Consider the following 162,942-nt stretch of genomic DNA (forward strand, 5'->3'; position numbering starts at 1 on the left):
AAGGAAAACGCAGCCCCGCCACCTTGCGGCAGGACATCGCCGCCACGCCCTCAAGACCCTGCTCTGCGCCACGCTGGCCGCCTGCGGCCTGGCCACGGCCAGCGCGCAGGCCGCCGACGACTGGCCCAGCAAACCCATCAAGGTGATCGTGCCCTACACACCGGGCGGGTCCACCGACATCGTCACGCGCATCGTGATGGAAAAGCTCGGCCCGCGCCTGAAGCAGACCATCATTGTCGAGAACCGGCCGGGCGCCAACAGCAGCGTGGGCGCGGGCATCGCCGCCAAGGCCGACCCCGACGGCTACACCTTCCTGTCCATCCTGCCCGCGTTCATCATCAACTTCCACCTGTACAAGCTGCCCTACAAGCCCGACGACCTGACGCCGGTGGCGCAGATGGCCGACCTGCCGCTGTTCCTGTTCGTCTCGCAGGACCTGCCCGTGAACAGCGTGGCCGAACTGGTGGCCTATGCCCGCAAGCATCCGGACAAGCTCACCTATGCCTCCAGCGGCAACGGGTCCAGCGCGCACCTGACCGGCGCCGACTTCGCCCTGCAGAACAAGCTCACCATGACGCACGTGGCCTACAAGGGCAGCGCACCGATCCTGACCGACCTGCTGGGCGGGCGGGTGTCGATGGTGTTCGACCCCATCCTGGTGCCGATGCAATACGTGAAGCAGAACCGCCTGAAGGCGCTGGGCTTCACCGGCAAGGCGCGCTGGCCCACCGAACCGGCCATTCCCACCATGGAAGAAGCCGGCATGCCGGGCTTTGTCACCGGGTCCTGGGCGGGCCTGATGGCGCCGGCCAACACACCCAAGCCCATCATCGACCGCATGGCGCGCGAGATCAGCGAAATCGTGCAAGAGCCCGACGTACGGCAGAAATTCCTGGACGCCGGCTTCTTTCCCGCCAGCGGCACCAGCGACCAGTTCGCCCAGCTGATGAAGCAGGACTCGGCGCGCTACGCCGACATCATCAAGCAGGCGCACATCACACTGGATTGAACCGCCCCCCCGCGGCGACGCATCCGCGGGGCGCGCCGGCAACTCGCGCCCCGCCCGACCCGAAGGCAACCATGATCGACAAGTTCATCGACACTCCCCACGCCGCGGTGGCCGGCATCCATGACGGCGCCACCGTGCTGGTCAGCGGCTTCGGCGGCGCCGGCATGCCTACCGAACTGCTGCACGCCCTGATCGACCAGGGCGCGCGCGAGCTTACCGTGGTGAGCAACAACGCCGGCAACCGCGAAACCGGCCTGGCGGCGCTCATCAAGGCCGGCCGCGTGCGCAAGGTGATCTGCTCGTTTCCCAAGGCCTCGCATTCGTGGGTATTCGACGACCTGTACCGCCAGGGCAGGATCGAACTCGAATGCGTGCCGCAAGGCACCATCGCCGAACGGCTGCGCGCCGCGGGCGCCGGGCTGGGCGGCTTCTTCACGCCCACGGCCTACGGCACCGACCTGGCCGCCGGCAAGGAAACCCGCATCATCGACGGCCGCGGCTACGTGTTCGAGACGCCGCTGCACGGCGACTTCGCGCTGGTCAAGGCCGACCAGGCCGACCGCTGGGGCAACCTCACCTACCGCAAAAGCGCGCGCAACTTCGGCCCCATCATGTGCATGGCCGCCAAGACCACCATCGTCCAGGTGCGCGCCAAGGCCGCGCTGGGCGAACTCTCGCCCGAAGCCGTGGTGACGCCCGGCATCTTCGTCACGCGCGTCACCGAAGTGGCCGACGCCGCCTTTTCCAGCTAGGCCCAGCAACTTCAAGGAACCCGCAATGCCTACCCCCCTGACCCGCGAGGCCATGGCGCGCCGCCTGGCCCGCGACATCCCCGACGGCAGCTACGTCAACCTGGGCATCGGCATGCCCGTGCTGGTGGCCGCCCACCTGCCCGCCGGCCGCGAGATCGTGCTGCACAGCGAAAACGGCATCCTGGGCATGGGCCCGCCCCCCGCCGACGACGCCATCGACCTGGACCTGATCAACGCCGGCAAGCAGCCGGTCACCCTGCTCGACGGCGGCGCGTACTTTCACCACGCCGACTCGTTCGCCATGATGCGAGGCGGCCACCTGGACATCTGCGTCATGGGCGGCATGCAGGTCGCGGCCAACGGCGACCTGGCCAACTGGTCGCTGAACAAGCCGGGCGAGGCGCCGGCCGTGGGCGGCGCCATGGACCTGGCCGTGGGCGCGCGCAGCGTGTTCATCATGATGGAGCACAACAGCAAGAACGGCTCGCCCAAGATCGTCGAACGCTGCACCTATCCCTTGACCGGCGCCGGCGTGGTGGACCGCATCTACACCGACCTGGCCGTCATCGACGTCACGCCGGACGGCCTGTGGGTCCGGGATATGATCGACGGCATGACCTTGACGGAACTGCAGGCGCGCACCGGCGCGCCGCTGCGCGCAGGCTGATGCTGCCCAACCTTCCCCCGCCCGGCTATGCCGCGCCGCTGGCCCCCGAAGACCACCCCGACCAGTTGCGGGGCGATCCCGACTACATGCTGACGCTGGCGCGCGGCCTGCACGTGATCCGCGCGTTCGGCACGCGGCGCCATCCGCAGACCGCCGCCGAACTGGCGCGCCGCGCCGACCTGCCGCGCGCGGTGGTGCAGCGCTGCCTGCACACGCTGATTCTGCTGGGCATCGCCGAGCAGCACGGCCGCCAATACGTGCTGACTCCGCGCATCCTGGGCCTGGGCTACGCCTACTTCTCGTCGACGCCGTTCGTGTCGCTGGCCCAGCCGGTGCTGGAAGAACTCAGCGCCACCGTCAACGAGACCTGCGCGCTGGCCATCATGGAGGGCCACGAGATGCTGTACCTGGCGCGCTCCGAGGTGAACCGGCTGCTGGCCACGTCAATGGGGCTGGGCAGCCGCTTGCCCGCCTATTGCACGTCCATCGGGCGGGTGCTGCTGGCGCAATTGTCCGAGCCGGCGCTGGCGCGCTACTTCGCCGCCGTCGACCTGCAACCCTATACGGAATTCACGCTGGTTACCGAAGCGCGGCTGCGCGCCGAGCTGGAACGCATCCGCGAGCAGGACTACGCGGTAGTCGACCAGGAACTCGAACTGAACGTGCGCGCGATCTCGGTGCCGGTGCGCTCGGCCAGCGGCAAGGCCTGCGGCGCGGTGAACGTCAGCGTGAAGGCGGCGCGGGTGCCGTTGGAACGGCTGACCGGCGAATTCCTGACGCCGATGCGGCAGGCGGTGGAACGGATCGGGGAATTCCTGGCGGCGTGAAAGACAGACCTTACAGGTCCAAGGCGTGAAGGACGGACCTTACAGGTCCGCGTGGAAAAGACAGACCTTACAGGTCCGTCGTGTCCAGCGTGAACGCCGCCGCCGCGCGGCCGATGCGGTCGTTGACCGCGTGCCAGTCGTCGTTGGCAGGCGGGGCCTGCACGATGATGCGCGCAAAGCCCTGGCCGTCCAGGTCGCGCAGCAGCGCATACAGCGCCTGGGCGTAGCGCGCCGGGTCCGCCGGCACCTGCTGCCATTGAATTCGGGCATCCAGGCCCGCAGGCGGCGGCGCATACGCTACCACCACCACCTTGCCTGCCGGCAGGCCGCGGCCTTGCAGCACGGCCTGCAAGCGCGCATCGGAGGCCAGTTCCAGCGCGGTGCGCGGCGCGTAATGCGCCTTCAGCGTACCCGAGGCGCGCGGGGCCGCGGCGTCCGGCGCGAACACCTGCACGCCCAGCACCGCTTCGATCTGCGCGGCGCTGATGTGCCCCGGGCGCAGCAGCACCGGACCCGCGCCGCGATCCAGCCGCGACAGGTCCAGGATGGTGGATTCGATGCCGACCTCGGACGCGCCGCCTTCCAGCACCGGCATGCCCGCGGCGACCTCGTCGGGGAATTCGTTCTTCACATGGTCGGCGCGGGTCGGCGAGACCTGGCCGAACTTGTTGGCCGACGGTGCGGCCACGCCGCCCTGCCCGTTCGGCTTGCCGGCTGCGAACGCCGCCAGCAGTGCCTGCGCCACCGGATGCGAGGGGCAGCGGATGCCGATGCTGTCCTGGCCGCCGCTGACCGTGTCGGCGATGTGCGGCGCGCGCTTGAGGATCAGCGTCAGCGGACCGGGCCAGAAGGCGTCGATCAGCAGGCGGGCTTCGGGCGGCACCTCGGACACCCAGTACGACAGGTCGCCGTGCGGCGCGATGTGCACGATGACAGGGTGGTTCGACGGGCGGCCCTTGGCGGCGTAGATCTTGCCCACGGCCTGCGGGTTCTCGGCGTCCGCGCCCAGGCCGTAGACGGTCTCGGTGGGAAACGCCGCCAGCTCTCCGTCCAGCAGGCGCTGGGCGGCGGCGGCGATGTCTTGCGCGCTGGCAGTAAGGGACGGCTGGACAGGCATGGCGTTACTCGGGCGCTTGCATGCCCAGCGCGGCGGCCACGCGCGCGGCGTCGGCCTGCGCTTCGCGCAAGCTGGCAGCGACGATGGTGACGTGGCCCATCTTGCGGCCACGGCGCGCTTCGCGCTTGCCGTACAGATGCAGCTTGGCGGTGGGCACGGCCAGCGCGGCGGCCCAGTCGGGTTCGCGCTGCGCATCGCCGGTGGCCGATGGATACCAGATGTCGCCCAGGATGTTCAGCATCACGGCCGGTGCCAGCAGGTCGGTGCTGCCCAGCGGCAGGCCGGCCATGGCGCGCGCCTGCTGCTCGAACTGGCTGGTGACGCAGGCGTCCATGGTGTAGTGGCCGCTGTTGTGCGGACGCGGCGCGATCTCGTTGACGATCAGGCTGCCGTCCTGCAACACGAAGAATTCCACGCACAGGACGCCGTGATAGCCCAGGCCCTGCGCGATGGCTTGCGCGGCCTCGGTGGCGCGCGCCTGGCGTTCGGCGTGGGCAGCATCCTGCTTGACCGGCGCCGCAGTGGACACGGCCAGGATGCCGTCGCGGTGCACGTTGCGGGCCACCGGAAACACCACGCTCGCGCCATCGAAACCGCGCGCGATGACGACCGAGATTTCGTAGTCCAGCGGCATCAGCGCTTCGAGCACGCAGGCCACGCCGCCGAATTCGGCGAAGGCGGCCAGCGCGGCTTCGCGCGTGTCGATGCGGGCCTGGCCCTTGCCGTCGTAGCCCAGCCGGGCCACCTTGAGGATGCCCGGGAACAGCGCATCGGGCGCGGCGTGCAGGTCGGCTTCGCTGCGGATGGCCGCGTGCGGCGCCACCGTGATGCCTTGGCCGGCGATGAAACTCTTTTCGGAAATGCGGTCCTGCACGATCGCCACCGCATCAGCGGCCGGGCTGACGCGGCAGCGCGTGGCCAGCGCGCGCAGGCTGGCGGCCGGCACGTTCTCGAATTCGGTGGTGACGGCCTGACAGGTGCTGGCCAGGCGCTCAAGGCCGGCCTCGTCGTCGTAGGCGGCCTGGATGTGCAGGTCCGCCACCATGCCCGCGGGGCATTCGGCGGCCGGGTCCAGCACCGCGACCTTGTAGCCCAGGCTTTGCGCCGCGTGGCAGAACATGCGGCCCAGCTGGCCGCCGCCGAGCAGGCCAAGCCAGCCGCCGGGTGCGATGGAGAAAGCAGTCGATTGCGTCATTCGGATCAGGCCTCGGGCGGAACCTTCATGTCACGCGCGGCCTGCGTCTGGCGCGCGCGGAACGCCACCAGCTTCTTGTGCAGGCCCGCGTCGGTGCCCGCCAGCGTGGCGATCAGGTGCAGTGCGGCGTTGGCGGCGCCGGCCTCGCCGATGGCGAAGGTGGCGACCGGCACGCCCTTGGGCATCTGCACGATGGACAGCAGCGAGTCTTCGCCGCGCAGGTACTTGGACGGCACCGGCACGCCGAACACCGGCACTTCGGTCAGGGCCGCCATCATGCCCGGCAGGTGCGCCGCGCCGCCAGCGCCGGCGATGATGCCGCGCAGGCCGCGTTCGAACGCCGCGGCGCCGTATTCGGCCATGTCCTGCGGCATGCGGTGCGCGGAGATCACGCGGGCTTCATAGGCCACGCCGAAGTCTTCCAGCATGGTGACGGCGTGCTTCATGACCTCCCAATCGCTGGAAGAACCCATAATTACGCCCACCACGGGGGTGGCGTCTGCCGCTGCGGAAGTCTTGGCTGTCATAACCGATGTCGAGTAGTTGGATGGCCGCGGCGAAACCGCGAAACCCGGTATTTTACCCGGCGTCGGCGGCACCCTTACGACGGATCGGCGGAACCCAGCCAGAGATAGCTGGTGGGGTTGTCCGGGCAAGGCCCGAAACCGCATTGCAGCGTGGTGCTGCCCAGGTTGCCCAGCACCATGATGAAAAACAGGGCCATGACCACCACGCCCAATGCCGAGACCGGCCGCTTGAGCACGTTGTCGCCCCATTTGCGGTCGGCCGACAGCATCACCACGCAGAAGACGATCAGCGCGGCAAAGGCGATGAACCCCCAGGTATAGAAATGCAGGCCCAGCAGCGTCGTGCCGTAGCCGGGGTCGCCCGGCGCGATGTGCAGCAGCACCTGGCGGCCCGAGGCCACCATGCCGCCCAGCGAGGCCGCGATCGTCATGGCGTAGTGCATGGGCGACGGCCCCAGCCGCAGGTTCAGCAGCAGCCCGACGCCGGCCAGCATCAGGGCCACCCGCTGCAGCAGGCAGAGCGGGCACGGCAGCTCGTCGTAGGCGAACTGCCAGGCGAACGCCAGGCCCAGGATGACGGTCACGCCCAGCAGGGCCAGGCCGTTGAGCACGCGCGAGCCGCGCGCGGGATGGCGGGTGAAGATCATGTCGGGGGAGCCTAGAGCGACAGCGCCAGCGGGCTGGTCATGTGGAATTGGCACCAGGCGGCGAACACCAGCAGGGTGATCAGCCAGAACGCCACGCAGGGACGGCGCTTGCCAAGCATGCCGAACCACACCGCGACCAATCCGGTCAGGAAAGGCAACATCATTGTCATGCGCAGCTCCCGTCTCTTTGTCCGCGGCGAGTATAACGTAACAATAAGCAATAATTCTTACCGAAAAACAGGGATTTCCCTGATCGATCGGCCATCGCGGACAAAAAGAAACCCGCCCAGAAATCGGGCGGGTTGCGGGGTGACCAGGCGCGTGGGCGCGATCAGGCGATCAGGCGATCCAGCGCTTCGCGGTACTTGGCGGCGGTCTTTTCCAGCACGTCCTGGGGCAGGCGCGGGGCCGGCGGGGTCTTGTCCCAGGTCTGGGTTTCGAGCCAGTCGCGCACGAACTGCTTGTCGAAGGACGGCGGGCTGATGCCCACGCGGTAGCCGTCGGCGGGCCAGAAGCGCGAGGAATCCGGGGTCAGCACTTCGTCCATCAGGTAGAGCGTGCCATCGTCGTCCAGGCCGAATTCGAACTTGGTGTCGGCGATGATGATGCCCTTGGTGGCGGCGAACTTGGCGGCTTCGGCGTACAGCTTGAGCGTGACGTCGCGGATGCGTTCGGCCATTTCCTGGCCGACTTCCTTGACCACGTGGGCGAAGTCGACGTTTTCGTCGTGCATGCCGAATTCGGCCTTGGCCGCGGGCGTGAAGATGGGCTCGGGCAGCTGGCTGGCCTGTTGCAGGCCGGCGGGCAGCTTGATGCCGCAGATGGCGCCGGTGGCCTGGTAGTCTTTCCAGCCGGAACCGATCAGGTAGCCGCGGGCCACCGCTTCGACCAGGATGGGCTTCAAGCGCTTGACCACCACGGCGCGGCCGCGCACCTGGTCGACTTCGTCGGGCGCCACCACGTCTTCGGGCTTCACGCCGGTGGAGTGGTTCGGCAGGATGTGGGCCAGCTTCTGCAGCCAGAACTCGGTCAGCTCGGTCAGCACCTGCCCCTTGCCGGGGATGGGATCGTCGAGGATGACGTCGAACGCCGAGATGCGGTCCGAGGCGACGATCAGCAGCTTGTCGTCGCCCACGGCGTACATGTCGCGGACCTTACCGCGGCCCAGCAGCGGCAAGGACTTGATGCTGGATTGATGCAAAGCAGAAGTCACGGGAAAAATGGCCTATGGCAAAAATGAGGGCGCAAGAAAGCGCATAGGTTACTGCAAATAGGTCCGTCTTGCCGGGTCGCGGACCCCGGGTTAGTCTGGCTGCATTCCAAATGATGCGCCGGCCGCGAACTCGCGTCACGGCGCCCCCTTTTCACCTGGAGGAGACAAAGTCGTATGCAGGAAGCATCCTTAAAACGCGCGTCCCACGCCGACGCGCAGGTTCACCTGACCGGCGGCTGCCAGTGCGGCGCCGTGCGGTTCGCGGTGACGGACGAGCCCATCATGGCCGCCACCTGTCATTGCCGCGATTGCCAGTATTCCAGCGGCGGCGCGCCGGCCCACGCGCTGATCTTCCCGGCCGGCTCCGTCACCCTGCTGCGCGGCCAGCCGCGCGAACACCGCTACAAGAGCGATTCCGGCCACATCGTGATGCGCAGCTTCTGTCCGGACTGCGGCACGCCGCTGTTCGGCGGCTCGGACAGCACCACGTATGAAGTGGTGCGGGCCGGTTCGCTGGACGACCCCGAGGCCTTCCACACCCGCGTCAGCCTGTGGACCGATTCGGCCCCGTCCTGGCACCACGTGGACAAGTCGGTGCCGCACTTTCCCAAGAACGCGCCGTCGGCCTAGCGCGACGCGCAAGAAAAAGGCGGGCCCACCGGGGCCCGCCTTTTTTTCGCCTGGTTCCGGCCGGTGGCCGCCCCGAAAGGCGCCCCACCCGGCCGGCCCAGCGGCTTACTGCACCACTTGGGACAGCTTGCCCGAAGCGTACTGGGCGGCGATGTCGGTCAGCGGCAAGGCCTTGATCTTGCTGGCGTTGCCGGCGGTGCCGAATTCGGTGTAGCGAGCCACACAGATCGCCTTGGCGGCGGCGCGGGCCGGCTTCAGGTATTCGCGCGGGTCGAACTTTTCGGGGTTCTCGGCAAAGAAGCGGCGGATCGCGCCCGTCATGGCCAGACGGATATCGGTGTCGATATTGATCTTGCGCACGCCGTACTTGATGGCTTCCTGGATTTCCTCGACGGGCACGCCGTAGGTTTCCTTCATGTTGCCGCCGAATTCACGGATCTCGGCCAGCAGTTCCTGCGGCACGCTGGAGCTGCCGTGCATCACCAGGTGGGTGTTGGGCAGGCGGGCGTGGATTTCCTTGATGCGGGCGATCGACAGGATGTCGCCGGTGGGCTTGCGCGTGAACTTGTAGGCGCCGTGGCTGGTGCCGATGGCGATCGCCAGGGCGTCCAGCTGGGTGCGGCGCACGAAGTCGGCGGCTTGTTCCGGGTCGGTCAGCAGCTGGTCCATGGTCAGCTTGCCGTCGGCGCCGTGGCCGTCTTCCTTGTCGCCTTCCATGGTTTCCAGCGAGCCCAGGCAGCCCAGTTCGCCTTCGACCGTGACGCCCAGCTTGTGGGCGATGTCCACGACCTTCTTGGTGACGTCGACGTTGTAGTCGTAGTCGGCGATGGTCTTGCCGTCTTCTTTCAGGGAACCGTCCATCATGACGCTGGAGAAGCCCAGGTCGATGGCGCCTTGGCAGACCTTGGGCGACTGGCCGTGATCCTGGTGCATGACCACGGGAATGTGCGGGTAGGACTCAACGGCGGCCTGGATCAGGTGCTTCAGGAAGCCTTCGCCGGCATATTTGCGGGCGCCGGCCGAAGCCTGCATGATCACCGGGCTGTCGGTCTCCGCCGCGGCTTCCATGATGGCCTGGACCTGTTCCAGGTTATTGACGTTGAAAGCCGGAATGCCGTAGCCGTGCTCGGCGGCGTGGTCGAGCAACTGGCGCATGGAGACTAGGGCCATGAGTGGTCCTCCTTAGGTACTGTGGATTGAAAGATGGTTGAAATCGAGCCGAATGGCGAGATTTTACGGGGGAATCGAAGAAAGGTCTTGAAACGGCCGGTATCCCTATCCACCAGGACTAAACCGGCCGTCTGACGGGGCGGCTTGCCCGCCCGTTCTAGGGACGGCCCGCGTGCGGCACGTCCACCTGCGTCATCAGGATCCGCCCTTCGGGCTTGGCCCGCCGGTTGGCCTCGATGAAGTCGGGCGCGGCCGCCATGAACAGCGTCTTGCCGTCCGGGCCGCCCAGCGCCGCGGCGAAGATGCCGAATTCGCCGGTATCGATCTGTTCCAGGATCTTGCCGCCGCGCGCCACCCGCACGATGCGCTTGCCGATGGCGTCGGCCACCCAGAGGGCGCCCTCGGCATCCAGCGCGCCGCCGTCGGGCCCGATGGCCGAGGCCGCGATCAGCACCGACAGGTCGTTGGAATCGGGCAAGGCGCCGAAATGGGCCCAGTCGCGCCGCGGCCCCAGGGCACCATGGGCCAGGATGTCGAATTCCGAGATGCGGTTGCCGAAGGTTTCGTTGACGATCAGCGTCTTGCCGTCGGGCGTGATGAATGAGCCGTTGGGAAACCACAGCCCGTCGGCCACCACCTGGGCGACGCCGTCCGTGTCCACCCGCACCAGCGTGGTGGTGGCGAAAGGCTCGCCGGCCATCAGGTCAAAGCCGAAGTTGCCCACGTAGGCCCGGCCCTGATCATCCACCACCAGATCGTTGATGGGCCCGCCGGTCAGGGCAGACAGGTCGGCATGCTGCGACAGCGTGCCGTCCGTCTCGCGGCGCAGGAGCTTGCGGTCTTTCATGGATGAGATCAGCAGGCGCCCGTCGGGCAGCCAGCCCAGGCCGGAGGGCTGCTGCAACACCCGACAGATCACCTCGACGCGCCCTTGCAGGTCCACGGCGATCACCTGGCCGGTGTAGAAGTCCGACGCCCACAGGCGCCCGTCGTGCCAGCGCAGGCCTTCCAGGTAGGTGTACCCGGACGCCAGGACGGACAATTCGCGTTTCGGCATAGCTCTGTCTCCTATATAGGTATCGGACCTGGGCGGCCCTTTTTTTCTCGGCGGCCCGCCGGCTGGCGGCGGACCCCGGATGTTGCCATTCTGGCATGTCCGGCGGCCCGGGTTCGATTGTGCCGATCCGTCCCCAACCTGACAACTAACTGTCAGGTTCGCGGCGTTAACATCGCGCCCCAAGGGTTAACCCGTGCCGCTCCGGGCGCCCTCCGGCATATCCGTCATTGGACCGATTCGCCCCGCCCCGTGCCGGCGGGTAAGGCCCCCGGCCGACCGATAGAGTCCCTGTTTTCCGTTTTTAGAAGATGAATACTAAGAAGCTGACGCGTTACATCGGCATCGCCATGGTGCTGGGCGTCGTGGTGGGCTATTTCTGCAACAAGTACGCGCAGAACGCGCAAGAGGCCAAGGAAATCGCCTCGTACTTCAGCCTGATCACGGACATCTTCCTGCGCATGATCAAGATGATCATTGCGCCCCTGGTGTTTGCCACGCTGGTGTCGGGCCTGGCCAGCATGAGCGACGCCAGCGCCGTGGGCCGCATCGGCCTGCGCGCCATGTTCTGGTTCATCGCCGCCTCGGCCATCTCGCTGCTGCTGGGCCTGGCGCTGGTCAACATCTTCCAGCCCGGCGCGCACCTGAACCTGGCGCTGCCGGACGCGGCTGCCACCGCCGGCCTGAAAACGGGCGACTTCACGCTCAAGGCCTTCATCGCCCACGTGTTCCCCAAGAGCATCGCCGAAGCCATGGCGAACAACGAGATCCTGCAGATCCTGGTGTTCTCGCTGTTCTTCGGCGCGGCGCTGTCGTTCATTCGCGGCAAGGGCCACAACACCATCTACAACATGATCGACGAGCTGGCCAAGATCATGTTCCGCGTGACCGACTACGTCATGCGCTTCGCGCCCCTGGGCGTGTTCGCCGCCATGGCCGCCGCCATCACCACCGAGGGCCTGGGCGTGCTGGTCAGCTACGGCAAGCTGATCGGCGAGTTCTACCTGGGCCTGGCGCTGCTGTGGGCCATCCTGTTTGCCGTGGGCTACCTGTTCCTGGGCAAGTCCACCTTCCGCCTGGGCGGGCTGATCAAGGAACCGACCCTGCTCGCCTTTTCCACCGCCAGCAGCGAATCGGCCTACCCCAAGACGATCGAGGCGCTGGAGCGTTTCGGCGTGTCCAAGCGCATTTCGGGCTTCGTGCTGCCGCTGGGCTATTCGTTCAACCTGGACGGCTCGATGATGTACCAGTCGTTCGCCGTGCTGTTCATCGCCCAGGCCTACAACATCGACATGAGCTTCTCGCAGCAGCTGACCCTGCTGCTGGTGCTGATGGTGACCAGCAAGGGCATGGCTGGCGTGGCGCGCGCCTCGCTGGTGGTGGTGGCGGCCACGCTGCCGATGTTCCACCTGCCCGAAGCCGGCCTGCTGCTGATCATGGGCATCGACCAGTTCTTCGACATGGGCCGCACGGCCACCAACGTGGTCGGCAACAGCCTGGCCACCGCCGTGATCGCCAAGATGGAAGGCAACGAGGAAGACCTGGCGCCCAAGGCCGACGTCGGCCAGCCGCTGACGGACGCTTCCCAGCCGGGCCAGACCGCCACGCGCGATGCCTGACGCCGACGCGTTTCACTGACGCATCGCTGAAAGACAAGGAAGGCCCCGCAACCTGTTGCGGGGCCTTTTTTTTGCCGCCGATTGCGTCTTGACCGGGGCGCGCGACCGGCGCAACATAAAAGCCCCCTGGCCCCTTACGGGCGCCGCGCCTGGCTGCCGCGCCCATTGCATACGCCATGAAATTCCCACGCTTGCGCACCGTGCTGGCCGCGGCGGCGCTGATGGCCGCGCTGCCCAGCGCACATGCCTGGACCCGCATCTCGTGCGATCTGTCCGGCACCGTCGTCAACCTGCCCGTCACCATGCGCCAATACCGCACCGATGGCACCGAGCTATCGAAAGTGCTGTTCCAGTTGAAGGTCAAGGCGGCGGACATTCCCGAAGGCGCGCGTGCCGATACCGACTGCACGGAATTCGTCGGCCGGCAGGTCGATGTGGCGCTGGACAATGTCGATGCGTCGGCGGTACGCCGAGGCAAGCCCGTCAAGCTGCTCTACCGCTATGACGAATCGCTGGGCGAGGCCCGCGCGACCCGCTACGAGCTCATGCCCTGAAGGCCCTGACCGGGCACCCAGGCGCCGCCGATGCAAAAACGCCCCGCTGGGCGGGGCGTTTCTGGCGCGGGATCAGTCGTTGACCGAACACGAGACGGGCGAACCGTCTTCGAATTCCACGTCGTAGGTGTGAACCGGGTCCCAGGGCAGCGTGAACCAGAGTTCATAGCCGTCGCCATCTTCGTCGAACAGCCACAGCGCGCGCAGCACGGCCTTTTCGGCCATGGCTTCGGCGGTTTCTTCGGCCAGCAGCTGGTCGTCTTCGATGCCCAGCTTCTTGTAGTGTTCGTACGAATAGTTGTCGAGCAGGAACTCGGCAGCGGCCAGGACGTGGTCATCGAGGTTGTCGATGATGGCCTTGACCACTTTCGAGGCGCCGCTGTCGGGTTCTTCGCCGTCGGTCTGGATCATCACGTGGATGGGCGGGCGGCTGCCGCCCACGGGCACGTTTTCCGCGGCCCAGAGATCGGGTTCTTCGGGGTCTTGGGTGAAATTGAATCGTGCCATCGCGCGCTCCGGAAAAAGGGAAGACGGGCCCCGCAAGCCGGGGCCGCCTCGTCATCCGCCCATTTAACCAGATGCGCGCGACGCCCGCTTGCCCGGCCGCGATGTTTTTGCGCGCAAGACCTGCGTTGGCGCAAAACGCCTGGATCCGGACAGGGCTATCAGACGCGTTCCAGCGCAAAGTGCGGCAACTCGGGCAATTCCACCCGGATCGCGTCGCCCGCCCTGACCCGGCCACCCTGCAACACAACCGCCATGATGCCGGCCTTGCGCACCAGGTTGCCGGCCGCGTCGCGCCCCAGTACCGCCGCGGTCAAGCCCTTCTGGTAGTGATCCAGCTGCGAACACGGATTGCGCAGCCCGGTGATCCGCAGCACCGCCTGCGGCCCGATGTGCAGGCAGGCATCGCGCGGCAAGCCCAGCAGATCCAGCCCGCGGGTGGTGATGTTCTCGCCCAGCGTGCCTTCGGCCACGTTGAAACCGGCAGCCTGCAATTCGTCGTGCAGTTCGCCGTGGATCAGGTGCACTTGGCGCAGATTGGGCTGCGTCGGATCGGCCTTGACGCGCGAGCGGTGCTTCACGGTGACGCCCGCGTGGGCGTCGCCCTGCACGCCCAGCCCCTGCAGCAGCACGATGTCGGGCTGCACCACCTTGGAAAAACCGTGGCCCGCACTGGCGGCCACGGCGGTCACGATCGGGCGCATCGCGCGTCTCCTTGCCAGATCACGCCGCCACCAGGCCGCGCGGTTCGGCGGCAGGGGCCTGCGTGCGGCCGGCGGGGTAATGGGCCGAAAACACCAGCCGGCCCGCGCTCCAGGCATGGCTGATGAGCGGCAGCGCGCCCACCTGCGCCACCGCCACCAGGTCGGCGCGCAGCCCCACCGCGATGCGGCCGCGGTCGGACAGCCCGCAGGCGTCGGCCGGATTGGCCGTCACCAGCGCCATGGCCTGCGGCAGCGTCAGGTCGGTCTGGGCGGCCACCGCGAACGCCGCGGCGATCAGCGTGGACGGCTGGTAGTCCGAGCACAGGCAACTGGCCACGCCCGCGCGGATGGCATCGATGGCCCGCATCGAACCGCTCTGGCTCTTGCCGCGCAGCACGTTGGGCGCACCCAGGATGGTGGGCAGGCCGCAAGACACCGCGGCGCGCGCCGTGTCCAGCGTGATCGGGAATTCGCTCATCGCCACGCCCAGGTTGCGCATGGTGGCGATGCGATGGATCGAATCGTCGTCGTGGCTGGCCGTGGGAATGCCCAGGCCGTGCGCATGCGCCAACAGCGTTTCCACCCGCTGCACCGCACCGTCCTTGGAACGGGTCTTGGCGCGGGCGGCCTCTTCGGCCTGCTCGCGGCTCATGGCGTGGTTGCCGATCATGTATTGCAGGTACGACTCCAGCGTCTTGAACTGGCCCTGCCCCGGCGAATGGTCCATCACCGAGAGCAGGTCCACCGCGCCCTCGTCCATCAGCGCCTGCAACACCGGCAGCGATGTGGCGTCGGTGACTTCGTAGCGGCAATGCACGCGGTTGTCGACCAGGCTGTGCGAGCGGAACGCACGCACGCTGCGCACCACCTGGGCCGCGGTTTCGTTGTTGCGCACGCCCGACTCGCTGTTGGCGAACGACAGCGCATGGTAGGGCGTGGTGATGCCCGCCGCGGCGTTGCGGCGGTCCACCTGGGCCACCGCGAAATCCAGCGGAAACAACACTTTCGAGCGCGGCTCGGCTTCTTTCTCGATGGCATCGCAGTGCAGGTCGATCAGGCCCGCCACCAGCGTCTGGCCGCGCAGGTCGATTTCCTGGTCGGCGCGGGCGCCGTCGGGGGCGATGGCCACGATCACGCCATCGTCGATCAGGACGGCGCTGTCTTCCAGCACGCGGTCCGGCAGCACGACGCGGGCGTGGGTCAGGTAGATGCTTTGCATGGGGTCACTCCAATTCGACGGCAGCCTGCGCGGGGCGCAAGGCCAGGACCTGGGTCGCCACGGCGTCGCGCACTTCGGCGTCGTGGAAGATGCCCAGCAGGCAGCGTCCGGCGGCGCGCGCTTCGCGGATCAGTTCGACCACCACGGCGCGGTTGTCGGCGTCCAGCGAGGCGGTCGGTTCGTCCAGCAGCAGGATGGGGTGCTGCGCAATGAAGCCGCGGGCGATGTTGACCCGCTGCTGCTCGCCGCCCGAAAACGTGGCCGGCGCCAGGCCCCACAGGCGGGCCGGCACGTTCAGGCGCCGCAGCATGGCGCCGGCGCGGGCACGGGCTTCTTCGGCATCGGTGCCGGCCATGCGCAGCGGCTCGGCCACCACGTCCAGCGCCGACACGCGCGGAATCACCCGCAGGAACTGGCTGACGTAGCCGATGACATCGCGCCGCAGCGCCAGGATGCGCTGTTCGGGCGCGCCGACCAGCTCCACCCAATCGTTGCCGGCGCGCACGCGGATGCTGCCTTCGGTGGCCAGGTAGTTGCCATACAGGCAGCGCAGCAGCGTGCTCTTGCCGGTGCCCGACGGGCCGGCCAGCACCAGGCAGTCGCCCGCGGCGGCGTCGAAGTCCACCGCGTCCAGCACCGGCAGGCGAATGCCGCCCTGGTTGTGCAGGGTGAACATCTTTCCGAGGCCCCGCACCTCGATCATGGGAGTCGCTACAGTCATGGTCAGCTCTGCAAAATGGAAGACACCAGCAACTGGGTGTAGGGATGCTGCGGGTCGTCGAGAATCTGGTCGGTCAGGCCGCTTTCCACGACTTCGCCGCCGCGCATGACCAGCGTGCGGTGCGCCAACAGGCGCGCCACCGCCAGGTCGTGGGTCACCACGATCGCGGCCAGGCCCAGGTCGGTCACCAGCTGGCGCAGCAGGTCAAGCAGGCGCGCCTGCACCGAGACGTCCAGCGAGGCGGTCGGCTCGTCCATGAAGACCAGGCGCGGATGAGTCACCAGGTTGCGGGCGATCTGCAGGCGCTGCTGCATGCCGCCCGAAAACGCGGCCGGCGCGTCGTCCAGGCGGCCGGCGTCGATTTCCATTTTCTCGAGCCAGCTGCCCGCGGCCTGGCGCAGGTCGCCGTAGTGGCGGTCGCCCACGGCCATCAGGCGTTCGGCGATGTTGGCGCCCGCGCTGACCTGCATGCGCAGGCCATCACGCGCGTTCTGGCGCACGAAGCCCCAGTCGGTGCGCGACAGCAGGCGCAGGCGCGCGCCTTGCAGCCCGGCCAGGTCGGTGAAGCCCTGGTCGCGGGTGTCGTACCAGACGCTGCCCGAGTCCGGCGGGGTCTGGTACGACACGGCCGACAGCAAGGTGCTCTTGCCCGAACCGGATTCGCCCACCACGCACAGCACTTCGCCCGGGAACAGGTCGAAGCTGACGTTGCGGCAGCCGTGCACGCCGTCCCAGGTGCGCGTCATGTCGCGCACGGAAAGCAAAGGTTGGGCGTTCATGCGGTGGCCTCTTTCGGGTGTTGCTGCGCCTGGCGGTCGTTGCAGTATTCGGTATCGGAGCAGACGAAGCGGCGCGTGCCGGCATCGTCCAGGATGATCTCGTCCAGGAAGCTGTCGCGCGAGCCGCACACGTCGCAGCATTCCGACCACTTCTCGACGGTGAAGGGATGGTCTTCGAAGTCCAGGCTCTTGACCCGCGTGTAGGGCGGCACGGCATAGACGCGCTTTTCGCGGCCCGCGCCGAACAGCATCAGCGCCGGGCTGTTGTCCAGCTTGGGGTTGTCGAACTTGGGGATCGGCGACGGCCGCATCATGTAGCGGTCGTTGACGATGACCGGGTAGTCATAGGTGGTGGCGATGTGGCCATGCTGCGCGATGTCTTCGTACAGCTTGACGTGCATGCCGCCGTATTCGGCCAGCGCGTGCATCGTGCGGGTTTCGGTTTCGCTCGGCTCCAGCCAGCGCAGCGGTTCGGGAATCGGCACCTGGAACACCATGATCTGCCCGGCCGCCAGCGGCGTTTCAGGAATGCGGTGGCGGGTCTGCACGATGCTGGCGGCGCGGGTGGATTCGGTGGTGGCCACGCCGGTCACCCGGCCGAAGAAACGGCGGATGTTGATGGCGTTGGTGGTGTCGTCCGAACCCTGGTCGATGACCTTGAGCACGTCGCCCTGGCCGATGATGGCCGCGGTGACCTGGATGCCGCCCGTGCCCCAGCCGTAAGGCAGCGGCATCTCGCGGCTGCCGAACGGCACCTGGTAGCCCGGAATGGCCACGGCCTTGAGCAGCGCGCGGCGCAGCATGCGCTTGGTGGATTCGTCCAGGTAGGCGAAGTTGTAGTGGTCGTCGCGCGCGACGGTGGAGGCGGAAGTGGGGGTGGCATTCATGGGGCAACGGCCTCGTCCAGCTGGCGGGTGGTGTCGGGGGCAAGCGCGGGATCGGATGCAGGGTCAGATGCCGAGCCCGGCGCGGCGCGCTCGGCGCGCATGCGCCGCAGCAGCTCCAGGTTGGCCTGGAAGTCGACGTAGTGCGGCAGCTTCAAGTGCTGCACGAAACCGGAGGCCTCGACGTTGTCGCTGTGATACAGCACGAACTCGTGGTCGTTGGCCGGGGAATCGGCGCGTTCGCCCAGGTCCTTGGCCTTCAGGGCGCGGTCCACCAGCGCCATCGACATGGTCTTGCGCTCGCCGTAGCCGAAGGTCAGGCCGTAGCCGCGGGTGAACTTGGGGCCTTCTTCGCCGTTGCCGGAAAACTGGCTGACCATCTGGCATTCGGTGATCTCGATTTCGCCCACGGTGACGGCGAACCCCAGTTCCTCGATGTGCATCTCGACTTCCAGGAAGCCGTAGCGGATTTCGGCGGCGAAGGGGTGGGTATTGCCATAGCCGCGCTGCGTGGAATAGCCCATCGACAGCAGGAAGCCTTCGTCGGCGCGCGCCAGGTTCTGCAGGCGCGCGGCGCGCGAGGCCGGGAAGTCCAGCGGCTGGCGGGTCAGGTCGAAGGGTTCCGGATCGCCGTCGGGAATGGCTTCGGCATCGATCAGGTCATCGTGCGCCAGCAGGTCGGTCACGCGCGGCATGGCGCTGTCCAGCGGCTCGTCGCCCGCCGGCAAGGCGTCTGCCTGGCGCTCGGCTTCCAACGAAAAATCCAGCAGGCGCTGGGTGTAGTCGTAGGTCGGGCCCAGGATCTGGCCGCCGGGCACGTCCTTGAAGGTGGAAGAAATACGGCGTTGCAGGCGCATGCGGCCCGTGTCGATCGGCTGCGTATAGCCATAGCGCGACAGGGTCGTGCGGTAGGCGCGCAACAGGAACACGGCTTCGATCACATCGCCCGCGGCCTGCTTGAGCGCCAGCGCCGCCAGTTGCGGATCGTAGAGCGAGCCCTCGGCCATCACGCGCGACACCGCCAGCGGCATCTGTTCGCGGATCTGGTCCAGGCTGAGCTCGGGCACGGCGCGGTCGCCGCGCCGGTAGTCGTCCAGCATGCGATAGGAATTGAGGATGGCGCGTTCGCCCCCTTTGACGGCCACGTACATGTCAGTTCTCCACGCGCGTGCTGCGGGGCAGCGCGCACAGTTGCCGCCCGTGCGTCAGGAAGACGTCGACGCCCAGCGGAAAACGTTGATGGTTCAGGCGCCATTCGCGCCAGAAACCGTCGGGCAACCCGGCGGCGCGCAGCGCCTGGCGGGTCTGGATGCCGGGGCCGCTCAGCGTGACCTCGGCACCCGCTTCCAGCGATTCGACTTCGATCAGCAGCGTGGTCGACAGGTCGGGGTACGCCGGGTCGCCGGGATGGCAGGCCGACAGGGCCGGCGCCGCAAACCCCGCCGGCACGCACGCAAAGCGCGCCAGCGAGGGCGACGGCACGATCGGGCAGGCGCAATGAAAGCGCAGGAAATCCAGCACGCCGCTATCGATGCCGTCGGGCAGCCACAGCGGCGTGTCGACGTCGACCAGCGTCAGGAGCAGCGCGGCCAAGGCGGGCGACAACCCGCTGGGCACACCGCTGGTGGCAGTCGTTTCGACGACGCGGCCGGGATGCGCCATGGCGTCCAGCGCCGTGCGGAAGGTGGCCTGCGCGTCGTTCACCGGGTCCGCGAAGCCCGGCAGCAGTTTGCGGCTGGCGGCCGCCGCGCTCGTGATGTGTTGCTGCATGTCAGTCCTCGCCTCGCACCATCGTGAAGAATTCGACCTTGGTCTGCGCGGCCACGCGCGCCTGGCGCTCGACGCGTTCGGCGCGTTCGCGCGCCAGCGGCCCGATCAGCTGGGCCTGCACCGTGTCGTGCCAGTCGGGCAGTTGCAGCAGGGCGTCGGCCACGGCGGCCTGTTCGGCGTGGCGCAGCGAGCGCCCCTGCACGTAGGCAATGCCGACCACGCCGTTGTCCAGGCTGACGGCGCAACGCGTGACCGTCATTTCGCCCAGGTTGAAACGTCCGCCGGTGCCGCCGCTGCGGGCCCGCACCATGGCCATGCCGGTCTGCGCCGGGCGCAGCATCTGGTGGGACGGCAGGCCGCCCAGCGAGCCGAAGGCCCCGTCCAGCATGGCCGGATCGGCCAACGCCAGCACCCGCATCCAGGCAGCCCGCTGCGCGTTGGCCTCGCCTTGCGCTGTGTGTCGATGATCCATTATTTCCTCTAAACGTCTAGACGACCGGATGGAGTATGATCGCGTTCACAACGAAGTTCAACAGCCTGGCGTGAATTTTTGATGACAGTTGCGGCGGGGACGCATCGCCTATCCCGCGCCCGCCGCTTGGTGCACAATCACAGCCATTCTTGATGAAGCTGATATGACAGCGCGAGCACATCCCATGGTTGAAAGAGGTTCCGGCATTGCCGTGTGGCGGCAGATTGGCGAGTCTTTGGCGGACGACATCCGCAACAAGCTCTATATGGCGGGCGAGCAGCTGCCGTCCGAGCCCGAACTGGCCGCCAAGTTTTCCGTCAATCGCCATACCATCCGGCGCGCCATGGGCGAACTGGAACAAAGCGGCCTGGTCCGCATCGAGCAGGGCCGCGGCACCTTCGTGCAAGAGCACGCCATCGACTACGCGATCGGCAAGCGCACCCGCTTTTCCGAAAACCTGCGCAGCCAGGGTGTGCTGGGCCACCTGGAAACCCTGGGCAGCCAGACCCTGCGCGCGGCCGACGTGGCCAAGCACCTGGGCCTGGCGCGCACCGCGCCGCTGTTGCGCGTGCAATTGGTGGGCAAGGCCGAAAACCGCCCCATCAGCGCGTCCGAGCACTACTTCGACGAAAAGCGCTTTCCCGATTTCGCCGACCGCCTGACCGCCTTGAAGTCGGTATCCAAGGTCTATGCCCACTACGGCATCGGCGACTACACCCGCAAGTGGTCGCGCATTACCGCCGCCCTGCCCTCGCCCGAAGTTGCGCGGCTGCTGGGCCAGCCCAAGACGCGCCCGATCCTGCAGGTCGAAGCCCTGAACATCGACCAGGCCGGCGCGCCGTTGCAATACAGCATCACCCGCTTCGTCGGCGACCTGGTGCAATTGATGGTGACCGACGAAACCTGAACTTCCCGCGGCCTCGGCCGCGGCAGTGCGATTCCACTCATCTAGACATCTGGTTGTAATGCAACACCGCTAACGTCCCAGTCATGAACCAAGCACACGCCCCCTCGCCCCTGGCCGGTGTCACAGGCCAACGTATCCTGACCCCTCGCGGCATCGAGCACGCCAGCCTGCGCTTTCACGCAGGACTGATCGACGACGGCGGCGGCACGGCCGCGCGCGGCGCGTCCTGGTTCGACGCCGGCAACCTGCTGGTGCTGCCGGGCATCGTCGACCTGCATGGCGACGCCTTCGAACGCGCCATCATGCCGCGCCCCAGCGTCACCTTTCCGTACGACGGCGCCTTGTTCGACGTCGACCGCCAACTGCTGGCCAACGGCATCACCACCGAATTCCACGGCGTCACGCTGTCCTGGGAAGGCGGCCTGCGCGGCGAGGCCTACGCCGAACGCATGTTCGACGCGCTGGAACGCATGCGCCACATCATGGGCGCGCGCCACTACGTGCACCTGCGCTTCGAGACCCACCACGTCGGCGGCGTCGAGACCGCCCAGCAATGGATCCGCGACGGCCGCGTGCGCTTCGTGGCGCTGAACGACCACCTGCCCAGCATGGCCCGCCGCCTGGGCGACGACCGCAAGCTGCTGCAATACGCCGACCGCGCCGAGTGCGACCTGGACACCTTCCAGGCCCGCATCCGCCAGGCGATGGGCGCGGCCGATTCCGTGGCCGACGCCATGCGCGAACTGACCGCCTGCGCCCAGGCGGCCGGCCTGAAGGTCGCCTCGCACGACGACCCGGACGCCGCCACCCGCCGCTACTACCACCAGCTGGGCTGCGGCGTGGCCGAATTCCCGCTGACGCGCGAAGCGGCCGGCGTGGCGCGCGACCTGGGCAATTCCGTGGTGTTCGGCGCCCCCAACGTGGTGCGCGGCGGCAGCCATACCAACGCCCCCAGCGCCACCGAGATGATCCGCGCCGGCCTGTGCGACATCCTCACGTCCGACTACTACTACCCCGCACCGCTGGCCGCCGTGATGCGCCTGGCCCACGACGGCGTGCTGCCGCTGGAACAGGCCTGGAACCTGGTGTCGCTGAACCCGGCGCGCGCCGCCGGCTTGCAGGACCGTGGCCTGCTGGCCCCTGGCCTGATCGCCGACGCCATCGTGGTGGACGACCAGGTGCCCGGCCTGCCGCGCGTCTGCGCCGCGATCGTGGGCGGTGAATTGCGCTATGCCACCCGCGCCTTCGGCGACGACCACAGCCAGCGCATGGCCGCCTGATCATGCCGCTGGCTCACCGTTACGCCCTGTACCTGGCCCCCACCGGCCCCTGGCGCGACCTGGGCAGCCGCTGGCTGGGCCGCTGCGCCGACACCGGCGCGGCCCTGCCGCCGCTGCCCGGCCAACCCGACGCCGCGTCCGACTGGACCCGCGCGCCGCGCCACTATGGCCTGCACGCTACGCTCAAGCCGCCGTTCCGCCTGCGGACCGGCACCGCGCCCGAAGACGTCGATGCCGCGGCGCGCCGCCTGGTGCAAGACGGCAGCGCCTTCGCCATCGAACTGGAATGCGAACCGCTGCGCGGCTTCCTGGCCTGGCGCGTGGCGCCGCAAGATGCCGACGGCCATGCCCGCATCCACGCGCTGGCCGCGGCCGCCGTGCGCGGGCTGGACGAACTGCGCGCCCCGCCCACGGCCGACGAACTGGCCCGCCGCCAGCCGCACACTTTGCCGCCCGAGCAGCAGGCCATGCTGGCGCGCTGGGGCTACCCGTACGTGTTCGACACCTTCACCTTCCACATCACGCTGACCGGCAAGCTGGAAGGCGCCGCGCTGGCCCAGGCGCAGGCCGCGATAGCCGCCTTTGCAGACCCGTTGCGCGGCCAGGCCATGCCGGTACCGGGCGTCAGCGTCTATGTGCAGCCGCAAGCGGGCGCGGATTTCATCGCCGCACGCCACTACGGGTTCGACGGCACGCACACCGATGCCGCCGGCGCCGCCTGGCTGCAAGGGCCGACCGCCGCATGAATCCGCCCGCCCCCGCCAGCGGCGCCCGCCTGGTCTACCTGATGGGCGCCTCGGGCAGCGGCAAGGACACCTTGCTGCGGCTGATGCGCGCCCGCCTGCGCGGCGACGAACCCGTGCTGGTGGCACACCGCTACATCACGCGCGACAGCGGCGCCACCGAAGACGCGCTGCGCCTGACCGTCGAGGAGTTCGCCCGCCGCGCCGCGCTGGGCTGCTTTGCGCTGCGCTGGGCCAGCCATGGCCTTTTCTACGGCATCGGCATCGAGGTCGATACCTGGCTGGACTGCGGCGCGGCCGTCATCATCAACGGCTCGCGCGCACATCTGGCCGACGCGTACCAGCGCTATCCGGCGCTGACCGCAGTCGAAATCACGGTCGACCCCGCCCGGCTCGCGCAGCGGCTGGCCGAACGCGGCCGTGAAACGCCCGAACAGATTGCGTCGCGCCTGGCGCGCGCGGCGCAGGACTTCGGCGTGCCCGAGGGCTGCCGCCTGCTGCGGGTGGGCAACAACGGCGCGCCGGAAGCCGCGGCGGCCGAACTACTGGATATCGCCCGGGACCGGCTGGCCGCCTGAGGCGGGCGCACACAGTTCCAGCAGTATCTCGGAAAACCGGTCTTCCGCCGCCAGCGCCTGATCGCGGCGCCGCCGGATCAGGTTGATCGGCGGCAGTTCCCAACCGAAATCCCACGGCACCATGCCCAGCTTGCCGCGCTGGCAGATCTCGCGCGCGATGTCTTCCGGCACCACGGACATCAGCGCATCGTTGGCGCTCAGCATGCCTTCGATGACGTCGGTGGAATAGGCTTCCAGCACCGGCGACGGCGACCGCAGGCCGGCGCGGATGAAATGCTCGACGATCAGCTGTCGGGTCGGCGTGTTGGCGGCCGGCAGCACCCAATCCATCTCGGCCAGCCCTGCCCAATCCGGCTTGCGGCGGGCCAGGCGCTGCGCCAGCCGGCTGTGCGCGATCAGGCGCGGCCGCTGGCGGTACAGCACGCGGTGGCTCAGGTCGTCCAGCGCCACGGTCGACGTGGCGCGGCTGATGATGCAATCCAGCTCGTGCCGCCGCAGCATCGGCACCAGGTGATCGGTGGTGGCGCGATGCAGCGTCAGCGTCACGCCATGGCGCTGGTGCAGCCGGCTGATCGCCGCCGTCAGCAGCGCGCTCGACACATACGGCACCACGCCCACGTGCAGGTGGGCGGCGCGGCCATCGTGCAGCGCGGCGACCTCGCGCGCCCACACGTCCAGATCGTTCTGCAGGTGGCGGGCGCGCACCAGCGCCAGCTCGCCCAGGGGCGTGGCTTGCAGGCCGCGGCCCGTGCGCAGGAACAGCGGCGCGCCGAAGATGTCTTCCAGTTCGGCCAGCGCCTTGGTCGCCGCGGGCTGGCTGATCCCGGTGGCCGCCGCCACGCGCGTCAGCGTGCCGTGCCGGGCAATGTTGGCCAACAGCACCAGGTGCCGCTGCTTCAGGCGGTTGGCAAGGCGAGAGGGGTCCCAGATCACGGCGCAGTCCTATAACCAATTGGTTATTCAATTATGCCAACAAAGCCTTTATCAGTTATTTCGTGATCCTATACTGGGCCCGTTCACCGCCGCCTGCCGACCCGATCACCCATGTCCACCCCAGCCTTCACCACCCGACCTGAAATCCGCGGCACCTTCGGTGTTGTCTCGTCCACGCACTGGCTGGCCTCGCAAGTGGCCATGAGCGTGCTGGAGCGCGGCGGCAACGCCTTTGACGCGGCGGTGGCGGGCGGCTTCACGTTGCAGATCGTGGAGCCTCACTTGAACGGCCCGGGTGGCGAAGTGCCGATCCTGTTCTGGAGCGAGACCGAAGGCCGCATGCGGGCGCTGTGCGGCCAGGGTCCCGCGCCGGCACTGGCCACGCCCGGCTACTTTCGCGGCCTGGGCGTGGACCTGGTGCCCGGCATCGGCCTGCTGCCTGCCACGGTGCCCGGTGCGTTCGGCGCCTGGCTGACCCTGCTACGCGACTACGGCACCTGGGAACTGGCCGACGTGCTGCGCCCGGCCATCGACTACGCCCGCAACGGCTTTCCGCTGGTGCCGCGCATCTCGCAGGCCATTCTGGCGGTGCAGGCCCTGTTCCGCGACGAATGGACCAGTTCCGCTGCCGTGTGGCTGCCCGGCGGCCGCGTGCCCGCGCCCGATGCGCTGATGCGCACGCCGGCCATCGCCGCTACCTACACCCGCATCCTGGACGAGGCGCATGCCGCGTCGACCGACCGCCGCGGCCGCATCGATGCCGCGCTGGACGTCTGGTATCGCGGCTTCGTGGCCGACGAGATCGACCGCTACTACACCCACGAGGCAGTGCGCGACACTACCGGCCAGCGCAACCGCGGCCTGCTGCGCAAGGCCGACCTGGCCGACTGGCGCGCCCGCTACGACGAGCCGGCCACGGTCCAGTATGGCCGCTACACCGTGGCCAAGTGCGGGATCTGGTCGCAAGGCCCGGCGCATTTGCAGCAACTGGCGCTGCTGCGCCACCTGGACCTGGGCACCGACCCGTGCTCGCCGCAGTTCGTGCACCACGTGGCCGAGGCCGCCAAGCTGGCTTTTGCCGACCGCGCCGTCTGGTATGGCGACCCCGACTTCGTCGACGTGCCGCTGGCCGACCTGCTCAGCGACGAATACGCCCGAACGCGCGCCGCCACGATCGGCCCGCGCGCCAGCGACACACTGCGCCCCGGCAGCCCCGGCGGCCGCGCGCCGCGCCTGCCCGACCTGGGCGCGGCCGTGCGCACGCTGGCCGCGTCCGACACCCGCTTCGGCGTGGGCGAGCCGACGTTTGCCGCGCTGCCGCCCGTGGCCGAATGGGCCGAGCGCGAGATTTTCGTGGGCGACACCTGCCAGATCGACGTCATCGACCGCGACGGCAACATGGTGGCCGCGACGCCTTCGGGCGGCTGGCTGTCGTCCAGCCCGGTGGTGCCCGGGCTGGGCTTTCCTCTGACCACGCGGCTGCAGATGACCTGGCTGGACGAAGGCGTGCCCGGCCAGCTGCAACCGGGCAAGCGGCCCAACACCACGCTGTCGCCCGGCCTGGTGCTGCGCGACGGCCAGCCCTACATGGCGTTCGGCACGCCGGGCGGCGACCAGCAGGACCAATGGACCGTGGCGTTCTTCCTGCGCCACGCGCTGGGCATGAATCTGCAGGAAGCCATCGAGGCGCCGTCCTGGCACATCGATCACTTTCCAGGTTCGTTCTGGCCGCGCGCGCTGACGCTGAACCGATTGACGGTCGAAGCGCGTTTGCCGGAGCACACCGTGCAGGCCTTGCGCGACGCGGGCCACGAGGTGCGCGTGGGGCCGGACTGGTCCGAAGGCCGCATCAGCGCCTGCACCCGCGAACCCGCCGCCGGGGGCGGCCTGCTGCTGCGCGCGGGCGCCAATCCGCGCGGCATGCAGGGCTATGCCGTCGGCCGCTAGCTTGCCCGTACTGACTGCCCGTATCGACCGCCTTTACTGACTGACCAAATTTCCATCCAGCCGGCGCCCAGACCGGCCACATTGCAAGGGGTAAACACCATGAAGCTCATCCAACGACTGCTGCGCGCCTGCACCCTGGGCGTCGCCCTGGCCGGCCCGGCCCTGGCGCATGCCGCCTGGCCCGAAAAGCCCATCACCCTGATCGTGCCGTGGGCCGCCGGCGGGTCCACCGACATCCTGGCTCGCGTGCTGTCCGAAGGGCTGACGCAATCGCTGGGCCAACCGGTCATCGTCGAGAACCGCTCGGGCGCATCGGGCAACATCGGCACCACCTACGTGGCCCGCGCCAAACCCGACGGCTACACGCTGCTGGTCGGTTCGATGAGCACGCACACGATGAACCAGGCGCTGTATTCCAGCATGCCGTTCGACGGGGTCAAGGACTTCACGCCCATCGCCGAACTGGCGCTGGTGACCAACACCATGGTGGTGCACCCGTCGGTGCCGGCGTCCAACCTGAAGGAATTCATCGCCTACGCCAAGGCCAACCCCGGCACCGTCGCCTATGCGTCGGCCGGCCAGGGGTCGACCAACCATCTCAGCGCCGCGCTCTTCGAGAAGGCCGCGGGCGTGAAGATGATGCACATCCCCTACCGCGGCGGCGCGCCCGCCGTGATGGACACCGTGGCCGGACGCACGCAGGTGCTGTTCAGCGCCGGCACGCAGACCTTGCCGCACGTGCAGACCGGCAAGCTCAAGCTGCTGGCCGTGACCGAAGAGCAGCGCTCGCCGCTGCTGCCCGACGTGCCCACGGTGGCCGAAACGTTGCCCGGCTATGAACTGTCGGTGTGGTACGGCGCCTTCGGCCCGGCCGGCATGTCGCCGGAACTGACCGCCCGCCTGAACCAGGAAATCAACCGCATCCTGAAGCGGCCCGACGTCATCAAGAAAATGGCCGACATGGGCGTGCTGTTGATGGACACCACGCCGGAACAGTTTTCAAAGGTGCTGGCGCGCGATGCCGACAAGTACGGCAAGCTCATCAAGGAACTGGGAATCACCGCCGAATGAGTACGCTTTTGGACACCGCCGGCGCTCTCGACCGCCTGGAGCAGGCCTACGCCGACGCATCGGCGCAAGCGGCTTTCGCCGCCGTCGACGCCCATGCGCATGACGTGCTCGGCCATACGCTGTGCACCATCAACCGCCACGATGCGGCCCAGATGCGCGTGGTGCGCCTGTACAGCTCGAACCCGGCGGCCTACCCGCCCGGCGGCAGCAAGGACAAGCGCGGCACCGCCTGGGGCAATCACGTGCTGCTCGAATGCCAGCTGTTCGTTGGCGAAGGCGAAGCCGCCATCCGCGAGTTCTTCAACGACCACGATGCCATCCGCGAGCTGGGCTTGCAGTCGGTGATCAACGTGCCGGTGGTGCATGACGGCGCCTGCCTGGGCACCGTCAACTTCCTGATGCCGCGCGCCGCGCTGTCCGCGGCGGACATCGCCGCCGCGCGGCTGGCGGGCCTCTTGGCCCTGCCCGCTTTCCTGACGCTGGCGCCGGACTGACGCCCGCGCCGGGCCGGGGTTGCAACCCCGGCCAAGCCTAGATCAGCGCGCGGCGGATGCGCGAGGACGCCATGTCGATCACCACCACGAACGCGACGATGATGATCATCACCGCGCAGGTCTCGGCATAGCGGAAGCTGCGGATGATTTCCCACAGCACGGTGCCGATGCCGCCCGCGCCCACGATGCCGACCACCGAGGCCGAACGCACGTTCGATTCGAAGCGGTACAGCGAATACGAGATCCACAGCGGCAGCACCTGCGGGATCACGCCGTAGACGATTTCCTCCAGCGCATTGGCACCCGTGGCGCGCACGCCTTCGACGGGCCGCGGGTCGATGGCCTCGACCGCCTCGGAAAACAGCTTGGCCAGCACGCCGGTGGTGTGCACCCACAGCGCCAGCACCCCGGCGAACGGGCCCAGGCCGACCGCCACGATGAACAGCATGGCGAACACCATTTCATTGATGGCGCGGCAGGCATCCATCAGGCGCCGCATCGGCTGGTAGACCCAGGCCGGCACCATGTTCGACGAGCACAGCAGGCCCAGCGGCACCGCCAGCACGATCGCCAGGAACGTGCCCCACACGGCGATCTGCACCGTCACGACCATCTCGTCCAGGTACATGCGCCAATCGCGGAAATTGGGCGGGAAGAAGTCGGCGGCGAACTGCGCCATGTTGCCGGAGTCCCGCAGCAGGTCCAGCGGCCGCATGTCGGCGCCACGCCAGGACATCACCAGCAACGCCAGCACGATGGCCCATACGAGCAGGACCGGCAGCGACGAGCGCGGCGCGGCGGAATTACGGGAAGTGGGCACGGCCAGGGTCATATCGATTCCAGGTAGAAAGTGCGATGCGCGCGCGCCGGCGCCTGCAATCAGGCGCCGGCGCGCGCGGCATCGTTACTGCTTGGCCGTGGCCGGTTGGCCCAGGCTGGCCAGCTTGCGGTCCAGTTCGGCCAGCTGCTTCTGCTTTTCGGCCTGGCTGATGGTGGCGTCGCCTTCGACCTTGGCCTTTTCGCGGGCCAGTTCGATCTGGCGGATCGGCACCAGTTGCTGGTTGTCCGACGCGCGGAAGCCCTGGTAGGTCAGCGCCTTCAGGTTGGCCATTTCACGCTCGGCGTCCTTGCCCTTGCCGTAGTTCACGAAGAAGTCGCGGATCTTGGCCTTCATGTCGGCCGGCAGGTCGGTGCGCATGACCAGGGGATCGGCCGGGATCAGCGGCGACTTCCACAGGATGCGCACGCTGTCGTTGGCGTCCTTGCCGGTGTTCAGGCGATAGCGCTCCAGCGCTTCGGTGTTGTTCACGGCCACGTCCACCTGCTTGTTGATGACCGACAACAGGTTGGCTTCGTGGTTGCTCGAACGCACCGTCTTGAAGAAGGTCTTGGGTTCGATCTTGTTGGCGGCCCACAGGTAGTAGCCGGGCACGGCGGTGCCGGACGTCGAGTTGGGATCGCCCGCGCCGTAGCTGAGCTGGCCCCGGCGCTTGAGCACGTCGTCCAGCGTCTTCAGGTCGCTGTCCTTGTTGACGATCAGCAGCGACCAGTAGCCCGGGTTGCCGTCCTTGTCGATCACCGAGGCGAACACTTCGCCGTTGGCGCGGTCCACGGCCTCGATGGCGGCCTTGTTGCCGTACCAGGCGACCTGCACCTTGTTGAAGCGCATGCCTTCGATGATGCCGGCGTAGTCCGACGCGAAGAAGGGCTTGACCGGCACGCCGATGGCGCGGCTCAGGTCGTCGATGACCGGCTGCCAGACCGACTTCAGGTTGGTCGACGATTCGGTCGAGATGATGCCGAAGTTCAGCGGCTTGGCGTCCTGGGCGTGGGCTTGCGTGGACAGGGCGGCAGCGGCGATCAGGGCACAAAAGGTTCTGCGTAGCATTGGAAAGCTCCGGGTAGGAAAGCGGGGGGTCAAGCGGCGTAGGCCTGTTGGGAAAGCGGCGCCAGGCCGGGCAGCGGCGTGACCGGCGGCGAGTATTCGGGAAGCAGCTCGCTCAGTTCCGAGCCGTACAGGTCGCGCAGCATGGCGGGCGTGAGGTCGGCCGACGGGCCGTCATAGACCACCTTGCCGTGGCGCAGCGCCACCACCCGCGGGCAGTAGCGCAGGGCCACGTCGACCTGGTGCAGCGACACCACCACGGCCACCTTGCGGGTGCGGTTGATCTGCGCCAGCGTGTCCATCACGCGGCGCGACGATTCCGGGTCGAGCGAGGCAATCGGTTCGTCGGCCAGGATCACGCGGGCGTTCTGCACCAGCGTGCGGGCGATGGCCGCGCGCTGCTGCTGGCCGCCGGACAGCGTCGAGGCGCGTTGAAATGCATAGTCGTCTATACCAACCTGGGCAAGCGCGTCGAGCCCTTGGCGGACTTCGGCGCGCAGGAACACGCGGATCAGGCTGCGCCACATCGGCACGCGCGGCAGCATGCCGGTCAGCACGTTGGTGATCACCGGCAGGCGGCCCACCAGGTTGAATTGCTGGAACACGAAGCCGATGCTGGCGCGGGCAGCCCGCACATTGCGCGACAGGCGGCCGTTGCGCTGGATCAGCTGGCCGTTGACGGTCACGCTGCCCTGCCCGGCGTCACCGGCCACGAAGCCGGCCAGGTGGCGCAGCAGAGTGGATTTGCCCGAGCCCGAGGCGCCCAGCAGCGCCACCATTTCACCGTCGGCCACGCGCAGGCTGACGTTGTCCAGCGCCAGCGCGCCGGGATGGAAGGATTTGCTCAGGCCTTGCACTTCGATGGCGGTTGTCATCGTCGAATCCCCTTGGGTAGTTCATGGGCGCATTCTGTTTTCGCGGCATGACAGCGCGATGACCTGACGATCGAATCATTTGGCGGAAAATGGGGGCATGGCAACCGACTGAAAGACATCCGTCATATAAGGCCGCGCCGCTGTCGCAAGCCGCGGGTATATTCAAGGAATCCCCCCTTCCGCCAGGCGCTCATCATGATCAAAGGTTCCTGCCTCTGCGGCCGCGTTGCCTACGAAATCAGCGGCCCGCTCACCGACGCCCTCAATTGCCATTGCGCCATGTGCCGCAAATCGCACGGCGCGGCGTTCCGCAGCCGAGCCACCGTCCAGGCCAAGGACTTCGCCTGGACCAAGGGGGAAAACCACGTGACCTGGTACTGCTCGTCGCCGGGCAACTACCGCGGCTTCTGCGAGGCTTGCGGCACGCCGTTGCTCAGCCGCTTCGACCAGACCCCGGACATCTACGGCCTGCCGCTGGGCGCGCTGGACAACGATCCGGGCGTCAAGCCCGGCGCGCATTGCCACGTAGCCAGCAAGGCGCCGTGGTTCGACATCACCGACACCCTGCCCCAATACCCCGAGGCCTACGAGAGCGCCGACGCCGAGTTGCCGCACGCGGTGACCTGAATATTCAACCCAGGGGTTGAACTTCTGGCGAAAAGCGGGCTATATTCAACCCTATGGTTGAACTTATGCCCACCCCCACCCTGGATGCCGTCTTTCGCGCGCTGGCCGACCCCACGCGGCGCGAGATGCTGCGCAGCCTGGCCGAGGGGGACCGCAGCATCGGTGAACTGGCCGCGCCCCTGCGCATGAGCTTTGCCGGCGCCTCCAAGCACGTGCAGGCGCTGGAACGGGCCGGCCTGCTGCGGCGCACCGTCAAGGGCCGCAACCATGTCTGCAGCCTGGAACCGGCCCCCATGGCCGAGGCCATGCAATGGCTGCGCTTCTATGAACAATTCTGGTCCGGCAAGCTGGACGCGCTGGCCGCCGCGCTCGCCGCCCACACGCCCCCGGCCAGTCCCCAAGGAGAGCAACATGAGTGAATACGGCGTCGTCACCGGCCCCGAGTCCCTGACCTTCACCCGCGTCCTGCCCGGCAGCGTCGAGCGCGTCTGGGCCTTCCTGACCGAATCCGACAAGCGCGGCCAGTGGCTGGCCACCGGCGACATGGACCTGCGCGAAGGCGGCGGGGTCACCCTGCGCTTCGTGCACGCCGACCTGTCGTCCGTGGCCGAACCCACGCCCGAGCCCTACAAGCCCTACGAAAACGGGGTCACCACGCACGGCGTCATCACCCGCTGCGAGCCGCCGCGGCTGCTGGCCTTCACCTGGGGCGGTTCGCGCGGCGAACCCTCGGAAGTCACGTTCGAACTGTCGCCGCAAGGCCATGACACCCTGCTGGTGCTGACCCACCGCAAACTGGCCACCCGCGAGGACATGGTCGACGTGGCCGGCGGCTGGCATGCGCACCTGGGCGTGCTGTCCGCCCGACTGGCCGGCCGCAGCCCGGGCGGGTTCTGGTCGGCGCTGCAACGCTGGGAAGCCGACTACCAGGCGCGCATCCCGGCGCGCTGACCGCCTTTGGCTCGGGCCGTTGGTCCGGGCCGTGGCCCGGCCGCGCCGCCAGCCTGCCTGGCCGGCGCGGCCGAGTCGTTCAATAGCAACTATCACGCCCTGGCGACGGATAAAAACTGGCTAAATATTGCGCTTTGCAGTAACATAAGTCCGTGATTTTTCCGCAAAAACCGGGCTTTTTTCACTCTGCGTGCCAACCCTGTGGTGGCGGGTCGGAACGGCAACCGGTTTTCTTGGGCGAAACCTACGACTGTCCCGCAGCGCATTGCAGCACCCCGCGCCGCCCGGCACTGCAGCAGACGCTCCAACCCGCTTCTTCCGGCAACGCGCCACAAGCGCCGACCCGCGACCAAGCCGCGCATCGCGCGCACACAGCCCTCGCGGCGCGAGTATCCGTCATTTCAGACATCCAATCGGGATGCCGTGGCCCCTACCCGCGCTTGCCCGGACGTTTTACGTTCAAACCGCTGGACCTGGATTTCAGGGTCCAACGCGCCCGCCGCCCCTGCGGCGCGCCTTGCCGACGGCATGGCGGCGCGTAACGATCAAGGAGTAGAAAATGGCTAAAGAAGAACTCATCGAATTGGATGGCATCGTTGACGAAGTGCTGCCCGATAGCCGCTACCGCGTCAAACTGGACAACGGCATCGAAGTCGGCGCCTACGCCTCGGGCCGCATCCGCAAGCACCGCATCCGCATCCTGGCGGGCGATCGCGTCACCCTGGAAATGTCGCCGTACGACCTGACCAAGGGCCGCATCAACTTCCGCCACAAGGACGAGCGCGCACCCGCGCCGCACCGTCCCCAGCAGTACCGCCGCTAAAACGCCCGGCTCCGGGCCGGCCTGTGCGCCGGCCCCCACCGCTTGCTTCAGCCCGGGCAGCCCTTAACCTTGCCCGCGCCCTGCCGTAGTAATGCAGAAGACCCCGGTTCATGAAAAAATGGCGCCCAGCCGCCAGGCCCGGCGGACCACGCACGAAGCAAGATGGATCTGACACAGGAATTGAAAGAAGCCGCTGACCAGCTCTCTTTGACGCGAAGACGATTCGCCAAGGGAGAAGAAGGCCTGCGCCTGCTTCATCAATCGCGCGAGGCGTTCATCAACAGCCTGCGCAACACCGGCCTGACCTACGCCGAAGCCAAGACCAAGTACGACAATTGCCTGGATGAGCAGGAAGTGCAGCTGCACGGCATGCTGGACCAGATGATGTATGCCGAGCGCATGCACCAGTTCGTGCTGCACCGCATCGCCCTGCAACAGCCGGCCGCCGCGCCGGCCGCGCCCGAGCCGCAGGCGCAAGCCGTCACGGCCTGACTTTCATCCCGGCGCGCCCATGCGCGCCGTGCATCAGGGCTTGAAGGCGCCGATGAAGATCGCGGGGTCGACCCGCGCATCGTTCAGGCTGACATTCCAGTGCAAGTGCGGGCCGGTTGCCCGGCCGGTGGCCCCGACTTTTCCGACCAGGCCGCCGCGGGGCACCTCGTCGCCCACCTTCACGTCGATGGCCGACATATGGCAGAACATGCTGACGAAGCCCTGCCCGTGGTCCAGGAAGACGGTCTTGCCGTTGAAGAAGTAATCCCCCACCAGCGACACCACGCCCGCGGCCGGCGCCTTGATCGGCGTGCCCGCCGGCACGGCGAAATCCAGCCCGGAATGCGGATTGCGTTCTTCGCCGTTGAAAAAACGCCGCAGCCCGAACGGGCTGGACAGGCGGCCGCCGGTGACCGGACGATCCAGCAACACGTTGCTGGGCGTGACGCCGGCGCGATAGGCGCGGTTGGCGGCGCTTTGCTCGGCCATCTCGCGCTCGATGCGCTTCATGTCGTCGGGGTCCGGGTTGACCTGGCGCGGGTTCTTCAGCGTGATGTGCTGCGCCACGTATTCCTTGGCGCGCACCGTGAAGGCCACCTGGCGCGTGGCGTTGCCGTCGCGCACCGAGATTTCCTGCGCGCCCGGCTTGACCGCCAGCGGGATGCCGACGACGGCGATCCATTGCTTGCCGTCTTCGCGCACGACCAGCACGCGGCGGTCGCGGTAGGTGACTTCCGGGGCGCGGGGGCCATCGCCCAACGCCAGCACGGCCACGCCGCCCGGCACCGGCGCATTGAGCTTGCGGGTGATGAAGCCAGTTTGCGCGGCGGCGGCTTGCTGCGCCCGGGCCGGCAGGCCCAGGCACACGGCGGCCGCGGCCAGGCCCAGCCGCAGCATGTCTCGGCGTTGCGGCATCACTGTTGCAGGCACAGGTTGGCCGGTTCGATCAGGCTTTGATCGCGACGCGTGATGCGGGTGGACAGGCGGGCTTCGGTCTTGCCCTTCCAGGTGGTGGTGGTCAGCACGGCCTCGACGCCCAGGCTGTCCTGCTGGATCAGTTCAAAGCCGTTGCGCACCGCCTTGCGTTCGAAATTCACGCCGATGCCCTTCCAGGCCGAGGCGACGCAATTGGTATAGTCCTCGGCCGAGCGTTGGGTGGACCCGTAGAACACCGGATCGCGGTCGCGCACGTCTTTGACGTTGGCGCAGGCCGACACGGCGAGCAGGACGGCGGTAAGGGACAAGGCGGTACGGACCTTCATGGGACGGCTCTCTGGCTGGGGGTGAAAAAGGGGGCGGCCAACTATACCGCAGCGTCCCCGGGGGCTGGCTGCGGGCGGCGCGCCGATTTCGGGCGGAAGGCGGCGATGACCTCGGGGCGGGTCTCGGCATAGGGGCCGCCGATCAGGTCGATGCAGTAAGGAATGGCGGCAAAGATGCCCGGCACCAGCGTCGACCCGTCGTCGGCCTTCAGGCCTTCCAGCGTTTCGCGGATGGCCTTGGGCTGGCCCGGCAGGTTGACGATCAAGGCGGCGTGCGACGGCCGCTCGCGGATGACGGCAACCTGCCGCGACAGGATGGCGGTGGGCACGAAACGCAGGCTGATCTGGCGCATCTGTTCGCCAAAACCGGGCATTTCCTTGGTGCCGACGGCCAGGGTGGCCTCGGGCGTGACGTCGCGCCGGGCGGGGCCGGTGCCACCGGTGGTCAGCACCAGGTCGCAGCCGCAGGTGTCGACCAGTTCGATCAGCGTGTCGGAAATGCGCGCGGGCTCGTCAGGAATCAGGCGGTCCACCGCCTGCCAGGGCGAAGCCAGGGCGCCGCCCAGCCATTCACGCAGGGCGGGCAGGCCCTGGTCCTGGTAGGCACCGGAAGAGGCGCGGTCGGAAATCGACACCAGGCCGATGATCAGTTCGTCGGGGTGGCGGCGGGCGATTCGGGTAGGGGTAGTCATGACAGGATGCTATCGCATTCTTTGGCGGCCGAGCCGGGCATGGACGCGGCCCGGCGGGCCGCAGGTTGTCGCAAAAAGGGGAATCCGCGGGCACCCTCGGGTTTGCGCGCTTGTCTCGGTCATGGCGCCTGGATAACATCCGCTCACAATCCGATCCCTCACTTGAGACGCGCGCCGCGCCTTCCTGGTTCCTCATGTTCAAACGCACCCTTGGGCAGCATGCGCTGGCGGCGGCGCTGGCCCTGGCCGTCGCCGTGGCCGCCGGCTGGGGCGCCTGCCATTCGCTGGCCCTGCGGACCGGCCCGGCGCCCGCCGCATCGGCCGGCGTGTACATCCACAACCTGGGCAACACCCTGGCGGACCAGACCCGCAACCTGTCGCGCCTGAGCCAGGCGCTGCGCACCGGCGACCGGCTGGTGGTGCTGGGTTCGTCCGAACTGACCAGCACCGACCTGCGCTTCGTGCCGTACCGCTTCCTGGCCGACGAATTGCAGATGCCGGTCATGGCCTACGGCCATTCCGGTTTTCAGTCGCTGGGGATGCAGCTGGTGCTGGCCGCCCTGGCCGACGACCTGTCGCCCGCTTCGCGGGTGGTGGTGATGGTGTCGCCCGGCTGGTTCGACGGCGATGGCGGCCTGGGGCCGGACGAATTCCGCGAGCATGCCAATCCCCTGCTGCCCCGCCTGCTGCGCCAGCCCGAAGGCCGCGAGCAGGTGGCGAGCTGGCTGCGCGACAAGGGCGACGCCCGCGTCGCCTGGTCGATGGCCTCTGAACAGGCCTATGTGTTCCGCCAGCGGCTGGTCGACCTGTGGACGCCGGCCTACGCCGCCCCGGCCCCGGAAAGCGAAACCGTGGGCCCCGGCGCCGCCGCCCGCGTGGTGGACTGGGATGCCCTGGCGCGCGAGGCGCAGGATGCCGAGCAGGCACAGATGGCCCGCAACCGCTATGCGGTGCGCGACGATTTCTTCGACAAATACCTGCAAACGGTGCCGGCGGGCGGCAAGACGGCCTTCCAGCCGCAGCCGCTGACCGGCAAGGACGAACTGCGCGAGCTGGCCGCGCTGATGCAGCTGCTGCGCAACCACGGCGTGAATGCGCTCTTCGTGATGCAGCCGCTGCACCCGCTGGTGTTCAAGGACCTGGACCGCTTCACCCCGATCCAGCACGAGGTCAACGCCCTGTGCGCCCGCTACGCCATGACCTGCATGGACATGTATGGCGCCCCCTACGAGGTCGGCACCCTGCGCGACGTGCAGCACCTGGGCGAACTGGGCTGGCTGCGGGTCAACCAGCGCATCGCCGAGGTATTCCGGCCATGATGCCCCTCATTTTCCCCCTGGCCGCGGTGCTGGCCGCCAAGAAGGGACCGCGATGAAGAAAACCCTGTGGCTGTGCCTGCTGTACCTGGGGCTGCTGGCGGTCATGATGATCCAGGCCGACACGTCGGCCAACCTGGGCAAGCCGATCGAGATCGAATTCCAGTATCAGAAGTTCTAGGGCTGCCGCCCGGGGCGAAGTTGCGCCAAGCAACCAGGGACGGGTCACAAATCTGTAATAATCTGGGCCTCGCCGGAACCTCTCCCCGCCCTCCATGTTCTCCCTCTTCCATGGCCTAGACCTCTGGGTCGGCCTCAGCCTTGCGCTGGCCCTGACGTTCGTCCTGGCCTTCGAATTCATCAATGGCTTTCATGACACGGCGAACGCCGTCGCGACGGTCATCTACACCAAAGCGATGCCGCCGCACCTGGCGGTGGTGCTTTCCGGGATCTTCAACTTTCTGGGCGTGCTGCTGGGCGGCGTGGGGGTGGCCTACGCCATCGTCCACCTGCTGCCGGTGGAACTGCTGATCAACGTGGACACGGGGCGCGGGCTGGCCATGGTGTTCGCCATGCTGGCCGCCGCCATCGCCTGGAACCTGGGCACCTGGTATTTCGGCATTCCGGCGTCCAGCTCGCACACGCTGATCGGATCGATCCTGGGCGTGGGCCTGGCCAATGCCATGATGACCCACCTGCCCCTGGCGGATGGCGTCAACTGGGGCAAGGCGATCGACATCGGCGCCTCGCTGGTGGTGTCGCCGGTGGCGGGCTTCCTGGTGGCCGGCGGGCTGTTGCTGGCGCTCAAGCGCTGGCTGCCGCTGTCCAAGATGCACAAGACGCCTGAACAGCGCCGCGCCATCGACAATAAAAAGCATCCGCCGTTCTGGAACCGCCTTGTGCTGGTGCTGTCGGCCATGGGCGTGAGCTTCGTGCACGGCTCGAACGATGGCCAGAAGGGCATCGGCCTGATCATGCTGGTGCTGATCGGCATCGTGCCGGCCAACTTCGTGCTGGACACCAACAGCACCACCTACCAGATCGAACGCACCCGCGACGCGGCCACCCACCTGTCCGCCTTCTACCAGCGCAACGAAGCCATGCTGGGCGATTTCCTGGCGCTCAAGCGCGCCGGTTCGGCGTCGGACCTGCCGCGCAATTTCCGCTGCGATCCCGAGCTGACCCTGCCCACCATCGACGCGCTGCAGGCCGACCTGCACGGCGTCAGCAACTATGCCGACCTGCCGGCGGCCAAGCGCATCGACGTGCGCCGCTACCTGCTGTGCCTGGACGACACGGCCAAGAAGGTGGCGCGCATCGAAGGCCTGCCCGCCCGTGAACGCACCGACTTGCAACGCCTGCGCGCCGACCTGACCGCCACCACCGAATACGCGCCCTTCTGGGTGATCGTGGCGGTGGCGCTGGCGCTGGGCGCCGGCACCATGGTGGGCTGGCGCCGCGTGGTGCTGACGGTGGGCGAAAAGATCGGCAAGCAGGGCATGACCTACGCCCAGGGCATGTCGGCCCAGCTGACGGCGGTGGGCGCCATCGGCCTGGCCAACGTGTTCAGCCTGCCGGTCTCGACCACGCACGTGCTGTCGTCCGGCGTGGCCGGCACGATGATCGCCAACAAGAGCGGCCTGCAGGGCGGCACCGTGCGGAACATTCTGCTGGCCTGGATCCTGACCCTGCCCGCCTCGATGCTGCTGGCGGCCGGCCTGTTCTGGGTCGGCGTGCAGATCGCCGGCTAAGGGCCAAAGCCCGTGCCCGCGGCCGCGCGATCCGCGCGGCCGGCGCAACACTCTGGCAACCGCGCCGGGCTATGTCCGGCGCGGGCGCGCCACTACCATGGCGCCATGGCTACCCCTACCCCCACCCTGCATTACATCTATGACCCGCTCTGCGGCTGGTGCTATGGCGCCGCGCCGCTGATCGAGGCCGCCCGCGGCATCGCGGGCCTGACGATCGCGCCCCACGGCGGCGGCATGATGACCGGCAGCAACGTGCAGCCCGTCACCGACGCGCTGCGCCGCTACGTCATGCCGCATGACGAGCGCATCGCCGGCCTGACCGGCCAGGAATTCGGCGTGGACTATACCGACGGCCTGCTGCGCGACCACGGTGCGGTGTTCGATTCGGCCCCGCCCACCACCGCGGTGCTGGCCGCCGAGACGTTGGCCGGCCGCGGCCTGGACCTGCTCAAGCGGCTGCAACGCGCGCACTACGTGCAAGGTCTGCGCATCGCCGACCCCGCCGAACTGCAACGGCTGGCCGAAGACATCGGCCTGGATGCCGAGACCTTTCGCGCGGCCTATGCGCAGGCCGACGGCGAAGCCACCGCGCGCCACATCGCCGACAGCCGCGCACTGCTGACGCGGGTGGGCGGATCGGGCTTTCCGACGTTGGCACTGGAAATGAACGGCGCCTACACCGTGCTGGAACCGGGCCGCTACCTGGGCCGTCCGTCGCAATGGCAGGCGGACCTGCGCGAGCGGCTGAAGTAAACACCGCCGGCCAAGGCCCGCTACGCAAACCCGGTTCAGCCCGAACCGACCGGGCGGCCTGCGTGGCCGCGGCCCGGCATCAGGAATCGCCGATGTCTCCATCGCGCTGCAAGGCGCGGTGCATCGCCGGGCGTGCAGCCAGCCGCTCGGCATAGGCCGAGAACACGGGATTTTCCGGAATCAGCTTCACCTGCATCATGAACTGCAAGCTGCCGCCCAGCACGATATCCACCGCGCTGAAGTGGTCGCCCAGGAAATAGGGCCGCGCCTGCAACACGTGCGCCACCACCTGTTCGACCTCGTCGGCCGACCCCCAGCCCATCGTCCCGCTCTGGTGCGCCGTCTTGAAGGCGCGCTCGGTCATGGCGGGTTCGAAGACGCCGGTGGAATAGGCCAGCCACGTCAGATAGGGCCCGCGCTGCGGGTCGCCGATCACCGGGCCCAGGCCGGCCTGGGGATACAGATCGGTCAGGTACAGCGCGATGGCGGGGGTTTCGAAGATGGGCACGCCGTCATGCACCAGCGCCGGCACCTTGCCGTGCGGGTGGATGTCGATGTAGTCGGGCGAGATATGGCCGGAGCCGTCACGGCGGCGGATCGACACCATCTCGGTATCGTACGGCACGCCCAGTTCTTCCAGCAGCCAGAGTATCCGGAACGACCGCGAACGCGGCGCGTGATAAAGGGTCAGCATGGTCGGTCTCCTGGTGCCGGAAGGCACCTGTCGTTGTCCGACCATTTTGCCGCAGGCCGCCCGGCCGCGGACAGCGTCATTGCGTAGCCGCATCCGTCAAAGCATGACGAGCGGCCCACGACGTATCACGGCCCCGCGGCGCCCCCGGGCTTCAATCGCTGCCGCCCAGCGCGCGCAGTTGCGCCTTCAGGCGCCGCACTTCCTGGCTGAGGTCCAGGATCAGCGCGACAGCATCCAGGCCGGCGCCGAAATCGCGTTGCAGCCGGCGCGCATCCAGCGCGCGCTGCAGGTCCACGCTGTAGAAGCGCCATTGCGCCGGCTGCGGGCCGGCGGCCTCGACGATGCCCACTTCGACCAGTTGCGCGACCCATTCCACTTCGGCGCCGCAGGCGCGGGCCAGGTCGTCGGCGGACAGCGGCTGCGATTTGCCCACCACGGTGGCGCTGGTGATGACGAGTTTCTTCATGATCAGACCCCCAGGTGGCGCCGCGGGTTGAACGGCAGGTCTTGCTGCAGCTTGCGGTAGGCCTCTTTGGCGGCCTCGGTGTCGGCGGGCGGCAGGGCAAGCTCGAGCACCAGGTACAGGTCGCCGGGCGGATCGCCCGGAATGCCGCGGCCGCGCAGGCGCAGCTTGCGGCCATTGCCGGACCCGGCCGGGATCGACACTTCGACGGTGCCGCCCGGCGTGGGCGCATTGACCTTGGCGCCCAGCGCGGCTTCCCAGGGGGCGACGGGCAGCGTCATGTAGAGGTCGCGCCCTTCGGCCCGGTAGCGGGCGTGCGGTTTGAAGCGCACTTCCAGGTACAGATCGCCGTTTTCACCCCCGCCGTAACCGGGCATGCCCTGTCCCGCCAGACGGATGAACTGGCCTTCGCGCACGCCCGGCGGAATGCGCACGCTGAGCGTGCGCGTCTGCACTTGCGGGCGGCCCTGGTCATCGACCTGCATGGACCGCAGGCTGATGTCGCGCGTGGCGCCTTGCAACGCGTCTTCGAGGTCGACCTCGATGGCGGCGTGATGGTCGTCGCCGCGAGCGCGGAATTCCTGCTGTGCGCCCTGGCCGGCCGCGCGGCGGCCACGGCCGCCGAACAGCGACGAGAAGAATTCGCTGAACTGGGCTTCGTCGCCGGGGGCCGCGCCACGGTGAAATTCGAAGCCTTCGTCCCAGCCGGGGGGCGGCTGGAAGCCGCCGCCGGGCGACACGCCCGCGGCAAGGTTGTCGTAGGCCTCGCGTTTTTCCTTGTCGCGCAGTACGTCGTAGGCTTCGTTGACGTCGCGCATGCGCGCCTCGGCGTCGCTTTCCTTGCTGACGTCGGGGTGGTATTTGCGGGCGAGCTTGCGGTAGGAACGCCGGATCTCGTCTTCGGAGGCGCCGCGCTCCACACCAAGAATGCTGTAGTAGTCCTTGAACTCCATTTTCCAGCCCATGGTTAGGGTTGCAGCCAAAGGCGGCTCGCGCCGGATTCGGCCCTGAACATAAAGAAGATAGGGGCTGGCGCCCGATTTTTCAATGCGATTCGACAAGCAGGCCGCTTCGCGCATAATTGCAGGTTACGCCCGGTCGCGCAGGCCGGGCCGGCGGCCCCGCGCCCGTTGCGCCCGGCCACCGCCAACGAACAGGAACCGATCGTGCTGGAAATCATCGACGTCGACTTCAACAACCCGGAACACGGCGCGCAAGTGCTGGCCATGCTCAACGAGTACGCCAGCGGCCCCATGGGCGGCAATTCGCCCCTGCCCGAACATGCGCAGCAGAACCTGATCCCGGAACTGGCGCGCCGCCCCACGGCGCACGCGCTGCTGGCCCGGGTCGACGGCCAGGCGGCCGGCGTGGCGATCTACCTGGAAGGCTTTTCCACGTTCGCCTGCCGTCCGCTGGTGAACCTGCACGACCTGGGCGTGTCGCCGCGCTTTCAGGGCATGGGCGTGGGCAAGCAGTTGCTGGCCGCGCTGGAAACCCGCGCCCGCCAGATGGGCTGCTGCAAGATCACGCTGGAAGTGCTGGAAGGCAACGACGTGGCGCAGGGCCTTTACCGCAAGCTGGGCTTCGAAGGCTATTCGCTGGACGCAGACACCGGCCGCGCCATGTTCTGGCAAAAGAAGCTGGCCGCCTGAGCCATCACGCATTCCAATACCGGGCGCCGCCGCGGCGCCCACCCCCAAGGGACATTCCATGAAGATGAGCAACATTCCCTTCGGCACCACGGACTGGTCCGAAGTCGACGCCACCGAACACCCCGGCGACACCGGCATGGCCTACTGGCGCACCCGCCAGTTCGGCGACGTGCGCGTGCGCATGGTCGAATACACCGCCGGCTACCTGGCCGACCACTGGTGCAGCAAGGGCCATATCCTGTTCTGCCTGGAAGGCGAGCTGCACACCGAACTGGAAGACGGCCGCCGCTTCGTGCTGACGCCCGGCATGAGCTACCAGGTGGCCGACCAGGCCGAGCCGCACCGCTCGTCCACGGCCACCGGCGCCAAGCTCTTCATCGTCGACTGACGCGCCGGCGCGACACGCTGAATTTCAGTTGCGTTACGCTTCACCCTACGTACCCCCATCACCGCCACACCGGAGAAGCACTTGGGCGCCCCGTTTACGCTGTTCGTCGATTCCCAGTTCCTCAGCCCCTACGCCATGTCGGCCTATGTGGCGCTGACTGAAAAACAACTGCCCTTCGAGGTGCGCCCGATCGATCTGGACGCAGGCGAACAACGCATGCAGCCGTACCAGAGCCGCGCCCTGACCGCGCGCGTGCCGGCCCTGACGCATGCCGACTTCAACCTGACCGAATCGACCGCCATCGCCGAATACCTGGAAGACCTGCATCCGGCGCCGGCCTGTACCGCGCTGTATCCGGCCGACCCGCGCGATCGCGCCCGCGCCCGCCAGTTGCAGGCCTGGCTGCGCAGCGACCTGGCCGCCCTGCGCCAGGAACGTCCCACCGAAACCGTGTTCTACGACCAGCCCGGCCAGCCCCTGTCCGACGCTGGCCACGCGGCCGCGGCCAAGCTGATCCACGTGGCCAGCGCCCTGATCGGCGCGGGCCAGTCGACGCTGTTCGACCAATGGTGCCTGGCCGATCTCGACCTGGCGGTGGCGCTGCGGCGCCTGTGGCTGGATGGCCTGCCCGATCCGCTGCGTGACTACGCCGAAGCGCAGTGGCAGCGCCCGTCGGTGCGCAAATGGCTGGAGCACAACGCAGCCGCCCGCGGCTAGCACGCGCGCCGGAGCCGCCATGCAATTGCTGGATCACGTCTCCCTGACCGTCGCCGGGCTGGACACCGCCCGGCCCTTCTACGATGCCGTCATGCAGGCGCTGGGCGCGGCCAAGGTCTACGACCGCCCCGACGCCCTGGGCTATGGCGAGCGCTGCGGGCCCGGCGACGCCGGGCACACCTACCTTTCCGTCCTGGCCGATGCCGCCGCCCCCATGGCCAGCGCGCGCCGCCACTGGTGCTTCAAGGCCGCCAGCCGCGCAGCGGTCGACGCCTTTCACGCCGCCGGGCTGGCCCATGGCGGCCGCGACGACGGCGCGCCCGGCCTGCGGCCGCACTACCATCCGCATTACTACGCCGCGTTCCTGCTCGACCCGTCCGGCAACCGCATCGAAGCCGTCTGCCACGACGCGGCCTGACACGTCTGCAGGCCGCGGCAAGACCAAGAGGGACGGATAGTCCCCGGCGTTTGACTTGCATCAAGCCCACCCATGTTGCGACGCAACATTCATTCGGGTGTAATGGGGGGGTCAAGTCAGCTGGTTCCACTGGGAACCCGCCCGGCGGCAACCTTGCCGCCGGCAGCATCCCTACAGGAGATCGCCATGGCCGAATCCGGCAACGATCGCGTCCCCGCCCCGTCCTTCAATCCCTGGACGGCCGCCTATGAATACGCTGTGGACGCCTGGCAGCGCGCCGTGCTCTATGCCGACGTGATGCGCCAGCGCGGCAATCAATACCACGAGCACATGGCCAAGCGGGCCCCCAACGTGCTCAGCATGGAATACGAGCTGGTGCTGGACGGCCGCGAGCTGGAACGGCCGGTCAATTACGGCCTGCTGCGCATCAAGCCGCCCGAAGGCGTGGTGGTCGACCCCATCAAGCGCCCCTTCCTGGTGGTGGACCCGCGCGCCGGGCACGGCCCCGGCATCGGCGGCTTCAAGCCCGAAAGCGAGATCGGCGTGGCCGTGCGAGCCGGCCATCCCTGCTATTTCGCCACCTTCCTGCCGCGGCCCATGCCCACCCAGACCGTCGAAGACGTGATGATGGCCGAGGCGCATTTCCTGGAAAAGATCATCGCGCTGCACCCGGACGCCGAAGGCAAGCCGGTAGTGGTGGCCAACTGCCAGGCCGGCTGGCAGATCATGATGACGGCCGCGGTACGCCCCGAACTGTTCGGCCCCATCATCATCGCTGGCGCGCCGCTGTCGTACTGGGCGGGCTGGCGCGGCATGAACCCGATGCGCTACGCGGGCGGCCTGCTCGGCGGCAGCTGGCTCACCGCCTTGACCAGCGACCTGGGCAACGGCACCTTCGATGGCGCCTGGCTGGTGCAGAACTTCGAAAACCTCAATCCCGCCAACACGCTGTGGTCCAAGCAGTACAACCTGTATTCCAAGGTCGATACCGAAGCCGGGCGCTACCTGAGCTTCGAGAAATGGTGGGGCGGCCACGTCTTCCTGAACGGGCCGGAAATCCAGTACATCGTCGACAACCTGTTCGTGGGCAACCGGCTGTCCACCGCCGGCCTGGTGACCTCGGACGGCATCCGCATCGACCTGCGCAACATCCGTTCGCCCATCGTGGTGTTCTGCTCCAAGGGCGACAACATCACCCCGCCGCCGCAGGCGCTGGGCTGGATCCCCGACCTGTACCAGGACGACGCCGAAGTGCTGGCGCACGACCAGACCATCGTCTATGCCGTGCATGAAAGCATCGGCCACCTGGGCATCTTCGTGTCCGGCAGCGTGGCGCGCAAGGAACACCAGGAATTCACGTCGAACATCGACATGATCGATGTGCTGCCGCCGGGCATCTACCAGGCCGAAATCACCGACAAGACGCCGGACACGCCCAACGCCGACCTGGCCTACGGCAACTACGTGCTGTCGTTCGAGCAGCGCAAGATGGACGACGTGCGCACCATCGTCGACCGCAAGGAAGACGACGACCGCCGCTTCAAGGCCGTTGCCCGCATCTCGGACATCAACCTGGGCATGTACCGCAGCTTCGTGCAGCCCTGGGTGCGCGCCACGGTCACGCCGCAATCGGCCGAATGGAGCCAGCGCCTGCATCCGCTGCGCCTGCCCTACGAGCTGGTGTCCGACCGCAACCCGCTCATCGCGCCGATCGCGCAGGTGGCCGAGCAGGTGCGCGAACATCGCCAGCCGGTCTCGCCCACCAACCCGTTCCTGATCGCCCAGGAGATGTTCTCGAACCTGATCGAGACCAGCCTGAACATCTTCCAGGAACTACGCGATTCGGCCGACGAACGCACCTTCATGAGCGTCTACGGTTCGCCGCTGGTGCAGGACCTGGCCGGCCTGGGCGGCAAGGACGGCCTGCCGCGCCGCCACCCCGGCGTGTCGCCGGAACACCGCCGCTTCATGGAAGAACGCGCCACCGAGCTGCGTTCGCTGCTGCAGGAAGGCGGCCTGCGCGTGGCCGCCATCCGCATGCTGCTGTACGTGGCCGGCGCCGAAGGCGGGCTGGACGAACGCAGCTTCGCGCTGATCCGCAAGATGCGCGCCGAAGCGGGCAACGCCATGACGCTGCAGGAATTCAAGGACATCGTGCGCGACCAGGCCATGATGATGCGGCTGGATTCCGCCGCGGTGCTGCAGACCATGCCGCGCCTGCTTGAAGACGCGCCGCCCGAAGCGATCCGCGAGGCGCTGGACACGATGAAGCACGTGCTGGAAGCCGCCGAACCGCTGAACCCGGCCGCGCGCCAGAGCCTGGCGGAAATGGAGCAGATCTTTCTGACGGCCGAACGCGCCGCGCAACGCCTTGCCGCGCCCGCCGCGCGCAAGCGCATTGCGGCCGCCCGGCAGGATGCCCCGGCCGCCGCCCTTCCCGCCAAGACCCGGCGCGCACCGGCCAAGGCCGTCAAAGCGGTTGAATCCAAGGCCAAGCCTGCCGCCAAGGCCGCGGAAGCCACCACCAAGCCCGCTGCGAAGGCCGCTCCCAAGAAAGCCGCTGCCCGCAAGGCTGCCCCGAAAAAATCCGCCGTGAAGAAGACCGCGAGCGCCCGTCAACCCGCCCAAGTCGAATCCGAATGAGTCTGCCCACCTCCACGCATTACGACAAGCTCATCGCGCGCGCGCAAACGCTGGACCCTGCGCTGTGCGCCATCGCCCACCCCTGCGACGAGCCGTCGCTGTCGGCCGCGCTGGAAGCGCGCGACCTGGGCCTGTTGCGGCCCATCCTGGTGGGCCCGGAACGCAAGATCCGCGACACGGCCGCGCAGTTCAAGCTGAACCTGGGCGATGCCCGCATCGTCGATGCGCCGCACAGCCACGCCGCGGCCGAAACCGCCGTGGCCCTGGTGCGCAGCGGCGAAGCGTCGCTGCTCATGAAGGGCAGCCTGCACACCGACGAACTGATGCACGAAGTCGTGGCGCGCACCACGGGCCTGCGCAGCGGCCGGCGCATCAGCCATGTGTTCATCATGGAAGTGCCCACCTATGCCGAGCCGCTGTTCATCACGGACGCCGCCATCAACATCTTTCCCGACCTGGAAACCAAGGCCGACATCATCCGCAACGTGATCGACCTGCACCACGGCCTGGGCCTGGGCGAGCCGCGCGTGGCGATCCTGTCGGCGGTGGAACAGGTCACCCCCAGCATTCCCAGCACCATCGAGGCCGCCGCGCTGTGCAAGATGGCCGACCGCGGCCAGATCGCCGGCGGCGTGCTGGACGGCCCGCTGGCGCTGGACAACGCCATCAGCCCCGATGCCGCCCGCATCAAGGGCATTCGCTCGCTGGTGGCCGGCGTGGCCCAGGTGCTGGTGGTGCCCGACCTGGAGGCCGGCAACATGCTGGCCAAGAACCTGACCTTCCTGGCCAACGCCGAGGCCGCCGGCATCGTGCTGGGCGCGCGCGTGCCCATCATCCTGACCAGCCGCGCGGACAGCCCGCGCTCGCGCCTGGCGTCCTGCGCGGTGGCCGCGATCTACGCGCACCACCTGGCCGAACAGCAGGCCCGTCCGCTCGCCTAGCGCGCCGGGGCTTCGGCCCCGCCCCCTTGTCCGTTGCATCGAAAGGCCATTGCCCATGTCCGACACCATCCTGGTCATCAACGCCGGCAGTTCCAGCATCAAGTTCTACCTGTACGACATCGACGACAAAGCGGCCCTGGCCCCGCGGCTGGGCGGCCAGCTCGAAGGCATCGGCACCAGCCACCCGCGCCTGCGGGTGCGCGATGCCGCCGGCCAGACGCTGGTGGAACGGGACATCGCGCCCAGCCACGCCCCCGACGTGCCCAACGGCCAGGAAGTGGTCGGCACCTGGCTCAGCGGCCACCTGGGCGGCGCGCCGCTGGCCGTGGGGCACCGCGTGGTGCACGGCGGCCCGGACCTGTCCGAGCCGGTGATCGTGGACGACGCCATCCTGGCGCGGCTCGAGGCCTACACGCCGCTGGCGCCGCTGCACCAGCCCAACAACCTGGCCCCCATCCGCGTGATCCGCGAGCGGCGCCCCTGGATTCCTCAGGTGGCGTGCTTTGACACCGCCTTCCACCGCAGCCATTCGGACGTCGCCGACCGCTACGCCCTGCCCGACAAGCTGTACCAGCAAGGCGTGCGCCGCTATGGCTTTCATGGCCTGTCGTACGAATACATTGCCCAGCGCCTGCGCCAGGCGCTGCCCGAGATCGCCATGGGCAAGATCGTCGCTGCGCACCTGGGCTCGGGCGTGTCCGCCTGCGCCATGCACCAGGGCAAGAGCGTGGACAGCACCATGGGTTTCACCGCCCTGGAAGGCCTGCCCATGGGCACGCGCCCCGGCCGCCTGGATGCCGGCGTGGTGCTGTGGATGATGGAACAAGGCATGACGCACGACGAGATCGAGCACATGCTGTATCACGACTGCGGCATGAAGGGCCTGTCCGGCATCAGCAACGACATGCGCGAACTGCTGGCCAGCGACGCGCCGTCGGCCAAGCTGGCGCTGTCGTACTTCGCCTGGCGCGTGGCCGAAGGCATGATCGGCCTGGGCTGCGCCATGAATGGCATCGACGGCATCGTCTTCACCGCCGGGGTGGGCGAAAACTCGGCCGAGATCCGCCGCGCCATCAGCGAACACTGGAGCTGGCTGGGCATCAAGCTCGACCCCGAACGCAACGCCCATCACGGCCCGCGCATCTCCAGCGACGACAGCCGCATCGGCGTCTACGTCGTGCGCACCAACGAAGAACTCGTCATCGCGCAGCACACCCTGGACCTGGTGAAACAACGATGAACGCCCCGCTTCCCCTGGCCGGCAAGCGCGGCCTGGTCACCGGCATCGCCAACGCCGACTCCATCGCCTGGGGCTGCGCCAAGGCCTTTCGCGCCCTGGGCGCGGAACTGGCGGTGACCTACCTGAACGACAAGGCGCGGCCGCACGTCGAACCGCTGGCGCGGCAAGTGGATGCGTCCCTGTTGATGCCGCTGGACCTGCTGCAGGATGGCCAGCTCGAAGCCGTGTTCAGCCGCATCACCGAACAATGGGGCGGGCTGGACTTCGTGCTGCACTCCATTGCCTACGCCCCGCGCGACGACCTGCATGGCCGCGTCACGGATTGCTCGCGCGCCGGCTTCCTGCAGGCCATGGACGTCTCGTGCTGGTCGTTCATCCGCATGGCCAAGCTGGCCGAGCCCCTGATGCCGGGCGGCGGCGCACTGTTCTGCATGAGCTACTACGGCTCGCAGATGGTGGTGGAGCACTACAACATGATGGGTCCGGTCAAGGCCGCGCTGGAATCGGCGACGCGCTACCTGGCCGCCGAACTCGGCCCCCAGGGCATCCGCGTGCACGCCATTTCACCCGGCCCGCTGAAGACCCGCGCCGCCTCGGGCATCCATGAATTCGACGCCTTGCTGGACCGCGCCCAGGCCAAGGCCCCGGCGCGCAGTTTGGTGTCCATCGACGATGTGGGCGAGGCCACCGCCTGGCTCGCCACCGATGCCGCCCGCTTGATGACCGGGCAGACCTTGTATATCGACGGCGGGTATCACATCATCGATTGAGGCGCGCCGGCATGCTTATGCCGGTATGCAGGTCGCAGCCGGCCACGCGCCACGCATTCGTCAGCTCAGCGTGGCCGGCGCCGGCCCCTGGCGCCAACGTTCGATGGCTTCGACCGCCTGCTCGGGGCTGGCGAAAATCTTGTCGCGCCCGATCCGATCCGCCAGGCCCGAGCGATCCAGCGCCATGCGGAACTGGCCGTGCCCGCCGGCCACCAGCAGCACCATGCCACGGTCGCGCAATTCGCGCCGCAATTCATACAAAGCCTCGATCGCGTCGGCATCCGCCTGCGTCATCGCCTCGGCGTCCAGCACGAACCACGTCGCGTCCCCCGCCTGCTCGATGACTTCACGCGCACGCCGCCGGAACGCATCCGCATTGAAGAACCACACCGACGACTCGAACAGCCAGATCACCGTGCCCGGCACCGGCTGCGCCTGGGGGTTCAAATGCATCTTGCCCAGCACCGACTCGCCCGGCAGGCGGCCCAGCAAGGCGTCGCGCGGATTGCCCGACACGTACATCGCGTACAGCAACGTGGCGCCCACCGACACCGCCACGCCCTGCAGCACGCCAAAGCCCACCACCCCCACTGCTGCCAGGATCCCAAAGGCCAGCTCGATGCGCGAAATGCGGGCCAGCCGCAGGAAGGCCTGCCCATCGAACAGGCTGACCGCCGCCAGCAGCAGAATCGCCGACAGCACCGCCTGCGGCAGCCAATACAGCGGCGCGCTCAGCAAGCCCACCACCACCGCCAGCGCCGCCGCCGCGCTCACCCCCACTAGCGGCGACGAACCGCCTGCTGCCAGCCCCACCGCCGTGCGCGAATCCGCGCCCGTCACCACGAAGCCCTGAAACAGCCCGGCCATCACATTGGCCGCGCCAAAGCCCACCAGTTCGCGGTTCGGGTCCACATGCTCGCCCGTGCGCGCCGCGAAACTGCGCGCCGTCACGATGCCGCTGGAAAAGCTCACCACCAGCACCCCGGCCGCGCCCAGCAGAATGTTGTCCACCCCTTCCAGCCGCACCGGCAGGCTCAATGCCGGCAAGCCCGCCGGCACCTCGCCCACCACCGCGATGCCCAGGCTGGGAAAATCGAACAGCCAGGACAGCAAGCACGCGCCCACCACCAGCAGGATCGGCCCCGGCCACGTCGGCCGCCAGCGCTTGACCGCCACCAGCAACAGGCACGACACCACGCCCAGGCACAGGGTCGGAATACGGATCTCGGACATCCGGCGCGACAGCTCCAGGAACGGATGCACCAGCCCGCTGTTGCGCAGCCCCACCCCCGTCAACCCGCTCAGCTGCGACAGCGCCAGCGTCACCGCCACCCCCGCCATATAGCCGATCAGCACCGGCCGCGACAGCAGATTCGCCAACACCCCCAGCCGCAACACTCGCGCCACCAGGCAGCCCACGCCCACCGTCAACGCAATGCCCGTCGCCGCCACCAGCCGGTCCTCGGGCGTCGTCAGCGCCATACCCGTCAGCGTCGCCGCGATCAGCGTGCAGGTTGCCGTGTCCGGCCCCACGATCAGCGTGCGCGACGAGCCGAACAACGCGTAGCCCAGCATCCCCGCGATCGCCGCCCACAACCCCGCCACCGGCGGCACCCCCATCATCGCTGCGTAGGCCAGCCCCACCGGCAACGCCACCGCCGCCACGCTCAGGCCGGCCGTCACATCACGGCCCGCGGACTCCCGCGTGATGCCGCGGAAATTATTCAGGCCAGGAAGAAAACGTAGATTCATGGAGCGGCAAGGCAGGCAGAAAACCGAAAGAAAACCGCGGCGCGCGGGCGAGCGACAAGCCTACACCAGCCGCGTCCCCAATACCTGTCGCCAGATCAAACCCGCGCGGCCGCTTCATTCCCAAAAGGAATCGATTTCCTTAACTATTTATCCCTTTTTATCAACTTCCCGATTGCGTAGAGTCGTGCTCACAACAAACGCGGCCTCACCGCCGCTCCCTGGGCCGCCCGTCCGGCCCCGGAACAACAGCGCGGCCCGCCCACCCGCCGTCCGCGCACAGGAGACTCCATGCCCCACGCAGTCCTGCGTCGCGCCGCGCGCGCGCTCGCCCTGGCCACGCTCGCCCTCGGCGCCGCCGCCCCCGCCCTGTCCCAGGCCCAGTCCTACCCCGACCGCCCCATCAAGCTCGTCGTGCCCTGGCCCCCCGGCGGCGCCACCGACGCCCTGGGCCGCATGCTTGCCCAACGCCTGACCGAGCGCCTCGGCCAGACCGTCATCGTCGACAACAAAGCCGGCGCCGGCGGCAACATCGGCACCGCCTCCTTCGTGCGCGAAAAGCCCGACGGCTACACCCTGCTCGTCGCCACCAGCTCCACCAACGCCGCCAATCCCCACCTCTACAGCCGGCTGGGCTTCGACCCCATCAAGGACTTCACCCCCGTCGCCTTCGTCGCCGAAATCCCCAACATCCTCGAAGTCCCCAAACAGTCCCCCTACCACTCCGTCCGCGACCTGCTGGATGCCGCCCGCGCCGCCCCCGGCAAACTCAACTACGGCTCCGGCGGCGTCGGCTCGTCCCAGCACCTGGCCGGCGCCATGTTCAAGTCCCGCACCGGCATCGACATCCTCCACATCCCCTACAAAGGCAGCGGTCCCGCCGTCTCCGACCTCCTGGCCGGCCAGGTCGACATGATGATCGACACCGGCTCCCTCGCCCAGGTCCAGGCCGGCGCCCTGCGCGCCCTCGCCGTCGCCTCCCGCCAACGCCTGCCCGCCCTGCCCGACGTCCCCACCTTCGCCGAAGCCGGCATCGCCGACATGCACGCCTCCGCCTGGTACGGCATCGTCGCCCCCGCTGGCACCCCCACCGCCATCGTCGACCGCCTGAACCAGGACATCAACGCCATCACCGCCTCGCCCGATATGCGTCAACGCATGGAGGCCATGGGCGCCCTCGTCCCCGCCGGCCAGCCCCCCGACGCCTTCGGCGAATTCATGCGCACGGAAATCGACCGCTACGGCGCGATCGTGAAGCTGTCAGGCGCAAAGATGGAGTAAAGGCGCAAGCAAAGAATCGCCACCCGGCGTAGCGAGCCACCAAGCAGCGCACGACATCGTTCAGCCCCCCACCTCCACAAGCGCGCAGCGCACATCGCCCCGACGCCCCACCGCACGTATGCCAGGACCGGCCGCCCGCGTGGCCGGTCCTGGCGGGCCCCGCAAACCTCTCCACATGCCATTGACCCAACAACGCCACAAGCCAAGACGCCCGTAGCCCGGGGCGGCGGCTGGCAGGGCGTCGAGCAACCTCGATGCGCCCGAGGGAATCTGAAGGAGGAGCCGCAGGCTCGGACGAAGATGACGACGGGGCAGTCCGGAGCGAAGGCTCCGGACCGCAATCGTGGGCGCTCGACGCCCTGCCAGCCGCCGCCCCGGGCGACCTACGAAGCACCAGTGCGACAAGCCAAGACAAAACAACCATAACGACCAAAAAAAACCGCTCCAAAAGGAGCGGCTTTCATCAAGCAGACACCAAGCAAAACGCTTACTTGGCCCGCTCCTGCAGCACGGCCACCGCCGGCAACGTCTTGCCTTCCAGGAATTCCAGGAAAGCCCCGCCCCCGGTCGAGATGTAGCCCACCTGCTCGGAAATCCCGTACTTCGCAATCGCAGCCAGCGTATCGCCGCCACCCGCAATCGAGAATCCGTCCGAGTCGGCAATCGCCTGCGCCACCACCTTCGTGCCATTGGCGAACTGATCGAACTCGAACACGCCCACCGGGCCGTTCCACACGATCGTGCCGGCTTGCTTCAGGATCGCGGCCAGCTGCTCGGCCGTCTGCGGTCCGATATCCAGGATCATGTCGTCTGCCGCCACCGCGTCGGCCGCCTTCACCGTCGCCTCGGCATCCGCCCCGAACGACTTCGCGCACACCACGTCCACCGGAATCGGCACATCCGCGCCGCGCTGCTTCATCAGCTCGATCACCGCGCGCGCCTGATCCACCTGGTCCGGTTCCGCCAGCGACTTGCCGATCGACAATCCGGCCGCCAGCATGAACGTATTCGCGATGCCGCCGCCCACCACCAGCTGGTCCACCTTGTCCGCCAGCGACTGCAGGATCGACAGCTTCGTCGACACCTTCGAACCGCCCACGATCGCCACCAGCGGGCGCTTCGGCTCGTGCAGCGCACGGCCCAGCGCATCCAGCTCGGCTTCCAGCAGCGGGCCCGCGCAAGCCACCGGCGCGAAACGCGCGATGCCGTGCGTCGTGGCCTCGGCCCGGTGCGCCGTGCCGAACGCGTCGTTCACGTACACATCACACAGCGCCGCCATCTTGCGCGACAGCGCCTCGTCGTCTTTCTTCTCGCCCACGTTCACGCGGCAGTTTTCCAGCAGCACCACCAGACCCGGCTCGACCTTCACGCCGTCCACCCAGTTTTGCACCAGCGGCACCGGCATGCCCAGCAGTTCGGACAGGCGCTGCCCCACCTTCGCCAACGAATCGGCTTCGGTCAGCACGCCTTCTTTCGGGCGGCCCAGATGGGACGTCACCATCACCGCGGCGCCGGCGTCCAGCGCCAGGCGGATGCCGGGCACCGAGGCGCGGATGCGGGTATCTTCGGAAATGCGGCCGGCATCATCGAACGGCACGTTCAGATCGGCGCGGATGAACACGCGCTTGCCGGACAGGGCGCCGGCCTTGGCCAGCGCGGACAGGGTATTGACCTTGGACATATGCTTTGCTTCCTACAGTTGGCGAACAAAGGGGACGAACCCGCTTTCCGCTTGGGCGGAAAACCCGTTCGTCCCCTTCGGCCTGACAGCGATGCTTACTTGGCCGACATCAGCGCGACGGTGGTGTCGAGCATGCGGTTCGAGAAGCCCCATTCGTTGTCGTACCAGGACGACACCTTCACCAGGCGGCCCGAGACCTTGGTCAGCGACGCGTCAACGGTGCTGGAGGCCGGGTTGTGGTTGTAGTCCACCGAGACCAGGGGTTCGGTGTTGTAGTCCAGGATGCCCTTGAGCGCGCCTTCCGAAGCGTCCTTCAGGATCTTGTTCACTTCTTCGGCGGTCGTGTCGCGGCTGGCCACGAACGACAGGTCGACCAGCGACACGTTGATGGTCGGGACGCGGATGGCGTAGCCGTCCAGCTTGCCGTTCAGTTCCGGCAGCACCAGGCCCACGGCGGCGGCAGCGCCGGTCTTGGTGGGGATCATGCTCATCGTGGCCGAACGCGCGCGGCGCAGGTCTTCGTGGTAGACGTCGGTCAGGACCTGGTCGTTGGTGTAGGCGTGGACGGTCGTCATCAGGCCGTTTTCCAGGCCCAGCTTGTCGTTCAGCGGCTTGACCAGCGGGGCCAGGCAGTTGGTGGTGCACGACGCGTTCGAGATGACGGTGTCGGTGGCCTTGAGCACGCCGTGGTTCACGCCGTACACGACGGTGGCGTCAACGTCCTTGCCGCCCGGAGCCGAAATGATGACTTTCTTGGCACCGCCCTTGATGTGGGCGCCGGCCTTTTCCTTGGTGGTGAAAAAGCCCGTGCACTCCAGCACCACGTCGACCTTCAGCTCGCCCCAGGGCAGCTCGGCCGGGTTGCGGTTGGCCAGCACGCGGATCTTGTCGCCGTTGACGACCATGAATTCGCCGTCGACTTCGACCGTGCCCGGGAACTTGCCGTGGGCGGTGTCGTAGCGGGTCAGGTGGGCGTTCGTCTTGGGATCGCCCAGGTCGTTGATGGCGACGATTTCGATATCGTGCTTCTTGCCACCTTCGTAGTGGGCACGCAGGATGTTGCGGCCGATGCGACCGTAACCGTTGATGGCGACGCGAATAGTCATGACTAAGCTCCTTTTTTACAAAACTTGGCGGACGGTCTCGGCCACCTTGTCGGCGGTCAGCCCGAAGAACTTGAACAGCGCGCCGGCCGGGGCGGACTCGCCGTAGCGGTCAATGCCGACCACCGCGCCTTCCAGGCCTACGTACTTGTGCCAGAAGGCGGTCACGCCGGCTTCGACAGCCACGCGCGGCAGGCCCTTGGGCAGCACCGATTGCTTCCAGGCGGCGTCCTGGCGGTCGAACACGTCGGTGCTGGGCATGGAAACCACACGCACCGCGATGCCGTCCTTGGCCAGCTGGGCCTGCGCGTCCAGCGCGATGGCCACTTCAGAACCGGTGGCGATGATGACGGCGCGGGCGCCTTCGGCATCGCGCAGCACATAGCCGCCGCGGGCGATGGCGTCCACGGTGGCGGCATCGCGCGGCACGAACGGCAGGTTCTGGCGCGACAGCAACAGGGCCGTCGGGCCGCCGTCATGCACGTCCATGCCGATGCTGGTCGGGCGCGTCACGGCGGCGTTCCAGGCCACGGCGGTTTCGGCCGTGTCGCAAGGACGCCAGAGCGACAGGTTGGGGATCAGGCGCAGGCTGGCCGCGTGCTCGATCGATTGGTGGGTAGGGCCATCTTCGCCCAGGCCGATCGAATCGTGCGTGAACACGTGCACCACGCGCTGCTTCATCAGCGCAGCCATGCGGATGGCGTTGCGCGAGTAGTCCGAGAACGTCAGGAACGTGCCGCCGAACGGCAGGTAGCCGCCATGCAGGGCCACGCCGTTCATGATGGCGGCCATGCCGAATTCGCGCACGCCGTAGTTGATGTGGCGGCCGAACTGGATGCCCTTGTCGCCGGCGCGAACGGCGGCCACGCCCTTCCAGTCGGTGAAGTTCGAGCCGGTCAGGTCGGCCGAGCCGCCCAGCATTTCCGGCAGCGCGGCGGCCAGCGCCGTGATGGCGAACTGCGAAGCCTTGCGGGTGGCGACGGTTTCGGCCTTTTCCAGCGTGCTGTTCAGGAATGCCTGGAACTGCTCGGCGTAGCCGGCGGGCATTTCGCCCTTCATGCGGCGGGTGAACTCGGCAGCCTCGACCGGGAACGCGGCGGCGTAGGCGTCGAACGCCGACTGCCATTCGGCCTGCGCGGCGGCGCCCGTCTTGCGGCCGTCCCAGCCGTCGTAGACGTCTTGCGGAATCTGGAAGGGTTCGGCCGACCAGCCCAGCGCGGCGCGGGTGGCGGCGATTTCGTCCTTGCCCAGCGGGGCGCCGTGCACGTTGTGGGTGCCGGCCATGTTGGGCGAACCCTTGCCGATGACGGTGCGGCAGACGATCAGCGTGGGCTTTTCCGATTGCGCGCGGGCTGCCTTGATGGCGGCGTCCACGGCGGCGGCGTCGTGGCCGTCGATGCCGCGGATGACGTTCCAGCCGTAGCCTTCGAAGCGCTTGGCCGTGTCGTCGGCGAACCAGTGTTCGACGTGGCCGTCGATGGAAATGCCGTTGTCGTCGTACAGCACGACCAGCTTGGACAACTTGAGCGTGCCGGCCAGCGAGCACACTTCATGCGAGATGCCTTCCATCAGGCAGCCGTCGCCCGTGAAGGCGTAGGTGTGGTGGTCGACGATGGTGTGGCCGGGCTTGTTGAATTCAGCGGCCAGCAGCGCTTCGGCCAGCGCCATGCCCACGGCATTGCCCAGGCCCTGGCCCAGCGGGCCGGTGGTGGTTTCCACGCCCGGGGTGATGCCCACTTCGGGGTGGCCCGGCGTCTTGGAATGCAGCTGGCGGAAATTCTTGAGTTCTTCGATCGGCAGATCGTAGCCCGTCAGGTGCAGCAGGGCGTAGATCAGCATCGAGCCGTGGCCGTTGGACAGCACGAAGCGGTCGCGGTTGGCCCAGGCGGGATCCTTGGGGTTGTGGCGCAGGTTGCCGATCCAGAGGGCCTGGGCGATTTCCGCCATGCCCATGGGAGCACCCGGGTGCCCGGAGTTCGCTTGTTGCACGGCATCCATCGCGAGGGCGCGGATGGCATCCGCCAAGGCAAGTTTAGGGGCGGTCGGATTGCTCATTCGGAAGGCTCTTTGAAGCTGGCGCGCCCACGCAGGAAATGGGGGCCAGTTGAGTAGGTTGCGAAGCAAAAGATTTTAGCATCCGGGGCCTCCCCCCCTGCCATCGGGCGCCGGCACGAGCCAAATGGGCGCATTCTCGGGGAAATGCGCGGGCGCAAGCCCGAAAATGATGGGGTAGAAGCCACAATTGCGGCGAGGCGGTCCGAGATTCATGATGGCTGCCTGTATCTGCACCGGAAGCCCTCTAAGATGAACCGCATGTTGAACGTCACCCTGCCCGTCGAAGGCATCATGGCACTACGCAATGCGCTGGGCGAAGAGCAGGCCATTGCCATTGCCCATTCCCTGGAACTCGCCCAGATCCGGGGCGAGGCCGAACTGGCGGCCGCGTTGCGGCAAGAGTGGCAAAAGGAACTGGCAAACGCCGTCGCCCCCCTCGCCCGGCGCGAGGAAATACAGGAACTTCGCCGCGAAATCGCCAAGCTGCCCAACCGCGAAGAACTCAAGCGCTTCGCCACTCACGAAGACCTGTCAGAACTGCGCAGCCAATTCCTGCGCCTGGACAAAAAGATGACCGTGGGCTTCCTGGTCCTCCTGGCGCTCAATCTCACTTCCAACACCCCACTCTTCATCGAATGGGGAACCAAAGTGGTAGGCTACGCGCTCAAGTAGCCCGGGGATACCGTCACCTGAAATACGCCAGGTCGCCGCCCCTGCCCTTCGCCCGTTTCCGTTGCTGCAACGCCCATGTCCGTTCCCCGCTTTTTCTGCGACGCACCCCTGTCCGCCGGCACTCGCATCGCCCTGCCGGATGCCCTGGCGCACCACGCCCTGAGAGTGCTGCGGCTGCGCGCCGGTGAAAGCGTCGTACTGTTCAACGGCCAGGGCGGCGAATACCCCGCCACGCTGGACGTCGACGGCAAGGCCGGCTTTGCCCAGTTGGGCGCCTTCGATCCCCGCGAGGCCGAGCTGGCCGGCCGCATCACCCTGGTGCAGGGCCTGCCGTCGGGCGACAAAATGGACTGGGTGGTGGAAAAATCCGTGGAACTGGGTGCCGCCCGGGTCTGCCCCATCGCCGCGCAGCGCAGCGTGCTGCAGTTGTCGGGCCCGCGGCTGGACAAGCGGGTAGCCCACTGGCAGCGCATCGCCCAATCGGCCGCCGAGCAATGCGGCCGCAACCGCCTGATGACGGTCGACGCCCCTCTCTCCCTGGCCGACTGGCTGGCGTTGCCGGCCGACGGCCCGCGGCTGCTGTGCCATCCCGATGCCGAGACCGACCTGGCCGGCCTGTTGCAGGACACCCCCGCCCTCACGTCGCTGACGCTGCTGGTCGGCCCCGAAGGGGGGTGGTCTGACAAGGAATTGGCCCAGGCCCGCGAAGCCGGCGTGCAGGCCGTCAGGTTCGGGCCGCGCGTGCTGCGCACTGAAACGGCCGGCCTGGCCCTGATCGCTGCGGCGGGCGCCCTGCTGGGCTGGTAACGGAATAGAAAGACGCACCCGGCGTCGCAGACGCCGGTGGGCGTCACTGACGCCGGTGGGGCATCCGGCAGGCCCTATCGGCCTGCCGCGATTGAAATCAGTCGTTTTCGCCGTAAGGCGCGGCGGCCACGCCGGGCTCGGGGTCCGGGTGCTTGCCCGCGTGTTCCACGACATACGCAAAGATGCGGCCGTTTTCGTGGGCGAATTCGGCGGCGTCCGCGCACACCGATTCAATGCGGGCGGCATCTTCTTCCAGGGCGGGGTCGCCCGAATGCAGCTTGTACAGCCACAGCACCACGCCGATCTTGTGATCCAGCACGGTATCGCACAGGCAGTCGTAGAGCGCGTCCAGGTTGCCCCCGAAGTATTCGGGGAAATCCACCGCCTTGGCAATGGCGCGCAACACCGCCGAACGGCTGCGGGCAGGATCGCAATTGGCGACGAACAGGGGCAGGCCGAGCTCATGCGCGGCCTCGACCACGGCCTTTTTGTCCAGCCCGTCGTGAGCCAGCGCTCCACCTCGCTTCAACTGCCGCTGCAGGGTAGATTGGGCATTGCGCGTCATGCCTGTGCCTCCTTGAAAAAGGCGATCACTTCATCGGTACGCTGCATCGTATCGGCATAACCCAGTTCGATCAATCGCTTGGTGTAGCTGGATTCGAACAACAGGTAGGACATCAGCGCGCCGCCGCCGGGGCGGCCTGGGTCGGACGATACACCGAGTACGCGAAAAAGGGCACGGGCCTGGGCCGGCATGTCGTCCAGGTGTTCCAGCGCCAGCGAATCCAGCGACCGGCTGGGGGTGATCGTCAGCACCTGGATGCGGCGCACATTGACCTCGTCGCCCTCCCGGGGCACGGCATGATCCACCAGGTAATTCATCCGTTCCAGGCGTTCGACGTCCATCGACAGGCCGTCCAGGAAGATGCTGGACAGGGCATGGCCGCCCACCTGGGCCAGCGACGGGTACGGCGGCGCTTCCTCGCGGTGCTCAGGGTGGGTATCGTCGCGGAAACCCGTGCCGATCACCAGCACCCGGTGCGCGCCCAGGTGGATGGCGGGGCTGATCGGCGCCAGCTGGCGCATGGACCCGTCGCCGCACCATTCGCCTTTGCCGTGCACCGGAATCTGCCGGGCGGGAAACACGAAGGGAATGGCGGACGAGGCCATCAGGTGGTCGACCGTGATCGGCGTGGGGATGGCCAGACGCAGGTAGCGATGCCAGGGCTCGATGGGCGTGTGGGCCTGGTAGAACGTCAGGTGTTCGCCGCTGGTGTAGCCCGATGCGGTGATGGCCAGCGCCGACAGCGCACCGCTTTGCAGGTTGGATTGCAGGCTGTCGAAGTTCAGTACCCGGCCCAGCAGCGCCTGCATGGGGCTGTTGTCCAGCAGCGACTGCGGCCGCTTGCGGGTCAGGCCCGAATACATCCAGCCCAGCGATAAGAGGCCCAGCCAGCGCACGCCGGTGCGGATCAGGCCGGGCGCGTCGGCCCGGTAGATCATGTCGGTGTTCAGCGACGACCACAGGCGCCGGATGCGGCGCACGCCCAGGTGCGGCCTTTCGGCCCGGCACGCCAGCGCCGCGGCATTGATGGCGCCGGCCGAGGTGCCGCAGATGATGTCGAAGGGATTCTTGAAACGCGAATGCCAGTCGGGGTCCAGCAGCTCCATGATGGCGCTGAGCACGCCCACCTGGTAGGCGGCGCGCGCGCCGCCCCCGGTCAGGACCAGGCCGGTCGGCGTGCGCGGGCACGCCGGGCCGGCCGGTGCGACCTCAACGTGGCGTGTTGGCATCGACCACAGTCATCGCGGTCATGTTGACGATGCGGCGCACGGTCGAGCTGGAGGTCAGGATGTGCACCGGCGCGTTGGCGCCCAACAGGAACGGGCCCACCGCCACGTTGCCGCCAGCCGCCGTCTTGAGCAGGTTGTAGGCGATGTTGCCGGAATCCACGTTCGGGCACACCAGAAGGTTGGCTTCGCCCTTGAGCGTGGACGACGGCAGGATGCGCATGCGCAGCGCTTCATCCAGCGCGCAGTCGCCGTGCATTTCACCGTCGATTTCCAGTTCAGGCGCGGCCTCGCGCACCAGTTCCAGCGCGCGGCGCATCTTGGCGCCCGAGGCCGAGCTGCCCGAGCCAAAGTTCGACCGCGACAGCAGCGCAACCTTGGGCGCCAGGAACATGCGCTGCATTTCGTTGGCCGCGGCGATGGTGAATTCGGCGATCTGTTCGGCCGTGGGTTCGTCGTTGACATGCGTATCCACCAGCACCACCGTGCGCTCGTTGAGCAGCAGGATGTTCATGGCGGCGTACACGTTGCGCCCGGCACGGCGGCCGATCACTTCGTCCACGAAACGCAGGTGGTCGTGGTATGCGCCGACCGAGCCGCAGATCATGCCGTCGGCATCGCCCAGGCGCACCATCATCGCGCCGATCAGCGTCATGCGGCGGCGCATTTCCACGCGCGCCATTTCCTTGGTGATGCCGCGGCGGCACATCAGTTCCCAGTACGTCGTCCAGTACTGGTGGAAGCGTTCGTCGTATTCGGGGTTGGTGACTTCGACGTCTTCGCCCAGGCGCAGGCGCAGGCCCAGTTTTTCAATGCGGGTCAGCAGCACCGACGGGCGGCCCACCAGGATCGGACGGGCCAGGCCTTCGTCCACCACCACCTGCACCGCGCGCAGCACGCGCTCGTCTTCGCCCTCGGCGAACACGATGCGGGCGGGGCCGCCTTCGCGCACGATGCGCTTGGCGGCCGAGAACAGCGGCTTCATGAACGCGCCCGAGTGGTACACGAACTGCTGCAGCTGCTCTTCGTAGGCTTCCAGGTCGGCCAACGGACGCGTGGCCACGCCGCCGTCCATCGCGGCCTTGGCCACCGCGGGGGCAATGCGCACGATCAGGCGCGGATCGAACGGCTTGGGAATCAGGTATTCAGCGCCGAACGAAATATCGAACGTGCCGTAGGCCGCCGCGACCACTTCGTTCTGTTCTTCCTGCGCCAGCTGGGCGATGGCATACACCGCCGCCTTTTCCATTTCGCGGGTGATGGTGGTGGCGCCCACGTCCAGCGCACCGCGGAAGATGTACGGAAAGCACAGCACGTTGTTGACCTGGTTCGGGTAGTCCGAACGGCCGGTGGCCATGACCACGTCGTCACGCACCGAATGGGCCAGCTCGGGCAGGATTTCCGGCGTGGGATTGGCCAGCGCCAGGATCAGCGGACGCGAACCCATGGCCGCGACCATTTCCGGCTTGAGCACGCCGCCGGCCGACAGGCCCAGGAATACGTCCGCGCCCTCGATCACTTCGGCCAGCTTGCGGGCATCCGTCTTTTGCGCAAAGCGCGCCTTGTCCGGGTCCATCAGCGTCGTGCGGCCTTCATAGACCACGCCTTCGATGTCGGTCACCCAGATGTTTTCCAGCGGCAGGCCCAGGTCCACCATCAGGTCCAGGCACGCCAGGGCGGCAGCGCCCGCGCCGGACGTCACGACCTTGACCTGGTCGATCTTCTTGCCCACGACCTTCAGGCCGTTGATGAAGGCGGCCGAGACCGTGATGGCGGTGCCGTGCTGGTCGTCGTGGAAGACGGGAATCTTCATGCGTTCGCGCAGCTTGCGCTCGACCGTGAAGCATTCCGGCGCCTTGATGTCTTCGAGGTTGATGCCGCCGAAGGTGGCTTCCAGGCCGGCAATGATCTCGACCAGCTTGTCCGGGTCGGTTTCGTTGATTTCGATGTCGAACACGTCCAGGCCGGCGAACTTCTTGAACAGCACCGCCTTGCCTTCCATCACCGGCTTGGAAGCCAGCGCGCCGATGTTGCCCAAGCCCAGCACCGCGGTGCCGTTGGTGATCACCCCCACCAGGTTGCCGCGGGCCGTGTAGCGGAACACATTGGCCGGGTCCGCCACGATTTCCTCACAGGCCGCCGCTACGCCGGGCGAATACGCCAGGGCCAGGTCGCGCTGGTTGGTGAGCTGCTTGGTCGGCGTGACCGAGATTTTGCCGGGGCGGCCGTGCTCGTGATATTCAAGGGCGGCTTTGCGAAGGTTGGCATCCATAGGGGCGGCTACTGGCTAGAGTGAGGAACACGAAAGGGGGCAATTCTATTCCGATGGCGAACGGCGCGAAACGTTCCCTGCGCACCCTTCGGCGTGCGCTTGCCCCTTTGCCGCAAGCGCCGCCCATCTTACCCCCGGCTTACAAATTGTCGCTATTCGGTGAGTCCTGGAATTCGGGAAAACGCCCATAAGGATCGAACAGCGCCTTGATCCGCCGCTGCGACACCGTCTGCGGCGACGCGCCCGGGTCGACTGGCAACGCGTCCGTCGCCAGGGCCGGCCGGGCCTCGAGCGTCACGCTCTGCACCCAGGCCAACGTGCCGCCATGCCCCAGCAGCAGATGGGCCAGGTTGACCGTGGCCGGCGCCTCGGGCGCCAGCGCGTCCAGGCGGTAGCGCGCCGGCCAGCGCAGCCCCGGCCGGTAATCGGTAGCAAACGCCCCGCCCGACAGCTGGAACAAGGCCGGCACCAGGCGCTGCACCGTCGTCGACCGCAGCGGCTGCACGTCGGCCGCGCCAAACGGCCCCAACGTTTCTTCGACGCCATCCGCCAGCACCAGGTCCACCGCCAGCACGCCGGACGCCGCACACTGCCCCGTGGGCCACAACGCCGGGGCCGCCAGCCACTGTGCCAGCGTCATCGCGCCCGGCAGCCCGTCGAACTGCGTCAGCCCCGCCAGCGCCAGCGCGGCCAGCGGCACGCCCGGCTGGGCCCGCCAGCGCGGCGTCGGCCCGGTCAGCCGCGCCAGCCCCGCCAGACGGCTGGGGTCCAGCCGCAACAACGGCCCGTAGGCGGGTTCGAACGGCCCCTGCGCGTCGTCCAGCGCCATCACCACCCCGTATTCCGCGCACAGCGTGCGAGCGTGGGCCACGTCGGCCTCGCGCACCGGCGTCAACAACGCGCGCGGCCCTTCGCCGCCCGTCTCGCCCAGGTCCTGCACCGCCCCCTGGCATGACAGCCCCAGGCGTTGCAGGAACGTGGCCCAGGGGGTCAGGACGGGCCGCCGGCCCATCAGGAAAGCGCGCCGGGATGGCTGCATGAATACAATTCCTTTTTCCGCTTCAAAACGCCTTCGAGAATCCGATGCCCCGCCTTGCCGCCCGTACCCACGATTTCCTGACCTTCCAGGTCGTCGAGCTGTTCAAGCAGGCGCAAGCCCTGCAGGCGGCCGGCAAGGACATCATCAGCCTCGGTATCGGCGAACCGGACTTTACCGCGCCGCCCCAGGTCGTGGAAGCGCTGCAGCGCGCCGCCCAGGCGGGCCAAAGCGGCTACAGCCCCCCCGCCGGCATCATGCCGCTGCGCGAGGCCATCGCCCAGTTCTACCACGACCAGTTCGGCGCCACGATCGATCCCAAGCGCGTCATCGTCACCGCCGGCGCGTCCGGCGCCCTGACCCTGGCCTGCGCCGCGCTGGTCAACGCGGGCGGCGAAGTCCTCATGCCCGACCCGTCCTACCCGGCCAACAGCAACTTCGTGCTGGCCGCGGGCGGCGTGCCGCGCCTGATTCCCAGCTCGGCCGACAAGCGCTTCCAGCTGTCCGCCCAGGATGTCGCCCAGCACTGGACCGAGGCCACCCAGGGCGTCATGGTCGCCTCGCCCAGCAACCCCACCGGCACCTCCATCGACCCTCGCGAACTGGCCGACCTGCTGGCCCAGGTCCGCGCCCGCAACGGCTTTGCCATCGTCGATGAAATCTACCTGGGCCTGTCCTACGAAGGCCAGCCGCGTTCGGCCTTGACGCTGGACGACGACATCATCGTCATCAACAGCTTCTCGAAATACTTCCACATGACCGGCTGGCGCCTGGGCTGGATGATCGTGCCCGAAGACATGGTCGCCCCCGTCGAAAAAATCGCCGCCAGCCTCGCCATCTGCGCCCCCACCCTGGCCCAGCACGCCGCCCTGGCCTGCTTCACCCCCGACGCCCTGCGCACCTTCGAACACCGCCGCGAAGCCTTCAAGCAACGCCGCGACTACCTGCTGCCCGAATTCGACCGCCTGGGCCTCAAAGTCCCCGTCAAACCCGACGGCGCCTTCTACATCTACGCCGACATCACCGACTTCGGCACCGACAGCGCCACCTTCTCCCAACGCCTCCTGCTGGAAGCCGGCATCGCCGCCGTCCCCGGCCTGGACTTCGGCCCCACCCACGGCCACCACACCATGCGCTTCTCCTACGCCACCGGCCTGGACCGCCTGGAAGAAGCCGTCGCACGCATGACCAAGCTACTGGCCCGCTAAAACAAAAAAGGCGGCCAACAGGCCGCCTACAACAAGCTCACACGACAAAACAAGCACCCAAGCAAAAGACCAGCCCCACCAATCCGTCACAGAAGCCGGAAAACAGAGAAGCCGCCCTCCCACCACGCCACCCCTCAAACCAGGCGCGAATCCCCACCAGCGCGCAGCGCCCCCACCCCGACGCAAGACACCGCGTAAGCCAAAACCGGCTGCCCGCGCAGCCGGTTTCTGGCGGGCAACGCAACCCTCGCCCCCCACCCCAGCCTAGCGGCATCACAATTCTCGAAACCGCTAGCTCGGCACGGGTGGCGCCCATGCGAAGCGCGCCGTCGATGCGCCCGAGGGAATCTGAAGGGAAGGCCGAAGGCCTGGACGAAGATGACGAGGGGGACGTCCGGAGCGAAGGCTCCGGACCGCAATCGTTGGCGCGCTTCGCATGGGCGCCACCCGTGCCGAGCGGCCTACGAAGCACCCACGCAACAAAAAAACTCAATCCCGAGCCAAAGCAATTCCAGAAGCCAACGCCAACCGCCGCCGCTCCGCCTGCACCTTAGCCCCATAGCCGTTGTCATCCGGCCCCGTCGACCCGACATAACACGCCAACCCGCCATCCACCGACCCACGCCGGTTGATGCAGTCGCGCAGAATCGTCGCGCCCACGGCAATATTGGCCCCAGGATCCAGCGGGTTCTTGCCCACCGCATCGAACTTGTCCTGGTGCACGCTGGTCATCACCTGCATCAGCCCCTGCGCCCCCACATGGCTTTCAGCCAGCGGGTTATAGCGGGACTCGATCGCGATCACGGCCAGCAACAGCAGCGGATCCAGCTGCTTCTCGCGGCCGACCTTGTAGACAGTATTCAGGAGCGGACCGGTCGCGTCATACGCGACCTTGTACTTGCGCGAGATATAGTTGCGCAACGCTTCCGCCTGCGGCCCGGTCGCAACCAGGGCGGGCTTCTTGGGCGCGGCAGGCGCCGCGCGGGCAGGCCCCAGCATGCCGGTGGCATTGCTGGAAGGCGCGGTAGGGACGGCCATGGCAATCGCCGACGAGGAATCGCCGTACTCGGACCCGGTGTCGGATTCGACGCCGGTCTGCATGGATGAAGGCGCTAGGGCGGTCAACAAGGCTTTGTGCACTTGCAATGCCTGGTCGCGCAAACCAGGCAGGGCGAATCCCATGCTTACCGTCACGATCACTGCAATGCCCAGGTAGACGGAGCAGATGCGCAGGGATTCGGCAAGATATTGGTGCACTCCTTGGGCCATGTTCCTGAACAGGCTGGCCACTGACGCATCGGGCATAAAACCTCCTGCGTTAAAAAAGAGGGAGTCAATGTTAACCTCTCTTTCTCCCCAAAATGTAACCAAATCGCCGGGATCTGTAGTGAAATACCGCGACCTTAGAGACTTCCTCGCTCAACTCGAACGCATGGGCGAGCTCAAACGCATCGCCGCGCCCGTCTCGACGCGCCTGGAAATGACCGAAATTTCCGACCGCGTATTGCGCGCCGAGGGCCCCGCCCTGATGTTCGAAAAAGCCCTGCACGACGGCAAGCCCGCCGAAATGCCGGTGCTGGCCAACCTGTTCGGCACGCCCTCCCGCGTGGCCCGCGGCATGGGCGCCGACGACGTCAGCGCCCTGCGCGACATCGGCGAACTGCTGGCGTCCCTGCGCGAACCCGAGGCCCCCAAGGGCCTGCGCGATGCGCTGGCCAAGGTCTCGATGCTGAAATCGGCCTTGTGGGACATGAGCCCCAAGAACGTCAAGAGCCCCGCCTGCCAGGAAATCGTCTGGGAAGGCAAGGACGTGGACCTGAACCGCCTGCCCATCCAGACCTGCTGGCCCGGCGACGTGGCGCCGCTCTTGACCTGGGGCCTGGTCATCACCCGCGGCCCCAACGCCAAACGCCAGAACCTGGGCATCTACCGCCAGCAATTGCTGGGCCCCAACAAGCTGATCATGCGCTGGCTGTCGCACCGCGGCGGCGCGCTGGACTTCCGCGACCACGCGCTGGCGCATCCCGGCACGCCCTTCCCCATCGCGGTGGCCCTGGGCGCCGACCCCGCCACCACCCTGGGCGCGGTGACCCCGGTGCCGGACAGCCTGTCCGAATACCAGTTTGCCGGCCTGCTGCGCGGTTCGCGCACCGAAGTCGCCCAGGCGCTGGGCAGCAATCTGTCGGTGCCGGCCTGGGCCGAAATCGTGCTCGAAGGCCATCTGCTGCCGTCGTCCGACCCGCGTGCCATCGCCCCCACCGTGCCCGACGGCGTCAACCCGCCGCCCGACACCGGCTACGAAATGGCGCTGGAAGGCCCCTATGGCGACCACACCGGCTACTACAACGAACAGGACTGGTTCCCGGTGTTCACGGTCGAGCGCATCACCATGCGCCGCAACCCGATCTACCACTCCACCTACACCGGCAAGCCGCCCGACGAACCCGCCGTGCTGGGCGTGGCGCTCAATGAAGTGTTCGTGCCGCTGCTGCGCCGCCAGTTGCCCGAGATCGTCGACTTCTACCTGCCGCCCGAAGGCTGCAGCTACCGCCTGGCCGTGGTCTCGATCCGCAAGCAGTACGCCGGCCACGCCAAGCGCGTCATGTTCGGCCTGTGGAGCATCCTGCGCCAGTTCATGTACACAAAGTTCATCGTGGTGGTCGACGAAGACATCAACCCGCGCGACTGGAAGGAAGTCGTGTGGGCGATGACCACCCGCATGGACCCGGTGCGCGACACGCTGCTGGTGGAAAACACCCCCATCGACTACCTGGACTTCGCCTCGCCGGTGTCGGGCCTGGGCGGCAAGATGGGTCTGGACGCCACCAACAAGTGGCCCGGCGAAACCCAGCGCGAATGGGGCACGCCCATCTCCATGGACGCCGACGTCAAGAAGCGCGTGGACGACATGTGGGGCCAACTGGGCCTGTAGCAAGTCGGTGCATTCGCTTGCCGGCGGCCAAGCGCGGCCGACCTGCAAGCGGGTGCCCCCCCAAAAAAAGAAACCCCGCCTGCGAAGGCGGGGTTTCTTTTTGAAGCGAAGTGCAGGCAGAAGAGCGAGCAGCTCAGCGACCGTCGTCGTCCTGGCGGGAATCTTGCCAGAGCTTGAACAGTTGCCATCCCACCAGCGCGCCACCGGCCAGCTTGAGCAGCTTGGACTTCTTGCCGCCGCGCATGAACATGGCCGACACCGACGAGCTGATCAGCGGATAGCGCCGCGCCAGGCCAATGGCCTGCATGGCCCAGCGCGAGGCGCCGCCGGACGACAGGCCCGGCAGAAAGCTCTTGAACAGCGCCGCCGGCTCGAGCTTGCGCCCGGCCGAGACGATGCCCTGGGCCAGCGATTCGCGTTCGATCGCGGCGCGTGCGCGCAGCAGTTCGATGCGCACCGCGCGGTCGACAGCGGGAGACCGTTTCGTCATGGTTCAGCCCTCCTCGCGCCGGCGCGCCCGATCATCGTCGTCCTGGGCATCGCGCACGCGTTCAAGCAGTTCCGCGTCGCGGCCCAGCTCTTCCAGCGTGGCCGCGAACGGCGGCGGGCCATACAGCAGCCCGTGGCGCACCACCAGCAGCAGCACGACACCGACCACCAGGTAGAAGGCCGCCAACAGGCCCAGGGCCAGGTAGCGGTCTTCGGTGGGCCAGAATGCCACCGCGACGGTAATGGTGAAGACCAGCACCGCCAGCGTCAAAAACAGCAACGCGGCAAATGCCAGGCCCAACAACTTGAGCAGGCGCGCTTTTTCGCCGGACGCTTCCAGCGCCAGCAATTCCAGGCGCGTGCGCATCAGCCCGACCAGGCTGGACGCCACGCCAAAGACAGATTTGCGTAGACCCATGGCTGAAAGGACACCGGGCGGGAGACGCGGCAAAACGCCTGCGCCGCCCGCCCGGGACGTCCCTGCCTATCAGCGGCGGCTGATCAGCAAGCCGAGCAGCAGGCCGGTCACGCCTGCGATGCCGATGGCTTGCCAGGGATTGTCATGCACGTAGTCGTCGGTGGCGCGGGCGGCTTTGCGGCCGCGCTCGAGCACTGCGTCCTGGGCTTCGTAGAGGGCTTCGCGGGTGCGCTTGAGCGAGGTCATGGCGCGTTCACGCAGTTCGGTGGCTTTGTCGCCCGTGCTGCTGGCGGCTTCGCGCAGCAGGCTTTCAGCGTCGTTCAGGCTGGTCTTGACACTGTCGATGAGTTTTTCTTTTGCGACTTCTTCGGATTTTCTCGTGGCCATGTTTTGAGCTCCTGTTGTGTGTCTATGACGAAACCATCATACCAGCCGCCCCGCGGCGGGCACGGCCGGCTTGCTACCGTGTGCTACTTGATTTGCGTAATCTCAACGGCGGATTTGACGCCGCCCTGATCGATGTCTTGCTTCATGACCAGGTTCACCGCCGGGCAGTACCAATCGGTGACGGTGGTGTTCATGCCGGGTATGGGAATGGTCAGGCCCTGGAAGGTGGCCATGGTGGGATCGGAGTTGCGGGTGTACGAAATGGGATGGCAGGACTGCTGGCCCAACGCCGTGCTGATGGCGGTGGCGCGGCCGACGGTCTTCTCGCCGATGCGCACCGTGGTGCTGGGCTGGCCGCCCACCGGCGCTTCCTTGCCGATCTTCAGGCGGAAGGACGAACCGGGCAGCTTCTGGCCGGCATTGAGTTTGCCGTCGTACGCGAACAGGCCCAGCATGCGCAGGTCGAACTGGCCTTCGGAAGGCTTGGGCGCTTCGCCCGCGGTGGCGTACTTGAGAAAGGTGGCCTGGCCGCCTTTGACGGTCATCAGGTAATCCAGGTTGGACTTGCCCGGCGGCAGGCCCGCATAGCTGAAGCGGGCTACGCCCTGCACGCGTGCGCGGCAGTTGTCGCCATTGCTTTTTGTAACCTCGGTGAAGGCCAGATCAGCGCCCAGCGCGATGTTGCCCGAGCCGGTGAGCTGGACCGCGCCGCCGTCGTGCATGAACTTCGCGTCGCACACGCCCGCCTGCGCCACGCCGGCCGCGCCCAGCGCGCCCGCCACCAATATCAGGGATGCCAATTTTCGCAAAGCCACAAGCCACTCCAGAAATCCAGAAAACGCCGCCCGCTGTGCGCGGACGGGTGGCTTGATACTACACCGGTTGGCAAAAGCGCCGCATGACCGAACGTGTCAGTCAGCGCACCCTTTTCCTGACTGGCTAGGCAGCAGCGCGGGACGCCTCGGCCACGGCCGGCGCCTCGGGCGCCGGCACGCTGGCCAAGGCCGCGGGCTGGGCCCGTTCCGGATTGCCATGGCGGCGATGCAGGAAGTCGACCACTCCGGCGCGGCACGACAGGTAGACCGGATCGTTGGCCAGCCGCACCCGGTCGCGCGGCCGCGGCAGCGGCACCGGCAGGATGTCGCCGATGGTCGCTGCCGGCCCGTTGGTCAGCATGACGATGCGGTCCGACAGCAGCACGGCCTCGTCGACGTCGTGCGTGACCATGATGGTGGTGGTGCGCGTCTTGGCCACGATCTTGAGCAGCTCGTCCTGCAGATGCGCGCGGGTCAGCGCATCCAGGGCGCCGAACGGTTCATCCATCAGCAGCACGCCGGGTTCGATCGCCAGGGCGCGCGCGATGCCCACGCGCTGCTTCATGCCGCCGGATATCTCGCGCGGCAGCTTGTTCTGGGCAGGCAGCAGGCCCACCAGATCCAGCGCCGCGCGGGTGCGCTCGGCCAGCTGGGCGCGCTTTTCGGTGGCGCCAAAGACCCGCTCCACCGCCAGGTGCACGTTCTGGAAACACGTCAGCCAGGGCAGCAGCGAATGGTTCTGGAACACCACCGCGCGGTCCGGGCCGGGCCCGGTGATCTCGCGCTCGGCGCACAGCAGCACGCCGCGGGTGGGCCGCGTCAGGCCGGCAATCAGGTTCAGCAAGGTGGACTTGCCGCAGCCCGAGTGGCCGATCAGCGTGATGAATTCGCCCTGCTCGACGGTCAGGTCGATATCGCGCAGGGCCACGAAAGCGCCTTTGCGGGTGGTGAACGTCTGGCCCACGCGTTCGATGCGTACGAATTTCTTCATGGCGCTATTCCTCGGTGTAGGTGAAGCGGCGGGCCAGCGCGACCAGCAGCGTTTCCAGGATCAGGCCGACGATGCCGATCACGAAAATGGCGATGACGATGTGTTCGACCTTCAGGTTGTTCCATTCGTCCCACAGCCAGAAGCCGATGCCGGTGCCGCCCGTCAGCATCTCGGCGGCCACGATCACCAGCCACGCGGTGCCGATCGACAGCCGCACGCCGGTCAGCATGTAGGGCAGCACCGCCGGCAGCAGCACCTTGGTGGTGACCTTCCATTCCGACAGGTTCAGCACCCGCGCCACGTTCAGGTAGTCCTGCGGCACGCGCGACACGCCGACGGCGGTGTTGATGATCATGGGCCAGATCGAACAGATGAAAATCGCCCAGATGGCCGCCGGGTTCGCGGCCTTGAACAGCAACAGGCCCAGCGGCAGCCACGCCAGCGGCGACACGGGCCGCAGCAGGCTCACGATGGGCGAAAACATGGCGCGCACCGGCGCATAGCGGCCGATGGCGAAGCCCACGGGAATGCCGATCAGCGCAGCCAGCCCGAAGCCGATGCCCACCCGTTGCAAGGACGCCAGCAGGTTCCAGCCGATGCCCTTGTCGTTCGGGCCGTTGTCGTAGAACGGGTCGGCAAACAAGGTGACGGCCGCCTGCCAGGTCACCCCCGGCGTGGGAATCTCGGGAATGCGCATGGCCACCACCTGCCACACCAGCACGAACAGCGCGAAGCCGGCCACCGGGCCGACCACGGCGCGCAGCGCGGCTTCCAGGTAGTCGCGCCCGGCGTCTGCCCAGAGCCTGGTACGAGCGCCTGCGTCTGCCGTCGCGGCGGTCCCGGCCAAGGCGCTGCCGGCCATGGCCGCCCCCGCGGTGCCGCCCGCCAAGGCGCCCCCTTCCCTATTCGTCACGCTAGACATGGTGTTGCTCCTTATCGCGAACCGGCGCTCAGGCCTTGACCTTGAATCCGTCGGCGTAGGCCGCCGGGTTGCTGCCGTCCCACACCACGCCGTCGATCAGCTTGGACGTACGCATGTCGCTGGCAGGCAGCGCAATGCCGGCGGCCTGGGCAGCCTGCTTGTAGATATCGATGCGGTTGACCTGGCGCGCCGTGGCCAGATAGTCGGGGTGATCCTTGAGCAGGCCCCAGCGCTTGTGCTGGGTCAGGAACCACATGCCGTCGCTCAGGTACGGGAAGTTGGCCGCGCCGTCGCCCGAAAAGCGCATCGCGTGCTCGTCGTTCCACTGCTTGCCCAGGCCGTCTTCGTACTGGCCCAGCATGCGGCCCACGATGGCGCTGGCGTCGGTGTTGACGTAGGACTTGGCGGCGATGGTCTCGGCGGTCTTCTGGCGGTTGGCCGGCGAGGCGTCGATCCATTTGCCCGCTTCCAGGATGGCGGCGGTCACCGCGCGCGCCGTATTCGGGTTGCGCGCCACGAAGTCGGCGCTGGTGCCCAGCACCTTTTCGGGGTGGTCGGTCCAGATGGCCTGGGTGGTCACGGCCGTGAAGCCGATCTTGTCCAGGATGGCGCGGGCGCCCCACGGCTCGCCCACACAGTAGCCATCCATATTGCCCACCCGCATGTTGGCGACCATCTGCGGCGGCGGCACGGTGATGACCTTGGCGTCCTTCATCGGATCGATGCCGTATGCCGCCAACCAGTAATACAGCCACATCGCGTGCGTGCCGGTCGGGAAGGTCTGGGCGAAGGTGTATTCACGCTTGTCGGACGCCATGACCTTGGCCAGCGATTCGCCATCGCGCGCGCCGGCCTGCAGCAGCTTGTTCGACAGCGTGATGGCCTGGCCGTTCTGGTTCAGGTTCATCAGCACGGCCATGTCCTTCTTCGCCCCGCCCACGCCCATCTGCACGCCGTAGATCAGGCCGTACAGCACGTGGGCCATGTCCAGTTCGCCATTGAGCAGCTTGTCGCGCACCGCCGCCCAGGACGCTTCCTTGGACGGCGTGATGGTGACGCCATGCTTCTTGTCGATGCCCAGCACCGAGGCCATGACGACAGACGCGCAGTCGGTCAACGGAATGAAGCCGATCTTGACCTCGGGCTTCTCGGGAGCATCGCTGCCCGCGGCCCAGGCGCCGGCCCGCACCAGGGGATCGACCAGCGACAGGAGGCTGGCGCCCGCCACCGCCCGCGCGGTGCCCGCCAGCCATTGGCGGCGGCCGCTGCTGGCGGGGCTGGCCGAACCGCAGGCGGCGTCGGACAGAAGGGGTTTCACAGGCGTCTTCGGTTGCGTCATACGGGGCTCCTGGCAAAAAAAAACGTCCCGCGCGCCCTGCGGGAACAACCCGTCGGCGCTGCGGAACGTCGTTGTTCCCTGCCGCGAATCGCGGCGCTTGGCGTGGGCGAGCCGCACGCGGCGCCCCCATGAACCCTTAAGCAATCGCTGTGCCAACTCGCTTGCGGCGGCGCCCGACTCGTTGGCGACCCGCGCCGGCGCTGGTTTTGAGGGTGGATATCCCGAAAACTCGCAGGCCTCACGCAATCGACCGCGACGCCCCGAGTGATCCACTTTGGTGCGCCGGCCATGCGGCGGCGCACCATCGACGTGCGATTTTTCGCACCCTGGTCAACCGCTGCCCCGGCCAGCCCCGCATCCTGCGCCTGGGCATGGAACTTGCATGAGCTACCCCGGCAGGCACGCGGGACAGGCGTGCCAAATAAGTTATGGCTATATGGATTCAAGAAATCAGAAGTTGTGGGGATGAAACCCCATCCCTATGATCGACTGACCTTCTGCCGGGTGCGCCCGAGGCTGCGTAATGAAGCTTTTCCCGATTTTTGCCGACCTGAAAGACCGGCCCGTGCTGGTCGTGGGCGGCGGCGCCGTGGCCGAGCGCAAGACGCTGGCCTTGCTGGAAGCCCACGCCGACGTGGCCGTGGGTGCGCCGGACCTGACCCCCGCCCTGGCGGATCTGCTGGCCCAGGGCCGCATCCGTCACCTGCCCGGCCCGTTCGACCCGGCGTGGCTGGATGGTGTATGGCTGGTGGTTGCCGCCACCGACGACCGCGGCGTCAATGCCGCCGTGTCCGAGGCCGCCCAGTCCCGCCGAATTTTCAGCAACGTGGTGGACGACCCTGAACTGTCGTCGTTCCAGGTGCCGTCCATCGTCGACCGTTCGCCGGTCATCGTCGCCATTTCGTCGTCGGGCGTGGCCCCGGTGCTGGCGCGGCGCCTGCGCGAACGCATCGAATCCCTGTTCGACCACACCCTGGGCCACCTGGCCGGGCTGGCCGAACGCTACCGCCAACGCATCCGCGCCGGTCACCCCGACCTGGGCGCACGCCGCCGCTTCTACGATTGGCTGCTGGACGGCCCCGTGGCCGGCCTGCTGCGCCAGCAGCAACCCGAGGCGGCCGAGGCCGCACTGAACGCCGCGCTGGCCCAGCCGCTGACGCCGGCCGAAGGCAGCGTCGTGCTGGTGGGCGCCGGCCCCGGCGACCCCGGCCTCTTGACGCTGAAGGCGCTGCGCGCGCTGAACGAAGCCGATGTGATTCTGTACGACCGCCTGGTCAGCAATGACATCATGTCGCTGGCGCGCCGCGATGCCGAACGCATTTCGGTGGGCAAGCTGCCGGGCGAAGACCATCACGCCACGCAGGCGCGCATTCATGCGTTGCTGGTCGAACACGCGCGCGCCGGCCGCCGGGTGGTGCGGCTGAAAGGCGGGGACGCGTTCATTTTTGGCCGTGGCGGCGAGGAACTCGAACACCTGCGCGCCCACGGCGTGCGCTACGAGGTCGTGCCCGGCATCACCGCCGCGCTGGCCTGTGCGGCCTACGCCGGCATACCGCTGACGCACCGCGAACACGCCCAGTCCGTGCGCCTGGTGACGGCGCACTGCCGCGAAGACGAAGACAACCTGGATTGGCCGGCGCTGGCCCGCGAAAAGCAGACCCTGGCCTTCTATATGGGGGTGGGGCAGCTGGAGCTGCTGACGCAGCGCCTGATACGCCACGGCCGTGCGCCGCAGACGCCATTCGCCCTGGTCGAAAACGGCAGCCGCCCCGAACAGCGGGTGCTGTCGGGTTCGTTGCAGGACTTGCCGCAACTGGCGCGCGCCCATGCCATCCGGTCCCCCGCCCTCTTGATCGTGGGCGAAGTGGCCGGACTGGCACAGTCATTGCATTGGTTTGGCGAACACCTGGAAGGGGCGCCGCAGCGGCTGGCGGCCTAGGGCCCGTCCCGTTCGTGACGCGTCAACCTGTTCCGCCTGGGCCCCTCGGTTCTTGAGGCCCCATCCATGAAAGCAGGCCGGGGCCACGGCGAACCGGCCCCGGACAGACGGCATCAGTCCGTCTTTTGCGTGGTGCCGAAGATGCGGTCGCCCGCATCGCCCAGGCCCGGCATGATGTAGCCGTGCTCGTTCAGGCCGTCGTCGATGGATGCCGTGTAGATATGCACATCCGGGTGCTTGGACAGCACCGCGTCAATGCCGACCGGCGCGGCCACCAGCACCAGCGCGCGGATTTCCTTGCAGCCGGCGCGCTTGAGCAGGTCGATCGCGGCGACCATCGAGCCGCCGGTGGCCAGCATCGGGTCGACGATCAGGGCCAGGCGCTGGTCCAGCTCGCCCACCAGGCGTTCCAGGTAGGTGTGGGCTTCCAGGGTTTCTTCGTTGCGGGCCACGCCCACCACGCTGACCTTGGCGCCGGGGATCAGGCTGAGCACGCCGTCCAGCATGCCGATGCCGGCGCGCAGGATGGGCACCACGGTGACTTTCTTGCCGGCGATCTTCTCGACCTGCACCGAGCCACACCAGCCTTCGACCGTGGCGGGGGCCAGCGGCAGGTCCTTGGACGCTTCATAAGTGAGCAGCGCGCCCACTTCCTGCGACAGTTCACGGAAGCTCTTGGTACTGAGGTCGGCGCGACGCATGATCCCGAGCTTGTGGCGGATCAGCGGATGGCGGATTTCGTGCACGGGCATGTGCGTAAATCTCCAGAATTATTGATAGACAGGGTGTTTCGCCTCAGGCGCCACCGCCACGCGGTGCGCGCCTGAGAATCGTAATCGGTTTATGGGAAACGCGGCGGGTGGGCGCGCTATTGTTCGGCCAGCCAGGCAATGAGGGCGTCGTCGAACGCCCGCACGGCGCCCGCCTGTTCATGGTTGACGATGCTGACCACGACGAAGCGCTTGCCGCTGGCGCCCAGCACATAGCCCGCGATCGAGCGCACGTCGCGCAGCGACCCGGTTTTCAGGTGGGCCATGCCGGCAATGCCGTCGCCCTTCAGGCGGCGGCGCACCGTGCCGTCGACGCCGGCAATCGCGAAGGATGAAATGTACTCGGGCATGACCGGCGAGTTCCAGGCCACGGTCAGCATCGACGCCAGGCTGTCGGCGGACACCCGCGCTTCGCGCGACAGGCCGGCGCCGTTGTCGATCACCAGTTCCGGCATGTCCAGGCCCTGCTTGGCCAGGAGGCCCTTGGCCACGGTCTCGCTGCTGACCACCGTCGCGGGCCGGCGGCCGCGCTCGGCGCCCAGGGTCAACAGCAGCGTGCGCGCCATGACGTTGTTGCTGCGCTTGTTGATCTGGCGGATCACTTCGGCCAGGGTCGGCGAATCGTGCGAGGCCAGCACCACGGCGTCGCCGGGCACCACGCCCGTGCGCACCTGGCCCTTGAAGGTGCCGCCCAGTTCCTTCCAGAGCATGCGGAAGACTTCGGTGGCGTAGTCGTTCTGCGACAGCGCCAGGCGGTACAGGCTGAATTCGCCGCAGGAACCGGCCACCTTGCCGCTGACCCGCAGGGTCACGCCCTGCTGGGTGATGACGGGGTCGGTCTGGACCACGGGCGCGCCGGGGCAGCGCGCATCGCTCCAGTCCACCTTGCCTTCGATCTTCAGGCCGGGTAGCGGCGGGTCGATCAGCGGCACCCATTTATTGGCGGCCGGATCAGGGCTGAACAGGATGCGCACGGCGCCAAAGCCCACCATCAGCGCGTCGGGGCTGGCGTTGTAGGCACGGTCGGGCGCACCGTCGAAGGCGCCGGGGTCGGTCGTGACCTGGCCGAAGATGCTGCGGTCGATCACCAGGTCGTTGATCTGCTTGACCCCGCGCAGGCGCAATTCGCGCAGCAGCGCCCACAGGTCCTGCATCAGGAACTGCGGGTCGCCGCCAGCGCGCAGGTACAGCGGACCGGGCAACACGCCGCGGGCGTCCGGCCGGGCGCCCGGCTCGGTCATGAAATCGGTGCGCCAGACGTAGTTAGGCCCCAGTTCGGACAGCGCCGCCCAGGTGGTGACCAGTTTCATCACCGATGCCGGGTTGCGGGCTTCTTTGGCGTTCAGGGTCGCCAGCCGCGGGCCGCCGACCTCTTGCACCACCAGAGACAGGGCGCTGTCAGGCAGCTTGGTGGCCTTCCAGGCGTTGACCACGCTGGGCGGCAGGCCGGGCACCTGCGCGCAGGCATTGCCGGCGGCCAGGGCCAGCAACCCGCCGGCCAGCCATCGCGCCGGCCCGCTCCACCGCTTTTTCCCTGATCCTGTCATGCCCTGTCCACCTGGTTGCCTTGCCTCGCGAAACCGAGAGCATACAAAACCTGGGACGGTTACGGGTGGCGGCTACTGCAGTTTCCACTTGCCGCCCGCCACGGTCGCCATGACCAGCGCGCGTTCGTCCAGGCCGTTGTGGTCGGTGGCGCTCATGTTGACCACGCCGGTGGCGGTCGGCAGGTTCTTCACGTTTTCCAGCGCGTCACGCAGCGCCGCACGGAATTCCGGCGTGCCCGGCTTGGCCGACTTCAGCGCCACGGGGATCGCCTGCTGCAGCAGCAAGCCCACGTCCCAGGTATAGGCTGCGAACAGGGACACGCTGCCAGGGCCGTTGGCCGCCTCGTACTTCTTGGCGAAGGCCTGCGCCGTGGCCTTGACCGGATTGCTCTCGGGCAGCAGGTCGGCCACCATCACCGGCCCCACCGGCACCCAGGCGCCGTCGCAGGCCGTGCCGCACACCCGCAGGAAGTCGTTGTTGGCCACGCCGTGGTTGAAATAGATCTTGCCCTGGTAGCCGCGCTCGCGCAGCGCCCGGGCCGGCATCGCGGCCGGCGTGCCGGACGCGCCCACCACCACGGCGTCCGGGGCGGCACCGACCAGTTTCAGGGTCTGCGCCACGGCCGACGTGTCGGTGGGCGCGAAGCTTTCGCGGCCCACGATTTCGATGCCGTGTTGCTTGGCCGCCTTTTCCACTTCCACCCAGAAGGTTTCGCCCAGGGCGTTGTTGAAGCCGATGAAGGCCAGCTTCTTGACGCCGTTGGCGGCGGCATGGCGGGCGATGCCTTCGGCCATCAGGGAATCGGAATGCGGCGTCTTGAAGACCCAGCGGCGCTTGTCGTCCACCGGGTCGATCAGGCGGGCCGACGACGCCAGCGTGATCACCGGCGTGGCGCCGCTGGCCACCGTGTCCAGCATGGCCATGGTGTTGGGGGTGGTGGTCGAGCCGACGATCAGGTCGACCTTGTTCTCGGAAATCAGCTTGTGCGAATTGCTGACCGCCCGCGTGGTGTCGGACGCGTCGTCCAGCACCACGTATTCCACCTTCACGCCGCCTATTTCCGTGGGAAGCAGACTGATGGTGTTGCGTTCAGGGATGCCCAGCGAGGCCTGGGGGCCGGTGGTGGACAGGGTGGCGCCGATCTTCACCTGGGCCAGCGCGGGTGCGGCGGCCGCGACCAGCAGGGCCGCCAACGCGGCCTTCAATGTGCAACGGGGGGTCATGCGTCGTCTCCTTTGGGGCGCGGATATCGTTATGCGTCTTGCCGATCCGCTACGGCGTGAAAGCGTTATACGACGGGAACCCCCGCTTGCGGCAGGAAAGCGCCCTTATGGAAAACCAGCGCCCCGCCATCGTCGTCCGGGGCGTGCAGGCGCAGCACCTCGCCGATCAGCACGGCGTGGTCGCCCACTTCCAGCACCTGGCGGATGGCGCACTCGAAGCGCGCGGCGCAGGCATCGAACACGGGAATGCCGTCCTGCCCCAAATACCAGTCCAGCCCCGCGTAACGGTCGGCCACCGGCTGCGAAAACACCCGCGCCAGGTCGCGTTGCGGCGCCCCCAGCACATGGATGGCAAAGCCGCCCTGCGCCATGAAGTCGTCGTAATGCATGCTGGCGCGGCGCAGGCTCCAGAGCACCAGCGGCGGGTCCAGCGACACCGGGGCGAAGGAATTGACCGTCAGGCCGATGGGCCCCTGGGCGCCGGCGGCGGTCACCACCGTGACGCCGGTGGCGTAGCGCCCCAGCGCCTGCCGCAGGCGAGGGGGGCTGAGATCAAGGGTGGCGCAGGTCATGGGAGACTCCAGCGGCCTCTTCCATCAGGCGCCGCATCGAATCCAGCACCCGGTCCTGCGGCATCAGGCCGAAATTGTGCAGGCTCATCACGTGGTCCAGGCCCATGTCGGCCAGCCGCGCAAGCTTGTCGGCCACGGTGCGGGGCGAGCCGAACAGCGACAGGCCGCTGGCGATGATGTCGTCGTAGACCTGCTTGCGCGCGTACAGGCGCGTTTCCACATACAGGTCAAAGGCGCGGGCGGCGCGTTCGCGGGCCTCGTCGTCGGTGGCGGCCACGTGGGTGTGCAGCGCCACGGCCGCCATGCCGGTGGCGTCTTCGATGCCGGCTTCGGCCAGCCCGCGGCGGTAGTCCTGCATCATCAGGCCGATCTCTTCGAAGTTGTCCACCGCGGCGTAGGGCACGAACAGCATGCGGCGTCCCTGGCGGCCCACATGGTAGGCGGCCTCGCGGCGCAGGATGGCCACGTAGACGGGCACCGGTTGCTGCACCGGCTGCACGTTCAGCCGGACCTCGTGGATGCGATTGAACTTGCCTTCGTGGTTGACCCGTTCGCCAGACAGCAGGCGCTCGACCAGCATCAGGTTTTCGTCGAAACGCTCGCGCTTGATGGCCGGATCGACGCCGTAGCCCTCGAATTCATGCTTCAGGTAGCCCGAGCCCACGCCCAGCGACAGCCTGCCTTGCGAAAGCTGATCCACCAAGGCATAGTTTTCCGCCACCGTCAGCGGGTTGTGGAAGGTCAGGATCGAAATCGCCGTGCCCAGCCGCAAGCGCGTCGTCTGCTGCGACAGGGCCGCCAGGAACACCGCCGGATTGGGCACCGCGCCGTACTCATGAAAGTGGTGCTCGGCCACCCAGAACGTGTCGTACCCCCACTGTTCGGCCTGGCGAGCCTGCTCCAGCACCTGGCTGTACAGCTGGCCCAGGCTGCGGGGCTGGTCGGGGTAATGGTCTTGTACCGAGAAGATGGACAGCTTCATGGTTGTCTCCGTATTTGTCCGCGGCGGCGCGCTGATGTATTTTTTAGTGATACACGTATTCTAATAAGAGACGAACTGATGTCAACAGAGAGCAGCACCGGGATCCAGTCCGCCGAAATCGCCCTGGACGTCCTGACCCGGCTGGCCGAGCTGGGCGGCGCCGTGTCGGTGTCGGAACTGGGCCGCAGCCTGGACATGCCGCGCGCCAAGGCGCACCGCTACCTGGTGTCGCTGGAACGGCGCGGCTATGTCGAGCAGGACCCCGCCAGCGCCCGCTACCGGCTGGGGCCGCAGGCCCTGCACACGGGGCTGGCCGCGCTGGCCGAGGTGGATTTCGTGAAACTGGCGGCCGGCTGCCTGGAAGACCTGAGCGCGACCATCGGCCAGACCGTCTTCATTTCCGTCTGGGGCCAGCACGGCCCCACCATCGTGCAATGGCGCGACGCCCGCCTGCCCGTCACGGTGAACGTGCGGGTCGGCTCGGTGCTGCCGCTGCTCAACAGCGCCACCGGACGCGTCTTCGCGGCCTGGCTGCCCGAGGCGCTGGCGCTGCCGCGCGCCTTGCAGGAATGGGATGCGGCGCAGCGCCAGGGCGCCGACCCGGCGGGCCTGCTGGGCGATCCCGCCGGCCCCGCCCTGGCCACGGCCGATGTTGCCGACCCTGCCGCCACCCTGCGGCGGCGCTGGCTCGCCACCCGCGAACGTGGCTATGCCTGCGTCAGCGGCCACCTGCTGCACGGCATCGACTCGGCCGCGCTGCCGGTGCTGGACGCCCAGGGCCAACTGGCCGGGGCCATCACCGGCCTGGGCCTGCACGGCGGCTTCGACCTGTCGCCGGACGGCGCGCCGCTGCGCGCGCTGGCGGCGGCGGCGGCCGATTGCTCGCGCCGGCTGGGCTGGCGCGGCGGACGCTGAATCGGGCCTGGCCGCCCCGGCCAACCGCCCTTTTTTCCAGCCCCTTTACAATAGCGAGTTGCCCCAGAGCCGGCCCCCGGGCCTGGCTCGTTTTTTCGCCGCCCCATTGCCGGCGGCCCGGCGCCCTTGCTGCGACCTTCGCCACGCCCGCCCCCTGATACCGATATCCCGTGCAAGCCCTTACCGTTTCCGACTTCGACTACGAGCTGCCGCCCGAGCTCATCGCGCAGACGCCCGCCGCCCAGCGCACGGGCAGCCGGCTGCTGCACCTGGACGGCGCCAGCCAGCTCCATGACCGCCGCTTCGCCGACCTGGAAGGGCTGCTGCGCCCCGGCGACCTGCTGGTGTTCAACGACACCCGCGTGATCAAGGCGCGCCTGGCCGGCCACAAGGCCACGGGCGGCAAGATCGAAGTGCTGGTCGAACGCATCACCGACACCGACCGCGCCCTGGCGCACGTGCGGGCCAGCAAGTCGCCCGGCCCCGGCATGGTGCTGCGCCTGGCCGACGCCTTCGACGCCACCGTGCTGGGCCGCGAAGGCGAACTGTTCGACATCCGCTTTCCCGGCCCGGTGCTGGACCTGCTGGATGCGCACGGCGCCACGCCGCTGCCGCCCTACATCACGCACGAGGCCGACGCGGGCGACGACGACCGCTACCAGACCGTCTACGCCCGCGAACCCGGGGCCGTCGCCGCTCCCACCGCCGGCCTGCACTTTGACCAGCCCACGCTGGACCGCCTGGCCGCGCTGGGCGTGGACCGCGCCTTCGTCACCCTGCACGTGGGCGCCGGCACCTTCCAGCCCGTGCGCGTGGACAACCTGGCCGACCACATCATGCACGCCGAATGGTTCACCGTGCCGCAGGCCACCGTGGACGCCATCGCCGCGGCCCGCGCCAAGGGCGGCCGCGTCATCGCGGTGGGCACCACCAGCGTGCGCGCCCTGGAATCCGCGGCCGCGCAGACCGAAGGCCGCACGGCCCCCGGCCTGCCGCTGGCCGCCGCCCAGGGCGACACCCGCCTGTTCATCACCCCTGGCTACCAGTACCGCGTCGTCGACGCCCTGGTCACCAACTTCCATCTTCCCCAGTCGACCTTGCTGATGCTGGTGTCGGCGCTGGCCGGCGTCGAGCCGATCCGCCGCGCCTATGCCCACGCCGTGGCCCAGCGCTACCGCTTCTTCAGCTATGGCGACGCCATGTTCATCGAATCCCCTGCCCCATGACCGGACTGAATTTCGAACTGCTCGCCACCGACGGCGGCGCCCGCCGCGGCCGCATCACGCTGAACCACGGCGTGGTGGAAACGCCCATCTTCATGCCCGTGGGCACCTATGGCAGCGTCAAGGCCATGATGCCGCACGAGCTCAAGGAGATCGGCTCGCAGATCGTGCTGGGCAACACCTTCCACCTGTGGCTGCGCCCGGGCACGGAAATCATGGAAAAGCACGGCGGCCTGCACGGCTTCATGCAGTGGGACAAGCCCATCCTGACGGATTCGGGCGGTTTTCAGGTGTTCAGCCTGCAAGGCATGCGCAAGATCACCGAGGAAGGCGTCAAGTTCGCCTCGCCCATCGACGGCGCGCGCCTGTTCCTCACGCCCGAAGAATCCATGCGCATCCAGCGTTCGCTGAATTCGGACATCGTCATGGTGTTCGACGAGTGCACGCCCTATGAAATCGACGGCCGGCCCGCCACCGTCGAAGAGGCCGCCCGGTCCATGCGCATGTCGCTGCGCTGGGCGCGCCGCTCGCGCGAGGAATTCGACCGCCTGGAAAACCCGAACGCCTTGTTCGGCATCGTCCAGGGCGGCATGTACGAGGCGTTGCGCGACGAGTCCCTGGCCGGCCTGCAGGACATCGGCTTTCATGGCTACGCCATCGGCGGCCTGTCGGTGGGCGAGCCCAAGGAAGACATGATGCGCATCCTGGCGCACGTCACGCCCAAGCTGCCGGCCCAGGCGCCGCGCTACCTGATGGGCGTGGGCACGCCGGAAGACCTGGTCGAGGGCGTAAGCCGCGGCGTGGACATGTTCGACTGCGTCATGCCGACCCGCAACGCGCGCAACGGCTGGCTGTTCACCCGCTTTGGCGACGTCAAGATCCGCAACGCCAAGTATCGCGACGACACCCGCCCGCTGGACCCCAGCTGCGAATGCCACACCTGCGCGCACTTTTCGCGCGCCTACCTGCACCACCTGCAGCGCGCCAACGAAATCACCGGCGCGCGCCTGAATACGCTGCACAACCTGCACTTCTACCTGACCATCATGAAGGAAATGCGGGAAGCCATCGCCGAAGGCCGCTTCGACGCCTGGCGCGCCCAGTTTGCCGCCGACCGGGCGCGCGGGGTGGAATAGGGCCGCCGGCGCAGGTCGGCGACCCTAGTGAAAACCACGAGGCCATGGGGGCTTTTTATTTGGCGATCCGCCCCCATCACTGCGCACAGGCCGTGACAGGTAGCCGGGAATAACCTCGCTACAATAGTCGGCTTGCCCTATCCATGGCTCGCGCGGGGATGGGCGCAGAACAAGATCGACGACAGCTCGATACAAACAAACCCAAACAGACTATACGCAGGAGAATTACATGTCCGCTATCGATACCGCCAGCCTCGTCGTGGCCCAGGCAGCCCCCGAAGGCAACGCGCTGATGGGCATGCTGCCCATCATCCTGATGTTCGTGATCCTCTACTTCCTGATGATCCGTCCCCAGATGAAGCGCCAGAAGGAACACCGCAATCTGATCGCCGCCCTGGCCAAGGGCGACGAAGTCGTCACCGCCGGCGGCATGCTGGGCAAGGTCACCAAGGTGAACGACAGCTACGTCACCGTCGAAGTGTCCGAACTGGCCGACAAGCCGGTCGAGATCATCATGCAGAAGTCGTCGGTCTCGACCGTTCTGCCCAAGGGAACCATCAAGGCCCTGTAAGCGTCCCATAGGAGCGCCGCCGGGCCCCAGGGTTCGGCGGCGCCGCTCCGCCGCCCGCCGCGCCTGTCGCCCGGGCGGCCCTTTCATCACTCTTACATGAAGTAGCCGGCAATGAACCGCTATCCCCTCTGGAAGTACATTACGGTCCTGATTGCGGTCTTTATTGGCCTGCTCTATACGCTTCCCAATTTCTACGGCGAGTCCCCCGCCGTCCAGGTTTCCAGCGCCAAGGCCACCATCAAGGTGGATACGGCCATGCTGAGCCGGGTCGAGCAGGTACTGGCCGACGCCAAGATCCCCAACGAAGGGGTCTACTACGAACAGAACGGCACGCTCGGCACCGTGCGCGCCCGCTTCACGTCGACCGACCTGCAACTGCAGGCGCGCGACCTGATCGACAAGTCCCTCAATACCGTCCAGGGCGACCCCCACTACACCGTGGCGCTGAACCTGTTGCCCGCCTCGCCCACCTGGATGCGCGCGATGGGCTGGTTCGCCCCCAAGCCCATGTACCTGGGCCTGGACCTGCGCGGCGGCGTGCACTTCCTGCTGCAAGTGGACATGCAGGGCGCCCTGACCGCCCGCTACGATTCCCTGGCCGCCGACGTGCGTTCGGTGCTGCGCGACCAGAAGGTCAACGTGGCCGGCGTCGAACGCTCGGGCATGGGCGTGGCCGCCACCTTCGCCAACTCGCAGGACCGCGACCGCGCCATCTCGACGCTGCGCACCCGCCTGCCTGACCTGGAATTCACCGAAAGCGAAGAAAACGGCAAGCTGCTGCTGATGGGTGCGCTGAACCCGGCCGCGGTCACCCGCGTGCAGGACTCGGCCCTGAAGCAGAACATCAACACGCTGCACAACCGGATCAACGAACTGGGCGTGGCCGAACCGGTCATCCAGCAACAGGGTTCGGACCGCATCGTGGTGCAGTTGCCCGGCGTGCAGGACGTGGCCAAGGCCAAGGAACTGCTGGGCCGCACCGCCACGCTGGAAATCCGCATGGTCGACGATTCCCCCGCCGCGCAAGCCGCGCTGCTGGGCGGCTCGGTGCCGTTCGGCCTGGAACGCTATTCCGACCGCGACGGCCGCCCCATCCTGGTGCGCCGCCAGGTCGTCCTGACCGGTGAAAACCTGCAGGACGCCCAGCCCGGCCGCGACTCGCAGACCCAACAGGCCGCCGTGCACCTGACGCTGGATTCCAAGGGCGCCCGCATCTTCCGCGACGTCACCCGCGACAACATCGGCAAGCGCATGGCCATCCTGCTGTTCGAGAACGGCAAGGGTGAAGTCGTGACCGCCCCCGTCATCCGCAGCGAAATCGCCGGCGGCCAGGTGCAGATCTCGGGCAGCATGAGCTCCGAAGAAGCCGCCGACACCGCCCTGCTGCTGCGCGCCGGTGCGCTGGCCGCGCCGATGTCGATCATCGAAGAACGCACCATCGGCCCGAGCCTGGGCGCCGACAACATCTCGAAGGGCTTCCATTCGACGCTGTACGGCTTCCTGGCCATCGCGGTCTTCATCATCATCTACTACCACCTGTTCGGCGTGTTCTCCACCGTCGGCCTGACCCTGAACGTGCTGCTGCTGCTGGCCCTGCTGTCGATGCTGCAGGCCACGCTGACGCTGCCAGGCATCGCGGCTATCGCGCTGACACTGGGCATGGCCATTGACTCGAACGTGCTGATCAACGAGCGGATACGGGAAGAACTACGCGCCGGGGCGTCGCCGCAACAGGCGATCCACCACGGTTTCGAACGCGCGTGGGGCACCATTCTCGACTCCAACCTCACCACGCTGATTGTCGGCCTGGCCCTGCTGGCATTCGGTTCCGGTCCCATCCGCGGCTTCGCGGTGGTGCATTGCCTGGGCATCCTGACCTCGATGTTCTCGTCCGTCGTGGGCGTGCGCGCGCTGGCCAACCTCTGGTACGGCCGCAAGAAGAAGCTCACGTCGATTTCCATCGGCGAAGTCTGGAAGCCGAAGACCAACTGAACATGAGTGCGGGCGGCCACGCCGCCCGCCACCGACAAGCCAGGGCAAAAAATGGAATTTTTCCGGATTCACCGCACCATCCCGTTCATGCGCCACGCGCTGGTGCTGAACATCATCAGCCTCGTCACCTTCGTGGCGGCGGTCTTTTTCATCCTTACGCGCGGCTTCCACCTGTCGATCGAATTCACCGGCGGCACGGTCATGGAAGTCAACTACGCCCAGACGGCGCAGCTTGAAAGCGTGCGCGGCGTGGTCTCCAAGCTGGGCTACACCGACTTCCAGGTGCAGAACTTCGGCACCTCGCACGACGTCATGATCCGCCTGCCCCTGCAGGAAGGCCAGACCTCGGCCACCCAGAGCGAGACCGTCATGGCCGCCCTGAAGACCGCGGACCAGGGCGTGGAATTGCGCCGGGTCGAGTTCGTGGGTCCGCAGGTGGGCCAGGAACTGCTGCACAACGGCCTGATGGCGCTGCTGGTCGTGGTCATCGGCATCATGGTGTACCTGGGCTTTCGCTTCGAATGGAAGTTCGCCGTCGCCGGCGTGATCGCCAACCTGCACGACGTGGTGATCATCCTGGGCTTCTTCGCCTTCTTCCAGTGGGAATTCTCGCTGTCGGTACTGGCGGGCGTGCTGGCGGTGCTGGGTTACTCGGTGAACGAATCCGTGGTCATCATGGACCGGATCCGCGAGAACTTCCGCAAGTACCGCAAGGCGGATGTGCACGAGGTCATCAACAGCGCCATCACGCAGACCATCTCGCGCACCATCATCACCCACGGCTCGACCCAGATGATGGTGCTGGCCATGCTGTTCTTCGGCGGCCCCACCCTGCACTACTTCGCCATGGCCCTGACCATCGGCATCTGGTTCGGCATCTACTCGTCGGTGTTCGTCGCCGCTGCGCTGGCCATGTGGATGGGCGTCAAGCGCGAAGACCTGATCAAGCCGGTCAAGAAGGAAGGCGAAGAAGGCGAAGCCGCCTGATCTTTCCGCCCATGAAGAAAAACCCGTCGCATTGCGGCGGGTTTTTTTTGGGGCCATTTCTTCAACCGTGTTACGGCAGGCATTGGCTAGCCTCCTGGCACCACTGTACTGACCGCCCCCGCCCAGGTGTACGGGTACGGCGTCCCCCGTATTCGATACCATAGGCGCCATGAAACTCGTCCTCGATCATCTCGTCGTCGCCGCCGCCGACCTGGACAGCGGCACCCGCCATGTGGCCGACCTGCTGGGCATTGCACCCGCGGGCGGCGGCGCGCATCCGCGCATGGGCACCCACAATCGGGTGCTGGGCATGGCGGGCGGCGTGTACCTGGAAGTCATCGCCATCGACCCCGATGCGCCGGCGCCGCAACGGCCGCGCTGGTTCGGACTGGACCAGCCCGCCCTGCGCGCGCGGCTGGCCGACGGGCCGTTCCTGGCGCATTGGGCGGCGCGCGTCGCGGCGCCTGACGACCTGTCCGACTGGCAGGCCCGGCACCCCGACCGCATCGCGCCCGCCATTCCCATGACGCGCGGCGACCTGCGCTGGCGCCTGACCGTACCGGACGACGGCAGCCTGCCCACGTGGCGCGACGGCGACCAGACGGCCGGCGACGGCCTGCTGCCCACCCTGATCCAATGGGACGTGGACGCCTATCCCGGTGTCAGCCTGCCCCGCCAGGCGCTGACGCTGCAATCCCTGGCCGGCACCCATCCGCGCGCGGCCTTGCTGCGCCAGGGGCTGGCCTGGCTGGGCGCCGATCACCTGATCACGATCGACCAGGCCGACGGCCCGCCGCGCCTGCAAGCCCGCATTGAAACCGCCCAGGGCGTAAAGACCCTCACATAGGGTTCAGGCCCTGACGCCTGCCGGCCCTGCCCCACCCCACAACAGAACGAGAGACACCCCATGACCGCCCCCATCAAGCGCTTCGACGACGAACCCTATCTGCAGCAGTGCGAGGCCACGGTCACCGCCGTCACCCCCGAAGGCATCGAACTGGACCAGACCGTCTGCTACGCCCGCAGCGGCGGCCAAGCCGGCGACAGCGGCACCCTGACCTTGCCGGACGGCCAGGTGCTGGCGCTGGCCGACACGGTCTACGCCGATGATCGCAGCCGCATCCTGCACGTGCTCGTCGAAGGCGCCGCACTGCCGCAAGTGGGCGACCGCGTCACCGTCGCCATCGACTGGGTGCGCCGCCACAAGCTGATGCGCCTGCATACCTGTCTGCACTTGCTGGGGTCGCTGGTGCCGGCGCCCGTCACCGGCTGCAGCATCTCGCCCGACTCGGCGCGCATCGATTTCGACCTGCCCGAATCCACGCTGGACAAGGCCGACCTGACCGAACGCCTGAACGCGCTGATCAACGCCCGCACCGACGTGGCCGTCAACGCCATCACGCCCGAGGAACTGGCCGCGCAGCCGGACCTGGTGCGCACGGTGGGCGCGGCCCCGCCCGCCGGCACGGCTCGCATCCGCATCATCGAGATCCCCGGCGTGGACCGCCAGCCTTGCGGCGGCACGCATGTGGCCAACACGGGCGAGATCGGCCCGATCACGGTCACCAAGATCGAAAAGAAAAGCCGCACCAACCGGCGCGTGGTCGTCGCCTTCGCCTGAGCGCCACGCACCGGACCCGCGCGTAAGCGTTGATCTCGCCCACCCAAGAAAAAGGCTGCCAGGACGGCAGCCTTTTTTTTCCGGCGAAGGTCTCGCTCGCTGGCCGGTTCAGCCTTTTTTCCACCAGCGCCAGGGCGCCCGCAGCGGCCACTGGTAGCGGCTGCACAGGATGCGCGGGGCCAGCAGATGGCCGACGGCAATGGCGATGCCCGCGGCGGTCATGACGTCGGACAGGTAGTGATCCAGGTTCACAAGGCGGCTGACGGCGACCAGCGCTCCCAGCGACAGGAACGCCCAGCGCCAGCGCGGCGCCAGGATGCCCAGCACCACCGCCACGGCAAAGGCCGCGTAGGTGTGGCTGGACGGAAAGGAATTGAACTGCTGGGCGCGCGAGAACGATTCGCCCAGCCCGTAGATGCCTTTTTCGAAGAACAGCTCGGGCCGGGCCCGCGCCACGGAACGCTTGAGGATCAGCACGATCAGCCCGCCCACCGCCATGGTGGACAGCATCAGCAGGCTGCCGCGCGCCATGCTGGCAAAGCTCATGCGCACCGGGTTGCGCCAACCGCGCGCCAGGCCGACCAGGCCAACGATGTAGAACGCCAGCGCCACGCCGATGTAGCGGCCGCTTTCGCCCAGTTCGCCGATCCATTCGAACGATTGATTGACGCCGTCGCTGACCGACTGGCGGATCCAGACCGCCAGCGGCAGGTCGATCCACAGGGCGCTGGCGCCGGCGGCCAGCGCCAACAGAACGCCCGCCATCAACCACGCGCGGGTGGACAGCGGATTGCGGAATTCGTCAGCAGCGGCAGCCGGAGCAACGGCCGTGGGCGCGGCCACGGGGGGCATGAGAGGATTCGGCGTCATCGGACCGTTGGCGTAAAGATAATTATTATCGGAAAGGGAATCGGCGAAGGCCAGCTATCGTAACGGCCCCGGGTGACCAATCCAAGAAGGAAATTTGCAGCAAGGGGTAAAATTCCGCCTTTCCCTTCTTCTGCCCCCGGGATCTACACCCGTCACGGCGACCAACATGCAAGAAACTTCCCTCAAGCGCGCGCACGCCGCGCCCGACGGCGCCCCCGCCGCCGCCCTGTCCCCCGACGCCGCCACCGGCGCGCCCCGCAAGCTGTATATCCGCACCTTCGGCTGCCAGATGAACGAGTACGACTCGGACAAGATGGCCGACGTGCTGCGCGGCGACCAGGGACTGGAACTGACCGACAACCCGGAAGACGCCGACGTCATCCTGTTCAACACCTGTTCGGTGCGCGAGAAGGCCCAGGAAAAGGTCTTTTCCGACCTGGGCCGCGTGCAGCACCTGAAAAAGACCAACCCGAACCTGGTGATCGGCGTGGGCGGCTGCGTGGCCAGCCAGGAAGGCGAGGCCATCGTCAAGCGCGCGCCCTATGTGGACGTGGTGTTCGGCCCGCAGACCCTGCACCGCCTGCCCGACCTGATCAAGCGCCGCCGCGAACAAGGCCGTTCGCAGGTCGACATCAGCTTCCCGGAAATCGAGAAGTTCGACAACATGCCGCCCCCGCGGGTCGACGGCGCCACGGCCTTCGTGTCCATCATGGAAGGCTGTAGCAAGTACTGCAGCTTCTGTGTCGTGCCCTACACGCGCGGCGAAGAAGTCTCGCGCCCGTTCGACGACGTGCTGATCGAAGTGGCCGACCTGGCCGACCAGGGCGTCAAGGAAGTGACGCTGCTGGGCCAGAACGTGAATGCCTACCGCGGCCGCATGGCCGACAGCGACGAGATCGCCGATTTCGCCATGCTGCTGGAATACGTGCACGAGATCCCCGGCATCGAACGCATCCGCTACACGACCTCGCACCCCAAGGAAATGACCCAGCGCATGGTGGACGCCTACGCCCGCCTGCCCAAGCTGGTGTCGTTCCTGCACCTGCCGGTGCAGGCCGGCAGCGACCGCGTGCTGGCGGCCATGAAGCGCGGCTACACCACGCTGGAATTCAAATCGGTGGTGCGGCGCCTGCGCGCGGCGCGCCCCGACCTGACGCTGTCGTCGGACTTCATCGTGGGCTTCCCGGGTGAAACCGAAGAAGACTTCGAAAAGACCATGAAGCTGATCGAAGACGTGGGTTTCGATACCTCGTTCTCGTTCGTGTATTCGCGCCGTCCCGGCACGCCGGCGGCCGACCTGCACGACGACACGCCGCAAGACGTCAAGCTGCGCCGCCTGCAACGCCTGCAGGCGCTGATCAACGAGCAGGCCGCCACCATCGCCCGCAACATGGTCGGCACGCGCCAGCGCCTGCTGGTCGAAGGCCCCTCGCGCCGCGATCCCAACGAACTGATGGGCCGCACCGAGAACAACCGCATCGTCAATTTCGCCGCGCCCGCGCGGCTCATCGGACAGATGGTCGACGTCATCATCACCGAAGCGCACACCAATTCGCTGCGCGCCCGGGTGGCTGACGTCGACCGCGTTCCCCAAGAGGCCGAATGACCACTTCCCGCCCCCGCGCCCGCCGCAGCATGCCCGCCGTCGTCACCCTGGACGGCGACAACACCCACCTGGCCAATCTGTGCGGCCCGCTGGACGAAAACCTGCGCCAGCTGGCCGATGGCATGGGCGTGAAGCTGTCGCGCCGCGGCAGCCGCGTCACCATCGAAGGCGAACGCGCCGAGCTGGCCGGGCGCGTCCTGCGGCGCTTTCACGAACAAGCGGTGCACCGCGCCCTGTCGGTCGACGACATCCAGCTGGGGCTGGTCGAGATCGGCGTGGGCCGCCAGGAAGACAAGCTGCAGGAAGCGCCTGCCCACGAGGCCGACCCGCTGCCCGCGCTGGACGACGAAAGCGACGGCATCGCCCTGCGCACCAAGCGCAGTGACCTGCGCCCGCGCACGCCGCGCCAGCGCGACTACCTGAACAACATCCTCAAGCACGACATCACCTTCGGCGTGGGTCCGGCCGGCACCGGCAAGACCTGGCTGGCGGTGGCCTGCGCCATCGACGCGATGGAACGCGACACCGTGCAGCGCCTGGTGCTGACGCGCCCGGCGGTCGAGGCCGGCGAACGCCTGGGCTTTCTGCCCGGCGACCTGGCGCAGAAGGTCGACCCCTACCTGCGCCCGCTGTACGACGCGCTCTACGACCTGATGGGCTTCGAGAAGGTGCAGCGCCTGTTCGAAAAGCAGACCATCGAGATCGCCCCGCTGGCCTATATGCGTGGCCGCACCCTGAACCACGCCTTCGTCATCCTGGACGAGGCGCAGAACACCACGCCGGAACAGATGAAGATGTTCCTGACCCGCATCGGTTTTGGCAGCAAGGCCGTCATCACCGGCGACCCGTCGCAGGTGGACCTGCCGCGCGGCCAGGACAGCGGCCTGGCGCACGCAGTCAAGGTGCTGCACGACGTGCAGGGCATCGCCACCACCCGTTTCACCAGCCGCGACGTCGTGCGCCACCCCTTGGTGGCCCGCATCGTCGACGCCTACGACCGCGCTTCCGAAAATGACGCCTGACCTGTCCCTTTCCGTCCAGTACGGGGTCGAAGAACCCCGCCTGCCCCGCTGGCGCCTGCGCCGCTGGGCCGAGCGGGCGCTGGCCGCCGCGGCCGAGGACGGCCTGGTCGAATTCTCGGCCGCCGAGCTCAGCCTGCGGCTGGTGGGCGCCGCCGAAGGCCGCCGCCTGAACCGCGATTTCCGCCAGCGCGACTACGCCACCAACGTGCTGACGTTCGAATACGGCGTGGACCCGCTGGGGGTAGCCCGCGGCGATATCGTGATGTGCGTGCCGGTGCTGGTGCGCGAGGCCCGCGAACAACGCAAGGCGCTCCTGGACCACGCCGCCCACCTGACGCTGCACGGCGTGCTGCATTCGCTGGGCTACGACCACATCAAGGCGCGCGACGCCCGCCGCATGGAAGCGCTGGAAACCGCCACGCTGGCCCGCATGGGCATCGCCGATCCCTATTTCGCCCCCTGATACCGGGCCTGGGGTCAACCCTGACAAATCGGCGTGAAATGGCGTCCTACAAGGCGCAGATCGCGTCGGTTACCCCCATTTTCGGGGGCGGCGTTACAAATCGGGCGCCAGTTTCGGTTATGCTGGCCCCTCCATAACTTGTCCTCCCGGACGATGTCTGACCCTTACCCTGCTCCCGAAGCGACCCCTGCTCGCTCAGCCAAACCCGCCACCAAATCCCTTCTAGACCGCCTGCTTTCCCTTGTGCGCCGCGAGCCCGAGGACCGTGAAGGCATCAAGGCCATCCTGGAAGCCGCCCACGACCGCGACCTGCTCGACGCGGAGTCCTACAAGATGATCAAGGGCGCGCTGGCCGTGTCCGAGGGCACCGTCGGCGACATCATGGTTCCGCGTTCGCGCATGGACCTGCTCGACGTCACGCAGCCCATTCCCTACCTGGTGGCCTCGGTGATCGAAACCGCGCATTCGCGGTTCCCCGTGTACGAAGGCGACCGCGACAACATCATCGGCATCCTGCTGGCCAAAGACCTGCTGCGCTGCATGCTGGAACCCGGCATCGAAGTGCGCACGCTGGTGCGCCCGGCCGTGTTCATTCCCGAATCCAAGCGCCTGAACGTGCTGCTGCACGAGTTCCGCGCCAGCCGTAACCATCAGGCCATCGTCATCGACGAGCACGGCGGCATCTCGGGCCTGGTCACCATGGAAGACGTGCTCGAACAGATCGTCGGCGACATCGAAGACGAATTCGACGAAACCGAAGAAGACTCGATCTTCCCCGAAGGCGAAAACCAGTGGCGCGTGCTTGCCGCCACCGACATCTCGCACTTCAACGACGTGTTCGGCTGCCAGCTGCCCGACGACGAGTACGACAGCGTCGGCGGCTGGATGGGCGGCCAACTGGGCCGTATTCCGCGCCGCGGCGATACCGCCGAATTCGACGGCCTGAAGCTGGAAGTGGCCCGCGGCGACGCGCGCCGCGCCATCTGGCTGCGCGTCAAGCGCGGCACGGCCGCGCGCAACGTTTCCCCCACCGACAACGCATGACCCGCAGCACTCGCAGCCGGCTCCTGCGCGGCGCCGCCGGCCTGACGCTGGCGGGCGCCGTCCATGCCTTGACCTTCGCGCCCGGCCCGCTGCCCGATTGGGCGCTGGCCATCACGCAGATCCTCGCGCTGGCGGTGGCCGCCCGCGTCACCCTGTACGCCCCGACGGCCCGCCAGGCCTGGGCGCGCGGCTGGCTGTTCAGCTTCGCGACCTACGCACTCGGCCTGTACTGGATCTTCATCAGCCTGCACCGCTACGGCGACCTGGCCGCGCCGCTGGCCGTGGCCGCCGTGCTGGCCTTGTCCGCCTTCCTGGCGCTGTTTCCGGCCACGGCCGGGGCGTTGGCGCGGCGCTATGCGCCGCTGGCGCACGATTCCACGCCAGCCCGCGTGCTGTCGGCCACGCTGGCCTGGGGTGCGCTGTGGGCCGGCTTCGAATGGGTCCGCGCCGTACTGCTTACCGGCTTCCCGTGGCTGAACATCGGCTACGCGCAAGTCGACAGCCCGATTGCCGGCTGGGCGCCGCTGCTGGGCGTGCACGGCATGGCGTTCGTGTCGGCCTTCGCGGCCGCCGCCATAGCCAGCCTGTGGCGGCCGGTGGGCGATCAGAAACAGGCCCGCGATGGCCGCCGCGCGCTGTCGGCCGGCGTGGCGCTGGCACTGGTCGCCGCAGGCTGGCCGCTGTCGCGCATCGACTGGTCCTCCCCCAGCGGCGAACCGCTGAACGTGCGGCTGGTCCAGGGCAACATCGAGCAATCGCAGAAATTCGACCCCGCACTGCTGGATCAAAGCATCCGGCGCCACCTGGAACTGGCGGCCCTGCCGCCTGCGCCGGGCGTGCCGGCGCCGCAGATGATCATCCTGCCGGAAACCGTGATGCCGGTCTTCCAGGATCAGCTCGATCCGCGCGTGTGGGAAATCTGGCGCCAGGTCGCGGCGCGGCAGAACGCCGTGGTCGCCATGGGTGTGCCGGTGCACGACGTGGTGAACGGCCGCGACCGCTACACCAACAGCGTGCTGGGCTTTGACGGCCAGACGCCGGCCACGCAATTGGTGAGCGGCGCCACCGCCATGCGCTACGACAAGCGCCACCTCGTGCCGTGGGGCGAATACGTGCCGCCGGGCTTTCACTGGTTCGTCGACATGCTCGACATTCCGCTGGGCGACTTCGACCGCGGCCCCGAACGCCAGACGCCGTTCGCCGTGGGCGGCCAGCACATCGCCTTCAACATCTGCTACGAAGACCTGTTCGGCCCCGACCTGCTGCCCGCGCTGCAGCCGGGCCCCAACGGCGAACCGGGCGCGACCATCCTGGTCAACGTCAGCAATCTGGGCTGGTTCGGCGATTCCTGGGCCTTGCGCCAGCACTTGCAGATCGGGCGCCTGCGCACCATCGAAACCGCCCGCCCCATGCTGACCTCCACCAACACCGGCATCACCGCGGCCATTGACGCCAAGGGCCATGTCGCGGCCCAGCTCGCGCCGTTGCAGCCGGGCGTGCTGCCGGTCGTGGTGCAGGGCATGACGGGGCTGACGCCTTACGCGCGCTTTGGCGACAAGTCGGCCCTGGCGCTGATCGGCCTGGCGCTGATCGCCGCCTTCGGCAGCAATCGCCGGACACGACGCGGCTGATTTCGCGCGGGCTTTCGCTCGCCGTCTTTGCCCGCTTGTTTTGCCCGTCACCTTCGTTGCCCCACCCGCCTTCCAGCGGACCGGGCAACGGTTTCAGGCATGCCGTTCAAGCAAACAGATTGGCCGGCAACGCGCCGCTGTCGTCTTCCGGACGCAGCGGCCCGAAGCCCGCGCCCGTCAGTTCGATGGCGTTGGCGATGCGCGCCATGTCGTCGGCATCCAGCTCCAGTTCGGCAGCGCCCACCACGCCATCGACCTGCGCCGCATTGCGCGCCCCGACGATGGCGCCCGTGACGCCCGGCCACGCCAGCGTCCAGGCGATGGCCACCGCCGCCTGCGTGGCGCCATGGCGTTCGGCAATGGGTTTCAAGGCTTCGGCCAGGGCCAGGTTGCGCGCCAGGTTGGGGGCCTTGAATTCGGCGTTGCGCGAACGCCAGTCGTCCTGGCGCAAGGCCTGCGCGCGCTCGGCGGTAAAGCCGCCGCTGAGCAATCCCGATTGCATCGGGCTGTAGACAATGACGCCGGTGCCGTTCTGCGCGCACCACGGAATCAGATCAGCGGCGGCGCTGCGCTGGATCGCCGAAAACGGCGGCTGCAGCGATTCCACGTGGCCCAGCGCTTCGGCGTCCTGCAACTGCGCCAGATTGTGGTTCGACAGGCCCACCGCACGCACCTTGCCCGCTTGCTTGAGATCCAGCAGTTCCTGCCAGTAGGCTTCGAGCGGCGTACCGTCGCCCGCGGGCCAGTGCATCTGGTAGAGATCGATGCGCTCGACACCCAGGCGGCGCAGCGAGGCTTCGACTTCACGGCGGATGCTGGCCGGCGCGCCGTTGCGCCGCGGGGTTGCCTGCCGCTGGTCGGCAGACCACGTCAGGCCGCACTTGGTGAACACGTAGGGCCGCTCGCCGGGACTCATCTGCGCCAGCGCGCGCCCCACGATTTCCTCGGAATGCCCCAGTCCGTAGACGGCAGCCGTGTCGATCCAGTTGATGCCGCGATCGACCGCCAGGCGGATGGCCGCGATGGAATCCGTGTCGTCCTGCGGCCCCCAGCCGATCGCCCAGTCGTTGCCGCCCATGGCCCAGGCGCCCAACCCGATGCGGGTGATGGACATGTCGCTGCGCCCCAACGGACGCGTGGGAAAAGAAGTCTTTGTGCTCATGCGAAAAAAATCTCCTGCCGGCAAGACATCATGGCAAGGCCGGCCACCGCCGCCTCGCAGCATCCACGATAGCACTCGGCCAAGCCTTTGATTTTCCGGCGATCATCGCAGCGCACGCGCGCTTTTCGGAACGCCGGAAAGCGGCTTTGATGGGCATCGATCAGGCCGCAGCCGCCACTCATGCGTCCCCTTGAATCAAAAAACCCCTCAACTTTTTCATTTTTTGCATCACATCGACTTGCACACCCAATTTAGTTCGTGCATAATCTCGTTTCTTCGCCAACGGCACTAAACAAAACCGGCAACGAACCACGAAAAACGGCACTGAAAAGCGCCAGAAATCGTGAAAACGTTGAAGGATTTTAGAGTCGGTTGTGACCAGGGGGTATAGCTCAGCTGGGAGAGCGCTTGCATGGCATGCAAGAGGTCAGCGGTTCGATCCCGCTTACCTCCACCAGTCCAAAACGAAGAAAGCAGTACAGTTTGTGCAGGTCCAAGTCCCCTTCGTCTAGAGGCCTAGGACATCACCCTTTCACGGTGAGTACAGGGGTTCGAATCCCCTAGGGGACGCCAGTCTTAATGGCAGCAGTATGTGAATGCAGTTGAAGTGTCACAGTAGTTGAGTATGCCGCTGCGGAGCGGTAGTTCAGTTGGTTAGAATACCGGCCTGTCACGCCGGGGGTCGCGGGTTCGAGTCCCGTCCGCTCCGCCAAGTTTGCTCTACGCAGTGCCGTTCAAGAGCTCCGTTCCGGGAGCTTTTTGCATTTATAAGGGTGTAAGCCTTGTTGTTTGAAGTGTGGAACAGCAGGGACTTCTGGGGGGTATAGCTCAGCTGGGAGAGCGCTTGCATGGCATGCAAGAGGTCAGCGGTTCGATCCCGCTTACCTCCACCAGTAAAGCAGTTCGCAGTAAAGTAGTTCTGTTCAAGTCCCCTTCGTCTAGAGGCCTAGGACATCACCCTTTCACGGTGAGTACAGGGGTTCGAATCCCCTAGGGGACGCCAGTTCACCCTGGCATGTTTTACCAAGCTGCCCTGACAAGCAGTGTGTTGCGCACGTTGATTTTGCCGCTGCGGAGCGGTAGTTCAGTTGGTTAGAATACCGGCCTGTCACGCCGGGGGTCGCGGGTTCGAGTCCCGTCCGCTCCGCCAAGCACTCTGTGCTTATCTCGCATCGCGAGACCAGTTGTTCCGCAGGGGTACCCCTGCAATGCGCCAGAAGGCGCCCGCCAAAAGCTCCGGATTCCGGAGCTTTTTTGTTTGGCGCAGCCAAGCGCCCTGCACCCTTTCCCTTGTGTGTCTCGTCCGTTTATCCTCTGGACAGGCCGGCCTTGCCAACGCATCCTGTGCGCTTGTGCCCGCCAAGCAAAGAGGCTTACGTGACCGCAAGCAATGCCGCTCCTCACGCGCACCGCCAACACCTGCAACGCATCATCGCAGGCCTGAACGAAGGCATCATCCTGATCGAGCCCGACGGCGCCATCGCCTGGGCCAACGACAGCGCCCTGGCGCTGCACGGGGTTGAGATGCTGCAAGGCCTGGGCCAGACGCCCGCAGGCTATCGCAAGCGCTTCGCCCTGACCTACCGCAACCATCATCGCGTGCCCGCCCGGCATTACCCGCTGGACCGCCTGGCCGCGGCCGAGCCATTCGACGACCTGCAACTGGACCTGACGCGCAAGGATGACGCCGACTTCCTGCGCAATATCCGGGCGCGCGGCCTCTTGCTCGAAGGCGACGGCAACGACTACCGCGTGCTGATCCTGGACGATCAGACCGGCCAGTTCAACGCCGAGCAGCGCTTCGAGCGCACGTTCGGCGCCAACCCCGCCCCCGCCCTGATCTGCCGCCTGTCCGACCTGCGCTACGTGAAGGTCAACCAGGGCTTCCTGGACATGACGGGGCTGACGCGCGACGCGGTGCTGGGCAAGTCCGCCTACGAACTGGATGTGCTGGACGGCGGCGACGACAAGGACGACGCGGTGGCCAAGCTGAATGCCGGCCTGACCATCACCCAACGCGAAGGTGTATTGAGACTGACCGACGGCGGCGCCAAGTTCGTGATCGTCGCGGGCCAGCCAATCGACATGCACGATGAACCCTGCATGCTGTTCACCTTCATCGACCTGGAAAAGCGCAAGCGCGCCGAAGAGGCGCTGCAGCAAAGCGAAGAACGTTTTTCCAAGGCCTTCCGCCTGGCGCCGGTTCCCATGGCGTTGTGCGAAGGCGAGTCGCTGCGCGCCCTGGACATCAACGATGCCTTTGCGCAGGCCACCGGCGCATCGCCCGACGACGCCGCCGGCCAGGAGCTGACGGCCTTGGGGCTGCGCCCCTTCGAAGGCATGGCCGAGAGCCTGGCGCGCGGCGAAAGCGTGCGTAACCGCGACAGCCGGTTGGTCGCGGCGGACGGCAGCGAACTGGACTGCCTGGTGTCGGCCGAGCCGGTCATGATCGGCGGCGAGCGCCGCGTGCTGCTGGTGATGCAGGACATCACCGAACGCAAACGCAACGAGACCGAGCTGCTGACCGCGATCGAGGCCGTGATGCAGGATACGTCCTGGTTCAGCCGCGGGATCATCGAGAAGTTGGCGCAACTGCGGTCGCCGGCGCCTGCCGCGCGCGACGTGGCCGAACTGGCGCAACTGACCTCGCGCGAACGCGAGGTGCTGGGGCTGCTGTGCCAGGGACACAATGACGACGACATCGCCAAGCAGCTGCGCCTGTCGCGCAACACGGTGCGCAACCACGTAGCCACCATCTACAGCAAGATCGGCGTGCACCGGCGCAGTGCGGCCATCGTCTGGGCGCGCGATCGCGGCATCACCGGCCACGAAAAGCCGCGGACGCGGGGCAAAGCCGGGAAAACCTGAGCCCCATCCGCCGAATTTACAAATTGAATCAAAATAATCAAGGGGTGCGCCTGCGCGAAGATGCCGCCGCGTTCGCGCAGCCGCACCCTCAAAAAACGCCATTTCCATAAAAAATGGCAGCAACACCCCGCTAAAAAACAGAACTGACGCCAGATTGCGCAAACCCTGCGCAGGTTCTTACGATCCGCCGATCAAGCCGCCGTCCCAAGGCGTGCGGCGCGATCCCCGCAAGCCCCTCTGGAGAGTCCGTTCATGCAGACCGCCTACATCCCCGTTCCCAAACCGAGCAAGACGCTGCCCCCGCCCGCCTGGAGCAGCGAGGCCGTGATGGCGCTCTACGAGCTGCCGTTCATGGACCTGGTGCACCGCGCACAACAGACGCACCGCGCCCACTTCGATCCGAACGGCATCCAGCTGTCGAGCCTGTTGTCGATCAAGACCGGGGGCTGTCCCGAGGATTGCGGGTACTGCTCGCAGTCCTCGCGCTACGACACGGGCCTGGAAGCGGAAAAGCTGATGCCGCTGGACGAGGTGCTGGCCGCGGCCCGCGCGGCACAAGCCGGCGGCGCGCAACGCTTCTGCATGGGCGCCGCCTGGCGCAGCCCCAAGCCGCACCATCTGGAGGCCGTGGCCGAGATGGTCAGCGCGGTCAAGGCGCTGGGCCTGGAAACCTGCGTCACGCTGGGCATGCTGCGCGAAGGCCAGGCCGAGCAGCTCAAGGACGCCGGGCTGGACTACTACAACCACAACCTGGACACGTCGCCGGAGTTCTACGGCAAGATCGTCACCACCCGCACCTACCAGGATCGTCTGGACACGCTGGAACGCGTGCGCGGCGCGGGCATCAACGTCTGCTGCGGCGGCATCGTGGGCATGGGCGAATCGCGCCGCGAGCGCGCCGGCCTGATCGCGCAGCTGGCCAACATGGAGCCCTACCCCGAGTCGGTGCCGATCAACAACCTGATGCGAGTGGAAGGCACGCCGCTGGCCGACGTCGAGGCGCTGGACCCGTTCGAGTTCGTGCGCACCATCGCCGTGGCGCGCATCACGATGCCGCGCGCCATGGTGCGCCTGTCGGCCGGCCGCGAGGCCATGGACGACGCGATGCAGGCGCTGTGCTTCATGGCGGGCGCCAATTCGATGTTCTACGGCGACGTGCTGCTGACCACGGGCAACCCGCGCATGGAAGCCGACCAGCGCCTGCTGCAACGCCTGGGCATGCGGATCGACGCGGGCACGCACAGCCACTCGCACGCGCACCAGGACCTGCACGCGGCCCCGGCCCACACGCATTCCCATGACTGCGCCCACCCCGGCGCGCACGACGCCCCCGCATGCCGCTGACGCCGGGCCTGTTCTACCTGTTGGCCAGTGTGGCCTGCAGCGTCGGCGTGGCCGCGCTGCTCAAGCTGGCGCGGCGCTGGCAGGTGGACGTGCGCCAGGTCATCCTGGCGAACTACGCCGTGGCCGCCCTGCTCTGCTGGCTGGTGCTGCGGCCCGACCCCGCGGCACTGCTGACGCCGCAGACGCCCTGGCTGGTGCTGGCCGCGCTGGGCGTCTTGCTGCCCAGCGGCTTCATGGCCATGGCGCTGGCCGTGCGCCACGCAGGCGTGGTGCGCAGCGATGCGGCGCAGCGGTTGTCGCTGTTCATTCCGCTGCTGGCGGCTTTTCTGCTGTTCGGCGAACCGGTCACCGCCCGCAAGCTGGGCGCGATTGCGCTGGCGTTCGGCGCGCTGTTCTTCCTGCTGCGCCGGACGGCGGCCAGGCCTGACGCGCCGGCATCATCCCTGACGGAACCCCACGCCCTGTGGCTCTGGCCGCTGGCGGTGTGGGTGGCCTATGGGCTGGTGGACATCCTGTTCAAGCAGATGGCGCGCGCCGGCACGGCGTTCGCGGGCGGCCTGCTGCTGGCGTTCACGCTGGCGGGCGTGCTGACGCTGGCCTATCTGCTGTGGCGCCGCGTGGCCTGGGCGCCACGCCACCTGGTGGCGGGCGTGGCGCTGGGCGGCCTGAACTTCGCCAACATCCTGACCTATATCCGGGCGCACCAGGCGCTGCCCGAGCACCCCGCACTGGTGTTTGCGTCCATGAACATGGGGGTGATCACGCTGGGCACGCTGGTCGGCGCCCTGGTGTTTCGCGAACCGCTGACCCGCTGGAACGGCCTGGGGCTGTTGCTGGCGCTGGCGGCCATCGTGCTGATGGCCCCAATCTAAATCACGTTCCGGTGCGCTTGCGCCGTTCTGCCTCGGCCTGATCCCGTTCGTCGTCGCGGGCATCCGGCTCGGGCGCAGGCGCCGGCACGGGGTTCGAGACCACGCCGGCAATCGGAGGCAGTGGGGCTGCGGGTTCGGCTGCCGGCTCGACGGCAGGCTCTGTGGCAGGCTGAGCCGCCGATTCGGCGGTCGATGCCTGCCCCGCGTCAGCGACCGGCTCGGCAATGGGAGGATCGACCGCCCCTGCCCCCTCGACCGGCGCGGGCGCGGCCGACGGGTCGGGCTGGACCATTTCGATGTTGAGGTCGTTTTCGACGTCGACCCGCGGATCGAGCACGGCCGCTGCGGGCGAGCTTTGCAGGGTATCGGGCATGGGCACGAAATGCACCGGGGCCTCGTCGACCTGATGCGCGCCGGTGACGCGGGTGGGCCGCACCTGCCACACCAGGATCAGCGCGCAGGCGGAAATGAAGACGTAGTACATGCTGGGCCCGGCCAGCGACATCAACAGGCCCGCGATCATGGGGCCGACACAGGCGCCCACGCCGTAGGTCATGAGCAGCACGGCCGACAGGCTGACACGGCGCTCGGACTCGACGTGATCGTTGGCGAAGGCGGCGCCCAGCGGGTACAGGGTGAATTGCAGGATGCCGAAGACGCAGGACATGGCCACCAGCGCCCAGTAGGGCAAGGTGAACCAACCCCACATGACGGTGGGCAGCACGACCAGCAACAGGGCGTTGAAGCGGATCAGGCCGGCACGGTTGATGCGATCGGACAGCCAGCCCATGGGCCACTGCGACAGCAGGCCGGCGGTCACGGCGGCCGCAACGAAGATGGCGGCCTGCGAGGTGGACAGGCCATGCTTGGCGCCGTACACGGCAGCCAGGCCGTAGAAGGCGCCCGACAGGTTACCCGCCACGAACAGCACGGTCATGGACAGCGGCACGCGCCGCATGAAGAAGCGGATGTCGAGCGCGGCCGGCAGCGGCGTGGGCGGGTGCGAGCGGGCCGTAACGGCAATGGGCACCAGGCACAGCACCAGGCACATGGCCACCAGGGTCAGGGGCCGCAGGTCAAGGGTGGCGTAGGCGGTCAGGGCCAGCTGGCCCAGCACAGTGCCCAGGCCGGACACCACCATGTAGACGGAGAAGACGCGTCCGCGCTGGTGGTTTTCGGTTTGTTCGTTGAGCCAGCTTTCGATGACCATGAATTCGGTCACCATGACGATGCCCGAGATGACGCGGAACACCAGCCACAGCGGCATGGAGTCGACCAGCGTCTGGGCCAGGATCATGCTGGTGGCGATGGCCGCACAGGCGACGAAGGCGCGGATGTGGCCGACGCGGATGATGAGTTTGTGCCCCAGCCGCGCGCCGCACACCAGGCCCAGGTAGTAGCCGGCGATGAGGGTGCCGATCCAGACCTCGCTGACAGACTGCGCAGTGAGCCTCAACCCCATGTAGGTGTTGAAGAGACCGGTGCCGATGAGCATCAGCAGGGTCGCGAAATACAGCGACGAGAAGGAGGAGATGGTGGCGAGCATGGCGTTGGGCAACCGCTGCTGGCGGTAGCGCGGCGAGCCGCCTGAGCGGCCCGCGCGTTAAGCGGTGAAACGAGACTACGCGGGGAACATCAGGCCTGCGACAGCAGGGTCGCGGCGTCGCTGACTTCGAACTTGCCAGGACCTTCGATGTTCAGGTGCTTGACCACGCCGTCGACGATGAGGGCGGAGTAGCGCTGCGAGCGCACGCCCATGCCGCGCTGGATCAGGTCCAGTTCCAGGCCCAGGGCCTTGGTCCACAGGGCGGAACCGTCGGCGAGCATGCGAACCTTGCCTTCGGTCTTTTGTTCACGGCCCCAGGCGCCCATGACGAAGGCGTCGTTGACGGACACGCACCAGATTTCGTCGACGCCTTTGGCCTTGAGGGCGGCGGCTTGCTCGACGTAGCCAGGCAGGTGTTTGGCGGAGCAGGTGGGGGTGAAGGCGCCGGGCAAGGCAAACAGGGCGATGGTCTTGCCACGGGTCAGGTCGGCGACCTGGAAGGCGTTGGGGCCGAGGGAGCAGCCTTCGCTTTCGGTTTCGATGAATTCGGTCAGGGTGCCATCGGGCACGCGGTCGCCGACTTTGATGGTCATGGGGAGATCTCCGGTATGTGATGGGGGTGTTGCATTGGGGCGCAAGGCGCCCCACAACCGCCATCATAGTTCTTGCGCGCGGCGGCTGCAGGCGGGCAGGCCGGAATGCGAAAAAAAGAAGCACAGTCTGATACGACTCCACACTTCCAATGAAACGGCATGCAACGTGATCGTTGCCATAATGTGACGGTGATCAATGGCTGTCGCGCAGAGGTGGCGCGATGGGCGCTTTGTGGAGGGATATCGATGCGTCAATTACTGATGGGCCTGGCCTGGATGATGGCCGCGGCCACGCCGGCCTGGGCCGCTCCGGATGCCGCGGAGCAGGCGCAATTTGAATCGTTCGTGGTGGCGGCGGGTGCCTCCAACGGCGCCGCCCGGGCTTGCGGGGCGTCTGAACCGGACCTGGCGCAGCACGAGGCAACGTCCCGCAAGAACCTTGAGCGCTATGCCAAGGAATATGGGTTTTCTGCTTCGGGGTACGACGGGCTTTATCAGAAGGGGCTTTCTGATGGGACGACGATGATGGAAGAAATGAAGCGCTCGGGGGTGGATGGTTGCCGGGGGGTGCTCGGCAGCTTTCAGAATGAGCGGGTGATTTCCTACGAAGATATGAAGGCGGCTCTGGCTGAGGTCAGTGATGGGTTGCCTGGGGAGAGTGCTGAGAAGTAGGTTTCTGGTGGCGGCTAAAGAGTTATTGCTGGCGTCGGGCTGATTTCTTATGCCGCCCGGAGCGCCGGGGGCAGGCGGTGGGCGGGGCTACGATTGCGGTCCGGTGCCTTCGCTCCGGACTTCCCCTTCGTCATCTTCGTTGTCGCCTCCGGCGACTGCCTTCAGATTCCCTCGGGCGCATCTACACGCCCCGCCCACCGCCTGCCCCCGACGCTCCGGGCTCCGTTATCTCGGGTTTGGGCGCTGCTCAAACACGAGGCAGGCTTCATGGATCGCTGCCTTTATGCCGGCTAATGGGATCAGCGCGGTATTGAAGGCCGGCTTTCTTTCTTGAAGGCTGGCTTTCTTTCCAACTGAGTGGATCTTCCCCGCGGCCTTGCTGAGCGGCCACAGCACCTTCGCACGCACTTCCCCGCAATCGCGAAGCGCCAGCATCACGACGCACGACGGTGCGTAAGCCGGGGCCGGCTGCCCGCGCAGCCGGTTTCGGCGGGCGACGCAAACCTCGCCCCTCCCCTCCGACCTGGCGGCCTCTCATCAGCCGCTACTGCCAGCCCCTGGCGGCGGGGTTGCTCGGGGGGCGCAACCTCGATGCGCCCGAGGGAATCTGAAGGAGGGACCGCAGGTCCGGACGAAGATGACGACGGGGCAGTCCGGAGCGAAGGCTCCGGACCGCAATCGTGGGCGCGCCCCCCGAGCAACCCCGCCGCCAGGGGCGACCCACGAAGAACCAACCTACACGCCCAGTCCGTTCTGCTTGAACCAATCCAGCATTCTTTGCCACGCCTGTTCGGCCTCCGCCTTTCGGTAACTCGGCCGGTAGTCGGCGTGGAAGGCGTGCGGGGCTTCGGGGTAGACGTCGATGCGCGAGGCCTTGGCGGCGGCGGGGCCCTTGGCGAGTTCGATGCGCATCTTGTCGACGTCGGTCAGGGGGATGCCGGCGTCCTTGCCGCCGTAGGCGCCCAGGACGGGGGCCTTGAGGTCGTTGACCTGGCTCAGGACGGACTTGGGTTTGAGGTCGCTGGGTTCGCCGCCCAGTTGGCCGTAGAAGGCGGCGCCGGCTTTGAGTTTGGGGTTGTGGGCGGCGTAGAGCCAGACTTGGCGGCCGCCCCAGCAGAAGCCGACGATGCCGAGCTTGTCGGCGCTGCCGCCGTTGGCGGCGGCCCAGGCGGTGGTGGCGTCCAGGTCGGCCTCGACTTGTTTGTCGGGGACCTTGCTGATGATCTCGGCTTGCAGCTTGGGGATTTCGGTGTACTTGGACGGGTCGCCCTGGCGGGCGAAGAGTTCGGGGGCGATGGCCAGGTAGCCCAGGTGGGCCAGGCGGCGGCAGACGTCCTGGATGTATTCGTGGACGCCGAAGATTTCGGAGATGACCAGGACGGTGGGCAGGTTTTTCTTGCCGGCGGGCGCGGCACGGTAGGCCGGCATCTTGCCGTCGGTGGTGGGGATGTCGACCTTGCCGGCGGTGAGGCCGTTGGCGTCGGTGTGGATGGCGGTCTGGGCGACGGCGGGGCCGGCGGCCAGCGAGAAGCCGGCGGCGACGGTGGTGGCGATGAAGCCTCGCCGGTCCAGTCGCAGGGGCGGCAGCAGGCTGTCGAAATGGGCGTCCTGGTCTTTCATCATGAATCTCCGGGCAAAGGGCGGGCTGCCGGACGCCAGTTTGCTTGACTGGGCGTCGCGGCGGACCGCCGGGTTCACTTCAGGGAGAAGTCCACGCGCGAGGGCTGGCCCTCGTCCTTGATGCCATCGGCGTTCAGTTGCGGGGCAACGATGAACACGCGATCCGCGAGTCCTTCCTGGGCTTGCAGCTTCTCATAGACCGCTTGCGCGCGGGCGTCGGCCAGTTGGCGCAACTGTTCGTCGCCGACCTGGGCCACGCCGCGCAGCATCTCCTCCATTTCTGCCGGCGGCACGGACTTGGCCATGCCGATGAAATTGCGGGGTTTGTCCTTGATGTCGGTGTCGTCGTAGACCTTTTCGAGGTACTTGACGCGTTCGGCGGCGGAAACTTCGACGCCGGCGGGGTCGGGCTTCTTGCCGCGCGGGGCGACGTCGCGGGCCTTGGCGGCGCGGATCTTGGCGTCGACCCAGGCTTGGCGCAGGCCTTCCATGTCGGTCTTGGGGTCGGCGCGGCCGCTCAGGTCCATCTTGAGCGCGGGGCGGTCGGCCAGGGCCTTGGTGAGAGTTTCGATACGCTGCAGCGAGTCTTCGGTGAGCGCGGCGCTGCCCGGGGCGAATTCGACGTAGGACAGTTCTTCGCCGCCGCCAAAGGCGGATGCGAGCAGGCTGAAGGGCGAGGTGACGGCCTTGACGACAAGGTTGAGCAGCACGCGCACGACGATGCCGCCGACGGAGAATTCGGGATCGTCCAGCGAACCGGAGATGGGCAGGTTGATGTCGATGTTGCCGCGCGAGTCCTTGAGCAGCGCGACGGCCAGCAGCACGGGCAGCTTGGTGGCGTCGGGGCTGTTGGTCTTGTCGCCGAAGGTGAGCTGGTTGAGGATGACGTGGTTGGTGGCGAGCAGCGCGCGGTCCTTGATCTTGTATTCCAGGTCGACGGACAGTTTGCCGCGCTTGATGGGGTAGCCGACGTATTTGGCCGAATAGGTGTTGAAGCGCGGCAGGTCCACGCCCTTGGCCGAGGCCTTCAGGTCCAGCGACAGGAACTTGGCAAAGGGCTGCACGATGCCGCTGATGGACAGGGGCGCGGTGGTGTAGACGCGGCCGGTGACCTTGACCTTGGCGGGCTGCGGGTTGGTGGACGAGACGGCGGTGATGGAACCGTCGATGCTGGACAGTTCGGCGACGTAGTTGGGTTTGACGAAGCGGTCCGTGAAGGTCATGCGGCCGCGCGACAGGGTGACGCTGTTGAGCGAGATGTCGGGCATGCCGCCGCCCTTGGCGCTGGGCGCGGCGGCGGCCGCCGGGGCGGGCGGCGCGGCGTTGCGGCCGGGGGTCTGGGTGTCCTGGGTGATGGAGCCGCCGGCCTGGCCGGGCGCGGCGACGAGGTCCATGACGTTCAGGCGGCCCTGGGCGTTGAGCAGGATGCGGCCATAGAAGTCGTCGAGCGCGATGTCGCCCAGGGCGGCGCCGATCTTGTCGCCGGCCACCGAGATGTTCATGCCCGAGAAGGCCAGGCGTTTCCAGTTCAGGAAGTCGTCTTTGTTGACGCGGTCCTGCAGGTCGACGTCGGTGATGTCGACGCCGCCTTTCCAGCCGGCCTTCATGGGGGCGTTGCCGGCGGCAGCGGCGAACTCGGCGTCGCCCTTGGCGGCCAGGGTGATGGCGCGCACGGTGGCGTTCAGGCTGGAGGCGGCGTAGGGCGCGAAGGACGCGACGTTCAGGCCGGCCAGGTCGACCGAGGTCTTGACGGTGAGCGGCTGCGGGGTGAAGACGCCCTTGAGGTCGAGCTTGCCGTCGCCCTGGATGCCGGCGGCGGCCAGGGTGAAGTTGCTTTGGCCGGGGCCCATGGCCAGGCGGTCGGCGGTGACGGCGAGCTTTTGCAGGGCGATGTCCAGCGGCGGGTTCAGGGTTTCGTCGCGGGCCTTGAATTGGGCGAGTTCGGCGCGCACGCCGGTGGCGGACGCGTCGATGGCGCCGTTCTTGTCCAGGACGTGCACCTGGGCGGTGAGGCCGAGGCGGCCGTCCAGCAGTTGCACGGGCGAGAGGCTGCGCACGGCGGGGGCGAACGGCGCCAGGGCGACGTTGCCCAGCCGGACCGACAGTTCGAGCGACAGGGGTTGCAGCACCAGCGGCCCCTTGGCGCGGATCCAGCCGCCGTCGGTGCTGTTGTCCACGGTGAGCCAGAGGTTGATGGGCTGGTCCTTGACCTGCGGCAGCGCCACGCCTTCGACAGTGACGGCCAGGCCGGTCATGGTGTAGTCGAGCTTGCTGATGGCGTCGGTGACGTAGAGCTCGCCTTCGTGGATATTGAAGGCGTCGAGCGTGACCTTCCATTCGGCAGGCGCGGCGGGGGTGGCCGGGGTGCCGTCGGCGGCGGGAGCGGCGCCTGCGGCGGGGGCAGATGCCGTGGCCGCGGCGGGGACACCGCCCGGTGCAGCCGCTGGCTTGCCGGAGGCTGCGGTAGCGGCAGGCGTACCGGCAGCGGGCGTTGCCTGGCCGGGCGACGCGGCGGTCGGCGCGGTGGAGGCGCTGGCGGCGGGCGTACCGGCTGTGGGTGCAGCGCCCTTCCCGGCTTCTGCGGCAGTGGCGGCCGGTGCCGCGGCTACCTTGGCGGGGGCTTGCTTGGCGGCATCGAGCTTGGCGGCGTCGGTCTTCGCGGGTTCGGCCTTGGGCGCGTCAGCTTTTGCCGCGGCGGGCTTGGCGGCGGCGGGCTTGGCCGCCGGGGCCGGGCCGCCCAGCGCCTTGAGCTTGTCGACCACGTCCTGCCAGTTCAGGTGCTGGTTGCTGTAGCGGCGCGCATAGACCTGCGGGGCCCACAGGCCGACGTCGCCGACGTAGACCTGGCGGGCGATGGGTTCGAGTTCGAGGCGGCTGACGGTCAGGGCGCTCCAGGCGGCGAGGCTTTCGCCGGCGGTGTCGCGCAGGTCGAACTGGCGCAGGCCCAGGTCGCCGACGACGCGGATCTTGGGCGGGGCGTCCTTGGGCTGTTCGAAGACGACCTGCAGGTTGGAGTCGAGCAGCGCGCGTTCCAGCTTGAAGGGCAGCGGCATGGGCCAGACGTCGGCCCATTTTTCGAGTTGCAGGCCGGTGAAGGCCACCCGCAGGGTCGATGACGGAACCTTGTCGAAGGGCCGCGCCACGCCGGTCAGGTCGAACGGGCTGCCGTTGATGCGCAGGTGCAGCCGGGGCTGCACGTCGATGTCGGTGGCGTAACCGAAGGTGGAGATGAACGGCACGCCCACGGCCAGTTCGTCGATGACCTGCTTGCGGCCGGTGACCTTGTCGTCCAGCGTGACGACGCCGCCTTCGATCACCATGTTGTTCAGGGAGAATCGCGGCGGGCCTTCGTCGGGCTTGGGCGGTTCTTCGGGCTTGGCAGCCGTCATCTCGGCCACGCGCTGCTGGATGTCGGAGAAATTGAAGCGGGTGACGTCTTCGCGCACGATCGAGACGGTGGGCGCGCGCAGGGTGAAGCGGTCGACCACGGGGGCGAACCAGAACAGCGAGGACCAGGCGGCGCTGACGTCCAGTTCGGCGGCGGTGAGCAGCGGCGTCTGCGAGCCGGGCTGGGCCACGGCGAGATCGCGCGCGCGCACGGTCAGGGTGAAGGGATTGAAGGTGATCTTGCCGACGGAGACGTCGCGGCCGATCATCTTGGCCACATCCTGGGTCAGGACGTTATGCAGGACCTTGGGCACCTGCCATGCTGCAACGCCGCACAGGATCAGCGCCACGGCCACGACGCCCAAGAGAATCTTGCCTAAGCGGCGGGTGAACCGGAACTTGGGCATCCGCAAGGGCATTACGCGTCTCCTGATACGAATTGAAGGCCATTATCGCGTCCTTCGAGCAAATGTGGGGTGCTTTTTGCGGCCCATCCCGAAAAGCAAAATGCCCCCGCAGGGGCATGAAAACATAAGGTTCTTTTATTCTTCAGCAAGGCCGGGCCGATAAACCCTCGTTATCATAGGCGTATCAATGGCCCCGCCACGGCCTGCCGGGGCCAGGCTTTTCAATCATTAACAATTCTCGGTCCCGATTCCCATGTCCACGCCCACCCCCACCTTGAGCCACCTGGATGAAGCCGGCCAGGTCCGTATGGTCGATGTGATCGCCAAGACGGACAGCGAGCGCGTGGCCGTCGCCGCCGCCAGCGTCCGCATGAACGAGGTGGCCTATGGCCTGTTGACGCAGCCGGGCCGCGGCAAGGGCGAGGTGCTCAACACCGCGCGCGTGGCCGCCATCCTGGCCGCCAAGCGCTGCGCCGAACTGATTCCCCTGTGCCACAGCCTGCCGCTGTCGTTCGTGGGGGTGGAATTCTCGCTGGACGACGCCGCGCACCGCATCGACATCCAGGCGACCTGCCGCACCAGCTACAAGACCGGTGTCGAAATGGAAGCCATGACGGCCTGCAGCGTGGCCGCGCTGACCATCTACGATATGTGCAAGGCGGCGGACAAGGGCATCGTGATCGAACAGGTACGCCTGAAGTTCAAGGCGGGAGGAAAAAGCGGTGAATGGCGCAACGATTGATCTTCTGTATTTCGCCCGCGTGGCCGAACTGGTCGGCAAGCGGACCGAAGCCTGGCCGCTGGACGGCGAATCCACCGGGGCGCAGCTGCTGGCGGCGCTGGGCGAACGCTATCCGCAGCTGGAACCGGCCTCGCGGCTGAAGCTGGCCATCAACCAGACCCACGCCAAGCCGTCGGCGACGATACGCGCGGGCGACGAGGTGGCGGTGTTCGAACCCGTCACCGGAGGCTGAGCGCCATGGTCATCGTGCAGGAAGCCGATTTCGACGCGGCCGCACTGACGGCGGCCCTGCGCGCCAGCGCCGGCCCGGGCGTGGGCGGCATCGTCACGTTCGTGGGCTATGTGCGCGACTACGCGCCGGACACCCCCACCGACACGCTGTACCTGGAACACTACCCCGGCATGTGCGAGCGCGAGCTCGAAGACATTGCCGCCACGGCGCGCGCGCGCTGGCAGCTGGACGGCACCGTGATCGTGCACCGGGTGGGCGCCTTGGCCCGCAACGCGCAGATCGTGTTCGTGGCCGCCGCCAGCGCCCACCGCGGCGATGCCTTCCGCGGCTGCGAATTCATCATCGACGCGCTCAAGACCCGCGCGCCCTTCTGGAAGCGCGAGACGCTGGCCGGCGGCGACAGCTTCTGGGTCGAACAGCGCCAATCCGACCAGGACCGCACGCAGTCCTGGGATGCCGACACCCCGCCCCCCAAGGAGACCGCATGAACGACGCCACCCCCGTCTCGCTGGCCTGCGCCGTGCTGACGATCAGCGACACCCGCAGCGCTGGTGACGACACGTCCGGCAACCTGCTGGCGCACAGCCTGGCGCAGGCCGGCCACCAATGCGTGCGGCGCGACATCGTCCGAGACGATATCTACCTGATCCGGCGTGTCATCAGCGACTGGATCGCCGACCCCGAGGTGCAGGTCATCCTGACCACCGGCGGCACGGGCTTTTCGCACCGCGACCATGTGCCCCAGGCCATCACCCCGCTGCTGGACCGCGAGATTCCTGGCTTTGGCGAACTGTTCCGCCAGCTTTCCTACACCGAGATCGGCAGCTCGACCATCCAGTCGCGCGCCTTTGCCGGGTCGGCCAACCAGACACTGCTGTTCTGCCTGCCGGGGTCCAACAACGCCTGCGAAACGGCCTGGACCAAGATCATCCGCGAACAGCTGGACAACAGCCATCGCCCCTGCAATTTCGCCACGCATCTTCAACACCGCGAACAAGACCACTGACCCCATGCTGGATTTCGATCAAGCCCAGACCCTGCTGGCCAATGCGGCCGCCCCGCTCGCCCGCCGCGAGCATGCCAGCCTGGCCGACGCCCCCGGGCGCGTGCTGGCTGCCGACCTGGACGCCACGGTGGACATCCCGCCGGCCGACAACAGCGCCATGGACGGCTACGCGGTGCGCCTGGCCGACTGGCAGCCGGGCGCCCGCCTGCCCATCCAGCAGCGCTGCTATGCCGGCGACACGCCCGAGCCGCTCAAGCCCGGCCACGCCATCCGCCTGTTCACGGGCAGCCTGGTGCCCGCGGGCGCCGACACGGTGGTGATGCAGGAAGACACGCACGAAGCCGATAACCAGGTGGAAATCACGCGCGAACCGCGCCTGGGCCAGCACATTCGCCTGCGTGGCGAAGACACGCTGGCCGGCGCCCCGCTGCTGGCCGCCGGCACCCCGTTGCAGGCCGCCCACATTGCCCTGCTGGCCTCGCAGGGCCTGGCCAGCGTGCCGGTGGTGGGCCGCCTGAAGGTCGGCATCCTGACGACCGGCGACGAACTGGTGCCGCCGGGCGGCGCGCGCGAGCCGGCGCAGATCTACAACTCCAACGGCCCGATGCTGGCCGCGCTGGTGCGCGGCATGGGCGCGGACCCTGCCCTGGTGCTGCACGCCCGCGACACCGAAGCCGACCTGCTGGCCGCATTCAAGACTTTGCTGGCCGAATGCGACCTGGTGCTGAGCGTGGGCGGCGTGTCGGTGGGCGAGCGCGATCTGGTCAAGCCGGCGCTGGCCGCGCTGGGCGGCGAACTGTCGCTGTGGAAGGTGCGCATGAAGCCGGGCAAGCCGGTGGCGCTGGCACAGATCGACGGCAAGCCGGTGGTGAGCCTGCCGGGCAATCCGGTGTCGGCCTACGCCGTGTTCACGCTGCTGGTGTCGCCGCTGGTGCGGCGCATGCAGGGCCGCGAGGAATTGTTCCCGCCGGTCAGCCGGTTGCCGCTGCGCACCGAGCATCCGCGCCAGGATGCGCGCGAGGAATTCCTGCGCGTGCAGCGCCGCACGGGCGACGACGGCAACGCCGAACTGGTGCCTTACGGCCATCAAGGGTCTGGCGTGATCAGTTCACTGCCCTGGGCCACGGGCCTGGCGCGTCTGCCGGCCGACGTGCCGGTGCAGGACCGCGACCGCGTTCCCTACTACGACCTGCGTCACTGGCTGGCGTAGCGTTCGGCGGCGGCCAGGTCGTCGGGCGTATTCAGGTTCATGAACGCGTCCGGCGCATCGTCGAAGGCGGCGGCCACGCCGCCCGCCTGCGACTGCCACAGGCCGACCTTGCGTTCACCGCCGGCCAGGTAATCACGCAGCGCCGGCAATAAGGCCGGGCGCACGGCCATGCAGGCCGGATGGCGCCGGCCACCGGCCACGGCATAGGCCAGCGGCGCGCCGGCCGCTTGCGCCGCGGCGATCAGGCGGGCCGCCAGGTCGCCGGGCAGGAAAGGCGTATCGCAAGGCACGGCCACCACCCAATCACACGCAGCGGCGGCGGCCAGCCCGGCGGCAAGGCCGGCCAGCGGCCCTTGCCAGGCGCCCAGCGCGTCGATGTCGTCGGCCACGACCCGCCCGTAGCGGGCATAGACGTCAACGTTGCGGTTGGCGCTGATGATCAACGTGCCCACTTGCGGCGCCAGACGCTGCGCCACGTGGGCCACCAGCGGCTCGCCGCGCAGCACCGCCAGGCCCTTGTCACGGCCATCCATGCGCGCGCCCTGGCCGCCGGCCAGGATCAGGCCGGCGATGCGCTGCGGATCCAGATGGGGTGCCGGATCAGCCACCGATGTAGCTCATTTCGACTTTGCGGGCCGGGTCGGCCATGTGGCGGCCGCGCTGTTCCGAATAGTTGTCGCCGCGGCCGGCCCAGATGCCCGTGAGGATGGCGGCCAGTTCGTCGTCGCTGGCGCCGTCGCGCAGCGGCGCGCGCAGGTCGTAGCCCTGGTGCGCGAACAGGCACAAAAAGAGCTTGCCTTCCGGCGACAGGCGCGCGCGCGTACAGCCGCCACAGAAGGCATGGGACACGCTGGAGATGACGCCGATCTCGCCGCCGCCATCCAGGTAGCGCCAACGCTCGGCGACACGGCCCATGTCGTCGGCGGCCACCGGCGCCAGCGGATAGACCGCGCCGATGCGCGCCAGCACTTCCTGGCTGGGCACGACTTCGGTGAGGTTCCAGCCGTTGGTGTTGCCGACATCCATGTATTCGATGAAGCGCAGGATGTGGCCGCTGTGGCGGAACCGTTCGGCCATGGGCAGGATCTGGGCGTCGTTCAGGCCGCGCCGCACCACCATGTTGACCTTGACGGGGGCCAGGCCCGCGCGGGCGGCGGCATCGATGCCGCGCAGCACGTCGTCGGGCGTGAAGCCGCTGTCGCTCATGTCCTGGAACATGGCGGCGTCCAGCGCGTCCAGGCTGACGGTGACGCGGGTCAGGCCCGCGGCTTTCAGGTCGGCGGCCTTGCGTTCGAGCACGCTGCCGTTGGTGGTCAGGGTCAGTTCCAGCGGCTGGCCGGCGGGCGTGCGCACGTCGGCCAGCAGGCCCACCAGGTTTTCCAGGTGCTTGCGCAGCAGGGGCTCGCCGCCGGTCAGGCGGATCTTTTCGACGCCCAGGCGGGTGAACACGCCGGCCAGGCGCGCGATTTCCTCGAACGACAGCAGGTCGGAATGCCGCATGAAGGTGTAGTCGGCGTCGAAGACCTCGCGCGGCATGCAGTAGGTACAGCGGAAGTTGCAGCGATCGGTGACCGAAATGCGTAGGTCGCGCAGCGGCCGCGCGCGCAGGTCGAGCGCGGGCTGGCCCGGCGCGGGGGGCGCGACGGGGGCCGGCAGGTCGTTGCGGCGATCAGCAAGAAGGATCACTTTGCTCATGGAATCATCATAGCCCGGTGCGCTCAGGCAAAGGCCTCGTCCAGGGTTTGCAGCTGGCCGGTATGGCTGGCGTCGTAGCCGACCAGCTGGCCCACGTAGCCGACGTAGTCGGGGCTGCGCATGAGGGTCAGCAGGTCCTGCATGGCGGGCGTATCGAGCGAGGTCTTGCGGATGGCAAAGAAATAGCGTTCGCGCACCAGCGGAATGAAGTCCAGGCCGAAGCGGCAGGCGGCGGTTTCCACGCCCACGCCGGTGTCGGCCATGCCGCTGGCGATGTGGGCGGCAATGGCCATGTGGGTGAATTCGTTGGTTTCGTAGCCCTGCACCTCGCTGATCGACACGCCCGCGCGTTGCAGCATCAGGCCCACCAGGTAGCGGGTGCTGGAGCCGATCTGGCGGTTGACGAAGCGCACGTCCTGGCGCGCCAGGTCGGCCATGCCGCGGATCCGCTTGGGGTTGCCGGCAATGACGAACAGGCCCGTGTTGCGCACCGCCAGGTGGATCAGCAGGTATTCGTCGGCGTGCAGCCACTGGGCGTAGCGTTCCATGATGGGCGCCTCGAAGTCGCCCAGCGGCACCTGGAAGCCGGCCAGATCGCATTCGTGGCGTTCCAGCGAGGCCAGGGCCTCGATGGCCGTGCGGTAGCGCAATTCCAGCCCCGGCTTGCGCGTGCCCATGTGTTCCATCAGCGATTCCACGGCAAAGCCATGGCTGGCGTGCAGCCGCAGGTGGGGGCCGTTTTCGGGCAGCAGCCGCGCCAGTTCTTCCTGCAACTCGGACGCCATGCTGTCCAGGGTGGGCATCAGCCGCGCCTCGATGCGGCGGTTGGCCCACAACAGGCGCTGCGCGAACGGCGACAGCTGCGTGCCCTGGCGCCGGTTGGTGATCAGCAGCTGGGTGCCGAAGATGCCTTCGAAACGGCGTAGCACGCCCCAGGCGTGGCGGTACGACAGCCCGCAGGCGCGACAGGCGCCGGCGATGTTGCCGGTGGCGTCGATGGCGGCCAAGAGCGCCAGCATGTCCTGCAAGGGCACGGGCGCCGCGTCGTCTCCGCCCAGGGTCCATTGGGGCCGCAGGCCGATCTTATATGTCATTTATTTCTTATTGAACGGGTTTAATTACCTGTTTAGAGTACACAAATAACGCGGCGCATGGGTAATTAATATGTTTTTTAAAGCATATTAAACCTCTGGACGCCGCCCCACGATAAAACCCCTGCAATGGGGTCCAGCACACAACTGGAGGAGACCGCCATGCGTCAGCGCGAGGCAAAATCCGATCTGGCGTCCAGCGGGGGCGCCCGAGGCGGCCCGTTGGCCCTTGATGCCGCCCAGGCATCGGCCAGCCCGTCCATCGCCGCCACGGCCCGCATCCTGGCCCAGCTGAAAGACCAGCCCGGCCCGCTGTTGCCGGTGCTGCATGCCGTGCAGCACGAATTGGGCTGTATTCCGGCCGAGGCGGTGCAGACCATCGCCGAGGCCCTGAACCTGTCCCGCGCCGAAGTGCATGGCGTCATTACCTTCTACCCCCACTTTCGCAGCGAGCCGGCCGGGCGCCACACGCTGGAAGTGTGCCGCGCCGAAGCCTGTCAGGCCATGGGCGGCGAACACCTGGCCGCCCACGCGCGCCAGGCACTGGGCTGTGATTTCCACGCCAGCACGCACGACGGCGATTTCACGCTGGAACCGGTGTATTGCCTGGGCCTGTGCGCCCAGTCGCCTGCGGTGATGATCGACGGCCAGCCGCATGCCCGGGTCACGCCGGACAAGCTGGACCGGCTGCTGCGCCGCACGCGGGAGGCCGGCCAATGACCGCCCCCATCACGATCTACGTGCCGCGCGACGCTGCGGCGCTGGCCATGGATGCCGACGCCGTGGCCCAGGCCATCGAGCAGGCGGCCGATGAACGCGGCCTGGCCGTGCAGGTGGTGCGCAACGGTTCGCGCGGGCTGCTGTGGCTGGAACCGCTGGTGGAAATCGCCACGCAGGACGGCCGCCTGGCCTATGGCCCGGTGCAGCCCGAAGACGTGCCCGCCCTGTTCGAGGCCGGCTGGCTGACGGGCGGTGAACACCCGCTGCGCCTGGGCCTGACCGAAGAAATCCCCTACCTGAAGCACCAGGAACGGCTAACGTTCGCCCGGGTCGGCGTGATCGACCCGCTGTCGCTGCAGGACTACGCCGCGCACGGCGGGCTGCAAGGATTGAAACGCGCGCTGGCCATGGAACCGGCCGCCATCGTCGACGAGATGGTCGCATCGGGCCTGCGAGGCCGCGGCGGCGCGGCGTTTCCCACGGGGATCAAATGGAAGACGGTGCTGGGCTCGCCCGCCGACCGCAAGTACATCGTCTGCAATGCCGACGAGGGCGACTCGGGCACCTTTGCCGACCGCCTGCTGATGGAAGGCGACCCCTATGTGCTGATCGAGGGCATGACCATCGCCGGCCTGGCGGTGGGCGCCACCTACGGCTACATCTACGTGCGGTCCGAATACCCGCACGCGATCGCCACGCTGGAAGCCGCCATCGAGCGGGCCCGCAGCGTGGGCTGGCTGGGCGATGACGTGCACGGCAGCGGCCGCCGCTTCGACCTGGAAGTGCGCAAGGGCGCAGGCGCCTACATCTGCGGCGAAGAAACCTCGCTGCTGGAAAGCCTGGAAGGCAAGCGCGGCGTGGTGCGCGCCAAGCCGCCGCTGCCCGCGATCTCGGGCCTGTTCGGCAAGCCTACGGTCATCAACAACGTGATCTCGCTGGCCACGGTGCCGATCATCCTGGCCAAGGGCGCGGCCTATTACCGCGACTATGGCGTGGGCCGTTCGCACGGCACGCTGCCGTTCCAGCTGGCCGGCAACCTCAAGCAAGGCGGGCTGGTGGAAAAGGCCTTCGGGCTGAGCCTGCGCGACCTGCTGTATGACTTTGGCGGCGGCAGCGCGTCCGGCCGCCCCTTGCGGGCGGTGCAGGTCGGCGGCCCCCTGGGCGCCTACCTGCCGCAATCGCAATGGGATGTGCCGCTGGACTACGAGGCCTACGTGCAGATCTCGGCCATGATCGGCCACGGCGGCCTGGTGGCGTTCGACGACACGGTCGACATGGCGCGCATGGCGCGCTACGCGATGGAATTCTGCGCCATCGAATCCTGTGGCAAGTGCACGCCCTGCCGCATCGGCTCGACCCGCGGCGTGGAAACCATCGACAGGATTTCGGCCGGCGGCCCCGACCGCGCGCAGCAGGTACACCTGCTGCGCGACCTGTGCGACACGATGCTGGGCGGATCGCTCTGCGCGCTGGGGGGCATGGCGCCCTACCCCGTGCTGTCGGCGCTGAACCACTTCCCGCAGGACTTCGGCATCGATACCCCTCAGCCCGCCGCTCACCCGGCCTGACCCCGAGACCGCCATGCTAGAAACCGTCATCAAGCGCGACCGCGATCTGGGCACCCCGGCGCGGGTGTCCGAGCAGACCGTCACCCTGACCATCGATGGCCAGGAAATCACCGTGGCCGAAGGCACCTCGCTGATGCGCGCGGCTGCCGAGGCCGGCATCAACATCCCCAAGCTGTGCGCCACCGACAGCCTGGAGCCCTTCGGGTCGTGCCGGCTGTGCCTGGTGCAGATCGAAGGGCGCCGCGGCTATCCCGCGTCGTGCACCACGCCGGCCGAGAACGGCATGGTGGTGTACACCGAAACGCCCAAGCTGCACGACCTGCGGCGCGGCGTGATGGAGCTGTACATTTCCGACCACCCGCTGGACTGCCTGACCTGTCCGGCCAACGGCGACTGCGAACTGCAGGACATGGCCGGGGTGGTGGGCCTGCGCAACGTGCGCTACGGCTACGACGGCGCCAACCATTTGAAGAGTGAAAAGGACGAGTCCAATCCGTACTTCACCTACGACGCGTCCAAATGCATCGTCTGCAACCGCTGCGTGCGCGCCTGCGAGGAAACCCAGGGCACCTTCGCGCTGACGATCTCGGGCAAAGGCTTCGCCTCGCGCGTGTCGCCGGGGCAGGACCAGCCTTTCCTGGAAAGCGAATGCGTGTCCTGCGGCGCCTGCGTGCAGGCCTGTCCCACGTCCACCCTGCAGGAAAAGACCGTCATCATGATGGGCCAGGCCGAGCATTCGGTCGTGACCACCTGCGCCTACTGCGGCGTGGGCTGCGGCTTCAAGGCCGAGATGAAGGGCCAGGAAGTGGTGCGCATGGTGCCCTGGAAAGACGGCCAGGCCAACCGCGGCCACTCGTGCGTGAAGGGGCGCTTTGCCTGGGGCTACGCCACGCACAAGGAACGCGTGCTCAAGCCGATGATCCGCAAGCACATCACCGATTCCTGGAAGGAAGTGTCCTGGGACGAGGCGATCAACTATGCCGCGTCGGAATTTCGCCGCATCCAGGGCCAATTCGGCCGTGACGCGGTGGGCGGCATCACGTCGTCGCGCTGCACCAACGAAGAAACCTGGCTGGTGCAGAAGCTGGTGCGCGCCGCCTTCGGCACCAACAACGTCGACACCTGCGCGCGGGTCTGCCATTCGCCCACCGGCTACGGCCTGAAGCAGACGCTGGGCGAATCGGCCGGCACGCAGACGTTCGATTCGGTCATGCATACCGACGTGGTGATCGTGATGGGCGCCAACCCGTCCAGCGGCCACCCCGTGTTCGCCTCGCGCCTGAAGCGCCGGCTGCGCCAGGGCGCGCGCCTGATCGTGATCGACCCGCGCCGCATCGAACTGGTGAGCTCGCCGCACATCAAGGCCGACTTCCACCTGCAGGTGCGTCCGGGCACCAATACCGCGCTGCTGTCGTCGCTGGCCCACGTGATCGCCACCGAAGGCCTGATCGACGAGGCCTTCGTGGCCGAACGCTGCGAAACCAAGGCATTCAATGAGTGGCGCGATTTCGTGTCGCTGCCCGAGAATTCGCCCGAAGCCATGGCCGAGATCACCGGCGTGCCGGCGCAGGCCGTGCGCGGCGCGGCGCGATTGTTCGCCACCGGCGGCAATGGCTCGATCTATTACGGCCTGGGCGTGACCGAACACAGCCAGGGGTCCACCACCGTGATGGCGATCGCCAACTTGGCCATGGCCACGGGCAACGTGGGCCGCGAGGGCGTGGGCGTGAATCCGCTGCGCGGCCAGAACAACGTGCAGGGTTCGTGCGACATGGGTTCGTTCCCGCACGAACTGCCCGGCTACCGCCACATTTCCGACAACGTCGTGCGGGCGCAATTCGAGGCGGACTGGGGCGTGACCTTGCAGCCCGAACCCGGCCTGCGCATTCCGAACATGTTCGAGGCCGCGCTGGGCGGCTCGTTCAAGGGCCTGTACTGCCAGGGCGAAGACATCGTGCAGTCCGACCCGAACACACAGCACGTGGCGGCGGCGCTGGCGGCGATGGAATGCATCGTGGTGCAGGACCTGTTCCTGAACGAAACCGCCAAGTACGCGCACGTGTTCCTGCCCGGCTCGTCGTTCCTGGAAAAGGACGGCACCTTCACCAACGCCGAACGCCGCATTTCGCGGGTGCGCAAGGTGATGGAACCGAAGAACGGCAAGTCGGACTGGGAAGTGACGGTGGCGCTTTCCAACGCGCTGGGCTACCCCATGAACTACCGCCATCCGCGCGAGATCATGGAAGAGATCGCGCGCCTGACGCCGACCTTCAGCGGCGTCAGCTACGAAAAACTGGACAAGCTGGGCAGCCTGCAATGGCCGTGCAATGACGATGCGCCGGAAGGCACGCCGATCATGCACATCGATGCCTTCGTGCGCGGCAAGGGCAAGTTCATGATCACCAAGTACGTGCCCACCGACGAGCGCAGCACGCGCCGCTTCCCGCTGCTCTTGACCACCGGGCGCATCCTGTCGCAATACAACGTGGGCGCGCAGACCCGCCGCACGCCCAACGTGATGTGGCACAGCGAAGACGTGCTGGAAATCCACCCGCAGGACGCGGAAGACCGCGGCGTGAAGGACGGCGACTGGGTTGGCGTGCAAAGCCGCGCGGGCGAAACGGTGCTGCGTGCGACGCTTACCGACCGGGTGCAGCCGGGCGTGGTATACACCACGTTCCACTTCCCCGAGTCCGGCGCCAACGTCGTCACGACCGACAACTCCGACTGGGCCACCAACTGCCCCGAATACAAGGTCACCGCGGTGCAGCTGACGCGGGTGTCCCAGCCTTCGGAATGGCAGCGCCAATGGTCGCGTTTCGCGGATATCCAGCAAAAGCTGCTGCGTGAACGTTCACGCGAAAGCGAAGCCGCGCTGACGGGGAAATAACCCCGACTGCCCCGGAACCGCCATGGACCCACGCCCCTCTTCCCCGTCCGACCGCCTCGATAGCGTGGCGGCCCAGGTGACCCGTGTACGGGCCGGCGCCATCGTGGCCGGCGCCCAGGCCGATCACCTGGCCGAGGAAACGCCGGTAGCGCTGGAATTCAACGGCATCAGCCACGCCACCATGCTGGCCACGCCGGCCGACCTGGAAGACTTCGCGGTGGGCTTTTCCTTGTCGGAAGGCATCATCGACAGCGTGGCGGACGTGCGCGGCATCGACGTGCTGCCGCAGTGCGACGGCATCGTGGTGCAGGTGGAAATCTCCAGCGCTTGCGAAGCGCGGCTGAAGTCGCGCCGCCGCGCCATGGCCGGGCGCACCGGCTGCGGCCTGTGCGGCGTGGAAACGCTGCCCGAAGTGCTGCGGCCCGTGGACCCGGTGCCGGCCGGCGCGCCGCTGGCCATCGGCGCGGTGCTGCGGGCCATGGGCGCCATGCGCGCGCGCCAGGCGCTGCACGACCTGACCGGCGCCACCCACGCCGCCGGCTGGGCGGACGCCGACGGCACGGTCGCGCTGGTACGCGAAGACGTGGGCCGCCACAACGCGCTGGACAAGCTGGTGGGCGCCCTGGCGCGCCAGGCCATGCAGGCCGGCGGCGGCATGGTGCTGGTGTCCAGCCGCGCCAGTTTTGAAATGGTGCAGAAAACGGCTTCTGCCGGCGTTGGCGTGCTGGCGGCGGTATCGGCCCCCACCGCGCTGGCGGTGCGGCTGGCGGACAGCGCCGGCATCGCGCTGCTGGGCTTTCTGCGCGGCGAAGACGCCACCCTGTATTCCCACCCCGAACGCATCACCTCCTAGACCGGACGCGACACACGCATGGAAATCGGCAACCTGATCCGCATGGCCAACCGCATCGGCCAATTCTTCGAAGCCATGCCCGTGCGGCCGGAAGCGCTGGAAGGCGTGGCCAACCATATCCACAAGTTCTGGGAGCCCCGCATGCGCAACGAGCTGCTGGACTTCCTGGCCCGGCAGCCCGATGGCGATGCCGGCGAACAGCAGTTGCATCCGCTGGTGCTGGAGGCGGTCACGCAGAACCGCCAGCGCCTGACGCCGCTTGCCCGGGTGTCGTAGACCGGGCAGGCGCCGCCGCAGCACGCTTTACCGCAGCAAAGGGTTCACAACAAGCGCGGGACTGGATTTTCCGGTCTGACGCGCGCTATAAAGCCGCACCCCGAGGAGACCTCATGGAAAGCACTGCAACACTGGATCTGCCTGGTTCAAAGCCCGGCTTTCTGGACAAAGAACGCACCATCGCCGGGCCGGGCTTTTCCCGCTGGCTGGTGCCCCCGGCCGCCCTGGCCATCCACCTGTGCATCGGGATGGCCTATGGCTTCTCGGTGTTCTGGCTGCCCTTGTCCAAGGCGATCGGCGGCGCCCAGCCGCTGGCCTGCCCGGCCGACATGAGCCTGGCGGCCGAGCTGTTCACCACCAGCTGCGACTGGCGGATCTCGACCATGGGGTGGATGTACACCCTGTTCTTCGTGCTGCTGGGCTGTTCCGCGGCGCTATGGGGCGGCTGGCTGGAACGCGCCGGTCCGCGCAAGGCGGGCGTGGTGTCGGCGGTGTGCTGGTGCGGCGGCCTGGTCATTTCGGCCTTCGGGGTCTACCTGCACCAGATGTGGATGCTGTGGCTGGGGTCCGGCGTCATTGGCGGCATCGGCCTGGGGCTGGGCTATATCTCGCCGGTCAGCACGCTGATCAAGTGGTTCCCCGACCGCCGCGGCATGGCGACCGGCATGGCCATCATGGGCTTTGGCGGCGGCGCCATGATCGGCGCGCCGCTGGCCGACCTGCTGATGCGCTACTTCGCCACGCCCACCTCGGTCGGCGTCTGGCAGACCTTCCTGACCATGGCGGTGGTGTATTTCGTCTTCATGATGTCCGGCGCGATGGGCTACCGCGTGCCGCCCACCGGCTGGAAGCCCGAGGGCTGGACGGCGCCCGCCAAACAGGCCAACAACGCCATGATCACCAAGGGCCACGTCCACGTGAAGCGGGTCTGGGGCGTGCCGCAGTTCTGGCTGGTGTGGCTGGTACTGTGCCTGAACGTGACCGCCGGCATCGGCATCCTGGGCATGGCTTCGCCGCTGCTGCAGGAAGTGTTCGGCGGCGGCCTGATCAACAAGCCTGAACTGGGCTACGGCCAGCTCGACAAGAGCCAGCTGGCGGCCATTGCCGCCATCGCCGCGGGCTTTACCGGCCTGCTCAGCCTGTTCAACATCGGCGGCCGCTTCTTCTGGGCCAGCCTGTCGGACAAGCTGGGCCGCAAGCTGACCTACCTGATCTTCTTCGTGCTGGGCTTCGTGCTGTACGCCGCCATTCCCTGGACGGCGCACATGGGCGCGCTGGCGCTGTTCGTGGCCGCCTTCTGCGTGATCCTGTCGATGTACGGCGGCGGCTTCGCCACGGTGCCCGCCTACCTGGCGGACCTGTTCGGCACCCAGATGGTGGGCGCCATCCACGGCCGCCTGCTGACGGCCTGGTCGGCGGCGGGCATCTTCGGCCCGGTGCTGGTGAACTACATCCGCGAATACCAGCTGTCCATCGGCGTGCCGCGGGCGCAGGTGTATGACATCACCATGTACATCCTGGCGGGCATGCTGGTGCTGGGTTTCCTGTGCAACCTGGCGATTCGCCCGGTGAACCCCAAGTACTTCATGACCGATGAGGAACTGGCCCGCGAAAAGGCCCTGGCGCATGAACGCGCCGCGGCGGCCGAGACCCACGGGTCGGGCACGTCCACCTTCCGCACGCCGCTGGCGCTGGTGCTGTTTGCCTGGGCCTGCGTGGGCATTCCGCTGGCCTGGGGCGTCTGGATCACGCTGCAAAAGGCCGTGGTGCTGTTCCACTGACCCCGTTTGCCCGGGCGGCGCCGCGCGCGCCCGCCCGTCCCCAGGGCGCGAAGCTGCTACATTGGCAGCCGCGCCCTTTCTTTTTTCTCTTTTCCCCCCATTCCCCTCCCCCATGACCTGCCTGCCCAAGAAGCCCCTTATTGCTGGAGCGCCACGTTGACCCTGCCTGAACTGAGCTGGACGGAAGGCGACGCCCCCGACCAGACCACGCACACCGCCCGCTGGCGCTCGGAAACCGGCGCCACGCCCCCCAAGCGGGTGGTGCTGGCCGACGACCGCACCACCGCGGACATGGCCTACCGCCAGGCCTGCGAAGGCGTGGGCCTGCTCTGGCGCGGCGACTTCCAGAACGCGCGCCTCTTGCTGCAGGCCATGACCCGGCGGGTGGACAAGCGCCCGCGCAAGCCGGTCGAGACCTTGCTGGAAGCCTTCAACCAGCATCGCCAGATCCAGTCGCAGCGCGCCCGCATCCTGGGCATGCTGTTGATTCCGTTCGACGCCGGCCACGGCATTTCGCTGCGCCGCGCGCCCGATGCCCGGCAGGCCTGCGAAGAAGCCCACGGCCCGGCCGACGAGCCCTATGTGGCGTCGCTGCGCGAACTGCTGGGGTTGATCGGCGCCTTTGAATGGCGCAAGAAAGGCGTGGAGATTCCCGCGCTGAACAACCGCATCCACCCGCACTACGGCGTGTTCTCGCCGCTGCGCGGCGAATACGTGGACCTGGTCGCCAACACCCCGATGCCGCGCGGCAGCGTGGCCTTCGATATCGGCACCGGCACCGGCGTGCTGGCGGCCGTGCTGGCGCGCCGCGGCGGCAAGCGCGTCATCGCCACCGACATGGACCCACGCGCGCTGGCCTGCGCCCGCGAAAACCTGGACCGGCTGGGCCTGTCCAAGCAGGTCGACGTGGAAGAGGCCGACCTGTTCCCCGAAGGCCGGGTCTCGCTGATCGTCTGCAATCCGCCGTGGCTGCCGGCCCGGCCCAGTTCGCCGGTCGAGCATGCCGTGTACGACCCGGACAGCCGCATGCTGCGCGGTTTTCTAAACGGCCTGGCGGCGCACCTGACGCCCAACGGCGAAGGCTGGCTGATCCTGTCGGACCTGGCCGAGCATCTGGGCCTGCGCACCCGCGAGCAATTGCTGGAAATGATCCAGCAGGCCGGCCTGCGGGTGGTCGAGCGCATCGATACGCGCCCGACGCATGCCCGCGCCAAGGACGCGAACGATCCGCTGTACGCGGCGCGTTCGAAGGAAGTGACGTCGCTGTGGCGGCTGGCGGCGGCCGAGGCTGCGGCCTGACGGCACGCGCCGTGACCCGCTGATCGGCAAACGGGCCGGGGAAGCTTCCCCGGCCTTTTTCATGCCCGCCCGGCGGCCACGTTCACGCTGATGGCGATGATGAAGACGTTGAAGAAGAAGGCGATGACGCTGTGCATCAGCGCCGTGCGCCGCAGCCGGCGGCTGACGATCTGCACGTCGGACACCTGGAAGGTCATGCCCAGCACCAGCGCGAAGTAGGCGAAGTCCCAGTAGTCCGGGTCTTCCTTGCCGGGGAAATCCAGGCCCTTGTGCATGCCGTTGCGGTGGCTGTAGTAGCCGTGGGCATAGTGCAGGGCGAAGATCATGTTCATGTACAGCCACGACAGCACGATGCTGACGGCGGCGGCGATCAGGTCCGCCACGCCTTCGGCGCCGCCGGCCGCGCGCATTTCGGTCCAGAGCGCCAGCATCACCAGGCACGACAGCGCCACGCTGCTCCAGAGCACGCCGGTGCGGCCCACGTCGACCTGCTGGGCCCGTATCCGCATGGATTCGGGCGTGGCCTTGCCGAAGGCGGCGCCGGTAACCAAGAGGAACACCAGCGCGGCGACGTCAAAGCCCAGCAGGCCGGCGCGGCTGGGCGACATGCCGGCCAGGTAAAGGCCCGCGGCCACCGCGACGAACAGCAGGCCGCACAGTACCAGGCGCAGGTGCGCATGGAAGAACGGCAGGCGCGCGACCGCGGCGGGCGGCGCGTCGGCATCATGATCCTTGACCGGCAGCGACATGGGGGGCTTCCTGACGTGGCAAGAGCCTCAACGCTAACCGATAGCCAGCAATCCCACCAGCGCGCCGCCGAACAGCAGCCACAGCGGATGAATGCGCGTGGCGCTGCCCAGCACCGCCACCACCGCGGTGATGGCGCCCAACAGCCAGGAATGCACCGAGGCCTCGGTGATGAGCGCGGCGCTGGCGGCCACCAGCCCCACCGTCATGGGGAAGATGCCGGCCTGGATCACGCCGCGCCAGGGCCGGTCCTTGAAGCGTTCCCACAGGCCCAGGGCGATGACCGTGATGATGGACGACGGCCCGAACTTGGCAATGGTGGTCACCAGCATGCCCATCCAGCCGGCCACGTGCCAGCCCACCAGGGTGACGACCATCAGGTTGGGGCCGGGCGCGGCCTGGCCCAGGGCGAACAGCGCCGAGAAGTCGGCGGCCGTCATCCAGCCGTGTACTTCGACGACCTGGCGCTGCATTTCCGGCAGGATGGTGTTGCCCCCGCCGAACGCCAGCACGGACAGCTGCGAAAAGATGATGGCCAGGGCGATCAGGGTCTGGATCATCGACGTTGCCTCCAGACCAGCAGGATGCTCAGCGGCGTCAGCACCGCCATGGTGGGCAGCAGCGGAATGCGCAGCACCGCGATGGCGATGAAGCAGGCCGTGGCCACCAGGCCGGCCAGCCAGTCGCGGCGCTTGAGCACCGGCGTGCCGATCTTGACGGCCATGGAGATCAACAGGCCCGCCGCGGCGGCGGCCAGGCCGGCGAACAGGTGCTGGATGTGCGGATCGTTCTGGAAGCGGTCGTAGACCATGCCCAGCAGCACCACGATGGCCGAGGGCGCCAGGATCAGGCCCATCAGCGCGGCAAAGGCGCCGCGCGGGCCGCGGAACTTCATGCCCAGGGCGACCGACAGGTTGATGATGTTTCCGCCCGGCAGGAACTGGCACAGGCCCAGCAGGTCGGTGAATTCGGCGCCGCTCAGCCAGCGGTGCTTTTCCACCACCATGCGGCGCGCCAGGGGCAGCGCACCGCCGAAGGCCGTCAGGCCCAGCATGAGAAAGCCGTAGAACAGTTGCCCACAGGTGGGCGGGGGCCGCAGGGCGGCGTCAGGGGGAGTCGATGCTGCGTTCATGATCTTCTGGGTGAATAGACCGCAGCCTACTCCCGCCCTCAGATAATGTCTAATATATGACTGGCTCAACATTCATATCGGTTTCATATGTCATCCGTCGACCTGCGGCTGTTGCGTTACTTCCTGGCGGTGGCCGAGGAATCCCACCTGACCCGTGCGGCCGCCCGCCTGGGCATCCGCCAGCCGCCGCTGAGCCAGCAGATCCGCGTGCTGGAAGAAGAGCTGGGCGTGACGCTGTTCCACCGCCTGCCGCGCGGCATGGAACTGACCGAGAGCGGCCGCGCGCTGTTGGCGGATGCGCGCAGCATCCTGGCGCTGGTGGACCAGGCGGTGGACGGCGTGCGGCGCGTGTCGCTGGGCGAGGCCGGGCGCCTGACCGTGGGCTTTACCGGGTCGGCGGCCTTCCACCCCTTCGTGCCGTCGGTGATCCGGCGCTTTCGTGAAATTGCGCCGCAGGTGCGGCTGGTGCTGGAAGAAAGCAGCACCGGCGAACTGATGGAAGAGGTACGCGACGGCCGGGTGGACGTGGCCTTCATTCGCGGCTCGCACGGCGTCGAGCGCGGCGTGGCGTTCGAGACCGTGCTGGAAGAAAGCATGCTGGCCGCCTTTCCGGCGGACCACCCCATGGTCAAGGGCCGCGCCCGCAAGCGCATCGCGCTGTCCGAGCTGGCCGAGGAATCCCTGATTCTCTATCGGCGCCACAGCGGCCCGGGCCTGTACGACGCCATCATCACGGCCTGCGGCGCGGCCGGCTTCAGCCCCCGCGTGGCACAGGAAGCGCCGCGCATGCTGTCCACGCTGAGCCTGGTGGCGGCGGGCCTGGGCGTATCGCTGGTGCCGGCCTCGCTGCGGCGGGTCAACATCGAAGGGGTGGTGTACGTGAACGTCACGGGGCCGGTGGAACTGCGCGCGCCGCTGACGCTGATCTGGCGCGACGCGCCGCTGTCCGGCGCCATCCGCCGGCTGATCGAAGAGGTGCGGGCGCACCGCGAAACGCCCGAGGCCTGAGGCGGCGCTACACTTGCCGGCACCTTTGTTTTTGCCCAATCGAAATGGCTGCCCCCCATCCCATAGGCGTGTATGACTCCGGCGTCGGCGGACTGAGCGTCTTGCGCGCCATCCGCGACGCGCTGCCGCAGGAAGACCTGCTGTACCTGGCGGACTCGGCCCACGTGCCCTACGGCGAAAAAAGCCAGGACTACGTGCAGCAACGCTCGCTGGCCATCGCCGACTATTTCGTGTCGCGCCAGGCCCGGGCCATGGTGGTGGCATGCAACACCGCCACCGCCGCCGCCATCGCCGCGCTGCGCGCGCGCCATCCCGACCTGATCATCATCGGCGTGGAACCGGCGATCAAGCCGGCCGCCCACCTGACGCACAGCGGCGTGGTCGGCGTGTTCGCCACCACCGGCACGCTGGCCAGCCCCAAGTTCGCCGCGCTGGTGCAACGCGAGGCGCCCGAGATCCGCATCCTGTTCCGCCCCTGCCCCGAATGGGTGCTGCTGGTGGAACAGGGCGAGATCAGCGGCCCGAAGGCCGCGCAGGCGGTGGCCGCGCCGGTGCGCGAACTGCTGGACCAGGGCGCGGACGCGCTGGTGCTGGGCTGCACCCACTTTCCGTTCCTGCGCGAGGCGATTGCCGCGGCCGCCGGCCCCACCGTGCCGCTGCTGGAAACCGGCGGCCCCGTGGCGCGCCGGCTGCGTCACCAGTTGCAGGAACGCGGGTGGCTGAAGATGGACGGGCCGGGCACGCTGGCACTGGAAACCACCGGCGACCCGGCGGCGTTGGCGCAAATGGGCGCGCGGCTGCTCGGCCTGCCGGCCCAGGCCACGCAGACGCCTGCGCAATCGCGCTAGGTGCGGTCGGTCCCGCGCTGTCCGTCGTGGCAGTGGCCGTTGGGGGGGAAATCCCGGCGTCATTTGATCCGGCGCACCCCGCATTGCTGAATAATTCCTTAAAGTAGGGTCATCTACCAAGGAGACGCGATGAAACGCATTCTGATCCCCGTGGACGGCTCGACGCATGCGGTGCATGCGGTGCGCGCCCTGTTGCAGGCGCGCCGCTACGACCCGGTCGAACGCGTCGAGCTCCTGACCGTGCAGATTCCGCTGCAGGCCGGCAAGATCGGCCGCGGCCTGTCGCAGGCCGACATCGACACCTATCACCGCGAAGAAGGCGATGCCGCACTGCGCGAAGCCAGCGCACTGCTGGCCGCCGAGGGCGTGCCTTTTGGCGAACGCGTCGAGATCGGCGCCCCCGCCGAGACCATCGTGCGCGTGGCCGACGAAATCGATGCCGATGAAATCTACATGGGCACGCGCGGGCTGGGGTCCGTGGCGGCGCTGTTCATGGGGTCCGTCGCCACCCGCGTGCTGCACCTGGCTTCGCTGCCCGTCACCCTGGTCAAGTAAAGGAGCCCGCCATGCTGAACATCCTGGTCCCGGTCGATGGTTCCGACGACGCCAACCGCGCCGTGCTGCACGCGCGCCAGCTTGCCCAAGGCGCGAAGGACGCGCGCATTCACCTGCTCAACATCCAGACGCCGCCGCAGGGCCGCGCCGGCCTGTCGCGGCTGGTCACGCAGGAAATGATCGACGAATACTACGTGCGCGAAGGCCAGGAGGCCGCCGACGAAGCGCGCAAGCTGCTCGACGTGACCGGCACCGACTACACCAGCCATGTCGAATTCGGCAATCCGGCGGTAGAGATCAACGCCTACGCGCAGCAGCACCAATGCGAACGCATCGTCATGGGCACGCGCGGACGCGGCGCCTTCGCGGGCATGCTGATCGGATCGGTCGCCAACCAGGTCGTGCAACTGGCCGAGGTGCCGGTCACGCTGGTGAAGTAAGCGCCGGCAGCGTCAGCGTCACGCGCAGGCCGCCCAGCGGCGCCTGCTCGGCGCGCACGTCGCCGCCATACGTGCTGGCCAGGTCGCGCACGATATCCAGCCCCAGCCCCGAACCGGGCCGCTGTTCGTCCATGCGCACGCCGCGTTCGAAAACGCGTTCGCGCTCGCCTTCGGCAATGCCGGGGCCGTCGTCATCGATCTGGATCTGCAGGCGGTCGGGCGACGCGGCATGGGCGTGGATATGCACGCGCCCCGCGGCCCACTTGCAGGCGTTGTCCAGCAGGTTGCCCACCATTTCCTGCAGGTCCTGCTCTTCGCCGCGAAAGATCAGGCCATCGGCGAAATCGGTCATATCAAGGTCCAGCTCACGCGCGGCATAGAGCCGGCGCATGACGCGCAGCAGCGCCTCGACCGGCGGCCGCAGCGGCGTGCGCCCGCCTTCGGTGCCCGACGCCGCAGCGGCGCGGGCGCGCGCCAGGTGGTAGTCGATCTGGCGTTGCGCCAGCGCGACCTGTTCGCGCGCCAGGCGGGCGAACGGCCCGTCTTCACGCGCGGCGGCATTGGCCAGGATCGTCAGCGGGGTCTTCACGGCGTGGGCCAGGTTGCCGGCCTGCGTGCGGGCCCGCTGCACGATGTCGGCGTTGACGGCCAGCACGCGGTTGAAGTCGTCCACCAGGGGCTGGATTTCGCTGGGATAACGGCCGTCGATGCGCACGCTGTTACCGCCCTGCTGCGCGGCCAGCTGGCGACGCAGCCGCCCCAGCGGCCGCAACCCCACCGCCACCTGCACCACCGCCGCCGCGACCAGCCCGGCCGCCAGCGCGCCCAGCGACAGCAGCAGCATGTGGTTGAAGCGCTCGATCGGTTCGGCCAGCACCTGGCGGTCGGCGGCGACGACCAGGCGCAGCGTGGCGGCGTCGGCGTCTTCGGGTTTGAGCGTGCGTGTCAGCGCGGTCAGGCCATGGCCTTCGGGGCCGGTGATGTCGTAGGCGCCGTCGGCGCTGTCGGCCGTGGGCAAGGCCAGCACCTGGTCCCACAGCGAGCGCGAACGCGCCACGCCCGCGGCCGCCAGGCGGCCTTGTTCGTCCAGCCGGTCGATCTGCCAGTACAGGCCGGATAGCGGCTGCTCCAGCCGCGGATCGCTCAGCGGCGGGGCCACCACCGGCCGGCCGTCGGGCGCGACGCTGACCGCCGCGGTCAGCTGGTTCAGGTGCAGCGCCAGTTCGGCCCGCAATTGCTCGGTGATGTGCTGGCGAAACAGGCTGCCCAGGCCCCAGCCGGCCAGCACGATGGTCAGCGCGATCCAGGCCAGCGTGCCGGCCAGCAGCCGCCAGCGCAGTGACCCGGGCGTGCGCGGCACGGTCATGTGCCGCTCGCCAGCCGATAACCCAGCCCGCGCACGGTTTCGATGGTGTCCGGCGGCAGCTTCTTGCGCAGGCGGCCGATGAAGACTTCGATGGTGTTGGAGTCGCGGTCGTGGTCCTGCGCGTAGATGTGTTCGGTGAGTTCGCTGCGCGAAATCACTTCGCCCGCACGCTGCATCAGCACCGCCAGCACCTTGAATTCATGGCTGGTCAGGTTGAGCGCCTGGCCGTTCACCGTGACCTTGGCCTGGCGCGTGTCGAGCATCAGCGGGCCGCAGCGCCATTGCGCGCTGGCATGGCCGCTGTGGCGGCGCAGCAGCGCGCGCACGCGGGCCAGCAGCTCTTCCATGTGAAAAGGCTTGGTCAGGTAGTCGTCCGCGCCCGCGTCGATGCCGGCGACCTTTTCGTGCCAGTTGGCACGCGCGGTCAGGATCAGCACCGGCATGCCGTGGCCGGCGGCGCGCCACTGCTTGAGCACGGTCAGCCCGTCCATCACGGGCAGGCCCAGGTCCAGCACCACCACGTCGTAGGTCTCGACTTCGCCCATGTAATGGGCGGTGGCGCCGTCGGCCGCGGTGTCGACGGTGTAGCCGGCCTGGCGCAGGGCGTCGGCCAACTGCGCGGCCAGGGTGGGTTCGTCTTCGACAACGAGCAGGCGCATCAGTGTTTGTTCCGGAACTGGATGTCGCGGCCCTTGATGCCCAGCACGGAGCCGTCACGCGCGTCGATCTTCAGCTTGACCAGGTTGCCGCCGGGCTGCAGCAGCCGGATCTCGTACAGATAGATGCCGTCGTCTTCTTCGAATTCAACCTTCATGACCTGGCCGGGGTAATCGCGTTCGACGATATCGAGCACCGCGCGCAGCGGCAGCACCTTGCCGGCCTGCAGGGCCTGGCGGGCCTGTTCGTGGTCGCTTTCGTCGGCGCGGCCGGGGCCGGGGCCGATGGCCAGCGCCGCGGCCAGCGCGCCGCCGGACAGCCAGAGAGCGATGCGCTTGCCTGCGGTCATGGGGAGTTCCGTGATGGGTGGCGTCCAGGATAACGCGGGACGCCGGGGAAAAACAGAGTCGGCACTACCCCTTCGTTATAGCGAAACGAGGATGAACGGCAGGTGAACGGCGGCTTCAGAAACGGTTCATGGGCCGGCCCGAATAATGCATGCATGGCCGGCCTGTTGGCCATATTCCATCACACAAGGAGCTATCACCATGACGATGACCCTCAAGCCTTCGATCCGCCACACCCTGGCCGCCTTCGCCCTGGGCGCGGCCACCCTGACCAGCGCCGCAGCCTTCGCCCAGGCCGCCCCGCAGCCGGCCGCGGCCCCGGCCGCCCCTGTCGCAACCCAGGCCGCCCCCGCGCAGATCCTGACCGTGCGCCAGATCTACGACAGCCTGACAGCCGCCGGCTACCGCAACATCACCGAGATCGAGCTGGAGCACCACCGCGGCTACGACGTCAAGGCCGATGACCCGCAAGGCCAGCGCGTGAAGCTGCGCGTGGATGCGCAGACCGGCGCCGTACTGCGCAGCCGCATCAAGGATTGATGCGCACCACGGGGCCCGGCGCCGCCGGGCCCGGCATGACACGCTGGAGCCCCTCATGAACACCCGCACCGCGCTTGGCGGTTTCCTGCTGGCACTGACCGGCGCCTGGGCCATCGACGCCTTCCTGCTGCAGCCGCCGTCAGCGGCCGCCTGGCCCTGGCTACTGCGCCAGCAGACGCTGTACCTGACCGGCGTCTGGGCAATCGGACTGATGTCGCTCATCATGCTGCTGGCGCTGCGCCCGACCTGGCTGGAAGGCCCGCTGGGCGGGATGGACAAGGTCTACCGGCTGCACAAATGGGCCGGCATCTTCGCCGTCGGCGCCAGCGGCGCGCACTGGCTGGCCAAGCTGTCCAGCACGCCGCTCAAGGCGTTTGCCGGCACCGACGGGCGCCCCGCCCGCGATGCCGTGCTGGCCGTCATGGAAGGCTCGCGCGGGCTGGCCAAGGACCTGGGTGAATGGACGATCTACGCGCTGCTCATCATGCTGGCCATCACGCTGTGGCGCCGCTTTCCGTACCACGCCTGGCGCATCGCGCATCGCGCCATGCCGGTGGCGTTCCTGGCGCTGGTGCTGCATACCCTGGCGCTGGCGCCGGCCTACTACTGGACCGGGCCGACCGGCCTGCTGCTGGTGCCGCTGATGGCGGGCGGCGTCGTGGCCGCGCTGCTGTCCCTGGCGGGCCGCGTGGGCCAACGCCGCCGCGTCATGGGCCGGGTCGTCTCGGTGGTCTCGCAGCCCGGCGGCATTGTCGATGTCACTTGCGATCTGGGTCCGCAATGGCCGGGCCATCGGGCCGGACAGTTCGCCTTCGTGACCTTTGACCGCGGCGAAGGCGCGCACCCGTTCACGATTGCCAGCGCGCCGGGCGCCACGCCTGGGCGCCTGCGCTTCAAGATCAAGGCGCTGGGCGATTACACGCGCCGGCTGGCCGACACGCTGACGCCGGGGCAAGCGGTGGCGGTGGAAGGCCCCTACGGCCGTTTCGAACAACCCCTCAAGGCCAACGCCGGACCGCAAGTGTGGGTGGCCGGCGGCATCGGCATCACGCCATTCCTGGCCTGGCTGGAAGACCGGCAGGCCCGCGCGGGCGATGGCGCCCCGGTCTGGCTGCATTACTGCGTGCGCGACGCCCAGGCCGAACCGATGGTCGACGCCGTGGCGCAACGCTGCCAGGCATTGGGCAACGTCACGCTGCAGGTGCACGATGCCCGCCACCGCCTGACCGCCGCGGACCTGGCCCAAGGCGCCGTTGCCGCGGGCCGCGTGGCCGACATCTGGTTCTGCGGGCCCACCGGCCTGTCGGCCTCGTTGCGCCGGGGCCTGCGCCGCCTGGGCCAAGGCGGCGTGCGCTGGCACCAGGAAGCGTTCGACATGCGCTAGCGCCGGTCGACACGTCAAGGGACCTCGCCCCGCAGGCTGCGTCGTATGATGAATGCCTGCGGGGCGTCCCCGCGCCTGGAGCCGCATCATGCGTATTCGAACCCTGTTGCCGGCGGCCCTGGCGGCCGTCAGCACGCTCGCCGCGTGCGGCGAGGTCGCCAAGCTGCCGGTCGAGGCCGGCATGGGGCCTCACCCTGAGCTGCCCGCCCCCAACACCACCCTGATCCCCACCGTCAACACCGCCAAGGCGGTGGGCTGGGCCGACGGCGCGCAGCCCACGCCGGCCAGCGGCCTGGCGGTCACCGCCTATGCCCGCGACCTGGATCACCCGCGCTGGCTCTACGTGCTGCCCAATGGCGACGTGCTGGTGGCCGAAACCAATGCGCCGCCCAAGCCGGACGAAGCGCCGGGCGGACTGAAGAACTGGGCCGCCGGCATCGTCATGAAACGCGCCGGCGCGCGCACCGACAGCGCCAACCGCATCACGCTGCTGCGGGGCCTGGGGCAGGACGGCGCGGCGCAAAGCCGCAGCGTGTTGCTGGAAGGCCTGAATTCGCCATTCGGCATGGCACTGGTGGGCGACCAGCTGTACGTGGCGAACGCCGACGCCGTGCTGCGCTTTCCCTACCAGCCGGGCCAGACCCATATCACCGCCCCCGGCGTCAAGGTGACCGATCTGCCCGCCGGCATCAACCACCACTGGACCAAGAACCTGATCGCCAGCCCCGACGGAAAGAAGCTGTATGCCTCCGTGGGTTCGAACAGCAATGTGGCCGAGAACGGCATGCAGATCGAAGAAGGCCGCGCCGCCATCTGGGAAATCGACGTGGCCAGCGGCGCCAAGCGCCTGTACGCCAGCGGTTTGCGCAACCCGGTGGGCATGGCCTGGGCGCCGGACGGCAAGACGCTCTGGACCGCGGTGAACGAACGCGACGAACTGGGCAGCGACCTGGTGCCCGACTACATGACCTCGGTGCAGGACGGCGGCTTCTATGGCTGGCCGTACAGCTACTTCGGCCAGCACGTCGACACGCGGGTCAAGCCGCCGCGCCCGGACCTGGTGGCCAAGGCCATCGTGCCGGACTACGCGCTGGGGCCGCATACGGCATCGCTGGGCCTGGCGTGGTCGGGCGACGCCCAACTGGCCCCGTTCACGCACGGCATGTTCGTGGGCCAGCATGGGTCCTGGAATCGCGATCCCCGCAGCGGCTACAAGGTCATCTACGTGCCCTTCACCGACAACCGCCCGGACGGCGCCGCACAGGACGTGCTGACCGGCTTCCTGGATGCCGCCGGGCAGGCCCAGGGGCGGCCGGTGGGCGTGGCGGTGGACCGCCAGGGCGGACTGCTGGTGGCCGACGACGTGGGCAACGTGATCTGGCGGGTCAGCGGCAAGCCCTAGGGCGCGGCGGGCGGGAGCGAAATGACGGCCCCACGCCACTATCAGACCGATTACCGGCCATTCGCTGCAGCTTGCTTGCGCTGCGTCAAACCCGGCGTAGGCAGCCAGGTTCGATCTGGCGTAGAGTGGAACGACAATAGCCGCAACGCCCGCCCGGATTGCCCGGCGGGCTTGCGGTCAACCCACTCGCCACCTGGAGGCATGTATATGCTGTTGAAGAATCTGTGCGCCGCGGCCGTCCTGGCCCTGGTTTCGGCCCCCGCGCTGGCCGCCGACTGCTCGGTCGAAATCGCCGGCACCGACCAGATGCAGTTCGACAAGAAGGAAATCACGGTCAGCAAGAGCTGCAAGGAATTCACCGTCAAGCTCACCCACCCCGGCAAGCTGCCCAAGACCGCCATGGGCCACAACTGGGTGCTGACCAAGCAGGCCGACATGCAGGGCGCCGTGAACGACGGCATGGCCGCGGGCCTGGACAACAACTACGTCAAGAAAGACGACGCCCGCGTCATCGCCCACACCAAGGTCATCGGCGGCGGCGAAACGGACTCGGTCACGTTCGACGTCAGCAAGCTGGCCGCCGGCCAGGACTACACGTATTTCTGCTCGTTCCCCGGCCACTTCGCGCTGATGAAGGGCGTGCTGAAACTGGTCGACTGATCGCCCCTGCCGGCCTTGCGGGATTGTCCGCAAGGCCGCCGTGCCCACCCCTACAATGGCCGTTTCCCGGACACCCTTGGAGACGAACTCATGAGCACGGATAAAGTGGCAATCATCACCGCCGGCGGCAGCGGCATGGGCGCGGCGGCAGCGCGCAAACTGGCGGCCGACGGCTACCGCGTGGCCATCCTGTCTTCGTCCGGCAAGGGCGAAGCCCTGGCGGCCGAACTGGGCGGCCTGGGCGTGACCGGTTCGAACCGGTCCCCCGAAGACCTGGCCCGCCTGGTGGACACCACCGTGCAGAAATGGGGCCGCGTCGACGCCGTGGTCAACAGTGCAGGCCATGGCCCCAAGGGCCCGCTGCTTGAAATCAGCGACGACGACTGGCACCTGGGCATGGAGTTCTACCTGCTGAACGTGGTGCGCATCACGCGCCTCGTGGCCCCCATCATGAAAAGCCAGAAGTCGGGCGCCATCGTCAACATTTCCACCTACGCCACTTTCGAACCCGAAGCGCTGTTCCCGACGTCGGGCGTGTTCCGCGCCGGCCTGGCGGCGTTCACCAAGGTGTTCTCGGACGAATACGCCGAACACAACGTGCGCATGAACAACGTGCTGCCCGGCTTCATCGACAGCCTGCCCGAAAAGGAAGACCGCCGCGTGCGCATCCCGATGGGCCGCTACGGCACCGCCGAGGAAGTGGCCGACCTGATCGCCTTCCTGGCGTCCGACGCATCGTCCTACATCACCGGGCAGAACATCCGCATCGACGGCGGCATCACGCGCTCGGTCTGAGGCGTCTCATTCGAACGCATTAATCCCTTCGTCCGAATGGTGGTATTGAAGCGCCCCCGGCGCTTCGTTACCGTAGGTTTTCGCATTCGAACCCGGGGCTTCCTGCATGCCTGCGCCGCCGTCCGAAGCGGCGTCCGGCGCCGCCTCTGTACCGACTTCGTCCGCCCGGCCCACGCCCGGAGAGGCCTCGCGCTTCCTGGCGCAGGCGACCTTCGGCCCGACGCCCGCCCAGATCGACGCCGTGGTGCGCGACGGCTACGCGGCCTGGCTGGATGCCCAGCTGGACCTGCCCCCGTCGCAAAGCCATTTCGACTGGCTGCTGCAGCAAGGCAAGAACACCGAGGCCTACAAGGGCAACGGCATCAATGCCCCGCTGGAATCCACCCTGTGGCGCAAGTTCATCAGCGCCGAAGACCAGGTGCGCACGCGGGTGGCCTTCGCGCTGTCCGAGATTTTCGTGGTGGGCGTGTCGGCCATTACCGCCAACTGGCCGCTGTTCGGCGCCGCGGGGTTCATGGACCTGCTGGCCGAGCATGCGCTGGGCAATTACCAGGCGCTGCTGACCGCCGTCACGCGCAACCTGTCGATGGGCTGCATGCTGACCTACCGCGGCAATCGCAAGGAAGACCCCAAGACCGGCCGCCATCCCGACGAGAACTACGCGCGAGAGGTGATGCAGCTGTTCAGCATCGGCCTGGTCGAGCTGAACCCGGATGGCACGGCCAGGCTGGCAAACGGCGCGCCCGTCGAAACCTACGGCAATGCCGACGTGCAGGGCCTGGCCAAGGTCTTCACCGGCTGGGACCTGGACGGCCCCGAGACCGATGTGCAGTTTCACCGCCGGCCCATGGCCTTGAACGGCGCCCTGCATTCGCTGGCGGAAAAGCGCTTTCTGGGCGCGGTGATTCCGCCCGGCACCGACGGCTACCTGTCGCTGCGGCGGGCCATGGAAGTCATCAGCGCCCACCCCAATGTGGGGCCGTTCATCGGCACGCAGCTGATCCAGCGGCTGGTCACCAGCAACCCCAGCCCCGCCTATGTCGGCCGGGTGGCGGCGGCATTCCACGACGACGGCCAGGGCGTGCGCGGCAACCTGCGGGCCGTGGTGCGCGCGATCTTGCTGGACGACGAGGCCCGACACCCGGACCTGACCTCGCCCGAATGGGGCAAGGTGCGCGAACCGATCGTGCGTTTCTCGGGCTGGGCGCGGGCGTTCGGCGCCACGTCCAACAACGGCGCCTGGGCCATGCCCGACACCACCGACAACACCATCCGCCTGGCGCAAAGCCCCATGCGTTCGGCCAGCGTGTTCAATTTCTTCCGGCCGCGCTACAGCCCGCCGGTGACCGAACTGGCGCGGCGCGGACGGGTGGCACCGGAATTGCAGATCACCGATGAAACCAGCATCGCGGGTTATCTGAATTTCCTGGCGATCTATGTCGACCGCGGCTGGGAAGACCTGCAAACGGATTACGCCGCCGAGATCGCGCTGGCCCGGGACCCGGCTGCGCTGGTGGCGCGGGTGGCGCTGCTGCTGGCGGGCGATGCGTTCAGCAGCGCCACCGCCAACGCCATCGCGCAGGCGGTGGCCACCCTGCCGCCCGAGCGGCCGCGCGACCGCGTGCGCGCCGCGATCATGCTGGTGGCGGCCAGCCCCGAATACCTGGTGCAGAAATGACGCGCGGCCGCCTTGCCCGCCGGGAGCCGCGATGACGCCCGATCGCCCCGACCCTCTGGTGCTGCCATGAAGCCCGATCGCCGCGAATTCCTGCTGCGCGCCTGCGCCCTGGGCGCCAGCCATGCCGCCGCGCCGCTGGCCTTGAACCTGGCGGCGCTGGGCGCGGCTGCGGCGCAATCCGCGCCCGCCGACTACAAGGCGCTGGTGTGCGTATTCCTGTACGGCGGCAACGATCCGTTCAACACCCTGGTGCCCTTCGATGCCGCGGCCTATCGCGCCTATGCTGCGGCCCGCAGCGACATCGCCCTGCCCCGCCCCGCGCTGCAGGCCACGGCGCTGCGCGGCAAGGCGGCGCCCGACAACGGGGCGCAGTTCGCGCTGGCGCCGTCGCTGGCGCCGCTGGCCCCCTTGTTCGAACGCGGCGAGATGGCCGTGGTGCTGAACGTGGGGCCGCTGGTCGTGCCCACGACCCAGGCCGACTACATCGGCGCACGCGTGCCGCTGCCGCCCAAGCTGTTTTCGCACAACGACCAGCAGTCGTACTGGCAGGCGCTGGCGCCGGAAGGCGCGTCGTCGGGCTGGGCCGGCCGCCTGACGGACCTGTATGCCAGCATCAACGCGCAGCGCAGCTTCACCGGCATCACGGCCGGTGGCAGCACCGTGCTGCTGGCGGGTCAGCACGTCGCCGGGTATCGGGTCGGCGTGAACGGCTCGACCCGCATCGACCTGCTGACACGCGATATGTACGGGTCCAGCGCCTGCACCGCGCTCTTGCGCCAGTTGATCACCCAGCCGCGCGACCACCTGATGGAGCGCGAAATGTCGCGCATCGCCGCGCAATCGATCGATGCCGACACGCGCCTGCGCGCCGCGCTGTCAGGCGTGGCGGTGCCGGGCGACTTCGGCTCGCCGCTGGCGCAGCAACTGAAAATCGTGGCCCGCATCATCGCCGCGCGCCAGGCGCTTGGGGCACGGCGCCAGGTGTTTTTCGTTTCGCAGAACGGCTACGACAACCACACCGGGCTGAACGACACCCACCCGGCCTTGCTGCGCGAACTGGGGCAGGCCCTGGCCGTGTTCCAGGACGCGCTGGCGACGCTGGGCGTGGCGCGGCAGGTCACCACCTTCACCGCTTCGGAATTCGGCCGCACGCTGGGGTCCAACGGCAATGGTTCGGACCATGGCTGGGGCGCGCATCACCTGGTGCTGGGCGGCGCGGTGCGGGGCGGCCGCTACTATGGATCGCATCCCGAGATCGCACCGGATGGCCCCGGCTTCGTGGACAACGGCCGGCTGCTGCCGACGATGGCGGTGGAACAGCTGGGCGCGGCGCTGGGCGGCTGGTTCGGCGCGGGCCACGACGACCTGAACCTGGTGTTTCCGAACCTGCGGCATTTCGATGCCGCACCGCCCGCCTTGCTGGACGGGGCCGCCTAGCCGGACGCGGCGGGCGGCGATTGCCGTGCATGCCAACGCGGCGCGCCAGCCACGTGCGCCGCCAGGGATACCGCGACCTTACAGCGCCGCGTGCATCGACGTGGCCAGGCGCTTCCACTTGACGGCCTCGTCCCGCACGAACGCGGCCAGTTCGCCCGGCGTGCTGGTGCGGACCTCTGCCCCCTGCTCGTCGATCTTGCGGGCCACGGCCGGGTCATGCAGCGCGCCGTTCAGCGCCGTATTCAGCTTGGCCACCACGTCGGCATTGGCGTTGGCCGGGGCGAACACCGCGTACCACTGCGCCACGTCCACGCCTTTGACCCCCAGCTCGGCCAGCGTGGGCATGTCGGGCAGCACCTTGGCGCGGCGCGCGCCGGCCACGCCCAGCGCGACGATCTTGCCGGACTTCAGGTGCGGATAGGCGCTGAACAGGCTGGGGAACATCACCTGCGTCACGCCGGCCAGCGTGTCGGTCATGGCGGGCGCCGAGCCCTTGTAGGGAATCTCCAGCATGGCCGCGCCCGTGGCGCGATTGAAGAGTTCGCCCGCCACCGCCGGCGCCGTGCCGGGGCCCGCGGAAGCAAAGCTCAGGCCGTCGGGATGCGCCTGGCCATACTTGATCAGCCCGGCCACGTCGTGCACGCCGATGCCGCTGTTCACCACCATCAGCGTGGGCGAATCGGCCACCATGCCGATGGCGGTGAAATCGCGCACCGGATCGTAGTTGAGCTTTTGCAGCGCGGGGTTGATGCCGTGCGTGCCGATGTAGCCCAGCATCAGCGTGTAGCCGTCGGCCGGCTGGCGCGCCACGTAGTCGGCGGCGATGGCGCCCTGCGCGCCGGGCTTGTTGACCACGATGACGGTCTGGCCCAGCAGTTCGCCCATCTTCTGGCCGATCACACGGGCCAGGGTGTCGTTGCCGCCGCCCGCGGCGGTGGGCACCACCATGGTGATGGCGCGGTCGGGAAATTGCGCCTGGGCGGCCTGGCCGCCCAGGGCCAGGCACAGCGCGGCGGCGCCGAGAATGCTGCTGCGGGTGGGAAATGCCATATCGAGTCTCCTGATGATTTTGGGAACGGTCTCTGTGGACCGTTGAATCGCTTGCGGGCGCCAGGCCGGCGCCTGCTGGGTTCAAAGCGGGCCGCTCGACCAAGCGGCCCGGATGCTGTTGTCGGTGTAGCCGATACGGACGCTAGGCGGCTACCGCCATCGGTGCGGCGCGCAGCGGCTGCGCCGCGCGCGCTTGCGGCGCCACCTGGGGCAGGTAAAGCACTCCTTTCATGATCTTGCGGGCCGTGCGCACCAGCCCGGCGGCGGCGACCTCGCCCGTGCGCTCGTCCAGCCTCACGTCGATATCCATGCCGCCCGACGGATGCGCGATGCGCACGCTGCGATAGCCCGGTTGCGGCGCGGGGCCGCCGCAATCGTGCGCCACCGTGCCCGGCATCAGGAAGGCGGCGGCCACGCCCACCGCGCCGGTCGCGGCATGCGCCCGGTGGCAGGCGTGCGGCGTGAAATAGCGCGAGCGCAGCGACAGCCCGGCGGCCTCGTCGCCCGGCGCCAGCAGCACCGGCTTGGGGATGACGCTGTCCGTCACGTCGCCCAGCCCCATGCGCGCGCCGGCTTCGCGGCGGATGCGTTCCAGGCGTGCCAGCAAGGCCGCATTGGCGTCCAGCTCGGCGGGCGATTCATCGCCACGCAAGCCGAAGTCGGCCGCACGCAGCAGCACCATCGGCATCGCGGCATCGATCAGCGTCACCGTTATGCCGTCCACGATGTCCTGGCGCTGGCCGGTGGGGAACAGGCGGCCGGTGAGCGCGCCCCAGGCATCCAGGAAGTTCAGGCGCACCGGCGCAGCCGCGCCCGGCACGCCGTCGATGCGGGCGTCGCCCTCGTAGGTCAGGCGCCCGCCCGGGGTCTGCACCACCGCTTCGATGACGGCGCCCGTGTTCACGTTGTGCACCCGCACCGAGGTCTCGCCGTCGGCCGCGGCGATCAGGCCTTCGTCGATGGCAAACGGCGCGGCGCCGGACAGCATGTTGCCGCAGTTGGGCCGGGTATCGACGCTGGCGCGGTCCACCGAGACCTGGGCGAACAGGTAGTCGATATCGCAGCCCGGCCGGCGGGACCGCGACACGATCGCGACCTTGCTGGTCAGCGAGTTGCCGCCGCCCAGCCCGTCGACCTGCAAGGCGTGGGGCGAGCCCATCGCGGCCAGCAGCACGCGGTCGCGCTCGGCCGGATCGGCGGGCAGCCAGTCCGCCAGGAAAAAGGGGCCGCGGGAGGTGCCGCCGCGCATCAGTACGCAAGGGATGATCGTTTCCATGCGATGCATTCTGCGACGGTGCGGCTATTATTTGAATTGCAACTTACGGATGGATTAATGCATGGCACGCATCAATTTCGATTTGCAGGAATTGCAGGCCTTCGTGGCCGTGGCCGAGCGCGCCAGCTTTCGCGCCGCCGCCGAAGACCTGAACCTGTCGCAACCGGCGCTGAGCCGCCGCATCGAAAAACTGGAAGACCTGCTGGGCGCCCGCCTGCTGGAACGCACCACCCGCCGCGTGTCGCTCACGCACGTGGGCCGCATCTTCCTGGAACGCGCCCGCGGCGCCATCGACGAACTGGAACGCGCCGTGCTCAGCATCGGCGACCTGGCCGCGCAGCGCGGCGGGCTGGTCACCGTGGCCTGCGTGCCGTCGGTGGCCTATTACTTCCTGCCGGCCATCATCCACGACTACGCCGAACGCTTTCCGCGCATCCGCGTGCGCATCATCGACGAAACCGCGCACACCGTGCTCAACAGCGTCGTCACCGGCCGCGCCGACTTCGGCATCAGCTTCTTCGGCACCCAGGAACCCGACGTGGACTTCAAGGCCGTGCTGCGCGAAGACTTCGTGCTGGCCGTGCGCCGCGACCACCCGCTGGCCGCCCGCCGCAGCGTGTCCTGGGAAGAACTGTCCGGCGAACGCTTCATGACGGTGGCCAAGGAAAGCGGCAACCGCCTCTTGATCGACGACGCCCTGGCCAAGAGCGGCAAGCGCACCGTCAGCGCCTTCGAGGTCAGCCACGTCATGACCCTGCTGGGCCTGGTCGAGGCCGGCCTGGGCGTGGCCGCCGTGCCCCAGCTGGCCATGCCGCCGGCCGGCCACGCCACCCTGGCCGGCGTCAAACTGGAACATCCGCGCGTCACCCGCAGCCTGGGACTCATCTCGCGCCGCGGCCGCCCCCTGGCGCCGGCGGCCCAACAGCTCTATAACCTGATTCACCAGGCCGGCAAAAGCGCCAAGCGTGGTCCGTCCAAGCAACCCGAAACCGCCCCATGAGCCCCCATTCCCTGGCCTTGCAGCCCGCCACCGAAGACGACCTGCCCTTCCTGCTGTCGCTGCGCCGCGCCACCATGACCGAACACCTGGCCCGCGCCGGCGCCCCGCAGGACGACGAACACCACCTGGCCCGCATCCGCTACGGCTTTGACGGCGCCCAGATCGTCTGGCTGCACGGCCGCCCGGCGGGCCTGTTCAAGACCCTGCGCGACCCCGACGGCTGGCGCGTCGTGCAGATCCAGATCGACCCGGCCTACCAGGGCCAGGGCCTGGGCCGGCGCCTCTTGACCGGCCTCTTGCGCCAGGCCGACCAGGAAGGCGCCGCCGTCACCCTGTCCGTCTTGCAGGGCAACCCCGCCCGCCGGCTCTACGAGTCGCTGGGCTTTCGCGCCGTCGAGGAGGCCGGCCTGGAAACCGAAATGCGTTACGAACCCGGTCCGCCCCCGGCGGCCCCCTGAGCCCTCGCGGAAATATTTTTGCGCCGGGTGGAATATCGCCGCCCCGGCCGGCGTCTGTAGAGGGCAGTCCCCCACTTTCCTATCTACGCGAGGCACGACATGCGCAATCAAATCGCCGCAGCCCTGGTTCTCACCTCTGCCGCCCTGTTCTCGGCCGGCGCCCACGCCCAGGCCGTCAAGACCCAGGACGGCGTCCTGGTCAACAGCGCCGGCATGACCCTGTACACCTTCGACAAAGATGCCGGCGGCAAGAGCGCCTGCAACGACCAGTGCGCCAAGATCTGGCCCCCGGTCACCGCCGCCGCCGACGCCAAGGCCTCGGGCGACCTGACCGTCATCACCCGCGACGACGGTTCCAAGCAATGGGCCTACAAGGGCAAGCCCGTCTACCTGTACGCCAAGGACGCCAAGCCCGGCGACAAGACCGGCGACAACTTCAAGGACGTCTGGCACGTCATCAAGCCCTGATCCGGATCGCCTGGCCCATCCGCATCAGACCATGCGCGCCGAAGACGAAGCATCGATCCTGGCCTGCATCCCCAGCCTGCGGCGTTACGCCCGCGGGCTGACGGGCGACCCCCACCGGGCCGACGACCTGGTGCAGGACACCCTGGAGCGCGCCTGGAGCCGCTATTCGCGCTGGCAACGGCGCGGCGAACTGCGGGCCTGGATGTTCGGCATCATGCATAACCATTTCATCGACGGCGTGCGCGCGCACCACCGGCAAGCCGGCGAGGCCAGCACCAGCGACCTGCCCGACGTGCCGGTGCGCGCCACCCAAACCGATCACCTGGAGGTGCGCGACCTGGATCGCTGCCTGCAAGGCCTGCCCGCCGAACAGCGCGAAGTGCTGCTGCTCGTCTGCGTCGAAGACCTGTCCTATCAGGAAACCGCCCACGTCCTGGGCGTGCCCATCGGCACCGTCATGTCGCGCCTGTCGCGTGCCCGCGAACGGCTCGGCGCCCTGATGCAAGGCCAGGAACCCGCCGGCCGGCTCCATCGCGTGAAATGACATGAACGACAAACGCCTCCACCCCGTTCCCGCCGCCGGCCACCCCATCACCGAAGCCGACCTGCACGGCTATGCCGACGGCCAGCTGCCGCCCGGCCGCCACGCCGAAGTCGACGCCTACCTCGCCGCCCACCCGCAGGACCTCGCCCGCGTCCACGCCTGGCAAGCCCAGCGCCGCGCCCTGCACGCCCTGCTCGACCCCGTCCTGGACGAACCCCTGCCCCTGCGCCTGCCCCTCGCGCCGCCCGCCCGCCACCTGCCCTGGCGCGCCCTGGCCGCCGGCATCGCCATCGCCGCCATCAGCGCCAGCGCCGCCTGGCTCACCCGCGGCGCCCTGGACGCCCGCCACCTGCAATCCGCCCTGGCCACCGCCAGCCCCGACCACACCGCCGGCGGCTACGCCCAACGCGCCGCCATCGCCCACGCCGTCTACGCCCCCGACATGGGACGCCCCGTGGAAGTCAGCGGCGACAACGAAAAAGCCCTGGTCACCTGGCTCACCAAACGCCTGGGCGCCCCCGTGCGCGCCCCCAACCTGTCCCACGCCGGCTACGACCTCGTCGGCGGCCGCCTGCTACCCGGCGGCACCGGCCCCGTCGCCCTCTTCATGTACGGCGCCCCGGACGGCCAACGCCTGACCCTCTACGTCACCCGGGAAGCCACGGGCGGCCAGACCGCCTTCCAATTCACCCAGGAAGGCCCCGTGCGCGTCTTCTACTGGGCCGAAGGCCAATTCGGCTACGCCCTGTCGGGCGCGGTCAGCCGAGACGAACTACAAAGAATCTCGCAAGAGGTCTACAACCAGCTGCAAGGCTAGCGCGCGTCAGAACACAGGCTCAACACAAGCCCTGATCACGATACTCACCCGGCACACCCAGCACGGCGCAAAACTTGCGGCTTTCACCGGAATAAGTGTGCGTAGCGTGAATGGTCAGCGTGGCCCCCGCCAACCCGACCTTCTTCGGATTGCAAGACCAGAAGCCGCTGGAGATCTCGTCGTACGGCGCCCTGGCAACGAGACGCGCCGGCTGCCCGGGCGACTTCTTTCCCGACGCCTCAGTGGCCACCCACTCGATCCAGACACGGCAGCTCACATGCTCGAACCCCACGTTCTCCAGGATCACCCGATACGAGCCCTGCCCATCGCCGGACCGCCAACTTCCGCCAGCCAGCGTCCCCAGGACCTCCGCTTGATCTGCGTCAGTCTCCGCGACGCACGGCGCCGCCACCAGCAACGAAAGGCTCAGCAACGCAGCAAGAATTTTCATTTTTCAGATGGCCTGCCGAGAATCGGCGTGAAAGAAATGATGGACGGCGCGGCTCCCCCCATTCTTCGTCATTCACATCACTCAGACACGGGCGGCACCTTGCCATTCCCCAACGATAGCCGCTCCCCGCCCAAGCTCATAACAAGCTCCAGCCAAAATCGCAGACACAGCCAACGCGCGCAGCGTCCACCGCCCCAACGCCCCACCACCGCGTAAGCCGCAGAAGGCCGCCCGCGCGGCCGATTGCGGCGGGCCCCGCACCCCCACCGCCCCCCCCCCCACCGCTGAGCAAACCGCCAGCAAACACCGCCCCCATCGTCGCGACCCACGGTGCGAGCGCCGGGCTGCGGCGGCCGGGTGGGCGCGGGGCGTGTAGATTGCGCCCGAGGGAATCGGAAGGCAGTCGCCGGAGGCGACAACGACGATGACGAAGGGGCAGTCCGGAGCGAAGGCTCCGGACCGCAATCGTAGCCCCGCGCCCACCCGGCCGCCGCAGCCCGGCGCGCCTAAAGAACCCCACCCACCAACCCAAAAAAACTCACCCCCGAGCCTCAAAAAGCATATGCAAAGTAATCTTCCGAACCTCAGCCTTGCTCATCTCAATATGCCCCCGCAACATCCTCCCCGCCGCCTCCCCCCGCCGCCCCAACACCGCCCGCAAAATCGCCCCATGCTCCTCATACGTCGCATCCACCCGAAACTCCTTCGTGAAATCCAACCGCCGAACGATCCGGATCTTCTCCGTCACCTCCCGATGAATCAACGCCATCTCCGGATTCCCCGCCGCCGCCACCAGAGAACAATGAAACGCCTCATCCAGCTCAGCCACTAACCGCCCATCCAGAATCCGCTGCGCCGGCGGCACCAGCCACACGTCAGTCAGCGCCCCCAGCATCCCGTTCTCGTCCATGTGCTCCCGCGCACACAGCCGTTCCACCGCCGCCAGTTCCAACACCACCCGCACATCGTAGAGCGCCTCGAACCGCTCGAAATCGAACGGCCGCACCTGCCAGCCGCTGCGAGGGCTGGGCAGCACAAAGCCTTCCCGCTCCAGCCGCGCCAGCCCCAGCCGCACCGGCGTGCGGCTCACCCCCAGCCGCAACGCCAGTTCCGCCTCCGTGAAACGATCCCCCGGCAGCAGCTGGAAATCGAACAGCTCGTCCTTGATGCGCTGGTACACCTGGTCCGCCAGCGACCCCGCCAACGTCGGCGCCTGCCGCAACGCCGGACTGATCCGCACCGATTCGCCCGCCATGGTCAGGTCACGGGGCACGTGGCGTCTTCCGCCAGCACGATCAGCGGGTCGCCCGCGTTCACCGGCTTGCCCGGCACGCAGCGGATGGCCGTCACCGTGCCCGATGCCGGTGCGATCACCGACAGTTCCATCTTCATCGCCTCGACCACCACCAGCGTATCGCCCGCCGACACGCTCTGGCCCACCTGCACCGGAATCTTCCAGATATTGCCGCACATGTCCGCGCTGACCAGCCGCTCGCCCTCACGCAGCGCCGTCTCCGGCTCCAGTTCGGCTTCGACCGGCGCCGCCGCCACGTCTTCCGTTTTCCACAGCGCCACCTCGGCATCGAATGCCGTCTTCTGGCGCGCCTGGAACACCGCGATGCTGTCTGCCTGCTCTGCCAGGAAACGCTGGTGCGCTGCAAAATCGAACATCTCTTCCTCGATCCGCACCGTCGCCCGGCCCTCGCGGAAATCCTCGCGCAGCGTATCCAGCTCGGCCTCGCTAACCGGGTAGAACCGCACCTGGTCGAAAAAGCGCAGCAGCCACGGCTTGCCGTCCTGGAACACCGGGTTCTTCAGGAACTTGTTCCAGATCGGCAGCGTGCGGCCCACCAACTGATAGCCCCCCGGCGAATCCATCCCGTAGATGCACATGTACACCCCGCCGATGCCCACCGTGCCTTCCGCCGTGAACGTGCGGGCCGGGTTGTACTTCGACGTCAGCAGCCGGTGGCGCGGATCGATCGGCACCGCGCACGGCGCCCCCAGGTACACGTCGCCCAGCCCCATGATCAGGTAGCTCGCATCGAACACAATGCGCCGCACGTCCTCGCGGCTGGCCAGTCCGTTGATGCGCTGGATGAAATCCACATTGTTCGGCAGCCACGGCGCGCTGGCGCGCACCGTTTCCTGGTAGCGCTGCACCGCGCCCAGCGTCGCCGAATCCTCGAACGCCATCGGCAGGTACACCACACGGGTCGGCACCTCCAGCGTCGCCACGTCCGCCAGCCCGGCCTCGATCTCAAGCAGCCGCGCAATCAGCGCGTCTTGCCGGATCACCCGGCTGTCGTAGCGGATCTGCAGCGAGCGCACGCCCGGCGACAGTTCCTGCACGCCGTCGATCGGCTGCGCCGCCAGCGCATCCATCAGCAGATGGATGCGCATGCGCAGCGCCAGGTCCAGCACGTTGTCGCCGTATTCCAGCAGCAGATAGCCGTCGCCCGCCTGGCGGTACGACACCGACGGACGCGCGCCCTCGGCTGGCAAGGCCGCCACGATGGTTTCCGAGGCCGTCTGCGGCACCGCGACAGGCGTCGTGGCCTGCGGTGTCACGCGGCCCAGCGTCTCTACGCTCTGGTCCTGCGCCACTTCCCGCGCCACCGCGTCGGCGTAATCGATGCGCACGAAGCGGATGCGGTCGCCAGGCTTGACCTGGCCGACCTTCCACAGTTCGGCACGGGCAATCGTGACCGGGCAGACAAAGCCGCCCAGGCTGGGGCCGTCGCGCGTCAGGATCACGGGGCTGTCGCCCGTGAAGTTGATGCTGCCGATGGCGTATTCGCAATCGTGGATGTTGGACGGATGCAGGCCGGCTTCGCCGCCGTTCTCGCGCGCCCAGGTGGGCTTGGGGCCGGTCAGGCGCACGCCCAGCCGGTTCGAGTTGTAGTGCACTTCCCAATCCGCGGCGAAGAATTCGTCGATGGCTTCGGGCTGGAAGAAATCCGGCGCGCCGTGCGGGCCGTACAGCACGCCGATTTCCCAGGTGTTGCCATAGGTGGGAATCAATTCGGGTGCCGCCGCCTGCGGCACGGCCACGGGCGGCGCGGCGTTGGCCGCCGGCAGCCCGGGTTGCACCACGGGCAGCATGTCGCCCACCCGCAGCGTGCGGCCGGCGTGGCCGCCGAACTGGCCCAGCGCAAAGGTCGAGCGGCTGCCCAGGTACACCGGCACATCCAGCCCGTTGCGCACCGCCAGGTAGCTGCGGCAGCCGGACACGGCCCGCCCCGTCGCCAGCACCTGGCCGGAACGCACCGTCACCGGCCGCCACATCGGCACCGGCTCGCCATCCAGCGTGGCGGCGCATTCGGCGCCGGTCAGCGCGATCAGGGCATCGCCATGAAAGCGCAGCGTCGGGCCGACCAGCGTGGCCTCGATGCCGGCCGCGTCCGGCGCGTTGCCGACGATGCGGTTGGCCAGGCGAAACGCGTAGTCGTCCATCGGGCCCGACGGCGGCACGCCGATATTCCAATAGCCGGTGCGGCCCGGGTAGTCCTGCACGCTGGTGTAGGTGCCGGCTTCCAGCACTTCGATGGCGGCCGGCCGGTAGGCAAAGCTGTCCAGGAAACGGGTCGACAATTGCGCCGCGCGAAAGCGCGCATCCGCCACGATCTGGCGCAGGTAGTCCAGGTTGGTGGCGATGCCGTGCAGGCGCGTGCGGGCCAGCGCATCGGCCAGCTTGTCCAGCGCCGCTTCGCGCGTGTCGGCGTGCACGATCAGCTTGGCCAGCATCGGGTCGTAGAACGCCGGCACCTCGGTGCCCGTCGCCACCCAGCCGTCCAGGCGCACGCCGTCCGGGAAATACACGTCGGTCAACACGCCGGGCGACGGCTGGAACTGGCGCAGCGGATCTTCCGCGTACAGGCGTACCTCGATGGCCGCGCCCTGCGGCGCACGCGTCATGGCATCGAAATCCAGCGGCTCGCCGGCCGCCACGCGCAGCATGCATTCCACCAGGTCCAGCCCCGTCACCGCTTCGGTCACCGGGTGCTCGACCTGCAGGCGCGTATTGACCTCCAGGAAATAGAAACTGTCGCGCGCCGGGTCGTAGATGAATTCCACCGTGCCCGCCGACCGGTAGCCCACCGATGTGCCCAGCTTCACTGCGGCGTCCAGCAAGGCCGCGCGGGTCGCGGCCGGCAGCCGCGGCGCCGGGGTTTCCTCGATCACTTTCTGGTTGCGCCGCTGCACCGAGCAATCGCGCTCGCCCAGCGCCACGACACGGCCCGCGCCGTCGCCGAAGATCTGCACTTCGACGTGGCGCGCGTTGTCCACATAGCGCTCGATGAACGCCCCGCCGTCGCGAAAGAAGTGTTCGCCCATGCGCTGCACGCTGTCGAACGCCACCGTCAATTCGGCCTCGTTCTCGCAGCGCGACAGGCCGATGCCGCCGCCGCCCGCGGTGCTCTTGAGCATCACCGGGTAGCCGATGCGCTCGGCCTGCGACAGCGCTTCGCCCAGGCTGGCCAGCAGGCCCGTGCCCGGTGTCATCGGCACGCCGGCCTCGGCCGCCAGCTCGCGGGAACGGTGCTTCAGGCCGAACTCGCGGATCTGCAGCGGCGTCGGGCCCACGAACGCAATGCCCGCCGCTTCGCAGGCCTCGGCGAATTCGGCGCTTTCCGACAGAAAGCCGTAACCGGGGTAGATGGCCTGCGCGCCGTGCGCACGGGCCGCGTCCAGCAGCAGGTCCATGCGCAGGTAGCTGTCGGCGGCCTTCTCGCCGCCCAGCGCCACGGCCACGTCGGCCTCTTTGACGTGGGCCGCGTTGCGGTCGGGATCGGAATACACGGCAACGCTGCGGATGCCCAGGCGTTTCAGGGTACGAATGGCGCGGACGGCGATTTCTCCGCGGTTGGCGATCAGGACGGTATCGAACACGGGGCGGCTCCCAGGGGCGGTCTTGGATTAACGGGGGGTGGCGTTCAGGCTGGCGAGATAGGCACGCCAGCCGCCGAAGTCGGTGATGTCGCGCGCACCGAGCAGGCCGCGCGGCTCGCAGATGAAGCCCTTGACCAGGCGGCCGTCATGCAGCTCCAGCGTGCCGATGCCCAGCGGCGCGGGAATCTCGGCCACGAAGGCGCCAAAGGCGGCCACGGGGATATCCCACAGCTCGACCTCGATCGGCGCACCGCCGTCGGACTTCACCAGCCCGGGCTTGGGCGGCGTGGTGTTGGCCAGCGCATACAGCCGGTAATCGGCCGCGGTGCGGGTCTTTTCCACCAGCACGGCGCGGCGGGACGTCAGCTGATGATTCAACGGCATGCCCGTCAGGTGGGCGCCCACCACGGCCACGCGCAAGGTGTTCGGGTCTGCCGGCTGGGGCGCTGCCGCCGGCAACGGCCGGCCCGTGGCGCCCAGGGGCAAGCCGCGCTGCGCCTGCCACTGGCGGCCGAACTGCGCCAGCGCGCGGTCCTGCCAGGCCAGGCCGATCACGGTGATGCCCGCCGGCAGCCCGTCGGCGCGCATGCCGGCCGGCAGCGCCAGCGCCGACAGGTCGGCCAGGTTGGCAAAGTTGGTGTACACGCCCAGCTGCGAATTCAGGCGCACCGGGTCGGCCTGCAACTGCGCGATGGTGTAGATGGACGGCGACGTCGGCACCACCAGCGCATCGAAGCCTTGCAACGACTGCTGGATCTGGCGCGTCAATTCGGCGCGGCGGTATTCGGCCTTGAAGGCATCCAGCGCGCTGTAGTTCGCCGCGCCTTCGACGATGCCACGCACCACCGGGTGAATCGCGGCGGGGTGCTCTTGCCACAGGGACTCGACCGCGGCGAAGCGCTCGGCCACCCACGGCCCCTGGTACAGCAGCGCGGCCAGTTCGGCATACGGCGCGAAGTCGATCGTCTCGACCTGGGCGCCGCTCGCCTTCAAGGCTTGCAGTGCGGCCTCGAAGGCTTCGGCCGCTTGCGCATCGCCGAAGAACTCCAGGCGGTCGGGAATGGCCAGGCGCGGCGCCTTCGGCCACGGCGCGGCGGCGCCTGCCGGCTGCGCGCGCGAATAGGCATCGCGTTCGTCGTAGCCGCCCGCGATGCCGGCCACCTGCTCGGCATCGTCCACCGTCAGCGCGAAGATCGACACGCAATCCTGCGTGCGGCAGGCGGGCACCACACCCGCCGTGCTCAGCCAACCCTTGGTGGGCTTGAGGCCGACGATATTGTTGAAACCCGCGGGCACGCGGCCGGACCCGGCCGTGTCGGTGCCCAGCGAAAACGCCACCAGGCCGCGCGCCACCACCGACGCCGAGCCCGAGCTGGAACCGCCGCTGATGTAGTCAGGATTGAAAGCGTTGGCCACCGCGCCGTGCGGCGAACGGGTGCCGACCAGCCCCGTGGCGAACTGGTCCAGGTTGGTCTTGCCCACCAGGATCGCGCCGGCTGCGCGCAGGCGCCGCACCACCGTCGCGTCTTCGTCAGGCGTGTAGGCGAATTTGGGGCAGGCCGCCGTGGTGGGCCAGCCGGCCGCATCGATGTTGTCCTTGATGGCGAACGGCACGCCGTACAGCGGCAGCCGCGCCACGTCGCCGCCCGCCGCCGCCAGCAGCAGGCGCAGGTCATCCAGCTGGCGCGCCAGCACGGCGGGGCTGACCCGCGTGATCCAGGCGTTGTCGGCCGGCGCGGCCGGCGTCTCGGCCAGGGGCATCAACAGCGCGTCGGGGGTGGCGCCGCCCTCGCGATAGGCAGACAGCCATTGCGTGATCGTCCAACCGGTCGTGGGGCCCTGCGGCGTTGCTACGGCATTCATGCTGGAATCCTTTCTTGTATACAAGTACGGATACCCAAGCAATACGCGTGCCATGTTGGCCGCGGGCCGCAACCTTCCCTCTGACGCAAGGTGCCGCCGGCCCGCGACGCGTTCCTTTGCCCTCGCCCATGCGCCCGCGATGCGCACCCGCAACGGGCAACCGGCGCACCGGTTTTGTGCACGCGGCACCAGATTGAACCGCGCACGGCGCCGCCAGCGGCCGCCACCGCGTCATCGAAAACCCTTCCCCTTACTACAGCGATGTCGCCTTGCCGAGCGGTTGGCACGGCTTTTGCTTTGAAGTCCTGGTCACGCCCATGCCGCCGGCGCCGCCGGCTTCTTCCTCCTCAGGAGTCACCATGAAACGCAGACTAGTCCTTAAGCAACTGACCGCCGTGAGCCTGTTGGCCCTGTCCGGTTGGATGCCGCAGCTGTACGCCGCCGAAGACACCATCAAGGTCGGCATCCTGCATTCGCTGTCGGGCACCATGGCCATCTCGGAAACGTCGCTCAAGGACGTGGCCCTGATGACCATCGATGAAATCAACGCCAACGGCGGCGTGATGGGCAAGAAGCTGGAAGCCGTGGTGGTCGACCCTGCATCGAACTGGCCGCTGTTCGCCGAGAAGTCGCGCCAGCTGCTGGCTCAGGACAAGGTGGCCGCGGTGTTCGGCTGCTGGACCTCGGTATCGCGCAAGTCGGTGCTGCCGGTGTTCAAGGAACTGAACGGCCTCTTGTTCTACCCGGTGCAGTACGAAGGCGAAGAGCTGGAAAAGAACGTGTTCTACACAGGGGCTGCGCCCAACCAGCAGGCCATCCCGGCGGTGGAATACCTGATGAGCGAAGACGGCGGCGGCGCCAAGCGCTTCGTGCTGCTGGGCACCGACTACGTCTACCCGCGCACCACCAACAAGATCCTGCGCGCCTTCCTGCATTCCAAGGGCGTGAAAGACAGCGACATCGACGAGGTCTACACCCCGTTCGGCCATTCCGATTACCAGACCATCGTGGCCAACATCAAGAAGTTCGCCGCGGGCGGCAAGACCGCCGTCATCTCCACCATCAACGGCGATTCGAACGTGCCGTTCTACAAGGAACTGGGCAACGCCGGCCTGAAGGCCACCGACGTGCCGGTGGTGGCGTTCTCGGTCGGTGAAGAAGAACTGCGCGGCGTGGACGCCAAGCCGCTGGTGGGCCACCTGGCCGCCTGGAACTACTTCGAATCGATCAAGAACCCGGTCAACGAGGCCTTCATCAAGAAGTGGCAGGCCTATGCCAAGGCCAAGAACCTGCCCAACGCCAGCACGGTCGTCACCAACGACCCGATGGAAGCGACCTACATCGGCATCTACATGTGGAAGCAGGCGGTCGAGCAGGCCAAGACCACCGACGTCGACAAGGTGATCGCGGCCATGGGCGGCCAGACGTTCAATTCGCCCAGCGGCTTCAAGATCGAAATGGACAAGACCAACCACCACCTGCACAAGCCGGTCTACATCGGCGAGATCAAGGCGGACGGCCAGTTCAACGTGGTGTGGAAGAGCAAAGGCCCCATCCGCGCGCAACCCTGGAGCCCGTACATCCCGGGCAACGAAGGCAAGCAAGGTCTTTAAACCGGAACCGGACACGCAGCCATGCTGAATGCGGCTATCGCGAAATTCCTGCGTTATTTCCTGCTTGCATGGCTGCTGGCCGCGCCGGCGCTGTCCGCTCACGCGGCGGCGCCGGGCGTGGACCCGGCGCTGCTGGCCCCCTTGGCCGGCGACGACACCGACGCCAAGCTGCAGGCGATTGCCGCCCTGGGTCAACTGCCCGCCCCCGGTGCGGCCGCCGTGCTGCAGGCGCTGGGCGACGACCAGCTGTACGCGCTGCCCGATGGCCGCGTGCTGATCGGCAGCGGCAAAGGCCCGGCCACCGACGCGGCCACCGGCGCGGCGACCGAGCTGCCCGCGGGTGCCGCCACCATCGGCATCAACAACCGGCTGCGCCGCGCCATCGAAGCGGCGCTGGCGGGATCGCGACTGTTTTCCGACAACCCGCAGGAACGGCTGGCCTCTGCCCGCCGCCTGCAACAGACCGGCGACCCGGCCCGCCTGCCGCTGGTGGAAAAGGCCCTGGCGGCCGAAAAGAACGAGGCCGTGCGCGCCGCTCTGGAAATCGCGCAGGCCAATCTTGAACTCAAAAGCGCCGACCCCGCCGTGCGGCGTCACGCCGTCGACCTGCTGGGGCGCACCGACAACGCGGCCTTTCGCCCCACGCTGGCCGCGCTGACGCAGCAGCAGGACGGCGTCTACGCCGAACCCGATGCCGGCGTGCGCGAAGCCGCGGCCAATGCGCTAAAGCGCATCGACCGGCACCTGGCCACCATCGAATGGGCCGGCAACCTCTTTTACGGTCTCAGCCTGGGCAGCGTGCTTCTGCTGGCGGCGCTGGGCCTGGCCATCACCTTCGGGCTGATGGGCGTCATCAACATGGCGCACGGCGAACTGCTGATGATCGGCGCCTACGTCACCTACCTGGTGCAGACGGCGTTTCGCGCGTGGCTGCCAGGCTGGCTGGACTGGTACGTGGCCGCGGCGCTGCCGCTGGCCTTTGTGTTCACCGCGCTGGTGGGCATGGCGCTGGAACGCACCGTGATCCGCTGGCTGTATGGCCGGCCGCTGGAAACGCTGCTGGCCACCTGGGGCATCAGCCTGATGCTGATGCAGGGCGTGCGCACGCTGTTCGGCGCGCAGAACGTGGAAGTGGGCAACCCCAGCTGGATGTCGGGCGGCATCACGGTGCTGGGCGGGCTGGTGCTGACCTACAACCGGCTGGTCATCATCGGCTTTGCGCTGTTCGTGGTGTTCCTGGTGTGGGCGCTCTTGAACCACACGCGGCTGGGCCTGTTCGTGCGCGCCATCACGCAGAACCGGCGCATGGCCGATTGCGTGGGCGTGCCCACCGGCCGCGTCGACATGCTGGCGTTCGGCCTGGGGTCCGGCATCGCGGGGCTGGCGGGCGTGGCGCTGTCGCAGCTGGGCAACGTGGGCCCGGACCTGGGCCGCGGCTACATCGTCGATTCCTTCATGGTGGTGGTGCTGGGCGGCGTGGGCCAGCTGGCCGGCACCGTCATCGCCGCGCTGGGCCTGGGCGGCGTGAACAAATTCCTGGAGCCTTACGCGGGAGCCGTCATGGCCAAGATCACCATCCTGGTGCTCATCGTGCTTTTCGTGCAGAAGCGGCCGCAAGGCCTGTTCGCCCCGCGCGGCCGGAGCGTCGAATGAAACAGACCGCCCTGACCGACCTGACCTTGCAGGCGCATCGTCCGCTGTACAGCGGACGCGCCTGGATCGCCCTGGCCGCCGCCACGCTGGCGCTGGCGCTCTTGCCGCTCTTGAACCTGGTGTTTCCCGCCGGCCATCCGCTGCACGTCTCGGCCTATGCCGTGGCCCTGTTGGGCAAGTTCATGTGCTACGCCATGGCGGCCCTGGCGCTGGACCTGGTGTGGGGCTACGCCGGCATCCTGTCGCTGGGCCACGGCCTGTTCTTCGCGCTGGGCGGCTATGCCCACGGCATGTACCTGATGCGCGCCATCGGCAGCGACGGCGTGTACCAGAGCCGCCTGCCGGACTTCATGGTGTTCCTGGACTGGAAGGACTACCCCTGGTACTGGGCCTTCACCGAGCACTTCGGCTACGCCATGCTGCTGGTGGTGCTGGTGCCGGGCGTGCTGGCCTTCGTGTTCGGCTACTTCGCGTTCCGCTCGCGCATCAAGGGCGTGTACTTCTCGATCATCACGCAGGCGCTGACGTTTGCGGCCATGTTGCTGTTCTTTCGCAACGACACGGGCTTTGGCGGCAACAACGGCTTTACCGACTTCAAGCGCATTCTGGGCTTTGACATCACGGCCCCCGGCACCCGCGCGGCGCTGTACTGGATCACGCTGGCGGCGCTGGCCGCGGCCCTGGTGCTGGCGCGCGCGGTGACGCAGTCCAAGCTAGGCCGCGTGCTGACGGCGGTGCGCGATGCCGAAAGCCGGCTGCGCTTCATCGGCTACGACCCGCTGGGCTTCAAGCTGTTCGTGTGGACGCTGTCGGCCGTGCTGTGCGGCATTGCCGGCGCCTTGTACGTGCCGCAGGTCGGCATCATCAACCCCAGCGAGATGTCCACGGAGAACTCGATCGAAATGGTGATCTGGGTGGCCACCGGCGGGCGCGGCACGCTGATCGGCCCCATCCTCGGCGCGGGCGTGGTCAACGGCCTGAAGACCTGGTTCACCAGCGTGCTGCCCGAGTTCTGGCTGTACGCGCTGGGCCTGATCTTCGTCCTGGTGACCCTGTTCCTGCCCACCGGCATCGTCGGCCTGGCGCGCCGCCTGGCCTCCCGCTACCAGGAGCGACGCGCATGACCAGCACGCATTCCGAAACCGCCATGCTGGACGGCGGCCCCAGCGGCGACGCCGGCTACGGCCGCGTCAGCCCCAAGGGCCTGGACACCAGCCACGGCGCCATCCTGTACCTGGAAGGCATCACCGTCAGCTTCGACGGCTTCAAGGCGCTGAACGACCTGACGCTGGACATCGGCGTGGGCGAGCTGCGCTGCATCATCGGCCCCAATGGCGCCGGCAAGACGACCATGATGGACGTCATCACCGGCAAGACCCGTCCCACCGCCGGCACTGCTTTTTTCGGCCAGAGCATCGACCTGACCACGCTGACCGAAGCGCAGATCGCCCACGCCGGCATCGGCCGCAAGTTCCAGCGGCCCACGGTGTTCGAACAGCACAGCGTGTTCGAGAACCTGGAACTGGCGATGAAGACCGACAAGCGCGTGCGGCCCACGCTGTTCTCGCGCCTGACCGGCGCGCAGGCCGACAGGATCGGCGAAACGCTGGACCTGATCCGCCTGCGGCCCGAAGCCTTCCGCCCGGCCGGCCTGCTGTCGCACGGCCAGAAGCAGTGGCTGGAGATCGGCATGCTGCTGATGCAGGAACCGCAGTTGCTGTTGCTGGACGAACCGGTGGCCGGCATGACCGATGCCGAAACCGAACGCACCGGCGAACTGCTCAATGAATTGCGCGGCCGCCATTCGCTGATGGTGGTCGAACACGACATGGACTTCGTCAACCAGATTGCCGGCGACGGCAAGGTGACGGTGCTGCACGAAGGCTCGGTGCTGGCCGAAGGGCCGATGGCGAAAGTGCAGGCCGACCCGCGCGTGATCGAAGTCTATCTGGGGCGCTGACATGCTGAACGTATCCACCATCGACCAGTACTACGGCGGCAGCCACACCTTGCGCGGCGTCTCGCTGGCGGTGAACCAGGGCGAATGCCTGGCGCTGCTGGGACGCAACGGCGTGGGCAAGACCACGCTGCTCAAGTGCGTGATGGGCGTGCTGCCCGTGGCCAGCGGCGCCATCGCCTTCGACGGCGCCGACATCACCCGGCTGGCGCCGCACCAGCGCGCCGCGCGCGGCATGGCCTACGTACCGCAGGGGCGCGACATCTTCGCCCGGCTCACCGTGGAAGAGAACATCCTGATGGGCATGGCGACCAAGCCCGCCGCGCGCGCCCGCCGCATCAAGGAAGAAGTGTTCGAGCTGTTTCCGGTGCTCAAAAGCATGCTGGCCCGGCGCGGCGGCGACCTGTCGGGCGGGCAGCAGCAACAGCTGGCGATCGCCCGCGCGCTGGTGGCCGAACCCAAGCTCATCATCCTGGACGAACCCACCGAAGGCATCCAGCCGTCCATCATCAAGGACATCGCGCGGGTGATCCACATGCTGCGCCAGCGCGGCGACATCGCCATCCTGCTGTGCGAACAATATTTCGACTTTGCCCGCGAACTGGCCGACCGTTTCGTGGTGCTGTCGCGCGGCGAAGTGGTGGCCAGCGGCGACCGGACGGCCATCGACGGCGAGGACGTGCGGCGCCACCTTTCCGTCTGAGGCGCCTTTTAGTGCCAACGGAGCCTGGATATAATGCGCCGTCATGCACCTTGCCCACTTCCTGAACCGCGGCTACGCCTGGATCGCCCTTGTCGCGATCCTGTGGGCGTCCCTGGTTCCGTCGTTGGCGCATGGCAGCCATGCCGAGGGCGGCGCCAGCCGCCAGGTCACCGTCGACTACTGCGCCCCTGAAGGCAAGTCGTCGCTGACCATCGACGTGCAGGGCGACGACACCCCCGCCGACCACGCGGCGCACCACGGCGACAGCACCCACTGCCCGTTCTGCCGCAATCCCCAAGCCGACATCGGCATCCTGCCCGCGCCGCTGCTCGTCTTGCGCGCCCCGCCCGGCCGGGTCAGCTATCCGGCGCTGTTCTACCGCGCCTCGCATCCTCTCTACGCCTGGAGCGCGGCCCAGCCGCGCGCCCCGCCCGCGGCTTGATCCCGCGCGCAGGCCGCCGGCCCGGCTGACGGGCAGGCCCTGCGCCGCATTGCGCTTGAGCCCCCCCGCCGGCCGTTTTCGCGCGCTGGCGGCATTCCGGAAATCATCGCCCGTCCCCGACGCCGCCCCTGTAAGCGGCGCGGCCCGCGGGCGCGCAAGCCGGCCCCCGCCGGCCTGGATCATGAAAAAAACCTACGCAGCCTCTTTGCTGGCCGGCGCCTGCGCGGCCAACCCCGCGCTGGCGCTGACCACCGACCCCGCCATCGAAACGCTGGCCGCCACCGTGGTGGAAGGCGACGATGCCGACGGCAAGCCCAACGGCCCGCTGGACCTGAACCGCATCGACGGCACCGGCAGCCGCCTGGGCCTGACCCTGCGCGAAACGCCCGCGTCCGTCACCGTTATCAACCGCGCCCAGATCGAGGCGCGCGGCTCGCAGAACACCCAGGAAATCGCCCGCGGCATCCCCGGCGTGGACAACGCCTCGCCCCCGGGGTCGGCCGGCTCGGTCAGCTACCGGGGTTTCAGCGGCGGCCAGGTGTCGCAACTGTTCAACGGCATCTCGGTGCAATACGACTCGGCCGCAGCTCGGCCGGTGGACAGCTGGATCTACGACCGGGTCGAGGCCATCGGCGGCCCGTCGACCTTTCTGTTCGGCGCGGGCGCGGTCGGCGGCGCCATCAACTACGTCACCAAGCTGGCCCAGCGCGACACCTTCTACGAAGGCCAGCTGCGGTGGGGTTCCTACGACACGCGCCAGGTGTCGGCCGGCATCAACCAGCAACTGGCCGGCTCGCCGGGCGGGCGCGGCCATTACTTGCGCATCGACGCCAACAACACGTCCAGCCGCGGCTGGGTCGACGGCAACCACTCGAACGCCACGCAGGTCGCGGCCTCGTTGCTGTCGGACCTGGGCGACGACGTGACGCAGACCTGGGCCTTCGAATACCAGCGCGAGCGGGTCGAGCGGCCCTATTGGGGCACGCCGCTGACGGTGGGCGCGGACGGCAAGGTCACCGGCGAAGGCCACATCCGCGGCGGCACGCGGTTCAAGAACTACAACGTCGATGATGGCCTGTACGAGCAATCGGTGCTGTGGGCCCGCTCGCTGACCGAATGGCGCGCGGCGCCCGGCGTGACGTTCAAGAACACGCTGTACTACTACCGCGCCGAGCGCGATTTCCGCAACCTCGAAACCTACCGCTACAACGCCGCCAACAGCCGCGTGCTGCGCTCGGGCGCGCTGTTGCAGCGGCACGAGCAAAGCCTGGTCGGCAACCGGGTCGAAGGCCTGGTCGAATCCACGCTGGCCGGCTTGCCCAGCAGCTGGTCGTTCGGCGCCGACCTCAGCGTGAACAAGCAGACGCGCTACCCCACCAGCCTGCCCGCCACGGTCGACGCGGTAGACCCCTACGATTTTTCGCCCGGCTATTTCTACGACATTCCCGGCATGACGCGCGGCCACAATCCAGACCGCGACAACCGCATCCGCACGCTGGCCTTCACGCTGGAAAACCGCACCGAGGTGCTGCCCGGCGTGGCCATCGTGTCGGCATTGCGCCGCGACTTCATCGACCTGGACCTGACCAACCGCCGCGCCGTCTCGGCCAGTTCGCCCGCGTCCGCGTCGCGCGACTATTCGCCCACCACCGGCCGCCTGGCCGTCAACTGGGCAGTCACGCCGCAGGCCTCGTTGTATGCGCAGTACGCCACCGCCGCCGATCCCCCGTCCGGCATCATGGCCACGGCCTCGTTCGCCGACGTGCTGAACAACGACAAGCTCACTACCGGCACGCAGAAGGAAGTGGGCGGCAAGTTCGAGTTCTGGGACGGCCGCGGCACGGCCACCATTGCGGCCTACGAGATCACGCGCAAGAACATCTCGGCGCCCGATCCCAACAATCCGGCGGTCAGCGTGCCGGTGGGCCAGCAGTCGGCCCGCGGGCTGGAACTGGCCGGCGGCCTGCGCCTGACGCGCACGCTGTCGCTGCAGGGCAACGTGGCCTTCGTCAACCCCAAATACGACGACTTCTCGCAAACCGTCAACGGCGTGGCCGTATCGCGCAACGGCAACGTGCCCACCAACACGCCGCGCCGCGTGGCCAACCTGTGGCTGGACTACGCCTTCCTGCCCGACTGGAACGCCAGCGTCGCCGCGCGCTACGTGGGCCGCGCCTATGCCGACGCCGCCAACACCGTGTGGGCGCCGTCCTACACGATCTTCGACGCGGCCCTGTCGCACCGCATCGACCGCCACTTCACCGTCACCGGCCGGGTGCGCAATCTGACCGACAAGGTGTACGCGGCCAACGTCACCGGTACGCCCATGTATTACCTGGGCGCGCCGCGTACGTTCGAACTGTCCGTGCAAGCCCGCTTCTGAGGCCGCCATGACCGCCATCCATCCCGCCCGTCCCCGGCCCGCGCCACCCGCCTGGTCCACCCGCGCCAAGCGCTGGCTGTACCTGATCCACCGCTGGGCCGGCATCGTGCTGTGCCTGTTCTTTGCCATGTGGTTCGTGTCGGGCGTGGTGATGATGTACGTCGGCTACCCCAAGCTCACGCCGCACGAGCGCATGACGCACCTGGCCCCGCTGGACCCGGCGCAAGTCACCGCCACGCCCGCCCAGGCGCTGGCGGCGGCGGGCGCCCGGGACGCCCAGGGCCTGAGCCTGGCCGCCGTGCGCGGCGGCGCACCGGTGTACCTGGTGCCGGCGGGCCGCGGCCAGGCGCCCAAGGTGGTGGATGGCGCCAGCGGCGCCTTGCTGCCGCGCGCCGACGCCCAGGTCGCCACCGCCAGCGCCGCGGCCTGGTTCGGCGGTGACTACGCCGCGCACTACCAGGGCGAGGTCGAGGAAGACGTCTACACCCATTCCGGCGCGCTGGACTCGCATCGCCCGCTGCACCGCATCGACCTGGACGACCCCGACCACACCCGCCTGTACGTGTCGTCGGCCACCGGCGAGGTGGTGCTGGACGCCACCCGCAGCGAACGGCTGTGGAACTACGTCGGCGCCTGGATCCATTGGCTGTACCCGTTTCGCGGCAACCTGTTCGACCCCTGGTGGCACGACATCGTGGTGTGGCTGTCGGTCATCGGCGTGGCGGTGGCCGTGACCGGCACGGTGGTCGGCATCCTGCGCTGGCGCTTTTCGCGGCCCTACGCCAGCGGCAGCCGTTCGCCCTACCGCGACAACATGATGCGCTGGCACCACCTGAGCGGCCTGCTGTTCGCCGTCATCACCATCACGTGGATCTTCAGCGGGCTGATGTCGATGAACCCGTGGAAGGTCTTCACCAGCGACGCGGCGCCGCTGGCGATGAATGCGTATGCGGGCAGTCCGCCGGCCGCCGCGGACCGTGCCGGCGCGGCAGTCGGCACACTGGCTGCCGCGGCGTCGACCCAAGCGCAGCAAGCGTCGCCCGCCGCGCTGATCCGCGCCCTGCCCGCCGCCCCGCGCGAACTGCGCTGGAGCCGCGTGGACGGCCAGGACCTGGTGCTGGCCCGCAGCGGCCCCGGC

159 protein-coding genes and 6 tRNA genes (1 of these 165 cut by a window edge) are annotated in these 162,942 nt (G+C 68.0%); 96 read left to right on the plus strand and 69 right to left on the minus strand.

The window, feature by feature from the left end:
• The 4 genes from HV798_RS16880 to HV798_RS16895 all read left to right on the plus strand — a co-directional run.
• A protein-coding gene (locus HV798_RS16880; RefSeq protein WP_175195445.1) for a Bug family tripartite tricarboxylate transporter substrate binding protein crosses the window boundary here: on the plus strand, positions 1–1,009 show its 3' portion. The gene continues 11 nt to the left of window position 1, outside the view; only the last 1,009 of its 1,020 coding nucleotides appear in the window; its start codon lies off the left edge, out of view; the stop codon is at positions 1,007–1,009.
• A 71-nt stretch (positions 1,010–1,080) separates the two neighbouring features.
• Positions 1,081–1,761, plus strand: a complete 681-nt coding sequence (locus tag HV798_RS16885; protein WP_175195443.1) for a 3-oxoacid CoA-transferase subunit A — start codon at positions 1,081–1,083, stop codon at positions 1,759–1,761.
• 25 nt (positions 1,762–1,786) lie between these two features.
• Entirely contained in the window at positions 1,787–2,428 is a 642-nt protein-coding gene (locus tag HV798_RS16890) for a 3-oxoacid CoA-transferase subunit B (RefSeq protein ID WP_175195441.1), read from the plus strand.
• Entirely contained in the window at positions 2,428–3,255 is an 828-nt protein-coding gene (locus HV798_RS16895; RefSeq protein WP_175195439.1) for an IclR family transcriptional regulator domain-containing protein, read from the plus strand. Before HV798_RS16890 ends, HV798_RS16895 begins: the two co-directional genes overlap by 1 nt.
• A 67-nt stretch (positions 3,256–3,322) precedes the next feature.
• Here HV798_RS16895 and HV798_RS16900 read toward each other — a convergent pair whose 3' ends face one another.
• The 6 genes from HV798_RS16900 to HV798_RS16925 form a co-directional block, all read right to left on the minus strand.
• Positions 3,323–4,372, minus strand: a complete 1,050-nt coding sequence (locus tag HV798_RS16900) for an L-threonylcarbamoyladenylate synthase (protein WP_175195437.1) — start codon at positions 4,370–4,372, stop codon at positions 3,323–3,325.
• A gap of 4 nt (positions 4,373–4,376) precedes the next feature.
• On the minus strand, positions 4,377–5,567 hold the full coding sequence (locus HV798_RS16905) for a 5-(carboxyamino)imidazole ribonucleotide synthase (protein WP_025137397.1): 1,191 nt from the start codon (positions 5,565–5,567) through the stop codon (positions 4,377–4,379).
• Between the two features lie 5 nt (positions 5,568–5,572).
• A complete protein-coding gene (gene purE, locus HV798_RS16910) occupies positions 5,573–6,094 on the minus strand; it encodes a 5-(carboxyamino)imidazole ribonucleotide mutase (protein ID WP_025137396.1) in 522 nt (173 codons plus the stop codon).
• A 74-nt stretch (positions 6,095–6,168) separates the two neighbouring features.
• Positions 6,169–6,741 carry a disulfide bond formation protein B gene (locus HV798_RS16915; protein ID WP_025137395.1) on the minus strand — a complete coding sequence of 191 codons (573 nt, stop codon included), beginning with the start codon at positions 6,739–6,741 and terminating at the stop codon, positions 6,169–6,171.
• An 11-nt stretch (positions 6,742–6,752) separates the two neighbouring features.
• Positions 6,753–6,911 (minus strand): DUF5993 family protein, encoded by a 159-nt coding sequence (locus tag HV798_RS16920; protein ID WP_025137394.1) that lies wholly within the window; start codon positions 6,909–6,911, stop codon positions 6,753–6,755.
• A 161-nt stretch (positions 6,912–7,072) separates the two neighbouring features.
• Complete coding sequence (locus HV798_RS16925) at positions 7,073–7,954, minus strand: phosphoribosylaminoimidazolesuccinocarboxamide synthase (RefSeq protein WP_025137393.1); 882 nt, start codon at positions 7,952–7,954, stop codon at positions 7,073–7,075.
• A 174-nt stretch (positions 7,955–8,128) separates the two neighbouring features.
• Here HV798_RS16925 and HV798_RS16930 point away from each other — a divergent pair, with 174 nt between their 5' ends.
• Entirely contained in the window at positions 8,129–8,584 is a 456-nt protein-coding gene (locus HV798_RS16930) for a GFA family protein (protein ID WP_175195435.1), read from the plus strand.
• A gap of 105 nt (positions 8,585–8,689) precedes the next feature.
• On the opposite strand, the gene fba is transcribed toward HV798_RS16930, so the two are convergent.
• Together fba and HV798_RS16940 are read right to left on the minus strand one after the other, a co-directional pair.
• Positions 8,690–9,754 (minus strand): class II fructose-bisphosphate aldolase, encoded by a 1,065-nt coding sequence (gene fba / locus HV798_RS16935; RefSeq protein ID WP_025137391.1) that lies wholly within the window; start codon positions 9,752–9,754, stop codon positions 8,690–8,692.
• A gap of 157 nt (positions 9,755–9,911) precedes the next feature.
• Positions 9,912–10,811, minus strand: coding sequence for an SMP-30/gluconolactonase/LRE family protein (locus tag HV798_RS16940; protein ID WP_175195433.1), 900 nt, complete (start codon positions 10,809–10,811; stop codon positions 9,912–9,914).
• A 308-nt stretch (positions 10,812–11,119) separates the two neighbouring features.
• Between HV798_RS16940 and HV798_RS16945 the strand changes: the two genes are divergently transcribed.
• On the plus strand, positions 11,120–12,427 hold the full coding sequence (locus tag HV798_RS16945; RefSeq protein ID WP_175195430.1) for a dicarboxylate/amino acid:cation symporter: 1,308 nt from the start codon (positions 11,120–11,122) through the stop codon (positions 12,425–12,427).
• Positions 12,428–12,603: 176 nt separating this feature from the next.
• Positions 12,604–12,981: a hypothetical protein gene (locus tag HV798_RS16950; RefSeq protein WP_175195428.1), complete on the plus strand. Its 378-nt coding sequence runs from the start codon at positions 12,604–12,606 to the stop codon at positions 12,979–12,981.
• A 72-nt stretch (positions 12,982–13,053) separates the two neighbouring features.
• On the opposite strand, the gene HV798_RS16955 is transcribed toward HV798_RS16950, so the two are convergent.
• The 9 genes from HV798_RS16955 to phnG all read right to left on the minus strand — a co-directional run bounded on the left by HV798_RS16955 (position 13,054) and on the right by phnG (position 20,034).
• Positions 13,054–13,488, minus strand: a complete 435-nt coding sequence (locus tag HV798_RS16955; protein WP_175195426.1) for a hypothetical protein — start codon at positions 13,486–13,488, stop codon at positions 13,054–13,056.
• A 158-nt stretch (positions 13,489–13,646) separates the two neighbouring features.
• Positions 13,647–14,189 (minus strand): MOSC domain-containing protein, encoded by a 543-nt coding sequence (locus HV798_RS16960; RefSeq protein WP_175195424.1) that lies wholly within the window; start codon positions 14,187–14,189, stop codon positions 13,647–13,649.
• Positions 14,190–14,208: 19 nt separating this feature from the next.
• A complete protein-coding gene (locus HV798_RS16965) occupies positions 14,209–15,408 on the minus strand; it encodes an alpha-D-ribose 1-methylphosphonate 5-triphosphate diphosphatase (RefSeq protein WP_175195422.1) in 1,200 nt (399 codons plus the stop codon).
• 4 nt (positions 15,409–15,412) lie between these two features.
• Positions 15,413–16,129: a phosphonate C-P lyase system protein PhnL gene (gene phnL, locus HV798_RS16970; protein ID WP_025137385.1), complete on the minus strand. Its 717-nt coding sequence runs from the start codon at positions 16,127–16,129 to the stop codon at positions 15,413–15,415.
• Positions 16,130–16,131: 2 nt separating this feature from the next.
• Complete coding sequence (gene phnK / locus HV798_RS16975; protein ID WP_025137384.1) at positions 16,132–16,908, minus strand: phosphonate C-P lyase system protein PhnK; 777 nt, start codon at positions 16,906–16,908, stop codon at positions 16,132–16,134.
• Positions 16,905–17,795 (minus strand): alpha-D-ribose 1-methylphosphonate 5-phosphate C-P-lyase PhnJ, encoded by an 891-nt coding sequence (locus HV798_RS16980; protein WP_175195420.1) that lies wholly within the window; start codon positions 17,793–17,795, stop codon positions 16,905–16,907. The genes phnK and HV798_RS16980 overlap by 4 nt, the downstream gene beginning before the upstream one ends.
• Positions 17,792–18,943: a carbon-phosphorus lyase complex subunit gene (locus HV798_RS16985; RefSeq protein ID WP_175195418.1), complete on the minus strand. Its 1,152-nt coding sequence runs from the start codon at positions 18,941–18,943 to the stop codon at positions 17,792–17,794. Before HV798_RS16985 ends, HV798_RS16980 begins: the two co-directional genes overlap by 4 nt.
• 1 nt (position 18,944) lies before the next feature.
• The gene (gene phnH, locus HV798_RS16990; RefSeq protein ID WP_175195416.1) at positions 18,945–19,562 is read right to left on the minus strand and encodes a phosphonate C-P lyase system protein PhnH; all 618 of its coding nucleotides are present in this window, start codon (positions 19,560–19,562) and stop codon (positions 18,945–18,947) included.
• Between the two features lies 1 nt (position 19,563).
• On the minus strand, positions 19,564–20,034 hold the full coding sequence (gene phnG, locus HV798_RS16995) for a phosphonate C-P lyase system protein PhnG (protein ID WP_175195414.1): 471 nt from the start codon (positions 20,032–20,034) through the stop codon (positions 19,564–19,566).
• 184 nt (positions 20,035–20,218) lie between these two features.
• Here phnG and phnF point away from each other — a divergent pair, with 184 nt between their 5' ends.
• The 4 genes from phnF (at position 20,219) to phnN (ending at position 23,542) form a co-directional block, all read left to right on the plus strand.
• On the plus strand, positions 20,219–20,941 hold the full coding sequence (gene phnF / locus HV798_RS17000; protein ID WP_025137379.1) for a phosphonate metabolism transcriptional regulator PhnF: 723 nt from the start codon (positions 20,219–20,221) through the stop codon (positions 20,939–20,941).
• 83 nt (positions 20,942–21,024) lie between these two features.
• On the plus strand, positions 21,025–22,221 hold the full coding sequence (locus tag HV798_RS17005) for an alpha-D-ribose 1-methylphosphonate 5-triphosphate diphosphatase (protein ID WP_175195412.1): 1,197 nt from the start codon (positions 21,025–21,027) through the stop codon (positions 22,219–22,221).
• Positions 22,222–22,223: 2 nt separating this feature from the next.
• Positions 22,224–22,967 (plus strand): DUF1045 domain-containing protein, encoded by a 744-nt coding sequence (locus HV798_RS17010; RefSeq protein ID WP_175195410.1) that lies wholly within the window; start codon positions 22,224–22,226, stop codon positions 22,965–22,967.
• A complete protein-coding gene (gene phnN / locus HV798_RS17015) occupies positions 22,964–23,542 on the plus strand; it encodes a phosphonate metabolism protein/1,5-bisphosphokinase (PRPP-forming) PhnN (RefSeq protein ID WP_175195408.1) in 579 nt (192 codons plus the stop codon). Before HV798_RS17010 ends, phnN begins: the two co-directional genes overlap by 4 nt.
• On the opposite strand, the gene HV798_RS17020 is transcribed toward phnN, so the two are convergent.
• Positions 23,507–24,475 carry a LysR family transcriptional regulator gene (locus HV798_RS17020; RefSeq protein WP_175195406.1) on the minus strand — a complete coding sequence of 323 codons (969 nt, stop codon included), beginning with the start codon at positions 24,473–24,475 and terminating at the stop codon, positions 23,507–23,509. The genes phnN and HV798_RS17020 overlap by 36 nt on opposite strands.
• A gap of 111 nt (positions 24,476–24,586) precedes the next feature.
• On the opposite strand from HV798_RS17020, the gene HV798_RS17025 reads away from it, so the two are divergent.
• The 3 genes from HV798_RS17025 to HV798_RS17035 all read left to right on the plus strand — a co-directional run bounded on the left by HV798_RS17025 (position 24,587) and on the right by HV798_RS17035 (position 27,987).
• A complete protein-coding gene (locus HV798_RS17025; protein WP_175216479.1) occupies positions 24,587–26,422 on the plus strand; it encodes a gamma-glutamyltransferase family protein in 1,836 nt (611 codons plus the stop codon).
• 99 nt (positions 26,423–26,521) lie between these two features.
• Complete coding sequence (locus HV798_RS17030) at positions 26,522–27,493, plus strand: Bug family tripartite tricarboxylate transporter substrate binding protein (protein WP_175194159.1); 972 nt, start codon at positions 26,522–26,524, stop codon at positions 27,491–27,493.
• Positions 27,490–27,987, plus strand: a complete 498-nt coding sequence (locus HV798_RS17035; protein ID WP_175194157.1) for a GAF domain-containing protein — start codon at positions 27,490–27,492, stop codon at positions 27,985–27,987. The genes HV798_RS17030 and HV798_RS17035 overlap by 4 nt, the downstream gene beginning before the upstream one ends.
• A gap of 37 nt (positions 27,988–28,024) precedes the next feature.
• Here HV798_RS17035 and phnE read toward each other — a convergent pair whose 3' ends face one another.
• From phnE to phnC, 3 genes are all read right to left on the minus strand, one after another.
• Entirely contained in the window at positions 28,025–28,819 is a 795-nt protein-coding gene (gene phnE / locus HV798_RS17040) for a phosphonate ABC transporter, permease protein PhnE (protein WP_025137371.1), read from the minus strand.
• A 72-nt stretch (positions 28,820–28,891) separates the two neighbouring features.
• On the minus strand, positions 28,892–29,875 hold the full coding sequence (gene phnD, locus HV798_RS17045) for a phosphonate ABC transporter substrate-binding protein (protein ID WP_175194155.1): 984 nt from the start codon (positions 29,873–29,875) through the stop codon (positions 28,892–28,894).
• Positions 29,876–29,904: 29 nt separating this feature from the next.
• Complete coding sequence (phnC, locus tag HV798_RS17050) at positions 29,905–30,747, minus strand: phosphonate ABC transporter ATP-binding protein (RefSeq protein ID WP_025137369.1); 843 nt, start codon at positions 30,745–30,747, stop codon at positions 29,905–29,907.
• A 195-nt stretch (positions 30,748–30,942) separates the two neighbouring features.
• Between phnC and HV798_RS17055 the strand changes: the two genes are divergently transcribed.
• The 5 genes from HV798_RS17055 (at position 30,943) to HV798_RS17075 (ending at position 33,640) form a co-directional block, all read left to right on the plus strand.
• Positions 30,943–31,374 (plus strand): GFA family protein, encoded by a 432-nt coding sequence (locus HV798_RS17055; protein WP_175194153.1) that lies wholly within the window; start codon positions 30,943–30,945, stop codon positions 31,372–31,374.
• A gap of 53 nt (positions 31,375–31,427) precedes the next feature.
• A complete protein-coding gene (locus HV798_RS17060; protein ID WP_175194151.1) occupies positions 31,428–31,793 on the plus strand; it encodes an ArsR/SmtB family transcription factor in 366 nt (121 codons plus the stop codon).
• Positions 31,786–32,325, plus strand: a complete 540-nt coding sequence (locus HV798_RS17065; protein WP_175194149.1) for an SRPBCC family protein — start codon at positions 31,786–31,788, stop codon at positions 32,323–32,325. Before HV798_RS17060 ends, HV798_RS17065 begins: the two co-directional genes overlap by 8 nt.
• Before the next feature lie 559 nt (positions 32,326–32,884).
• Complete coding sequence (gene infA / locus HV798_RS17070; protein ID WP_006221179.1) at positions 32,885–33,148, plus strand: translation initiation factor IF-1; 264 nt, start codon at positions 32,885–32,887, stop codon at positions 33,146–33,148.
• Positions 33,149–33,310: 162 nt separating this feature from the next.
• Positions 33,311–33,640 (plus strand): hypothetical protein, encoded by a 330-nt coding sequence (locus HV798_RS17075; protein ID WP_025137365.1) that lies wholly within the window; start codon positions 33,311–33,313, stop codon positions 33,638–33,640.
• A gap of 33 nt (positions 33,641–33,673) precedes the next feature.
• On the opposite strand, the gene HV798_RS17080 is transcribed toward HV798_RS17075, so the two are convergent.
• From HV798_RS17080 to mog, 3 genes are read right to left on the minus strand one after another with little or no spacing between them, the layout of a single operon-like run.
• The gene (locus HV798_RS17080) at positions 33,674–34,537 is read right to left on the minus strand and encodes a peptidoglycan DD-metalloendopeptidase family protein (RefSeq protein ID WP_025137364.1); all 864 of its coding nucleotides are present in this window, start codon (positions 34,535–34,537) and stop codon (positions 33,674–33,676) included.
• A 17-nt stretch (positions 34,538–34,554) separates the two neighbouring features.
• Positions 34,555–34,902 carry a hypothetical protein gene (locus HV798_RS17085; RefSeq protein ID WP_025137363.1) on the minus strand — a complete coding sequence of 116 codons (348 nt, stop codon included), beginning with the start codon at positions 34,900–34,902 and terminating at the stop codon, positions 34,555–34,557.
• Positions 34,903–34,943: 41 nt separating this feature from the next.
• Positions 34,944–35,594: a molybdopterin adenylyltransferase gene (mog, locus tag HV798_RS17090; protein ID WP_051593554.1), complete on the minus strand. Its 651-nt coding sequence runs from the start codon at positions 35,592–35,594 to the stop codon at positions 34,944–34,946.
• Positions 35,595–35,788: 194 nt separating this feature from the next.
• Between mog and HV798_RS17095 the strand changes: the two genes are divergently transcribed.
• The 4 genes from HV798_RS17095 (at position 35,789) to HV798_RS17105 (ending at position 39,414) form a co-directional block, all read left to right on the plus strand.
• Positions 35,789–36,913, plus strand: a complete 1,125-nt coding sequence (locus tag HV798_RS17095; protein WP_175194146.1) for a D-alanyl-lipoteichoic acid biosynthesis protein DltD — start codon at positions 35,789–35,791, stop codon at positions 36,911–36,913.
• Positions 36,914–36,965: 52 nt separating this feature from the next.
• Positions 36,966–37,091, plus strand: coding sequence for a hypothetical protein (locus tag HV798_RS31850; protein ID WP_255358783.1), 126 nt, complete (start codon positions 36,966–36,968; stop codon positions 37,089–37,091).
• Positions 37,092–37,185: 94 nt separating this feature from the next.
• Positions 37,186–38,661, plus strand: a complete 1,476-nt coding sequence (locus HV798_RS17100; protein WP_025137360.1) for an inorganic phosphate transporter — start codon at positions 37,186–37,188, stop codon at positions 38,659–38,661.
• Positions 38,662–38,766: 105 nt separating this feature from the next.
• Positions 38,767–39,414 (plus strand): DsbA family protein, encoded by a 648-nt coding sequence (locus HV798_RS17105; protein WP_175194144.1) that lies wholly within the window; start codon positions 38,767–38,769, stop codon positions 39,412–39,414.
• A 79-nt stretch (positions 39,415–39,493) separates the two neighbouring features.
• Here the strand turns inward: HV798_RS17105 and HV798_RS17110 are convergent, their stop codons facing one another.
• From HV798_RS17110 to HV798_RS17120, 3 genes are all read right to left on the minus strand, one after another.
• Positions 39,494–40,108 (minus strand): glutathione S-transferase family protein, encoded by a 615-nt coding sequence (locus tag HV798_RS17110; protein WP_175194141.1) that lies wholly within the window; start codon positions 40,106–40,108, stop codon positions 39,494–39,496.
• A 151-nt stretch (positions 40,109–40,259) separates the two neighbouring features.
• Complete coding sequence (locus tag HV798_RS17115; protein WP_025137357.1) at positions 40,260–40,574, minus strand: chaperone modulator CbpM; 315 nt, start codon at positions 40,572–40,574, stop codon at positions 40,260–40,262.
• A 2-nt stretch (positions 40,575–40,576) separates the two neighbouring features.
• On the minus strand, positions 40,577–41,524 hold the full coding sequence (locus HV798_RS17120) for a DnaJ C-terminal domain-containing protein (protein WP_025137356.1): 948 nt from the start codon (positions 41,522–41,524) through the stop codon (positions 40,577–40,579).
• A gap of 213 nt (positions 41,525–41,737) precedes the next feature.
• Between HV798_RS17120 and HV798_RS17125 the strand changes: the two genes are divergently transcribed.
• The 8 genes from HV798_RS17125 (at position 41,738) to fabI (ending at position 49,340) form a co-directional block, all read left to right on the plus strand.
• Positions 41,738–42,223 (plus strand): GNAT family N-acetyltransferase, encoded by a 486-nt coding sequence (locus tag HV798_RS17125; protein ID WP_025137355.1) that lies wholly within the window; start codon positions 41,738–41,740, stop codon positions 42,221–42,223.
• 58 nt (positions 42,224–42,281) lie between these two features.
• A complete protein-coding gene (locus tag HV798_RS17130) occupies positions 42,282–42,611 on the plus strand; it encodes a DHCW motif cupin fold protein (protein ID WP_025137354.1) in 330 nt (109 codons plus the stop codon).
• Positions 42,612–42,692: 81 nt separating this feature from the next.
• Complete coding sequence (gene yfcF, locus HV798_RS17135; RefSeq protein WP_175194139.1) at positions 42,693–43,328, plus strand: glutathione transferase; 636 nt, start codon at positions 42,693–42,695, stop codon at positions 43,326–43,328.
• Between the two features lie 19 nt (positions 43,329–43,347).
• Entirely contained in the window at positions 43,348–43,746 is a 399-nt protein-coding gene (locus tag HV798_RS17140) for a VOC family protein (protein WP_175194137.1), read from the plus strand.
• A gap of 186 nt (positions 43,747–43,932) precedes the next feature.
• Complete coding sequence (locus HV798_RS17145) at positions 43,933–46,389, plus strand: DUF3141 domain-containing protein (protein WP_175194135.1); 2,457 nt, start codon at positions 43,933–43,935, stop codon at positions 46,387–46,389.
• Positions 46,386–47,330 (plus strand): phosphate acetyltransferase, encoded by a 945-nt coding sequence (locus tag HV798_RS17150; protein WP_025137350.1) that lies wholly within the window; start codon positions 46,386–46,388, stop codon positions 47,328–47,330. Before HV798_RS17145 ends, HV798_RS17150 begins: the two co-directional genes overlap by 4 nt.
• Before the next feature lie 55 nt (positions 47,331–47,385).
• Positions 47,386–48,570: an acetate/propionate family kinase gene (locus HV798_RS17155; protein WP_175194131.1), complete on the plus strand. Its 1,185-nt coding sequence runs from the start codon at positions 47,386–47,388 to the stop codon at positions 48,568–48,570.
• A complete protein-coding gene (gene fabI, locus HV798_RS17160) occupies positions 48,567–49,340 on the plus strand; it encodes an enoyl-ACP reductase FabI (protein ID WP_175194129.1) in 774 nt (257 codons plus the stop codon). The genes HV798_RS17155 and fabI overlap by 4 nt, the downstream gene beginning before the upstream one ends.
• 60 nt (positions 49,341–49,400) lie before the next feature.
• Here fabI and HV798_RS17165 read toward each other — a convergent pair whose 3' ends face one another.
• Positions 49,401–51,092 carry a SulP family inorganic anion transporter gene (locus HV798_RS17165; RefSeq protein ID WP_175194127.1) on the minus strand — a complete coding sequence of 564 codons (1,692 nt, stop codon included), beginning with the start codon at positions 51,090–51,092 and terminating at the stop codon, positions 49,401–49,403.
• A gap of 288 nt (positions 51,093–51,380) precedes the next feature.
• Between HV798_RS17165 and HV798_RS17170 the strand changes: the two genes are divergently transcribed.
• Positions 51,381–52,370, plus strand: a complete 990-nt coding sequence (locus HV798_RS17170; RefSeq protein ID WP_175194125.1) for a Bug family tripartite tricarboxylate transporter substrate binding protein — start codon at positions 51,381–51,383, stop codon at positions 52,368–52,370.
• Between the two features lie 487 nt (positions 52,371–52,857).
• On the opposite strand, the gene HV798_RS17175 is transcribed toward HV798_RS17170, so the two are convergent.
• From HV798_RS17175 to tkt, 3 genes are all read right to left on the minus strand, one after another.
• Positions 52,858–54,051, minus strand: coding sequence for a phosphoglycerate kinase (locus HV798_RS17175; protein WP_175194123.1), 1,194 nt, complete (start codon positions 54,049–54,051; stop codon positions 52,858–52,860).
• A 95-nt stretch (positions 54,052–54,146) separates the two neighbouring features.
• The gene (gene gap, locus HV798_RS17180; protein WP_025137344.1) at positions 54,147–55,157 is read right to left on the minus strand and encodes a type I glyceraldehyde-3-phosphate dehydrogenase; all 1,011 of its coding nucleotides are present in this window, start codon (positions 55,155–55,157) and stop codon (positions 54,147–54,149) included.
• A 15-nt stretch (positions 55,158–55,172) separates the two neighbouring features.
• A complete protein-coding gene (gene tkt, locus HV798_RS17185; protein ID WP_175194120.1) occupies positions 55,173–57,209 on the minus strand; it encodes a transketolase in 2,037 nt (678 codons plus the stop codon).
• Positions 57,210–57,467: 258 nt separating this feature from the next.
• Here tkt and HV798_RS17190 point away from each other — a divergent pair, with 258 nt between their 5' ends.
• Positions 57,468–57,881, plus strand: coding sequence for a hypothetical protein (locus tag HV798_RS17190; protein WP_246288897.1), 414 nt, complete (start codon positions 57,468–57,470; stop codon positions 57,879–57,881).
• Positions 57,882–57,956: 75 nt separating this feature from the next.
• Complete coding sequence (locus tag HV798_RS17195) at positions 57,957–58,688, plus strand: 16S rRNA (uracil(1498)-N(3))-methyltransferase (protein WP_175194117.1); 732 nt, start codon at positions 57,957–57,959, stop codon at positions 58,686–58,688.
• A gap of 97 nt (positions 58,689–58,785) precedes the next feature.
• On the opposite strand, the gene HV798_RS17200 is transcribed toward HV798_RS17195, so the two are convergent.
• The 4 genes from HV798_RS17200 to HV798_RS17215 all read right to left on the minus strand — a co-directional run bounded on the left by HV798_RS17200 (position 58,786) and on the right by HV798_RS17215 (position 63,790).
• On the minus strand, positions 58,786–59,253 hold the full coding sequence (locus HV798_RS17200) for a barstar family protein (protein ID WP_025137340.1): 468 nt from the start codon (positions 59,251–59,253) through the stop codon (positions 58,786–58,788).
• A complete protein-coding gene (locus HV798_RS17205; protein WP_246288883.1) occupies positions 59,250–60,482 on the minus strand; it encodes a patatin-like phospholipase family protein in 1,233 nt (410 codons plus the stop codon). The genes HV798_RS17200 and HV798_RS17205 overlap by 4 nt, the downstream gene beginning before the upstream one ends.
• Positions 60,463–62,751, minus strand: a complete 2,289-nt coding sequence (locus tag HV798_RS17210) for an NADP-dependent malic enzyme (RefSeq protein ID WP_175216480.1) — start codon at positions 62,749–62,751, stop codon at positions 60,463–60,465. The genes HV798_RS17205 and HV798_RS17210 overlap by 20 nt, the downstream gene beginning before the upstream one ends.
• 139 nt (positions 62,752–62,890) lie before the next feature.
• Positions 62,891–63,790 carry an FAD-binding protein gene (locus HV798_RS17215; protein WP_175194113.1) on the minus strand — a complete coding sequence of 300 codons (900 nt, stop codon included), beginning with the start codon at positions 63,788–63,790 and terminating at the stop codon, positions 62,891–62,893.
• A 44-nt stretch (positions 63,791–63,834) separates the two neighbouring features.
• On the opposite strand from HV798_RS17215, the gene HV798_RS17220 reads away from it, so the two are divergent.
• A complete protein-coding gene (locus tag HV798_RS17220; RefSeq protein ID WP_175194111.1) occupies positions 63,835–64,995 on the plus strand; it encodes a pyridoxal phosphate-dependent aminotransferase in 1,161 nt (386 codons plus the stop codon).
• 489 nt (positions 64,996–65,484) lie between these two features.
• Here the strand turns inward: HV798_RS17220 and HV798_RS17225 are convergent, their stop codons facing one another.
• Entirely contained in the window at positions 65,485–66,300 is an 816-nt protein-coding gene (locus tag HV798_RS17225; RefSeq protein ID WP_025137335.1) for a lytic transglycosylase domain-containing protein, read from the minus strand.
• An 82-nt stretch (positions 66,301–66,382) separates the two neighbouring features.
• On the opposite strand from HV798_RS17225, the gene ubiD reads away from it, so the two are divergent.
• Positions 66,383–67,927 carry a 4-hydroxy-3-polyprenylbenzoate decarboxylase gene (ubiD, locus tag HV798_RS17230; RefSeq protein WP_175194109.1) on the plus strand — a complete coding sequence of 515 codons (1,545 nt, stop codon included), beginning with the start codon at positions 66,383–66,385 and terminating at the stop codon, positions 67,925–67,927.
• Between the two features lie 133 nt (positions 67,928–68,060).
• Here the strand turns inward: ubiD and HV798_RS17235 are convergent, their stop codons facing one another.
• The 7 genes from HV798_RS17235 to HV798_RS17265 form a co-directional block, all read right to left on the minus strand.
• Positions 68,061–68,417 (minus strand): hypothetical protein, encoded by a 357-nt coding sequence (locus tag HV798_RS17235; RefSeq protein WP_025137333.1) that lies wholly within the window; start codon positions 68,415–68,417, stop codon positions 68,061–68,063.
• Positions 68,418–68,420: 3 nt separating this feature from the next.
• A complete protein-coding gene (locus tag HV798_RS17240; protein WP_025137332.1) occupies positions 68,421–68,834 on the minus strand; it encodes a phage holin family protein in 414 nt (137 codons plus the stop codon).
• Between the two features lie 69 nt (positions 68,835–68,903).
• Positions 68,904–69,221, minus strand: coding sequence for an ElaB/YgaM/YqjD family protein (locus tag HV798_RS17245; protein ID WP_025137331.1), 318 nt, complete (start codon positions 69,219–69,221; stop codon positions 68,904–68,906).
• A gap of 83 nt (positions 69,222–69,304) precedes the next feature.
• Positions 69,305–70,030, minus strand: coding sequence for a hypothetical protein (locus HV798_RS17250; RefSeq protein WP_175194170.1), 726 nt, complete (start codon positions 70,028–70,030; stop codon positions 69,305–69,307).
• A 130-nt stretch (positions 70,031–70,160) separates the two neighbouring features.
• Positions 70,161–71,027: an ABC transporter ATP-binding protein gene (locus HV798_RS17255; RefSeq protein WP_175194107.1), complete on the minus strand. Its 867-nt coding sequence runs from the start codon at positions 71,025–71,027 to the stop codon at positions 70,161–70,163.
• 4 nt (positions 71,028–71,031) lie between these two features.
• Entirely contained in the window at positions 71,032–71,889 is an 858-nt protein-coding gene (ntrB, locus tag HV798_RS17260) for a nitrate ABC transporter permease (protein WP_425486153.1), read from the minus strand.
• Positions 71,890–71,977: 88 nt separating this feature from the next.
• Positions 71,978–73,288 (minus strand): CmpA/NrtA family ABC transporter substrate-binding protein, encoded by a 1,311-nt coding sequence (locus HV798_RS17265; protein ID WP_175194105.1) that lies wholly within the window; start codon positions 73,286–73,288, stop codon positions 71,978–71,980.
• A 523-nt stretch (positions 73,289–73,811) separates the two neighbouring features.
• On the opposite strand from HV798_RS17265, the gene cysG reads away from it, so the two are divergent.
• Positions 73,812–75,227 (plus strand): siroheme synthase CysG, encoded by a 1,416-nt coding sequence (cysG, locus tag HV798_RS17270; RefSeq protein ID WP_175194103.1) that lies wholly within the window; start codon positions 73,812–73,814, stop codon positions 75,225–75,227.
• Positions 75,228–75,340: 113 nt separating this feature from the next.
• Here cysG and upp read toward each other — a convergent pair whose 3' ends face one another.
• From upp to HV798_RS17295, 5 genes are all read right to left on the minus strand, one after another.
• Positions 75,341–75,979, minus strand: coding sequence for a uracil phosphoribosyltransferase (upp, locus tag HV798_RS17275; RefSeq protein ID WP_175194101.1), 639 nt, complete (start codon positions 75,977–75,979; stop codon positions 75,341–75,343).
• A gap of 116 nt (positions 75,980–76,095) precedes the next feature.
• Positions 76,096–77,544, minus strand: a complete 1,449-nt coding sequence (dacB, locus tag HV798_RS17280) for a D-alanyl-D-alanine carboxypeptidase/D-alanyl-D-alanine endopeptidase (protein WP_175194099.1) — start codon at positions 77,542–77,544, stop codon at positions 76,096–76,098.
• A 72-nt stretch (positions 77,545–77,616) separates the two neighbouring features.
• Complete coding sequence (locus HV798_RS17285; protein ID WP_025137323.1) at positions 77,617–78,768, minus strand: ABC transporter substrate-binding protein; 1,152 nt, start codon at positions 78,766–78,768, stop codon at positions 77,617–77,619.
• A 65-nt stretch (positions 78,769–78,833) separates the two neighbouring features.
• Positions 78,834–79,340 (minus strand): flavin reductase family protein, encoded by a 507-nt coding sequence (locus HV798_RS17290; RefSeq protein ID WP_175194097.1) that lies wholly within the window; start codon positions 79,338–79,340, stop codon positions 78,834–78,836.
• Positions 79,321–80,322 carry an LLM class flavin-dependent oxidoreductase gene (locus HV798_RS17295; protein WP_175194095.1) on the minus strand — a complete coding sequence of 334 codons (1,002 nt, stop codon included), beginning with the start codon at positions 80,320–80,322 and terminating at the stop codon, positions 79,321–79,323. The genes HV798_RS17290 and HV798_RS17295 overlap by 20 nt, the downstream gene beginning before the upstream one ends.
• 78 nt (positions 80,323–80,400) lie before the next feature.
• On the opposite strand from HV798_RS17295, the gene HV798_RS17300 reads away from it, so the two are divergent.
• The 8 genes from HV798_RS17300 (at position 80,401) to HV798_RS17335 (ending at position 88,767) form a co-directional block, all read left to right on the plus strand.
• Positions 80,401–81,237, plus strand: coding sequence for an IclR family transcriptional regulator (locus tag HV798_RS17300; RefSeq protein WP_175194093.1), 837 nt, complete (start codon positions 80,401–80,403; stop codon positions 81,235–81,237).
• Positions 81,238–81,407: 170 nt separating this feature from the next.
• Positions 81,408–82,463, plus strand: coding sequence for a tRNA preQ1(34) S-adenosylmethionine ribosyltransferase-isomerase QueA (gene queA / locus HV798_RS17305; RefSeq protein ID WP_175194091.1), 1,056 nt, complete (start codon positions 81,408–81,410; stop codon positions 82,461–82,463).
• Positions 82,460–83,596, plus strand: coding sequence for a tRNA guanosine(34) transglycosylase Tgt (gene tgt, locus HV798_RS17310; protein WP_025137318.1), 1,137 nt, complete (start codon positions 82,460–82,462; stop codon positions 83,594–83,596). The genes queA and tgt overlap by 4 nt, the downstream gene beginning before the upstream one ends.
• Before the next feature lie 229 nt (positions 83,597–83,825).
• The gene (yajC, locus tag HV798_RS17315; RefSeq protein WP_006390891.1) at positions 83,826–84,167 is read left to right on the plus strand and encodes a preprotein translocase subunit YajC; all 342 of its coding nucleotides are present in this window, start codon (positions 83,826–83,828) and stop codon (positions 84,165–84,167) included.
• 111 nt (positions 84,168–84,278) lie between these two features.
• Positions 84,279–86,159, plus strand: a complete 1,881-nt coding sequence (gene secD / locus HV798_RS17320) for a protein translocase subunit SecD (RefSeq protein ID WP_175194089.1) — start codon at positions 84,279–84,281, stop codon at positions 86,157–86,159.
• Positions 86,160–86,210: 51 nt separating this feature from the next.
• Positions 86,211–87,146: a protein translocase subunit SecF gene (gene secF / locus HV798_RS17325; protein WP_025137316.1), complete on the plus strand. Its 936-nt coding sequence runs from the start codon at positions 86,211–86,213 to the stop codon at positions 87,144–87,146.
• A 169-nt stretch (positions 87,147–87,315) separates the two neighbouring features.
• On the plus strand, positions 87,316–87,993 hold the full coding sequence (locus HV798_RS17330) for a VOC family protein (RefSeq protein ID WP_175216481.1): 678 nt from the start codon (positions 87,316–87,318) through the stop codon (positions 87,991–87,993).
• Positions 87,994–88,053: 60 nt separating this feature from the next.
• Positions 88,054–88,767, plus strand: a complete 714-nt coding sequence (locus HV798_RS17335; RefSeq protein WP_175194085.1) for an alanyl-tRNA editing protein — start codon at positions 88,054–88,056, stop codon at positions 88,765–88,767.
• Positions 88,768–88,875: 108 nt separating this feature from the next.
• Here HV798_RS17335 and HV798_RS17340 read toward each other — a convergent pair whose 3' ends face one another.
• On the minus strand, positions 88,876–89,637 hold the full coding sequence (locus HV798_RS17340; RefSeq protein WP_175194083.1) for a phosphatase PAP2 family protein: 762 nt from the start codon (positions 89,635–89,637) through the stop codon (positions 88,876–88,878).
• 166 nt (positions 89,638–89,803) lie between these two features.
• Between HV798_RS17340 and miaB the strand changes: the two genes are divergently transcribed.
• The 5 genes from miaB to lnt all read left to right on the plus strand — a co-directional run bounded on the left by miaB (position 89,804) and on the right by lnt (position 95,403).
• Positions 89,804–91,243 carry a tRNA (N6-isopentenyl adenosine(37)-C2)-methylthiotransferase MiaB gene (miaB, locus tag HV798_RS17345; protein ID WP_175194081.1) on the plus strand — a complete coding sequence of 480 codons (1,440 nt, stop codon included), beginning with the start codon at positions 89,804–89,806 and terminating at the stop codon, positions 91,241–91,243.
• Positions 91,240–92,265, plus strand: a complete 1,026-nt coding sequence (locus HV798_RS17350) for a PhoH family protein (RefSeq protein ID WP_175194079.1) — start codon at positions 91,240–91,242, stop codon at positions 92,263–92,265. Before miaB ends, HV798_RS17350 begins: the two co-directional genes overlap by 4 nt.
• On the plus strand, positions 92,255–92,728 hold the full coding sequence (gene ybeY / locus HV798_RS17355) for an rRNA maturation RNase YbeY (protein WP_175194078.1): 474 nt from the start codon (positions 92,255–92,257) through the stop codon (positions 92,726–92,728). The genes HV798_RS17350 and ybeY overlap by 11 nt, the downstream gene beginning before the upstream one ends.
• Positions 92,729–92,881: 153 nt before the next feature.
• On the plus strand, positions 92,882–93,772 hold the full coding sequence (locus HV798_RS17360) for a CorC family transporter (RefSeq protein WP_025137309.1): 891 nt from the start codon (positions 92,882–92,884) through the stop codon (positions 93,770–93,772).
• Positions 93,769–95,403 (plus strand): apolipoprotein N-acyltransferase, encoded by a 1,635-nt coding sequence (gene lnt / locus HV798_RS17365; protein ID WP_175194076.1) that lies wholly within the window; start codon positions 93,769–93,771, stop codon positions 95,401–95,403. Before HV798_RS17360 ends, lnt begins: the two co-directional genes overlap by 4 nt.
• A gap of 106 nt (positions 95,404–95,509) precedes the next feature.
• Here lnt and HV798_RS17370 read toward each other — a convergent pair whose 3' ends face one another.
• Entirely contained in the window at positions 95,510–96,565 is a 1,056-nt protein-coding gene (locus HV798_RS17370; protein ID WP_175194074.1) for an aldo/keto reductase, read from the minus strand.
• A gap of 381 nt (positions 96,566–96,946) precedes the next feature.
• Here HV798_RS17370 and HV798_RS17375 point away from each other — a divergent pair.
• The 9 genes from HV798_RS17375 (at position 96,947) to HV798_RS17415 (ending at position 101,649) form a co-directional block, all read left to right on the plus strand.
• Positions 96,947–97,022 (plus strand) — tRNA-Ala (locus HV798_RS17375).
• A 40-nt stretch (positions 97,023–97,062) separates the two neighbouring features.
• Positions 97,063–97,138, plus strand: a tRNA-Glu gene (locus HV798_RS17380).
• Between the two features lie 62 nt (positions 97,139–97,200).
• Positions 97,201–97,277: transfer RNA gene (locus HV798_RS17385), tRNA-Asp, on the plus strand.
• A 105-nt stretch (positions 97,278–97,382) separates the two neighbouring features.
• Positions 97,383–97,458 (plus strand) — tRNA-Ala (locus tag HV798_RS17390).
• 34 nt (positions 97,459–97,492) lie between these two features.
• A tRNA-Glu gene (locus HV798_RS17395) sits at positions 97,493–97,568 on the plus strand.
• A 70-nt stretch (positions 97,569–97,638) separates the two neighbouring features.
• Positions 97,639–97,715 (plus strand) — tRNA-Asp (locus tag HV798_RS17400).
• A 227-nt stretch (positions 97,716–97,942) separates the two neighbouring features.
• Positions 97,943–99,433 (plus strand): helix-turn-helix transcriptional regulator, encoded by a 1,491-nt coding sequence (locus HV798_RS17405; RefSeq protein WP_175194072.1) that lies wholly within the window; start codon positions 97,943–97,945, stop codon positions 99,431–99,433.
• Positions 99,434–99,685: 252 nt separating this feature from the next.
• On the plus strand, positions 99,686–100,777 hold the full coding sequence (bioB, locus tag HV798_RS17410) for a biotin synthase BioB (protein ID WP_025137304.1): 1,092 nt from the start codon (positions 99,686–99,688) through the stop codon (positions 100,775–100,777).
• Positions 100,774–101,649 (plus strand): DMT family transporter, encoded by an 876-nt coding sequence (locus HV798_RS17415; RefSeq protein WP_175194168.1) that lies wholly within the window; start codon positions 100,774–100,776, stop codon positions 101,647–101,649. Before bioB ends, HV798_RS17415 begins: the two co-directional genes overlap by 4 nt.
• 1 nt (position 101,650) lies before the next feature.
• On the opposite strand, the gene HV798_RS17420 is transcribed toward HV798_RS17415, so the two are convergent.
• Both HV798_RS17420 and HV798_RS17425 read right to left on the minus strand, forming a co-directional pair.
• A complete protein-coding gene (locus tag HV798_RS17420; protein WP_246288889.1) occupies positions 101,651–103,195 on the minus strand; it encodes an MFS transporter in 1,545 nt (514 codons plus the stop codon).
• 89 nt (positions 103,196–103,284) lie between these two features.
• Positions 103,285–103,788 (minus strand): peroxiredoxin, encoded by a 504-nt coding sequence (locus tag HV798_RS17425; protein ID WP_025137301.1) that lies wholly within the window; start codon positions 103,786–103,788, stop codon positions 103,285–103,287.
• A gap of 246 nt (positions 103,789–104,034) precedes the next feature.
• Here HV798_RS17425 and HV798_RS17430 point away from each other — a divergent pair, with 246 nt between their 5' ends.
• Positions 104,035–104,460: a hypothetical protein gene (locus HV798_RS17430; protein WP_175194166.1), complete on the plus strand. Its 426-nt coding sequence runs from the start codon at positions 104,035–104,037 to the stop codon at positions 104,458–104,460.
• 735 nt (positions 104,461–105,195) lie between these two features.
• On the opposite strand, the gene HV798_RS17435 is transcribed toward HV798_RS17430, so the two are convergent.
• Positions 105,196–106,080, minus strand: a complete 885-nt coding sequence (locus HV798_RS17435; protein ID WP_025137299.1) for a dienelactone hydrolase family protein — start codon at positions 106,078–106,080, stop codon at positions 105,196–105,198.
• 74 nt (positions 106,081–106,154) lie between these two features.
• The gene (locus tag HV798_RS17440) at positions 106,155–109,886 is read right to left on the minus strand and encodes a DUF748 domain-containing protein (RefSeq protein WP_175194070.1); all 3,732 of its coding nucleotides are present in this window, start codon (positions 109,884–109,886) and stop codon (positions 106,155–106,157) included.
• 241 nt (positions 109,887–110,127) lie between these two features.
• Between HV798_RS17440 and moaC the strand changes: the two genes are divergently transcribed.
• Genes moaC through HV798_RS17465 form a run of 5 tightly spaced genes read left to right on the plus strand, consistent with a single transcriptional unit; the run spans position 110,128 to position 113,064 of the window.
• Positions 110,128–110,616, plus strand: coding sequence for a cyclic pyranopterin monophosphate synthase MoaC (gene moaC / locus HV798_RS17445; RefSeq protein ID WP_175194068.1), 489 nt, complete (start codon positions 110,128–110,130; stop codon positions 110,614–110,616).
• Positions 110,597–110,848: a MoaD/ThiS family protein gene (locus HV798_RS17450; RefSeq protein ID WP_175194066.1), complete on the plus strand. Its 252-nt coding sequence runs from the start codon at positions 110,597–110,599 to the stop codon at positions 110,846–110,848. Before moaC ends, HV798_RS17450 begins: the two co-directional genes overlap by 20 nt.
• Positions 110,849–110,853: 5 nt before the next feature.
• The gene (locus tag HV798_RS17455) at positions 110,854–111,336 is read left to right on the plus strand and encodes a molybdenum cofactor biosynthesis protein MoaE (protein WP_175194064.1); all 483 of its coding nucleotides are present in this window, start codon (positions 110,854–110,856) and stop codon (positions 111,334–111,336) included.
• Positions 111,333–111,854, plus strand: coding sequence for a molybdenum cofactor biosynthesis protein B (gene moaB / locus HV798_RS17460; protein ID WP_175194062.1), 522 nt, complete (start codon positions 111,333–111,335; stop codon positions 111,852–111,854). Before HV798_RS17455 ends, moaB begins: the two co-directional genes overlap by 4 nt.
• 4 nt (positions 111,855–111,858) lie before the next feature.
• Positions 111,859–113,064, plus strand: coding sequence for a molybdopterin molybdotransferase MoeA (locus HV798_RS17465; RefSeq protein ID WP_175194060.1), 1,206 nt, complete (start codon positions 111,859–111,861; stop codon positions 113,062–113,064).
• Here HV798_RS17465 and mobA read toward each other — a convergent pair.
• Genes mobA through HV798_RS17480 form a run of 3 tightly spaced genes read right to left on the minus strand, consistent with a single transcriptional unit; the run spans position 113,049 to position 115,853 of the window.
• Positions 113,049–113,672 (minus strand): molybdenum cofactor guanylyltransferase MobA, encoded by a 624-nt coding sequence (gene mobA, locus HV798_RS17470; protein WP_175194058.1) that lies wholly within the window; start codon positions 113,670–113,672, stop codon positions 113,049–113,051. The genes HV798_RS17465 and mobA overlap by 16 nt on opposite strands.
• A complete protein-coding gene (moaA, locus tag HV798_RS17475; protein WP_175194056.1) occupies positions 113,665–114,759 on the minus strand; it encodes a GTP 3',8-cyclase MoaA in 1,095 nt (364 codons plus the stop codon). The genes mobA and moaA overlap by 8 nt, the downstream gene beginning before the upstream one ends.
• Positions 114,760–114,782: 23 nt before the next feature.
• Positions 114,783–115,853 (minus strand): substrate-binding domain-containing protein, encoded by a 1,071-nt coding sequence (locus tag HV798_RS17480; RefSeq protein ID WP_025137290.1) that lies wholly within the window; start codon positions 115,851–115,853, stop codon positions 114,783–114,785.
• Between the two features lie 159 nt (positions 115,854–116,012).
• Between HV798_RS17480 and HV798_RS17485 the strand changes: the two genes are divergently transcribed.
• The 7 genes from HV798_RS17485 to HV798_RS17515 all read left to right on the plus strand — a co-directional run bounded on the left by HV798_RS17485 (position 116,013) and on the right by HV798_RS17515 (position 125,237).
• Positions 116,013–116,570 carry a formate dehydrogenase subunit gamma gene (locus HV798_RS17485; protein ID WP_175194054.1) on the plus strand — a complete coding sequence of 186 codons (558 nt, stop codon included), beginning with the start codon at positions 116,013–116,015 and terminating at the stop codon, positions 116,568–116,570.
• Positions 116,567–118,138 carry a formate dehydrogenase beta subunit gene (locus tag HV798_RS17490; protein ID WP_175194052.1) on the plus strand — a complete coding sequence of 524 codons (1,572 nt, stop codon included), beginning with the start codon at positions 116,567–116,569 and terminating at the stop codon, positions 118,136–118,138. The genes HV798_RS17485 and HV798_RS17490 overlap by 4 nt, the downstream gene beginning before the upstream one ends.
• 13 nt (positions 118,139–118,151) lie before the next feature.
• On the plus strand, positions 118,152–121,028 hold the full coding sequence (gene fdhF, locus HV798_RS17495; RefSeq protein ID WP_175194050.1) for a formate dehydrogenase subunit alpha: 2,877 nt from the start codon (positions 118,152–118,154) through the stop codon (positions 121,026–121,028).
• A gap of 22 nt (positions 121,029–121,050) precedes the next feature.
• Positions 121,051–121,881 carry a formate dehydrogenase accessory sulfurtransferase FdhD gene (gene fdhD, locus HV798_RS17500; RefSeq protein WP_175194048.1) on the plus strand — a complete coding sequence of 277 codons (831 nt, stop codon included), beginning with the start codon at positions 121,051–121,053 and terminating at the stop codon, positions 121,879–121,881.
• An 18-nt stretch (positions 121,882–121,899) separates the two neighbouring features.
• Positions 121,900–122,157, plus strand: a complete 258-nt coding sequence (locus HV798_RS17505) for a formate dehydrogenase subunit delta (RefSeq protein WP_175194046.1) — start codon at positions 121,900–121,902, stop codon at positions 122,155–122,157.
• A 113-nt stretch (positions 122,158–122,270) separates the two neighbouring features.
• The gene (locus tag HV798_RS17510; RefSeq protein ID WP_175194045.1) at positions 122,271–123,938 is read left to right on the plus strand and encodes an OFA family MFS transporter; all 1,668 of its coding nucleotides are present in this window, start codon (positions 122,271–122,273) and stop codon (positions 123,936–123,938) included.
• Positions 123,939–124,094: 156 nt separating this feature from the next.
• Positions 124,095–125,237 (plus strand): methyltransferase, encoded by a 1,143-nt coding sequence (locus HV798_RS17515; protein ID WP_175194043.1) that lies wholly within the window; start codon positions 124,095–124,097, stop codon positions 125,235–125,237.
• A gap of 59 nt (positions 125,238–125,296) precedes the next feature.
• Here HV798_RS17515 and HV798_RS17520 read toward each other — a convergent pair whose 3' ends face one another.
• The 3 genes from HV798_RS17520 to HV798_RS17530 are packed head-to-tail and all read right to left on the minus strand — an operon-like array spanning position 125,297 to position 127,116.
• Positions 125,297–125,986: a DUF1345 domain-containing protein gene (locus HV798_RS17520; RefSeq protein WP_025137282.1), complete on the minus strand. Its 690-nt coding sequence runs from the start codon at positions 125,984–125,986 to the stop codon at positions 125,297–125,299.
• A gap of 33 nt (positions 125,987–126,019) precedes the next feature.
• Positions 126,020–126,544 carry a chromate transporter gene (locus HV798_RS17525; RefSeq protein ID WP_175194041.1) on the minus strand — a complete coding sequence of 175 codons (525 nt, stop codon included), beginning with the start codon at positions 126,542–126,544 and terminating at the stop codon, positions 126,020–126,022.
• A complete protein-coding gene (locus tag HV798_RS17530) occupies positions 126,541–127,116 on the minus strand; it encodes a chromate transporter (protein WP_025137280.1) in 576 nt (191 codons plus the stop codon). Before HV798_RS17530 ends, HV798_RS17525 begins: the two co-directional genes overlap by 4 nt.
• Before the next feature lie 87 nt (positions 127,117–127,203).
• Between HV798_RS17530 and HV798_RS17535 the strand changes: the two genes are divergently transcribed.
• From HV798_RS17535 to HV798_RS17550, 4 genes are all read left to right on the plus strand, one after another.
• On the plus strand, positions 127,204–128,124 hold the full coding sequence (locus tag HV798_RS17535) for a LysR family transcriptional regulator (RefSeq protein ID WP_175194039.1): 921 nt from the start codon (positions 127,204–127,206) through the stop codon (positions 128,122–128,124).
• A gap of 44 nt (positions 128,125–128,168) precedes the next feature.
• On the plus strand, positions 128,169–128,972 hold the full coding sequence (murI, locus tag HV798_RS17540) for a glutamate racemase (protein WP_175194037.1): 804 nt from the start codon (positions 128,169–128,171) through the stop codon (positions 128,970–128,972).
• A 129-nt stretch (positions 128,973–129,101) separates the two neighbouring features.
• A complete protein-coding gene (locus HV798_RS17545) occupies positions 129,102–129,527 on the plus strand; it encodes a universal stress protein (protein WP_175194035.1) in 426 nt (141 codons plus the stop codon).
• 11 nt (positions 129,528–129,538) lie between these two features.
• On the plus strand, positions 129,539–129,967 hold the full coding sequence (locus tag HV798_RS17550) for a universal stress protein (protein WP_175194033.1): 429 nt from the start codon (positions 129,539–129,541) through the stop codon (positions 129,965–129,967).
• On the opposite strand, the gene HV798_RS17555 is transcribed toward HV798_RS17550, so the two are convergent.
• Genes HV798_RS17555 through HV798_RS17565 form a run of 3 tightly spaced genes read right to left on the minus strand, consistent with a single transcriptional unit; the run spans position 129,951 to position 132,339 of the window.
• Complete coding sequence (locus HV798_RS17555; protein ID WP_025137277.1) at positions 129,951–131,333, minus strand: sensor histidine kinase; 1,383 nt, start codon at positions 131,331–131,333, stop codon at positions 129,951–129,953. The two genes, HV798_RS17550 and HV798_RS17555, sit on opposite strands and share 17 nt — an antisense overlap.
• Positions 131,330–131,992: a response regulator transcription factor gene (locus HV798_RS17560; RefSeq protein WP_025137276.1), complete on the minus strand. Its 663-nt coding sequence runs from the start codon at positions 131,990–131,992 to the stop codon at positions 131,330–131,332. The genes HV798_RS17555 and HV798_RS17560 overlap by 4 nt, the downstream gene beginning before the upstream one ends.
• Positions 131,992–132,339 carry a PepSY domain-containing protein gene (locus HV798_RS17565; RefSeq protein WP_025137275.1) on the minus strand — a complete coding sequence of 116 codons (348 nt, stop codon included), beginning with the start codon at positions 132,337–132,339 and terminating at the stop codon, positions 131,992–131,994. Before HV798_RS17565 ends, HV798_RS17560 begins: the two co-directional genes overlap by 1 nt.
• A gap of 199 nt (positions 132,340–132,538) precedes the next feature.
• Here HV798_RS17565 and HV798_RS17570 point away from each other — a divergent pair, with 199 nt between their 5' ends.
• The 7 genes from HV798_RS17570 to HV798_RS17600 all read left to right on the plus strand — a co-directional run bounded on the left by HV798_RS17570 (position 132,539) and on the right by HV798_RS17600 (position 140,233).
• Positions 132,539–132,877 (plus strand): PepSY domain-containing protein, encoded by a 339-nt coding sequence (locus HV798_RS17570; RefSeq protein ID WP_246288891.1) that lies wholly within the window; start codon positions 132,539–132,541, stop codon positions 132,875–132,877.
• Between the two features lie 55 nt (positions 132,878–132,932).
• Entirely contained in the window at positions 132,933–134,261 is a 1,329-nt protein-coding gene (locus HV798_RS17575; protein WP_175194030.1) for a ferredoxin reductase family protein, read from the plus strand.
• An 88-nt stretch (positions 134,262–134,349) separates the two neighbouring features.
• Positions 134,350–135,663, plus strand: a complete 1,314-nt coding sequence (locus tag HV798_RS17580) for a PQQ-dependent sugar dehydrogenase (protein ID WP_246288894.1) — start codon at positions 134,350–134,352, stop codon at positions 135,661–135,663.
• A gap of 207 nt (positions 135,664–135,870) precedes the next feature.
• Positions 135,871–136,323: an azurin gene (gene azu, locus HV798_RS17585; RefSeq protein WP_042884797.1), complete on the plus strand. Its 453-nt coding sequence runs from the start codon at positions 135,871–135,873 to the stop codon at positions 136,321–136,323.
• A 90-nt stretch (positions 136,324–136,413) separates the two neighbouring features.
• The gene (locus HV798_RS17590) at positions 136,414–137,118 is read left to right on the plus strand and encodes an SDR family oxidoreductase (RefSeq protein WP_175194026.1); all 705 of its coding nucleotides are present in this window, start codon (positions 136,414–136,416) and stop codon (positions 137,116–137,118) included.
• A gap of 106 nt (positions 137,119–137,224) precedes the next feature.
• Positions 137,225–138,796 carry a DUF1800 domain-containing protein gene (locus HV798_RS17595; RefSeq protein WP_175194024.1) on the plus strand — a complete coding sequence of 524 codons (1,572 nt, stop codon included), beginning with the start codon at positions 137,225–137,227 and terminating at the stop codon, positions 138,794–138,796.
• A 66-nt stretch (positions 138,797–138,862) separates the two neighbouring features.
• Positions 138,863–140,233, plus strand: a complete 1,371-nt coding sequence (locus HV798_RS17600; protein WP_175194022.1) for a DUF1501 domain-containing protein — start codon at positions 138,863–138,865, stop codon at positions 140,231–140,233.
• Between the two features lie 78 nt (positions 140,234–140,311).
• Here HV798_RS17600 and HV798_RS17605 read toward each other — a convergent pair whose 3' ends face one another.
• Both HV798_RS17605 and HV798_RS17610 read right to left on the minus strand, forming a co-directional pair.
• A complete protein-coding gene (locus HV798_RS17605) occupies positions 140,312–141,283 on the minus strand; it encodes a tripartite tricarboxylate transporter substrate binding protein (protein WP_025137267.1) in 972 nt (323 codons plus the stop codon).
• A 142-nt stretch (positions 141,284–141,425) separates the two neighbouring features.
• Entirely contained in the window at positions 141,426–142,559 is a 1,134-nt protein-coding gene (locus HV798_RS17610; protein ID WP_175194020.1) for a 4-oxalomesaconate tautomerase, read from the minus strand.
• A 61-nt stretch (positions 142,560–142,620) separates the two neighbouring features.
• On the opposite strand from HV798_RS17610, the gene HV798_RS17615 reads away from it, so the two are divergent.
• The 5 genes from HV798_RS17615 (at position 142,621) to HV798_RS17635 (ending at position 145,846) form a co-directional block, all read left to right on the plus strand.
• Positions 142,621–143,559 carry a LysR family transcriptional regulator gene (locus tag HV798_RS17615; RefSeq protein ID WP_025137265.1) on the plus strand — a complete coding sequence of 313 codons (939 nt, stop codon included), beginning with the start codon at positions 142,621–142,623 and terminating at the stop codon, positions 143,557–143,559.
• Complete coding sequence (locus tag HV798_RS17620) at positions 143,556–144,017, plus strand: GNAT family N-acetyltransferase (RefSeq protein ID WP_025137264.1); 462 nt, start codon at positions 143,556–143,558, stop codon at positions 144,015–144,017. Before HV798_RS17615 ends, HV798_RS17620 begins: the two co-directional genes overlap by 4 nt.
• A gap of 99 nt (positions 144,018–144,116) precedes the next feature.
• The gene (locus tag HV798_RS17625) at positions 144,117–144,485 is read left to right on the plus strand and encodes a COG4315 family predicted lipoprotein (protein ID WP_025137263.1); all 369 of its coding nucleotides are present in this window, start codon (positions 144,117–144,119) and stop codon (positions 144,483–144,485) included.
• Positions 144,486–144,516: 31 nt separating this feature from the next.
• Complete coding sequence (locus HV798_RS17630; protein WP_025137262.1) at positions 144,517–145,029, plus strand: RNA polymerase sigma factor; 513 nt, start codon at positions 144,517–144,519, stop codon at positions 145,027–145,029.
• A gap of 1 nt (position 145,030) precedes the next feature.
• Positions 145,031–145,846, plus strand: coding sequence for an anti-sigma factor family protein (locus HV798_RS17635; RefSeq protein ID WP_175194018.1), 816 nt, complete (start codon positions 145,031–145,033; stop codon positions 145,844–145,846).
• A 19-nt stretch (positions 145,847–145,865) separates the two neighbouring features.
• On the opposite strand, the gene HV798_RS17640 is transcribed toward HV798_RS17635, so the two are convergent.
• The 4 genes from HV798_RS17640 to atzF form a co-directional block, all read right to left on the minus strand.
• Entirely contained in the window at positions 145,866–146,297 is a 432-nt protein-coding gene (locus HV798_RS17640) for a hypothetical protein (RefSeq protein ID WP_175194016.1), read from the minus strand.
• A 538-nt stretch (positions 146,298–146,835) separates the two neighbouring features.
• Positions 146,836–147,552, minus strand: a complete 717-nt coding sequence (locus HV798_RS17645; protein ID WP_175194163.1) for a GntR family transcriptional regulator — start codon at positions 147,550–147,552, stop codon at positions 146,836–146,838.
• A gap of 2 nt (positions 147,553–147,554) precedes the next feature.
• Entirely contained in the window at positions 147,555–151,190 is a 3,636-nt protein-coding gene (gene uca, locus HV798_RS17650; RefSeq protein ID WP_175194014.1) for an urea carboxylase, read from the minus strand.
• Between the two features lie 27 nt (positions 151,191–151,217).
• Positions 151,218–153,053 carry an allophanate hydrolase gene (gene atzF / locus HV798_RS17655; protein ID WP_175194012.1) on the minus strand — a complete coding sequence of 612 codons (1,836 nt, stop codon included), beginning with the start codon at positions 153,051–153,053 and terminating at the stop codon, positions 151,218–151,220.
• 359 nt (positions 153,054–153,412) lie between these two features.
• On the opposite strand from atzF, the gene urtA reads away from it, so the two are divergent.
• From urtA to HV798_RS17695, 8 genes are all read left to right on the plus strand, one after another.
• Positions 153,413–154,666, plus strand: a complete 1,254-nt coding sequence (gene urtA / locus HV798_RS17660; protein ID WP_175194010.1) for an urea ABC transporter substrate-binding protein — start codon at positions 153,413–153,415, stop codon at positions 154,664–154,666.
• A gap of 21 nt (positions 154,667–154,687) precedes the next feature.
• Positions 154,688–156,319, plus strand: coding sequence for an urea ABC transporter permease subunit UrtB (urtB, locus tag HV798_RS17665; RefSeq protein WP_175194008.1), 1,632 nt, complete (start codon positions 154,688–154,690; stop codon positions 156,317–156,319).
• A complete protein-coding gene (gene urtC, locus HV798_RS17670; protein ID WP_175194006.1) occupies positions 156,316–157,443 on the plus strand; it encodes an urea ABC transporter permease subunit UrtC in 1,128 nt (375 codons plus the stop codon). Before urtB ends, urtC begins: the two co-directional genes overlap by 4 nt.
• Complete coding sequence (gene urtD, locus HV798_RS17675; RefSeq protein ID WP_175194004.1) at positions 157,440–158,279, plus strand: urea ABC transporter ATP-binding protein UrtD; 840 nt, start codon at positions 157,440–157,442, stop codon at positions 158,277–158,279. The genes urtC and urtD overlap by 4 nt, the downstream gene beginning before the upstream one ends.
• 1 nt (position 158,280) lies before the next feature.
• On the plus strand, positions 158,281–158,979 hold the full coding sequence (gene urtE, locus HV798_RS17680) for an urea ABC transporter ATP-binding subunit UrtE (protein WP_175194002.1): 699 nt from the start codon (positions 158,281–158,283) through the stop codon (positions 158,977–158,979).
• Positions 158,980–159,022: 43 nt separating this feature from the next.
• Positions 159,023–159,421: a DUF2946 domain-containing protein gene (locus tag HV798_RS17685; RefSeq protein ID WP_175194000.1), complete on the plus strand. Its 399-nt coding sequence runs from the start codon at positions 159,023–159,025 to the stop codon at positions 159,419–159,421.
• 181 nt (positions 159,422–159,602) lie between these two features.
• The gene (locus tag HV798_RS17690; protein WP_175193998.1) at positions 159,603–161,804 is read left to right on the plus strand and encodes a TonB-dependent receptor; all 2,202 of its coding nucleotides are present in this window, start codon (positions 159,603–159,605) and stop codon (positions 161,802–161,804) included.
• Between the two features lie 7 nt (positions 161,805–161,811).
• Positions 161,812–162,942, plus strand: a 1,131-nt coding sequence (locus tag HV798_RS17695; RefSeq protein ID WP_175216482.1) for a PepSY domain-containing protein, incomplete at its 3' end; no start/stop codon positions are given.

The sequence above is a fragment of the Achromobacter deleyi genome (assembly GCF_902859705.1).
GTDB lineage: Bacteria > Pseudomonadota > Gammaproteobacteria > Burkholderiales > Burkholderiaceae_B > Achromobacter > Achromobacter deleyi.

Coding starts and splice junctions, on each gene's coding strand:
- HV798_RS16885 (WP_175195443.1), top strand. CDS start 1,081: ATGATCGACAAGTTCATCGACACTCCCCACGCCGCGGTGGCCGGCATC.
- HV798_RS16890 (WP_175195441.1), top strand. CDS start 1,787: ATGCCTACCCCCCTGACCCGCGAGGCCATGGCGCGCCGCCTGGCCCGC.
- HV798_RS16895 (WP_175195439.1), top strand. CDS start 2,428: ATGCTGCCCAACCTTCCCCCGCCCGGCTATGCCGCGCCGCTGGCCCCC.
- HV798_RS16900 (WP_175195437.1), bottom strand. CDS start 4,372: ATGCCTGTCCAGCCGTCCCTTACTGCCAGCGCGCAAGACATCGCCGCC.
- HV798_RS16905 (WP_025137397.1), bottom strand. CDS start 5,567: ATGACGCAATCGACTGCTTTCTCCATCGCACCCGGCGGCTGGCTTGGC.
- purE (WP_025137396.1), bottom strand. CDS start 6,094: ATGACAGCCAAGACTTCCGCAGCGGCAGACGCCACCCCCGTGGTGGGC.
- HV798_RS16915 (WP_025137395.1), bottom strand. CDS start 6,741: ATGATCTTCACCCGCCATCCCGCGCGCGGCTCGCGCGTGCTCAACGGC.
- HV798_RS16920 (WP_025137394.1), bottom strand. CDS start 6,911: ATGACAATGATGTTGCCTTTCCTGACCGGATTGGTCGCGGTGTGGTTC.
- HV798_RS16930 (WP_175195435.1), top strand. CDS start 8,129: ATGCAGGAAGCATCCTTAAAACGCGCGTCCCACGCCGACGCGCAGGTT.
- fba (WP_025137391.1), bottom strand. CDS start 9,754: ATGGCCCTAGTCTCCATGCGCCAGTTGCTCGACCACGCCGCCGAGCAC.
- HV798_RS16940 (WP_175195433.1), bottom strand. CDS start 10,811: ATGCCGAAACGCGAATTGTCCGTCCTGGCGTCCGGGTACACCTACCTG.
- HV798_RS16945 (WP_175195430.1), top strand. CDS start 11,120: ATGAATACTAAGAAGCTGACGCGTTACATCGGCATCGCCATGGTGCTG.
- HV798_RS16950 (WP_175195428.1), top strand. CDS start 12,604: ATGAAATTCCCACGCTTGCGCACCGTGCTGGCCGCGGCGGCGCTGATG.
- HV798_RS16955 (WP_175195426.1), bottom strand. CDS start 13,488: ATGGCACGATTCAATTTCACCCAAGACCCCGAAGAACCCGATCTCTGG.
- HV798_RS16960 (WP_175195424.1), bottom strand. CDS start 14,189: ATGCGCCCGATCGTGACCGCCGTGGCCGCCAGTGCGGGCCACGGTTTT.
- HV798_RS16965 (WP_175195422.1), bottom strand. CDS start 15,408: ATGCAAAGCATCTACCTGACCCACGCCCGCGTCGTGCTGCCGGACCGC.
- phnL (WP_025137385.1), bottom strand. CDS start 16,129: ATGACTGTAGCGACTCCCATGATCGAGGTGCGGGGCCTCGGAAAGATG.
- phnK (WP_025137384.1), bottom strand. CDS start 16,908: ATGAACGCCCAACCTTTGCTTTCCGTGCGCGACATGACGCGCACCTGG.
- HV798_RS16980 (WP_175195420.1), bottom strand. CDS start 17,795: ATGAATGCCACCCCCACTTCCGCCTCCACCGTCGCGCGCGACGACCAC.
- HV798_RS16985 (WP_175195418.1), bottom strand. CDS start 18,943: ATGTACGTGGCCGTCAAAGGGGGCGAACGCGCCATCCTCAATTCCTAT.
- phnH (WP_175195416.1), bottom strand. CDS start 19,562: ATGCAGCAACACATCACGAGCGCGGCGGCCGCCAGCCGCAAACTGCTG.
- phnG (WP_175195414.1), bottom strand. CDS start 20,034: ATGGATCATCGACACACAGCGCAAGGCGAGGCCAACGCGCAGCGGGCT.
- phnF (WP_025137379.1), top strand. CDS start 20,219: ATGGTTGAAAGAGGTTCCGGCATTGCCGTGTGGCGGCAGATTGGCGAG.
- HV798_RS17005 (WP_175195412.1), top strand. CDS start 21,025: ATGAACCAAGCACACGCCCCCTCGCCCCTGGCCGGTGTCACAGGCCAA.
- HV798_RS17010 (WP_175195410.1), top strand. CDS start 22,224: ATGCCGCTGGCTCACCGTTACGCCCTGTACCTGGCCCCCACCGGCCCC.
- phnN (WP_175195408.1), top strand. CDS start 22,964: ATGAATCCGCCCGCCCCCGCCAGCGGCGCCCGCCTGGTCTACCTGATG.
- HV798_RS17025 (WP_175216479.1), top strand. CDS start 24,587: ATGTCCACCCCAGCCTTCACCACCCGACCTGAAATCCGCGGCACCTTC.
- HV798_RS17030 (WP_175194159.1), top strand. CDS start 26,522: ATGAAGCTCATCCAACGACTGCTGCGCGCCTGCACCCTGGGCGTCGCC.
- HV798_RS17035 (WP_175194157.1), top strand. CDS start 27,490: ATGAGTACGCTTTTGGACACCGCCGGCGCTCTCGACCGCCTGGAGCAG.
- phnE (WP_025137371.1), bottom strand. CDS start 28,819: ATGACCCTGGCCGTGCCCACTTCCCGTAATTCCGCCGCGCCGCGCTCG.
- phnD (WP_175194155.1), bottom strand. CDS start 29,875: ATGCTACGCAGAACCTTTTGTGCCCTGATCGCCGCTGCCGCCCTGTCC.
- phnC (WP_025137369.1), bottom strand. CDS start 30,747: ATGACAACCGCCATCGAAGTGCAAGGCCTGAGCAAATCCTTCCATCCC.
- HV798_RS17055 (WP_175194153.1), top strand. CDS start 30,943: ATGATCAAAGGTTCCTGCCTCTGCGGCCGCGTTGCCTACGAAATCAGC.
- HV798_RS17060 (WP_175194151.1), top strand. CDS start 31,428: ATGGTTGAACTTATGCCCACCCCCACCCTGGATGCCGTCTTTCGCGCG.
- HV798_RS17065 (WP_175194149.1), top strand. CDS start 31,786: ATGAGTGAATACGGCGTCGTCACCGGCCCCGAGTCCCTGACCTTCACC.
- infA (WP_006221179.1), top strand. CDS start 32,885: ATGGCTAAAGAAGAACTCATCGAATTGGATGGCATCGTTGACGAAGTG.
- HV798_RS17075 (WP_025137365.1), top strand. CDS start 33,311: ATGGATCTGACACAGGAATTGAAAGAAGCCGCTGACCAGCTCTCTTTG.
- HV798_RS17080 (WP_025137364.1), bottom strand. CDS start 34,537: ATGCTGCGGCTGGGCCTGGCCGCGGCCGCCGTGTGCCTGGGCCTGCCG.
- HV798_RS17085 (WP_025137363.1), bottom strand. CDS start 34,902: ATGAAGGTCCGTACCGCCTTGTCCCTTACCGCCGTCCTGCTCGCCGTG.
- mog (WP_051593554.1), bottom strand. CDS start 35,594: ATGACTACCCCTACCCGAATCGCCCGCCGCCACCCCGACGAACTGATC.
- HV798_RS17095 (WP_175194146.1), top strand. CDS start 35,789: ATGTTCAAACGCACCCTTGGGCAGCATGCGCTGGCGGCGGCGCTGGCC.
- HV798_RS31850 (WP_255358783.1), top strand. CDS start 36,966: ATGAAGAAAACCCTGTGGCTGTGCCTGCTGTACCTGGGGCTGCTGGCG.
- HV798_RS17100 (WP_025137360.1), top strand. CDS start 37,186: ATGTTCTCCCTCTTCCATGGCCTAGACCTCTGGGTCGGCCTCAGCCTT.
- HV798_RS17105 (WP_175194144.1), top strand. CDS start 38,767: ATGGCTACCCCTACCCCCACCCTGCATTACATCTATGACCCGCTCTGC.
- HV798_RS17110 (WP_175194141.1), bottom strand. CDS start 40,108: ATGCTGACCCTTTATCACGCGCCGCGTTCGCGGTCGTTCCGGATACTC.
- HV798_RS17115 (WP_025137357.1), bottom strand. CDS start 40,574: ATGAAGAAACTCGTCATCACCAGCGCCACCGTGGTGGGCAAATCGCAG.
- HV798_RS17120 (WP_025137356.1), bottom strand. CDS start 41,524: ATGGAGTTCAAGGACTACTACAGCATTCTTGGTGTGGAGCGCGGCGCC.
- HV798_RS17130 (WP_025137354.1), top strand. CDS start 42,282: ATGAAGATGAGCAACATTCCCTTCGGCACCACGGACTGGTCCGAAGTC.
- HV798_RS17140 (WP_175194137.1), top strand. CDS start 43,348: ATGCAATTGCTGGATCACGTCTCCCTGACCGTCGCCGGGCTGGACACC.
- HV798_RS17145 (WP_175194135.1), top strand. CDS start 43,933: ATGGCCGAATCCGGCAACGATCGCGTCCCCGCCCCGTCCTTCAATCCC.
- HV798_RS17150 (WP_025137350.1), top strand. CDS start 46,386: ATGAGTCTGCCCACCTCCACGCATTACGACAAGCTCATCGCGCGCGCG.
- HV798_RS17155 (WP_175194131.1), top strand. CDS start 47,386: ATGTCCGACACCATCCTGGTCATCAACGCCGGCAGTTCCAGCATCAAG.
- fabI (WP_175194129.1), top strand. CDS start 48,567: ATGAACGCCCCGCTTCCCCTGGCCGGCAAGCGCGGCCTGGTCACCGGC.
- HV798_RS17165 (WP_175194127.1), bottom strand. CDS start 51,092: ATGAATCTACGTTTTCTTCCTGGCCTGAATAATTTCCGCGGCATCACG.
- HV798_RS17170 (WP_175194125.1), top strand. CDS start 51,381: ATGCCCCACGCAGTCCTGCGTCGCGCCGCGCGCGCGCTCGCCCTGGCC.
- HV798_RS17175 (WP_175194123.1), bottom strand. CDS start 54,051: ATGTCCAAGGTCAATACCCTGTCCGCGCTGGCCAAGGCCGGCGCCCTG.
- gap (WP_025137344.1), bottom strand. CDS start 55,157: ATGACTATTCGCGTCGCCATCAACGGTTACGGTCGCATCGGCCGCAAC.
- tkt (WP_175194120.1), bottom strand. CDS start 57,209: ATGAGCAATCCGACCGCCCCTAAACTTGCCTTGGCGGATGCCATCCGC.
- HV798_RS17190 (WP_246288897.1), top strand. CDS start 57,468: ATGTTGAACGTCACCCTGCCCGTCGAAGGCATCATGGCACTACGCAAT.
- HV798_RS17195 (WP_175194117.1), top strand. CDS start 57,957: ATGTCCGTTCCCCGCTTTTTCTGCGACGCACCCCTGTCCGCCGGCACT.
- HV798_RS17200 (WP_025137340.1), bottom strand. CDS start 59,253: ATGACGCGCAATGCCCAATCTACCCTGCAGCGGCAGTTGAAGCGAGGT.
- HV798_RS17205 (WP_246288883.1), bottom strand. CDS start 60,482: ATGCCAACACGCCACGTTGAGGTCGCACCGGCCGGCCCGGCGTGCCCG.
- HV798_RS17210 (WP_175216480.1), bottom strand. CDS start 62,751: ATGGATGCCAACCTTCGCAAAGCCGCCCTTGAATATCACGAGCACGGC.
- HV798_RS17215 (WP_175194113.1), bottom strand. CDS start 63,790: ATGCAGCCATCCCGGCGCGCTTTCCTGATGGGCCGGCGGCCCGTCCTG.
- HV798_RS17220 (WP_175194111.1), top strand. CDS start 63,835: ATGCCCCGCCTTGCCGCCCGTACCCACGATTTCCTGACCTTCCAGGTC.
- HV798_RS17225 (WP_025137335.1), bottom strand. CDS start 66,300: ATGCCCGATGCGTCAGTGGCCAGCCTGTTCAGGAACATGGCCCAAGGA.
- HV798_RS17235 (WP_025137333.1), bottom strand. CDS start 68,417: ATGACGAAACGGTCTCCCGCTGTCGACCGCGCGGTGCGCATCGAACTG.
- HV798_RS17240 (WP_025137332.1), bottom strand. CDS start 68,834: ATGGGTCTACGCAAATCTGTCTTTGGCGTGGCGTCCAGCCTGGTCGGG.
- HV798_RS17245 (WP_025137331.1), bottom strand. CDS start 69,221: ATGGCCACGAGAAAATCCGAAGAAGTCGCAAAAGAAAAACTCATCGAC.
- HV798_RS17255 (WP_175194107.1), bottom strand. CDS start 71,027: ATGAAGAAATTCGTACGCATCGAACGCGTGGGCCAGACGTTCACCACC.
- ntrB (WP_425486153.1), bottom strand. CDS start 71,889: ATGGCCGGCAGCGCCTTGGCCGGGACCGCCGCGACGGCAGACGCAGGC.
- HV798_RS17265 (WP_175194105.1), bottom strand. CDS start 73,288: ATGACGCAACCGAAGACGCCTGTGAAACCCCTTCTGTCCGACGCCGCC.
- cysG (WP_175194103.1), top strand. CDS start 73,812: ATGAAGCTTTTCCCGATTTTTGCCGACCTGAAAGACCGGCCCGTGCTG.
- upp (WP_175194101.1), bottom strand. CDS start 75,979: ATGCCCGTGCACGAAATCCGCCATCCGCTGATCCGCCACAAGCTCGGG.
- dacB (WP_175194099.1), bottom strand. CDS start 77,544: ATGACAGGATCAGGGAAAAAGCGGTGGAGCGGGCCGGCGCGATGGCTG.
- HV798_RS17285 (WP_025137323.1), bottom strand. CDS start 78,768: ATGACCCCCCGTTGCACATTGAAGGCCGCGTTGGCGGCCCTGCTGGTC.
- HV798_RS17290 (WP_175194097.1), bottom strand. CDS start 79,340: ATGACCTGCGCCACCCTTGATCTCAGCCCCCCTCGCCTGCGGCAGGCG.
- HV798_RS17295 (WP_175194095.1), bottom strand. CDS start 80,322: ATGAAGCTGTCCATCTTCTCGGTACAAGACCATTACCCCGACCAGCCC.
- HV798_RS17300 (WP_175194093.1), top strand. CDS start 80,401: ATGTCAACAGAGAGCAGCACCGGGATCCAGTCCGCCGAAATCGCCCTG.
- tgt (WP_025137318.1), top strand. CDS start 82,460: ATGACCGGACTGAATTTCGAACTGCTCGCCACCGACGGCGGCGCCCGC.
- yajC (WP_006390891.1), top strand. CDS start 83,826: ATGTCCGCTATCGATACCGCCAGCCTCGTCGTGGCCCAGGCAGCCCCC.
- secD (WP_175194089.1), top strand. CDS start 84,279: ATGAACCGCTATCCCCTCTGGAAGTACATTACGGTCCTGATTGCGGTC.
- secF (WP_025137316.1), top strand. CDS start 86,211: ATGGAATTTTTCCGGATTCACCGCACCATCCCGTTCATGCGCCACGCG.
- HV798_RS17330 (WP_175216481.1), top strand. CDS start 87,316: ATGAAACTCGTCCTCGATCATCTCGTCGTCGCCGCCGCCGACCTGGAC.
- HV798_RS17335 (WP_175194085.1), top strand. CDS start 88,054: ATGACCGCCCCCATCAAGCGCTTCGACGACGAACCCTATCTGCAGCAG.
- HV798_RS17340 (WP_175194083.1), bottom strand. CDS start 89,637: ATGACGCCGAATCCTCTCATGCCCCCCGTGGCCGCGCCCACGGCCGTT.
- miaB (WP_175194081.1), top strand. CDS start 89,804: ATGCAAGAAACTTCCCTCAAGCGCGCGCACGCCGCGCCCGACGGCGCC.
- HV798_RS17350 (WP_175194079.1), top strand. CDS start 91,240: ATGACCACTTCCCGCCCCCGCGCCCGCCGCAGCATGCCCGCCGTCGTC.
- ybeY (WP_175194078.1), top strand. CDS start 92,255: ATGACGCCTGACCTGTCCCTTTCCGTCCAGTACGGGGTCGAAGAACCC.
- HV798_RS17360 (WP_025137309.1), top strand. CDS start 92,882: ATGTCTGACCCTTACCCTGCTCCCGAAGCGACCCCTGCTCGCTCAGCC.
- lnt (WP_175194076.1), top strand. CDS start 93,769: ATGACCCGCAGCACTCGCAGCCGGCTCCTGCGCGGCGCCGCCGGCCTG.
- HV798_RS17370 (WP_175194074.1), bottom strand. CDS start 96,565: ATGAGCACAAAGACTTCTTTTCCCACGCGTCCGTTGGGGCGCAGCGAC.
- bioB (WP_025137304.1), top strand. CDS start 99,686: ATGCAGACCGCCTACATCCCCGTTCCCAAACCGAGCAAGACGCTGCCC.
- HV798_RS17420 (WP_246288889.1), bottom strand. CDS start 103,195: ATGCTCGCCACCATCTCCTCCTTCTCGTCGCTGTATTTCGCGACCCTG.
- HV798_RS17425 (WP_025137301.1), bottom strand. CDS start 103,788: ATGACCATCAAAGTCGGCGACCGCGTGCCCGATGGCACCCTGACCGAA.
- HV798_RS17430 (WP_175194166.1), top strand. CDS start 104,035: ATGCGTCAATTACTGATGGGCCTGGCCTGGATGATGGCCGCGGCCACG.
- HV798_RS17435 (WP_025137299.1), bottom strand. CDS start 106,080: ATGAAAGACCAGGACGCCCATTTCGACAGCCTGCTGCCGCCCCTGCGA.
- HV798_RS17440 (WP_175194070.1), bottom strand. CDS start 109,886: ATGCCCTTGCGGATGCCCAAGTTCCGGTTCACCCGCCGCTTAGGCAAG.
- moaC (WP_175194068.1), top strand. CDS start 110,128: ATGTCCACGCCCACCCCCACCTTGAGCCACCTGGATGAAGCCGGCCAG.
- HV798_RS17455 (WP_175194064.1), top strand. CDS start 110,854: ATGGTCATCGTGCAGGAAGCCGATTTCGACGCGGCCGCACTGACGGCG.
- moaB (WP_175194062.1), top strand. CDS start 111,333: ATGAACGACGCCACCCCCGTCTCGCTGGCCTGCGCCGTGCTGACGATC.
- HV798_RS17465 (WP_175194060.1), top strand. CDS start 111,859: ATGCTGGATTTCGATCAAGCCCAGACCCTGCTGGCCAATGCGGCCGCC.
- moaA (WP_175194056.1), bottom strand. CDS start 114,759: ATGAGCAAAGTGATCCTTCTTGCTGATCGCCGCAACGACCTGCCGGCC.
- HV798_RS17480 (WP_025137290.1), bottom strand. CDS start 115,853: ATGACATATAAGATCGGCCTGCGGCCCCAATGGACCCTGGGCGGAGAC.
- HV798_RS17485 (WP_175194054.1), top strand. CDS start 116,013: ATGCGTCAGCGCGAGGCAAAATCCGATCTGGCGTCCAGCGGGGGCGCC.
- HV798_RS17490 (WP_175194052.1), top strand. CDS start 116,567: ATGACCGCCCCCATCACGATCTACGTGCCGCGCGACGCTGCGGCGCTG.
- fdhF (WP_175194050.1), top strand. CDS start 118,152: ATGCTAGAAACCGTCATCAAGCGCGACCGCGATCTGGGCACCCCGGCG.
- fdhD (WP_175194048.1), top strand. CDS start 121,051: ATGGACCCACGCCCCTCTTCCCCGTCCGACCGCCTCGATAGCGTGGCG.
- HV798_RS17505 (WP_175194046.1), top strand. CDS start 121,900: ATGGAAATCGGCAACCTGATCCGCATGGCCAACCGCATCGGCCAATTC.
- HV798_RS17510 (WP_175194045.1), top strand. CDS start 122,271: ATGGAAAGCACTGCAACACTGGATCTGCCTGGTTCAAAGCCCGGCTTT.
- HV798_RS17520 (WP_025137282.1), bottom strand. CDS start 125,986: ATGTCGCTGCCGGTCAAGGATCATGATGCCGACGCGCCGCCCGCCGCG.
- HV798_RS17525 (WP_175194041.1), bottom strand. CDS start 126,544: ATGATCCAGACCCTGATCGCCCTGGCCATCATCTTTTCGCAGCTGTCC.
- HV798_RS17530 (WP_025137280.1), bottom strand. CDS start 127,116: ATGAACGCAGCATCGACTCCCCCTGACGCCGCCCTGCGGCCCCCGCCC.
- HV798_RS17535 (WP_175194039.1), top strand. CDS start 127,204: ATGTCATCCGTCGACCTGCGGCTGTTGCGTTACTTCCTGGCGGTGGCC.
- murI (WP_175194037.1), top strand. CDS start 128,169: ATGGCTGCCCCCCATCCCATAGGCGTGTATGACTCCGGCGTCGGCGGA.
- HV798_RS17545 (WP_175194035.1), top strand. CDS start 129,102: ATGAAACGCATTCTGATCCCCGTGGACGGCTCGACGCATGCGGTGCAT.
- HV798_RS17550 (WP_175194033.1), top strand. CDS start 129,539: ATGCTGAACATCCTGGTCCCGGTCGATGGTTCCGACGACGCCAACCGC.
- HV798_RS17555 (WP_025137277.1), bottom strand. CDS start 131,333: ATGACCGTGCCGCGCACGCCCGGGTCACTGCGCTGGCGGCTGCTGGCC.
- HV798_RS17560 (WP_025137276.1), bottom strand. CDS start 131,992: ATGCGCCTGCTCGTTGTCGAAGACGAACCCACCCTGGCCGCGCAGTTG.
- HV798_RS17565 (WP_025137275.1), bottom strand. CDS start 132,339: ATGACCGCAGGCAAGCGCATCGCTCTCTGGCTGTCCGGCGGCGCGCTG.
- HV798_RS17570 (WP_246288891.1), top strand. CDS start 132,539: ATGACGATGACCCTCAAGCCTTCGATCCGCCACACCCTGGCCGCCTTC.
- HV798_RS17575 (WP_175194030.1), top strand. CDS start 132,933: ATGAACACCCGCACCGCGCTTGGCGGTTTCCTGCTGGCACTGACCGGC.
- HV798_RS17580 (WP_246288894.1), top strand. CDS start 134,350: ATGCGTATTCGAACCCTGTTGCCGGCGGCCCTGGCGGCCGTCAGCACG.
- azu (WP_042884797.1), top strand. CDS start 135,871: ATGCTGTTGAAGAATCTGTGCGCCGCGGCCGTCCTGGCCCTGGTTTCG.
- HV798_RS17590 (WP_175194026.1), top strand. CDS start 136,414: ATGAGCACGGATAAAGTGGCAATCATCACCGCCGGCGGCAGCGGCATG.
- HV798_RS17595 (WP_175194024.1), top strand. CDS start 137,225: ATGCCTGCGCCGCCGTCCGAAGCGGCGTCCGGCGCCGCCTCTGTACCG.
- HV798_RS17600 (WP_175194022.1), top strand. CDS start 138,863: ATGAAGCCCGATCGCCGCGAATTCCTGCTGCGCGCCTGCGCCCTGGGC.
- HV798_RS17605 (WP_025137267.1), bottom strand. CDS start 141,283: ATGGCATTTCCCACCCGCAGCAGCATTCTCGGCGCCGCCGCGCTGTGC.
- HV798_RS17610 (WP_175194020.1), bottom strand. CDS start 142,559: ATGGAAACGATCATCCCTTGCGTACTGATGCGCGGCGGCACCTCCCGC.
- HV798_RS17615 (WP_025137265.1), top strand. CDS start 142,621: ATGGCACGCATCAATTTCGATTTGCAGGAATTGCAGGCCTTCGTGGCC.
- HV798_RS17620 (WP_025137264.1), top strand. CDS start 143,556: ATGAGCCCCCATTCCCTGGCCTTGCAGCCCGCCACCGAAGACGACCTG.
- HV798_RS17625 (WP_025137263.1), top strand. CDS start 144,117: ATGCGCAATCAAATCGCCGCAGCCCTGGTTCTCACCTCTGCCGCCCTG.
- HV798_RS17630 (WP_025137262.1), top strand. CDS start 144,517: ATGCGCGCCGAAGACGAAGCATCGATCCTGGCCTGCATCCCCAGCCTG.
- HV798_RS17635 (WP_175194018.1), top strand. CDS start 145,031: ATGAACGACAAACGCCTCCACCCCGTTCCCGCCGCCGGCCACCCCATC.
- HV798_RS17640 (WP_175194016.1), bottom strand. CDS start 146,297: ATGAAAATTCTTGCTGCGTTGCTGAGCCTTTCGTTGCTGGTGGCGGCG.
- HV798_RS17645 (WP_175194163.1), bottom strand. CDS start 147,552: ATGGCGGGCGAATCGGTGCGGATCAGTCCGGCGTTGCGGCAGGCGCCG.
- atzF (WP_175194012.1), bottom strand. CDS start 153,053: ATGAATGCCGTAGCAACGCCGCAGGGCCCCACGACCGGTTGGACGATC.
- urtA (WP_175194010.1), top strand. CDS start 153,413: ATGAAACGCAGACTAGTCCTTAAGCAACTGACCGCCGTGAGCCTGTTG.
- urtB (WP_175194008.1), top strand. CDS start 154,688: ATGCTGAATGCGGCTATCGCGAAATTCCTGCGTTATTTCCTGCTTGCA.
- urtC (WP_175194006.1), top strand. CDS start 156,316: ATGAAACAGACCGCCCTGACCGACCTGACCTTGCAGGCGCATCGTCCG.
- urtD (WP_175194004.1), top strand. CDS start 157,440: ATGACCAGCACGCATTCCGAAACCGCCATGCTGGACGGCGGCCCCAGC.
- urtE (WP_175194002.1), top strand. CDS start 158,281: ATGCTGAACGTATCCACCATCGACCAGTACTACGGCGGCAGCCACACC.
- HV798_RS17685 (WP_175194000.1), top strand. CDS start 159,023: ATGCACCTTGCCCACTTCCTGAACCGCGGCTACGCCTGGATCGCCCTT.
- HV798_RS17690 (WP_175193998.1), top strand. CDS start 159,603: ATGAAAAAAACCTACGCAGCCTCTTTGCTGGCCGGCGCCTGCGCGGCC.